The sequence below is a fragment of the Rhizobium sp. NFR12 genome (genome assembly GCF_900108545.1).
GTDB lineage: Bacteria > Pseudomonadota > Alphaproteobacteria > Rhizobiales > Rhizobiaceae > Neorhizobium > Neorhizobium soli.
On the sequence record NZ_FNWM01000001.1, the window covers coordinates 1,239,727 to 1,470,412 of the forward strand.

201 protein-coding genes and 2 other RNA genes are annotated in these 230,686 nt (G+C 61.0%); 127 read left to right on the forward strand and 76 right to left on the reverse strand.

Going from position 1 to position 230,686, the window contains the following annotated elements:
* The first annotated feature begins 311 nt into the window (after positions 1–311).
* Together BLW69_RS06035 and BLW69_RS06040 are read left to right on the forward strand one after the other, a co-directional pair.
* The gene (locus BLW69_RS06035; RefSeq protein WP_062456074.1) at positions 312–1,811 is read left to right on the forward strand and encodes an amino acid permease; all 1,500 of its coding nucleotides are present in this window, start codon (positions 312–314) and stop codon (positions 1,809–1,811) included.
* Positions 1,812–2,026: 215 nt separating this feature from the next.
* A complete protein-coding gene (locus BLW69_RS06040) occupies positions 2,027–2,743 on the forward strand; it encodes a ParA family protein (RefSeq protein WP_062456077.1) in 717 nt (238 codons plus the stop codon).
* A gap of 78 nt (positions 2,744–2,821) precedes the next feature.
* On the opposite strand, the gene BLW69_RS06045 is transcribed toward BLW69_RS06040, so the two are convergent.
* Positions 2,822–4,243 carry a L,D-transpeptidase family protein gene (locus BLW69_RS06045; RefSeq protein WP_092660583.1) on the reverse strand — a complete coding sequence of 474 codons (1,422 nt, stop codon included), beginning with the start codon at positions 4,241–4,243 and terminating at the stop codon, positions 2,822–2,824.
* Positions 4,244–4,426: 183 nt separating this feature from the next.
* Between BLW69_RS06045 and BLW69_RS06050 the strand changes: the two genes are divergently transcribed.
* The 3 genes from BLW69_RS06050 (at position 4,427) to BLW69_RS06060 (ending at position 6,097) form a co-directional block, all read left to right on the forward strand.
* Positions 4,427–5,263, forward strand: coding sequence for a DUF4432 family protein (locus BLW69_RS06050; protein WP_092660585.1), 837 nt, complete (start codon positions 4,427–4,429; stop codon positions 5,261–5,263).
* Positions 5,264–5,337: 74 nt separating this feature from the next.
* Positions 5,338–5,676 (forward strand): protein tyrosine phosphatase family protein, encoded by a 339-nt coding sequence (locus BLW69_RS06055; RefSeq protein WP_092660587.1) that lies wholly within the window; start codon positions 5,338–5,340, stop codon positions 5,674–5,676.
* A gap of 79 nt (positions 5,677–5,755) precedes the next feature.
* Positions 5,756–6,097: a RidA family protein gene (locus tag BLW69_RS06060; protein WP_062581144.1), complete on the forward strand. Its 342-nt coding sequence runs from the start codon at positions 5,756–5,758 to the stop codon at positions 6,095–6,097.
* A 75-nt stretch (positions 6,098–6,172) separates the two neighbouring features.
* Here the strand turns inward: BLW69_RS06060 and BLW69_RS23090 are convergent, their stop codons facing one another.
* The 5 genes from BLW69_RS23090 to BLW69_RS06080 all read right to left on the reverse strand — a co-directional run bounded on the left by BLW69_RS23090 (position 6,173) and on the right by BLW69_RS06080 (position 11,187).
* The gene (locus BLW69_RS23090; RefSeq protein WP_256413794.1) at positions 6,173–6,295 is read right to left on the reverse strand and encodes a hypothetical protein; all 123 of its coding nucleotides are present in this window, start codon (positions 6,293–6,295) and stop codon (positions 6,173–6,175) included.
* A gap of 61 nt (positions 6,296–6,356) precedes the next feature.
* Entirely contained in the window at positions 6,357–8,006 is a 1,650-nt protein-coding gene (locus BLW69_RS06065; RefSeq protein WP_092660589.1) for a thiamine pyrophosphate-binding protein, read from the reverse strand.
* Positions 8,003–9,202 carry a succinate--glutarate CoA-transferase gene (locus BLW69_RS06070; protein ID WP_162759457.1) on the reverse strand — a complete coding sequence of 400 codons (1,200 nt, stop codon included), beginning with the start codon at positions 9,200–9,202 and terminating at the stop codon, positions 8,003–8,005. Before BLW69_RS06070 ends, BLW69_RS06065 begins: the two co-directional genes overlap by 4 nt.
* A 2-nt stretch (positions 9,203–9,204) precedes the next feature.
* A complete protein-coding gene (locus BLW69_RS06075) occupies positions 9,205–10,170 on the reverse strand; it encodes a DMT family transporter (RefSeq protein ID WP_092660591.1) in 966 nt (321 codons plus the stop codon).
* Positions 10,171–10,224: 54 nt separating this feature from the next.
* Positions 10,225–11,187 (reverse strand): alpha/beta fold hydrolase, encoded by a 963-nt coding sequence (locus tag BLW69_RS06080; protein WP_092660593.1) that lies wholly within the window; start codon positions 11,185–11,187, stop codon positions 10,225–10,227.
* A 149-nt stretch (positions 11,188–11,336) separates the two neighbouring features.
* Here BLW69_RS06080 and BLW69_RS06085 point away from each other — a divergent pair, with 149 nt between their 5' ends.
* From BLW69_RS06085 to metF, 4 genes are all read left to right on the forward strand, one after another.
* The gene (locus tag BLW69_RS06085) at positions 11,337–13,139 is read left to right on the forward strand and encodes a hypothetical protein (protein WP_092660595.1); all 1,803 of its coding nucleotides are present in this window, start codon (positions 11,337–11,339) and stop codon (positions 13,137–13,139) included.
* Positions 13,140–13,259: 120 nt separating this feature from the next.
* Positions 13,260–14,909 (forward strand): energy-dependent translational throttle protein EttA, encoded by a 1,650-nt coding sequence (gene ettA, locus BLW69_RS06090; protein WP_062456108.1) that lies wholly within the window; start codon positions 13,260–13,262, stop codon positions 14,907–14,909.
* A 149-nt stretch (positions 14,910–15,058) separates the two neighbouring features.
* Positions 15,059–16,057, forward strand: coding sequence for an ArsR/SmtB family transcription factor (locus tag BLW69_RS06095; RefSeq protein WP_062581130.1), 999 nt, complete (start codon positions 15,059–15,061; stop codon positions 16,055–16,057).
* Between the two features lie 10 nt (positions 16,058–16,067).
* Positions 16,068–16,964, forward strand: coding sequence for a methylenetetrahydrofolate reductase [NAD(P)H] (metF, locus tag BLW69_RS06100; RefSeq protein WP_062456114.1), 897 nt, complete (start codon positions 16,068–16,070; stop codon positions 16,962–16,964).
* A 411-nt stretch (positions 16,965–17,375) separates the two neighbouring features.
* Here metF and BLW69_RS06105 read toward each other — a convergent pair whose 3' ends face one another.
* From BLW69_RS06105 to BLW69_RS06125, 5 genes are all read right to left on the reverse strand, one after another.
* Entirely contained in the window at positions 17,376–18,290 is a 915-nt protein-coding gene (locus BLW69_RS06105; RefSeq protein WP_092660598.1) for a DMT family transporter, read from the reverse strand.
* An 89-nt stretch (positions 18,291–18,379) separates the two neighbouring features.
* Positions 18,380–19,609, reverse strand: a complete 1,230-nt coding sequence (locus tag BLW69_RS06110; RefSeq protein WP_092660600.1) for a lytic murein transglycosylase — start codon at positions 19,607–19,609, stop codon at positions 18,380–18,382.
* Positions 19,610–19,739: 130 nt separating this feature from the next.
* Positions 19,740–20,534, reverse strand: a complete 795-nt coding sequence (locus BLW69_RS06115) for a glycoside hydrolase family 25 protein (RefSeq protein ID WP_062456127.1) — start codon at positions 20,532–20,534, stop codon at positions 19,740–19,742.
* Between the two features lie 133 nt (positions 20,535–20,667).
* Positions 20,668–21,351, reverse strand: coding sequence for a class I SAM-dependent methyltransferase (locus BLW69_RS06120; RefSeq protein ID WP_244508751.1), 684 nt, complete (start codon positions 21,349–21,351; stop codon positions 20,668–20,670).
* On the reverse strand, positions 21,351–22,610 hold the full coding sequence (locus BLW69_RS06125) for a BtaA family protein (protein WP_092660602.1): 1,260 nt from the start codon (positions 22,608–22,610) through the stop codon (positions 21,351–21,353). The genes BLW69_RS06120 and BLW69_RS06125 overlap by 1 nt, the downstream gene beginning before the upstream one ends.
* A gap of 108 nt (positions 22,611–22,718) precedes the next feature.
* Here BLW69_RS06125 and BLW69_RS06130 point away from each other — a divergent pair, with 108 nt between their 5' ends.
* Positions 22,719–24,077: a serine hydrolase domain-containing protein gene (locus tag BLW69_RS06130; RefSeq protein WP_092660604.1), complete on the forward strand. Its 1,359-nt coding sequence runs from the start codon at positions 22,719–22,721 to the stop codon at positions 24,075–24,077.
* On the opposite strand, the gene BLW69_RS06135 is transcribed toward BLW69_RS06130, so the two are convergent.
* From BLW69_RS06135 to BLW69_RS06145, 3 genes are all read right to left on the reverse strand, one after another.
* On the reverse strand, positions 24,017–25,159 hold the full coding sequence (locus tag BLW69_RS06135) for a transglycosylase SLT domain-containing protein (protein ID WP_244508752.1): 1,143 nt from the start codon (positions 25,157–25,159) through the stop codon (positions 24,017–24,019). The two genes, BLW69_RS06130 and BLW69_RS06135, sit on opposite strands and share 61 nt — an antisense overlap.
* Before the next feature lie 112 nt (positions 25,160–25,271).
* The gene (locus BLW69_RS06140) at positions 25,272–25,907 is read right to left on the reverse strand and encodes a hypothetical protein (protein WP_062456138.1); all 636 of its coding nucleotides are present in this window, start codon (positions 25,905–25,907) and stop codon (positions 25,272–25,274) included.
* A gap of 49 nt (positions 25,908–25,956) precedes the next feature.
* A complete protein-coding gene (locus BLW69_RS06145) occupies positions 25,957–27,168 on the reverse strand; it encodes a pyrophosphate--fructose-6-phosphate 1-phosphotransferase (protein WP_062456140.1) in 1,212 nt (403 codons plus the stop codon).
* Positions 27,169–27,525: 357 nt separating this feature from the next.
* Here BLW69_RS06145 and BLW69_RS06150 point away from each other — a divergent pair, with 357 nt between their 5' ends.
* From BLW69_RS06150 to BLW69_RS23095, 19 genes are all read left to right on the forward strand, one after another.
* Positions 27,526–28,269, forward strand: coding sequence for a J domain-containing protein (locus BLW69_RS06150; protein ID WP_062456142.1), 744 nt, complete (start codon positions 27,526–27,528; stop codon positions 28,267–28,269).
* Positions 28,266–29,036, forward strand: a complete 771-nt coding sequence (locus BLW69_RS06155; protein ID WP_092660608.1) for an N-acetylmuramoyl-L-alanine amidase — start codon at positions 28,266–28,268, stop codon at positions 29,034–29,036. The genes BLW69_RS06150 and BLW69_RS06155 overlap by 4 nt, the downstream gene beginning before the upstream one ends.
* Before the next feature lie 243 nt (positions 29,037–29,279).
* Positions 29,280–29,906, forward strand: a complete 627-nt coding sequence (locus BLW69_RS06160; RefSeq protein ID WP_062581112.1) for a lytic transglycosylase domain-containing protein — start codon at positions 29,280–29,282, stop codon at positions 29,904–29,906.
* A 67-nt stretch (positions 29,907–29,973) separates the two neighbouring features.
* Positions 29,974–31,164 carry an NAD(P)/FAD-dependent oxidoreductase gene (locus tag BLW69_RS06165; RefSeq protein ID WP_092660609.1) on the forward strand — a complete coding sequence of 397 codons (1,191 nt, stop codon included), beginning with the start codon at positions 29,974–29,976 and terminating at the stop codon, positions 31,162–31,164.
* A 42-nt stretch (positions 31,165–31,206) separates the two neighbouring features.
* Positions 31,207–31,653, forward strand: an RNA gene (gene rnpB, locus BLW69_RS06170) — RNase P RNA component class A.
* Positions 31,654–32,096: 443 nt separating this feature from the next.
* A complete protein-coding gene (gene mraZ / locus BLW69_RS06175; RefSeq protein ID WP_062457964.1) occupies positions 32,097–32,531 on the forward strand; it encodes a division/cell wall cluster transcriptional repressor MraZ in 435 nt (144 codons plus the stop codon).
* A 14-nt stretch (positions 32,532–32,545) separates the two neighbouring features.
* Positions 32,546–33,571 (forward strand): 16S rRNA (cytosine(1402)-N(4))-methyltransferase RsmH, encoded by a 1,026-nt coding sequence (gene rsmH, locus BLW69_RS06180; RefSeq protein WP_062456153.1) that lies wholly within the window; start codon positions 32,546–32,548, stop codon positions 33,569–33,571.
* Between the two features lie 3 nt (positions 33,572–33,574).
* A complete protein-coding gene (locus tag BLW69_RS06185) occupies positions 33,575–34,042 on the forward strand; it encodes a cell division protein FtsL (RefSeq protein ID WP_062456155.1) in 468 nt (155 codons plus the stop codon).
* The gene (locus tag BLW69_RS06190; RefSeq protein ID WP_062456158.1) at positions 34,042–35,790 is read left to right on the forward strand and encodes a peptidoglycan D,D-transpeptidase FtsI family protein; all 1,749 of its coding nucleotides are present in this window, start codon (positions 34,042–34,044) and stop codon (positions 35,788–35,790) included. The genes BLW69_RS06185 and BLW69_RS06190 overlap by 1 nt, the downstream gene beginning before the upstream one ends.
* Positions 35,791–35,849: 59 nt before the next feature.
* Entirely contained in the window at positions 35,850–37,322 is a 1,473-nt protein-coding gene (locus tag BLW69_RS06195; protein ID WP_092660611.1) for a UDP-N-acetylmuramoyl-L-alanyl-D-glutamate--2,6-diaminopimelate ligase, read from the forward strand.
* Entirely contained in the window at positions 37,319–38,752 is a 1,434-nt protein-coding gene (locus tag BLW69_RS06200; protein WP_092660612.1) for a UDP-N-acetylmuramoylalanyl-D-glutamyl-2,6-diaminopimelate--D-alanyl-D-alanine ligase, read from the forward strand. Before BLW69_RS06195 ends, BLW69_RS06200 begins: the two co-directional genes overlap by 4 nt.
* Positions 38,753–38,782: 30 nt before the next feature.
* Positions 38,783–39,886: a phospho-N-acetylmuramoyl-pentapeptide-transferase gene (mraY, locus tag BLW69_RS06205; protein ID WP_062456167.1), complete on the forward strand. Its 1,104-nt coding sequence runs from the start codon at positions 38,783–38,785 to the stop codon at positions 39,884–39,886.
* 4 nt (positions 39,887–39,890) lie between these two features.
* The gene (murD, locus tag BLW69_RS06210; RefSeq protein ID WP_092660614.1) at positions 39,891–41,297 is read left to right on the forward strand and encodes a UDP-N-acetylmuramoyl-L-alanine--D-glutamate ligase; all 1,407 of its coding nucleotides are present in this window, start codon (positions 39,891–39,893) and stop codon (positions 41,295–41,297) included.
* A 2-nt stretch (positions 41,298–41,299) separates the two neighbouring features.
* Entirely contained in the window at positions 41,300–42,454 is a 1,155-nt protein-coding gene (gene ftsW / locus BLW69_RS06215; protein WP_062456173.1) for a putative lipid II flippase FtsW, read from the forward strand.
* A gap of 4 nt (positions 42,455–42,458) precedes the next feature.
* Positions 42,459–43,583 carry an undecaprenyldiphospho-muramoylpentapeptide beta-N-acetylglucosaminyltransferase gene (murG, locus tag BLW69_RS06220; protein WP_092660615.1) on the forward strand — a complete coding sequence of 375 codons (1,125 nt, stop codon included), beginning with the start codon at positions 42,459–42,461 and terminating at the stop codon, positions 43,581–43,583.
* The gene (gene murC, locus BLW69_RS06225; protein ID WP_062456179.1) at positions 43,580–44,989 is read left to right on the forward strand and encodes a UDP-N-acetylmuramate--L-alanine ligase; all 1,410 of its coding nucleotides are present in this window, start codon (positions 43,580–43,582) and stop codon (positions 44,987–44,989) included. The genes murG and murC overlap by 4 nt, the downstream gene beginning before the upstream one ends.
* A gap of 1 nt (position 44,990) precedes the next feature.
* Positions 44,991–45,965: a UDP-N-acetylmuramate dehydrogenase gene (gene murB, locus BLW69_RS06230; protein ID WP_092660617.1), complete on the forward strand. Its 975-nt coding sequence runs from the start codon at positions 44,991–44,993 to the stop codon at positions 45,963–45,965.
* Between the two features lie 5 nt (positions 45,966–45,970).
* Positions 45,971–46,237, forward strand: coding sequence for a hypothetical protein (locus tag BLW69_RS06235; RefSeq protein WP_092660619.1), 267 nt, complete (start codon positions 45,971–45,973; stop codon positions 46,235–46,237).
* Positions 46,234–46,356, forward strand: coding sequence for a hypothetical protein (locus tag BLW69_RS23095; protein WP_280141282.1), 123 nt, complete (start codon positions 46,234–46,236; stop codon positions 46,354–46,356). Before BLW69_RS06235 ends, BLW69_RS23095 begins: the two co-directional genes overlap by 4 nt.
* A gap of 79 nt (positions 46,357–46,435) precedes the next feature.
* On the opposite strand, the gene BLW69_RS06240 is transcribed toward BLW69_RS23095, so the two are convergent.
* Complete coding sequence (locus tag BLW69_RS06240) at positions 46,436–47,740, reverse strand: MFS transporter (protein ID WP_062581096.1); 1,305 nt, start codon at positions 47,738–47,740, stop codon at positions 46,436–46,438.
* A 393-nt stretch (positions 47,741–48,133) separates the two neighbouring features.
* Between BLW69_RS06240 and BLW69_RS06245 the strand changes: the two genes are divergently transcribed.
* The 8 genes from BLW69_RS06245 (at position 48,134) to ligA (ending at position 59,593) form a co-directional block, all read left to right on the forward strand.
* Positions 48,134–49,060 (forward strand): D-alanine--D-alanine ligase, encoded by a 927-nt coding sequence (locus tag BLW69_RS06245; protein ID WP_092660620.1) that lies wholly within the window; start codon positions 48,134–48,136, stop codon positions 49,058–49,060.
* The gene (locus BLW69_RS06250) at positions 49,048–49,968 is read left to right on the forward strand and encodes a cell division protein FtsQ/DivIB (RefSeq protein WP_062456190.1); all 921 of its coding nucleotides are present in this window, start codon (positions 49,048–49,050) and stop codon (positions 49,966–49,968) included. Before BLW69_RS06245 ends, BLW69_RS06250 begins: the two co-directional genes overlap by 13 nt.
* Entirely contained in the window at positions 49,965–51,296 is a 1,332-nt protein-coding gene (ftsA, locus tag BLW69_RS06255) for a cell division protein FtsA (RefSeq protein WP_062581091.1), read from the forward strand. Before BLW69_RS06250 ends, ftsA begins: the two co-directional genes overlap by 4 nt.
* Before the next feature lie 82 nt (positions 51,297–51,378).
* Positions 51,379–53,139: a cell division protein FtsZ gene (gene ftsZ / locus BLW69_RS06260; protein WP_062581089.1), complete on the forward strand. Its 1,761-nt coding sequence runs from the start codon at positions 51,379–51,381 to the stop codon at positions 53,137–53,139.
* 367 nt (positions 53,140–53,506) lie between these two features.
* Positions 53,507–54,463 (forward strand): UDP-3-O-acyl-N-acetylglucosamine deacetylase, encoded by a 957-nt coding sequence (gene lpxC / locus BLW69_RS06265; protein ID WP_092660624.1) that lies wholly within the window; start codon positions 53,507–53,509, stop codon positions 54,461–54,463.
* A gap of 192 nt (positions 54,464–54,655) precedes the next feature.
* Positions 54,656–55,522: an outer membrane protein assembly factor BamD gene (locus BLW69_RS06270; protein WP_062456202.1), complete on the forward strand. Its 867-nt coding sequence runs from the start codon at positions 54,656–54,658 to the stop codon at positions 55,520–55,522.
* Between the two features lie 40 nt (positions 55,523–55,562).
* A complete protein-coding gene (recN, locus tag BLW69_RS06275; protein ID WP_092660626.1) occupies positions 55,563–57,236 on the forward strand; it encodes a DNA repair protein RecN in 1,674 nt (557 codons plus the stop codon).
* A 179-nt stretch (positions 57,237–57,415) separates the two neighbouring features.
* Positions 57,416–59,593, forward strand: coding sequence for an NAD-dependent DNA ligase LigA (gene ligA, locus BLW69_RS06280; protein ID WP_092660628.1), 2,178 nt, complete (start codon positions 57,416–57,418; stop codon positions 59,591–59,593).
* A 3-nt stretch (positions 59,594–59,596) separates the two neighbouring features.
* Here the strand turns inward: ligA and BLW69_RS06285 are convergent, their stop codons facing one another.
* Positions 59,597–60,136: a GNAT family N-acetyltransferase gene (locus BLW69_RS06285; RefSeq protein WP_092660629.1), complete on the reverse strand. Its 540-nt coding sequence runs from the start codon at positions 60,134–60,136 to the stop codon at positions 59,597–59,599.
* Between the two features lie 275 nt (positions 60,137–60,411).
* Here BLW69_RS06285 and BLW69_RS06290 point away from each other — a divergent pair, with 275 nt between their 5' ends.
* Positions 60,412–61,002: a 3'-5' exonuclease gene (locus BLW69_RS06290; RefSeq protein ID WP_092661106.1), complete on the forward strand. Its 591-nt coding sequence runs from the start codon at positions 60,412–60,414 to the stop codon at positions 61,000–61,002.
* Positions 61,003–61,068: 66 nt separating this feature from the next.
* Positions 61,069–61,566, forward strand: a complete 498-nt coding sequence (locus tag BLW69_RS06295) for a CreA family protein (protein WP_062581078.1) — start codon at positions 61,069–61,071, stop codon at positions 61,564–61,566.
* A gap of 79 nt (positions 61,567–61,645) precedes the next feature.
* Here BLW69_RS06295 and BLW69_RS06300 read toward each other — a convergent pair whose 3' ends face one another.
* Positions 61,646–62,113 (reverse strand): chemotaxis protein CheW, encoded by a 468-nt coding sequence (locus BLW69_RS06300; RefSeq protein WP_062457968.1) that lies wholly within the window; start codon positions 62,111–62,113, stop codon positions 61,646–61,648.
* A 123-nt stretch (positions 62,114–62,236) separates the two neighbouring features.
* On the opposite strand from BLW69_RS06300, the gene BLW69_RS22700 reads away from it, so the two are divergent.
* The 3 genes from BLW69_RS22700 to BLW69_RS06310 all read left to right on the forward strand — a co-directional run bounded on the left by BLW69_RS22700 (position 62,237) and on the right by BLW69_RS06310 (position 64,039).
* A complete protein-coding gene (locus BLW69_RS22700) occupies positions 62,237–62,392 on the forward strand; it encodes a hypothetical protein (protein WP_165699872.1) in 156 nt (51 codons plus the stop codon).
* Between the two features lie 99 nt (positions 62,393–62,491).
* Entirely contained in the window at positions 62,492–63,091 is a 600-nt protein-coding gene (locus BLW69_RS06305; RefSeq protein WP_062456221.1) for an SCO family protein, read from the forward strand.
* A 66-nt stretch (positions 63,092–63,157) separates the two neighbouring features.
* Entirely contained in the window at positions 63,158–64,039 is an 882-nt protein-coding gene (locus tag BLW69_RS06310; protein ID WP_092660631.1) for a 50S ribosomal protein L11 methyltransferase, read from the forward strand.
* An 80-nt stretch (positions 64,040–64,119) separates the two neighbouring features.
* Here the strand turns inward: BLW69_RS06310 and BLW69_RS22705 are convergent, their stop codons facing one another.
* On the reverse strand, positions 64,120–64,293 hold the full coding sequence (locus tag BLW69_RS22705) for a hypothetical protein (protein WP_062456227.1): 174 nt from the start codon (positions 64,291–64,293) through the stop codon (positions 64,120–64,122).
* A gap of 238 nt (positions 64,294–64,531) precedes the next feature.
* On the opposite strand from BLW69_RS22705, the gene BLW69_RS06315 reads away from it, so the two are divergent.
* Positions 64,532–66,367, forward strand: a complete 1,836-nt coding sequence (locus tag BLW69_RS06315) for an aminopeptidase P family protein (RefSeq protein WP_092660633.1) — start codon at positions 64,532–64,534, stop codon at positions 66,365–66,367.
* 6 nt (positions 66,368–66,373) lie between these two features.
* Here BLW69_RS06315 and BLW69_RS06320 read toward each other — a convergent pair whose 3' ends face one another.
* The 3 genes from BLW69_RS06320 to pncA form a co-directional block, all read right to left on the reverse strand.
* Positions 66,374–66,697: an AzlD family protein gene (locus BLW69_RS06320; RefSeq protein ID WP_062581458.1), complete on the reverse strand. Its 324-nt coding sequence runs from the start codon at positions 66,695–66,697 to the stop codon at positions 66,374–66,376.
* A gap of 11 nt (positions 66,698–66,708) precedes the next feature.
* On the reverse strand, positions 66,709–67,455 hold the full coding sequence (locus tag BLW69_RS06325) for an AzlC family ABC transporter permease (RefSeq protein ID WP_062456234.1): 747 nt from the start codon (positions 67,453–67,455) through the stop codon (positions 66,709–66,711).
* 117 nt (positions 67,456–67,572) lie between these two features.
* Complete coding sequence (gene pncA / locus BLW69_RS06330; protein WP_092660635.1) at positions 67,573–68,199, reverse strand: bifunctional nicotinamidase/pyrazinamidase; 627 nt, start codon at positions 68,197–68,199, stop codon at positions 67,573–67,575.
* Between the two features lie 304 nt (positions 68,200–68,503).
* Between pncA and BLW69_RS06335 the strand changes: the two genes are divergently transcribed.
* Positions 68,504–69,727: a YeeE/YedE family protein gene (locus BLW69_RS06335; RefSeq protein WP_092660637.1), complete on the forward strand. Its 1,224-nt coding sequence runs from the start codon at positions 68,504–68,506 to the stop codon at positions 69,725–69,727.
* 495 nt (positions 69,728–70,222) lie between these two features.
* Positions 70,223–71,683, forward strand: a complete 1,461-nt coding sequence (locus BLW69_RS06340) for a DUF2778 domain-containing protein (RefSeq protein ID WP_092660639.1) — start codon at positions 70,223–70,225, stop codon at positions 71,681–71,683.
* Positions 71,684–71,728: 45 nt separating this feature from the next.
* On the opposite strand, the gene BLW69_RS06345 is transcribed toward BLW69_RS06340, so the two are convergent.
* Positions 71,729–72,874, reverse strand: coding sequence for an amidohydrolase (locus tag BLW69_RS06345; protein ID WP_092661108.1), 1,146 nt, complete (start codon positions 72,872–72,874; stop codon positions 71,729–71,731).
* Positions 72,875–72,942: 68 nt separating this feature from the next.
* Positions 72,943–75,519 (reverse strand): ATP-dependent helicase, encoded by a 2,577-nt coding sequence (locus BLW69_RS06350; RefSeq protein WP_092660641.1) that lies wholly within the window; start codon positions 75,517–75,519, stop codon positions 72,943–72,945.
* A gap of 218 nt (positions 75,520–75,737) precedes the next feature.
* On the opposite strand from BLW69_RS06350, the gene BLW69_RS06355 reads away from it, so the two are divergent.
* Together BLW69_RS06355 and BLW69_RS06360 are read left to right on the forward strand one after the other, a co-directional pair.
* Positions 75,738–76,916, forward strand: a complete 1,179-nt coding sequence (locus BLW69_RS06355; RefSeq protein WP_092660643.1) for an efflux RND transporter periplasmic adaptor subunit — start codon at positions 75,738–75,740, stop codon at positions 76,914–76,916.
* Positions 76,913–80,098 carry an efflux RND transporter permease subunit gene (locus tag BLW69_RS06360; RefSeq protein WP_092660645.1) on the forward strand — a complete coding sequence of 1,062 codons (3,186 nt, stop codon included), beginning with the start codon at positions 76,913–76,915 and terminating at the stop codon, positions 80,096–80,098. The genes BLW69_RS06355 and BLW69_RS06360 overlap by 4 nt, the downstream gene beginning before the upstream one ends.
* Positions 80,099–80,108: 10 nt before the next feature.
* Here the strand turns inward: BLW69_RS06360 and BLW69_RS06365 are convergent, their stop codons facing one another.
* On the reverse strand, positions 80,109–81,545 hold the full coding sequence (locus tag BLW69_RS06365) for an aminotransferase-like domain-containing protein (RefSeq protein ID WP_092660647.1): 1,437 nt from the start codon (positions 81,543–81,545) through the stop codon (positions 80,109–80,111).
* Between the two features lie 94 nt (positions 81,546–81,639).
* Between BLW69_RS06365 and BLW69_RS06370 the strand changes: the two genes are divergently transcribed.
* From BLW69_RS06370 to BLW69_RS06380, 3 genes are all read left to right on the forward strand, one after another.
* Positions 81,640–82,503 carry a DMT family transporter gene (locus BLW69_RS06370; RefSeq protein WP_062456257.1) on the forward strand — a complete coding sequence of 288 codons (864 nt, stop codon included), beginning with the start codon at positions 81,640–81,642 and terminating at the stop codon, positions 82,501–82,503.
* 87 nt (positions 82,504–82,590) lie between these two features.
* Positions 82,591–84,006: an FAD-binding oxidoreductase gene (locus BLW69_RS06375; RefSeq protein ID WP_092660649.1), complete on the forward strand. Its 1,416-nt coding sequence runs from the start codon at positions 82,591–82,593 to the stop codon at positions 84,004–84,006.
* A gap of 87 nt (positions 84,007–84,093) precedes the next feature.
* Positions 84,094–87,822 (forward strand): AsmA family protein, encoded by a 3,729-nt coding sequence (locus BLW69_RS06380; RefSeq protein ID WP_244508753.1) that lies wholly within the window; start codon positions 84,094–84,096, stop codon positions 87,820–87,822.
* 51 nt (positions 87,823–87,873) lie between these two features.
* Here the strand turns inward: BLW69_RS06380 and BLW69_RS06385 are convergent, their stop codons facing one another.
* The 4 genes from BLW69_RS06385 to ssrA all read right to left on the reverse strand — a co-directional run bounded on the left by BLW69_RS06385 (position 87,874) and on the right by ssrA (position 89,417).
* Positions 87,874–88,119 carry a ribbon-helix-helix domain-containing protein gene (locus BLW69_RS06385; RefSeq protein ID WP_062456265.1) on the reverse strand — a complete coding sequence of 82 codons (246 nt, stop codon included), beginning with the start codon at positions 88,117–88,119 and terminating at the stop codon, positions 87,874–87,876.
* A gap of 98 nt (positions 88,120–88,217) precedes the next feature.
* Positions 88,218–88,424 carry a DUF4169 family protein gene (locus tag BLW69_RS06390; RefSeq protein ID WP_062581052.1) on the reverse strand — a complete coding sequence of 69 codons (207 nt, stop codon included), beginning with the start codon at positions 88,422–88,424 and terminating at the stop codon, positions 88,218–88,220.
* A 9-nt stretch (positions 88,425–88,433) separates the two neighbouring features.
* Positions 88,434–88,937, reverse strand: a complete 504-nt coding sequence (locus tag BLW69_RS06395) for an SspB family protein (protein WP_062456270.1) — start codon at positions 88,935–88,937, stop codon at positions 88,434–88,436.
* 111 nt (positions 88,938–89,048) lie between these two features.
* Positions 89,049–89,417: a transfer-messenger RNA gene (gene ssrA / locus BLW69_RS06400) on the reverse strand.
* Between the two features lie 124 nt (positions 89,418–89,541).
* Between ssrA and BLW69_RS06405 the strand changes: the two genes are divergently transcribed.
* From BLW69_RS06405 to BLW69_RS06425, 5 genes are all read left to right on the forward strand, one after another.
* The gene (locus BLW69_RS06405) at positions 89,542–90,336 is read left to right on the forward strand and encodes a thymidylate synthase (protein ID WP_062581048.1); all 795 of its coding nucleotides are present in this window, start codon (positions 89,542–89,544) and stop codon (positions 90,334–90,336) included.
* Positions 90,336–90,863, forward strand: coding sequence for a dihydrofolate reductase (locus BLW69_RS06410; protein WP_092660653.1), 528 nt, complete (start codon positions 90,336–90,338; stop codon positions 90,861–90,863). The genes BLW69_RS06405 and BLW69_RS06410 overlap by 1 nt, the downstream gene beginning before the upstream one ends.
* A gap of 162 nt (positions 90,864–91,025) precedes the next feature.
* Positions 91,026–92,135, forward strand: coding sequence for an FtsH protease activity modulator HflK (gene hflK, locus BLW69_RS06415; protein WP_062456280.1), 1,110 nt, complete (start codon positions 91,026–91,028; stop codon positions 92,133–92,135).
* Positions 92,135–93,097: a protease modulator HflC gene (locus BLW69_RS06420; protein WP_062581041.1), complete on the forward strand. Its 963-nt coding sequence runs from the start codon at positions 92,135–92,137 to the stop codon at positions 93,095–93,097. The genes hflK and BLW69_RS06420 overlap by 1 nt, the downstream gene beginning before the upstream one ends.
* Before the next feature lie 272 nt (positions 93,098–93,369).
* The gene (locus tag BLW69_RS06425) at positions 93,370–95,109 is read left to right on the forward strand and encodes a Do family serine endopeptidase (protein WP_244508754.1); all 1,740 of its coding nucleotides are present in this window, start codon (positions 93,370–93,372) and stop codon (positions 95,107–95,109) included.
* Positions 95,110–95,118: 9 nt separating this feature from the next.
* Here the strand turns inward: BLW69_RS06425 and BLW69_RS06430 are convergent, their stop codons facing one another.
* Positions 95,119–95,721, reverse strand: coding sequence for a GNAT family N-acetyltransferase (locus tag BLW69_RS06430; protein ID WP_092661112.1), 603 nt, complete (start codon positions 95,719–95,721; stop codon positions 95,119–95,121).
* Positions 95,722–95,747: 26 nt separating this feature from the next.
* Positions 95,748–96,641 carry a phosphoserine phosphatase SerB gene (serB, locus tag BLW69_RS06435; RefSeq protein ID WP_092660655.1) on the reverse strand — a complete coding sequence of 298 codons (894 nt, stop codon included), beginning with the start codon at positions 96,639–96,641 and terminating at the stop codon, positions 95,748–95,750.
* On the opposite strand from serB, the gene miaA reads away from it, so the two are divergent.
* A complete protein-coding gene (miaA, locus tag BLW69_RS06440; RefSeq protein ID WP_092660657.1) occupies positions 96,642–97,535 on the forward strand; it encodes a tRNA (adenosine(37)-N6)-dimethylallyltransferase MiaA in 894 nt (297 codons plus the stop codon). It abuts the gene before it with no gap.
* Positions 97,536–97,551: 16 nt separating this feature from the next.
* On the opposite strand, the gene BLW69_RS06445 is transcribed toward miaA, so the two are convergent.
* A complete protein-coding gene (locus BLW69_RS06445) occupies positions 97,552–99,741 on the reverse strand; it encodes a helicase HerA domain-containing protein (RefSeq protein ID WP_092660659.1) in 2,190 nt (729 codons plus the stop codon).
* 382 nt (positions 99,742–100,123) lie between these two features.
* On the opposite strand from BLW69_RS06445, the gene BLW69_RS06450 reads away from it, so the two are divergent.
* From BLW69_RS06450 to BLW69_RS06460, 3 genes are all read left to right on the forward strand, one after another.
* On the forward strand, positions 100,124–101,902 hold the full coding sequence (locus BLW69_RS06450; RefSeq protein ID WP_162759470.1) for an acetolactate synthase 3 large subunit: 1,779 nt from the start codon (positions 100,124–100,126) through the stop codon (positions 101,900–101,902).
* Between the two features lie 70 nt (positions 101,903–101,972).
* Entirely contained in the window at positions 101,973–102,545 is a 573-nt protein-coding gene (ilvN, locus tag BLW69_RS06455) for an acetolactate synthase small subunit (RefSeq protein ID WP_062456299.1), read from the forward strand.
* Positions 102,546–102,575: 30 nt separating this feature from the next.
* Positions 102,576–103,586 carry a capsular polysaccharide export protein, LipB/KpsS family gene (locus BLW69_RS06460; RefSeq protein ID WP_092660663.1) on the forward strand — a complete coding sequence of 337 codons (1,011 nt, stop codon included), beginning with the start codon at positions 102,576–102,578 and terminating at the stop codon, positions 103,584–103,586.
* On the opposite strand, the gene BLW69_RS06465 is transcribed toward BLW69_RS06460, so the two are convergent.
* Complete coding sequence (locus tag BLW69_RS06465) at positions 103,583–104,425, reverse strand: aldo/keto reductase (protein ID WP_092660665.1); 843 nt, start codon at positions 104,423–104,425, stop codon at positions 103,583–103,585. The two genes, BLW69_RS06460 and BLW69_RS06465, sit on opposite strands and share 4 nt — an antisense overlap.
* 196 nt (positions 104,426–104,621) lie before the next feature.
* Here BLW69_RS06465 and nthA point away from each other — a divergent pair, with 196 nt between their 5' ends.
* From nthA to BLW69_RS06495, 6 genes are all read left to right on the forward strand, one after another.
* Entirely contained in the window at positions 104,622–105,281 is a 660-nt protein-coding gene (gene nthA / locus BLW69_RS06470) for a nitrile hydratase subunit alpha (protein WP_092660667.1), read from the forward strand.
* Positions 105,278–105,937: a nitrile hydratase subunit beta gene (gene nthB, locus BLW69_RS06475; RefSeq protein ID WP_092660669.1), complete on the forward strand. Its 660-nt coding sequence runs from the start codon at positions 105,278–105,280 to the stop codon at positions 105,935–105,937. The genes nthA and nthB overlap by 4 nt, the downstream gene beginning before the upstream one ends.
* Positions 105,924–106,313, forward strand: coding sequence for a nitrile hydratase accessory protein (locus BLW69_RS06480; protein WP_092660671.1), 390 nt, complete (start codon positions 105,924–105,926; stop codon positions 106,311–106,313). Before nthB ends, BLW69_RS06480 begins: the two co-directional genes overlap by 14 nt.
* 45 nt (positions 106,314–106,358) lie before the next feature.
* Complete coding sequence (locus tag BLW69_RS06485) at positions 106,359–106,547, forward strand: type II toxin-antitoxin system HicA family toxin (RefSeq protein WP_092660673.1); 189 nt, start codon at positions 106,359–106,361, stop codon at positions 106,545–106,547.
* Positions 106,548–106,550: 3 nt separating this feature from the next.
* Positions 106,551–106,982, forward strand: a complete 432-nt coding sequence (locus BLW69_RS06490; RefSeq protein WP_092660675.1) for a type II toxin-antitoxin system HicB family antitoxin — start codon at positions 106,551–106,553, stop codon at positions 106,980–106,982.
* Positions 106,983–107,066: 84 nt separating this feature from the next.
* A complete protein-coding gene (locus tag BLW69_RS06495) occupies positions 107,067–108,191 on the forward strand; it encodes an ATP-dependent DNA helicase (RefSeq protein ID WP_092660677.1) in 1,125 nt (374 codons plus the stop codon).
* A 6-nt stretch (positions 108,192–108,197) separates the two neighbouring features.
* Here the strand turns inward: BLW69_RS06495 and BLW69_RS06500 are convergent, their stop codons facing one another.
* Complete coding sequence (locus BLW69_RS06500) at positions 108,198–108,914, reverse strand: MerR family transcriptional regulator (RefSeq protein WP_092660679.1); 717 nt, start codon at positions 108,912–108,914, stop codon at positions 108,198–108,200.
* Positions 108,915–109,254: 340 nt separating this feature from the next.
* Between BLW69_RS06500 and BLW69_RS06505 the strand changes: the two genes are divergently transcribed.
* Positions 109,255–110,007: a pyridoxine 5'-phosphate synthase gene (locus tag BLW69_RS06505; RefSeq protein ID WP_092660681.1), complete on the forward strand. Its 753-nt coding sequence runs from the start codon at positions 109,255–109,257 to the stop codon at positions 110,005–110,007.
* Positions 110,008–110,281: 274 nt separating this feature from the next.
* Positions 110,282–111,550, forward strand: a complete 1,269-nt coding sequence (locus BLW69_RS06510) for an NAD(P)/FAD-dependent oxidoreductase (RefSeq protein ID WP_244474072.1) — start codon at positions 110,282–110,284, stop codon at positions 111,548–111,550.
* Positions 111,551–111,603: 53 nt separating this feature from the next.
* Here BLW69_RS06510 and BLW69_RS06515 read toward each other — a convergent pair whose 3' ends face one another.
* Both BLW69_RS06515 and BLW69_RS06520 read right to left on the reverse strand, forming a co-directional pair.
* Positions 111,604–112,548, reverse strand: a complete 945-nt coding sequence (locus BLW69_RS06515; RefSeq protein ID WP_092660683.1) for a bifunctional helix-turn-helix transcriptional regulator/GNAT family N-acetyltransferase — start codon at positions 112,546–112,548, stop codon at positions 111,604–111,606.
* Positions 112,549–112,633: 85 nt separating this feature from the next.
* Positions 112,634–113,518, reverse strand: coding sequence for an SDR family oxidoreductase (locus BLW69_RS06520; RefSeq protein WP_092660685.1), 885 nt, complete (start codon positions 113,516–113,518; stop codon positions 112,634–112,636).
* A gap of 117 nt (positions 113,519–113,635) precedes the next feature.
* On the opposite strand from BLW69_RS06520, the gene BLW69_RS06525 reads away from it, so the two are divergent.
* On the forward strand, positions 113,636–114,043 hold the full coding sequence (locus BLW69_RS06525; protein ID WP_092660687.1) for a winged helix-turn-helix transcriptional regulator: 408 nt from the start codon (positions 113,636–113,638) through the stop codon (positions 114,041–114,043).
* A gap of 51 nt (positions 114,044–114,094) precedes the next feature.
* On the opposite strand, the gene BLW69_RS06530 is transcribed toward BLW69_RS06525, so the two are convergent.
* Positions 114,095–115,144, reverse strand: a complete 1,050-nt coding sequence (locus tag BLW69_RS06530; RefSeq protein WP_092661114.1) for an NAD(P)-dependent alcohol dehydrogenase — start codon at positions 115,142–115,144, stop codon at positions 114,095–114,097.
* 189 nt (positions 115,145–115,333) lie between these two features.
* On the opposite strand from BLW69_RS06530, the gene BLW69_RS06535 reads away from it, so the two are divergent.
* The 13 genes from BLW69_RS06535 (at position 115,334) to lipA (ending at position 126,990) form a co-directional block, all read left to right on the forward strand.
* Positions 115,334–116,239: an AraC family transcriptional regulator gene (locus BLW69_RS06535; RefSeq protein ID WP_092660689.1), complete on the forward strand. Its 906-nt coding sequence runs from the start codon at positions 115,334–115,336 to the stop codon at positions 116,237–116,239.
* 175 nt (positions 116,240–116,414) lie between these two features.
* Positions 116,415–117,065, forward strand: coding sequence for a TetR/AcrR family transcriptional regulator (locus BLW69_RS06540; RefSeq protein WP_062581008.1), 651 nt, complete (start codon positions 116,415–116,417; stop codon positions 117,063–117,065).
* A gap of 39 nt (positions 117,066–117,104) precedes the next feature.
* Positions 117,105–118,124, forward strand: coding sequence for a ketol-acid reductoisomerase (gene ilvC / locus BLW69_RS06545; protein ID WP_062456348.1), 1,020 nt, complete (start codon positions 117,105–117,107; stop codon positions 118,122–118,124).
* A 192-nt stretch (positions 118,125–118,316) separates the two neighbouring features.
* Positions 118,317–118,634 carry an FtsB family cell division protein gene (locus BLW69_RS06550; RefSeq protein WP_092660691.1) on the forward strand — a complete coding sequence of 106 codons (318 nt, stop codon included), beginning with the start codon at positions 118,317–118,319 and terminating at the stop codon, positions 118,632–118,634.
* Between the two features lie 183 nt (positions 118,635–118,817).
* Positions 118,818–119,876, forward strand: a complete 1,059-nt coding sequence (pdhA, locus tag BLW69_RS06555; RefSeq protein WP_062456352.1) for a pyruvate dehydrogenase (acetyl-transferring) E1 component subunit alpha — start codon at positions 118,818–118,820, stop codon at positions 119,874–119,876.
* Between the two features lie 19 nt (positions 119,877–119,895).
* Complete coding sequence (locus tag BLW69_RS06560; protein WP_092660693.1) at positions 119,896–121,350, forward strand: pyruvate dehydrogenase complex E1 component subunit beta; 1,455 nt, start codon at positions 119,896–119,898, stop codon at positions 121,348–121,350.
* 10 nt (positions 121,351–121,360) lie between these two features.
* Positions 121,361–121,654 carry a hypothetical protein gene (locus BLW69_RS06565; protein ID WP_092660695.1) on the forward strand — a complete coding sequence of 98 codons (294 nt, stop codon included), beginning with the start codon at positions 121,361–121,363 and terminating at the stop codon, positions 121,652–121,654.
* A 1-nt stretch (position 121,655) separates the two neighbouring features.
* Complete coding sequence (locus BLW69_RS06570) at positions 121,656–123,053, forward strand: pyruvate dehydrogenase complex dihydrolipoamide acetyltransferase (RefSeq protein ID WP_092660697.1); 1,398 nt, start codon at positions 121,656–121,658, stop codon at positions 123,051–123,053.
* 124 nt (positions 123,054–123,177) lie between these two features.
* Positions 123,178–123,420, forward strand: coding sequence for a hypothetical protein (locus BLW69_RS06575; RefSeq protein ID WP_092660699.1), 243 nt, complete (start codon positions 123,178–123,180; stop codon positions 123,418–123,420).
* A 47-nt stretch (positions 123,421–123,467) separates the two neighbouring features.
* A complete protein-coding gene (locus BLW69_RS06580; RefSeq protein ID WP_092660701.1) occupies positions 123,468–124,106 on the forward strand; it encodes an SGNH/GDSL hydrolase family protein in 639 nt (212 codons plus the stop codon).
* Between the two features lie 77 nt (positions 124,107–124,183).
* Positions 124,184–125,647, forward strand: coding sequence for a dihydrolipoyl dehydrogenase (gene lpdA, locus BLW69_RS06585; protein ID WP_092660703.1), 1,464 nt, complete (start codon positions 124,184–124,186; stop codon positions 125,645–125,647).
* 70 nt (positions 125,648–125,717) lie between these two features.
* The gene (locus BLW69_RS06590; RefSeq protein ID WP_062456372.1) at positions 125,718–125,963 is read left to right on the forward strand and encodes a GlsB/YeaQ/YmgE family stress response membrane protein; all 246 of its coding nucleotides are present in this window, start codon (positions 125,718–125,720) and stop codon (positions 125,961–125,963) included.
* Positions 125,964–126,000: 37 nt separating this feature from the next.
* Entirely contained in the window at positions 126,001–126,990 is a 990-nt protein-coding gene (lipA, locus tag BLW69_RS06595) for a lipoyl synthase (RefSeq protein ID WP_092660705.1), read from the forward strand.
* A 27-nt stretch (positions 126,991–127,017) separates the two neighbouring features.
* On the opposite strand, the gene BLW69_RS06600 is transcribed toward lipA, so the two are convergent.
* Positions 127,018–127,215, reverse strand: coding sequence for a hypothetical protein (locus BLW69_RS06600; protein WP_062580987.1), 198 nt, complete (start codon positions 127,213–127,215; stop codon positions 127,018–127,020).
* A 305-nt stretch (positions 127,216–127,520) separates the two neighbouring features.
* Here BLW69_RS06600 and BLW69_RS06605 point away from each other — a divergent pair, with 305 nt between their 5' ends.
* Positions 127,521–127,973 (forward strand): type II toxin-antitoxin system RatA family toxin, encoded by a 453-nt coding sequence (locus BLW69_RS06605; RefSeq protein ID WP_062456381.1) that lies wholly within the window; start codon positions 127,521–127,523, stop codon positions 127,971–127,973.
* Positions 127,974–127,985: 12 nt separating this feature from the next.
* Here BLW69_RS06605 and BLW69_RS06610 read toward each other — a convergent pair whose 3' ends face one another.
* Both BLW69_RS06610 and BLW69_RS06615 read right to left on the reverse strand, forming a co-directional pair.
* Positions 127,986–128,483 (reverse strand): CinA family protein, encoded by a 498-nt coding sequence (locus BLW69_RS06610; protein WP_092660707.1) that lies wholly within the window; start codon positions 128,481–128,483, stop codon positions 127,986–127,988.
* Positions 128,480–129,703, reverse strand: a complete 1,224-nt coding sequence (locus BLW69_RS06615) for a bifunctional 2-C-methyl-D-erythritol 4-phosphate cytidylyltransferase/2-C-methyl-D-erythritol 2,4-cyclodiphosphate synthase (RefSeq protein WP_092660709.1) — start codon at positions 129,701–129,703, stop codon at positions 128,480–128,482. Before BLW69_RS06615 ends, BLW69_RS06610 begins: the two co-directional genes overlap by 4 nt.
* A 147-nt stretch (positions 129,704–129,850) precedes the next feature.
* Between BLW69_RS06615 and dusB the strand changes: the two genes are divergently transcribed.
* The 9 genes from dusB to BLW69_RS06660 all read left to right on the forward strand — a co-directional run bounded on the left by dusB (position 129,851) and on the right by BLW69_RS06660 (position 141,512).
* A complete protein-coding gene (gene dusB / locus BLW69_RS06620; protein ID WP_175487252.1) occupies positions 129,851–130,873 on the forward strand; it encodes a tRNA dihydrouridine synthase DusB in 1,023 nt (340 codons plus the stop codon).
* Positions 130,870–132,015: a two-component system sensor histidine kinase NtrB gene (locus BLW69_RS06625; RefSeq protein ID WP_092660713.1), complete on the forward strand. Its 1,146-nt coding sequence runs from the start codon at positions 130,870–130,872 to the stop codon at positions 132,013–132,015. The genes dusB and BLW69_RS06625 overlap by 4 nt, the downstream gene beginning before the upstream one ends.
* Complete coding sequence (gene ntrC / locus BLW69_RS06630; protein ID WP_062456396.1) at positions 132,015–133,466, forward strand: nitrogen regulation protein NR(I); 1,452 nt, start codon at positions 132,015–132,017, stop codon at positions 133,464–133,466. The genes BLW69_RS06625 and ntrC overlap by 1 nt, the downstream gene beginning before the upstream one ends.
* Before the next feature lie 218 nt (positions 133,467–133,684).
* Positions 133,685–135,961, forward strand: coding sequence for a sensor histidine kinase NtrY-like (locus tag BLW69_RS06635; RefSeq protein WP_092660715.1), 2,277 nt, complete (start codon positions 133,685–133,687; stop codon positions 135,959–135,961).
* The gene (locus BLW69_RS06640; RefSeq protein ID WP_062456399.1) at positions 135,951–137,315 is read left to right on the forward strand and encodes a nitrogen assimilation response regulator NtrX; all 1,365 of its coding nucleotides are present in this window, start codon (positions 135,951–135,953) and stop codon (positions 137,313–137,315) included. The genes BLW69_RS06635 and BLW69_RS06640 overlap by 11 nt, the downstream gene beginning before the upstream one ends.
* 9 nt (positions 137,316–137,324) lie before the next feature.
* Entirely contained in the window at positions 137,325–138,185 is an 861-nt protein-coding gene (locus BLW69_RS06645) for a D-amino-acid transaminase (protein WP_092660717.1), read from the forward strand.
* Between the two features lie 106 nt (positions 138,186–138,291).
* Positions 138,292–138,534 (forward strand): RNA chaperone Hfq, encoded by a 243-nt coding sequence (gene hfq / locus BLW69_RS06650; protein ID WP_007757453.1) that lies wholly within the window; start codon positions 138,292–138,294, stop codon positions 138,532–138,534.
* 2 nt (positions 138,535–138,536) lie between these two features.
* Complete coding sequence (gene hflX, locus BLW69_RS06655; RefSeq protein WP_092660719.1) at positions 138,537–139,967, forward strand: GTPase HflX; 1,431 nt, start codon at positions 138,537–138,539, stop codon at positions 139,965–139,967.
* 273 nt (positions 139,968–140,240) lie between these two features.
* Positions 140,241–141,512: an MFS transporter gene (locus BLW69_RS06660; RefSeq protein ID WP_092660721.1), complete on the forward strand. Its 1,272-nt coding sequence runs from the start codon at positions 140,241–140,243 to the stop codon at positions 141,510–141,512.
* 93 nt (positions 141,513–141,605) lie between these two features.
* Here BLW69_RS06660 and BLW69_RS06665 read toward each other — a convergent pair whose 3' ends face one another.
* The 5 genes from BLW69_RS06665 to cysG form a co-directional block, all read right to left on the reverse strand.
* Complete coding sequence (locus tag BLW69_RS06665) at positions 141,606–142,421, reverse strand: ferredoxin--NADP reductase (RefSeq protein WP_092660723.1); 816 nt, start codon at positions 142,419–142,421, stop codon at positions 141,606–141,608.
* A 128-nt stretch (positions 142,422–142,549) separates the two neighbouring features.
* Positions 142,550–143,059: a DUF934 domain-containing protein gene (locus BLW69_RS06670; RefSeq protein WP_092660725.1), complete on the reverse strand. Its 510-nt coding sequence runs from the start codon at positions 143,057–143,059 to the stop codon at positions 142,550–142,552.
* The gene (locus BLW69_RS06675; protein ID WP_092660727.1) at positions 143,059–144,732 is read right to left on the reverse strand and encodes a nitrite/sulfite reductase; all 1,674 of its coding nucleotides are present in this window, start codon (positions 144,730–144,732) and stop codon (positions 143,059–143,061) included. The genes BLW69_RS06670 and BLW69_RS06675 overlap by 1 nt, the downstream gene beginning before the upstream one ends.
* 21 nt (positions 144,733–144,753) lie before the next feature.
* Positions 144,754–145,068: a DUF2849 domain-containing protein gene (locus BLW69_RS06680; protein ID WP_092660729.1), complete on the reverse strand. Its 315-nt coding sequence runs from the start codon at positions 145,066–145,068 to the stop codon at positions 144,754–144,756.
* Positions 145,068–146,510: a siroheme synthase CysG gene (gene cysG / locus BLW69_RS06685; RefSeq protein WP_092660730.1), complete on the reverse strand. Its 1,443-nt coding sequence runs from the start codon at positions 146,508–146,510 to the stop codon at positions 145,068–145,070. The genes BLW69_RS06680 and cysG overlap by 1 nt, the downstream gene beginning before the upstream one ends.
* A 225-nt stretch (positions 146,511–146,735) precedes the next feature.
* Here cysG and BLW69_RS06690 point away from each other — a divergent pair, with 225 nt between their 5' ends.
* Positions 146,736–147,317, forward strand: a complete 582-nt coding sequence (locus BLW69_RS06690) for a nucleoside deaminase (RefSeq protein WP_092660732.1) — start codon at positions 146,736–146,738, stop codon at positions 147,315–147,317.
* Between the two features lie 17 nt (positions 147,318–147,334).
* Positions 147,335–148,165, forward strand: a complete 831-nt coding sequence (mazG, locus tag BLW69_RS06695) for a nucleoside triphosphate pyrophosphohydrolase (protein ID WP_092661116.1) — start codon at positions 147,335–147,337, stop codon at positions 148,163–148,165.
* A gap of 60 nt (positions 148,166–148,225) precedes the next feature.
* On the opposite strand, the gene BLW69_RS06700 is transcribed toward mazG, so the two are convergent.
* The gene (locus BLW69_RS06700; RefSeq protein WP_092660734.1) at positions 148,226–148,612 is read right to left on the reverse strand and encodes a hypothetical protein; all 387 of its coding nucleotides are present in this window, start codon (positions 148,610–148,612) and stop codon (positions 148,226–148,228) included.
* Between the two features lie 639 nt (positions 148,613–149,251).
* Entirely contained in the window at positions 149,252–149,449 is a 198-nt protein-coding gene (locus BLW69_RS06705) for a hypothetical protein (RefSeq protein WP_092660736.1), read from the reverse strand.
* Between the two features lie 252 nt (positions 149,450–149,701).
* Here BLW69_RS06705 and BLW69_RS06710 point away from each other — a divergent pair, with 252 nt between their 5' ends.
* Positions 149,702–151,033, forward strand: coding sequence for an AAA family ATPase (locus BLW69_RS06710; protein ID WP_139283809.1), 1,332 nt, complete (start codon positions 149,702–149,704; stop codon positions 151,031–151,033).
* A gap of 573 nt (positions 151,034–151,606) precedes the next feature.
* Here BLW69_RS06710 and uvrB read toward each other — a convergent pair.
* Positions 151,607–154,585: an excinuclease ABC subunit UvrB gene (gene uvrB, locus BLW69_RS06720; RefSeq protein ID WP_092660742.1), complete on the reverse strand. Its 2,979-nt coding sequence runs from the start codon at positions 154,583–154,585 to the stop codon at positions 151,607–151,609.
* 431 nt (positions 154,586–155,016) lie between these two features.
* Here uvrB and BLW69_RS06725 point away from each other — a divergent pair, with 431 nt between their 5' ends.
* A complete protein-coding gene (locus BLW69_RS06725) occupies positions 155,017–156,495 on the forward strand; it encodes a DUF1800 domain-containing protein (protein WP_092660744.1) in 1,479 nt (492 codons plus the stop codon).
* Between the two features lie 2 nt (positions 156,496–156,497).
* Complete coding sequence (locus BLW69_RS06730) at positions 156,498–157,670, forward strand: DUF1501 domain-containing protein (protein ID WP_092660746.1); 1,173 nt, start codon at positions 156,498–156,500, stop codon at positions 157,668–157,670.
* Between the two features lie 65 nt (positions 157,671–157,735).
* Here BLW69_RS06730 and BLW69_RS06735 read toward each other — a convergent pair whose 3' ends face one another.
* Positions 157,736–158,131 carry an acyl-CoA thioesterase gene (locus tag BLW69_RS06735; protein ID WP_062456448.1) on the reverse strand — a complete coding sequence of 132 codons (396 nt, stop codon included), beginning with the start codon at positions 158,129–158,131 and terminating at the stop codon, positions 157,736–157,738.
* A gap of 231 nt (positions 158,132–158,362) precedes the next feature.
* Between BLW69_RS06735 and BLW69_RS06740 the strand changes: the two genes are divergently transcribed.
* From BLW69_RS06740 to BLW69_RS06760, 5 genes are all read left to right on the forward strand, one after another.
* Positions 158,363–160,192: a methyl-accepting chemotaxis protein gene (locus BLW69_RS06740; protein WP_092660748.1), complete on the forward strand. Its 1,830-nt coding sequence runs from the start codon at positions 158,363–158,365 to the stop codon at positions 160,190–160,192.
* 256 nt (positions 160,193–160,448) lie between these two features.
* The gene (locus tag BLW69_RS06745; protein WP_092660750.1) at positions 160,449–161,798 is read left to right on the forward strand and encodes an extensin-like domain-containing protein; all 1,350 of its coding nucleotides are present in this window, start codon (positions 160,449–160,451) and stop codon (positions 161,796–161,798) included.
* A gap of 348 nt (positions 161,799–162,146) precedes the next feature.
* Positions 162,147–162,974, forward strand: coding sequence for a sulfite exporter TauE/SafE family protein (locus tag BLW69_RS06750; protein WP_062458004.1), 828 nt, complete (start codon positions 162,147–162,149; stop codon positions 162,972–162,974).
* A gap of 126 nt (positions 162,975–163,100) precedes the next feature.
* On the forward strand, positions 163,101–164,039 hold the full coding sequence (locus BLW69_RS06755) for an ABC transporter ATP-binding protein (RefSeq protein ID WP_092660752.1): 939 nt from the start codon (positions 163,101–163,103) through the stop codon (positions 164,037–164,039).
* A complete protein-coding gene (locus BLW69_RS06760) occupies positions 164,036–164,797 on the forward strand; it encodes an ABC transporter permease (protein WP_092660754.1) in 762 nt (253 codons plus the stop codon). The genes BLW69_RS06755 and BLW69_RS06760 overlap by 4 nt, the downstream gene beginning before the upstream one ends.
* Positions 164,798–164,905: 108 nt before the next feature.
* On the opposite strand, the gene BLW69_RS06765 is transcribed toward BLW69_RS06760, so the two are convergent.
* A complete protein-coding gene (locus tag BLW69_RS06765) occupies positions 164,906–166,102 on the reverse strand; it encodes an MFS transporter (protein ID WP_244508772.1) in 1,197 nt (398 codons plus the stop codon).
* A gap of 82 nt (positions 166,103–166,184) precedes the next feature.
* On the opposite strand from BLW69_RS06765, the gene BLW69_RS06770 reads away from it, so the two are divergent.
* Positions 166,185–167,195 (forward strand): AraC family transcriptional regulator, encoded by a 1,011-nt coding sequence (locus BLW69_RS06770; RefSeq protein ID WP_092660757.1) that lies wholly within the window; start codon positions 166,185–166,187, stop codon positions 167,193–167,195.
* Positions 167,196–167,213: 18 nt separating this feature from the next.
* On the opposite strand, the gene BLW69_RS06775 is transcribed toward BLW69_RS06770, so the two are convergent.
* The 3 genes from BLW69_RS06775 to cobS are packed head-to-tail and all read right to left on the reverse strand — an operon-like array spanning position 167,214 to position 168,961.
* A complete protein-coding gene (locus tag BLW69_RS06775; protein ID WP_092660759.1) occupies positions 167,214–167,918 on the reverse strand; it encodes a TIGR02281 family clan AA aspartic protease in 705 nt (234 codons plus the stop codon).
* Positions 167,915–168,160, reverse strand: coding sequence for a DUF1289 domain-containing protein (locus BLW69_RS06780; protein WP_244508755.1), 246 nt, complete (start codon positions 168,158–168,160; stop codon positions 167,915–167,917). The genes BLW69_RS06775 and BLW69_RS06780 overlap by 4 nt, the downstream gene beginning before the upstream one ends.
* 9 nt (positions 168,161–168,169) lie before the next feature.
* Entirely contained in the window at positions 168,170–168,961 is a 792-nt protein-coding gene (gene cobS / locus BLW69_RS06785) for an adenosylcobinamide-GDP ribazoletransferase (RefSeq protein WP_092660761.1), read from the reverse strand.
* Positions 168,962–169,170: 209 nt separating this feature from the next.
* On the opposite strand from cobS, the gene cobT reads away from it, so the two are divergent.
* Entirely contained in the window at positions 169,171–170,187 is a 1,017-nt protein-coding gene (gene cobT, locus BLW69_RS06790; protein ID WP_062456473.1) for a nicotinate-nucleotide--dimethylbenzimidazole phosphoribosyltransferase, read from the forward strand.
* Between the two features lie 7 nt (positions 170,188–170,194).
* Positions 170,195–170,593: a diacylglycerol kinase gene (locus BLW69_RS06795; RefSeq protein ID WP_092660763.1), complete on the forward strand. Its 399-nt coding sequence runs from the start codon at positions 170,195–170,197 to the stop codon at positions 170,591–170,593.
* Between the two features lie 12 nt (positions 170,594–170,605).
* Here BLW69_RS06795 and BLW69_RS23100 read toward each other — a convergent pair whose 3' ends face one another.
* Both BLW69_RS23100 and BLW69_RS06805 read right to left on the reverse strand, forming a co-directional pair.
* Entirely contained in the window at positions 170,606–172,126 is a 1,521-nt protein-coding gene (locus BLW69_RS23100) for an endo alpha-1,4 polygalactosaminidase (RefSeq protein ID WP_092660765.1), read from the reverse strand.
* A gap of 38 nt (positions 172,127–172,164) precedes the next feature.
* Positions 172,165–173,700, reverse strand: coding sequence for a sensor histidine kinase (locus BLW69_RS06805; protein ID WP_092660767.1), 1,536 nt, complete (start codon positions 173,698–173,700; stop codon positions 172,165–172,167).
* A 136-nt stretch (positions 173,701–173,836) separates the two neighbouring features.
* On the opposite strand from BLW69_RS06805, the gene BLW69_RS06810 reads away from it, so the two are divergent.
* The 4 genes from BLW69_RS06810 (at position 173,837) to BLW69_RS06825 (ending at position 176,782) form a co-directional block, all read left to right on the forward strand.
* Positions 173,837–174,421, forward strand: a complete 585-nt coding sequence (locus tag BLW69_RS06810) for a thermonuclease family protein (RefSeq protein ID WP_092660769.1) — start codon at positions 173,837–173,839, stop codon at positions 174,419–174,421.
* The gene (locus tag BLW69_RS06815; RefSeq protein WP_244508756.1) at positions 174,415–175,068 is read left to right on the forward strand and encodes a uracil-DNA glycosylase family protein; all 654 of its coding nucleotides are present in this window, start codon (positions 174,415–174,417) and stop codon (positions 175,066–175,068) included. The genes BLW69_RS06810 and BLW69_RS06815 overlap by 7 nt, the downstream gene beginning before the upstream one ends.
* A gap of 50 nt (positions 175,069–175,118) precedes the next feature.
* On the forward strand, positions 175,119–175,610 hold the full coding sequence (locus BLW69_RS06820) for an Lrp/AsnC family transcriptional regulator (RefSeq protein ID WP_062456489.1): 492 nt from the start codon (positions 175,119–175,121) through the stop codon (positions 175,608–175,610).
* A gap of 116 nt (positions 175,611–175,726) precedes the next feature.
* A complete protein-coding gene (locus BLW69_RS06825) occupies positions 175,727–176,782 on the forward strand; it encodes an alpha/beta fold hydrolase (RefSeq protein WP_092660771.1) in 1,056 nt (351 codons plus the stop codon).
* Between the two features lie 40 nt (positions 176,783–176,822).
* Here BLW69_RS06825 and BLW69_RS06830 read toward each other — a convergent pair whose 3' ends face one another.
* The 9 genes from BLW69_RS06830 to BLW69_RS06870 all read right to left on the reverse strand — a co-directional run bounded on the left by BLW69_RS06830 (position 176,823) and on the right by BLW69_RS06870 (position 185,376).
* Entirely contained in the window at positions 176,823–178,010 is a 1,188-nt protein-coding gene (locus BLW69_RS06830; RefSeq protein WP_092660773.1) for a GAF domain-containing sensor histidine kinase, read from the reverse strand.
* A gap of 210 nt (positions 178,011–178,220) precedes the next feature.
* Complete coding sequence (locus BLW69_RS06835; protein WP_092660775.1) at positions 178,221–179,093, reverse strand: NAD(P)-dependent oxidoreductase; 873 nt, start codon at positions 179,091–179,093, stop codon at positions 178,221–178,223.
* 176 nt (positions 179,094–179,269) lie between these two features.
* Positions 179,270–179,680, reverse strand: coding sequence for a CopD family protein (locus BLW69_RS06840; protein WP_062456502.1), 411 nt, complete (start codon positions 179,678–179,680; stop codon positions 179,270–179,272).
* 3 nt (positions 179,681–179,683) lie between these two features.
* A complete protein-coding gene (locus tag BLW69_RS06845) occupies positions 179,684–180,247 on the reverse strand; it encodes a DinB family protein (RefSeq protein WP_092660777.1) in 564 nt (187 codons plus the stop codon).
* A 124-nt stretch (positions 180,248–180,371) separates the two neighbouring features.
* Positions 180,372–181,820: a hypothetical protein gene (locus tag BLW69_RS06850; protein WP_139283811.1), complete on the reverse strand. Its 1,449-nt coding sequence runs from the start codon at positions 181,818–181,820 to the stop codon at positions 180,372–180,374.
* Positions 181,821–181,993: 173 nt separating this feature from the next.
* The gene (locus tag BLW69_RS06855) at positions 181,994–182,809 is read right to left on the reverse strand and encodes a class I SAM-dependent methyltransferase (protein WP_092660781.1); all 816 of its coding nucleotides are present in this window, start codon (positions 182,807–182,809) and stop codon (positions 181,994–181,996) included.
* 55 nt (positions 182,810–182,864) lie between these two features.
* The gene (locus BLW69_RS06860; RefSeq protein ID WP_092660783.1) at positions 182,865–183,695 is read right to left on the reverse strand and encodes an ABC transporter permease; all 831 of its coding nucleotides are present in this window, start codon (positions 183,693–183,695) and stop codon (positions 182,865–182,867) included.
* Positions 183,692–184,474: an ABC transporter permease gene (locus BLW69_RS06865; RefSeq protein WP_092660785.1), complete on the reverse strand. Its 783-nt coding sequence runs from the start codon at positions 184,472–184,474 to the stop codon at positions 183,692–183,694. The genes BLW69_RS06860 and BLW69_RS06865 overlap by 4 nt, the downstream gene beginning before the upstream one ends.
* Before the next feature lie 122 nt (positions 184,475–184,596).
* On the reverse strand, positions 184,597–185,376 hold the full coding sequence (locus BLW69_RS06870; protein WP_175487245.1) for an ABC transporter substrate-binding protein: 780 nt from the start codon (positions 185,374–185,376) through the stop codon (positions 184,597–184,599).
* Positions 185,377–185,697: 321 nt separating this feature from the next.
* On the opposite strand from BLW69_RS06870, the gene BLW69_RS06875 reads away from it, so the two are divergent.
* Complete coding sequence (locus BLW69_RS06875; protein ID WP_092660787.1) at positions 185,698–188,022, forward strand: OmpA family protein; 2,325 nt, start codon at positions 185,698–185,700, stop codon at positions 188,020–188,022.
* Positions 188,023–188,071: 49 nt separating this feature from the next.
* Here the strand turns inward: BLW69_RS06875 and mobB are convergent, their stop codons facing one another.
* From mobB to BLW69_RS06890, 3 genes are read right to left on the reverse strand one after another with little or no spacing between them, the layout of a single operon-like run.
* Positions 188,072–188,590, reverse strand: a complete 519-nt coding sequence (gene mobB, locus BLW69_RS06880) for a molybdopterin-guanine dinucleotide biosynthesis protein B (RefSeq protein WP_092660789.1) — start codon at positions 188,588–188,590, stop codon at positions 188,072–188,074.
* A complete protein-coding gene (mobA, locus tag BLW69_RS06885) occupies positions 188,587–189,213 on the reverse strand; it encodes a molybdenum cofactor guanylyltransferase MobA (RefSeq protein ID WP_092660791.1) in 627 nt (208 codons plus the stop codon). The genes mobB and mobA overlap by 4 nt, the downstream gene beginning before the upstream one ends.
* On the reverse strand, positions 189,210–190,142 hold the full coding sequence (locus BLW69_RS06890; RefSeq protein ID WP_092660793.1) for a DMT family transporter: 933 nt from the start codon (positions 190,140–190,142) through the stop codon (positions 189,210–189,212). Before BLW69_RS06890 ends, mobA begins: the two co-directional genes overlap by 4 nt.
* Before the next feature lie 228 nt (positions 190,143–190,370).
* On the opposite strand from BLW69_RS06890, the gene BLW69_RS06895 reads away from it, so the two are divergent.
* Entirely contained in the window at positions 190,371–192,932 is a 2,562-nt protein-coding gene (locus BLW69_RS06895) for a methyl-accepting chemotaxis protein (RefSeq protein ID WP_092660795.1), read from the forward strand.
* A gap of 78 nt (positions 192,933–193,010) precedes the next feature.
* On the opposite strand, the gene moaA is transcribed toward BLW69_RS06895, so the two are convergent.
* On the reverse strand, positions 193,011–193,997 hold the full coding sequence (moaA, locus tag BLW69_RS06900; protein WP_092661124.1) for a GTP 3',8-cyclase MoaA: 987 nt from the start codon (positions 193,995–193,997) through the stop codon (positions 193,011–193,013).
* 210 nt (positions 193,998–194,207) lie between these two features.
* Between moaA and BLW69_RS06905 the strand changes: the two genes are divergently transcribed.
* From BLW69_RS06905 to BLW69_RS06915, 3 genes are read left to right on the forward strand one after another with little or no spacing between them, the layout of a single operon-like run.
* The gene (locus BLW69_RS06905) at positions 194,208–194,594 is read left to right on the forward strand and encodes a gamma-butyrobetaine hydroxylase family protein (RefSeq protein ID WP_092660797.1); all 387 of its coding nucleotides are present in this window, start codon (positions 194,208–194,210) and stop codon (positions 194,592–194,594) included.
* 31 nt (positions 194,595–194,625) lie between these two features.
* Entirely contained in the window at positions 194,626–196,449 is a 1,824-nt protein-coding gene (locus tag BLW69_RS06910) for a monovalent cation:proton antiporter-2 (CPA2) family protein (protein WP_092660799.1), read from the forward strand.
* Positions 196,446–197,054 carry a pyridoxamine 5'-phosphate oxidase family protein gene (locus tag BLW69_RS06915; RefSeq protein ID WP_092660801.1) on the forward strand — a complete coding sequence of 203 codons (609 nt, stop codon included), beginning with the start codon at positions 196,446–196,448 and terminating at the stop codon, positions 197,052–197,054. The genes BLW69_RS06910 and BLW69_RS06915 overlap by 4 nt, the downstream gene beginning before the upstream one ends.
* Before the next feature lie 10 nt (positions 197,055–197,064).
* On the opposite strand, the gene BLW69_RS06920 is transcribed toward BLW69_RS06915, so the two are convergent.
* The gene (locus BLW69_RS06920) at positions 197,065–198,135 is read right to left on the reverse strand and encodes a GGDEF domain-containing protein (protein WP_062456544.1); all 1,071 of its coding nucleotides are present in this window, start codon (positions 198,133–198,135) and stop codon (positions 197,065–197,067) included.
* A 264-nt stretch (positions 198,136–198,399) separates the two neighbouring features.
* The gene (gene fumC, locus BLW69_RS06925; protein WP_062456547.1) at positions 198,400–199,791 is read right to left on the reverse strand and encodes a class II fumarate hydratase; all 1,392 of its coding nucleotides are present in this window, start codon (positions 199,789–199,791) and stop codon (positions 198,400–198,402) included.
* Between the two features lie 390 nt (positions 199,792–200,181).
* Between fumC and BLW69_RS06930 the strand changes: the two genes are divergently transcribed.
* Positions 200,182–202,185 (forward strand): L,D-transpeptidase family protein, encoded by a 2,004-nt coding sequence (locus BLW69_RS06930; RefSeq protein WP_244508757.1) that lies wholly within the window; start codon positions 200,182–200,184, stop codon positions 202,183–202,185.
* A 67-nt stretch (positions 202,186–202,252) separates the two neighbouring features.
* On the opposite strand, the gene BLW69_RS06935 is transcribed toward BLW69_RS06930, so the two are convergent.
* Complete coding sequence (locus BLW69_RS06935) at positions 202,253–202,921, reverse strand: HAD family hydrolase (protein WP_092660805.1); 669 nt, start codon at positions 202,919–202,921, stop codon at positions 202,253–202,255.
* 187 nt (positions 202,922–203,108) lie between these two features.
* Here BLW69_RS06935 and rpiA point away from each other — a divergent pair, with 187 nt between their 5' ends.
* The 4 genes from rpiA to BLW69_RS06955 all read left to right on the forward strand — a co-directional run bounded on the left by rpiA (position 203,109) and on the right by BLW69_RS06955 (position 207,496).
* On the forward strand, positions 203,109–203,804 hold the full coding sequence (rpiA, locus tag BLW69_RS06940) for a ribose-5-phosphate isomerase RpiA (RefSeq protein WP_062456553.1): 696 nt from the start codon (positions 203,109–203,111) through the stop codon (positions 203,802–203,804).
* A 19-nt stretch (positions 203,805–203,823) separates the two neighbouring features.
* Positions 203,824–204,411: a DUF2059 domain-containing protein gene (locus BLW69_RS06945; protein ID WP_062580883.1), complete on the forward strand. Its 588-nt coding sequence runs from the start codon at positions 203,824–203,826 to the stop codon at positions 204,409–204,411.
* A 135-nt stretch (positions 204,412–204,546) separates the two neighbouring features.
* A complete protein-coding gene (gor, locus tag BLW69_RS06950) occupies positions 204,547–205,935 on the forward strand; it encodes a glutathione-disulfide reductase (protein WP_092661126.1) in 1,389 nt (462 codons plus the stop codon).
* A 187-nt stretch (positions 205,936–206,122) separates the two neighbouring features.
* Positions 206,123–207,496 carry a class II 3-deoxy-7-phosphoheptulonate synthase gene (locus BLW69_RS06955; RefSeq protein WP_092660807.1) on the forward strand — a complete coding sequence of 458 codons (1,374 nt, stop codon included), beginning with the start codon at positions 206,123–206,125 and terminating at the stop codon, positions 207,494–207,496.
* A gap of 66 nt (positions 207,497–207,562) precedes the next feature.
* Here the strand turns inward: BLW69_RS06955 and BLW69_RS06960 are convergent, their stop codons facing one another.
* Both BLW69_RS06960 and BLW69_RS06965 read right to left on the reverse strand, forming a co-directional pair.
* On the reverse strand, positions 207,563–209,299 hold the full coding sequence (locus tag BLW69_RS06960; protein WP_092660809.1) for a pilus assembly protein TadG-related protein: 1,737 nt from the start codon (positions 209,297–209,299) through the stop codon (positions 207,563–207,565).
* A gap of 1 nt (position 209,300) precedes the next feature.
* Positions 209,301–209,720 carry a TadE/TadG family type IV pilus assembly protein gene (locus BLW69_RS06965; RefSeq protein WP_062456567.1) on the reverse strand — a complete coding sequence of 140 codons (420 nt, stop codon included), beginning with the start codon at positions 209,718–209,720 and terminating at the stop codon, positions 209,301–209,303.
* 187 nt (positions 209,721–209,907) lie between these two features.
* On the opposite strand from BLW69_RS06965, the gene BLW69_RS06970 reads away from it, so the two are divergent.
* Together BLW69_RS06970 and bluB are read left to right on the forward strand one after the other, a co-directional pair.
* The gene (locus BLW69_RS06970; protein ID WP_092660811.1) at positions 209,908–210,738 is read left to right on the forward strand and encodes a TolB family protein; all 831 of its coding nucleotides are present in this window, start codon (positions 209,908–209,910) and stop codon (positions 210,736–210,738) included.
* 81 nt (positions 210,739–210,819) lie between these two features.
* A complete protein-coding gene (bluB, locus tag BLW69_RS06975) occupies positions 210,820–211,521 on the forward strand; it encodes a 5,6-dimethylbenzimidazole synthase (protein ID WP_062580873.1) in 702 nt (233 codons plus the stop codon).
* On the opposite strand, the gene BLW69_RS06980 is transcribed toward bluB, so the two are convergent.
* A complete protein-coding gene (locus BLW69_RS06980; RefSeq protein ID WP_092660813.1) occupies positions 211,522–212,211 on the reverse strand; it encodes a hypothetical protein in 690 nt (229 codons plus the stop codon).
* 85 nt (positions 212,212–212,296) lie between these two features.
* A complete protein-coding gene (locus BLW69_RS06985; RefSeq protein WP_062456577.1) occupies positions 212,297–214,615 on the reverse strand; it encodes an NADP-dependent malic enzyme in 2,319 nt (772 codons plus the stop codon).
* Between the two features lie 218 nt (positions 214,616–214,833).
* Between BLW69_RS06985 and BLW69_RS06990 the strand changes: the two genes are divergently transcribed.
* A complete protein-coding gene (locus BLW69_RS06990; protein ID WP_062580869.1) occupies positions 214,834–215,649 on the forward strand; it encodes a UDP-2,3-diacylglucosamine diphosphatase in 816 nt (271 codons plus the stop codon).
* A gap of 24 nt (positions 215,650–215,673) precedes the next feature.
* Here the strand turns inward: BLW69_RS06990 and dgcA are convergent, their stop codons facing one another.
* Positions 215,674–216,654, reverse strand: coding sequence for an N-acetyl-D-Glu racemase DgcA (gene dgcA, locus BLW69_RS06995; protein ID WP_092660815.1), 981 nt, complete (start codon positions 216,652–216,654; stop codon positions 215,674–215,676).
* Positions 216,655–216,772: 118 nt separating this feature from the next.
* Between dgcA and BLW69_RS07000 the strand changes: the two genes are divergently transcribed.
* Genes BLW69_RS07000 through BLW69_RS07015 form a run of 4 tightly spaced genes read left to right on the forward strand, consistent with a single transcriptional unit; the run spans position 216,773 to position 220,785 of the window.
* A complete protein-coding gene (locus BLW69_RS07000) occupies positions 216,773–217,918 on the forward strand; it encodes an ABC transporter permease (RefSeq protein WP_244508758.1) in 1,146 nt (381 codons plus the stop codon).
* Between the two features lie 11 nt (positions 217,919–217,929).
* The gene (locus BLW69_RS07005; protein ID WP_244476144.1) at positions 217,930–218,775 is read left to right on the forward strand and encodes an ABC transporter ATP-binding protein; all 846 of its coding nucleotides are present in this window, start codon (positions 217,930–217,932) and stop codon (positions 218,773–218,775) included.
* An 8-nt stretch (positions 218,776–218,783) separates the two neighbouring features.
* Complete coding sequence (locus tag BLW69_RS07010) at positions 218,784–220,154, forward strand: MlaD family protein (RefSeq protein ID WP_062456594.1); 1,371 nt, start codon at positions 218,784–218,786, stop codon at positions 220,152–220,154.
* Between the two features lie 37 nt (positions 220,155–220,191).
* Positions 220,192–220,785, forward strand: coding sequence for an ABC-type transport auxiliary lipoprotein family protein (locus tag BLW69_RS07015; RefSeq protein WP_092661128.1), 594 nt, complete (start codon positions 220,192–220,194; stop codon positions 220,783–220,785).
* Between the two features lie 1,078 nt (positions 220,786–221,863).
* Here the strand turns inward: BLW69_RS07015 and BLW69_RS07020 are convergent.
* A complete protein-coding gene (locus tag BLW69_RS07020; protein ID WP_092660819.1) occupies positions 221,864–229,054 on the reverse strand; it encodes an apolipoprotein A-IV repeat region-like domain-containing protein in 7,191 nt (2,396 codons plus the stop codon).
* A 466-nt stretch (positions 229,055–229,520) separates the two neighbouring features.
* Here BLW69_RS07020 and BLW69_RS07025 point away from each other — a divergent pair, with 466 nt between their 5' ends.
* Together BLW69_RS07025 and BLW69_RS07030 are read left to right on the forward strand one after the other, a co-directional pair.
* The gene (locus tag BLW69_RS07025) at positions 229,521–229,889 is read left to right on the forward strand and encodes an Hpt domain-containing protein (protein WP_062456603.1); all 369 of its coding nucleotides are present in this window, start codon (positions 229,521–229,523) and stop codon (positions 229,887–229,889) included.
* Between the two features lie 119 nt (positions 229,890–230,008).
* Complete coding sequence (locus BLW69_RS07030) at positions 230,009–230,329, forward strand: 2Fe-2S iron-sulfur cluster-binding protein (protein WP_062456606.1); 321 nt, start codon at positions 230,009–230,011, stop codon at positions 230,327–230,329.
* The last annotated feature ends 357 nt before the right edge of the window (positions 230,330–230,686 follow it).

A 230,686-nucleotide genomic window follows, 5' to 3' on the forward strand; every position in this document is an offset into this window, starting at 1 on the left:
TGGTTAATGCGTGTTCATACTTCACGAAATCGCTTCAAGACCGATGTCGGCGGGATCAAAGGACAGTCATCGCGTCCGGCACTGACTTCACGACCTAGACTATGAACGAGTTTATTCGAAACGAAGCCGCCTACGGTCGAGGCAGGCTTTCGACGGGCCGGTGTGGGAACTCTCCAGCCGGTTTACTGAGAGACCAGGGGAACAGCCAGAGCTGCGGGATACCGACACCGACAAAAGCGGGCGGATCCGAATGGACGGGGACGGCGGGCCGGACGGCCTCGCTGCCTATTTCTTTGATCAGGAGAGAAGGCATGGAAAGTTCATCAGCGGGCGTCAGCTACAAGAAGGCGGATGCTGCCTATTTCGAAAAGCGCGGGCTTTCGCGCTATGCAGGGGTCTGGTCGCTTTGGGCGCTCGGCGTCGGCGCCGTTATCTCAGGGCATTTCTCGGGCTGGAATTTCGGTTTCGCGACCGGCGGATGGGGAGGGATGCTGGTTGCCGGCATCATCATCGCCGTCATGTATCTCGGCCTGACGTTCTCGATCGCCGAGATGAGCCCGGCGCTGCCGCACACGGGTGCTGCCTATTCCTTTGCGCGAACGGCGATGGGACCCTGGGGCGGCTTCATTACAGGGCTCTGCGAGAACGTCGAATACGTGCTCACGCCCGCCGTCATCGTTACCTTCATTACGGCCTATGTGAATTCGATCCTCGGCCTCGATCCCGTCTACTCGCCGATCCTGTGGATCCTGTTCTACATCATCTTCCTAGCGCTCAACGTGTTCGGCCTCGAACTGTCGTTCAAGGTGACGCTGGTCATCACGATCGTTTCGCTGGCGGTGCTGGTGTTCTTCTGGGTCAGCGCCATCCCCAACATGGACTTTTCCCGCTGGGCGCTGAACATCGGCGTCGGACCTGATGGTGCAGCGATCGAACTGCCTGAAGGCAATGGCGACTGGTTCCCGTTCGGGATCACAGGCGTGCTTGCAACGCTTCCCTTTGCGGTCTGGCTGTTCCTTGCCATCGAACAGTTGCCGCTGGCGGCAGAAGAATCGGTCGATCCGAAGCGTGACATGCCGAAGGGCATCATCCTCGGCATGATGACGCTGATGCTGTCGGCCTTCATGATTGTGCTCCTCAATCCCTCTCTGCCGGGTGTCGGCGCCTTTCATCTGAGTACGGCGCTGGAGCCGCTTCTCGACGGGTTCAAGTCCGTTTATGGCGACGGAGGCGTCGTTATCCTCGGTCTGGTGGCGCTGACGGGTCTGATCGCCAGCTTCCATACGATCCTCTATGCACAGGGTCGCCAGATCTACTCGCTCTCGAGGGCCGGCTATTTCCCGACGGCGCTCTCGGTCACGCATCCGACCTACAAGACGCCCTACGTTGCGATGCTGGCTGGAGCGCTGGTCGGTCTTGCCGTGATGCTGGTCATCTGGTTTTCGCTCGGTGCAGAAGCAGGTGGCAGCGCCATCGGCAGCGTGTTGCTCAACATGGCGGTGTTCGGCGCGATGTTCTCCTACATCATGCAGGCGATCTCGTTCATCATCCTGCGCAAGAAACTGCCCAATATCGAGCGGCCGTTCCGGTCTCCACTGGGCATCCCGGGTGCCGTCCTGACGATCGTCATCGCCGTGGTGACGCTTCTCTATCAGGTTCAGGATCCCAACTTCTTCAAGGGCGTCGTCTGGGTGGTGATCTGGTTTGCTGTCGCGATCGCCTATTTCGCGCTTGTTGGCCGCCATCGTCTGATCCTTTCGCCGGAAGAAGAGTTCGCGATGGAGCACAAGCAGGCGGCAGCGCTGGTCTGATCCCCAGACATCCGTGATCAACATGTGGCCCGCGATCGCTTCGCGGGCCACATTTGCATTCTCAGCCTTTTTAGGTCGGCATGCTGAAATGTGACAGGCAATATGCGTTAACCCTTAATTTACGTCTCGTTAACCAAGTTCATGAAGAATACGTTAACTGCGCATGAAGCGGCGTGGTGGTGAGCGATGCGGCTCTATTTCATCAAGGACCGAGAATGCCCGTAATTTCATTTGCCAATGCCAAGGGCGGTGCCGGCAAGACGACTGCAGCCCTGCTGCTTGCCACGGAACTCGCCCACCAGGGATTTCGCATCACGATCATCGATGCCGATCCGCAGAAGTGGATCAGCCAGTGGTGCGAGATCTCCGGCCCCGTGCCCAACCTCTCGGTGATCTCAGAAGTCACGACGGCGTCGCTTCCATGCCACCTGCGCGAGATGGCATCTTCGACCGACTACTTCATCATCGATCTTGCCGGCGCGCGAGACGCGCTGGTAACCACTGCAATCGGGCTTTCCAACCACGTCATCATTCCGGTCCAGGGCTCGGCGATGGATGCGAAGGGCGCAGCACAGATTCTCGATCTGCTCGCGCAGATGAAGGACAAGGCCAAGCTCGACATTCCGCATTCCGTCGTCCTTACCCGTGTCACCTCGATGGTAACGACGCGAGCCATGCTGGCGATCAAGGGGTTGCTGGCGGCCAAGGGCGTCAATGTGCTGGAGACGTCGATCGGCGAACGAGTCGCGTTCAAGGAATTGTTCGAGACCGGCGGAACCCTGCACACGCTCGACGCGACAAAGGTCAGCAATGTCGACAAGGCAAAAGACAATGCGCGCAGTTTCGCTCAGGAAGTGATGCGCATGATGCCGGTCCGCGTCGTGCGCTCGATGGGATCGAAACTGTTTCCGTTTCGCCGAAACGCCGCCTGAAGCCAATTCAACGTAGCCATAAAAAAAGCCTCTCCGGTTTGCCGGAGAGGCTTTTTGCGTTGTTAAGTCTGGCAAAACCTACTCGAGGAATTCGACGGTCGTGCCGGGCTTGACCATCTTGGCAAGTTCCGTCGCATCCCAATTGGTGAGGCGCACGCAGCCGTGGCTGTTGGTCTTGCCGATCTTGGAAGGCTCCGGCGTGCCGTGAATGCCGTAGGTGGGTTTCGACAAGGCGATCCAGACCGTGCCCACCGGGCCGTTCGGACCCGGAGGGATCTGCAAGATCTGAGTGTTGTTGCCCTGTGTGAAGTTGATCTTCGGATTGTAGGTGTAGCCCGGATCGAGCGCGATGCGCTGGACCGTATGGTTGCCCGACGGCGATGGCGTATCGCTCGAACCGATCGTGGCCGGATAAGCCGAAATCAGCACACCGTCTTCACCGTAGGCGAAGACCTGCTTGCGATACTTATCGGCAACGATCCGCGTCACCTGTCCGGTCTTCGGCGTGCCGGGGTTGATCACCTTGATCGTCATGCCGGGAATGGTGAAGTCGACATTCGGGTTGAGCGACTTCAGGTAGTTCTCGTCCATGTGGAACTGCTCGGCGAGCTTTTCCGTCACGGACATATAGGACATCGCCGGAAGTGCGGCCTTGTGGGCGTAGTCTTCCGGGATGGACGCAACGTACGGGCCCGCAGCGTCCGCAGCCGTGATCGTGTAGTCGATGATCGGCAAGCCGCCCGAATAGGTCAGGCGCTGCATGATGTCTTCGGAATTGTTCGGATCGAGCGTCTCGCCCGTCATTTCCTGCCAGGCGGCGACCGCCTTGTTGACGTTGTCGCCGAGATGCCCGTCAATCACGCCGGGGGAGATGCCTTCGCGGTCGAGGAATACCTGGAGAGCGGCGATCTCGGCCTGCGGCTTCTTGGTGACCGTGATGATCGGCTTGGCATCGTGCTGCGGTGGCGGAAGTTCAGAACCCGCATTCGGGTCGATCGAGGCTTCCTGAGGCTCGGAATAGTTCTCGTCGATACCGGGGAGGACATCGCTGTCCAGCGGCTCGCGCGTGATCGAACCCGGCCGTGAAATCGACCCGGTCACGGCGCCCGGCTCTTCGCCCTGACGATACTGGCGGTAATCCTGATAGCCGCCCTGGTTTTGCGGATACTGATCCTGCGGCTGATAGACCGTGTCGCGCTGGTTTCTGTAGCCACGAGGTGCCGGCGGATATTCCGCCTGCTGCGGACGGTAAGCATCCTGGCGCGTTTCGGTCGCGACAATGTTTCCGCGGCGATCGAGATAGACACGACGGCCCATGCCGTCGCGGCTGATCACGACGTCGCGCGGATCCGGCCTGTAGTCGAGAATGGCGCCGTCAGGTGCGACAAGGGTCGTCTGCTCCTGCGGATACAGATATCCGCTCTGGGCCTGCGCCGACACGGGCCCAAAGGCTGCTGAAATTGCCATAAGGCTGATACTTGCGAGAATGAGACGCTTCACGTTTCCACCGAAAGAAATTATTCCGTCTACGTTAAGCGGGAAACCGCGCACATGGTTCCCGGCTCTCGTATCTGGTGCCATAGACAAGGTAATTTCGACTTTATCGTGAGAAAAGTGAATTCGTTATGAACCGTTGGTTAAATTCGATCACGATCCGGCGAGAGTAGCCGTGAGGGAGGTTTTATGAAAGCGTTTTCAGCAGGAAACGGGCCGAAGCTCAACCTGGACGAGGCGTCTGTGCTGGATATCGGCGCGTGTTTCGTCGGCGGTATCGACATTGCGCCAGGTCGGGCCATTCCTGACGACGGCGATCCGCGAATCGATCATTCGCTGGAAGGGTTTCTGTTCACCTGTGGTCCCGACCACATCCGCCACCCCGAAGCCATTCCGGGTCGCGCAGACGGCGCGAGATTTCCGCTGCACGGCTCCTACTCGTCGCACCCGGCCGAGATCGTATTCTGGGATATGCAGGAGGATGCCGAATGCCGGGCGCGCATCGCGGTTCTAACCGCCGAGGGCGGATCGGTGCTTCTGGAGCGCCACTGGCGGATTGATGGCGCAACGGGTGAAGTCTGCCTGTCCGACAGGGTGACGAATACCGGCACGAAAGCCATCGCCCGGGTGCATATGTACCATATGAATATCGGAGCATGTCTGCTCGATGACAACGTTCGTCTTTCGAGCGCAATGTTCGAGCAAAAAGAGATGCCGTGGAATTTCGGGCCCGACCCGGGGAGCGTATTTTGTGTTCCGGCCGCAGGGCAGGGCGATCGGTGGGCGGAAGTGGCATTGGGACCGATCGCGGCGCTTGGTGGTCTGACGCTCAAGGTGCGCTTCAGGACCGACACTCTTCCGTACCTGCAGATGTGGCGCAACCAGAAGGCGCCAGCGCATGTGCTGGGGATAGAGCCGGTCTCGCATCGGCAGGCGAGCCGCAGCGAACTAGAGGCGTCAGGCGAGCTGAAATGGCTTCAACCCGGCGAAAGCGTCGACTACGGCCTGCGCTTCGTGTTTGCGTAAAAGGCCGCTTGGCGATTGACGCTCCCCGGGGTGCATCGTAAAGCTTGCCCCCTATCGAGAATGGAGGCTCTGCCATGGATATCCGCGAGATCAACGACGAATACTCGGTCTCAGGCCAGATCACGGTCGAAGACCTCGACCAGATCAAGGCGCTCGGCTTCAAGTCCATCGTCTGCAACCGCCCCGACGAGGAAGAGCCCGGCCAGCCGGATTTCGCCGCGATCGAGGCACGCGCCAACGAGCTCGGTCTCGACATCCGCCATATCCCGGTCGGCCGCATGGGCCTGACACCGGAAGGCGTGACCGAGATGGTCGACGTGCTCGAAGATTTTCCCAAGCCGCTGCTTGGCTATTGCCGCTCGGGCGCACGCTCCACGGCGATCTACGAACAGAGCCTGCGCCTGCGCGGCTGATCGGTTCGAAAGCTTTTCCACGCAAGGGCGCGGTATGCCACGCCCTGCATTTCCGAAGCTCAGCATTCAGGAGCATTTTATGAGCATTCAGCGTATCGAGCCCGGCGCCCGCATGAGCGGCGCCGTCGTCCATGGCAACACCGTCTATCTGGCCGGCCAGGTTGGCGAAGGCGACAGCGTCACCGACCAGTGCAAGGACGCGCTTGCCGAAGTCGATCGTCTGCTGGCTGCTGTCGGTTCCGACAAGTCGAAGATCCTGCAGACCCTGATCTATCTCTCCGACATTGCTGATTTCGCCGAAATGAACGCAGCCTGGGAAGCATGGGTCGACCCGGCCAATACACCGGCCCGCGCTACCAGCGAAGCCAAGCTTGCTGCGCCGAAGTACAAGGTCGAATTCATCGTTACCGCAGCGATCTGATCGGCCGGTTCATACTGACATGAAAAGGGGGCCGGTGAAAACCGGCCCCCTTTTTGTATCGACGATCCCTTGGGATCACGGCTCGCCCGGCGTCATGCCGATGAAGTAGTAAGCCGCGAGTGCGAGACCGATAAAAAAGATGACGGCGACGAAGGTCGTCATGCCGCCCAGTGCTTTGCGTTTTGTGTCATTTGCCATGCGCCATCAACGGCATGGCCGGCGAAATGTTCCACCCGTCGACTGCTCAGATGCCGCCGTTTCAGTTCCTGTTGCGGATCTGGGTCAGCGTTTTTGCCGGTGTGATCGCTTCCGGATCGAGCCTGACTTCAATGATGGCCGGCTTTCCGCTTTCGCGGGCACGCAGGTAAGCCGGACCGAAATCCTCCGTCTTCTCGACCAGTTCGCCATGCCCGCCGAAGGCTTGCGCATAGGCGACGAAATCCGGATTGACGAGATCGGTCGCCGAGACTCGGCCGGGATATTCCCGTTCCTGATGCATGCGGATCGTGCCGTAGATGCCGTTGTTGACGAGGACGGTGATGATCGGCAATCCGTAGCGGATGGCGGTGATAAATTCCTGGCCGTGCATCATGAAGCAGCCGTCGCCCGCAAAGCAGACGACTTCGCGATCCGGAAACAGCTGCTTGGCCGCGACTGCTGCCGGAAGGCCGTAGCCCATCGATCCTGATGTCGGTGCGGACTGCGTGTTGTATTTCCGGAACCGGTGGTAGCGGTGCACCCAGGTGGCGTAGTTGCCGGCGCCATTGGTGAAAACGGCGTCGGTCGGAACGTTTTCCTCGATCCAGGCCATGATCGGTCCCATGTGTACGTCGCCGGGTCCGCTTTTCGGGGGCGTCGACCACTTCAGATAGGAATCATGCATCGACGATTTGCGCTCGGTCCAGAGCGGCAGCGCCGGCGGTTGAAGATCCTTGATGGCTGCGACGAATTCCGCCGGTGCCGCGCAGATCGCCAGATCCGGGCGGTACATCCGCCCAAGCTCTTCCGGATCCGGGTAGACATGGACCAGGGTCTGCTTGGGGTAGGGAATGTCGAGCAGGGTGTAGGAGGAGGACGGCATTTCCGACATCCGGGCGCCGATGAGGATCAGCAGATCGCTATCCTTGATTTCATGCGCAAGCGCCGGGTTGATGCCTATGCCGACATCGCCGGCATAGGATGGGTGGAGGTGATCAAACAGCATCTGGCGACGGAAGGAGCAGCCGACCGGCAGTTTGAAGCGGCTGGCGAAATCCTGGAAGTCCGAGACCGTCTTCTCATCCCAGCGGGTGCCGCCGAGGATCACCATCGGCCGCCTTGCATTGCGCAGCATCTCGTCGAAGGTCGCGATCTGGCTCTTGCCGGGATGGCTTTCGACGGGCGTGTAGGGGCGGGCCTGAGCCGCCTCGACCGCTTCCGTCAGCATGTCCTCGGGCAGTGTCAGCACGACCGGGCCGGGGCGACCGGAGGTGGCGACGGCAAAGGCGCGGGTGACGAATTCCGGAATGCGGCGGGCATCGTCGATCTCACCGACCCATTTGGCGAACTCGGTAAAGGCGCGCCGATACTCGACTTCCTGGAAGGCTTCGCGTTCCTTCATGTCGCGGCCGATCTGGCCGATGAACAGGATCATCGGGATCGAATCCTGCTTGGCGATGTGTAGACCGGCCGACGCGTTGGTGGCGCCGGGGCCGCGGGTGACCATGCAGATGCCGGGTTCGCCGGTCAGACGACCCCAACTATCGGCCATCATCGCCGCGCCGCCTTCCTGGCGGCAGACGAGAACCTCGATACCGCTTTCATAGAGCGCGTCGAGCACGGCAAGATAGCTCTCGCCCGGAACGCAGGACACTCTGCTGACCCCGTTTGCCTTCAGTGCCTCGACGATCAGTTCTCCACCCGTCTTCATCGATTGCGTTCCTTCTCGATCATGTTCAGTTCGGCAAGAATTTCGGCCGTATGCTCGCCCACGTTCGGGCTTGGCCGGTAATAGGCAAGAGGCGTCTCCGATAGCACGATCGGGCTGCGGACGCCGGGGATGACAGTGCCGTCGGCTGCCTCGAGATCCACACGCAGACCGCGCGCCTTGACCTGGGGATCCTCGAACATTTCACCGATCGAATTGATCGGTCCGACCGGCACGGCATTGTCGCCGCAGGCGGAGAGGAGCTCGGCCTTGGTCCACTTGATCGTCTCGGCGATCAGGAGACTGCGGACCTCGATCCGGTGCGCGACGCGCGCCTTGTTGGTGGAAAACCGCTCGTCGTCTGCCACATGCTCGATGCCGAGAATTCGGCAGAAACGGCGGAACTGGCCGTCATTTCCAACGGCGAGAATGATGTAGCCGTCCTGCACGTTGATCACCTCGTAAGGAGAGATGTTCGGATGGGCGTTTCCGAGGCGGACCGGCGAGATGCCTGATATCAGGTAGTTCATGTTCTGGTTGGCAAGCACCGCCGACATGACATCGAGCAGCGCCATGTCGATATGCTGGCCTTCGCCTGTCTTCATGACGTGGATGAGCGCGCTCTGGATGGCGGTGACGGAATAGATGCCGGTGAAGATGTCGGCGATGGCGACGCCCGATTTCATCGGCTGGCCGTCCGGTTCGCCCGTGATCGACATGAAGCCCGACATGCCCTGGACGATATAGTCGTATCCGGCAAGGCTCGCATAGGGCCCGTCCTGGCCGAAACCGGTAATCGAGCAATAGACCAGCTTCGGATTGATCGCCTTCAGGCTCTCGTAGTCGAGCCCGTATTTGTTGAGGCCGCCGACCTTGAAGTTCTCGATCAGGACGTCCGACTGCGCGGCGAGGCGGCGGACGATGTCCTGGCCTTCTTCGGTCTTGAGATCGATCGCGATCGACCGCTTTCCCCGGTTGGTCGAATGGTAATAGGCGGCAGAGAGGTTTTCGCCGTCGACGCTTTCGACGAAGGGAGGCCCCCAGGCGCGGGTATCGTCGCCGCCGTTAGGGTTTTCGACCTTGACCACATCGGCACCCATATCGGCCAGCATCTGGCCGGCCCAGGGCCCTGCCAGCACGCGGGCCAGCTCGAGAACGCGGATGCCGGCAAGCGGCGGCTTTTTCTTCGGCTCATCCATGATCAGGGGCTTACCACTGTATGTTCGCTGTTGGTGACGGGCTTGAGCGAGGCGGCGCGGCGTTCGCGCCAGATGATGTAGAGGCCTGACCCGATGATGATGGAGATGCCGAGCCATTTGACCGGACCCGGGAAATCACCGAACACCAGCCAGCCCAGCAAAGTGGCCGAGACGATCTCGAAATACTGAAGCGGCGCAATGACCGAGGCGGGCGCGGCGCGATAGGCATAGACGGCAAGCAGGCCGGAGAGGGCAGCGACCGTGCCGACGCCGACCATCCATGTGGTCGTCGTCAAATCGGGGATCGACGGGGCCATGAATTCGATGCCGCTGACATGACCGATCAGGAGGAGGGCACCTGATATCGGAATTCCCCAGAGCGACATCTGAAACTGCATCGACCATGGGTTTTCGCGATGGGCGAGCGCCCGCGTCATCAGGGCGAAGACGGCGACGCCGAAAGCTGTGACCACGGGCAATACCGCGATATAGCCAATTTCCTGGAAGCTCGGGCGGATGACGATCATCGCGCCCAGGAAGCCGACGCCGCAAGCCGTGTAGCGCCGCCAGCCGATGATTTCCTTGAGGAAGATCGACGACATGACGGTGAGGATAATCGGCTCGACGAAGAAGATCGCGACGGCATCGGCAACTTCCATGACGGCGAGCGTTGCGACGAAGCAGATCATCGAGAGCGTGATCACGGCCGCGCGGATGGCGTGATAGAAACTGAGCTCCCAGGAGAAATTGCGCCATGACCCGGTCCACAGCACGATCGGCAGCATGCAAAGGCCCTGGACGATGAAGCGCACCATCGTGATGAGCGTCGGGGAGGCGTTGGCAGTTGCAAGCTTGGAAAACACGTCGATCAGCGGCGTGATCAGCATGGCAAGCAGCATCAGGCCCATGCCGGCGGAAATGCCGGACGCTTGCAGAGCAGGTCTCGTATGCGCATGCGGTGACGTCATGGCAAAGCTATACCTTCGGCATTCTCCGAGCGCACTTGAGGAAATGTCATGAACTCATTCCGTTTGCTTGCGGGTATCGCGCGACGGATCTGAGCGACGCGAGGTGAGCGTTTTCGCCCATTCGGCGCAGGCGTTGGTCGCGCGGTCGCGGACGCGATCGTTCAGGGTCTCGTGGCGGGTTTGCGGGTAGATGATCGTCTCGACATTGTGCATGCCGCGTTTCTGGAACCTGTCCGCGAGCCAGCGGATGGCGCGCCCTCCATCCGTCGCCGGATCGTCCGTGCCACCGACCAGATTGACCGGCAAGTCGGCGGGCAGGCGGTCCAGAAGCGCGGGTCCCCGGTAGGACATCTCGAAGATGTCGAGCCAGAGCGAGACGCTGGCATCGAAACCGCAGAGCGGGTCGGCAACATAGGCATCGACTTCGGTTTGGTCGTGGCTCAGCCAGTCGAAATCCGTGCGATGGCCGGGGATCGATTTTCCCCATGCCCCGAAAGTGAGTTTCGGCAGATGCGTGCTTGGAACATCAGACCCTTTCAGCGCGCGCTCGACAAGCAGAATTGCCTGGGCACCGCGCCCGGCAAGGCCTGGATCGAAGTTGGAGTTCCAGACGGCAATCCCGTCGAAGGCCTGCGGATAATCGATCGCGGCATTGAGGGCGATGAGGCCGCCCATCGAATGCCCGACGAGAATGATCGGCAGGTCCGGATGGGCATCAGCCGCGAGATCGCGAACCGCTTTCACATCCGCAGTTACATGCCTTGCACCGTTGCGCAAAGCAAAGCGGCCGAGCGGTATGCCGGGTGCCGTGGTCTCGCCATGGCCGCGGTGGTCGGGCGCATAGACATGAAAACCGTGCGTCGCCATCGCTTCGGCAAACCGCCGGTAACGGCGGGAATGGTCGGCGAGACCGTGCAAGACGAGGATGACGCCACGGCCGTCCGATGTCGCGGGTTGATAATGAAATGCTAGGCGCGCGCCCGTCGAACTATCGAGCCAGTTGGTTGTGTCAAACATCGCTATTCCTGCGGCACCGACGCTGTCAGTCGCTTGTCCTGCCCGGCCGCTTCTCCCGTTCGATCTTTCGCAGAGGCAATCCGGTAGCGCAATGTTAATTCAAGCTATGTAAGCCGGTGCTGAAGGGCAAAACGCAGGTGGCTTCGAGGATGGCTGGCGCGAGGAGAGGCGAGGCAGGCGCGTCATCGACGCGGCAGGAAGGATCGCTTCTGCGGATCTTTTTCGTTGTCTACCTGACGGCAATCCTTTTGCTGCTACTCGACCTTTCCGATGGACGGCTGTTCTTCGCGGATGTGGATGATGTTCTCCGGGGCGTTCAGATTCGCCATCTGTTATCCGCATCCGGGTCCTTCTGGGACCTGACATTGCCGATGATCGACAGCCCAGGGATCTACGTCTCGCCCTGGTCTCGTCTCGTCGATCTTCCCTATGCCGGCCTTTCGCTTCTGCTGACGCCGTTGCTTGGCCGCGACGAAGCCATCTCCGCGTCCCTGTTGATCTGGCCTCCGATGCTGCTTTCGGTCTATGGGCTGTTTGTTGCCATGATCTGGAAACGCATTGCTCCGATCACTGAGGGGATTCACTATTTCCGGCTGGCGGCTGGGACGTTCGCGATGCTGTATGCGGTCTTCGAATTTTCGCCCGGTCGGATCGACCATCACAATTTTCAGATCGTTGCACTGATGGCTGTCGCCTACGGTCTTGTCCGCTTCGATCGTAGCGGCGGTATCGTTGTCGGGGTAGGCACCGTCATGTCGGTCGCCATCGCACTCGAAGGTCTGCCGTTCCTGGTCATCATGTTCGGCGGACTTTTTGTGGCATTCGTCGCAGGGGCGACCAGGGCGGCCGAAACGCTCTCGGCGGCGGCGGCCACAATATGTATCGCCACTGTTCCAACAGCTTTGGCACTGCTTGGTGCCTCGGGTACGATGTCGACGCAGTGCGATGCGTTTTCTGCACTCTATATCGCTCTTCTTGTCGGTCTGTCCGGCATATCCTGGATTGCCTGCAGATGTTTCGCGGATGCATCCGGCTGGGTAAAACTGCCCGTTCTTGCCGCTGCCTCGATCGGCGTCATCGTTGCAACCGGAATCTCTTTTCCTGAATGCCTTGCGGGCCCCTATGTCGGGATGGATCCGCTCGCCAAGCAGCTATGGTTCGACCGGGTGCCGCAGGAGCAGGGACTGCTCCATTATGCAGGCGGCTCGCCGTTGCCGGGCATCGTGTTGATCGGTATTTTCCTCACCATACTGGCTCTTGCGGCGCCACGGGTCTTGAGTGAGGTTCGCGCCGGTAATCCTGCCCTTGCGATCCTGTTCGTCACCGCACTCGTCAGTGTGCTTCTGGCAACCGGTCTGCTTCGCTATATCCGCTTTCCATTCGTCTTCGCCGCACTTTTCGTGCCACTGGCGCTCCGCCATATCGATCAGACATCAAGGCAGTCCGGCCGAGTATCAAGGACCTTGTTCAGCGTCGGGACCGGCGTCTTTCTGCTCATGGTCGGTCTCTGGAGCCTTTCGCGGCCACAAACGATACACGGCGATGCCGTTCAGGCGATGACCATCGACGACTGCAAGGCCGGCGACATGTCCGCTCTCACAAATCTCGGCCAAGGGCATCTTCTAGCACCCCCGACACTTGCCATGTCGGTGCTGAGGAACCCGATGCCTTCAGGACTAACAGTCGGGCCGATCCCGTTTCACCGGGCCTCACGCGGGATGGCGAACGCCTATACAGCCTTCATCACAACCGACCCAGAGACGCGTCGCGAAGCGCTTGCACCGTTCGATTATGTGGCGGTCTGCCGTTTCCCTGCGCAGGCTGAGCCTGGATCGGCGCCGCTCTACGATGCATTGTCCGCGGGCAAGGACTGGCCCGGTCTCGCACGGCTCGAGACCGGTCGCGCAAATCCGTTTCAGCTTTTCCGGATCGACCACGCAAACCTGCGCTAGAAAGCCTCCGGTGCCACGATTCCGTTCGGAAAGCGCATGGTTTGCGCCTCGTATGCGTTGCTCCCAAGCCCGTCTTCGCCTACATAGCGGGCAAACAAATTCCCCGGAGCACATTTATCCATGGCACGTCAGTTCATCTATCACATGTCGGGGCTGAACAAGTCCTACGGCGCCAAGAAGATCCTCGAGAACGTCAATCTGTCCTTCTATCCGGATGCCAAGATCGGTATCCTCGGTCCGAACGGTGCGGGTAAGTCGACGGTTCTGCGCATCATCGCCGGACAGGACAAGGAGTTCACCGGTGAGGCCTGGCTCGCTGAAGGTGCGACCGTCGGCTATCTTGAGCAGGAACCGCATCTCGACCCGACAAAGACCGCTTTCGAGAACGTCATGGTCGGCGTCGCTGCCAAGACCGCGGTGCTTGAGCGCTACAACGAACTGATGATGAACTATTCTGACGAGACCGCCGACGAAGGCGCCAAGCTCCAGGACGTCATCGACGCACAGAACCTCTGGGATCTCGACAAGCAGGTCGAAATGGCAATGGAAGCCCTGCGCTGCCCGCCGAAGGATTCGGACGTCACGCTGCTTTCGGGTGGTGAACGTCGCCGTATCGCGCTCTGCCGCCTGCTTCTGTCGCAGCCGGACCTGCTGCTGCTCGACGAACCGACCAACCACCTTGACGCCGAGACCATCGCCTGGCTCGAAAAGCACCTGCGCGACTATCCCGGCGCCGTGATGATGATCACCCACGATCGCTACTTCCTCGACAACGTCACCGGCTGGATCCTCGAGCTCGATCGCGGCCGCGGCATTCCCTACGAGGGCAACTACTCGGCTTACCTGCTGGCGAAGGCCAAGCGCATGCAGCAGGAATCCCGCGAAGATGCCGGCCGCCAGAAGGCGATCAGCCGCGAGCAGGAATGGATCGCGTCCAGCCCGAAGGCGCGTCAGGCCAAGTCCAAGGCCCGTATCAAGGCCTACGAACAGCTGGTGGATGCTGCCGACGGCATCCGTCCAGGCGATGCGCAGATCATCATTCCGGTCTCCGAGCGTCTCGGCCAGGTGGTGATCGAGATGGAAGGCATCAACAAGGGCTTTGAAGGCCGCACGCTGATCAACGACCTGTCGATCAAGCTGCCGCCGGGCGGCATCGTCGGCATTATCGGCCCGAACGGCGCCGGCAAGACGACCCTGTTCAAGATGATCACGGGACAGGAAAAGCCGGATGCCGGCTCTGTCCGCATCGGTGAAACCGTCCATCTCGGTTACGTCGACCAGAGCCGCGATGCTCTCGACGGCAACAAGACCGTGTGGGAAGAAATCTCGGGCGGTGCCGAAGTCATCAAGCTCGGCAAGTTCGACATGAACTCCCGCGCCTATTGCGGCGCCTTCAACTTCAAGGGCGGCGATCAGCAGCAGAAGGTCGGCAACCTGTCGGGTGGTCAGCGTAACCGCGTTCACCTTGCCAAGATGCTGAAGGCCGGCGGCAACGTTCTGCTGCTCGACGAACCGACCAACGACCTTGATACGGAAACACTGGGCGCTCTCGAAAGCGCGCTCGAAGCGTTTGCCGGCTGCGCGATCATCATCAGCCATGATCGCATGTTCCTCGACCGGTTGGCGACGCATATCCTCGCATTCGAAGGCGATGGCCATGTGGAATGGTTCGAAGGCAACTTCGAGGATTACGAAGAGGACAAGATCCGTCGTCTCGGCCCTGATGCTCTCAATCCCGGCAGCCAGGCTCACAAGCGCCTGACGCGCTAACTGCGAAAGACGCAGTTTGAAGCTTACAAAACCCGGGGTCGTCCCCGGGTTTTTTTGTAGGAATGCCTGCTCAGCTTCTGTTGCGTCTTGCGTGGCAATTTGAAATCACATAAACATATCTTTATATGTTGATTGTGAAGGCGTGTTGTATGGGGTTGGTCCTCGATGAACTGGTGGATGTGCTGAAGACGGCAGGGGAGCCCACACGGTTTCGTTTGCTGGTGCTTTTGGCCGCAGGCGATCTGACCGTCACGGATCTGACCGAAATTCTAGGTCAGTCCCAGCCTCGGATCTCGCGTCATCTCAAGCTGTTGACCGAAGAAGCGCTGATCGAGCGATACCAGGAAGGCGCCTGGGCTTACTTTCGGCTGCGCCAGGAAGGGAACGGCGCTGCACTGGTCCAGACTTTGCTCGCCTCCGCTTCGCAGGATGATCCGGTGCTTGTGCGTGACCGCGAGCGTCTGACAACTGTGAAAAACCAGCGCTCGGCGAAGGCGCAGGAGTATTTCAGCCGCAACGCTTCGCAGTGGGACGAGCTTCGTCGTCTGCATGCCAGCGACGAGACGGTCGAAGAGGCGCTGCTGCGGCTGATCGGTCCTTCGCCGGTTGATTCGCTGCTCGATCTCGGCACGGGAACGGGCTGGATCCTGCAGTTGCTGGCAAGCCGCTATCGCCGCGCGATCGGTGTCGATGCCAGCCGCGACATGCTGTCTGTCGCCCGGTCCAATCTCGACGATGCAGGCATCGTCAAGGCATCGGTCCGGCACGGCGACATTCTCAATCCGCCTGTTGAAGGCCAGGATTTCGATCTCATCACCATTCACCAGGTACTGCATTTTCTCGACCGGCCTGATCTAGCGATCGCCGAAGCCGCCCGCATGCTGCGGCCCGGCGGGCGATTGCTGATCGTCGATTTTGCGCCGCATGCGCTGGAGCATCTGCGTGACGAGCACGCGCATCTGCGCCTCGGTTTTTCGCATCAGGCGATGAACGAGTGGCTGAACAGAGTGGGCCTGGACGTTCAAAAGGTGATCGACCTCAGCCCCGGCCGCGAAGGCGCCCTCACGGTGACCGTGTGGCTTGCCGGCGACCGTCGCCTGCTGATGGCGAAAGCCGACACACCCGCTCTCGCCGAAACCGTTATCTAGGAGCCTGATCATGGATACACCCGCAGCCAAGGCCCCGTTCAAGCTCTCCTACGAGTTCTTTCCGCCGAAGTCCGATGAGATGCAGACGCAGCTCTGGGAAACGGTCGATGCGCTTGCAGCCTTCAAGCCGGAATTCGTCACGATGACCTATGGCGCCGGAGGCTCCACGCGCGAGCCGACGCTCGCAGCGGTTCAGCGTATGATCAACGATGCCAAACTCCAGACCGCTGCGCATCTGACCTGCGTCGATGCCGCGCGCGAGGAGGTCAAGTCTGTTGTCGAGGAGTACCGGGCAGCGGGCGTTCGTCGCATCGTTGCGCTGCGTGGGGATTCGAGCGCAGGCGTCGGCGCGGCCTATACGCCGCATCCCGACGGTTTCTCCGACACAGCCGATCTGGTGCGCATGCTGGTCGAGTATGGCGACATGGATATTTCCGTCTCCGCCTATCCGGAAATGCATCCGGAAAGCCCGAGCATGGCTGCCGATATCGATACGCTCAAGCGCAAGGCGGATGCAGGTGCCAACCGCGCCCTGACGCAGTTCTTCTTCGACAACGAGGTGTTCGAGCGCTATCTCGAGGCCGTTCATGCAGCCGGCATCACCATCCCGATCGTGCCGGGTATCATGCCGATCCAGAACCTGACGCAGCTGAAGCGTTTTGCGGGCCGCTGCGGCGCCACCGTTCCGGCGTTTCTCGATGCCCGTTTCGAAGGGTTGGACGACAAGCCTGATGATCGTGCCAAGGTTGCGGCCGATGTTGCAGCCGAGCAGATCGCAGACCTGATGCGCCGCGGTCACGATCACTTCCATCTCTACACGATGAACCGCGTCCCGCTGGTCTCAGGTGTGCTGGAACGGCTTGGCCGGCACCCTGACAAGGATGCGAACGTCGGTAACGCTGCGTAGCTCCGACAATGAAAAAGCGCATGTTCCATGCGGGAACATGCGCTTTTGTAATGCTGCCGATTATCAAACGGTCAGTCCGAGGTATCACCGGTCACCGGTTGCATGCGTTGTTTTGGAATGCGTCTAGATGAACAACATCGAAGCGACGAACACAAACGCAATACCAACCACCAGGACATTGAGAGGGTAGGTTCTTCCCATGTCTGCCTCCTTGCGTTGACTGACAGAGTTTATGTCTGTTTCATGGCAAATGGAAAGAGGGAAACTGTGCTGCGGCGCATCAAGATGCGGCCGAAACCGACCGATCATTTTCCATCTTATTGATTTGACAACGGAAAGCCCCGTTAACGGAAGTTTTCAAAGTGTTAAATATCGCGATCAGACGGTTAACAGTACCGTTTCCAGCGAGGACTACGTCGCTGTTGTGCGGGTGCGAAGGATTCGCCCATCCAGCAGAAGGAGCCCTGCACAGATGACCGCCATGCCGGCAATATCATTCCATTCCAGTCGTTCGCCGAGGAAGAATACTCCCAGAAGAATGGCGCTCGGAGGGATGAGCAGCGTGACGAGGGAAGCGTTGGTTGCGCCGGCCAGTGCCAGGACCCTGAAGAAGATCAGGTAGGCGAGCGCGGTCGAGAGTAACGCCAACGCTACGATAGCCATGACGACGTGAGGAGACGGTGCAGCAAGCGTCCAGGGTTGGTCCGCAACCAGCGAGACCGGCAGTATCATCAGGCTCGACGCCGTGAGCTGTCCCGTGGCCGTCACCGGGGCCGGTATGCCGCGGAAGCGTTTTCCGTAGGTGCCGGCGATACCATAGGAGATCGCGGCGCCGATCGGCAGGAGCAGCGCCCAGAGCGGTGCTGCCGTATCTGTAATCGTGCTCGGGCCGATCAGGATGCAGGTGCCGACAAGGCCTGCAGCGCATCCTGCGAGCTTTGCCCCGGTCAGCTTTTCGTCCGACGTCCACTGGTTGGCGATGATGACGGTCCAGATCGGCGTCGTCGCGTTGAGGATCGAGGCAAGGCCTGCGCCGATCTCCGTCTGGCCGAAGAAGATCAGCGTGTGCGGCAGAGCGTTGTTGAGGAAGCCCATTGCGACAAAGGCGCGCCAGTGGGTGGCAAGGATGGAGTAGGTTCCGTTGCGGCCGTGCAGGTAGATGTGGAGAGCGAGCGCCGCAAGACCGAGGCGCAGAAACACCAGCGTGAACGGCGGTACTTCCTGGACGGCGATGCGGGCGAAGAAGAACGAGCCGCCCCAGAGAAGGCCGAGCACGAACAGCAATGCCCAGGCGACGGGGGTCAGTCTGGCTGCGGCGGATGACATGGAATGCCTTTATTGATGCTGCTCGAAGATAAAACGGGCGGCGGTCAGCCCGCCACCCGTTTCATGTCATGTGATGCAAGGCCCGCTGATCAGAGCGCGGACAGCAAAGTCTGGGTCGGCCAGCCGTCGGCCGGCATGCCGAGGCGTGCCTGTTCCTTCTGGACGGCAACGCGCGTGCCGGAGCCCAGAATGCCATCGATCTTGCCGACGTCATAGCCATGCGCCTGAAGCTTGGTCTGCAGTGCCTTCATGCCCGTATCGTCGAGACCCGGTTCCGGGTTGCCCTTCAGGTAAGGCGGGGCGCCGGAGAGGCGGGTGGCGAAATAGGCGGCCGACGTCGTGTAGATGAACGACTGGTTCCACTGCAGGTAGATGCCAAAGTTCGGATAGGTCAGGAACGCGGGTCCCTTGCGGCCCTGCGGCAGAACGAGTGCTGCCGGCAGATTGCCGAAGGACGTGACGCCGTCGCGCGGCGTGACGCCATAGGAAAACCATTCGCTGGCCGGGATCTCGTTGCCGAGGCCGCTCTTTTCGAAGGGCAGGCTTTCCGGTAGCGTCACTTCCTGGATCCAGGGCTGGCCGGGCGTGAAGCCCATGCTCTGAATGAATTTGGCCGCCGTCAGGATGGCGTCGGGACCGCTCGTCTTGACGTTGATGTGGCCGCTGTTGTCGCCATCGACGCCGTGCGCGATGATGTCTTCCGGCAGCATCTGCACCTGGCCGATTTCGCCGGCCCATGCGCCGGTGTTGGTGGCCGGGTCGAGATCGCCGTGCTGGACCATCTCGATCAGCGCGATCAGCTGCGGCCGGAACAGGCCAGGACGGCGGCAGTCATGCGACAGCGTCACGAGCGCGTTGCGGGTGTTGAAATCGCCCTGAACGGCACCGAAATCGGTTTCCATCGCCCAGAATGCGGTGATGACTCCAGGTGCGACGCCGAATTCGGTCTGGGCGCGGCCGAAGACATCCGAAAGCTGCTTCATCTTCTGACGACCGATATCGAGGCGGCCCTGGCTGACGGTCCGCTGCGAGAATTCGAGGAAAGTCTGGCGGAAGACGCCCTGCGCGCGGTCGCGTGACAGAACCTTCTGGTCGATCTCGGCGCCTGCAAATGCCTGATCCGCGGCGGCAGCGGTAGCGCCGGCCTTGATCGCGTCAGCCTTGACGCCGTCGAGGAAGGTCGCGAGATCGCCACCGCAAGGTGCTGCCGGAATTGGCGGTGCGGTCGGCTGAGCAGCTGTCTGGGCAAGGGCGGTGGAAGAGAGGCAGGCGGCGAGAGCACAAGCCAAAGCTGCGCGGCGGACAAGTGTCGAAGACATCAGCGGTTTCCTAAAATCGATTTCTTCCGCGCGACATGGTCACTGGTGGACATGGGCGCAGACCCTCAGGTCGCGCCGGTTTTAGCGTAACGTCAGATACATTGCCAGAGAGCTTGTGCGGGTTAGCACATCAGTCGGCCGACGCAATAAACGTCTTCCACGCTTTGCTGTTTCCGGCAAAGACATTGATATCGGTTGCGCCTTTGACGCCCGGGACAACGCCTGTTGCCGTGTATTGCCAGAACGCCCACTTGCGGTCCGTATAGATCTTGGTCGGATGGGCGGCGACCGAGCGAACCCAGAAATGGTAGTTGGGGAAGGCGCCGACGAGGTTGTCGCGGTGGAAATCGACCGACGTGTAGATGATCGGGCGCTTGCCGTAGTGGGCCTCGATCCTGTCCATGAAGCGCTTCATGCTGGCCCGCACGGTCTGCGGATCCGGCTTCAGCTTGCAGGTGGGCGAGGCGTGGTTCCATTCCATGTCCAGCACCGGCGGCAGCATGTTTGCTTCCTTCGGCACGTTGGCGATGAACCAGTCTGCCTGATCTTCCGGTGTCGAGCAGAAGTAGTAGAAGTGATAGGCCGCGTGCGGAATGCCCGCATTGGCGGCGTTGCGCCAATGGGTGGTGAAGGCGGAATCGATGCGGTCCTTGCCCTCGGTGCCCTTGATGAAGACGAAGGCGACGCCGGATTTCTTCACCGTCTGCCAGTCGATGTCGGTCCCGTTCCATTTCGACAGGTCGATGCCGTGAACCTCGTGGCGGCCCGGATGGTTGGCGCCGAAATCCTGCGGATCCGTGTCCTTGAACTTCATCTGCCGGACAGAGCCAGTATCGACCAGATCGTAGCTCGTGGACGTACAACCGGACATCAGAAGCGCGGCAGACAGGACGGCAGCAGAAAGAACGGTTGGAAGCCGGGGCATGAAGGTTCCGTGTTAGGGCAGAGACAAAGAGCCTTGTCCGCGATCGAGTGGGCAAAAGGGAGGCGTAGCGTCCCGTTTACCATAAGCTCGTAAAAATTCAGTTAGAAAGCAAGATCTGGAATACGCTTAGTGATTATCCCCGGCGGCGAAGGATCGCCCGCCAGGCATAGCCGCGGCCGATCACCTCGAACATCATGTCGGCCTTTGCCGTTGCGAGACGCTTTTCCAGCGCCTGTTCGAGGGTGGCGCGCGGGGTCACATGAAAGCGGGCGAGCCAGGACTTGAGCGCAGACCCCATGATGTTCGGCAGGTTTTCCTGCTGTCCGAAGTCGACGATATGCAGCGACCCTTGAGGCGAAAGCGCCGCAAGGGCGGCGTCGATCGCCTTCTCCCAGTCTGGGATCATCGACAGGGCATAGGAAATGAGGATCCGGTCGAAACCGTTGACGCCGAACTCCTCCGCCGTGAATGTCGTGGCATCTGCGACCTTCAGAATAGGCTTTATTTCCGTGCCGCGGAAATTCGCGTCTGCCGTCTGGAGCATCTGCGCGGAGATATCGAGGCCGTAAAGTTTCGCGTTCGGGAAAAGCTTGTGGGCGAGGAGAAGGTTGCGGCCGGTTCCGCAGCCGACTTCCAGCACGCTTCCTCCGACTGGCGGGGCAAGGCCTGCGATCGTGCCATCGCGTCCCAGGAGATAGTATTTGCGGGTGAGGTCGTAGATATGCCGCTGGTAGCGGTACATCCGGTCCATCCTGCCGGCATGGCCGATCTCTTCACGATTGGCCGGTCCGAGGTTGCCTGCGTCGGTCTCTGCCATCAGTCGGCCTTTGCGTAGACATGGAAGCCGCCGTAGATGGCGGAGCGGTCCTGCAGGTTGAGGGCCTGCGAGCGCTCGTCGAGATAGGTCCAGCGCGCGGCAAGCGAGGGCGAGAGGCGCCCTTCGATGACACTGCGCTCGGCGGCCGTCCGGAAGATCACCCTTGCGCCGACAGCGGCCGTCCGGTCGATCTCCGACCAGAGGTCGTTGATCTGCTGGTCGTTCATCCAGTCCTGCGCGTCCAGCAAGACGTAGCGATCGACGGAGCCCGCCGTCTTGCGCTTGAGGAGAGCGGTGAAACTCTCGTGGTGAACCGCGACCCGGTCTGTGGCGGCCCGGATCGCCTTGTAGTTGCCTGCCTTGAGATAGGTGGGCAGCGTGCCTTCGTGGGCGGCGGGATAGCGGCGGACAAACGCCTGCCAGGCGAAATAATTGTCCTTCAGAGGAAAATGACAGGCGAGCTTTTCGAGACGCTCCCGCAGCACGGTCGCGATTGAGCCGTTATCGCTGCCGCCGGTCGCCATGCCGGCCAGCTCGTCATATTGCTGCGGCGGAATGCCAAGTCCGAACAGCGAGCTCTTGTTCGAGGTGATCCAGCGGACCAGTTTTCTGTCGAACAGGGGCGCGATCTCTTCGTCGAAGAAGCGGCGCTGATCTCGGACCGATTTGGTCTGCGCCATCTTCGTCAGATCGACGCCATGCAGGCGCGCCAGAAGGTGTCCCGCGCCGATGAACCGGCCGAGAAGACCGGTGCGGTAGATGTTGCGGTCGAACACGGAGATGCGGCGACGGCCGGTGATAGACCGCTTCTGCCAGTAACTGCGGGTTGCGCGATCCAGATGCGACGCGATCAGTCTGTCGAAGGTAACGCTGTTCGATCGTGTACCTTGCGCCGAGAGAAACCTGACGACATCCATATGGCTCGGCAGATGACGGAATGCCGCGAGCTTCAGCCGATTCAGCGCGACATGGTGGGGGTTGAGATCCACGACATCGATGCTGCGCGGATCGCGGGAGAGGTAGGCCAGCATGTTGCAGCCACCGGAGCCGATGGTGACGATCGCGTGCTCGGCTGAAAGCTCCATTGCTTCCATGTCGACGTCTGGATCTTCCCAGATCTGCGGATAGACGAGACCGGAAAACAGGAGCCCGAACAGCCGTTCCGACAGCCCTTCGCGCGAAAATAGTTTGTGCTGGAGCAGCGCATCCTTGAGCTTCTGATTGCTGGTGAAACCGGTTTCCCTGACGACGTCGGCCATTGCGTCTCTCGCTGCGTGAATTATTTCGCGATCTGTAGAACGCAGGCCTAAACCCGGCATGCTACAGCTGGATGACGCGGGCTGTTGGTGAACAAGGACATTTGACATATGCGCCTGATGAAGCGGATCGTGACGGGAACTGCAGGAGCATTGGTACTTGGTATCGTCGGGGGACTTGCGTGGATCACCATTGCGCCGCCGCAACTGCTTCGGGTAGGAAGCGGCTATGCGGCCAAGATCGTCTGCTCCAACGTGTTTCTGGCCGGACGCGATCCGCAAGAGGTGCTGGCGAGCGACGTGCAGGCGCCGGGCAACCCGCTGCTCCTGATGATGCGGGTGACCGTTGACCGCGATGCCGGTCGGGTCGATGCCGGGCTGCTTGGCTTCATCGGAACCAATCAGGCAACCTACAGGCCTGGCCTCGGCTGCACCGTTTCGCCGGATGGTTCGGCGTTGCCGCAAGTCGCGCTGCCGCCGCGATCATCACCTTCCGTCGATGAAGCTCCGGCCTGGCCGGTAGGGCAGGGGGTCGAACGCGATCCGCGTGTGATGGCGGTGCTAGAGGATAAGGCACTGACGGGGCCTGGCATGCGGGCTGTGGTGGTCGTCAAGAACGGGCGCATCATCGGCGAGGGGTATGGAGACGGCTTCTCGAAGGATACGCCGTTGCTCGGCTGGTCAATGACGAAAACCGTCAATGCGGCGCTGATCGGCACATTGATGAACAGCGGCCGGATGTCGCTCGGAGATCGTGATCTTCTGCCCGCGTGGAGCAACGACAACCGACGCGAAATCACGCTTGCCAACCTTCTTGCCATGGAGAGCGGGCTTGGTTTCAACGAGAACTACGGTGCCGTCGCCGATGTCACACGGATGCTCTACCTCGAACCCGACATGGCCGCCTTCACGGAAACGATCCCGCTCGAGGCCGATCCCGGTTCGCGTTTCAGTTACTCGTCGGGCTCCAGCGTATTGCTGTCGAAGATCTGGATGGACAGGATCGGTGATCGCGCGACGGCTCTTGGCTATCCCTCTCGCGCATTGTTCGATCCGCTCGGCATGACAAGCGCCGTCATGGAGCCGGATGCGGCGGGGACGTTTGCCGGCAGTTCCTATCTCTATGCGACCGGGCGCGACTGGGCACGGTTCGGCCTGTTTCTGGCGCGCGACGGGGTGTGGAACGGGATGCAGCTGCTGCCGGACGGTTTCGTGCATCTGATGCAGGAGCCGAATGCCCATTCGGGCGGACGGTTTTCGAAGATGCAGACGTGGCTACCAAAGCCAGACGACGTGGCGCTGCCTGAAGATACGTTCTACCTGCAGGGCCATGACGGGCAGACCATCGCGGTCATGCCGTCGGCTGATCTCGTGGTGGTGCGGCTTGGGCTGACGCCCCGGTCGCTGGGTTACGAACCGGGCTTGCTGTTCGGCGCTGTTGCGAAGGCGACGGGTGTCGTGGGGCTCTGATCAGCCTTCAGCACATGCAGCATGTCGCGACGCTTGGCGTCGTAGTAATAACCGCGGGCATAGAGGCGGATGGCGTTGTCGTTCTTGTTGTCGGCAACGAGCCAGGCGCCGCGGAGATATCGGATCGCGTATTTAAGATTGGTCTCGGCGTCCAGCAGGCCTTCCGGCTTGCCCTGATAGCCCATCGACTTCGCGGTCGAGTACTTGATCTGCATCAGGCCCCAGTAGCCATTCTTGTGGTAGGCCTTGGGATTGTATTTGCTTTCGCGATGGACGACGCGGTGCACCAGCGATTCCGGGACGCCGTAGAGACCGGCATAGCGCTTGATGAGCTTCTTGAGGTCTGCGGGCGCGTTCGACGCGGTATCCGGCATCGGCTCGCCGGGAGCCGGCGGAAAGTCCTTGATATTGCCCATGGCCGAGACCGCAGCCACAGCGCGGGGTGCGGCTGCATAGGCAAGCGTGGAGCTTGCGGCAGCCGGCGTTGCAGCACCAGCAATAGCGCTCGATGTAAGCGTGGCTGGACGCGGTGTCGGCACGACCGATTGCAGCGCCACCATATCCGGCGTCAGTTCTTCCTCGTCGAGCGCGATGGCCTGCGCCGCTGCCGGCTGGATCTGGCCAGACGCAACGGCGGTCGCGACCGGCGGCGACACGAGACGGCTCGACTTCTGGGTCATGACCGAACCGGCTGCCGGCTTGAGCGGCTGCGCGGAAGCAAGGCTCACAGGCTGGACCGCGGTTGCGATCGGCGGCGGCGCGAAGGCAACGATCGGCGCCATGGTCGGAGACGCCATGGCGGCATTCTGAGCCGATACGGTTTCTACGGTCGGCGGAACCGGAACGGCAATGCGACCGCTCTTGGCGATCTGCGCCATTGTCTGCCCGGGCGCCATTTGTTGAGATTGATCGTCGGCGGAAGAATTGTACTGGATGACGAGCTGACCGTCAGCTGACGTGGTCTGAGACGGCTGACCGGAAGCGACTTTTGTATCGCGCTCAACGCTGGAGCATCCAGCCAGAACGGAAGACATCGCAAGCGCCACAGCAGCTCTACGGCTGACGAATCTGACCACCGTCATCAGGTTGCTCTCATTTGAAATGGTTACCGTACCCGCCAAAAAGTCACCGATTGTGGATTTCCATTAACGTATAAGGCGGCGCCCGGCAAGTCGAAGGACGCTTTCTGTTTCCTCAAGCAGCGATTCGCCGGAAACCAGCCGTCACGGCACGCCTGGCGATGAATACCGTGCCGGGCTTGTTCAAGGCTGGATTGCGCCTCGAAAATCGCTTTGTGCCCCGCAGCGCAAGGCTGGGGATGAGTGCCTGTGCCAACGCACTGCCAGCGATGGAGGCGAGAAAAATCGCCGTCAGCACTTCGGCCTGGAGCGAGAGCGACAGCGAAGGGCGCAGAAACTGTGCAGTCAGCGCGGCAAGAATGATCGCGTATCTGGGGGTGCGAACGCATCGAACGAAGACGTCTGCGAAGATCCGGTCAAACCGCCGCGTCGGCAGATTGTCATTGTCGGCGAGCGGCGCGCGGACCTGTGGGTCCTGGAAGCACCAGAGTACATAGACCATGGCGTAGGCGATGCCGACCCAGCCGATCGCGGTCATGGCCGATGGCGCGTAAAAACAGACAAGCAGTAGCGGCGCGAGGCCCGCGGTGAAGGCGAGACCCAGTCCCAAGGCCAATGCGGGGACCGTCACGACTGCGCTTAGACGGCCGCGCTGCTTGGAATAGAGCGCGACTGTCCTCGTCAGCGGGTTGGGAAGGATGACGAGGGCCACAGCGGTCGCGGCAAATGCGAACCATGTTTCGATCGTCATCACATTCCTCCGGAGCCCACGGCTCTCGTTTGTCGCTCAGCGCGACGCGTTATACGGTTTCGTAGGGCTGGCCGATATGGTCCATCACCTCGCCGAACCATTTTGCCGTCAGATCGAAATGTTTTCCACCCTTGATTCGGGGAAATTCGATGGTTCTCAGTTTTCCGCCCTGGTCTTCATCATGGCCGGTGACGCCGGACACCTTGTTGAGAGCGCTTTCGACCGCAAGATCGACCATGCCCTGGATGAGGCGAAGATCATCACCATTGGCCGGGGCCGAGCGGGCGAAATAGCCTGACTTCTGGACCATCGAGCGTTCGGCGCCGATCAGGCCCGCAAACTGGTTCTGGAACCAGCCGCCGACATTGATCGTGTCGAGCTTCACATGGCCGAACGCATCGCGCTTGACGGTGTCGCCGGCGGCTTCCCGTTCCGCGATGATCGTATTCATGCCGGCACCTTCCGAGACGAAGATCGTCACGGTGCCGCGTTCTTCCATCACGCGCTTCAGGCGTGCAGACTCTTGTTCGAGGTCGAACTCCAGTTCCGGCAAATAGAGGCCATCGATGCTTTTCAGCTCGGCGTTCATCATGAGGCCGTCGACATACTCGTTGCCGCGGCTCTGCTCGATATAGGCGCGCGCCGTTGCGGCCGTCAGCCAGCCGCAGTGGCGACCCATGACTTCGTGGATCACGAAGGTGCGGGGGGCGGCGGTCTGCTCGTTGCTGACATTGTCGAAGAAACGCGCGCCGACTTCGGCGGCCGTCCATGCGCCGAGCGACTGGCGGATTGGCACAACGTCGTTATCGACGGTCTTCGGAAGACCGACGACGGTGAGATCATAGCCATTTGCGCCGAGGTAGGCTGCGAGATCGGCTGCCGTCGTGTTGGTGTCGTCGCCGCCGATCGTGTGAAGGATCGTCACGCCGTCCTTGGCAAGCCGTTCGGCTGCGACCTGCAGTGGGTTGTCGCCTTCCTTGACGAGGCCACGCTTGACGCAATCGGCGGCGTTGGTGAGCTTGACGCGGCTGTTGCCGATCGGCGAGCCGCCGTAACGATGAAGGAGAGGAGCCTTTTCACGCATCTCGGATGTGATCGCGATACTGTCGCCCAAGAGCACGCCCTGGTAGCCGGAGCGGTAGGCAATGATGTCCAGATCAGGGGCAACATCCGAGTAGCGCTCGATCAATCCGCCGACGGCAGACGAGAGGCAGGGCGCAAGGCCACCGGCGGTCAGCAGTGCGACTTTCTGTTTGGACATCGATCCTCCTTGATGCGCTCAGGGCGCAAGAAACTGACAAAACGGGATGAATGGATGCGACACCAGCTAGAGCCTGTAAAGTGAATTTCTCAAGAAAATTCCGTCGCTTCGAGGTTTTTCCTGTCCGTTCCCCGATCTAATCGTTTCAAAGAAATCACCAGCCTCGCGGGCTGCCGTGGCACACGGCAGGACGGGTCGTTTTGGTCGGCGTTTCGACCCATTGGCCGTCAACGACTTTGTGCCGTTGCCGGACAGACCGGGCTTTCTGCATGATTGTTCGAAAAACATGAACAGAGTTTAATCTTCAGCGGACCGTCCTCAGCTTGCCAAAACGTCGGTTATCTGGTCATTTAAGGGATGATTTTCGATTTCAATTGCCTCCAATTGTCCTCCCTGTGGGAAAGGTTGCTCGGTGCCGTCGGCGATGCCGCGGGCGGTGTGCTCAACCGAGTCGTCGATGCGATCCGCACCATGTTCGAGGGCGATCCGGAAACACGGCGCCAGGTTTCCTTCTCGGTGGCGATCATCGCCCTGTCTGCAAAGATGGCGAAGGCCGATGGCGTGGTCACCGAAGCCGAAGTGAGTGCCTTCCAGCAGATTTTCGATTTCCCGGCCGAGGAAGCGCGCAACGTTGCACGTCTCTATAACCTCGCACGCCAGGACATTGCCGGCTACGAGGCGTATGCCACGAAGCTTTCGGGGCTGTGCAGCAGCGGCGACATGGAAAACTGCCCGATGCTTGAGAGCGTCGTCGATGGTCTGTTTCATATCGCCAAGGCGGATGGTCTCGTGCATGAGAGCGAGCTGGCGTTTCTGGCGCGCATCGCCGAAATCTTCCGGATCGACGAGGAACATTTCCGCCGCATCATGGCCCGCCACGTGCATCTCGACGGTCGTGACCCGTATCTGGTGCTCGGCGTTTCGCGTGACGATGATTTCTCGGCGATTCGCAAACAGTACCGTCTGCTGGTTTCGGAGCATCATCCCGACCGGCTGATCGCACGCGGCGTGCCGGCAACACTGCATGCGGCTGCGACCGAACGGATGGCCGCGCTCAACGCGGCCTATGAAGCGATCGAGAAAGAGCGCCGCGCGGCATGACAATTCCGGCTTCCTTTGCCGCCGATCATGCCCGCGCCACGGTCGAGCCTTCGCCAAATCATGGGGAAAGGGCAGGCGGGCGCCAGCCGGACATGATCCTCCTGCATTATACCGGCATGCCTGATGCCGATCAGGCGCTGGCATGGCTTCGCAACGAGGCGAGCCAGGTCTCCAGTCACTATTTCATCCATGAAGACGGCCGGATCGTGCAGCTTGTTCCCGAGGCGCGGCGCGCTTGGCATGCGGGCAAAAGCAGCTGGGCCGGCGAAACGGACATCAATTCCTGCTCCATCGGGATCGAAATCGCCAATCCCGGACATCCCGGCGGACTTCCCCATTTTCCGGATATCCAGATCGATGCGGTCGTCGAATTGTGTCGAGACTGCGGCAATCGCTGGGGAATATCTCGGGAACGGGTCGTCGGACACTCGGATGTCGCCCCCATCCGCAAGCTCGACCCGGGCGAAAATTTCCCCTGGCAGAAATTGTATTTGGCGGGGATCGGTCACTGGGTCGAGCCAGGTCAGATCAGCGGCGGCCGGTTTTTCCAGCACGGCGAAAGTGGTCAGCCGATCGAGGCCCTGCAGTCGATGCTGTCGCTCTACGGATACGAGATTGAAATCACGGGCACATTCTGTGATCGCACGAAGGGCGTCGTCGAGGCTTTCCAACGGCATTTCAGGCCCGCGCTGGTCGATGGGATTGCCGATTTTTCGACGATCGACACGCTGCATCGGCTGCTCAAGGCACTGCCGAAATACAGCTAGGCGCAAGCTTCGCGAAACTGTCGGAAGCGTTTGCGGACAGGGCTTTTTTGCATTGCCACATGATCTCCTTAATGCGGCTTTCTAAAGAGTTGCTAACGCAGCGTCCCCAGACGGGGGCTGCCAAGATAAACCTACAGGTCTTGTAAAACCTCGCGTCGTCGTCCGGCGTCGCGACGAGGGATGTTTGCGTATCACGATATCCCGCGAGCCTGTTGTTCCGGAGATACTTTAGAATTGACTAAGATGACTTGTGCGGTCGCGGCAGGCATTGCCATGCTTTTCGCGGGATGTGGATCTGTGCGTGCCGAAGACGGCGGAGACGTGGTTCGGGTTTATGTCAAACCGCTGACCATTCCCTGGGAGACACGCGAAACCGGGTTTGCGGCCCCGACGGCCACCGAGAGGCAGATGGTTCGCCGGATGCATTATACGACGCTGATCGCCAAATATGCCGATCAATACGATGTGCCGTTCGACCTTGCTGAGGCTGTCGTGCAGATCGAAAGCAATTTCCGCCCGACCGTGAAGGGCAGTGCCGGCGAGATCGGCCTGATGCAGGTGAAGCCGGCGACCGCAAGGCTGATGGGCTACAAGGGCCCTGATTATGGCCTCTACGATCCGGAAACCAACATTCGCTACGGCATGAAGTATCTGGCGGGCGCCCATGATCTGGGCGGCGGCAAGATTTGCGGCACGATCCTCAAATACAATGCTGGCCACGCCGCCAAGCGTATGAACCCGACGTCCAAGCGCTACTGTCAGCGGGTCGAAGCGGTTCTTGAAGACAACAAGGACGATGTGATCGAAAAGACCTTCGCGTTCGATTTTCCGCCGAAGGGGTATGCGGTGCTGGCGCCTCTGGTATTCTGATTCCGGAAACGGTTAGAACTGCTTGAAAAGAGCGGCATTTCGAGCTAGGGAATCGAAAGGACAGGGCATGGCGGCGCGGTTCAAATACATCATCATCGGAAGCGGCATGATGGGGGCGGCAGCGGCCCGGCATCTTTCCAAATGGACCGATGGTGTGGCGTTGATCGGGCCGGGCGAACCTGACGATTACCAGCGGCATGACGGCGTGTTCGCAAGCCATTACGACGAGGCGCGCATCACCCGGACGATCGATCAGGATCCCGTCTGGGCCCGCCTCGCCAATCGTTCGATCGAGCGCTACGGCGAGATCGCGGCCGAAAGCGGTATCGATTTCTACTCGGAAGTCGGTTGTCTGATGGTCGGGCCTGGGCGCGCCGGGCAGCCATCCTATGTCGGTCGCGTGCTCGATGCCGCCGGGCGGCTCGGGGTCGAGACCGAAACGCTGGGGCATGATGCGCTTTCGAACCGGTTTTCGTATTTCGCCTTTCAGGATGGCGCCGAAGGCGTCTGGGAGGAGAAGCGGGCGGGGCACATCAATCCGCGCCGGCTGGTGAAGGCGCAAGTCATGCTTGCGGACCGCCAGGGTGCCACGCTGATTGCCGAGACCGTTTCGGCCGTAAGCCAGGACGGAGCGATCGTGACCGTGACGACGGCGGAAGGGCGCAGTTACACGGCCGAAAAGGTGCTTGTGGCGGCAGGCGGCTTTTCCATCAACGAGGCACTTGTCGGCGCTCGTCTCGATCTCTCAGTCTATGCAAGGACCATCGCGTTCTACGAGGTCGGCGAGGGGGCGATGGAGGAGCTGAAGGCCATGCCATCGCTGATCTGGAAATGGAACGAGGAGGATGACGGGATCTACCTTCTGCCTCCGGTCCGTTATCGTGATGGCAAAACCTATGTGAAGATCGGCGGCGATCCGGACGATCTTCTGCTGCCGTCAGAGCCCGAGATACGGGACTGGTTCAAGAGCGGCGGACGCGAGACGACCCGGCGCCACCTGACCGACGTGATGGAACGGCTGATGCCGAGGCTCGATCTGTCGCGATCTTCCATGGCAGCCTGCGTCACGTCTTTCACGCCGAACAACTATCCGGCCATCGCCATGACGGCGTCCGACCGGATCGGTGTTCTGACCGGCGGTTGTGGCGCTGCCGCCAAGAGTTCCGACGAGATAGGCCGGCTCGGCGCCGAACTGATTTTCCACGGGTCGATCATCGACGATGGCTATCCGGTCGATTTCCATGCGGAATACCGGTAGGCCTATGGCCTTATCCGCGCATCTCGGCTAAGAGCCGCGCGACCAGTTGGCCGGGCAGCCGCACTTTACCAATGCCGAAAGGCGGTAGGGTGAGGAAAGTCCGGGCTCCACGGAAACACGGTGCCGGATAACGTCCGGCGGGGGCGACCCTAGGGACAGTGCCACAGAAAGGAAACCGCCCCGCTTTCTGATCGACCGGATGACGCATTGCGGCAAGGGTCGATGAGATAGCGGGGTAAGGGTGAAAGGGTGGGGTAAGAGCCCACCGCGCGACCGGTAACGGAAGCGGCATGGTAAACCCCACCGGGAGCAAGACCGAATAGGGATGACGCGGGACGTGCGCAAGTACGTCTACAGCCTGTTTCCGGGCCAGTCATCCGGGTGGGTTGCGCGAGGCGACGTGTAAACGGCGTCCCAGATGAATGGCTGCCACGTTCCGGTGTTCGCACCGGGGCCATACAGAACCCGGCTTACAGGCCAACTGGTCACTACTCTCTTCTGATTCGTCAATTGTGCCCGTCCCCGACGGGGCAATCTGACATGCAAATTGCCCAATTTCGGTGCCGCTTTTTATATGAGCAGGCCGGAAAGCGCCTTGCGTTTCCGGCTCTTAGCAACTGTCAAAATATCACTTGCGAAGGGTCGCAAAGGCAGTTTCTCCAAAGCGCTCAATAACCCTTTGTTAAACTTAACAGCTTATAAATAAATCCGAACATGGAGGAGCTTGCAGGGCCTCTCCCATTGACGCCCATATGGTCCCATGGTATCCCAAATTCGCACTGCACAAGGGCTTTTTGCCCATCAAATCAAGAGTTTCGATCTCACAATCGGGCAAGCATCTGCTTATCCGCACGGATCTTTCTTGTTTGAATCCAAGCAGTCTGGCGGGAAGTTTCCCGTGTCTTTTGCGAACGGGGCGGGTGTTTGTTGCGATGAGCCGCTTCCTGTCGAATGCGACGAACAGGATCGATACGAAGGGGCGGGTCTCTGTGCCTGCCGGCTTTCGCGCGGTTCTTTCCGAGCGCGGAATTCAGGAGCTCTACTGCCTCCAGGATTTCATCTATCCGGCGATCAGCGTCGGCGGTCCGGATCTGCTCGATCGCTACGAGCGGCAGATTGCGTCCGTCGATCCGTTTTCACCGGACGCCAACAGGATGTCGCTGCTGATTCACGGCGGCGGTGTCTTCATGAGGCTCGATGCGGAAGGCCGGCTGATGGTCTCGGATTTCATCCGGGATTTCACGGGTATCAGCTCGGAAGTCACTTTCGTCGGGCGTTCGGATCATTTTCAGCTTTGGCAGCCGCAAGCATTTCACGAGGCGCAGGCGGCAGCACGGGAGGGACGTTTGAGTTCACGTCCCGCATAGTACAGGAGAGCGGGATGTCGGCGAATCCAGGCGAAGGTCAAACTGAGCCCGAAGGCGGACCGGTTCGCCATATTCCAGTTCTTCTGCACCAAGTGGTGGAGGCGCTTCAGCCTCTTCCTGGCAAGGTCATCCTTGATGGCACCTTCGGGGCGGGCGGTTATTCGTCCGCCCTGCTGGCAGCCGGTGCTGACGTCATTGGCCTTGATCGCGATCCTTCCGCAATCGCCAATGGACAGGCGCTCGTCGCCGCGCATGCCGGTCGCCTCTCTCTCATTCATTCACAGTTCTCGCAGCTTGCCGATCATGCGCCGGAAGGCGGGCTCGATGGCGTCGTGCTCGATATCGGCGTGTCCTCGATGCAGATCGATGAGGCCGAGCGCGGCTTCTCGTTCCAGCGCAACGGTCCCCTCGACATGCGCATGTCGAGCAATGGCGTATCGGCGGCTGATGTCGTCAATCGCGCGAAGGTCGGCGATCTCATCCGCATCTTCGGCTTTCTCGGCGAGGAAAAACATTCCGGTCGTATCGCACGTGCCATCGAAAAGCGCCGCGTGACCGAGCCCTTCCGCACGACGCGCGATCTCGTCAATCTCATCGAGAGCGTCAATCCGCGTAAAGCCAAGGACAAGATCCATCCGTCGACGCGTGTTTTTCAGGCGCTGCGCATTTTCGTCAACGACGAACTCGGCGAGCTGGCACAGGCGCTGTTTGCCGCCGAGCAGGCGTTGAAGCCCGGTGGCCGGCTCGTGGTCGTCACCTTCCATTCGCTGGAAGACCGGATCGTCAAGCAGTTCTTCGCCGATCGCTCGTCCAAGACCTCCGGCTCCAGACATCTGCCGATGGTTGCGGTGAAGGAAGCGATCTTCGATCCGCTCGGCAAGGCGATGGTGGCGGCAAGCGAGGAGGAGGCGGAGATCAATCCGCGCGCCCGTTCCGCCAAGCTGCGCGCCGGTATCCGCACCGAAGCAAAATCGCGCGGTTCCGACATGTCGATCTTCGACCTGCCGAGCCTCGCAAGCCTTTCGACATTGGGGGTCTGACGGATGTTGAGAAGCTTCGATCTCGTGCTGATCGGCGTCATGACGGCAACGGCTGTCGTGACCTATTCGATCAAGCATCGCGCCGATGAGAAACTTGAAGAGGTCCGGCGTCTCGAAACCGAGATCAGGCTCGAGAAAGATACGATCGATCTCTTGAGGGCCGACTGGGCGCTTCTAACCCAGCCGAACCGTCTTCACCGGCTGATCGGCGTCTATGGCACCGAGCTCGGCCTTGGCGCGACCGATACGACGCAACTCGCCATGCCCAAGGAATTGCCGATGATGAAGTCGCGTCTGCCGCAGCCCGAGACCACCATCGAGGACATCATTTCCGGCAAGGACAGTGAAGTCGCAGCGGCGCTGAAGGGCGTCGAGGCTGCAAAGTCCAGGCCTCCGTCCAAAATACCGGTACCCAAAAACCGTGGTGCTTCCACTCTTGATGTTCATTCAACCGGATCGGTGAGACGCTGATGTCCTTCCTGTCACGAATCATGGTTTTGAAGAGCAGGGCGCATTTTTCGGCCGGTGGCCGTGGCCGCCCAACGATGCGCGGCGCGTCCTTTGAAGGTACGCGCAAGCGCAAGTCCGCCCAGGCGAAAAACCGCGTCGGCCTCCTGATCGCCGGCTTTGTCGCGTTCTACGGCGTTATCGGCGGACGTCTCGTGCAATACGGCTTTGCGATGCCTGAGGTAACGTCGAGCATTCTGCCGGCAGACCGGTTCATGGCGTCGCGCCCGGATATTGTCGACCGCAACGGCGAGGTGCTGGCCACCGACATCCGCACCGTCTCGCTGTTTGCCGAGCCGCACAAGATCGTCGACGCCGACGAGGTGATCGAAAAGCTCGCGACCGTGCTGAACGATCTCGACGTGAAGGGCACGTATACGAAGCTTCGCTCCAATTCGCATTTCCAGTGGCTGCGTCGCCAGCTGACCCCGAAGCAGCAGAGCCAGATCCTGGCACTCGGCATCCCGGGCATCGGTTTCCGGCCTGAGAAGCGCCGTTTCTATCCCGGTGGCAGAACTGCTGCGCATCTCGTCGGTTACGTCAATATCGACAACCGCGGCGTCGCCGGAATGGAACGCTACATCGATTCCCAGGGTCTCGCGGACCTTGCGGCCGTCGGCATGACCTCCGATCAGCCGCTTGAGCCGGTCAAGTTGTCGATCGATCTGCGCGTCCAGGCAATCGTTCAGCAGGTCGTTGCCGAATCGATCGGCAAATACTCGGCGATCGGTGCAGGCGCCGTCGTCATCGACGTTCACACCGGTGAAATCCTCGGCATGGCATCGGCACCGGATTTCGATCCGAACGACCCGAATGGCGTGGACGCTGAAAAGGGCTGGATGAACCGCATGTCGAACAGCACGTTCGAAATGGGCTCCACCTTCAAATCCTTCACGCTCGCCATGGGTCTCGATGACGGCAAGATGAACCTGCAGAGCTCGTTCGATGCGCGCTTCCCGATCCGCATCGGCGGTTTCACCATCAAGGACTTCCATGGCAAGGGGCGCGTGTTGAGCGTTCCGGAAATCTTCCAGTATTCTTCGAACATCGGCACGGCGAAGATCGCCGACATGGTCGGCATTGCGGGACACAAGGACTTCCTGACGCGGCTTGGACTTCTCAGCCGGATGAAGACCGAACTGCCGGAAATCGCGATGCCAAGTCAGCCACGCGAATGGAAGAAGATCAACTCCATCACCATCTCGTTCGGTCACGGCGTGTCGACGACGCCACTGCAGACGGCTGTTGCCGGTGCGGCACTGGTCAACGGCGGCAAGCTCGTTCCGCCGACATTCCTGCCCCGCACCCAGGCGCAGGCCGACGAGATCGCCACCCAGGTCATGAAGCCCACGACCAGCAAGGACATGCGCTTCCTGTTCGAATGGAACGGCATCAACGGATCGGGCCGCAATGCGCGCGTGGCCGGCTTCAATGTGGGCGGCAAGACCGGAACGGCGGACAAGGTCGTCAACGGCCGCTACGCCCACGACAAGAACTTCAACGCGTTTCTGTCTGCCTTCCCGATGGACAATCCGCGCTATGTCGTCCTGTCCTTCAGCGACGAGCCGAAGACCGACAAGGGCAATGGCGCCGCACTCGCTGCGATGTCCGCAGCACCCATGGTCAAGGAGATTATCGCGCGGTCTGCTCCCATTCTCGGTGTAAAGCCAAAATTCGGCAATGACGGTTCTGCCCTGCTTGTGTCTTATTGAGGATCAAGAACGGGCCCTCGATTCGTGAGGGAGCCTGCTGTTAGATGGAAAGATTACCGATGAAACTGCGCGATCTTGCCGGAGACGATTTTCCGGAAGCGGCCGATATCCTGGCTGGACCAGCCGGTGATGTGGATATTCTCGGTCTTTCCTCGGACAGTCGGCAAATCGCCGAAGGCATGCTGTTTGCAGCTCTTGCCGGAAGCAAGGCTGACGGGTCGCGCTTTGTCGACGATGCCGCCGCCAAGGGCGCGGTTGTCGCCATCGCGTCCCATCCAGCAGACAGCAGCATCCCGGTTGTGGTCGTGGACAATCCACGCCGCTTTCTGGCAATCGCTGCCGCTCGGCTGTATGGCGCTCAGCCTAAGACGATGGTTGCGGTAACAGGCACTGCGGGCAAGACTTCGGTTGCGTCCTTCACCCGGCAGATCTGGGCCTATGCCGGCTATGCGGCTGCACAGATCGGCACGACGGGCGTCGTCTCGCCTGATCGCAACGATTACGGCTCGCTGACCACGCCTGATCCCGTCGAGCTTCAGAAGCTACTGGCGGAACTCGCGTCCGAAGGCGTCACCCACGCGGCGATGGAAGCGTCCAGCCACGGTCTCGACCAGAGCCGTCTCGACGGCGTCAAGCTGTCGGCTGTCGGTTTCACCAATCTTGGCCGCGACCATATGGACTACCATCCGACCGTCGAGAGCTACATGGCCGCCAAGATGCGGCTGTTCGATACGCTGGCACCTGCGGGCGCTCCGGCCGTGATCTTTGCCGACGACCGCTGGACTGAAACTGCGATCGAGGTGGCACTTGCTTCAGGCCTCAGCATCCGGACCGTCGGGCGCAAGGGCGGTTATCTCTGCCTGAAGCGTGTCGAGCACTTCCGTCACAAGCAGACCGCGGAGATCCATGCGGACGGCAAGATCTATGAGGTCGATATCCCGCTCGCGGGCGACTTCCAGGTGGCCAATGCGCTGGTTGCCGCAGGACTTGCGATGTCGACCGGCGTTCCGGCCGCTGTTGCCATGGCAGCGCTTGAAAAGCTCGTCGGCGCATCCGGCCGGCTCGAGCTTGTCGGCCAGACGAAGGATGGCGCGCTTGCCTATGTGGATTACGCCCACAAGCCCGATGCGCTCGAGAACGTTCTGAGCTCCGTGCGTCCGTTCACCACCGGCCGCGTGGTCGTTGTGTTCGGCTGCGGCGGAGATCGCGACAAGGGCAAGCGTCCGATCATGGGGGAGATTGCCACCCGCCTCGCGGACGTGGTGATCGTCACCGACGACAATCCTCGCTCCGAGGAGCCAGCCACGATCCGCTCCGAGATCATGGCGGCAGCGCCGGGCGCGGAAGAGATCGCCGACAGGGCAAAGGCAATCCGTCACGCGGTCGGACTGCTCAAAACTGGCGATACGCTGATCGTTGCCGGCAAGGGGCATGAGGAAGGACAGACGGTTGGGGCAACGACATTGCCGTTCTCCGATCATGTCGAAGTGCGCAAGGCATTGCAGGACCTGGCGGAGGGCGTAGCATCGTGAGCTTTCTTTGGACCTCGCAGGAAATGGCCACCGTCATGGACGGCCGGCCGATCGGGCAGATGCCGGAAGGCGTCACCGGTCTTTCGATCGACAGCCGCGGAATCACCGAGGGTGAAGCGTTTTTCGCCATCAAGGGTGACCGGGTCGACGGGCATGACTATGCCAGCATGGCGATTGCCAACGGTGCATCGCTGATCGTCGTTTCAGAAGCGAAGCTGCCGGCAATGGGCCGTCTGACGATCCCGATGATCGTCGTCGAGGACGTGCTGGCCGCACTCGTCAAGCTCGGGATCGCGGCGCGTGACCGCAGCCGCGCCCGTATCGTTGCCGTGACCGGTTCGGTCGGCAAGACGACGACCAAGGAAATGCTGCGGCATGCGCTTGCCCCGTCCGGCAAGGTGCATGCGGCCGTCGCCTCGTTCAACAATCACTGGGGCGTCCCGCTGACGCTTGCGCGCATGCCGTCCGATACGGATTTCGGCGTGTTCGAGATCGGCATGAACCATGCCGACGAGATCCGGCCGCTGGTCAAGATGGTGCGCCCGCATGTGGCGATCATCACGACGATTGCGGCCGCCCATCTCGGGCATTTCAACAGTCTCGAAGAGATCGCGGCTGCCAAAGCCGAGATCCTTGAGGGTATCGAGCCTGGCGGGGCTGCCATCCTCAACCACGACAATGCACAGTTTGCGATGCTGGAACAGAAAGCCCACGAGTTGGGCGTCAGCCACGTCATGACGTTTGGCCAGCATGCAAAGGCCGACTATCGCCTTGCCGATTTCGAGGGCAATGCCGAGAGCTCCGTTATCTGGGCCGTTCTCAATGGCGAGACGAAGGAGTTCGTAATCGGCGCACCTGGCCGCCACATCGCCGAAAATGCCATGGCAGTTTTAGGAGCGGCGCTCCTCCTCGGTGCTGACATGGGCTCGGTGGGGCAGGCGCTGGCCGAACTCAAGGCCGTCAAGGGCAGGGGACAGCGCCATCGTCTCGGTATTGGCGAAGGCCATTTGACGCTGATCGACGAGAGCTACAACGCTAATCCTGCCTCCGTTCGGGCCGCGATCTCCCTGCTCGCAGCGACAGCACCGGAACTCACCGGTCGCCGCATTGCCGTCCTCGGCGACATGCTGGAAATGGGCGAGTTCTCGGCCCAGGTGCACGAAGAGCTGGGCGGGCCATTGCTCGCCTCCGGGATCGAGCACGTCTGGCTCGCCGGCAAGGAAATGGCCGCTCTGCGGGATGCGCTGCCTGATAGTGTCGACGTACAGTATTTCGAAACGACGGACGCACTGACTGAATACGTCGTGCGCTCCGTCATTCCCGGCGACGTGCTGATGGTGAAGTCGTCACTTGGGCTTGGTTTCGGCAAGATCGTTGCCGCGCTGCTTGACAACTACCCGGCTTTTTCCGACACGGACCGCCAACCTTAAGACGACGCGGCTTTTTTGAAAGGGCCCTTTATGCTGATCTGGCTCGTGGAACTGGCAGACAAGATTCAGTTCTTCAACCTGTTCCGATACATCACGTTCAGGACGGGAGCGGCGCTCTTCACCTCGGCGTTCATCGTCTTCATGTTCGGGCCACGGATGATCAATTCACTCCGAATCCGTCAGGGCAAGGGTCAGCCGATCCGCGCCGACGGACCGCAGACCCATTTCAAGAAGGCCGGTACGCCGACCATGGGCGGGCTGATGATTCTCGCCGGCATCGTCGGCGGATCGCTGCTCTGGGCCGATCTTTCCAACATCTACGTGGTCGCCACGCTGCTCGTGACGCTCGGCTTCGGCGCAATCGGTTTTTACGACGACTATCTCAAGGTCACCAAGCAGACCGACAAGGGATTTTCCGGCAAGGCGCGCCTCGGCATCGAGTTCCTGATCGCCGGCATCGCCGTATTCTTCATGATGCGGCTTGCGATGGTGACGGAGCCGGCGGGAAACCCGCATCTGGCAACCTCGGTCGCCTTTCCCTTCGCCAAGGATTTCCTGATCAATATCGGCTATTTCTTCATCCTGTTCGGTGGCTTCGTCATCGTCGGAGCCGGCAATGCGGTCAACCTGACTGACGGTCTCGACGGGTTGGCGATCGTGCCGGTCATGATTGCCGCCGCGTCGTTCGGGGTGATTGCCTATCTGGTCGGTAACGCCGTCTTTGCAGGCTATCTGCAGATCAATTTTGTCCCCGGAACCGGTGAGCTCGCCGTCATCATGGGCGCGGTGATCGGGGCTGGCCTCGGCTTTCTCTGGTTCAACGCCCCGCCGGCTGCGATCTTCATGGGCGATACCGGTTCGCTGGCACTCGGCGGCCTGATCGGTTCGGTTGCCGTCGCCACCAAGCACGAGATCGTCATGGCGATCATCGGCGGCCTGTTCGTGATGGAAACGATGTCCGTGATCATTCAGGTCGGCTTCTTCAAGATGACCGGCCGGCGTGTGTTCCTGATGGCGCCGATCCATCACCATTTCGAAAAGCTTGGCTGGACCGAAAGCCAGGTCGTGATCCGGTTCTGGATCATCGCCGTCGGCCTCGCGATGCTCGGCCTCTCGACCCTCAAGCTGCGGTGATCCGATGATCCCGGTCACGACGTTCAGCGGAAAACGTGTCGCACTATTCGGTCTCGGTGGTTCGGGGCTGGCGACCGCGCAGGCGCTGGTTGCCGGCGGTGCCACGGTTCTGGCCTGGGACGACAATCCTGACAGCGTCGCCAAGGCAAACGTTGCCGGCATCGAGACGGCGGACCTGAGAACCATCGACTGGAGCGCGCAGGCGGCCTTCGTCCTGTCTCCGGGTGTTCCGCTGACCCATCCAAAGCCGCATTGGAGCGCAGATCTGGCGCGTGCTGCCGGCGTCGAGATCATCGGCGATGTGGAGCTTTTCGTGCGCGAGCGCCGGGCGCATGCGCCGGATTGCCCGTTCATCGCCATCACCGGCACCAACGGCAAGTCGACCACGACGGCGCTGATTGCGCATATCCTGCGCTCAAGCGGGCGCGACACGCAACTGGGCGGCAATATCGGGACGGCGATCCTGACGCTCGATCCGCCGAAGGCCGAACGGTATTACGTCGTCGAATGCTCGTCCTACCAGATCGATCTGGCCCCGACGCTCAATCCCACGGCCGGCATATTGCTTAACCTCACGCCCGATCATCTCGACCGTCACGGCACGATGCAGCATTATGCCGACATCAAGGAGCGATTGGTTGCTGGGGCGAAGACCGCCGTCATCGGCGTCGACGACAGCTATTCGACGCTGATCGCCGACCGGGTCGAGCGCACGGGCGTCAAGGTTCGTCGCATTTCCAAGCGTAATGCGGTCGCCGATGGTATCTATGCCGAGACAACCCGGCTCATCGAGATGAATGGTGGCGTTTCGTCTGCGCTCGTCGACCTCGATGGCATCCCGACGTTGAAGGGCAGCCACAATGCTCAGAACGCGGCAGCGGCGATTGCAGCCTGCCTGGCGGTCGGCGTCTCTGCGGATGACATCCGCGCCGGTCTGCGGTCATTCCCGGGCCTCAAGCACCGCATGCAGCCGGTCGGGAGACGGGACCATGTTGTTTTCGTCAATGATTCGAAGGCAACGAACGCCGAAGCCGCGGCCCCTGCGCTTTCCAGCTATGAGCGGATCTACTGGATTGCGGGCGGTCTTCCCAAGGAAGGCGGCATCGCAAGCCTCGCACCACTCTTCCAGAATATAACAAAAGTCTATTTGATCGGAGAAGCAGCACCGGCATTCGCAGCAACTCTTGGAGACACGGTCCCTTACGAAATTTCGGGCACGCTCGAACGGGCCGTTACCCATGCAGCCGCAGATGCGGCAGCCGACACTGTTTCGTCGGCAGTGATGTTGTCGCCGGCATGCGCCAGCTTTGATCAGTTTAAGAATTTCGAAGTGCGCGGCGATGCGTTTGTCGCACTCGTCGCAGCTCTCGACAGTGTGGACATGCTGGTCGATACCGGAAAAGGAAACTGAATATGGTAAGCCGCGCAGACCGTGGACCGCTCGCAGACTGGTTCTGGACGATCGACCGTTTTTTCCTGGCGGCCTTTATCATGCTGATGGGCATCGGGTTCATGTTGTCGTTTGCGGCATCGCCAGCCGTTGCCCAGCGCATCGGTCTCTCAGACTTCCACTTCGTCGAACGCCATGCGGTTTTCCTCATTCCGTCACTCGCCATCATGATTGGCCTGTCGTTCCTGACCCCGCGTCAGGTACGAAGGACCGCAATCGTGCTTCTTGCTCTTTCGCTGGCCGCGATGGTTCTGGCGTTGTTCTTCGGCGTCGAGGTCAAGGGGGCGCGGCGCTGGATCGGTGTTGGCGCGCTGTCCATCCAGCCGTCCGAATTCATGAAGCCCGCCTTCGTGGTGGTCTGCGCCTGGCTGTTTTCAGAGCACGCACGGCAGCCTGAAATTCCGGGCAATCTCTTCGCCATCATCCTGTTCGGCATCGTCGCGGCCCTTCTTGTCGCGCAGCCCGACCTTGGGCAGACGATCCTGACCAGCATCGTGTGGGGCGGCATGTTCTTCATGGCCGGCATGCCGTGGCTCTGGATCGTTCTGCTTGGCGGTGTCGGTGTCGGCGGTCTTCTTGCGGCCTATTACATGCTGCCGCACGTGACGGCCCGTTTCGACAAGTTCCTGACCGGCGAAGGCGACCGCTTCCAGGTGGAGACAGCGCATGAGGCGATCGTGCGCGGCAACTGGTTTGGCCAGGGGCCGGGCGAGGGCATCGTCAAGCGGATCCTGCCCGACAGTCACACCGACTTCGTGTTCTCCGTCGCGGCCGAGGAATTCGGCATCATCTTCTGCATGGCGCTTGTTGCAATCTTCGCCTTCATCGTGCTGCGCGGCCTCAAGCATGCCTTCAACGAGCGCAACGACTTCAACCGCTTTGCCGTCGCCGGCCTTGTGCTGCAGATCGGCATACAGTCGATGATCAATATCGGCGTCAATCTCGAGTTGATGCCGGCCAAGGGAATGACGCTTCCGTTGATCTCCTATGGCGGATCGTCGATGATCGCCATATGTGTGACAGCTGGTTTTATTCTGGCACTCACACGTCACCGGCCGGAACGGCGCGCGCAGGAACGCAGCTTGTTCCGCGTCGCGTCCGGAGTTCCCGCGGAGTAGGTATATGAGCAAGGGCATTATTCTGTTAGCCGCCGGGGGAACCGGCGGTCATCTTTTTCCTGCGGAAGCATTGGGTCACGAGCTGAAAGCACGGGGCTTTTCCGTGCATCTGGTGACCGACAGCCGCGCCGAGCGTTTTGCTGGCAAGTTTCCGGCTGATGAGATTCATGTCGTACCGTCGGCGACGTTCGGATCGAAAAATCCGATCGCGATGGCGCGGACTGCCTGGAAGCTCTGGACCGGTCTTCGCGCCGCGCGCAAGCTGATATCGCGTTTGCGGCCGATCGCGGTCGTCGGCTTCGGTGGCTATCCAACAGTCCCGCCATTGATGGCCTCGACCGGCATGGGCGTGCCGACGATCATCCATGAGCAAAATGCGGTGATGGGCCGCGCCAACAAGGCGCTGGCTTCGAGGGTGCAGGCGATCGCTGGCGGGTTTCTTCCCGAAACGACCGGCACATACGCGGCAAAGACCGTAACGACCGGCAATCCCGTGCGTCCCGCGGTTCTGGAAGCCGCAAACGTGCCCTACGTCGCGTCGCGGGGAACTGATCCGTTCCGGCTCGTCGTGTTCGGTGGTAGCCAGGGCGCTCAGTTCTTCTCGTCTGCCGTGCCCACAGCCTTGAGCCTTCTCGATCAATTCGAGCGGGACAGGCTGGTTGTGACACAGCAGGCACGCCCCGAGGATCAGGGCCGCGTCGGCTCGTGCTTCGGCAAGCTGAATTCAAAGGTAGAAATCTCGCCGTTCTTCCCCGATATGGCCGAGCGTCTTGCGGCGGCGCATCTCGTGGTGTGCCGCTCGGGTGCATCGACGGTATCGGAGATCTCGGTGATCGGGCGACCGTCCATTCTGGTGCCCTATCCCTATGCTCTGGATCACGACCAGGCGGCCAATGCGGCGGCGCTCGTTGCGACCGGCGGAGCCGAGGTCGTGGCGCAGTCCGAGCTTTCGCCGGAACGCCTCTCGGCGATGATATCGTCTGCCATGAATGAGCCGGAGCGGCTGGAAAAGACGGCGGCAGCCGCCAAGCGGGCAGGTCGGCCCAATGCGGCGATCGCACTTGCAGACCTCGTCACCGCGGTTGCTGAACGTAAAAATATTGCAGAATTCAAGGGAGTACGGGCATGAAGATGCCGAAGGCTATTGGCCTCGTTCATTTCATCGGCATCGGCGGGATCGGCATGAGCGGTATCGCCGAAGTGCTGCACAATCTCGGCCACAACGTTCAGGGCTCCGACCAGGCCGATAGCGCCAACGTGCAGCGCCTGCGCGACAAGGGTATCCCGGTTTTCGTCGGCCATACCGCCGAAAACCTCGGCGATGCGGAAGTCGTGGTCGTTTCGACAGCGATCAAGAAGAATAACCCGGAACTGGTTGCTGCGCGCGAAAAATCGCTGCCGATCGTCCGGCGCGCGGAAATGCTGGCGGAACTGATGCGCTTCCGCAATGCGATCGCGATCGGCGGCACGCACGGCAAGACCACCACGACCTCGATGGTCGCGGCATTGCTCGAAGCCGGCAATCTCGATCCGACGGTCATCAACGGCGGCATCATCAATGCCTACGGCACCAACGCCCGCATGGGCGAAGGCGAGTGGATGGTGGTGGAAGCCGACGAATCGGACGGTACCTTCCTAAAACTGCCCGCTGACGTCGCGGTTGTGACCAATATCGATCCGGAGCATCTCGACCACTACGGCAATTTCGACGCGGTGCGGGCGGCCTTCCGGCAATTCGTCGAGAACGTGCCGTTCTACGGCTTCGGCATTCTCTGCCTCGATCACCCGGAAGTGCAGGCGCTGGTCGGCAAGATCGAGGACCGCAAGGTCGTCACCTATGGCGAGAACCCGCAGGCCGATGCGCGGTTTTCGAACATCCGCATGGAGGGCACCAAGTCGATCTTCGACGTGGAAATCCGTCGCCGTCGCACCGGCCGGATCTTCACCTTCAAGGATCTCGTGTTGCCGATGCCAGGCCGCCACAACATCTCCAACGCAACGGCTGCGATTGCCGTCGCAAACCGGCTCGGGATATCGGAAGAGAATATCCGCAAGGGTCTTGCGAATTTCTCCGGCGTCAAGCGCCGCTTCACCCTGACCGGCACTGTCGACGGCGTTTCCATCTTCGACGATTACGGTCACCATCCGGTCGAGATCAAGGCCGTGCTGAAGGCAGCGCGCGAGGCATGCCAGGGGCGTGTCATCGCCGTCCACCAGCCGCACCGTTTCTCCCGGTTGTCGAGCCTGTTTGACGATTTTGCGAATTGTTTTAACGATGCCGACAGTATCATCCTTGCGCCGGTGTATGCCGCGGGGGAAGATCCGATCGAAGGGGTCAATTCAGAATCGCTGGTGTCGCGGATCAAATCGAGCGGCCACCGCGACGCGCGTTACATGACCTCTCCGAGCGAACTGGCTTCGATCGTCTCCGGCATTGCGAAGCCGGGGGATTTCGTGGTGCTTCTGGGGGCAGGCAACATCACGCAATGGGCTGCGTCGTTGCCGAAGGAACTTGAGAGATTTTCGGGACAGTAGAATGAAACAAGTGAATGGGGAAAAGCTGCTGACGTCACTCGGGGACGGCGTCAAGAACCTGCGTGGTCGTCTGACGCCGAATGCACCGATGGATCGGGTCACGTGGTTTCAGGCGGGCGGACTTGCCGAGCTGATGTTCCAGCCGCATGACGCCGAGGATCTCGCGACTTTCCTCAAGATGCTGCCGCAAGAGGTTCCGTTGACCGTTGTCGGCGTCGGCTCCAATCTGCTGGTGCGCGATGGCGGTATTCCGGGCGTCGTGGTCCGTCTGTCTGCCAAGGGTTTCGGCCAGGTCGATCTCGTGGGTGACAACCGGATCAAGGCCGGTGCGATTTGCCCGGACAAGCACCTTGCTGCGATGGCGATGGACAATGGCATCGGCGGGTTTGCCTTCTACTACGGCATTCCCGGTTCGATCGGCGGAGCGCTGCGCATGAATGCCGGCGCCAATGGTGGGGAGACTGCCGAGCGTCTGGTCGAAGTTCATGCAGTCGATCGCCAAGGCAACGAGCATGTTCTTTCCAACGAAGACATGGGCTATAGCTACCGTCATTCGTCGGCCTCCAAGGACCTGATCTTCACCCATGCGGTGTTCGAGGGCTATCCGGAGGACCGTGCCAAGATCCGCGCCGACATGGACGCCGTGCGCCAGCATCGCGAGACCGTGCAGCCGGTCAAGGAAAAGACCGGCGGCTCGACGTTCAAGAACCCGGAAGGCCATTCCGCCTGGAACCTGATCGACGAGGCCGGCGGCCGCGGCCTGATGAACGGCGGCGCCCAGATGTCGTCGCTGCATTGCAACTTCATGATCAATATCGGCCATGCCACCGGCTATGATCTCGAATATCTCGGCGAGATGGTGCGCCAGCGCGTGTTCGACAAATCCGGCATCAAGCTGGAATGGGAGATCAAGCGACTCGGCATCTTCATGCCGGGTAGGGAAGTGCGACCCTTCCAGGGTGCGACGACGGAGTAGCTGACATGAGCGACCCGTTCGATTTTGGAAAGGAGGAGCGGAAGCTCCTTCTTGTCCACAACGAACGGACCAAGCTCCGGGCCAACGCGCTCGACAGGCTCTCCAGCGCGTCCGTTGCGGCCGGCTTCATTGCTCCGATCGCATCGATGTCCAATAACGGCGTCACGTTTGGTATTTCGGTATCAATCGTTGCCTCGACCACGGCTTGGATTTTCACCGCATTGGTACTACATTTCGCTGCACAGCTTATGTTGGGAAAACTGAGGCCATGAATTTCGCTGCAGCTTTCTATCTTTACATCCTGCCTTTGAGCATTTCAGGCATTGCTTTGGTATGGATGGCTTATGAAAAGTGGAAAGAGCGGCGCAGGCCGCCGCATGCCGGCGAATAGGGCATGACAGGTCAACAACGAAAAGCCCGCGAAGTCAGAGACTTCGCGGGCTTTTTTGTCAGTTTGATTCCGCCGTGGCTCAGACTTCGTCTTTGCCCGACAGGAGGATGCAGACCAGCGTGATCACGGCAGCGATGCCGAGATAGTAGCCGACATAGGCCATGCCGTAATTGGCCTGCAGGTAGGTTGCGATATAGGGCGCAAGCGACGCGCCGAAGATGCCGGCGAGGTTGAAGGTGATCGACGAGCCCGTATAGCGGACAGCGGTCGGGAAAGGCGCGGCCAGCGCCGTTCCGATCAGGCCATAGGTCATGCCCATCAGCACCATCGCCAGTACGACGAACAGGAAGATCATGCCTTCGCCATTGGTCATCAGTGCCGGCAGGACAAACGAGAACAGCCCGATCAGCACCGTCGTCACGATCAGCATCTCGCGGCGTCCGTAGCGGTCACCCAGCTTGCCAACGATCGGAATGAAAATGCCGAACACGATCGAGCCGAGCAACTGCACCTCGAGCGCATCGAGGAACGGCATCTTCAGGATCTTGACGTTGTAGGACAGAAGATAGGCCGAGCCGATGTAGAACAGCACGAAGGTTGCAAGCGCCACGAAAGTGCCAAGCGCCAGGCTGCGCTTGTGCGTGCGGAACAGTTCCACGACCGGGATCTCGACCCGCTCCTGCTTGTCGATCGTCTTCTGGAAGGCTGGCGTCTCGGTGATCGAGAGGCGTACCCAAAGGCCAACGGCAATCAGCAGGATCGATGCAATGAACGGAATGCGCCAGCCCCAGGATAGAAGCGCATCCTGCGACATGAAGTGCAGCAGGATCCAGAACACGCCCGAAGACAGGAACAGGCCGACAGGAGCGCCAAGCTGCGGGAACATGCCGTACCAGGTGCGCTTACCCGGAGGTGCGTTTTCGGTCGCGAGCAGAACAGCACCGCCCCATTCGCCGCCGAGGCCAAAGCCCTGGCCGAAACGGCAAAGCGCCAGAAGCAGCGGTGCTGCCACGCCGATCGTCTCATAGGTCGGCAGCAGGCCGATGATCACGGTGGAAATGCCCATGGTCAAAAGTGCGGCAACCAGCGTTGTCTTGCGTCCGATCCGGTCACCGAAATGGCCGAACACGACGGCACCGAGCGGGCGGGCAAAAAATGCGATCGAGAAGGTTGCGAACGAGGCAAGCAGTGCCGTCGTCGGATCGCTGTTGGGGAAGAACAGCGCCGGGAAGACGAGGACCGCAGCCGTCGCGTAAACGTAGAAATCGAAGAACTCGATCGTCGTGCCGACCAGGCTGGCCGTCAGGACGCGTGCAGGAGAATTCATTGCAACATGCGCTAACGGCTCAGCTGACGGCGAAGCGGGAGGCGTCGCGTTTGTCATACTGATTCCAATTCAGGAGATTTAAATATGCGGCTCTCTAGGAGTGCCGGCTGCGACATACAGCAGTTTTCTGACGAGTAAAACAAAAAACGCGCAATAAACGGCACGTTTTCACCCCTGATCCATTGCGATCTTACCGCGTTCGAGCAGCTGTTCAAGCTCCATGTCCCGTGCGGTACCCTGCGACCTCAAGTCCTGCATTAACCATTTCAAAATCTAATTTGTGCTTCAATTTCAGCCTGTTGGGTTCTGCCATTAAGGAAAGTAAACGATTTGTTAACCATTTTGGTGCACCAATAGCCTGGCGATCAGATCTGAGAAAGAATCGTTGGTCGTACAAGTTTGGCGCAAGCGATGTCGCTTAAGCCTAAAGCCCTTTTCCGGGAGTGGTTGATGAACGACATGCATGTGGCTGTATTGATGGGAGGGTTTTCCTCCGAGCGGCCGGTCAGCCTGTCTTCCGGCAACGCTTGTGCTGAGGCTTTGGAAGGTGAGGGCTACAAGGTGACGCGGGTTGATGTCGATCGTGACGTCGCGGCGGTTCTCGGCCGCCTGCGCCCGGATGTCGCCTTCAATGCGCTGCATGGTCCCTTCGGTGAAGATGGCACTATCCAGGGTGTGCTCGAATATCTCGAGATCCCCTATACGCATTCCGGCGTTCTGGCCTCCGCTCTCGCGATGGACAAGCAGCAGGCAAAGCACGTGGCCAAGGCTGCCGGTATTCCTGTTGCTGAAGCCAAGGTCATGGATCGCCATGAGTTTACCAACGAGCATCCGATCGCCACGCCTTACGTCGTCAAGCCGGTGCGCGAAGGCTCGTCCTTCGGCGTCGTCATCGTCAAGGAAGGTCAGTCTCACCCGCCGCAGATCATTACCTCGCCGGAATGGAAGTACGGCAGCCAGGTGATGGTCGAGCGTTATGTCTATGGCCGCGAGCTGACCTGCGGCGTCATGGGCGACGTGGCGCTGGGTGTGACGGAAGTCATCCCGAACGGCGACGCGTTCTATGACTACGATGCGAAATATGCGGTCGGTGGTTCGAGCCACGTCATTCCCGCACAAATTTCACCAAATATTTACCAAAAAATTCAATCCTTGGCGCTTGAGGCGCACCGGGCGATGGGGTGCCGTGGCGTCAGTCGCTCGGACTTTCGCTTCGACGACCGGTTTTCCGAAGACGGCGAAGTCATCTGGCTCGAAATCAACACCCAGCCCGGGATGACGCCGACCTCGCTTGTGCCTGAGATGGCTGTTCATGCTGGTCATACTTTTGGTGGTCTCGTCCGTTGGATGGTGGAGGACGCGTCGTGTTTGCGTTGAATAGCAAAAAAGCTGACGATCACGGCCGGGCAAACTATCTCGGCGCTGAAGAGCGTCGTGTACTGCCGCGTCCACTGCGCCGCGTCGTCCGCTTCGGCTTGAGCCTTGCGACGGGCCGCATCCATATCCCTGATCATACCGGCACGTTCGCGACTTTCGGTTTCTTCGCGGTTGTCGGCCTCTACGGAATGTCGCTTGGCGGTCATGCCCAGACGGTTGCTCAGGCGACGACAGCGGCCGTCGGTTTCGCCATCGAAGACGTTCGCGTCTCGGGCAATGACCAGACGTCGGAGATCGATATCCTTCAGCTTCTCGGTCTCGATGGCACGACCTCGCTGGTCGCTCTCGATGTCGATCAGGCGCGCCGCAAGCTGTCCGAGCTTCCCTGGGTTCGCTATGCCGAAGTCCGCAAAGTCTATCCGCGCACGATCGAAGTCATGCTCAAGGAGCGCGAAGCTTTCGGGATCTGGCAGAACGGTTCGGATCTCGCTCTGATCGAAAAGAACGGTTCCATCATCGCGCCGCTGCGGGACAGCAAGTTCGCTTCCCTGCCGCTGTTCGTGGGTCGTGAAGCAGACAAGGCCGCATCCGCTTTTGTCGATCAGATGGCTGCGTGGCCGGAGCTTCGCTCGCGGGTAAAGGCGTACGTCCGCGTCGCCGGTCGTCGCTGGGATTTGCACATCGACAACGGCGTTGTCCTGAAGCTGCCGGAAACCCAGGTCGAGACCGCGCTCAGCGTGCTGGCTCGTCTGGAAAAGGAAGAACGGATCCTGGAGCGTGACATCGCTGCCGTCGATCTTCGCCTGCACGACCGCACAACCGTTGAACTTACTTCTGCCGCCACCGAACGCCGCAACGAGGCAGTCGAGGCACGCACGAAGGCGTTGAAGAAGGCAGGAGAGACGTGAGTGTATTCGGTTCTTCCAATTACGGGCTTCCGCACATGAAGCCACTGTCTTCCAAGCGCAGCCACATCGTTTCGGTGCTCGACATCGGCTCGACCAAGGTCGTGTGCATGATTGCGCGGCTGACGCCAAAGCAGGAAAGCCAGATCCTGCCGGGTCGGACCCATCATGTCGAGATCATCGGCATCGGCCACCAGCGTTCGCGCGGCGTCAAGTCCGGCGTCATCGGCGATCTCGATGCGGCGGAAAGCGTCGTCCGTCTTGCGGTTGACGCTGCAGAGCGCATGGCCGGCCTCACGGTCGACAGCCTCATCGTCAATGTTTCTGCCGGTCGTCTGACCAGCGACGTCTATACGGCATCGATCGACCTCGGTGGACAGGAAGTCGAATCGGCCGATCTGAAGCGTGTTCTCGTCGCCGCCAGCCAGAAGTCGGCTCGCCAGGACCGCGCAATCCTTCACTCGCTGCCGACCGGCTTCACGCTGGATGGCGAAGTCGGGATCCGCGATCCGCTGGCGATGTACGGCGATATGCTGGGCGTCGATATGCATGTCGTCACCGCCGAGCGCGTGATGCTGCGTAACCTCGAGCTCTGCATCAACCGGGCGCATCTGTCCGTCGAGGGTATGGTGGCAACGCCTTATGCCAGCGGCCTTGCAGCCCTTGTCGACGACGAAGTCGAACTGGGCTGTGCAGCGATCGACATGGGCGGCGGCACGACAACAATTTCGGTGTTTGCCGAAGGCAAGCTCGTTCATACGGATGCGATCGGTCTCGGTGGCCATCACGTCACCACGGACCTTGCCCGCGGTCTTTCGACCCGGATCGAGGATGCCGAGCGGATGAAGGTCGTGCATGGCTCGGCCGTCTCCAACGGCGCAGACGACCGCGACATGATTTCGGTTCCACCGATCGGCGAGGACGACCGCGACCAGCCGACCCAGGTTCCACGCTCGCTCGTCACCCGAATCGTCAAGGCCCGCATCGAAGAAACGCTGGAACTGATTCGTGACCGGATCCAGAAATCCGGTTTCAGCCCGATCGTCGGCAAGCGCGTGGTCCTGACGGGCGGTGCCAGCCAGTTGACCGGCCTGTCGGAGACAGCCCGTCACATTCTGGCCCGTAATGTTCGTATTGGTCGTCCGATGGGCATTTCCGGCTTGCCGGCTGCCGCCAAGGGCCCGGCCTTTTCGACGGCCGTCGGACTGATGATCTACCCGCAGGTCGCGGACCTCGAAACACATGCATCCCAGAGCGGCCTGATCGGCTCGCTCGGAAATGGAAACGGCCGTCTCGCCCGCGTCGGGCAATGGCTCAAGGAAAGTTTTTGACCCGGGCTCTGCTCCCGGATCAGAGAAGTTGCAATGAATTGGCCAGCTCGGCAATGCGGCCACGAGAAGAAGGACAGGTACAATGACGATCAAGCTTCAAAAGCCTGATATTACCGAGCTGAAGCCTCGGATCACCGTTTTCGGCGTCGGCGGCGGCGGCGGCAATGCCGTCAACAACATGATCACCGCAGGGCTGGAAGGCGTCGATTTCGTCGTTGCCAATACCGATGCCCAGGCGCTGACCATGACCAAGGCCGAGCGGATCATCCAGATGGGTGTGCAGGTCACCGAAGGTCTCGGCGCAGGTTCGCAGCCGGAAGTCGGTCGCGCTGCCGCTGAGGAATGCCTCGACGAGATCATCGATCATCTTAACGGAACGCATATGTGCTTCGTCACCGCCGGCATGGGCGGCGGCACCGGCACCGGTGCTGCTCCAGTCGTTGCACAGGCTGCCCGCAACAAGGGTATCCTCACGGTTGGCGTTGTTACCAAGCCGTTCCACTTTGAAGGCGGTCGCCGCATGCGGCTTGCCGAACAGGGCATCCAGGAACTGCAGAAGTCGGTCGACACGCTGATCGTCATTCCGAACCAGAACCTATTCCGCATCGCCAACGACAAGACGACGTTTGCCGACGCCTTCGCCATGGCCGACCAGGTTCTCTATTCGGGCGTTGCCTGCATCACCGACCTGATGGTCAAGGAAGGCCTCATCAACCTCGACTTCGCGGACGTTCGTTCCGTGATGCGCGAAATGGGCCGTGCGATGATGGGCACCGGCGAAGCTTCGGGTTCGGGCCGTGCGATGCAGGCAGCGGAAGCTGCTATCGCCAACCCGCTGCTCGACGAGACTTCGATGAAGGGTGCACAGGGCCTGCTGATCTCCATCACCGGTGGTCGCGACCTCACACTGTTCGAAGTCGACGAAGCGGCAACCCGCATCCGCGAAGAAGTCGATCCGGACGCCAACATCATCCTCGGCGCAACCTTCGACGAAGCGCTGGAAGGCATCATCCGCGTCTCCGTCGTTGCCACCGGCATCGACCGCGCCCATGGCGAAATCGACCTGCGTGCCGCTGAAATGCGCGCAGCCCAGAAGCCGATTATCCGTCCTTCGGCGGCCGTTGCTCCGGCTCCGGCCGCACAGCAGCCTGTCATGATGCAGGCACCGGTTCAGGCCGCAGCGCCTGCGCCAATGGCTCCGAAGGCAGTCGATCCGATCGCCGAGACCATCCGCCAGGCCGAAGCCGACATGGAACGCGAACTGGCTATCCCACAGCCGGTCTTGCAGCAGCCTGCAGCGCCCGCGCCGCAGCCTGTCATGCAGCAGCAGCCGCCGGCCGAAGAGGCTTTCCGTCCGCAGAGCCGTCTGTTCGCACAGTCTGCACCGGTTGAAGCCGCTCCGCAGGTTTCGCGCCCGGCTCCGCAGATGACGCAGCAGCCAGCACCGCGCATGACACAGCCGGTTCAGCAGGAACCTGTCTACCGCGAACCTGTCATGGAACCGGTCCGCATGCCGAAGGTCGAGGATTTCCCGCCGGTCGTTAAGGCCGAGATGGATCACCGCACGCAGCCTGCCAGCCATGTGCAGGAAGAGCGCGGCCCGATGGGGCTTCTGAAGCGAATCACCAACTCGCTTGGCCGTCGCGACGAAGAAGAGCACGTCGAACCAGCCGCCGCACCGGCTCCGGTTCAACAGCAGCGCCGTCCGCTGTCGCCTGAGGCAAGCCTCTACGCACCGCGTCGTGGCAACCTCGACGATCACGGTCGTTCGGTTCCGCAGAGCTCGCAGCATGACGACGATCAGCTCGAAATTCCGGCATTCCTTCGCCGTCAGTCGAACTGATTTGTGGGAGCGTCGCAGCGTCAGCGCGCGGCGTTCAACAAATGTCTGCAGAGCCCGGGTCGTTGCACCCGGGCTTTGTGTATCCGGACGTCTGAGGCGTTAAGGATTTTGTCCTGAACCTCTGGGAAAGCTGCCTTAATTCAAGTTGTTAACCGGTAGACGTCCGCGTTTGTGCCTTGAGTCCTAACACCGCGTCATTCTGCGGGTTGGTGGCGTAACAATCCGATACGAACAGTGATTTGGAATGTTAAAGACGCCTGCGTATGTAAGACGATAAGTGATGCTGACATGAACGTTTGAGAGGCGTTGTCGCCGGTATCTAACCAAGCTCGATCCCAGACCAGGGGTCTTGAGAGAAGGCATTAGAATGACCATCGGATTGCTCGGTTTCCAGACCACCATCGCGGCCCCGGTTTCTTTGACCGGTATTGGCGTGCATTCGGGGTCTCCGGTCAGCATCACATTCCAGCCTGCTGAAGCCAATTCCGGTATCATCTTCGCGCGTCAGTTTGATGACGGGTCTTCTGCCGAATACCGCGCCGTCTCCTCTCAGGTTGGTCCGACCGATCTCTGCACGATCCTCGGTTCGTCGCCGGCCACCTGGGTTGCCACGATCGAACACGTGATGGCAGCACTCTACGCGCTCGGGATCGACAACGTGACTGTCGATGTCGATGGCGCCGAAATGCCGATCATGGACGGCAGCTCCTATCCTTTCATCGATGCGATCGAACAGGTCGGCATCGTCAATCTCAATGTGAAGCGTCGCTACATCCGTGTCATCAAGCCGGTCCGAATCGAATCGGGCGCGTCCTGGTCCGAGTTCCGGCCGCATGATGGTACCCGCTTTGAAGTCGAGATCGATTTCGCATCTCCGCTGATCGGCCGTCAGAGCTGGAACGGTGAACTGACCGCAGCGCGGTTCAAGCAGGATCTTTCACGGGCTCGTACATTCGGCTTCATGCGTGACGTCGAGCGCCTTTGGGCTGCTGGCTACGCTCTCGGTTCGTCGCTTGAGAATTCCGTCGTCATTTCCGATGACGAAACGGTCGTGAACGTCGAGGGTCTTCGTTACCAGGACGAATTCGTGCGCCACAAGACGCTGGACGCGGTTGGCGATCTTGCGCTTGCCGGCGCTCAGTTCATCGGCTGCTACCGCTCCTATCGCGGCGGCCACAAGATGAACGCCAATGCGCTGAAAGCTCTGCTCAACGATCCGACGGCTTATGAGATCGTCGAAGCGCCATCGTCGCGGGTTGCGCGCGTGAGGGCCGGAGATTTCGTTCCGGTCAGCGTCAGTGAACTGGCGCCGTCTTTTGCTTGAATAACAACTCCAGTCGACTTGGCCGCTTCCGTTGGAAGCGGCTTTTCTTTTGAATAGCCATGTGTGCTGCGGTCGGTGCCACAAAAATGCGTTAATGGGTGAGCATTGCGTTGCTCTGCCAATACTTTTATGGCTAGAACGACCTGCTTTCGGGCAGCAGGGCAAAACGGGCGGGACATCGGGAATTGTCGAATGGCGTATGCGAAGGCTGTAGAAATGCGTAGAGCGGCAAGGATCGCACTTGTATCGTTGGTGTTTGCGGGTGCCGGTCTCGGCCTTACCGCATGCCAGTCGGACAAAGACATCGACATCACCAAGCTCGGTTTCGAAAGCGAGTCGCCCGAGGCCCTCTACAATCAGGGCCTTGCCAACATGAAGGCGGGCAATATCGTCGAAGCGAGCCGCAAGTTCGACGCCATCGAGAAGCAGAACCCGTTCACCGAATGGGGCCGCAAGGCGCTCGTCATGAGCACGTTCAGCAAGTATCGCATGGGCCGCAACGACGAAGCCATCACCGTCGGTAACCGCTATCTCAACCAGTACCCGCGCTCCGCAGATTCGGCCTACGTGCAGTATCTGGTCGGCCTTGCCTATTCCAAGCAGGTCGCCGACGTCACGCAGGACCAGAAGGCCGCCAACAACACGATCGATGCGATGACCAAGGTCGTCCGTGATTATCCCGATTCGGAATATGTCGAGGATGCGCAGGCCAAGATCCGCTTTGCGCGTGACCAGCTTGCCGGCAAGGAAATGCAGGTCGGGCGATACTATCTCGAGCGCAAGGAATATCTTGCCGCCATCTCGCGCTTCCGCAGGGTCGTCGAGACCTTTTCCAATACCAACCAGGTTGAAGAAGCCCTCGCGCGTCTGACGGAAACCTATTACGCGATGGGCATCGTCGAAGAGGCGCAGACCGCCGCAGCCGTGCTTGGCCGCAACTATCCGGACAGCCAGTGGTACGCAGACTCCTACAAGCTGCTTCAGTCCGGCGGTGTTCAGCCGCGCGAGAACAAGGGCTCGTGGATTGCGCGTGCCGGCGCAAAGCTCGTCGGCGCCTGAGACCTTTCAACCAAGTGCCTGACAGGATAGGCGAGGCCGCATGCTGATCCAGCTTTCGATCCGCGACATCGTTCTGATCGAGAAGCTGGACCTTGCCTTCGAAGCGGGCCTTTCCGTGCTGACCGGCGAGACCGGTGCAGGCAAATCCATCCTTCTCGACAGTCTTTCTCTGGCGCTTGGCGGCCGCGGCGATGGTGGTCTCGTGCGCCATGGCGAGGACAAGGGGCAGGTGACGGCGGTCTTTGACGTGCCGATGAACCATTCCGCCCGCAAGCTTCTGCGCGACAACGGCATAGACGACGACGGCGATCTGATCTTCCGCCGTATCCAGTCGGCCGACGGGCGCACCCGCGCCTCGATCAACGACCAGCCGGTCAGCGTGCAGATGATGCGCCAGGCGGGGCAGGTTCTGGTCGAGATCCACGGCCAGCACGACGATCGCGCGCTGATCGATACCGGCGCCCACCGCACTCTTGTCGATGCGTTTGCAGGCCTCAACGATGAGGTTCTCGCGGTTTCCCACCTCTACAAATCCTGGCGGGATGCCGACCGGAGCTTGAAGACGCATCGCGCCAAGGTGGAGGCCGCTGCGCGCGAAGCCGATTACATCAGGGCCTCGGTCGAGGAACTGGAAGCCCTCTCTCCCCGCGACGGCGAGGAGGAGGAACTGGCCGAGCAGCGCTCGAAGATGCAGAAGTCCGAGCGCATTGCCGGTGATATTTCGGAAGCGTCGGAATTTCTCAACGGCAACGGTTCGCCTGTACCGCTGATCGCCTCCATGGTGCGGCGCCTCGAGCGCAAGAGCCACGAGGCGCCTGGGCTGCTGGAAGAGACTGTCGAACTGCTGGATCAGGCGCTCAACCATCTGTCGAACGCACAGATGGAAGTCGAAACGGCGCTTCGCCGGACCGAGTTCGATCCGCGTGAATTGGAACGGGTCGAGGAACGGCTGTTTGCCCTGCGTGCCGCCGGCCGCAAATATTCGGTCGCCGTCGTCGATCTTCCAGCGCTTGCCGAGAAGATGGTGGCTGACCTTGCCGATCTCGATGCCGGCGAGGAACGGTTGGGCGAGCTGGAAAAGCTCGCGGCCGCCGCGAAAGAGGAATTCGATCGCGCCGCTCTCGTTCTCTCGGGCAAACGCAAAGCGGGTGCGGAGACGCTGGCCGAAGCGGTGATGCAGGAATTGCCCGCGCTGAAGCTGGAACGGGCGCGCTTCATGGTCGAGGTGACCGCCAATCCGGAGGCTGCAGCCGCCGAAGGTATCGATACGGTCGAGTTCCACGTCCAGACCAATCCGGGCACACGCCCAGGGCCGATCATGAAGGTCGCGTCCGGCGGCGAGCTCTCGCGCTTCCTGCTGGCGCTTAAGGTCGCGCTTGCCGATCGCGGCTCGGCACCAACGCTCGTCTTCGACGAAATCGACACCGGTGTCGGTGGTGCGGTGGCGGATGCGATCGGCCAGCGGCTGAAGCGTCTGTCGGGCACCGTGCAGGTGCTGTCGGTGACCCACGCGCCGCAGGTGGCGGCCCGTGCTGCGACGCATCTTCTGATCTCTAAGGGTCCGGCCGGCGACGGTTCCGACAAGATTGCCACACGGGTGGCGACTATGGCGCCTGAAAACCGCACCGAGGAAATTGCCCGCATGCTGGCCGGCGCTTCGGTAACGGACGAGGCGAGGGCGGCCGCCAGAAGCCTGCTTGCGGGCAAGAGCTAAACGTTTATCCGGCAGTCGCGGGAGCGTGCGGTCAGGCTCACCCGGACAGGGCGTTACGCAATCCCGTATCCCGAAACGATGCTGTATTTCGTGGCGTCCAGTCACAGGCGAGATGAGCGCTGCTTCTTCCAATCTTCTCAAATTGCACTAGAAATGCCGTTGAAGATGGAGATTCCCGCATGGCCGCCGACCAGACCCCGACCGAGACCCCTGTTGATGACTTGACCGAACAGGCAGCGGCCGACGAGCTGGAGCGACTGTCGCGTGAACTTTCCCATCACGACGAGCTCTACCATGCCAAGGACGCGCCGGAGATTTCCGATGCCGATTACGACGCGCTGAAAAAGCGTAACGCGGCGATCGAAGAGCGTTTCCCGCAACTGATCCGGGCCGATTCGCCGTCCATCAAGGTCGGTGCGGCACCTCTGCCGACCTTTGCGCAGATCACCCATTCGCGACCCATGCTCTCGCTCGACAACGCCTTCGCCGATGACGACGTGCGCGACTTCGTGAACTCCGTCTACCGCTTCCTCGGTCAGTTGCCGGACGGCTCGATCGCCTTTACGGCGGAACCGAAGATCGACGGGTTGTCGATGTCGATCCGCTACGAAAACGGGATTCTCGTCAATGCCGCGACCCGCGGCGATGGCACGACGGGCGAAAACGTCACTGCCAATATCAAGACGATCAAGGAAATCCCGAACCGGCTGCCCAAGGGCGTTCCCGCGGTCGTCGAGGTTCGCGGCGAAGTCTATATGGGCAAGAGCGATTTCCTGGCGCTCAATGCGGAGATGGAAGCGAAGGGCAAGCAGCTCTACGTCAACCCGCGCAACACGGCAGCAGGGTCGCTGCGCCAGCTCGATGCCAAGGTGACGGCAAGCCGCAAGCTGAAGTTCTTCGCCTATGCCTGGGGCGAGATTTCCGAGCCGAACGAGTTGCCGGGCACGCAATACGAGATGGTGCAGACCTTCAAGGACTGGGGTTTCCCGGTCAATCCGCTGATGAAGCGGCTGAATTCGCTCGAGGATATTCTCGGCCATTACCGCGAGATCGGCCTCGAGCGTCCCGAACTCGACTATGATATCGACGGTGTCGTCTACAAGGTCGACCGGCTCGACCTGCAGGCGCGCCTCGGTTTCCGCTCGCGCTCTCCGCGCTGGGCGACGGCCCACAAATTCCCGGCCGAGCAGGCGTTCACGACGGTCGAGAATATCGACATCCAGGTCGGCCGCACCGGCGCGCTGACGCCGGTTGCGCGCCTGACCCCGATCACCGTCGGCGGCGTGGTCGTTACCAACGCGACGCTGCATAACGAGGACTATATCAAGGGTATCGGCAATTCCGGCGAACGCATCCGCGAGGACGATCACGACATCCGCATCGGCGACACCGTCATCGTGCAGCGTGCCGGCGACGTCATTCCGCAGGTTCTCGACGTGGTCATGGAAAAGCGGCCGGCGGATGCCAAGGCCTATGAGTTTCCGAAGAAATGCCCGGTCTGCGGCAGTCATGCGGTGCGCGAGAAGAACGAGAAGACCGGCAAGCTCGATTCGGTCACCCGCTGCACCGGCGGCTTCGTCTGCCGTGCGCAGGCAACCGAACACCTGAAGCATTTCGTCTCGCGCAGTGCCTATGACATCGAAGGGCTGGGCGCAAAGCAGGTCGACTTCTTCTTCGAGGCGGAAGATCCGGCTTTGCAGATCCGCACAGCGCCCGACATTTTCACGCTGAAGAAACGTCAGGAAACATCACAACTGCTGAAGCTTGAAAACATCGACGGGTTCGGCAGGATCAGCGTCCGGAAGCTGTTCGACGCGATCGACGAGCGGCGCTCGATAGCACTCAACCGCTTCATCTACGCGCTCGGCATCCGCCATGTGGGCGAGACGACGGCAAAGCTGCTGGCGCGTCACTACGGCACCTACGAGGCCTTTGCCGAGGCCATGAAGGACGCGGCCAGTCTCTCCGGGGATGCCTGGGCTGACCTCAACAATATCGAAGGCATCGGCGAGATCGTCGCCCGCGCCATCGTCGAGTTCTTCAAGGAGCCCCGCAATCTCGACGTCGTGACGCGCCTCCTCACCGAGGTGACGCCGCAGGCGGCAGAACAGATCGCGGCCTCGAACAGCCCGGTTGCCGGCAAGACCGTCGTCTTCACCGGCTCTCTGGAGCGCTTTACCCGCGACGAGGCCAAGGCCCGTGCGGAAGGGCTCGGCGCCAAGGTGGCCGGTTCGGTTTCCAAGAAGACCGACTACGTCGTTGCCGGCCCCGGCGCCGGTTCCAAGCTCGACAAGGCTAGGGAACTCGGCGTCGAGGTGATGACGGAAGACGAGTGGCTGACGTTTATCGGTGGCTGAGCATCAGGTCCTCAGCCGCGCCATCGCATAGGCGTCGACATAGTGCCCGTCGCGAAAGGCGTCGTCCCTGAGATGCCCTTCGATAACGAAGCCGTAGCGCTCGTAGAGCCTGATGGCGTCGTGGTTGTCGGTGAAGACGTCGAGTTCCAGGCGGTGCAGGTTCAGCCAGTTGTCGGCAAGGTCAATCGCGGCCTTCATCAAGGCCGAGCCGACGCCGCGGCCGACGAAATCGTCGTGCACGCCCATGCCGATCGTCCCGACATGCCGGCGCCGGCCTTGCAGCGGACCGAGGAAGATGTCGCCGATGATGACGCCGTCCATGTCCGCCACGAGCTTCTTTGCGCCGGGCGCCGGGTTTTCCAGGTATTGACGGGTTTCCGCTACTGTCTGATATGGCAGTCTCAGCGTGCCGTAGCGATATCCGGGAAGATTGGCGAGAGCCGTGATGGCCGCCGCATCGTCAGGTGTCGACGACCTGATGACGTAACCGTTCAGCCGTTCCGCTCGGGGTGGTTTTTCCTGGATTTCGTCGCTTGAAGACATCTTTGCTCTCCTTCAGGTATGACCGAGGCAGAGCGGACCAGCCGATCCCTGCCATTTTCGGCAGGGTGGTGGACGGATGATCGACTAACGCGCCAAACCCGCCACACGCCCTGCAAGGCTTGTGGTCACGGTAAGATGGGTAAGGGCGATAGCGTTCATCATGGATCACATTGGGCCTGACAATGATGTGGAGGTCAAGATGCAGGCGGGGATCCGCTTTGCCGAATCGCTCCATCCGGCATAAAAGTCCGATGACCGAAGATTAGGACGTGACCTTGAAGACCATTGCGATCGATTTCGAAACCGCCAACGAACAGCGCGGCAGCGCCTGCTCGGTGGGTCTTGCGTGGATCGAGGATGGTCGCGTGGTGCGGGTCGAGGAACGGCTGATCCGGCCGCGGGACATGCGGTTTTCGTCCTTCAACATCGCCATCCATGGGATCCGGCCCGACCATGTCGAGGATGCCGGCGAGTTTCCCGAAGTGATGGATGAATTCATCGACGATTTTCGCGGCGCGACGATGATCGCCCATAATGCCGCCTTCGATTTCAGCGTCTGGCGCGCCTGTCTCGACCAGTACCGGCAGTCCTATCCGGAACTGTCTTATCTCTGCAGCGTCAAGATGGCGCAAAAAGTCTGGCCGCACCTGATCTCGCACAAGCTCAATATCCTCGCGCAGCACCTGGGGCTGAGCTTCCTGCATCACAATGCGGCAGAGGATGCGGCGGTCTGTGCCGAAGCCTCGATCGCGATTGCACGGTCGCTTGAGGTCATGCATATCCACGATATTCCGACCGCGATCGGCATGCGGGCAGGGCGGTTGTTTTCCGGTGGCTATGATGCCTGCTCATTGCGCAAGCAGTGATCACTTGTAACCCCGCTGCCGAAGCTTATCTCTGATCACGTATCGTTGACTGGAGATTTTGCCACTATGACTCGTTCGAGCCGCCGCCTTGCCGTTCTCGCGACCGCCGCTATCCTCGGCGGTCTTGCCGTTCCCGCTCTTGCCCAGGTGGTCGGCAAGGTCGGCGTCGACTGGATCGGCAACGACATCATCGTCGAGGCGGTGCAGGACCCGAAGGTGAAGGGTGTCACCTGCCACGTCACGTATTTTGATCGCAGCGTCATCGACAGGCTGAAGAACGGCAAGTGGTTCGAGGACCCTTCCAACAATTCCATCTCCTGCCGCCAGACCGGGCCGATCGAGATCGGTGATATCGAGCTGGACGACGGTGGCGAGGAAGTGTTTCGCCAGGGTCGGTCGCTGATTTGGAAAGACCTTCTGGTCAAGCGGATCTACGACAAGCCGAACGATACGCTGATCTACCTTGCCCATTCGCGACAGGTTGTCGAAGGATCGGCGAAGATGGCGATCTCCAGCGTGCCGCTGTTCAACCAGCCGGTGACCTGGGAAAAGGGCAAACCCTGATCCGCTCTACGTCCTGACGTAAGAAAACCGGGCTCCTTTCGGAACCCGGTTTTAACTAGGACAGCTCTAAGGCTTACGATCAGGCGGCTTCGCGCGACAGTTCGTCTGCAATGACGGTGTCGAGGTTCAGGAAGCAGACCATGGTCTTTTCCAGGGCAACGATGCCGCGGCAGAAATCGCGCTGGGCTTCCGGAATGATTTCCGGTGCCGGCTGCAGATCTTCGCTTCTGATCGTCATCATGTCGGAGACCTGTTCGACCAGAAGGCCGACCAGCTTGCCGGCGATGTCGGTGACGATGATCGCCGAACGCTCGGACGGTTCGGTCATCTTCATGCCGAGGCGGCAGGCCATGTCGATGACCGGGATCACCGCGCCGCGCAGGTTGATGAGGCCAAGCACGTAAGGCGGAGTATGCGGCATCGGAGTGACCGGCGCCCAACCGCGAATTTCGCGGATCGCCATGATGTCGATGCAGAATTCCTGGTCTCCCAGATGGAAGGAGACGATTTCGAGATAGGCTCCCGACTGCTTGATGGCGTTACTCATGTCGATCATCCTGATGTCGTTTTTTTGAAGGTCTCACGTCCCCGTTAAACTTCCCCTAATCTTTGCCGCCACAACGCGCTTTTTGTTCTATTTCCAGGCCGGTCGACGATGCTATAGTGGGTCATGCAACCGATCGCTCCATCGCTTCGACTTCCGGTTTTTCTGATCGCCGCGCTTGCCGCGATGCTGATCGGCGTCCTCGCTTTTGTTGGTTGGGCGCAGCACGGTTCTTCCATCTTCCTCGCGATGGCCGAGGGAACGCTCTCCTGGTGCATGTGACGGCCACGTCTGTGAAAACGTGGTGGTGATTTGCAACAATCGTCGTCTGCGGCTATCAGCGGTCACGATCTCAACTGATGATGCAGCAGGCAAACTACGATGAAGACTTTCCGAATTGTACTTTGGCTCGCCGTCGTCATTTTGGCCGGTGTTCTGGCCTGGCTGACCCTGGAGGTCACGCGCTCGAAGCAGCAGGTGGCCGAAGGGCCGTTCGGTGTCCCGTTCGAACTTGTGGCGCAGGACGGCAGCCCGATTACCGAAGCAGCGTTCCGCGACAAACCGACGGCCGTGTTCTTCGGCTTTACCCATTGCCCGGAAGTCTGCCCGACAACGCTGTTCGAGCTGAACACCTGGCTGCATCAGGTCGATCCCGATGGCACAAAGCTCAACGCTTACTTTGTGAGCGTCGACCCGGAGCGCGATACGCCGGAGCTGATGGGGCAATATGTCTCGAATGTCTCCGACCGTATCCGCGGTATCTCAGGCCCGCCTGCCAAGGTGATGGAGATGGTCAAAGGGTTTCGCGTGCTTGCCCGCAAGGTGCCGGTGGATGAGAAAAACCCTGGCGGCGATTACACGATGGACCATACGGCATCGATTTTCCTCCTGAAGGACGGCGGCCGTTTTGCCGGGACGATCGCTTACGGCGAGGATCCAGCTGCTGCTGCAAAGAAGCTCGAGAACCTGACCAAGGGATAAGTCGCTTGAGGCGGATGCCTTATCTGTGGCAAAGCTTGCCGCGAAGATTATGAAAGGCGACTTCCTTTGAGTGAAATCCGGCTTTACGTGACATCCACCGAAATCGGTTCGGCCGAGATCCTCGACCTCCTGTCGCTGGAGTTCGGCGAAGAGGACGTGGCGATTGCCACGACCGAGGTGGACGAGAAGAAGGATATCTGGGAAGCCTCCGTCTACATGATGGCGGACGACGAGGAGGTCTTCAGAGAACGCATCGCAAAGGCGATCAGCGAGGATTTTCCCGATCTTTCGATTGCGATGGAGGTTATCCCGGATGTCGACTGGATTGCCAAATCGCTCGAAGGGCTCAAGCCTGTCAGGGCAGGGCGGTTTCTGGTTCATGGCTCGCATGACCGCGACAAGGTCAAGATCAACGACATTGCCATCGAGATCGATGCTGGACAGGCATTCGGGACCGGCCATCATGGGACAACGGCGGGGTGCCTCGAGGTGATCGACACGGTCGTTCGAGCAACCGAGCCGAGAAATGCGCTCGATCTGGGAACGGGCAGCGGCGTTCTGGCGATTGCGGTGCGCAAGTTGCGCAACATCCCGGTTCTGGCAACGGATATCGATCCGGTCGCCGTTCGGGTTGCCAAGGAAAATGTTCGCCGCAACGGCATTGCCAAGGGACTGCGGCTGGAGACGGCACCGGGTTTCCACTCCTCGGCCTTTCGCCAGGACGGTCCGTTCGACCTCATCATCGCTAATATTCTGGCGCGGCCGTTGATCAAGATGGCGCCGCAGCTGGTGACGCATCTGACACCGGGCGGATCGGTGATCCTGTCCGGTATTCTAGCCGAGCAGCGCTGGAAGGTGATTTCCGCTTATGCAGGCGCAAGCTGCCGGCATGTGCGCACGATCTGGCGAAACGGCTGGGTGACCATGCATTTCGTGCGAGGCATGTGACGGGCCATGGGCTGGCCTGTCAGGTTCTGTAGGCTTGCCGGCACACCGAGTTGCGTGCCGGGTATCGCGTCGTCCTCAGATCAGAAGATGTAACGGGTCGCACCCTGGCGCTGAAGTTCTTCGCGCGTCGTGCCGAGGCTCTTCAGCGTCGCATCATCAAGGCCAAGCATTGCGCCGTTGACGTAACGGGAGACCTGACGCTGACGGGCTTCGACCACGCGGTTCATTGCATTGCGGAGAAATGAGTTGGCCATCGTGTTCGTCCTTTTCAAAGTGATGACCCCAGAAGTCATCGAACATTGACGACACCTTAGATGATAAAAAATGAGGCAGGCAGTGGGTCTGCATCATGTGTGGCATGCGTCGGCTGCATGGATAGGTTCCTGACACTGACTGCCCTGTCACGTATCTGCATAGGATACTGGCGGCGGCGCGGGGAAATGTTCTAACATGGCGGCCATCAGTCGGAATCAAACCAGCCGGAATTCACTCATGTTTCAATCGTTCGAGACCAAGTCCGCCCCGCAGTTCGGCCGCGAAAGGGTGACTGCCCTGCGCGACGGCTTTGCCGAACTCGGCATCGACGGGTTTCTCGTGCCCCGCGCCGACGAGTATCAGGGCGAGTATGTGCCTGAGTCGGCCGAGCGCCTGTCATGGTTGACCGGCTTTACCGGATCTGCCGGCATGGCGCTCATCACGCAGCGTGAAGCGATCGTCTTCGTTGACGGGCGTTACGTGACGCAACTGGCCGAACAGGTTGACGGAACTGTGTTTTCCGGCGGCGATCTGGTCGGCGAGCCGCCGCATGCCTGGATTGCGAAACATGCGCCGAAAGGGTTCCGCCTCGGCATCGACCCTTGGCTGCATGCCGGTGCGGAAGTGCGCAGGCTGGAAAAGGCGCTTGCGGAGATCGGCGGCACGCTGGTTTCGCTGGCCCACAATCCGCTCGATGCGATCTGGAGCGATCGCCCTGCGGAACCGGTTGGCGCGTTGACCATCCAGAGAGAAGAGTTTGCCGGAAAGCCGGCCGGCGACAAGCTGAGCGAGATCGCGCGGCAGACCGAAGCGAAGGGACTGTCTGCGGTACTGATCACGGATCCGTCCTCCGTCGCCTGGATCTTCAATGTTCGCGGGGCTGACGTGCCGCACACGCCACACCCGCTGGCGCGCGCGATCGTCTTTGCAAACGGCAAGGCAGAACTCTTCATCGATGCGGCAAAGCTCGGGAGCGAAGAGGCGGTTTACCTGGACGCTCTCGCCCTCCGGCGGGATCCCTCCGAGTTCCTCGGGCGTCTTGCTGAGGTTTCAAAAGACGGCGCCCGCATCCTGATCGATCCGGATCTGACACCGCTCGCGCTGACGGCTGCAATCGTCGCAGCTGGCGGCGAGGTAATCGAGGGGATCGATCCGGCAAAGCTGCCGCGCGCCTGCAAGAATTCGGCGGAACTCGATGGATCGGCGAAGGCGCATCTGCAGGATGGCGCGGCTGTCGTCGAGTTTCTGTGCTGGTTGGATGGCCAGACGCCGGGCTCAATCACCGAGATCGATGCGGTAAAGACGCTGGAAGCGACCCGGGCCCGCGTCGGCCAGAGCATGCAGAACCCGCTGAAGGACGTTTCCTTCGATACGATTTCCGGTGCCGGAGAGCATGCTGCGATCATGCATTACCGGGTGACGTCCGAAAGCAACCGGCAGATCCTGCCCGGCGAACTGTTCCTGATCGATTCGGGCGCGCAGTATGTCAACGGAACGACGGATATCACCCGCACGGTTGCGGTCGGCTCGGTTTCCGAGGATCGCAAGCGCTTCTTCACGCTGGTTCTGAAGGGCATGATCGCCATTAGCATGGCGAAGTTTCCGAAGGGAACGCGCGGCTGCGATCTCGATCCGCTGGCGCGTATCGCGCTGTGGAAGGCGGGGGCGGATTTCGCGCATGGCACGGGACACGGCGTCGGGTCCTATCTCTCCGTGCATGAGGGACCGCAGCGTATTTCGCGGATGTCGACGCAGGAGCTTCTGCCCGGCATGATCCTTTCGAACGAGCCCGGCTATTATCGCCCCGGCGCCTTCGGGATCCGCATCGAGAACCTGATCTTCGTGAACGATGCCGCGCCTGTCGAGGGTGGGGACATGCCGGTTCTGTCGTTCGAGACGCTGACCTGGTGCCCGATCGATCGCCGGCTTGTGGTCCAATCGCTGATGACCTCGGAAGAACTGCAGTGGCTGAACGACTATCACACACAGGTGCGCGAAAAACTGATGCCGCTGATCGACAAGGATTCGGTCAAGACCTGGCTCACTGCAGCGACGGCGCCGATCTCCGGCTGAGCCGGATTACATCCCGATACCGAAACCGTGCCGGGCGGCCATGACTGCCGCCCAGCCGACGACGAGGACCATGAGGCCCGGAAAACGCAGTCCGAACACCAGCGCCGCGATCATCGCAATGCGCACATCCCAGCCGCTGTTGACGAAGGGTGGAGCGACGAGTGTCACCAGAACGGCGGCCGGCACGGCGTTGAGGGCCGATTCCACCCGTGGCGGTATGCGTTTCAAGCTGTTGACAAGGATGTAGCCGCCGAGCCGCGTGGCGTATGTCGCAATTGCCGCCATCAGGATCAGGGTGGCGGTCTGGCTATCGACGGAGAAGGCGCTCATGCCGGTTTCCATCACGCAGCCTCCGTTTCCAGGGCCGGGTCTTTCACGTCGTGATCCGAGGCTCCGGGAGGAGGCAGGATGGCCGCGACGACGATCCCGAGCGCTGCCCCCACACTGATATGCCAGGGTGACCCGACGACCCAGTAGGCGATAACCGATCCGACTGCTCCGGCGACGAGGACGGGTAGAAAATTGTGCCGCTTGCGAAAGCCCATCACCAGACCGAGAAAGTAGACGGGCAGGAGGACATCGATGCCGATCGCCTTCGGGTCGCCGATCAGGCTGCCGAACAGCGCGCCGACAATGGTATTGCCGACCCATCCAATCCAGACCACGCCGCCCATGGCGATGTACCAGGCGAAGGTTACGGGGGTCTGTTCTTCACGTTTCTCCGTCTCGGCAAATTGCGGATCGGTCAGCAGGAAAAACGAAAGACAGCGCTTGAGGAGCGGGAAGCGCCCGAGGATCGGCGATACTGCCGCGGAATAGAGAACGTGGCGGAAATTGACGGCGAGCACCGAGAGCACGATCATCCAGGCCGCGACATGGTGGCCGAACAGTTCGATCCCGACCAACTGACTCGCACCGCCGAAGACAAACGCGCTCATCAGCGCCGCTTCCGCCATGCTGAAACCGTTGTCGATGGCGATCGCTCCGAACAGGATGCCGAACGGGGCTGAGGAGAGGACGATAACGAAGCCCTTCTTCAATCCGTTCCTGATCTGGCCGCTTGTGGTGATCGGTTCGCTGAAACTCATGAGTCTTCCGATGCGTGCGCGTGCAATGCTTCGTTTATGCACGTGAGCGCCCGGTGACAATCGAATTGCGTTGATGCGTGTATCGATTTTGCTGAACGATCGGCGGCGCGGAGTGCATCAGTCCGCGAGAATCTCGCTGCTCTTGATAATGCCGACGCCGTTGGCGCGCATCTCCTCGATGGCAGCCCTGACGCCCTCGGGTGTTATGCCGCGGCTCGCATCCTCGATGAAGCGCACTTTGACGTCCGGCAGCATTTCGACAGCGTCCAAGGCTGAAAACTTCACGCAGTAGTCCGTGGCGAGACCGCAAACGTCAAGCTCCGTAATCTGCTGTGCCCGGAGGTAACCGGCAAGGCCGGTAAGGGCGGCCTGGTCGTTGTCGCGAAAGGCGGAATAGCTGTCGACCGCAGGGTTTTCGCCCTTCTGCTGGATATAATCGACTGCGCCGATATCGAGATCCGGATGGAATTCCGCATCCGGTGTTTCCTGCACGCAGTGATCCGGCCACATGACCTGCGGCTGGCCCGAGAGCTCGCCCATGTCGAATGGTTTCTTGCCCGGATGCTGGGAGGCGAAGCTGCCGTGATGGGCGGGATGCCAGTCCTGCGAGGCGACGATCACATCGTAACCGCCGTCGGAAATGAGGCTGTTTGCGATCGGCACGATGTCGTCACCGTGGGCAACAGCGAGGTTTCCGCCCGGGCAGAAGCCATTCTGGATGTCGATCAGGAGCAGCGCTTTCATAGATCGTCCTCACGAGTGGTTCTTCCTTGTCACACGAAGATGCCAAGCATGGCGGCATCGATCAAGCCTCTTCTGCGCAACACGATCGTCGCTCCAAATCACTTGTGACGAAACGGTCGGCCTTGGTGGCAGGTTCTGCGGTCCTCTGATCTCCGCGTTTTCTAGGATTTCGAAAGATATCTCGATCGCTTTAGCTGACCGATCTGAAATCTCAATCCGGTTTCGAGCCCAATGTTGAAACGTGATTCCTCGTCGGATGCGGACCACGACCCTATCTAGAGGTCATCTTCACGGAGTTTCTCCCATGTCACTGTCGTCTTCGCTAGAAACGCGGGCTGAAGGCCTGCCGCCGATCGGTTTTCCCGGTCTCGGCGCTCTCATCGTGCTTGTTGTCGGCACCGTTGCGCTCGGCCTCGCTTATGGTCCAGCCCAAGGTGCGCTCTTCCTCATCGGAGGCGGGCTTGGCATCGCGCTCTATCACGCGGCCTTCGGGTTCACGTCTGCCTGGCGTGTCTTCATTGCGGAGGGCCGGGGCCGGGGTCTTCGCGTTCAGATGATTCTTCTGGCGCTTGCCGTCATCCTGTTTTTCCCGGCTCTATCCAGTGGCGTGCTGTTCGGCACCGAGGTGCGTGGCAATATTTCGCCGGCCGGTATCGGCGTGATCGTCGGGGCCTTCATGTTCGGCATCGGGATGCAGCTTGGCGGCGGTTGTGCATCCGGCACGCTGTTTACCGCCGGTGGCGGCAATGCGCGCATGCTGGTGACCCTGTTCTTCTTCATCGTCGGTTCGGTTCTCGCCACCATCCACTTCGACTGGTGGGTCAGTCTTCCTTCGCTGCCGCCGACGTCTCTGTTCCAGACCTTCGGTGCATTTGGCGGCATTGCGGTATCGCTTGCCATCTTTGCGGCGATCGCCGCGATCACTGTGGTCGTCGAGAAGCGGCGCAACGGCGCACTTGAACAGGCACCACCTTCGCCACGGCATGGTCTTGCCCGCTATCTGCGTGGTCCGTGGCCGCTGGTGGCTGGCGCGATTGCACTCGTCATCCTCAATTTCGCGACGCTCGCAATCGCCGGCCGTCCCTGGGGGATCACGTCCGCCTTCGCGCTCTGGGGTGCGAAGGGCGCGCAGGCGATCGGCTTTGATCCGACAGCCTGGGCCTACTGGCAGCAGCCGGGGAATGCCAAGGCTCTGGCCGGAAGCGTGTTTGCCGATGTCACATCCGTCATGGATTTCGGCCTCATCGCGGGCGCCATGCTGGCGGCGGCGCTGGCCGGAAAGTTTGCTCCCAGCCTCGACATTCCGCTGCGTTCGATCCTTGCGGCCGTCGTCGGCGGTCTGCTGCTCGGCTACGGTGCGCGAATCGCCTATGGCTGCAATATCGGAGCCTATTTCTCCGGCATCGCGTCCGGCAGCCTGCATGGTTATCTCTGGGCAGTCGCGGCGTTTGCCGGAAATGTGCTGGGTGTGAAATTGCGGCCCTTCTTCTTCATGGAAGGTCGGTCCATTCGCCGGGCCGACGGTTGAGCCGTTCACCGCATCCCTTCAAAACTCCACGATCCATGGGCGCCTCCACAGAGGCGCCCATTTTCGCATGTGGGTTCAGGCAGAGTGTCGCCACACTTCGGCTCTGGCTTGCCGCATCTTACCCCCTCAAAATTGCGGGTGCGATTTCGTACCTCAAATGTCGCACCAGTTAAAAACCGGTGTAAGTCTTGAGTTTGTTAACTTTTGTCGCTAAACAGCAACAGTCGACGAGCTAGACACCGGACTTGCGGGCAGGGTCGAACACCCCTTTGCCGCATTTCTGCTTAACTTCCGGCGGTATGCGCTTTTAAGTGCACCACCGAAACCAAATCGGGGCGGCGTAAAGACATTGGTTACCATAATCGTTCATTCTCATATGCAGTCGATTGGCGGCGATGAGCAGATCCTGTCTGCTTTCTCAGTCCGCTTTGATCTTGCGGGCAAGACTGCGAAAGCGGTTCTTGCCGGTGTGAGTAACGGTTCGGGTAACGAGTAATGGCGCGTCAGTTGGAATCCAAAGCTTCGAAGCAGAACGGTCGCAAAGCGGCATCGAAAGCATCCTCGGCGCAGGCGCGCCGCAAGAAGTCCCGCTCACTCATGACGAATATGGCGCTTGGCGTCGGCTTTACCGTGGCGGCGCTGGTTGGCGCCTCGATGGTCACGGTCGCGACCTCGGTCAAGTCTGCCCCCAGCATCAGGTTCGAAACGGCCCTGCTTGCGCCACCAACGGCGCGCGAGCATCTCGTGGCTGCATCGGCGCGCACTGCGGACCGCAATCTCGATATTTCGAAATTCTCTCGCCTTCCAGGCAGCGCGCCGGCCGAGCCGAAGCGCGGTCGTCTGGAAGGAGCGCAGCTTGCTGCTCTCTCTTCCCAGCGTCCTGATGACGCAAGCGTTCGTCAGTCGATGCATCTCGCGATGGCAAAGGCTGCCCGTCACGCCGAAACCGAACAGCAGTTTGCGGCCCTTGGCAAGCTGCGGCCCGGCTCCGACCAGATCAAGTCCGCCCTCGGTTCTGCCATGGAAAGTCTTGTGGTCGTAGCGCCACGCGGTAGCGAAGCTCTGGGCGCAATGCCCGACATTCTCCAGGAAGTTCAGCCGGCGACAGAGGTGGCGGAACTCGACACGATGAAGCCGGTGGAACTCGCGTCGCTCGAAAGCGATCTGCCGGAAAGCATGTCGGAGGATACGGTGGCGATTGCCGAACAGGCGACGCCGCTGCCTTCACCTGCGCCGACATCTCTCGCCCAGGCGCTGCCGAAAGCCGGACCACTGCCGGTCCTGCGTCCCGGTGCGGCCACCACCAGCGCTTCCATGGCCGTCGCTTCCGTCAAGCCTGAAAAGCCGAATGCACTTGCCGCAATCGCAGCCGTCGCACCGCAAAAGCCTGGCCGTGGCGACAACGATAACGACAAGCCAACCGTGCTTGCCTTTGCCAAGCCGAATAACCCGATGCGCGAAGAGCCTCTCGCGCCGTCGCAGGGTTCGCCGAAGTGGCCTGGTATCGGGACCAAGGTTGCGATCTACGACATCACCAACGGCGTGGTCATCATGCCGAATGGCAGCAAGCTCGAAGCCCATTCCGGCATCGGCAGCATGCGCGACAACCCGAAGTTCACGCATGTGAAGATGCGCGGCCCGACACCTCCGGGCACCTACAAGCTGTCGATGCGCGAATCGCTGTTCCACGGTGTTGCGGCAATCCGATTGACACCGACCGACGGCAAGGCGCCTCAGGGCCGCACGGGTCTTCTCGCTCACAGCTTCCTGCTTCGCGTTCGCGGCGACAGCCACGGTTGCGTGGCCTTCGCCGACTACGACAAGTTCCTCAAGGCCTTCCAGCGCGGCGAGATCACCCACATGATCATCGTGCCGAAGTGGGATGGCAAGCGACCCGGCGCCGGCCCAAGCGGCGGCGGCATCATGGCAAAGCTGTTCGGCAACAAAGACGCCTGATCAAACTCAAAACAAACGGAGCCTTTTAGGCTCCGTTTTTCGTTGTCAGCCCAGCGTCTGCCGCGTTGCGGCCAGGAAGATACGCGCGCCGATCGCAATCAGATCGTCGGGATAATCGTAAGTCGGGTTGTGCAGGGCAGGGTGGCTTTCGCCGGCGCCGAGAAACAGCATGGCCGATTTCGAGACCGTAGCGAAGCGACCGAAATCCTCCGAAGCGCGATAGGCTTCCCCAGCGACATGCGGCACGCCCTCGGCATCCATGGCGGCCCTTAGGATGTCGGCTGCAGCGGGATCGTTGATGCAGTGGCCGAACACATCCTGATAGGACACGGTCAGGGCCAACCCATCCGCCGCAGCCGCGTCTCTCGCCATTGTCTCCGCCTGTTCGACAAGAGCGGACATCTGATCATCCGTCGAGGTACGCAGCGTCACCCAGATCTCCCCATGCGCCGGTGAGATGCCCGCCGCGGGTTCACCGATCGTCACGTGGGTCACGGTCGCTCGCACGAGGTCGTCGTTTTCGACAGAGCCTGCCGAAATACCGCTCAGGGCTGGCAGCAGCCTGGCCACGGCCGAAACCGGCGAGATCCCGGTCTCTGGCCATGCCGCGTGGGCAGTCTTGCCGGTCAGGATGATTTTCATGCCGCGCGACGCGCAATTGGTCGGTCCGTCCTTCAGATGAACGTGGCCGAGCGGGATGCCCGGCATGTTGTGCAGGGACAGGCTGATATCGGGCGTCAGGTCCCGAAACTTGTCGTCGGCAAGGACCGCTGCCGCCCCGGCGCCGGTTTCCTCCGCCGGCTGGAACAGGAGAACGACACGACCCTTCGCTGGCCGCCGACGTCCGAGCGCGCGGCCGACCGCCGCAAGCGTTGCCATATGCCCGTCATGGCCGCACATATGGCTTTTTCCCGATACCTTCGACTTGTGCTCGGGGTCGCCGAGTTCCTCGATCGGAAGAGCATCGAGTTCCGCGCGCAGCATCACCGTCATTCCGGGCACGCCACTGTCGTAGACGACCGCGACGCCGGTGCCGCCAATACCTTCGACCACCGCGTCCGGACCGGTCTCCGACAGGAACCGCATCACCTCGCGCGCCGTCTCCGCTTCCTCACCGGAGACATCAGGCATGGTATGAAGCCGGCGGCGCCATGCGGTGAGTTCGACGACGTCGCTGTTGCTGAGGAAGATGTCATTCATCGAATTCTAAAGCCCTCATCATGGTCACGACCCTCGTTTGCGAGTGAGTAGACGTCTCGTCAGCCCGCCTTCTCCACGAACCCGTCCAGCACCCGCTTTTGCCCTGCCTTGTCGAACTCGATCGTCAGCTTGTTGCCTTCGATCGCGGTGATATTGCCGTTGCCGAACTTGATGTGGAAGACCCGGTCACCGGTGGTGAATTTCGACGGCGTGTCGGTTGTCGATTTGGCGACCAGCTCGCCGTCGATCGTGCGGCCGCGGGGGCCGCTTTCGCCGTAGCCGATGCGTTCCACGGCGTGGCCGGAGCGGCTGCCCCAGTTGTCGCGGGTGGCATCTGTCTTGTTGGCCTGGGCGCGTTTCCAGCCGGGCGTCGAATAGGAGTTGCCGGCGAAGGCATCCGCCTTGTCGAAGCGCGACTGGCCGTAGCCGCCGCGGCCGCCATAGCCACCGAAGCTTGAGGATTCCGATGCCGCGACATCGACATGGCTCGGCGGCAGTTCATCAAGAAAGCGCGAGGGCATTGTGGATTGCCACAGGCCGTGAATACGCCGGTTCGAGACGAACCAGATATGGCAGCGGCGTTTCGCGCGGGTGATGCCGACATAGGCGAGGCGGCGTTCCTCCTCCAGCCCGGAGCGGCCGCCTTCGTCCAGCGCGCGCTGGTGCGGGAACAGGCCTTCCTCCCAGCCGGGCAGGAACACGGTCTCGAATTCCAGACCCTTGGCCGAGTGGAGCGTCATGATCGAGACGGCATCGAGGTTCTCGTTGGTCTCGGCATCCATGACGAGCGAGACGTGCTCTAGGAAGCCGCGCATGCTCTCGAACTGCTCCATCGAGCGGATCAGTTCCTTGAGGTTTTCCAGCCGCCCCGGCGCTTCGGCGGTCTTGTCGTTCTTCCACATGTCGGTATAGCCCGACTCTTCGAGGATCTGCTCGGCCAGTTCCGTATGCGGCACGGTTTCGAGACGTGCCTGCCAGTTGCGGAAATTCTGCACGACATCGAACAGGGCCTTGCGGGCCTTCGGCTTCAGCTCGTCGGTCTCGATCATTTCGCTTGCGGCCTGAAGCATGGGCACATCGCGGGCGCGGGCGCTGTCATGCAGGTAGCGTATGGTCGTGTCGCCGAGGCCGCGCTTTGGTGTGTTGACGATGCGCTCAAAGGCAAGGTCGTCGGCCGGCTGGCAGACCATGCGGAAATAGGCCATCGCATCGCGGATCTCGAGCCGCTCGTAAAAGCGCGGGCCGCCGATGACGCGGTAGTTGAGGCCGAGCGTCACGAACCGGTCTTCGAACTCGCGCATCTGAAACGAGGCGCGCACCAGGATCGCCATGTCGTTCAGCGCGTGTTTCTTGGCATCGCTGCGACCATCGCCGCGCTGCAGCCGTTCGATCTCCTCACCGACGGCACGGGCTTCTTCTTCGCTATCCCAGGCAGCGTGGACGATCACCTTTTCGTCCTCGGGATCGACCCGGTCGGTGAACAGCGTCTTGCCGAGGCGTCCTTCGTTATGGGCGATCAGATGGCCGGCAGCGCCGAGGATGTGCTCTGTCGAGCGGTAGTTGCGCTCAAGCTTGATGACCTTGGCGCCCGGGAAATCCTTGTCGAAGCGAAGGATGTTTTCCACTTCGGCACCGCGCCAACCATAGATCGACTGGTCGTCGTCGCCGACGCAGCAGACGTTTTGCGGCACGTCCTTCGGACGCTGAGCGAGCAGACGCAGCCACATATACTGGGCCGTATTGGTGTCCTGATACTCGTCGACGAGGATATAGCGGAACCGCTGGTGATACTCCTTGAGCAGATCCGGTGCCTTGCGGAACAGGGCGATCGGGTGCAGCAAAAGGTCGCCGAAATCGCAGGCGTTGAGCGTGCGCAGGCGGGCCTGATAGGCGGCATAGAGTTCGCGGCCCTTGCCGTTGGCAAAAGCTCGGGCGTCGCCTTCCGGAATGTCGGGCGGCAACAGGCCCTTGTTCTTCCAGCCATCGATCATGCCGGCGAACTGCTTGGCCGGCCAGCGCTTGTCATCGAGACCCTCGGCCTGGATGAGCTGCTTGATCAGGCGCACGACGTCGTCGGTGTCTAAGATGGTGAAATCGGATCGCAGGCCGACCAGCTCCGAATGGCGCCGCAGCAGTTTGACGCCGATCGAGTGAAACGTGCCGAGCCACGGCATGCCTTCGACGGCGCCGCCGACGAGAACGCCGATGCGCTCCTTCATCTCGCGCGCCGCCTTGTTGGTGAAGGTCACGGCCAGGATCTGGCTCGGATAGGCGCGGCCGGTTTCCAACAGATGGGCGATGCGGGTGGTGAGCACCCGCGTCTTGCCGGTTCCAGCGCCGGCAAGCACCAATACGGGACCATCCAAAGTCTCGACCGCTTCGCGCTGCTCCGGGTTGAGGCCGGTCATATAGTCAGGCGACGGCCGGTTGCCGCCGCGCGCCGCCATGGCCCGCGCCGCGATCCCCAGACCACCGGAGGCGCCGCCGGCACCACCAGCAGGAACGGCAGCCGAACCATGGTTACCAGCCGATGCCGGCACCGGGCGCTGGTCCGATTGGTCTTCGCCTCGCGCCTTGCGGGGGGCGGGCTCCGGCTCCTCATCGAAGAAAGGGATGTCGTCGTAACTGTTACTCATCCGGCCAATGTAGTGATTCGGGCTCGAAAGACCAGCCGATGTTCTCTTTTCATTCCTATGTTTCCCCTAGGAATCGTCCGGATCCGTGTCGTTGAAGCTCTGACACATCCGTGAAATCGCGTGATGTTACAAAACAGTAAGGTAGGTTCCTCGACCTTGCCAGTTGGGCGCGAAACGGGGATACTTGCACCACTTATCGATAGACTTGCGAGGAATGAATGCGGATCTGGAACCAGCTTCTGATGTCGGTTGCGGTACTGCTCGGAGGGCTCTGTCTCTGGGTCTACCTGTCGGCAGATGCCGGGCGGTCACTGATTTCGATGGGCGTTCCCGCAGGAGTGGTGATTTCCATCAATCCTGATGTCGCCGAGCCGGCGGCCGCAACGGTTGCGGGCGCACCGGCTTCGTCATCGCGCGGCGGGCAGCGGGGCGGCGGTGAGAGCCAGGTGGTGTTGGTTGCAACCAGACCCGTCGGAACCGGTGTGGTCAACGACAGACTGTCGGCGATCGGTGACGGCGAGGCGATCCAGTCGGTTATCGTGATGCCGCAGGCGACGGGCACCGTAAACGAGATCCTCGTCAAATCCGGCGACATGGTCAAAAAGGGCCAGATTCTTGCGCAGCTCGATGACGACGAGCAGATCATCCTGCGCGATCAGGCGCAGGTGGTGTTGCGCAGTGCGCGTGAGAAATCCGATACTTACCGGAACCTCAAGAGCTTCTCCCGCCTCGACGTGCTCGACGCGCAGATTGCGTCCGAAACGGCGCAGCTGACGGTCACCAACGCCGAACTGGCGCTGAAGCGTCGCTCGGTCGTTGCGCCGATCGACGGGATCGTCGGCATCGTCGCGGTCAATATCGGTGACAACGTCACGACCGCAAGCAATATCGTGACGATCGACAACCGTACCGAGCTACTGGTGGATTTCTGGGCGCCGGAGCGTTTCGCGGTTCAGGTCAAGCCTGGCATGCCGGTCGAGGCCGCCTCCGTCTCGCGTCCAGGCCGCACCTTCGAGGGTTCGGTCGAGGCCGTCGACAACAGGGTCGATCCGGCAAGCCGTACGATCCGCATTCGTGCCAGAATTCCCAATGTTGATGACGAACTCCGCGCCGGCATGTCTTTCGGCGTGACGATGCGGTTTCCGGGCGAAACCTTTCCAAGCGTCGATCCGCTTGCAGTCCAGTGGGATGCGAAAGGCTCGTTCGTCTGGCATATCGTCGATCACAAATCGGTCAAGGAGCGGGTGAGGGTCATCCAGCGCAATCCCGATGCGATCCTCGTCTCGGCCAATCTGAAGGATGGCGATGTCGTGGCAACCGAAGGGTTGCAACGGGTCCGGGAAAATGGTGCCGTCCGCATTGCCGGTGAAAAGCCGCCGGAGGTCGCCAGCCGATGAGCAGCAGCCACAGCGGTAACGCCAATAACAACGGGTCGTCCGGCCAGTCTTCCGGAAAGCAGAACAGCTTTACCGCGCTCTTTGTGCGGCGGCCGGTCCTTGCCGCGGTTCTCAACACGCTCCTCGTCGTCGCAGGCCTTGCCGCTCTTGCCGGCGTCGAGGTGCGCGAGTTGCCGGATGTGGACCAGCCGGTCATCACCATCCGCACCACCTATGACGGCGCTTCTGCCCAGACGATGGACCAGGAGGTGACCGATATCATCGAGGGCGCGGTTGCCCGGGTCGCCGGCCTCAAGGCCGTTTCGTCGGAATCGCAGTTCGGCCAGAGCCGTGTCACGCTGGAATTCAACGACACCGCCGATCTTGCGGTGGCCGCCAACGACGTGCGCGATGCGCTTGGTCGTGTCACCGGCCAGTTGCCTGACGACGTGGACGAGCCGCGTATCATCAAGGCCGATTCCGACAGCCAGCCGATCATGCGGCTTGCCGTTACGTCCAACTCGTTGTCGATGGAAGACCTGACGCTTCTCGTCGATAACGAGGTCTCCGACCGGCTTGCGTCGGTTGACGGCGTCGCTGACGTGGAACTCTACGGCGACCAGGAAAAGGTCTTCCGCGTCGACGTGAACCAGACGGCGCTTGCCAGTCGTGGGCTGACGATTGCAGACCTCTCCGAGGCGCTATCGACGGCTGCGCTCGACGTGCCCGCCGGGTCGCTGGAATCCTCGACGCAGGACATTGTCGTGCGGGCGACGGCGAGCCTGACCAAGCCCGAAGACTTCGAAAACGTCATGCTGGGCAACAATGTCCGGCTGCGCGATGTGGCAACCGTGATGCTGGGGCCGGACGACGGCACGACGGCGTTGCGATCGAACGGCGTTCCCGGCGTCGGTCTCGGCGTGCTGCGCCAGGCGCAATCGAACACGCTCAGCATTTCGGAAGGCGTGCGGGCCGCCGTCGCCGATCTCCAGAAGACGTTGCCCGAGGGCACGCGCATTGCCATCACCAGTGACGATGCGGTCTTCATCGAAGGCGCGCTGCACGAGGTCGAGATCGCGCTGGCGCTGTCGGGCACGATCGTCATTGCAGTCATCTATCTCTTCCTGCGCGACTGGAAGGCGACGCTCATCCCGGCGCTCACCATGCCGGTGGCGCTGATCGGGACGCTGGTCGCGATCTATGCCGTCGGGTTCTCGATCAACATTCTGACGCTTCTTGCAATCGTGCTTGCGACCGGCCTTGTGGTGGATGACGCGATCGTCGTTCTCGAAAACATCGTGCGACGACGATCGGAAGGCATGGGTCCGCGCGCGGCCGCCGTGATCGGCACGCAGGAGGTTTTCTTCGCGGTGCTTGCGACGACCGCGACGCTTGCCGCCGTATTTATTCCGCTGTCGTTTCTGCCCGGCCAGATGGGTGGCCTGTTCCGCGAGTTCGGTTTCGTTCTGGCGTTTGCCGTCGCGCTGTCTTCGGTCACGGCGCTGACGCTTTGCCCGATGCTTGCGTCGCGCATGCTGACCAAGCCGATACAGGAAAAGAACGACGGCCTGCTTGGCCGGTTCGGCACGCTGTTTGCCAATTTCTACCGGGTGACGCTGCATGCCTGCCTTGGCGCGCCGGCGATCGTCATCGTCTTTGCGCTGCTGTTCGGCGGTGCCGGCTACATGGCCTTCAAGACGGTCAAGAGCGAACTTACCCCGCCGGAAGACCGGGCCATGGTCATGCTGCGGGCGACGGCGCCCGAAGGCATCAGCCTGCAATATATGCGCGACAAGCTGCAGCAGATCGAAGAGAAACTGCAGCCGCTCGTGGCGTCCGGCGAGATCCAGAACATCTATTCGATCTCGGGGCAGGGTGGCGCCACCAATAACGGTTTCATGGTTCTGACCCTCGCGCCTTGGTCCGAGCGGGAGCGCAGCCAGGCCGATATCGTCCGGGATATCAACGCGGCCACCGCGACCGTGCCCTCGCTTCGCGCCTTCGCGACGCAGCAGAACAGTCTGCGTATCCGCGGTGCCGGCAACGGGTTGCAGATGGCGATGGTCGGCACCGATCATGAAGAGCTGACGGCCGCCGCGCTGAAACTGGTGGACCAGCTTCGTGCGAGCGGATTGTTCGATACGCCGCGTCTCAACAACGAGCCGACACAGGCCCAGATCTTCGTGTCGGTGAACCGTGAGCGGGCATCGGATCTCGGAATCGACATCACCAATCTCGGCACGTCGCTGCAGTCTCTTCTCGAAGGCCGATCTGTGGTGGACGTGTTTGTCGACGGCGAGGCGACGCCGGTCAAGCTGACATCGACGACGCGTCCGATCGATGACCCGACGGATCTCGAGAACATTTTTCTGAAGGCCAAGGATGGCCGCATGGTGCCGCTCTCCACCGTCGCGACGCTCGAGGAACGGGCCGTGGCGCCGAGGCTCAACCGCGAACAGCGGCTTGCGGCAGTCTCCTTCTCGGCCAGCCTCAAGGACGGTGTCTCGCTCGGTCAAGCGGTCCAGGCGGCGACCGAGCTTGCGCAGCCGCTCCTGCCAGCTGGATCACGTCTGATACCGTTGGCAGAGGCTGCGACACTCAAGGAAAACTCGAGCGGCATGGCGCTGACATTCGGCTTTGCGATCGCCATCATCTTCCTGGTGCTTGCGGCGCAGTTCGAAAGCGTTCTGTCTTCGATCATCATCATGTCCACGGTGCCGCTGGGACTTGCCTGCGCCGCCTTCGCCTTGGTTCTCACCGGCTCAAGTCTCAACGTCTACAGCCAGATCGGGCTTGTGCTGCTTGTCGGGGTCATGGCGAAAAACGGCATTCTGATTGTCGAGTTCGCCAACCATCTGCGCAACGAGGGCGCGTCCTGCCGCGAGGCGATCGAACGGGCGTGCGCTATCCGTCTTCGACCGGTGATGATGACGATGATCGCGACCGTGATCGGCGGCGTGCCTCTGGTTCTTGCCAAGGGCGCCGGTGCCGAAGCCCGTATCGCGCTCGGCTGGGTGATCGTCGGTGGCCTCGGCATGGCAACCATGGTGACGCTCTACATCACCCCTGTCGCATACTTGTTGATCGCCCGCTTCTCCAAGCCACAGGTGCACGAGGAACAGCGGCTGCAGGACGAGCTGGAAAGCGCCCGCAAGGGACGCGCCAACGATACGAAAGAGCAGCAGCTGATGGCAGCCGAGTAAGGGCTTGCCTTCAGGTCGCGTTTTCGGGGTTTCGCATGTCGGCGAAAATCTGCTTCAGGACGTCGTAGATACGGCCGTCGAGCGATTGCGAAACGTTGAAGCGCATTGAGCTCGTCGCTGAGTGCGACGGGCTGAAGACATTGCCCGGGGCAAGCACAATGTTGTGCTTCAGTGCCGCTCGCGCCACGTCGGCGGAATCGAGACCGTCGGGCAATCGGCACCACAGAAACATGCCGGCCTGCGGCTCAATCCAAGGCACGATGCCGATCGCCTTCAGCCGTCCCGATACCTCGACCCTTGCACCGGCGAGCCGCCCCCTTATCGTGTCCAGATGCTTGCGGTAGCTGGCATCGCTCAGCGCCTGGTAGACCAGTTCGGACGCAAGCGACGGTCCGCCGAACGAGGTTGCGATCTTGAGGTCCGTCAGACCCTCGATCCAGTCGCGCTTCGTGGCGATGAACCCGCAGCGGACGGAAGCGGACAGCGTTTTCGAAAAGCTGCCGATATGAATGACCCGGTCCAGACCGTCGAAGGCAGCGAGCCTCGGTGCCGGCGTATGCTCGAAATCGGCAAAGATATCGTCCTCGACGATCGTCAGGCCGAACTGTTCGGCAAGCTTCAGGACGCGATGCGCGGTGACGGGACTAAGCGTTGCCCCGGTCGGATTGTGGACTGCCGAATTGGTGATGTAGAGGCGAGGGCGGTGTTCGGCGAGGACGTTTGCGAAAGCGTCGAGATCAGGCCCGTTCGGCGTATAGGGCACGCCGACGATCCGGGCGCGATGGGCGCGCAGGATCGCCTGGAAATTGAAATAGCACGGGTCGTCCACGAGGACTGTGTCTCCCGGCTCGATCAGGAACCGGCAGAGAAGGTCGATCGCCTGGGTGCCGGAATCGGTCAGCACGATCTGGTCGGGTGACGCCTCGATGCCGCGCTCTCCCATTCTGCGCGCAATCAGGCTTCGAAGCGGCATCATGCCGAGCGGAGAACCGTAGTCCGTAAGTGCTGCCGTATTGCCGCGGGAAAGCGTGCGAAGCGATCGCCGCAAGGTCTCGTCCGGTAACCAGGATGGCGGTAGCCAGCCACAACCCGGCGTGAGGCCATCGCGCCGGACATCGAGCGATTGCCGCGACACCCACAGAGGATCAACGGCGCGGTCGAGCTTCGGACCGATCTGCGCGAGCGACAGGGGTGCCGTATGGTTGGCAACGTAGAAACCGGAGCCGGGGCGGGAGGTGATCACGCCCTCAGCCGCCAGCCGGTCATACGCATCGACGACGGTGGAGGTGGAGACTTTAAGAGTTGCCGCGAGGCTTCGCACGGAGGGAAGCTTTGCTCCGGGCACGAGGCTGCGCCCGGAAATTCGTTGCCGGATGGTCGAAACGACCATGGCGACCTTCTGCCCACCTTGCGTCCCCAAGTCCATCCGTACTGCCTCATGCACCATTACAGTTTCGTCAAATCGTACCTGAGTGTAGCTGTCTCTGCCAGGGGCTTGCGCGCATAAGCATCGAAGGCTTTTGGTAGGGGTATGCAAGCTTATGGATCGTTCTCTTTCAGGTTGGATCAACGGCATGATCGGCGTGATCATCTTCAGCGGCTCGCTGCCGGCGACAAGGGTTGCCGTCACGCAGTTCGATCCGGTTTTTCTGACCGTTGCCCGTGCCGCGATTGCCGGCATCCTCGCGCTCTGCATTCTCCTTGTTTTCCGGGAGAAATGGCCGTCGCGCCGCGACCTCGTGTCTCTTGTGGTCATCGCGCTCGGCGTCGTGGTGGGTTTTCCGCTTCTCACTGCGCTGGCACTCCAGCACGTGACATCGGCCCATTCCATCGTCTTCATCGCTCTGTTGCCGCTCGCCACCGCATGCTTTGCGGTTCTGCGCGGTGGCGAGAGACCCAGGCGGGCATTCTGGATCTTCGCGATTGCCGGAAGCGCCTGCGTTGCCGGTTTTGCGCTGTCGCAGGGTGTGATGGCGTCACCCTATGGCGACGGCATGATGCTCGCCGCGGTTCTCGTCTGCGGCCTCGGTTATGCGGAGGGTGGCCGCCTGTCGCGGACGCTCGGGGGGTGGCAGGTGATCTGCTGGGCGCTTGTTCTGTCGCTGCCGGTGATGGTCGTCATCACGCTTACGCAGCTGCCGCCGGATTTCTCAGCAATCCGCATGCCGGCATGGCTTGGCCTCGGTTATGTCTCGCTGTTCAGCATGCTGATCGGTTTCATCTTCTGGTACCGCGGGCTGGCGCAGGGCGGCATTGCGGCGGTCGGCCAGTTGCAACTCACGCAGCCATTCTTCGGCCTCGTGCTTGCCGCCCTGCTGCTCGGTGAAAGCATCAGCCCGATGATGATCGTCGTGACGCTTGCCGTCATCCTCTGCGTCGCCGGGGCTCGCCGCTTCGCGCGATAGGCCCACCGTACCGATGCGGGGTTGTTCGTTCTGGACAAACCTTGCCGTGTCTCCTAACCAAGCCGTAGCATCTTGAGGAGACGCAGCATGGCAATTCGCGACGTGAAGGCAGGCCAACGGAACGAGGAGGGCATTGCCGCGGTCCTCGGGATCTTGAAACAGGCCTTCGGCGAGCGGTTCCAGACCGGCCAGTCGTTCCGCGAACAGCATGCACACACGACCACCTATCTTCCGGGCCAGCTTCCCGATGGCGTCGTGTTCGTCGAGACGAGCGACGATGTGAAGACCGTGGTGAAGGCTTGCTCCGAACACCGGGTTCCGATGATCCCGTTTGGCGTTGGTTCCTCGCTCGAAGGTCAGGTCAATGCGCCGTCCGGCGGCATTTCGATCGATTTCAGCCGCATGAACAAGGTCCTTCGCATCAGCCCTGAAGATCTCGACGTCACCGTGGAGCCAGGCATCACCCGCGAGGAGCTGAACCGCGAACTGCGCGATACCGGCCTGTTCTTTCCGATCGATCCCGGTGCCAACGCAACGATCGGCGGCATGGCGTCAACTAGGGCGTCCGGTACCAACGCGGTGCGTTACGGCACGATGAAGGACAATGTCCTGGCACTGACCGTCGTGACCGCCGATGGCGAAGAGATCCGCACCGCGCGTCGCGCCCGCAAATCCTCGGCCGGCTACGATCTGACCCGGCTTTTCGTGGGCTCAGAGGGTACGCTCGGCGTGATCACGTCGGTGACGCTGAAGCTTCAGGGCATTCCGGAAAAGATCGGCGGCGGCGTCTGCGCCTTCCCGAGCGTCGAGGCAGCCTGCGATGCCGTCATCATGACCATTCAGATGGGCATTCCGGTTGCGCGTATCGAGCTTCTCGACGACGTGCAGATCCGCGCCTGCAATGCCTATTCGGGCCTATCCTACCCGGAAAAGCCGACATTGTTTCTCGAATTCCATGGTACCGAGGAGACGGTTCGCATCCAGTCGGAACAGTTCGCCGAGATCGCGTCCGACTGTGGTGGTGACGAGTTCCATTGGACTGCCAATGCCGAGGAACGCACGAAGCTGTGGAACGCCCGCCACAATGCCTACTGGGCAGGCCGCGCGCTCGATCCTTCGCTCAACGGCCTGTCCACCGATGTCTGCGTGCCGATCTCGCGGCTGGCGGAATGCGTGGCCGAGACCCAAGGCGATATTCGCGACGCGGGGCTTCTGGCACCCATCGTCGGCCATGCGGGCGATGGCAATTTCCATGTTCTCGTGCTTTTCGACGACAAGGATCCGGCTTCCGTTGCCAATGTCGAGGCGTTTACGGGACGCCTGAGCCGCCGTGCTCTCGCGATGGACGGAACCTGCACCGGCGAACACGGCGTCGGGCAGGGCAAGATGTCCTATCTCGACGAGGAACTGGGCGGTGCCGTCGAGCTGATGCGGTCGATCAAGAAAGGCTTTGATCCGCAAAACCTCTTCAATCCGGGAAAGATCTTCCGCATCGCGGAATAACACTTCCCAATGATTGACTTGCCAGTCCGGCGCGTGGAACTACTCTTGCCGTAGAAACAGGGAGATAGGCCGGTGCTCGGACGCATCATGTTGGCTTTGGGCGGATTGGTCGTGGCGGCGCTGTTTGCGGCGCTGCTGGTGCCGTTCTTTGTCGACTGGTCGAGCTTCCGCGTCGCTTTCGAGGATCAGGCCAGCCGTCTGCTCGGCAAGAAGGTCGCCGTCCACGGCTCGGTCGATGCGCGGATCCTCCCATTTCCGTCGGTTACACTGCATGACGTCCGCGTCGGCCAGGACGTCGATGGCCAGCCGCTCGTGCAGGTGGCGCAATTCTCGATGGATATGGAACTCGCGCCGTTTCTTTCCGGCGAGGCACGCATTTTCGATATGCGCATCGACAAGCCGAAGGTTCGCTTCCGCATCCTGAAGGACGGCACGTTCGAATGGCTGCGCGGCAGTCGCCCGACGATCGCGGCCCGCAGCGTCATTCTCGAAGACGTCCATATCATGGGTGGCGAAATCGAGATCATCGACGATCGCAGCGGCCAGGTCCGCCACATGACCGGACTGTCCACCGACCTGTCGGCGGGGACACTTGCCGGGCCGTGGCGCGGCGAGGGCAATGCGGTGCTGGATGGCCAGGAGGCCCGCTTCAGCCTGACAAGCGGTGAAGCCGCCGCCGAGGGACGGCAGATTCCGTTGCGGCTTCGCGTCTGGCCGGATGCCCATCCGGTCGTGGTCGATTTCGATGGCGAACTTGCCGCAGTCGACAACAAGCCCAGCTACAACGGCAAGTTCAACCTTGCCTTCCTGCAGGAAGAAGACGAGTCCGAGCCGGTCAAGGCGCCGCCGCCCGGTCCGCGCGTGTCCGGCGATTTCGAGCTGACCGGCGAGCGGGCCCGCATTCCGCAATACCGGGTCGAGGTCGGTCCGAAGGAAAACCCTTACATCGTCACCGGCGAGGCAACGCTCGATACCGGGCCGAAGCCGGAATTCCTGCTGACGGCCGATGGCCAACAGATCGACGTCAACCGGCTGAGCGACGGTCCCCAGGCTAAGACCGGTCGCAATCCGGCGGCGTCCGGGCAGCGCCGCCTGAATGCCTTCGTGCAGATGGTGGCATCGATCCCGATCCCGCAGGTACCGGGGCGGGTCAACCTCAAGCTGCCGGCGATCGTCTTTAACGACACGACGATCCGCGACATCCATCTCGACGTCAGACCGGCCGGGCGCGGCTGGGCCGTCGACAACGTGACTGCCACCCTGCCGGGCCGCACCCAGCTCGAGGCCAAGGGCAATCTCAACCTTGCAAACCGAACCGCCTTTGTCGGCGACATGCTGGTTGCCTCGACACAGCCCTCCGGCCTTGCCGACTGGCTGTCCGGCAGCGTTGATCCTGCGATAAGGCAGCTGAAAAACGCCGGCTTCTCGGCCAAGGTGAACCTCACGCCGGAACTCCAGCGGTTCGAAGCCTTGGAACTTGGGATAGGGCCTGCAACGCTAAAAGGAATGCTGGAGCGCCAGTCTCCGAACGGTCAGGCGCCAAGCCTTTCCATGGCGCTTGCCGGCAACGAGATCGATATCGACGCCATGCGCGCGCTCGCTTCGCTGGTCACCGGCGACGATGCCGGCCAGGATGTGCTCGACCACCGGGTCGCGGCAAGCCTCAAGGCCGATCGGCTGACGGCTCTAGGCGTCGTCGCAACCAAGGTCGATACCGCGTTTAGCGTGGCCGAGGGCGTGTTGTCGCTGGAGCGGCTGACTGTCGGAGATATCGAGGGCGCCACCTTGTCCGCCAAGGGCAGGGTAGAGGGCTCGCTGGTTTCCTACGCCGGGACCGGGTCGGTCAGCTTCCGTTCACCGGACCCCACGTCTTTCATCACCATGCTGCGGGATCGGCTGCCGCATCATCCGTTGCTCGACCGGTTGGCCCGCAACGGCAGCTGGTATGCGGATTCGGATCTGATCGCCGATATTTCGCTTGGCGGTAGCGGTCTTGGCGGTGCGAATATCAAGCTGCGCGGCAAGGCGAATGGCAGCACTGTCGATGCAGATCTGAAGCTGCCCGGCATCTTCGATCTCACGGCCGGCAACGCGATGACGCTGTCTGCATCGCTTGCCAACCCGAAGGCGACGGTCCTGCTGGGTCAAGCCGGTCTCGATCCCTTGCCTTTCGATGGTGACGGCGCGGGACGGTTGGCGCTGACATTGCAGCAAAAGGAACAGCACGCGGCCACCACCGAACTGAGCTTCACGACGCCCAAGACGTCGCTGCTGATGGCCGGCGACGTGAATATCCAGAATGCCGGATTTGGCGAAGGGCGGGCGCGGGTGTCGCTCAAGAGCGCCGATATCGAGCCCTATCTGCTGGTCACCGGTGTCAGCCTGCCGCAGTTCGGCAGCGGACTGCCTGTCAATCTCGCGGCTGATGTCGAGCTTTCGGCAGATGCCGTGAAAGTCTCTGGCCTCAGTGGCGATCTTGCCGGAAACACTGTCGGTGGATCGCTATCCGCCGATCGCCGCGCTCCCGGCCTGCCTGTTACCGGCGACATGTCTGTCGACACGATCGATCTTGCCTGGATGGGCGAGGCGGTATTCGGGCCGATGGAGAATGGCGTGACAGGCGCCCCATCAAAGACGCCGTTCGCCACGCCGCTGATTGGATCGACGGATGTCGGCATCAATCTGTCGGCAAAAACGCTCCGGGCGGATGCGCTTGGAACAATTACCGGTTTTTCGGGCAGGGTGAACGGCAAAGCCGGTGGTCTGACGATCGACAACGCCTCCGGTACCTGGCAGGGCGGAAATCTGTCCGGACGGCTGATGATGTCGAACGGCGATGCGACCGGCATCGTCCAGGCAAAGCTGCAGGTCGAAAACGCCGATCTCGCACCGCTCGTCTGGCAAAAGGGCGGCACACCGGTCGCGACGGGCAAGCTGGACAGCACTGTCAGCATCGAGGCGACTGGCAAGAGCATGGACGAACTCATGCATGGCGTCAGCGGCTCCGGCGAGATGCGCCTCAAGGATTTCGAGATTGCCGGGATCAATCCGGATGCGCTCGCGCCGATACTTGCCGGTGCCGACAAGCTGCAGGGCGAGGTCAACGAGGCAGCGGTTCAACCGATCGTGACAACTGAGGTCCTGAAAGGGACAACCCGGCTCGGGTCCGTCACCATTCCGATGACGATTACCGGCGGCGCCGCACGGGTTCAGAATTTTACCGCAACGGCCGGCGCCGCACAGGTCTCGGCTGAGGGCGTGCTCGACTTTGTCGATAGCCGCATCGATGCCGGGCTGTCGGTCCGTTACGATGCGGGTGAAGAGACTGTGGCGGGGGGAGAACCGACTGTCACGCTCGGTTATTCCGGATCGCTCGAGCAGCCGGAACAGCGCATTGATATGGCCGCAATGGCAAACTTCCTGTCACTGCGTGCCTTCGAACAGGAACGCCGCCGCGTCGAGACGCTGCAGGCAAGCGTGCTCGAGAAACAGCGGCTGCGCCGCGAAGTCGCGCTCTACACATTTCGTGGCGTGGAACGGGAGGCGGCACGCGTCAAGGCAGAGGCCGAGGAGCGGGCACGCCAGGAGGCGGCGGAGGCAGAACGCAGAAGCCAGGAAGCCGAACGGCAGGAGGCAGCAAGGCGCGCTGAAGCAGCCCGGCTCCAGCAGGAGCGGCAACGGGAAATCCAAAGGCAGAACCAGCAGCCATCGGCGCCGGCGCCGTTCACGATGCCACCCGCCGGCGACCTTTTCCAGGAGCAGCCTTCGGGTACGGGTCGCTCCTCAAACCCAAGTTTGCCGGGCGTGCAGCCGTGAGTGCGGCGGCACGCTGATCAGAGCAAATGGGGGGCGGGAGGACGCTGACCGTCAGCGCCTGGCTGGCAGCCCGGCAAGACAGTCTGCCAGCGAGGTCTTGAACCAGCGCAGCACATGCAGGCGGAGTGCAGAGGAAAGATTGTTGTCTTCCGAACGACCGTCGTCGACCTCGGCGATCAAGGCGGCCAGACTGATGCCGCGTTTGGCAGCAATGGATTTCAGTTCATGCCAGAATTCATCTTCCAGCGAAAAACTCGTTCGATGACCGTGCAGGGTCGCAGAATGTTTTCGGATCAAGTGTAGGCCCCGTCACCCTCATGGTGATTGATGGAGCGCAATTGAGGATGTCGCATGCGCACGGTCAAGCCGTTGCCATGAGTCAGCCTAACGAAGCCTTAACGCCGTTCGTCCGTTTCCGGAGAAGGCTTTTCGAGCTTGCCCTGATCGAGGGTTTTCCCCGCTTTTTCGTTGAGGGCCGTCGTCAGCTGCTTTTCACTCTTGGTGCGGCCAAAGCTGATGCGGTTCTGTTCGGCAGCCGCGTCCTTTTGCGAACGCGCCTTGCCTTTGCGAAACTGCCGAAGGTTGACGATCTCGGCGCTCATCGGGTCTGCCTACTGCTTCTTGCGAAACGAATCGAGGGAGACGACGGAGCCTTCCTTCTTGTCCTCGCCGGTGGCGGCATCCGCATCCACAACCTTTGGCGTGGTATCAACCGGGATCGCGGTGATCTCGGCGGAGACTTCGCCTTCCTCGACCATCGGCACTTCGAACTCGAGCTCGAAATTCACGGACGGGTCGTAGAAGCCGCGGATCGTGTTGAACGGGATGACCAGGCGTTCCGGCGTATCGTTAAACGACAGGCCGATTTCAAACAGCGTATCGGTGATCTTGAGGTCCCAGAACTGGTGCTGGACGACGATCGTCATCTGTTCCGGATACTTCGACTTCAGCGCCGGAGAGATTCGTACCCCGGGTGCGCCGGTCAGGAATGTGATGAAGAAGTGGTGGTCACCCGGCAGTCTGCCGGTTGCCGCGACCTCGGACAAAACCTTGCGGATAACGCCGCGGAGGGCGTCCTGTGCCAGAATATCGTAGCGGATGTGATCCTGCCCCATGCGATCCTGTCTTTCTATTGCTCTTCAAACGCCGCTTATGTCACGAGACGCGCCCGCGGGGAAGTCCGCTTCGGCGTCGAGTCATGTCATGATATTCCACCGGGGAGCGAAGGTGAAGGCTTCTGTTGCCAGGTGCCTCCGGACCCCGCCTTACGGGGCTAACCGTAAGGACTTAGTTCGGGTTTCCCGCACCGCCATTAGGCAGCGAGAGCGTAACCCTTAGCGTTGTTGTCATTTGCAACTACACTTGTGACCCGATAACGGCGGTATCATGCCGAGCAAAAGTTCGATCTTTACACCCTTGTCGATCCTATTTCGCCCCCATCACAAGCCGGTCCAGATTGACCGACCGGTTTGTGGTGGAGGCGCCGGGTACCGCCCCCGGGTCCAATAGGCTTATTTCATCGACCGTTTATCGCCATATCCGAACCGAAGTCCGGCACGAGTGATATAGGGGTTTGCGAACCGGATGAAAAGAGGTCTCGTCATATTCCTATCATCAACGTGAAAAGCTTGGAAAAGCCGCGCCGGTGACGGGGAGGTGATTGGTGAGTAGGCTTCGTGCTATTATGTAGGACGATCTCGACCAATCGGCGGAAGACCTATGAAGCAGTATCTCGACCTTCTCCGGCACGTGATGGAGACTGGCGCCGACCGCGGCGACCGCACCGGGACCGGTACCCGCTCGGTCTTCGGCTATCAGATGCGATTCGATCTGAACGAGGGTTTCCCGGTCCTCACCACCAAGAAGCTGCATCTGCGCTCGATCATCCATGAGCTCTTGTGGTTTTTGAAGGGCGATACGAACATTGCCTATCTCAAGGAGAATGGTGTCTCCATCTGGGATGAATGGGCGGACGAAAAAGGCGATCTCGGTCCGGTTTACGGATATCAGTGGCGCTCATGGCCGACGCCTGATGGCGGTCATGTGGATCAGATCGCCAACCTGATCGAGAACCTGAAGGTCAACCCGAACTCGCGCCGGCACATCGTCACAGCCTGGAATCCTGCACAGGTTGACGACATGGCGCTGCCGCCCTGCCATTGCCTGTTCCAGTTTTACGTGTCGGAGGGGCGGCTGTCGTGTCAGCTCTACCAGCGGTCGGCGGACATATTTTTGGGAGTTCCGTTCAACATCGCCTCTTACGCGCTCCTGACCATGATGGTGGCGCAGGTGACCGGGCTGAAGCTTGGCGATTTCGTGCATACGCTTGGCGACGCGCATATCTATTCGGATCATTTCGAACAGGCGCAGCTGCAGATGACGCGCGAGCCGAAGCCGCTGCCGACACTGCGCATCAATCTTGATGTGAAGGACATCTTCTCCTTCCGCTTTGAGGATTTTGCGCTGGAGAATTACGTCGCTGATCCCAGCATCAAAGCACCGATTGCAGTCTGATGGCGGTTCCGGTCGCAATCTTCGTCGCGGTGTCGCGCAACAATGTCATCGGCAGAGATGGCGACATGCCGTGGCGATTGTCGACCGACCTCAAACGTTTCAAGGCGATGACGCTCGGCAAGCCGATGGTGGTAGGGCGAAAGACGCTCGACAGCTTCGGCGGCAAGCCGCTGCCCGGCCGCCCGCATGTCGTGGTCACGCGCAATCGCGATCTCTCGGTCGAGGGTGTGGAGACGGCGGCGTCCCTCGAGCAGGCGATCGCGCGGGCGAGGGAGATCGCTGCAGCGACCGGTGCCGGAGAGGTCGGCATTCTCGGAGGCGGCGAAATCTACGCGAAAGCAATCGATCTGGCAGACCGACTTTACGTGACCCATGTGGAAGCGGATATTGCAGACGGTGATACGATGTTTCCAGCAATCGATCCAACCGTGTACGAAAAGATCGAGGAGATCTTCGTCCCGGCCGGCGAGCGCGACAGCTTTGCCACCCGTTTTGCTGTCTACAGCCGCCGATCGATGCCAAAGTGACATAATTCGTTACCGAACACCGGGAAGTTATTGAAGCTGCGTTGAAAGCGGCTCTTCCGATACTTATAACGGCATGACCGGGGGCACGGACCGCGAGCTGCTGCATTTCAGGCGGCTCGGACAGGCGACCGGTTAGGGAGTAGCACTAACAAAGAGGTTTTGATGCCCTGGAGCAATCAGAATGGCGGCGGCGGCCCATGGGGCGGCGGCGGCGGCGGTAACAATCAAGGACCTTGGGGACAAGGCCCGAACCGTCCGCGCGGCGGCGGTGGTGGCGGAGGGGGAAATGGCGGACCGCCTGACCTCGAAGACATCCTGCGGCGCAGCCAAGACCGGCTGAAGGGTTTTATGCCTGGTGGTTTCAACGGCGGAGCAGTCGCGGTCGTCTTTCTGGCCGTTCTCGCATTCCTGGCATTCGAATCGATCTATACGGTTCAGCCGGACGAGCGGGGCGTCGAACTTCGGTTTGGAAAGCCCAAGGAAGAACTGTCCATGCCGGGCCTTCACTTCCATCTCTGGCCGTTCGAAACGGTGGAGATCGTCAAGGTCACCGAGCAGCAGCAGAATATCGGTGCGCGCAGCAGTGCCACCAATTCGAATGCCGGATGGATGCTGACCGGCGACCAGAATATCGTCAACGTCCAGTTTTCGGTCCTCTTCACCGTCACCGATCCACGCGCCTATCTCTTCAACGTCGAGGCCCCGGCCCAGACGCTGCAGCAGGTTGCAGACAGCGCCATGCGCGAAGTCGTCGGACGCCGTCCGGCTCAGGATATTTTCCGCGACGCTCGTGAAGGCATGTCGACCCAGGTGCGCGACATCATTCAGGGCACGATGGACCGTTACGGCGCAGGCATTGCCATCAACGCCGTGCCGATCGAAGATGCAGCGCCGCCGCGTGAAGTGGCAGACGCGTTCGAAGAGGTTCAGCGCGCCGAGCAGGACGAAGACCGTATCGTCGAGGAAGCCAATCGCTACGCCAACCAGAAGCTCGGTGGTGCCCGCGGTCAGGCCGCGCAGGTCCGCGAAGAGGCGTCCGCCTATCGTGACCAGACGGTCAACGAGGCTCAGGGTGAAGCGCAGCGCTTCGTGTCGATCTACGACCAGTATGTGAACGCGCCGGACGTGACGCGCGAACGCATCTTTATCGAGACCATGGAGAACGTTCTGAAGAACTCCAACAAGGTCATCATCGAGCAGGGTCAGAACGTCGTCCCTTATCTGCCGCTCAATGAAATCAACCGGCCGGCAGCCGCACAGGGGGGCAACTGATGATCTCGAACAAATTGCCCGCTTTCCTGATCGGTCTCGCCGTTCTCCTTTTCCTCGTCTACTCGTCCGTCTTCGTCGTCAACGAACGGCAGCAGGCGCTCGTGCTTCGCTTCGGTGAAATCCAGAGCGTGAAGAACGAGCCGGGGATCTATTTCAAGCTTCCCTTCGCCTTTGCCGATGCGGATCGCGTTCAGTATATCGAAGACCGCGCACTTCGCCTGGATCTCGACAATATCCGCGTTCAGGTCCGCGGCGGTGCCTTCTATGAAGTCGACGCGTTCGTGATCTACCGGATCGAAAATCCGCAGCGTTTCCGGGAAGCGGTTTCGGGCGATCGCGTGTCTGCCGAATCGCGTATCAGCACGCGTCTCGACGCCGGTCTGCGTCGCGTCTACGGTCTGCGCAGCTTTACCGAGGCGCTGTCCGAAGAGCGTGCGTCGATGATGACCGAGGTCAAGCGTGATCTCGACGTTGCCGCCGAAACGCTTGGCGTCAAGATCCAGGATGTCCGCATCCGTCGCACCGATCTGACGCAGGAAGTCTCGCAGCAGACGTTTGCCCGCATGCGGGCAGAGCGTCTGGCGGAAGCGGAACTCATCCGCGCCCGTGGTAGCGAAGAAGGCCAGCGCCGTCGCGCCATCGCCGACCGCCAGGTTGTCGAGTTCGTCTCGGAAGCGCAGCGCGATTCGGAGATCATCCGAGGTCAGGGCGATGCCGAGCGTAACCGCATCTTCGGTGAAGCGTTCCAGCGTGATCCGTCGTTCTTCCAGTTCTACCGGTCGATGCGCGCCTATGTCGCCTCGATGGCCGGGAAGGATACGACCCTGGTGCTTTCGCCTGATTCACAGTTCTTCCGGTTCTTCAACTCGTCGGACGGCGTGGTAACGCCGCCTGCAGCGGGACGGCCTGCACCGGCCCAGCCGACGCCAGCCCAGCCGGCACCGGCGCAACCGACGAACTAAGCACTCAAGAAAAGGGCGGCCTGTCATGGCCGCCCTTTTCGCAACTGCCCTTTTCACCCGTCATCCACATCCATGTGCGCTGATGGTCGCGGTTTCACGAAAAGGTAATTTTCCCGGCCGTTATTCCGCCCTATGCTTTCTTCAGAACGGGGCGCGAGTTATCAATGCGTAACGTTGTGGGTTGCACGGATGCTTTTCTGCCGCGGCAGACACCGTGACAGAAAACGAGGATGCCAATGGGCCATTCGAAACTATCGTCCTTGAAGGGTTCCGTGAGCCTCGGTCTAGTGGTTGCCGTCATGGTCAGTCCGCTTCAGGCACTGGCGCAAGGCCCGGCCCAGCCGCAGCAGGTCCAGGCCCCGGCCCCTCGTCCACAGGCGCCAGCGCCTCAGGGACAGGCGCCCGCTCCGCAGGGGGAAGCCCCGGCACTTCCGGGACAAGCGCCGGCTCCACAGGCTAATAGCCAGCCGGCCACTCAGCCCGGCGGCATGCTGCCCGCGCCACCAGCGCCAGTCGGCAACAAGTTCAATCCGCCACCTCCGGTCAGCCCGTCCGCGGTGCCCGCAGGTCCAGCGCCTATCTCCGATCTGGCGGAAGGCCTGCTCGACGCCGTCGTCAACATCTCGACGTCGCAGAGCGTCAAGGACCAAGGTGCCGGCCCGCAGCCGCAGATCCAGGAGGGCTCACCCTTCCAGGAATTCTTCGACGACTTTTTCGACGACAAGGACAATCAGGGCGGAAACCAGAAGGTGTCTTCGCTCGGCTCCGGCTTCGTGATTGATTCCTCCGGCTATGTGGTGACGAACAACCACGTTATCGAAGGCGCCGACGATATCGAGGTGATTTTCCCGGATGGCCGTAAGCTGAAGGCTCGCCTGGTCGGCACCGACACTAAAACCGACCTCTCCGTGCTGAAGGTCGAGTCCAAGACGCCGCTCAAGGCCGTTCCCTTCGGTGATTCCAAAAAGATCCGGATCGGCGACTGGGTCATGGCGATCGGCAATCCGTTTGGTCTTGGCGGGTCGGTGACGCTCGGCATCGTGTCCGCACGCGGCAGAAACATCAATGCAGGGCCCTACGACAACTTCATTCAGACGGATGCGGCGATCAACAAGGGCAATTCCGGCGGACCGCTGTTCAATATGCGCGGCGAGGTGATCGGGATCAACACGGCGATCATTTCGCCCTCCGGCGGCTCGATCGGGATCGGCTTTGCCGTCCCGACAGAACTTGCGGAAAACATCGTCCATCAGCTGATCGAGTTCGGCGAAACGCGCCGCGGCTGGCTCGGTGTCCGCATTCAGCCCGTGACTGACGATATCGCGGCGAGCCTGGGGCTCGACAAGGCCCGTGGAGCACTGGTTTCCGGCGTCGTTGAAAACGGTCCGATCAAGAACGGTGAAATCAAGTCGGGCGATGTCGTGCTCGCCTTCGACGGACAGTCGGTCAGTTCGATGCGCGATCTGCCGCGGATTGTTGCCGAAAGCCCAGTGGGCAAGGATGTCGAGGTGCGGTTGCTGCGCGACGGCAAGGAACAGACCGTCCGCATCACGCTCGGGCAACTCGATGATACGGCCGATGCCGCAGATGGCGATGAGCCGGCAGCACCCGATGGACAGTCGCCAGACGCACAAAGCCCTGACGATCAGTCCCCGGATGACCAGGGCAAGAATGACAGCGACTCCCCGGACGCCGGCGAGAAAAGCAGCGAGCCCGTCACGGTTTACGGCATGACGCTGAGCGTGCTGGATGAGGCGCACCGCAAGACGTTCGGGATCGCGGAAAGCGTCGAGGGCGTGGTGGTGTCCGAGGTGAAGGCTGGTTCGGTTGCCGCTGCCAAGGGCTTCAAGGCCGGCGACGTGGTGGTCGAAATCGCCCAGGACTTCGTCGAGAACCCGGGTGAGGTCGCCAAGCGCTTCGACGTGCTGAAGAAGGAAGGCCGCCGCAACGCGCATGTCATGGTGGCCGACAAGACCGGAAACCTGCGGTTCGTGGCACTTCCACTGGAATAGCCTGAGAGTTCAGGCTTTGTCGACAAGGCGGGCGTTCCGCCTTGTCCATTCCTCCGGTGTCATTGCATAGACGACATGGCGCTTGAGGTGGGGATGCGTCTCCGGCACGCGCGGATGGTCGAAATCCATGCCGGCCGCCCGATGCATTCCAAGGCGCTTCATGACAGCCGTCGAGCGGCTATTGTCCGCTACGGCGAACGAGACGACAGCCTTGATGTCCTTCTCCACGAAGGCGAAATCAAGCAGCGCTTCTGCCGCTTCCGTCACATAGCCATTGCCCCAGTAACGGGCAGCCAGACGCCAGCCGATCTCCACCGTTTCGGCCGGAAAAATCCCCGGCATATTGGCATAGGTCAGCCCGCAAAACCCGAGTGGCTCGCCGGTTTCCCTGAGTTCGAGCGCGTAAAAGCCAAGCCCGTTTTCGGAAAACATGTCGTTCAGTTTCCCGAGGAACGCATCCGATTCGTCGTGGCTGCGACGGAACGGAAAGAACGCCATCACGTCAGGATCCGCGTTGATTTCGCGGAACAGGTCCCGGTCCGTGGGGAGCCAGCGGCGCAGGACGAGGCGTGAAGTTTCAAGGAGCGTGGTTGCGATAGGCTGCGGCTGCATGGTGTTGCTCATCCCTCTGTGGAGCCTCAGCCGGGAATGACGAAATCCGTCTTCCGGTAGCCCTGGATATAGAGGAGCGCGGTCAGGTCGCCGTGGTCGATTCGGATCTTGGCCTGGGCCGCAACAGTGGGCTTGGCGTGGAGGGCCACGCCGGAGCCTGCGATGCCGAGCATGCCAAGGTCGTTTGCGCCATCGCCGACAGCAATCGTATCATCAGGGGTGATGCCGAGTTCGCGGGCGATCTCTTCCAGTGCATCCACCTTGGCCTGTTTGCCGAGGATGGGTTCGGCGACTTCGCCGGTCAGGATGCCGTTTTCTTCGAGAAGGATGTTGGCGCGGTTGATGTCGAAGTCGAGCATTGCGGCGATGCGGCTCGTAAAAACGGTAAAGCCACCGGACACCAGTGCCGTGTACCCACCCTTCGCCTTCATCGTCGCGATCAGTTCCGGTCCACCCGATGTCAGCGTGATCCGCTTCTCGATGACCTCGTCGACGACGCCGATCGGCAGGCCTTTTAAGAGCGCCACCCGTTCTCTCAAGGCCGGCTCGAATGCGATCTCGCCGTTCATGGCACGTGCCGTTATCGTCGCCACCTTGTCCTTCAAACCGACGACGTCCGCGAGTTCATCGATGCATTCCTGGCCGATCATGGTGGAATCCATGTCTGCGATCAGGAATGTCTTGCGCCGAGTTTCCGCCTCCTGCACCACGACATCGATCCGCTCCTCGCCGATCAAGCCGCGAAGTGTTTCTTCCGCAGCCGACGGATCGGTGCCGTCGCGAAGGGCGATATCGCAGGCGATGCCGTCTGCCAGCCAGTAGAGACCGGAGGCGTTGACCGCCTCGGCGGTCCGTTCGGCGATGGCCGGAGTGAGAACGGGGTTTGACGGATGGGCAATGAGCGTGGCAACGAAAGCCATATGACCGACCTTATGCAAAATACTGATGCGATCCTGATAACCGGGCCAACTGCCAGCGGCAAGTCGGCGCTTGCCATTCGCATGGCACGCGAATGCGGCGGCGTCGTCGTCAACGCCGATAGCATGCAGGTTTACGACACGCTCAGGATCATCACCGCGCGTCCGTCAGAGGAGGAGACCGCGGACATCGCCCATTACCTCTATGGGCATGTGCCGGCGACGCACGCCTATTCGACGGGCGAATGGCAGCGGGACGTATCCGCACTCCTGCCGGTCTTGAAAGAACAGCGGCGGATCCCGGTCTTCGTCGGCGGCACGGGGCTTTATTTCAAAGCGCTCACGGGCGGTCTGTCGGACATGCCGGAGATTTCGCAGGATATTCGGTGCCGTGTGCGCTTGCGGCTCAAGGAACAGGGACCGCAGGCGCTTCACTCGGAGTTATCGGCACGTGACGCGGCGGTGGCCGCCAATCTGAAGCCGATGGACGGACAGCGGATCCTGCGGGCACTGGAGGTGCTGGAAGAAACAGGCCGATCCATCACCGAGTTTCAGGGCAAGGCAGGCCCGGTCATCATCGATCCGTTGCGAGCGCGCAAAATCGTCGTTCTGCCGGATCGAAAAATCCTGCACGATCGTATCAATGCCCGCTTCGTCAAGATGCTGGATGGGGGCGCCGTCGAGGAGGTCGAATCGCTTCTCGCCTGCGATCCGGCCCCGGACCTGCCGATCATGAAGGCGATCGGCGTGCGGGAGATCGGCGAAATGCTCGCGGGACGGATGACCCGCGACGCGGTCATCGAGCGTGGCTCCGCGCTGACGCGGCAATACGCCAAGCGTCAGATGACCTGGTTCCGCAACCAGATGGACGAAAGCTGGGAGCGCCTCGCGACGTGAGGGCGCTCGCTCGCGATCAGTCCTTGTCGTAGAGACTGCTCAGCGGCTTCTTGAGAAGGCCATCGCGCAACGAACCTTCCCTTGGCGGAGCTTCGCGCCGCAGGAATGCGTTCGGACGCGGTTCCAGTGACGGCGAGCCTGGTCGCGGAGTCTCGGACGAAACCTGCCGACGAAGATCGGCGAAACGGTCGTGAATGGGGGGCGGGCGATCCGTGAGCCGGTCGGTCTGACGCTCCACGGGACGCTCGGCAAAGCGCTCAACCGGCCTGTCGCGTTCAGGGAAGCGCGGTGCAAGCCGCTCCGCTGCACGGGGGGTCGGCAGCATGTCGGATCTGTAGGGTGCCAACGAGGGCGGCTCCGGCGAGCGCGGGGCAGGCGCATCGAGCGGCGGTATACCGCTGCCGATTTCACGCCGCCAGTCATTCAGTTCCGCGTCATCGGCGGCCGGCACAGCCTGCCTGTCTTCGGGGGGGATCGGCAGACCTGCCTCCGGGGCGGGTGGATTGGCGGAATAGCTCTGCTGGAACGATGAGATTTCCGGCGCTGTGACCGAGCGCATGCGGGACACGATCGAACGCAAATCAACCGTGTCGGGCGTTTCTTCGCTGCCCTTGTTTGCAAGACTGTTGGTCTTTGGAAGATAGCGTTTCTCGACGCGTGAGAAGCGCATGCGCATGGGAACCGAGATGGCCTCGCCGAACGCGATTGCCTCGCCATTGCCGATCGACGACAGGAAGCTCGTCGTTGAGATCGACGAATTTGGGATCGCCGACTTGATGATGACCTGATCCCGCTCATTCGACAGGCGCATGGCAAACAGCGTCGAACACTGGGACAGGATCGTCTGGTCAAGCTCGCCGGGGCGCTGCGTGATGATGCCAAGCGAAACGCCGTATTTCCGGCCTTCCTTGGCGATGCGGGAGATGGCCTGCACGGTCGGCGCAAAACCGAGCTCCCGGTCGGCCGGTACGTAGCGGTGCGCTTCCTCGCAGACAACGAGCATGTGAATTGCGCCATTGCTCCAGAGCGCAAGCTCGAACGCCATGCGGCAGAGGATAGAGGCGACAGAGTTCACGACTTCCGATGGGATGCCGGCAAGCTGGAACGTCGAGATCGGCCGGTCGTCGCCGGGAATGCGGAAGATATGCGCGATCGTCTCCATGATCGTGTCTTGGATCGTGTTGTTGGAGAACATGAAATGGTAGCGCGGATCGTTGATCGCCGACGTGATGCGCATTTTCAGAGCGCGCAGGAACGGCTTGTCGGAGCGACCCTCCAGCCTGCCGAGCCGTTCGTCGATCAGGGCCAGCAGATCGGCCATGCGGTAAGGGACGGGCGTATCGGCGGTCAGTGAACTTTTTTCCGAAGCCGAGCGGCGCATCAGGCCCGAATCGCTTCCCTTGAAAGCGCGTTTTGCTTCCGGGATGAGGTCGCGCATGATGTCGAGCTCTTCGGGGATAGCCGGGCGGCCACGGAAAATGACTTCCGAGAATTCCTCAAGGCGCATCAGCCAGAAAGGCAGGTCGAGCGTGTCGGTATCGATAACGACCGCATGATCGGGAAAGGCTGCCGCAAATTCGTTGTGCGGATCGAGGATCAGAACGCGGAGCCGATGGTCAGCTTCGATCGCCTTGTGCAGGAGAAGCGAAACGGCTGTCGACTTGCCGACGCCGGTGGAGCCGACGATGGCGAAATGCTTCGACAGCATTGAAGGCACATGGATTGCCGCATCGATGCTTTCATCCTGGCTGAGCTTGCCGATCGTGCACGTATCGTTCTTGCCGGCATCGTAGATGCGCAGAAGGTCGGCCGAGCGGATACGATGGGCAATGGCGCCGAGATAGGGGTAGGCGGAAATGCCGCTCGAAAACTCTTCGCGACCATCATGCCCGACACGGACCTCGCCGAGCAGCTCGACTTCGATGTGGAATTTCGTGTCTTCACCTTCCGCCCACTGGCGTTCGCCAGATTGCATCGAGTAGGCAAGCGCGACGACGCGGTTGCTGCCGACGGAAATGGAGATCAGCCGGCCGACGGACCAGAGTTCGGTGAGATCGGTGTCGCCATGCTCGGCGACAGCTGCGATCGTCGCATGCGAGCCGTTGCAGGCGACGACACGGCCCAGCATCCGGTTACCGATTTTCTGGGCATCGCGACGCTCTTGCTCCCCGGCAGAGATCGAACGGTGAAGGTCGTTGTTCAACAACAGTAACGGCCCTGCAAATGGGGTGGCAATCGAAAGGTGATATGGAGATCAGGTTCCTCCAATCTCGCGACTGTAGCCTTGCCGGCTTAACAACTTGTGTAGGACCTCGTGACTTTCGGCGTGAACTGCGAGCGATCTCAATGAGATGACGTTTTTGCTGACGCTCTGCGTTGACGAATGGGGCATATCCGGCTAACACTCACGGCCATGAAGATTTCGAACGCACTTATCGTGGTGGGAACGCGCATGGGCAGGACGGTGTAACCGTCCGGCGATAGCCACCCATGCGCGGAAAGACAGGCTCCTTAAGGGGCCTTTTTTTATGTCTTCAAACCGGCTCGGAGGAGCCGCCGGTAAATCCAGAAGTGAACGGATGACGATGATGACGGATACGAATAACAGGATGACGGGCGCAGAGATCGTCCTGAAGGCGCTGAAGGATAACGGCGTCGAGCATATTTTCGGCTATCCCGGCGGCGCGATCCTGCCGATCTATGACGAAATCTTCCAGCAGGATGACATCAAGCACATCCTCGTTCGCCACGAACAGGGCGCCGGCCATGCTGCCGAAGGCTATGCCCGTTCGACCGGCAAGGTCGGTGTCATGCTCGTCACGTCAGGTCCAGGCGCCACCAACGCGGTTACGCCGCTGCAGGACGCGCTGATGGATTCGATCCCGCTCGTATGTCTGACCGGCCAGGTTCCGACCAACCTGATCGGCTCGGATGCCTTCCAGGAAGCCGATACGGTCGGCATCACGCGCCCCTGCACCAAGCACAACTGGCTCGTCAAAGACGTTGACCAGCTGGCCGGTGTCATCCACGAGGCGTTCCGTATCGCCCAGTCCGGCCGTCCGGGACCTGTTGTCGTCGATATCCCGAAGGACATCCAGTTTGCGACCGGCACCTATACGCCACCAGGCGCGACGCCTGCCAACAAGAGCTACGCGCCCAAGCTTGCCGGCGATATGCAGGCAATCGAGGCAGCCGTCCAGCTGATGGCTTCGGCCCGTCGGCCGATCCTCTACACAGGCGGCGGCGTCATCAATTCCGGTCCGGAAGCATCGCGTTTGCTGCGCGAGCTGATTGAGCTGACGGATTTCCCGATCACCTCGACGCTGATGGGGCTCGGCGCCTATCCGGCATCGGGCAAGAACTGGCTCGGCATGCTCGGCATGCACGGTTCCTATGAAGCCAACATGGCGATGCATGACTGCGACGTCATGGTCTGCGTCGGTGCGCGTTTCGACGACCGCATCACCGGACGCCTGAATGCGTTTGCGCCGAACTCGCGCAAGATCCATATCGATATCGACCCGTCTTCGATCAACAAGAATGTCCGCGTCGAGATCCCGATCATCGGTGATGTCGGTCATGTTCTGGAAGAGATGGTTCGCCTGTGGCGCGCCCTGCCGCAAAAGCAGGACAAGGCGCAGATCTCCGACTGGTGGAGCGAAATCCAGAGCTGGCGGGGTCGCAAGTCGTTTTCCTACAAGAACTCGACCGACGTCATCATGCCGCAATACGCGGTCGAGCGTCTCTACGAGGCGACGAAGGGTCACAAGACCTTCATCACGACCGAGGTCGGCCAGCACCAGATGTGGGCGGCACAGTTCTTCGGTTTCGAAGAGCCGAACCGTTGGATGACATCGGGTGGTCTCGGCACGATGGGTTACGGCCTGCCGGCAGCTCTCGGCGTTCAGGTCGCGCATCCCGATGCGCTCGTCATCGACATTGCCGGCGACGCGTCGATCCAGATGTGCATCCAGGAAATGTCCTGCGCGATCCAGCACGATCTGCCGGTCAAGATCTTTATCCTGAACAACCAGTATATGGGCATGGTGCGCCAGTGGCAGCAGCTGCTTCACGGCAACCGCCTGTCGAACTCCTATACCGAAGCGATGCCTGACTTCGTCAAGCTGGCGGAAGCCTATGGTGCGGTCGGCATGTACTGCGACGATCCCAAGGAACTGGACGAGAAGATCGCCGAGATGATCGAAGTCAAACGGCCAGTCATCTTCGATTGCCGTGTCGCAAACCTTGCCAACTGCTTCCCGATGATCCCGTCAGGGAAAGCCCATAACGAAATGCTGTTGCCGGACGAGGCGACCGACGAAGTTGTTGCAACCGCGATCGACGCCAAGGGCCGTCAGCTGGTTTGATCGGCGCATCTGGGGCGTCAGCGGAACGCTGGCGTCCTGAACCTATCTCTGAGGAAACGGACCTGAGACCATGAATGCACATCAGCAGCCGACCGGTTCTGCCTACTTCTTCCAGCCGGAGACGGCCAAGGTCGAGAGCCACACGCTTTCGGTTCTCGTCAGCAACGAGCCGGGCGTTCTTGCCCGCGTCATCGGGCTTTTCTCCGGCCGCGGCTACAATATCGAAAGCCTGACGGTTTCGGAAACCGAGCACGAAGCGCACCTATCGCGCATCACGATCGTCACCAACGGAACGCCGACCGTGCTTGAGCAGATCAAAGCGCAGCTCGAGCGCATCGTGCCTGTCCACCGGGTTCTCGACCTGACGGTCCGAGCGCGCGATCTCGGCCAGGACCGGCCCATCGAACGTGAAGTGGCATTGCTCAAGGTGGTTGGCCACGGCGATCAACGAGCCGAGGCCTTGCGTCTCGCCGACGCGTTCCAGGCGAAGGTCGTGGACGCGACGATCGAGCACTTCATCTTCGAGATCACCGGCAAGTCGTCGAAGATCGATCAGTTCGTTGCGGTCATCAGGCCGCTCGGCCTGATCGAGATCTGCCGCACGGGCATCGCCGCGATGAACCGCGGCTCGCAGGGCATGTAAGTGTCGGGCCGTGGCACCGGGGATATTCCATTGCAAAAGGACTGGCTGCCGAAACCTGGAGCGCGCATCGGTGCGACCTTCTATGTCCGGCAGTCGCAGCCCTTCCTGCGGCATTACTTCGGCGTCGAGGCGCTTGAACCGACGCTTCGGCCGGGGATCGGCGGAATCGTTCTGTGGGGCGGTCGCATTCCCGCAAAGGCGGCCCGACTGATTGCCGCACTGCGCGGCCTGCCGAGCTGGTATCTGGAAGACGGGTTTTTACGCTCGGTGGGTCTCGGCAAGCAGAACGCGCTGCCGATTTCGATCCAGATCGACGACCTTGGCATGCCGGTAAGGGCCGCCGTTCCCTCGCGCCTGGAAAAGGTGATCGCGGGAGCTGCCGACGATTGGGATGCTGCATCCCTGGGCAGTGATATCCGCACTGCGCTGGTTTCTGAAAAGCTGTCGAAATACAACAACCTGCCGCATCGGGAGCTGAAACTCGAGAGATCGCTGCGAAAGCGCATCCTTCTGGTTGACCAGGTGTTCGGCGATGTTTCGGTGCCGATGGCGGGCGGCTCGCCGGACAGCTTTTCGCGGATGCTTAAGGATGCGATCGCGAGCGGTGCTCAATGCGTGGTGCGCACCCATCCGGATGTGATGGCCGGTTTCCGCAAGGGCTATCTGACCGAAAAGGCAACGAAAGCGTCCGGCGTGATTCTCCTGTCGGATGCAGTCTCGGTTCCCTCCATTCTCGATGTGGTGGATGAAGTCTGGACCGTCTCCAGCCAGTTCGGGCTGGACGCGCTCCTGCGCGGAAAGCCGGTGCGGTGTTATGCCGGTCCGTTCTATGCGGGCTGGGACCTGACCGAAGATCACCTCGGTGGGGGCGCGCAGGCCACTCTGTCTCGTCGGACCGCCCGTCCCACCATCGATCAGCTGGCAGCGGCAGCCTTCGGCCTATACCCGGTCTATCGCGACACGAAGAGCTTTGCCGAAATCGACGTCTTCAAGGCGATCGAGACGCTCGCGGACGAGCGCCGACGGCTGAATCTCGACTAGAGCATCTCCAGCGGCTGCTTGCGTTCCGGCGGCGGGAAGGCGGCGTCGAGAGCCTCCCAGTCCTCGTCGCTGATGTCGAGGTCGACAGCAACGGCATTCTCCTCGACGCGCGACGCGGTCGAGGATTTCGGAATCGCGATCACCATGTCGCGCTCCAGCAGGAAAGCGAGCGCCACCTGCGCTGGCGTTGCCTGGTAGGCTTTGGCGATGCGGATCAGTTCCGCATTGCGGAGGATCCGTCCCTGTTCGATCGGGGAATAGGCCATGACCGGAATCTCGTGCTCCTGGCACCAGGGCAAGAGATCGTATTCGATGCCGCGGCGCGACAGATTGTAGAGTACTTGATTGGTCGCGCAGTTGCGTCCATCCGGCACCGCCATCAGTTCTTCCATGTCGGCGGTGTCGAAATTGGAGACGCCCCAGGCGCCGATCTTGCCGTCGCGGCGCAGAGCCTCGAACCCGGCGACGGTTTCTTCGAGCGGATGCTCGCCGCGCCAGTGCAGAAGGTAAAGGTCGAGCCGATCCGTTTTCAACCGTTCGAGACTGGCCTCGCACGCCTCGATCACACCGCGGCGGCTGGCATTCCAGGGGTAGACCTTGCTGACCAGAAACACCTCGTCGCGTCGGCCTTCGATGGCTTTTCCTGTCAGCTCTTCCGAAGCGCCTTCGCCATACATTTCCGCCGTGTCGATCAGCGTCATGCCAAGGTCGAGGCCGCGGCGCAGACTTTCGATCTCGGCCTTCGCGTCGTTCGGGGACTCGCCCATCTTCCAGGTTCCAAGGCCAAGCGCTGGAACCGAGATGCCGGAGGGCAGGGTGACGGTTGGAATATCGGGCATCTTCGACCTCGCTGATGAGTGATCTGATGTCAGATAAGGCGCTCTGCCGTGATGCCAAGCCTCCGGTTCGTCCGGTGGCGGCAAAGGCTTGCCGGGCATGAGGAAGGCGCATACGCTGAACCGACGACGACAACGTTTGCATCTCCTCGATGCGGACGTTGGCAAAGGTATCCCGCAGCGATCATGAGGTCCCGCCATGCACGAAGATCACGAGACCGATCACCACGACCACCATGGCCACGCTCACGGTCACGGTCACTTTCACGACCACGACAACCGCTACACCGACATGCAGGCGCGGGTAAGGGCGCTTGAAACGGTGCTGGTCGAAAAGGGCCTGATTGACCCGAAAGCGGTCGATGCGATCGTCGAGACCTACGAGACGAAGATCGGGCCGAAGAACGGCGCCCGCGTGGTAGCGAAAGCGTGGAGCGATCCGGTGTTTGCGGACTGGCTCCAAGCCGATGCCACGGCGGCGATCGCCAGCCTCGGCTATACCGGCCGCCAGGGTGAGCATATGCGCGCCGTGTTCAACACGGCCGATACCCATAACCTCATCGTCTGCACGCTCTGCTCCTGTTATCCGTGGGCGGTTCTTGGCCTGCCGCCGACCTGGTACAAGGCGCCGGCCTATCGCTCCCGTGCGGTGATCGATCCGCGCGGCGTGCTGGCCGAATTCGGTCTCGATCTTCCCGAGGAGACGAAGATCCGTGTTTGGGATTCGACAGCCGAGCTGCGCTACCTCGTCATTCCGGAACGACCTGACGGGACGGACGGGCTGGACGAGCAAGCGCTTGCCGCACTGGTCAGCCGTGACGCGATGATCGGTACCGCGATCGCAGGGGTGCCGTCATGAACGGCCCGCACGACCTTGGCGGACAGATGGGTTTCGGGTTGGTGGCACCTGACAGCAACGAGCCCTATTTCCATGCGGACTGGGAACGCCGCGTGCTGGGCCTGACGCTCTCCTGCGGTGCATTTGGCGCATGGAACATCGATGAAAGCCGGCATGCGCGCGAGAATATCCCACCGGCGAGCTATCTCTCGGCCAGCTATTACGAGATCTGGACCCGGGCACTGGAAGTGCTTCTGGAACGGCACGGTTTTGCGACCAGCGCGGAAATTGCCTCGGGTACAAAACAGGTTGAGCCGGCGGTGCCCAAACGCATCTTGAAAGCCGATATGGTAGCGGGCGTGCTTTCCAAAGGAGGTCCGTGCGACCGGCCTTTGGAGACAAGGCCTGCCTTTGCCGCGGGCGATCGTGTCCGCACGAAAAACTTCAACCCGGAGACCCACACGCGATTGCCGCGTTACGCACGCGCCAAGACCGGCGTGGTCGAGGCGGTGCAGGGCGCTTTCGTGTTCCCGGATGACAATGCCCATGGCAAGGGCGAAAACCCGCAATGGGTCTATACCGTCGTTTTCGATGCGGCTGAGACCTGGGGCGAGGGTGCCGATCCGACGCTGACCGTCTCCATCGACGCCTGGGAGAGCTATCTTGAGCGCTTCTGAAACTCGATGCGATAGCAAAACCGACCTTGCGCATTCGCCGGGCTTGCCGGTGTCACCGCAGGGTGATCCGGTCTTCCCCGAGCCCTGGACGGCTGAAGCCTTCGCGATGACCGTGCATCTGCACGAGCGCGGCGTGTTTACCTGGCCGGAATGGGCAGCGGCATTGTCGCGCCAGGTCCATCAGCCCGGCAGGGCAGAGGATGGAAGCGACTATTTCGACTGCTGGGTGGCCGCGCTATGCGACCTCCTCGGAGAGAAACGTGTCGCCGACGAAGCGACGATCCTTACCCTACAGCAAAGCTGGCAGCGCGCGGCGGAAGCCACGCCGCATGGCATGCCGATCGAGCTGAAAAACGATCCGCACCGACAGAGTTGACAACAGGCACCTTGAAAATACACATCAAGTGTGTATAGATAATCCATGAAGAGTGGCGACATCGTCTCTGCGTTGAAGGCTGATGGCTGGTACGAGGTCGCCAGGAAGGCCAGTCATGTCCAGTTCAAGCATCCAAGGAAGCTTGGTCGTGTAACTGTTCCTCACCCGAAGCGAGATATTCCAGTCGGAACGCTTAAGAGCATCGAGAAGCAAGCCGGACTAAATTTGAGGTAAGCCATGCGCAATTATATCGCACTGATCCATAAGGATGCCGACAGCGATTTCGGCGTTTCCTTCCCGGATTTCCCCGGTGTTGTCACCGCTGGTCGGGATCTGGACGAGGCGCGGCGCATGGCTGAGGAAGCGCTGGCGTTGCATGTCGAAGGATTGCTGGAAGATGGCGATGCCATTCCGGAACCGGCTTCGCTTGATGCGGTGATGGAAAACCAGGACAACAGGGACGGTGTCGCCATCCTTGTTTCGCTCAAGACCGAGGGCAAAAAGGCCGTTCGCATCAACATCACGCTTCCCGAAGACATGCTAGCGTCGATCGACGCTTTCGCCGAGGCCAATGGATTTACCCGATCCGGCTTTCTGGCCCGTGCGGCCAAGCATGAGATGGAGTCAGCTCATTCGGGCAATGGCCGGAAGCGAGCGCTGGCCGTCTGAACCAGCTTCCTTCATCCCCGGCTTCCATTCATCTTTCGTTCTTTTCAGTTGCGCTGGCAGGCAGAATCCTGCCAAGTCGCGGCCATGCAATTTGCGCCGCAACAAGACGAGGCCTTGAAGGCCGTTTCGAAATGGCTGAAGGAAGGCCGTAGCCAGGTTTTCCGTTTGTTCGGGTATGCGGGCACCGGCAAAACGACGCTCGCCAAGCATTTCGCCGAGCATGTGGATGGCGACGTGCTGTTTGCCGCGTTTACCGGCAAGGCGGCGCAGGTGCTGCGGTCGCGCGGCGCGCGCAATGCCAAGACCATTCACTCGCTGATCTATCGCCCCCGTGGCGAGGAAGAGGTTGAAAACGAGGAAACCGGCAAGACCTCCGTGTCGCCGATGTTCTCGATCAACCGCCAGAGCCCACTCACCAAGGCCGCACTGATCGTCATCGACGAATGCTCGATGGTGGACGAGCAGCTCGGCCGTGACCTCTTGAGCTTCGGTACGCCTGTTCTGGTTCTGGGTGATCCCGGCCAGCTGCCGCCGGTCACAGGCGGCGGGTTCTTTACCGAACAGGAACCGGATTATCTGCTGACCGATATCCATCGCCAGGCACAGGACAACCCGATCATCCAGCTCGCCATGACCGTGCGTGAAGGCAAGGAGATTATGCGTGGCGACTACGGCAAAGCGAAGGTCATTTCCCGCAGCGAGGTGACGCAGGAACTGGTGATGGAGGCCGATCAGGTTCTGGTCGGAACAAACCGGACCCGCAAGCGGTATAACCAGCGTCTTCGCGAGTTGAAGGGCTTTACCGCCGATTATCCTCAGTCCGGCGACAAGCTGGTCTGCCTTCGCAACGATCAGGTCAAGGGCCTTTTGAACGGGTCTCTGTGGCAGGTGATGAGTTCGTCGCGAGAAACCGTCAAGCCCGGTATCAACCTGATGATCCGCCCGGAAGACGACGACATGGATCGCGGTGCAGCCAAGATCAAGCTGCTGAAGACCGCGTTCGAGAGCGACGAGGAAATTCCGTGGTCGACACGCAAACGCTATGACGAGTTCGATTACGGCTATGCGCTGACCGTCCACAAGGCGCAGGGTTCACAGTGGCAGAACGTCGTTCTGTTCGACGAGAGTTTTGCCTTTCGCGATACGCGGGAGCGCTGGCTCTACACGGCTATCACCCGCGCTGCCGAAACGCTGACGATCGTCCGCTAGAGCGGTTCAGTTGAGGACGACACCGGCCACCAGTGCCTTGGCGATTGCCTGAAAACGGTTGCTCGCCTCGAACTTGTCGATCAGCGCGATCTCGATTCGGCGCATTTCGTCGAGATCAATCTCAAGCTCGCGGGCTATCCTTGATGCGGAATATCCATCGCTCATCAACGACAGGCATCGGCGTTCGATATCGGCAAGCGGCGGACAGGCTGCACGCCGGCTGGTCTCGGTACGGTCGTCGGTGTCCTGTGACACCAGGGTCTCGATCTGCTGCATCTGCCGCCGGATCTGGGAGATCTCTGCGGTCATCTCCCGTTTGCGTTGTTGAAGTGCGGTACTGAAGATGTCGTCGGCCTTGGCCTGGCTGGCAGCTCCTGCCAGCTCCGACAGGAGGTCCTGGATCATCACGATGCCGATGCCGACCTCGCGGCAGGCCGTGATAACTGCCATGCGACGGATCTGATCTGATGCGTAAACCCGCATCGGGGCCGTTCCGCGTCCCGTTGCACGGCCTGCGACCAGCAGCCCTTTTTCCTCGTAGAAATGCAGTGTCCGGTGCGTTACGCCGAACAGGTCCGCCACGTCGGCAATCGGCACAGGCTGATCCGGCAGCTCGAACGGCAACTGGATTTGCGGGAAAAATCTGATCGCCAGGAATTCCGGCGACAACAGGCAGGAGGGCTGGGAAGTCTGGCTCGGTGCATCAAACAGGTCGCTTCGCATCGGATCCTTCGGTCGCTACCTGGTCCTGCTCGATTGCATCCACAGGCCGCTTTATGCGTCATGATGAGCGGATGATCTTCGGTGAAAGGAATGCGGACCCGATTGATCGTGACAGCAGAATTCGCCTCGCCGGCCTCATGTGCCGCATCTTGCCGACTTGGCGAATTCTGCATGAAGACAACGTACGTAAAGTTTTAACGATTACTACTCCGGATTTTTGTAGATTATAATATGCTTACGTATCGGAAAGATCTATTTTCTACGTAATGTTCCCAAACGGTGGTCAACACGCTGCGCATGTCCTAAAAGCAGGCTGACATTTCTCGCTTCGGACGCTGCCATGACCACTACGCTCTCCGTCAATCTCAATGCTGTCGCCATGCTCCGCAATCGCCGCGATCTTCCGTGGCCGAGCGTTGAAGCTTTGGGGCGGATTGCGTTGCAGGCCGGGGCATCCGGACTGACGGTTCATCCGCGTCCCGACCAGCGCCATATCCGTTTTTCCGATCTGCCGGTTTTGCGCGCCCTGATCGACGACGAATTCCCAGATGCGGAATTCAACATCGAAGGCTATCCGAGCAAGGATTTCCTGGCGCTGTGCGAACGTATCCAGCCGGAGCAGGTGACATTGGTGCCTGACGATCCGGCCCAGGCGACGTCCGACCACGGTTTCGATTTCCGTGCGACAGGCGAAATGTTGAAGCCGATCGTGGCGCGCTTGAAAAAGGGCGGTATGCGCGTTTCGCTGTTTGCCGATGGTGACGGAGATGTCGAGGCAGTAAAGCTTGCCAAGGCGACCGGCGCCGACCGGATCGAACTTTATACCGGTCCCTATGGCGGCTGTTTCGACAATCCGGAACGCGGCATCGAGTTTCTCGAGCTGTTGGGAAGGACTGCGGATGCTGCATTGGCGCACGGCCTTGGCGTCAATGCCGGGCACGACCTGACGGTCGACAATCTCCCCGCGCTGGTGAAGCGCATTCCGGCGCTTGCCGAAGTCTCGATCGGCCACGGGCTGACGGCCGATGCGCTGGAATACGGAATGGCCGAGACGGTGCGTCGTTTCTGCCGCGCCTGCGGTCAGACGATCTAACTGAACCCGCAGCCGCGGTTCTCTCTTCGACCATGAGGCTGTTAGCGTCTGGTGCCGTCACGGCAGGCTTGTCACCGCGTAAAGGCGACGGGTCGGATGCTGACCCCACGCGGCGCTATCGAGCGCCTGAATGCCTTGCATCAGGCGGCTCCCTGCCTTGCACAAAAGGCAGATGGACAAAGTGCCGCAGTTCCGTTGACTGAGAACTTGATTAAGACCTGCATCATATTGCGCTGCAGCATTTCATTGTCATTCGTCATTCGGGGAAGCATCCATCGTGAGCAAGCATAGAGTTGTCGTCGTCGGGGGAGGTTTCGGGGGATTGCAGACGGTGCATGGGCTGAAAGGTGCCGATGCCGACATTACGCTCATCGATCGTCGCAACCATCATCTGTTCCAGCCGCTCCTCTATCAGGTCGCGACGACGGTGCTCGCCACGTCGGAAATCGCATGGCCGATCCGCAGGCTGTTCCGCGATCGGCGCGATGTCACGACGGTGCTCGATGAGGTTCTCGGGATCGACAAGGGTGCGAAGACGGTGAAGCTCGCGTCCGGCCGTATGGTGCCGTATGATACGCTTGTTCTCGCAACTGGCGCACGCCACGCCTATTTCGGCCGCGACGAATGGGAAAGTGTCGCGCCCGGCCTGAAGACGTTGGAGGATGCGACGACATTGCGCCGCCGCATCCTGCTCGCATTCGAGCGGGCAGAGATGGCGGAAAAGACGTCGGAGCTGGATTCCGAGCTGACATTCGCGATCATCGGCGCCGGTCCAACAGGCGTGGAAATGGCCGGCATGATCGCGGAACTCGCGAACAAGGTGCTGCCAAAGGAATTCCGCAAGATCGACACGACCCGCACACGGGTGATGCTGATCGAGGCAGGTCCACGCGTGCTGCCAGCTTTCACCGAGGATCTGTCGGCTTACACGAAGACGGCGCTCGAAAAGCTCGGCGTCGAGGTTCATACCGGCAAGCCCGTCACCGCGATCACCGAGGAAGGCGTCACCGTTGGCGACGCGTTCATTCCCTGCAAGACGGTGATCTGGGCAGCCGGTGTTCAGGCATCGCCCGCAGCGCGTTGGATCGGCGCGTCGGCGGACCGGGCAGGGCGCGCCGTCGTCGGTCCGGATCTGTCAGTCCCCGAGCAGCCCGAGATCTTTGTCATCGGCGATACCGCGCTGGTCTCGCAGGACGACGGCAAGCCGGTGCCCGGCATCGCGCCGGCCGCCAAGCAGCAGGGCGAATACGTCTCGAAGGTCATCAAGACGCGGCTCGCCGGCAAGCCTGTGCCCGCGGCGTTCCACTATCGCCACCAGGGCAGTCTCGCAACCATCGGCAAGCGTGCGGCGGTGATCGATTTCGGCAAGTTCAAGCTGACCGGAGGACTTGCCTGGTGGATCTGGGGGCTTGCCCATATCTACTTCCTGATCGGCACCAGATCACGCGCCGCCGTTGCCTGGAGCTGGCTGTGGATTTATCTGTCCGGCCAGCATAGCGCGCGGCTGATCACCCAGAAGGAAACGCTGAAGGACGAGTCCTGATCGTCTGGCCGCGTATGGATCCTCGGGCGTGAACCAGGGATCCAAGCACGATCTCAGACATCGGCGCGTTGAGCGTTCGTCAGATCGAGTTCCCAGGTCTGGCCAATGCATTCCGGGCCGAACATCGCATGTCGCTCCTCGGCGACAAGCGTGAAGCCGGTGGCCTCGTAGATGTGGAGGGCAGCCTTCAGCACGTCATTGGTCCACAGCGACAGCTTGGCATAGCCTGCCGCCTTCGCGAAGGCGATTGCTTGCTCGACAAGGGTCCTGCCAAGGCCGAGGCCACGGCCTGCGGGATCGACATAAAGGACGCGCAGCTTGGCGATGTTTTCGCCAGCGTCAGCGACCAGAACCGAGCCTATGCGCTGTCCGTCTCTTTCGGCAATCCAGCACCGCTCCCTGTCCGGATTGAAGTTCTGGATGAACCGTCCCGCCACCTCGGCGACGAGACCTTCGAACCGGTCGTTCCACCCGTATTCCCGCGTATAAGCGACCGACTGCGCCTCAATCAGCCAGCCCATGTCGCCGGTTCGGTGTTCACGGATCACGACCGGTGCCGTGGAGCGCTCCGTGGCTGCCAGAATACCGTGGATGGTAGCCATCGCGGTGACCACTCTGTCTCGATCAGCGTCGCTGATGCCGGAAAGCTCGCGGGCGATCTGCGCTCTCGATCGCGTGCCGAGCATTTCGTATTCCGCTTTCCCCGGCGCGGTAATCGTCAGGATTTGACTGCGCCGGTCCAACGGGTCGGGTTCGCTCCCGAGAAAGCCTGCTTCGCGGAATTTCTTCAGGATGCGGCTGAGATAGGCAGGATCGAGCCCGAGTTCACGGTTGAGCTCGGTGGCCGAAATTCTTTGGCTCGCGCCGATCTCGTAGAGGATACGCGCTTCCGTCAGCGTGTGGTCGGTATCGAGGTACCCCTTCGACAGCACGCCGAGCTTGTTGGTGTAGAAGCGGTTGAAGGCGCGGATTGCCTCGAAGGTCTCTGCTCTAGACATGATGATCCTCCCATCCAGGAGGATAGATGTTCCGGTATTTAGTTGACTGAGTCAACTAAATACCGGAACTAGGTCGCCTGTTGTCTTACGCGGTGAGGTCGGCCTTGCGGCTGTCTAAATAGGACGCAAGCGATTGGGGCTTTGCACCTGTCAGCGTCTCGTAATCGTCGGTCACCAGATCAAAGTTGCCTGCCTTGATATTGGCGTCGGCGGATACGAGCATCTTGATCAGGAAGTCGGGAAGCCCCGCATTGGCCATTCCGCCTGCAAGTTGCTCCTCGGTGACCTTGACGACCGCAAGCGGCTTTCCCGTGACCTTCGAAACCAGTGATGCGATCTCGTCCGCGCTGAGGCTTTCCGAGCCCGTCAATGTCACCGTCCTGTTGCCGGCCGGGGGATTGGCGAGCGCTGCTGCGGCGGCGCGGGCGCAGTCATCGCGCGCGATGTTGGAAAGCTTGCCGTCGCCCATGGCCGTGTACCAGGTGCCGGTCGCGAGGTTATGCGGCATCGACATCAGGTAATTGTCGCCGTACCAGGCGTTGCGCAGGATCGTGTAGGACAGCCCCGTCGCCTTGATGGCCTCCTCGGTCCCGAGATGATCCGGCGCGAAGCTCACCAGCGATCTGTCCGGGTTCGGCATAGATGTGTAGAGGATGTGCTTGACGCCGGCCTTTTCAGCAGCGGCAACGGCAGCCTTGTGCTGCTTGAGGCGACCACCCGGCGTGGCGAGATCATCGGTCGAGATGATCAGTAAGCGATCAATCCCTTTGAACGCCTCTACCAGCCCGGCTTCGTTAGTGAAATCCGCCTTGCGGGTTTCGATACCCTTGGCCGCAAGCTCCGACAGTTTGGATGGATCACGGCTGGCGGCAACGATATCGCCTGCGGAAACCTTCGATGTCTCTAGGAGGTGATGAAGAACGGCGCGGCCGAGCTGACCGGCGGCACCGGTGACGAGAAGTTTGGTCATCCTGCGTTTCCTATCTTTGTAAGTCTCAAAAAGAGACTAACACTAGAATAGGAATTGACGACCTCCTGTAAAGGAGGCAGTTTTGAGGGAGATCGTTACCAAAAGGGAACCACCGCAATGGCCGTTAACGCACGCAAGCCGACGCTGGCTGAGCGACCCTGTGACACGTCGACGTGGGATGACGGGAACTGTCCGGTCCGGGACGTGATGAACCAGATCGCAGGCAAGTGGTCGACGCTCATTCTTCAGGCGCTTTCGGAAAAGCCGTACCGGTTCGGCGAGCTGCGGCGGCTTGTGCCCGATATTTCCCAGCGGATGCTGACGCAGACGCTGCGGGATCTGCAGCGCGACGGTTACATCGATCGGCAGGTGTTTCCGACCAAGCCGCCAAGCGTCGAATACCGGATGACGCCGCTAGGCTACTCGCTGTTTGAACCACTCTCGGCAGTGCTTGCGTGGGCGGCAAGCAACCACGCCAACGTCAGGGCGGCACGGTCGAAGTTCGACGCGGGCGATGTTCGCTAACACAAAGGGCGGCCCGAAGACCGCCCCTGTCAGTGCACTATACCAAACGGATCAGTCGTCGAGCGATGCCATGTCTATGACGAAGCGGTAGCGCACGTCGCTCTTCAGCACGCGCTCATAGGCTTCGTTGACTTCCTGGATCTTGATCATCTCGATTTCCGAAACGATGTCGTGCTTGCCGCAGAAATCCAGCATGTCCTGGGTTTCCTTGATCGAGCCGATCATCGAACCCGACAGGCTCTTGCGGCCCGGGATCAGCGAGAAGGCATGAACCGGGATCGCATGCTCCGGTGCACCGACAATGACCATCGAGCCGTTGACCTTGAGCAGGCCGAGATAGGCGTTCCAGTCGATCGCCACGCCGGCCGTGCAGATGATCAGATCGAATGTGCCGGCAAGCTTGGTGAAGGTTTCCGCGTCGCTCGTCGCGTAATATTCCTTGGCGCCGAGCTTCAGGCCGTCTTCCTTCTTGGAGAGGCCCTGCGAGAGGACGGTGATATCAGCGCCCATCGCGGAACCGATCTTGACGCCCATATGGCCGAGACCGCCCATGCCGACGATCGCGACCTTCTTGCCAGGGCCAGCCTGCCAATGGTGGAGCGGCGAATAGAGCGTGATACCGGCGCAGAGCAGCGGAGCGGCAGCATCGAGCGGAAGATTGTCCGGGATCGACAGGACATAGCCTTCCTTGACGACGATGTGATCGGAATAGCCGCCCTGGGTGGCCGCATTGCCGTTCAACGTATCGACATCGTTATAGGTCTGGACGAGGCCCGGCATATACTGCTCGTTGTCGACATCACGCGCTGCGCAGCCGACGCAGCTATCGACGAAGCAGCCGACGCCGACGCGGTCGCCGACCTTGAATTTGGTGACGGCCGAACCGACGGCGGTAACGATGCCGGCGATCTCGTGACCGGGAACGATCGGGTAGACGGCGTTCTTCCATTCGTTGCGGACGGTATGGATGTCGGAATGGCAGATGCCGGCGAATTTGATATCGATCACCACGTCATCTTCATTCGGCTCGCGGCGCTCGAACGTAAACGGCGTAAGTGGCTTGGTGGCGTCGGTCGCGGCATAGCCTCGTGCAATAGCCATGGAAAACTCCATTCATTTTCAGTTGAAATCAACTGCCGGACTATGCCGATCCGTCGTCACAAGCGTTAGATCGATCCTGCAAGCTTCTTGCACGATCCTACAAATTCCGTTTTCGGATACTACCTCTGTCTTGTGCCTGATATGGATTTGCCATGTCAGTGCCGGAACGCGCGACGGTGGTGAGACTTCATGACAATTTCCTTCATGCCTTATCAGGAACTGACGGCACTCGCTGCCCGGCATGCGGTCGAAGGCAATGAGGGCACGACTGCGATCGAAGGGTTGCGGCTGCACCGATGTTCGGCTCCAACAGCGCCGCTTCATACGGCCTATTCTCCCAGTTACACGCTGGTCCTACAGGGCTCCAAGAGCCTGACGCTTGGCCGTGAGACGTATCGCTATGGCGTTGGTCAGTATCTTCTGACATCACTCGATCTGCCCGTCGCGTCCTGGGTGGTGGAGGCCAGCGGCGATATTCCCTACTACTGCCTCTGTCTCGATCTGAAGATGGAGCGGCTGCACGAATTGTTCGACCGTATCAACTTCCAGCCAGACTCTCTGGCAAGCGAGGGATACCGCGGGCTGACGGTCAACCATGCGTCGCCTGATCTGATCGATGCGACAACCAGACTGGTGCGGTTGCTCGATACGCCATCCGATATCGCTGCGATGGTGCCGCTTATCGAACAGGAGATCTTCTACCGCCTGCTGACCTCGCCCGATGGGCCAAGGCTTGTCCATATGGCCATGTCGGAAACGCAGAGTTCCAGAATCGCACGCGCCGTCAGTTGGTTGCGATTAAATTTCCATCGTCCGCTCAAGATCGAGGATCTGTCGGATCACGTGGGAATGAGCCCGTCCTCGTTCCACCATCACTTCAAGGCCGTGACGGCTCTCACGCCAGTGCAATTCCAGAAGCATCTCCGCCTTCACGAGGCGCGCCGGTTGATGCTGGTCGACGGGCTGGATGCAGGCAATGCCGGCCACCGCGTCGGTTACCAGAGCCCGTCCCAGTTCAGCCGCGAATATGGCCGTCTCTACGGCATGTCGCCGAGCCGTGACATCAGCGCAGTGCGTGAGCCGTCTGCCGGCTGATCGCGGTTGAGGCGGGTGAGCGCGACTTCTCTCTTGCTTTGCAAAGCCAATTCCTTCCGCATCTTATTCACAGGACCCGCCAGAAGCACTTGACGGACATGTGAAATCATTTATACCGCCAGAACCGTACCGTACGGTACTTCAGAGGTGAGCCGTGAGAACCGAAACCGCAGACATGCCCGACTTTTCGCCGCGCCAGAACGAGGTTCTGGAGCAGGCGCTGCGTCTGCTCGTCGAAGGCGGTGAGAAAGCACTCACCACATCCGGGCTTGCACGCGCTGCAAGCTGCTCGAAGGAAAGCCTCTACAAGTGGTTCGGTGACCGCGAAGGCCTGCTGGCGGCGATGATCGCCCATCAGGCCGCCAAGGTCCGCACGTTCGAGCGGTCCGGCGAGCGACTGAGTGCCGAGCTTTTGCGGGATCATCTCGAACTTTTTGCACGCGATCTGCTGGAGGTTCTCTCCGGCGATGTGTCGCTGGCGCTCAACCGGCTGGCGATCGGCCAGTCGGGACCGGGTGCCGGACCGAACGGATCCAAGCTCGGCAAGCTGCTGGTCGAGCATGGCCGCCGCCAGATCGATCGTCGCGCAATGGCGCTGATCGATGCGGGCAAACGGGTAGGGCTCCTGCGGTTCGACAACGCGGATGCCGCCTATCATACGCTTTACGGCCTGATCGTCTCCGACCTGCATGTCCGCATGCTGCTCGGCGAACCCGGGCTGAAGGATACTGCACGTCAGGCGGAAAGAGCCATCGATGCCTTTCTGTCGCTGTATCGCACCGAGAAACAGCCGCTGGAGGTGTCACGCACCTCTGCGGCCCGCTAATCATCAACAACAGTTACGTTCATAGGGAAGGAACATACGATGCGCGTTTATTACGATCGGGATGCTGATCTCAATCTCATCAAGTCCAAGAAGGTTGCCATCATCGGTTACGGTTCGCAGGGTCGCGCCCACGCGCTGAACCTGAAGGACAGTGGTGCCAGCAATGTCGTCATCGCCCTGCGTGCCGATTCGCCGACCGTCAAGAAGGCCGAAGCCGATGGCTTTAAGGTCATGACCGTTGCCGAAGCTGCCGCTTGGGCAGATCTGATGATGATGGCGGCTCCCGACGAGCTGCAGGCAGACATCTACAAGGCCGACATCGCCGGCAACATTCGCGACGGCGCTGCCATCGCTTTCGCACACGGCCTCAACGTCCATTTCGGCCTAATTGAGCCGAAGGCTTCCGTCGATGTCGTCATGATCGCACCTAAGGGCCCAGGCCATACGGTTCGCGGCGAATATCAGAAGGGCGGCGGCGTTCCTTGCCTCGTTGCCATCGACCAGAACGCGTCCGGCAATGCGCTTGAGATCGCTCTCTCCTACGCTTGTGGCGTTGGCGGCGGCCGGTCCGGCATTATCGAGACCACGTTCAAGGAAGAGTGCGAAACCGATCTGTTCGGCGAACAGGCTGTTCTCTGCGGCGGTCTCGTCGAGCTCATCCGCGCCGGTTTCGAAACGCTGGTCGAAGGCGGTTATGCGCCTGAAATGGCCTATTTCGAGTGCCTGCACGAAGTGAAGCTGATCGTCGACCTGATCTATGAAGGCGGTATCGCCAACATGAACTACTCGATCTCCAACACGGCCGAGTGGGGCGAATACGTCACCGGTCCGCGCATCATCACCGCCGAGACAAAGGCCGAGATGAAGCGGGTTCTGACCGATATCCAGACTGGCAAGTTCACGTCCGACTGGATGCAGGAATACCGTGCCGGTGGCGCCCGCTTCAAGGGCATTCGCCGCATGAACGACAAGCACCAGATCGAGGAAGTCGGCACCAAGCTTCGCGCCATGATGCCATGGATCGGCAAGAACAAGCTGGTCGACAAGGCCGTGAACTAAGCGATTTTTGCAGATTGAAACGGAGGCCGGAGCCGAAAGCTCCGGCCTTTCGCATTTCTGGGTGACGTCGAGCGGGTGAAGTCGCCGGTCGAGGCTCCCCGGTCAACCATTGCTTAAGCAAGTTCTGCGATTCTCTCGCAGTTCGGATCGATCCTGATCCAGTTTAGCGTAATGGGTAGGCGTCTCGTGAGCATGTGGACCAAGCATCACAAGAAAAGAAAATTCGGTCGTTTCGTCCTGCCTGCCATCACGATCGCATTCGTTTCCTATTTCGGATATCATTCCGTGCATGGCGAACTCGGGCTGATCGCGACGGAGAAATTCGAGAAGCGGCGGATCGAGCGGGTTGCCGAACTGACAAGGCTGACCGACGGTCGCAGGGCGTTGGAGCGTCAGGTCCAGTTGATGAGCGACGGGTCTCTCGAGAAGGACATGCTCGACGAGATCGCCCGTTACCAGCTCAACGTCTCCAAGCGCGACGAGATCGTGATCTTCAACAACTACTTCTAAATTAACCACAAGCTGGTTAATTTCACAATTCAGCAACGATATCAGTGATTTAATTTGGATGTGAGCCATGCAATTATGGCATTGCTGGTCCGTGCTTTCTTCCCTATGTTACGCTCCGAAACCAGGGTGCGTCATTTTGACATGATGTCCCCTTTATAAAGAGCAGCACACAGGGAGGGATCGATGGCGCAAGCTAAAACCGCGTCTACGTCCGGCCGCAAAACGGCGGCAAAGTCTGCAACCCAGAACGTTTCAAAGGATTTTACCGGCAAGAATATGTCGGACTTCGGCAAGGATGACGAGCTGCACGCGTATCGCGAAATGCTGCTCATCCGCCGCTTCGAGGAAAAGGCCGGCCAGCTTTACGGCATGGGCTTCATCGGTGGTTTCTGTCACCTCTATATCGGCCAGGAAGCTGTCGTCGTCGGCATGCAGATGGCGCAGAAAGAGGGCGATCAGGTCATCACCGCCTATCGGGACCACGGCCATATGCTGGCAACCGGCATGAGTGCCCGTGGTGTGATGGCGGAACTGACGGGGCGTCGCGGCGGCTATTCCAAGGGGAAGGGCGGCTCGATGCACATGTTCTCCAAGGAAAAGCAGTTCTACGGCGGCCACGGCATCGTCGGCGCACAGGTGTCTCTCGGCACCGGTCTTGCCTTCGCCAATGCCTATCGCGGCAATGACAGCGTATCGGTCGCCTATTTCGGCGATGGCGCTGCCAACCAGGGCCAGGTGTACGAGAGCTTCAACATGGCTGCTCTCTGGAAGCTCCCGATCGTCTACATCGTCGAGAACAACCGTTATGCGATGGGCACATCGACCGCCCGCGCGACGGCGCAGTCGAACTATTCGCTGCGTGGCTCCGGCTTCGGCATTCCCGGCATCCAGGTGGATGGTATGGATGTTCGCGCCGTTAAGGCCGCCGGCGACGAGGCGCTCGCTCACTGCCGTTCCGGCAAGGGTCCGATCATTCTCGAAATGCTGACCTACCGCTACCGTGGTCACTCGATGTCCGACCCGGCCAAGTATCGCTCCAAGGAAGAAGTGCAGAAGATGCGCTCCGAGCAGGATCCGATCGAACAGGTGCGTCTGCGCATCCTCGACGGTGGCTGGGCGACCGAGGACGAACTGAAGGCGATCGACAAGGATATCCGTGACGTGGTCTCGGATTCTGCAGATTTTGCCCAGAACGATCCGGAGCCGGATGTATCCGAGCTCTACACCGACATTCTGCTCTGATCGCGGGGAGGGAACCTCAATGCCAATCGATATCCTGATGCCCGCGCTTTCTCCCACGATGGAAGAAGGCACGCTCAGCAAGTGGCTGAAAAAAGAGGGTGACAAGGTCACCTCCGGCGACGTGATCGCCGAAATCGAGACCGACAAGGCGACCATGGAAGTGGAAGCTGTCGATGAAGGCGTGATCGGCAAGCTGCTGATCGAGGCCGGCACCGAAAACGTCAAGGTCAATACCAAGATCGCAATCCTGCTTGCCGAAGGCGAAACCGCCGACGACATGAAGGCTGACAAGCCTGCACAGGAAAGTGCGCCCCAGGCAGACGCTCCGAAGGCAGACGCTCCGAAGGCCGATGCCGACACTCCGGCGGCGACCTCCGATGCTGCCGGCGGCAAGGCCCGCGAAGCCAAGGACGAGACACCTGCTGACGCCAAGGTTCCGGCCCAGCCGAAGATCGACGTCGCTGCCGATCCGGACATTCCGGCCGGCACCGAAATGGTGATGACCACGGTTCGCGAAGCGCTTCGCGATGCCATGGCCGAAGAAATGCGTCGCGATGGCGATGTGTTCGTGATGGGTGAGGAAGTCGCCGAATACCAAGGCGCCTACAAGATCACGCAAGGGCTGCTGCAGGAATTCGGCGCGCGTCGCGTCGTCGATACGCCGATCACCGAACACGGCTTTGCCGGCGTCGGCGTCGGTGCTGCCATGGCCGGCCTGAAGCCGATCGTCGAGTTCATGACGTTCAACTTCGCCATGCAGGCGATCGACCACATCATCAACTCGGCTGCCAAGACGCTTTACATGTCCGGCGGCCAGATGGGTGCGCCGATCGTGTTCCGTGGACCGAACGGTGCTGCTGCCCGCGTTGGCGCACAGCACAGCCAGGATTACGCTGCCTGGTACAGCCAGATCCCGGGCCTCAAGGTCGTCATGCCGTATACGGCTGCCGACGCGAAGGGTCTTTTGAAGGCTGCGATTCGCGATCCGAACCCGGTCATCTTCCTGGAAAACGAGATCCTCTACGGACAGCAGTTCGAAGTGCCGAAGCTGGACGATTTCGTTCTGCCGATCGGCAAGGCGCGTATCCACAAGACGGGCAAGGACGTCACTGTCGTGTCCTTCGGTATCGGCATGGCCTATGCCACGAAGGCGGTTGCCGAACTCGAGAAGGACGGCATCGATGTCGAACTGATCGATCTTCGCACCATCCGTCCGATGGACCTGCCGACCGTCATCGAATCGGTGAAGAAGACGGGTCGTCTGGTCACCGTCGAGGAAGGCTATCCGCAGTCGTCGGTTGGCACCGAAATTGCCACCCGCGTCATGCAGCAGGCCTTCGACTATCTCGATGCGCCGATCCTGACGATCGCCGGCAAGGACGTGCCCATGCCTTACGCCGCCAACCTTGAAAAGCTGGCGCTGCCGAATGTCGGTGAAGTCGTTCAGGCGGTGAAGACCGTCTGCTACAAGTAAGGGACCGGTGATGCCGAAATCTTCTGTGAAGCAGATTCTGCCGGTTTCCGGTTCTTGGTTCCGAGTGATCGGCACCAAGAACAACCCGGTCTTTGAAAGAATTGTGTTCTGGGCCTTGGTCAAGACCGAAGACACCGAGGTGATCGTCGGTGTCCCGCGCGAAGAGATTGGCGTGATTGGTGCCGTAGACGGCTGGCTTGAAGACGTTGCCGGTTACATCGAAGTGACGCCTGAAGACGTCGCCCGGCTGACGGAACATCCTGACGAACTTGCCCAGTTTGAACTTGTGTGGGCGGAGGATTAACATGCCTATCAACATCACCATGCCTGCCCTGTCACCGACCATGGAGGAGGGCAACCTCGCCAAGTGGCTGGTCAAGGAAGGCGATACGGTCAAGTCCGGCGACGTGATCGCCGAAATCGAGACCGACAAGGCGACGATGGAAGTCGAAGCCGTCGACGAAGGCGTTGTCGCCAAGCTGGTGGTTCCGGCCGGCACCGAAGGCGTCAAGGTCAACGCCCTGATCGCCATCCTGGCGGTCGACGGCGAAGATGTTTCGGCTGCCGCTTCCGGCGGCGAGGCTCCGAAGGCTGAAGCCCCGAAGGCAGATGCTCCGAAGGCTGAAGCCGCTCCTGCGGAGAAGGCGTCCGAAGCGCCGAAGTCCGAAGCCAGTTCCGACAAGCCGCTGACGGATGCCGCTCCGGCACCGTCGACGCCTGCTCCGAAGGCAGAAGACGGCAAGCGTGTGTTTTCGTCGCCGCTCGCCCGTCGTATGGCCAAGGAAGCCGGTCTCGATCTCACCGGCGTTACCGGCACCGGCCCACATGGCCGTGTCGTCAAGGCCGATATCGAGAAGGCAGCCGCTTCCGGCGGTGCAAAGCCTGCTTCTTCTGCTGCAACGCCGGCAACTGCCGGTGCCGCTCAGGTTCCAGCCGCGCCAATGGCAAAGGGTCCGTCGGACGACAACATCATGAAGCTGTTTGCGGAAGGCTCGTACGAGCTTCTGCCGCATGACGGCATGCGCAAGACGATCGCCTCGCGCCTGACCGAGTCGACCCAGACGGTTCCGTCGTATTTCGTTTCGATGGATTGCGAACTCGATGCGATGCTCAAGCTGCGCGCCGAGATCAATGCGTCCGCGCCGGTGAAGAAGACGGAAAAGGGTGAGGTTCCGGCCTTCAAGCTTTCCGTCAACGACTTCATCATCAAGGCGATGGCGCTGGCGCTGCGGGATGTTCCCATGGCAAACGCCTCCTGGACGTCTTCTGCCCGCGTCCTGCACAAGCATGCGGATGTCGGCGTCGCCGTGTCGATCCCGGATGGTCTGATCACTCCGATCGTCCGCAAGGCCGAGACGAAGACGCTTTCGGTCATCTCCAACGAGGTCAAGGATCTCGCCAAGCGGGCCCGCGACAAGAAGCTGAAGCCGGAAGAATACCAGGGCGGCACCACGTCGGTGTCAAACCTCGGCATGTTCGGTGTCTCCAACTTCACGTCGATCATCAACCTGCCGCAGGCCTCGATCGTCTCTATCGGCGCGGGTGTCGAAAAGCCGATCGTTCGTGGCGGCAAACTCGAAGTCGGCACGGTGATGACGGCAACGTTCGCCTTCGACCACCGCGTCATCGACGGCGCGCTCGGCGCGGAGCTTGCCTCGGCCTTCAAGCGCTACATCGAAAGCCCGATGGGCATGCTGGTTTAAAACAATCTCGGCCGCGGCCTATGTCGCGGCCGTTCCCATCCGCGAATGCGCTTGATGCGTGACATTTGTAAGCTGCTCTACCATATTTGATGGAGCGGAATACGGTCCGCTCAGGAGCACGTCGATGGCGAATGACCCGGTGGATATGATCATGCCCATGCTGCGTGAAATACGCGGCGAAATGCATGAAATACGCGGTGAACTCGGTGCCGTAAAACAGCAATTGCACAAGCTTGAGATCGGCCAGAAGAGTATTCGCAATGCGGTGACCGCCGATACCATGCTTTCGAAGTTCACGACCGGTGATTTCGAGGAGCGGATATCCGAACTCGAAAGCAAGGTCGAGACGCTGATGAAGGGGACCTGACCTCGGCTGAGGCAAGTCGGCAGGGAATGACTGGGCGTATGGACACTATGAAAACCGTTCTCTGCTTCGGCGACAGTCTCACATGGGGATACGACCCCGTCGGTCCCGGCCGGCATGCGTTCGAGGATCGCTGGACGAGCGTGCTCGGCGCCGCACTCGGAGACGAGGTCACGGTCATTGCCGACGGCCTGAACGGGCGCACGACCGGCTATGACGACCATCTCGCCGATTGCGATCGCAACGGGGTCAAGAATTTCCCGACGGTCCTGCACACCCATATGCCGCTTGATCTGGTTGTCATCATGCTTGGCACCAACGACATGAAGCCAGTCATCGCCGGCACGGCGCATGCCGCGCGGGCCGGGATCCAGCGGCTGGTCGCTTTGATCCGGCACCACGAATGGTCGTTCGACTATGATGCACCGGACGTGCTGATCGTTTCGCCACCGCCGCTTTGCGAGACCGGGGACCCGATCTTTTCGGCGATGTTCCAGGGCGGGATCGAGCAGTCGTCGATGCTGGCCTCGCTCTACCGAGATCTCGCCGACGAGCTCGGGTGCGGCTTTTTCGATGCAGGATCGGTCGCAAAGACCAGCCCGCTCGACGGTGTGCACCTGACGGCGGAAGACACCCGCGCCATCGGCCGCGGCCTTGAGCCGATCGTCCGGATGATGCTCGGCATCTGACCCAAGAATTCACATCGGCAGGCCGCTCATCGATGGTCGCCGCAGACACAGACTTAAAAAGACAAAGGCAGGAAACAATGGCTCAGTCCTACGATCTCATCGTTATCGGCGCCGGTCCGGGCGGTTATATCGCCGCGATCCGTGCATCCCAGCTGGGCATGAAGGTTGCAGTCGTCGAGCGCGAGCATCTGGCCGGCATCTGCTCCAACTGGGGCTGCATCCCGACCAAGGCGCTGCTTCGGACCGCCGACGTGCTGCATACAGCCCAGCATGCCAAGGATTACGGACTGACGCTGGAAGGCACGATCACGCCCGACGTCAAGGCGGTCGTTGCACGATCGCGCGGCATTGCCAACCGCATGAACAGCGGCGTCGGCTTCCTGTTCAAGAAGAACAAGATCGATATCATCTGGGGTGAAGCCAAGGTCACCAAGCCGGCATCCGGTTCGCAAATGGCCGAAATCGTCGTCGGCAAGATCACCAAGGAGATCGTCCAGCCGCAGGGTCCGGTGCCCAAGAACACGCTGGGCGAGGGCACCTACACCGCCAAGCACGTCATCGTCGCCACCGGCGCCCGTCCGCGTGCGCTGCCGGGTATCGAGCCCGATGGCAAGCTGATCTGGACCTACTTCGAAGCGATGAAGCCGGAAGAGTTGCCGAAGTCGCTGCTCGTCATGGGGTCTGGCGCGATCGGCATCGAGTTTGCGTCGTTCTATCGCACCATGGGCGTCGACGTGACCGTGGTCGAAATCATGAGCCAGGTCATGCCGGTCGAGGATGCAGAAATTTCGGCCTTCGCCAAGAAGCAGTTCGACAAGCAGGGCATCAAGATCCATCTCGAAGCCAAGGTTTCGAAGGTCGAGAAGGGTGCAAACTCGATCACTGCCACGATCGAGAAGAAGGACGGTTCGTCGGAAAAGATCACCGCAGACCGGATGATCTCGGCTGTCGGCGTGCAGGCCAATATCGAGAATATCGGCCTTGAGGCTGTCGGCGTGAAGACCGACCGCGGCTTTATCGTCATCGACGGTTACGGCAAGACCAATGTCGAGGGTATCTACGCGATCGGCGATGTCGCCGGCGGTCCGCTGCTTGCGCACAAGGCCGAGCATGAAGCCGTCGTCTGCATCGAGAAGATCGCCGGCCTGCCGAACGTGCACGCCATGGACAAGAGCAAGATCCCGGGCTGCACCTATTGCAACCCGCAGGTCGCGTCGGTTGGTCTGACGGAAGCGAAAGCCAAGGAGCAGGGCCGCGAGATCCGCGTCGGCCGCTTCTCGTTTGCGGCCAACGGCAAGGCCGTGGCGCTCGGCGAGGACCAGGGCATGGTCAAGACGATCTTCGACAAGAAGACTGGCGAGCTGATCGGTGCGCATATGGTCGGAGCGGAAGTGACCGAACTGATCCAGGGATTCGTCGTCGCCATGAACCTCGAGACGACAGAGGAAGACCTGATGCACACCATCTTCCCGCATCCGACGATTTCGGAATCGATGAAGGAAAGCGTCCTTGACGCCTATGGCCGCGTCCTGAACGCTTAGGTCTTAGCGCCGATTGCATATGGGCGGCTTGCCGCCCATATCTGCTGAAGAGGTTTGAACGGAGTAAGTCATGGGCGTGGGCTGGTTTGCAGCGATCATCATCGGAGGCCTGGCAGGCTGGCTTGCCGGCAAGCTGATGGATATGCGCTTCGGCATCTTCATGAATATCGTGATCGGCATCGTCGGCGCGGTGATTGCCAACGCGATCTTCAATGCGGCCAACATCCATGTCGCCAGCGGTTGGCTGGGTTACCTCGTGCAGGGTTTCGTCGGCTCGTGCATTTTGCTATTTGTCGCAAAACTCGTCAGGCGTTGACGGTACCCGCATTCAAAGCGGTTGAGGACAGTTAATTATGGTCACCATTCTCGACAGGATAAACCTTATCACCCCGGCCACGGGCGATGAGAAGCGTGTCCGCCATCCGGAAAAGGCGCATCGGCCCGATACCGAAGTGCTGCGCAAGCCGGAATGGATCCGTGTCAAGGCTCCGGTTTCCAAGGGCTATCAGGAAACCCGTTCGATTGTGAAGGAGCACAAGCTCGTCACCGTCTGCGAGGAAGCCGGTTGCCCTAACATCGGCGAGTGCTGGGACAAGAAGCACGCCACGTTCATGATCATGGGCGAGATCTGCACGCGCGCCTGCGCCTTCTGCAACGTCTCGACAGGAAAGCCGAACGCGCTCGACCTGTCAGAGCCTGAAAACGTCGCAAAGGCCGTCAAGGCGATGGGCCTGCAACACGTCGTCATCACCTCGGTCGATCGTGACGATCTGGCCGACGGCGGTGCCGAGCATTTCGAGAAGGTGATCTGGGCGATCCGTGCGGCGTCACCGTTGACGACGATCGAAATCCTGACGCCGGACTTCCTCAAGAAGCCGGGCGCTCTCGAGCGAGTCGTTGCGGCAAAGCCCGACGTCTTCAACCACAATATGGAGACGGTTCCGGGCAATTATCTGACGGTTCGCCCCGGTGCGCGGTATTTCCACTCGGTTCGTCTGCTGCAGCGGGTGAAGGAACTGGATCCGACGATGTTCACCAAGTCGGGCATCATGGTCGGCCTCGGCGAAGAGCGCAACGAAGTGCTGCAGCTGATGGACGACCTGCGGACCGCCGACGTCGACTTCCTGACGATCGGCCAGTATCTGCAGCCGACCCGCAAGCATCATGCGGTGATGAGTTTCGTGACGCCGGAAGAGTTCAAGTCCTACGAGACCGTGGCCTATACGAAGGGCTTCCTGATGGTGGCGTCCAGCCCGCTGACGCGCTCCTCGCATCACGCAGGCGATGATTTCGCGCGTCTGCGCGCCAATCGCGCGCGCAAGCAGCTCGCTGCTGCGGTGTAATCCGCACCTCTGCGGTCTGGCGGCCGATCACTCGGCCGCTTGAATCTTCTCGATCTTATCCTGGTTCTTGTCCTGCCCGCGGCGGCGCTCGCGCAGCGTCGTGCGATGTCCGCGTGTCTCGGCTTTCGCCATTTCCACAAAATAGGCGAGCATGGGGAGCTGGTTCATATCGGCCAGTTGCTTGGCGGATTCGAGCAGCTTGATCATTTGCGTGAAGTCATCCATGGAATGCGTCTTTCCGACAGGTAAAGGCCAGTCATCTCCCGTGAAGCGTTATACGCAGGATTGATCCCGCGGATCATTACAACTTCATTGCTGAGACATTAAAATTATTTAATCTTTCGGCGTCCCGTTATCGAGCCGAGCGGCGACGTCCCAGATATGCCTTGAAGCAACAACCCGCCAGAGGGCAGGGCCATTTTTTTGGACGACAGCGAGAGCGCAGGATTTGGGCGCGCCTGATGTTGAAATCGCACCGACACATGCGTCAGCTTCTTGATCTTCTGCCTGTGCGCGATTAACTCCACGACATGCCCAAGTTCGAAATACGCCGCCCCGTCAAGCATAGTCCCGAGAAGATGTACGCGCTCGTCGCCGACATCGAGAAATATCCGGAATTCCTGCCGCTTTGTGAAGCGCTGTCGATCCGTTCCCGCAAGGAACGCGACGGCAAGGAGTTGCTGCTTGCCGACATGACCGTCGGCTACAAGGCGATCCGTGAGACTTTTACGACCCAGGTCCTGCTGCATCCGGCGGAGCAGGCGATCGATGTCAAATATATCGAAGGTCCGTTCAAGTATCTCGATAACCGCTGGCGGTTCGAGCCGGCGACGGACGGTTCCGACGGTTGCACCGTTGCCTTCTTCATCGACTATGAATTCAAGAGCATGATTCTTGGCGCTCTGATGGGTTCGATGTTTGACCGCGCTTTCCGCATGTTCGCTGAAGCGTTTGAAGCACGTGCGGACAAGATCTACGCCTGATCCCGGTCAGGCTCAGTCCGCCGCATCCAGCAGCATCTCCAGCGCAGTCCTGATGGTCGCAAGCCGGATCTCCTTCCGGCCGGTGTCGCCATAGCGCATCGCGCGGTGCAGGATCGTTCCGTCCCGGCTGCAGGCTGCGAGATGGACCAGCCCGACCGGCTTGTCGACCGAGCCGCCGCCGGGGCCTGCTATGCCTGTTACGGCAACCGCGAGACCGGCGCGAGAGCGGAACAGGGCGCCAGTTGCCATCAACAGGGCAGTTTCCCTTGAGACGGCGCCGTGTGTTGCAAGCACCGACGAGGGCACTCCCAGCATGTCCATCTTCGCGTCATTGGTATAAGTGACAAAGCCGCGATCAACGACCGCCGACGACCCGGCGATCTCGGTCAGCGCTCCGGCGATCAGGCCGCCTGTGCAGGATTCTGCCGTCGAGACCATCAGCTTGCGCTTTGAAAGCGTCTCGATGATGCGGCGGGCCTGTGCCTCGATATCGTCCGGAAACAGGCTCATGCCTTCACCGAGCCGAACACGACGGTGGCTGTGGCAATCGCCGCGATCCCCTCGCCACGGCCGACAAATCCGATCTTCTCGTTGGTCGTCGCCTTGACCGAGCAGCGGTCGAGCGAGATGCCGAGGATTTCGGCGAGCTTTTCGCGCATTTCCTGACGATGCGGACCGACCTTGGGGGCTTCCGCGATCAGCGACACATCGGCATTCATGATGGTTCCGCCGTGTTCGCGCACGATCTTCGCGGCGTGCTCAAGAAAGATCCGTGAGGCCGCGCCCTTCCACTGCATATCGGAGGGCGGGAAGTGGTCGCCGATGTCGCCGGCGCCGCAAGTGGCAAGCAGCGCGTCGGTGAGCGCATGCAGCGCCACGTCGGCATCCGAATGGCCGCTCAGCTTCTGATCGTGCGGAATGAAAATCCCGCACAGCGTCACGCCGTCGCCCGGCACGAGCTGGTGGACGTCGTAGCCATTGCCGGTGCGAACATCCGGCAAGTAGTGTTCGGCAGGGTTGCCCTGAGTGAGTTTTTCGTCCGCCATGTCGATATCCCGCTTCAGTGTCAGTTTGATATTGTCGACGGAGCCTTCCACAAGCGTCACGGGAAGACCCGCCCATTCGGCGATGGAGGCATCGTCGGTGAAATCGTCGCGGCGAAGGGCTGCTGCCTTTTCATGCGCGGTGCGGATTTCCGAGAGACGGAAGCTCTGCGGTGTCTGGGCCGCATAAAGCCCCGACCGCGATACCGTCTCATGCACCAGCCCATCCGAACCGCCGCGCTTCAGCGTGTCGGTCACGGCCATCGCCGGCAGAATTCCGTCCTTGCCCGCGGCAAAGCCGTCTGCAATGCGATCCAGCAGCACGTGGTCGACGAAGGGGCGCGCCGCATCGTGGATCATCACATGGGTCGCCTCGGTTGCCGCAAGTGCCCGCAGACCTTCGTACACGGACCGCTGCCGCGTATCGCCGCCGAAGGTGACGATGACGTTCTCAGCGCCGCCAAGTCCCAACGTCGAGGCCGCATAGAGCGTCTCGTCTTCCGGGTGAATGACGACGACGATCGGGCCGCTCTTTGGCCAGGTCAGAAATTTCTGCAGCGTATGATGTATGACCGGCAAGCCACCGATACGGCGATATTGTTTCGGCCCGTCTCCCGGCGCACCCGCACGCTCTCCGCGGCCAGCGGCCACGATGACGATGCCTATCTTGAAGATCTCGCCGTCCATGAGCCCTCGGAAATTGGTGGGAGGTTGACAGCCGCAGAACTATAGGACCAAAAGCCTTAATTCCAGCACGTCGCTTAAAAATAACGCAGCTCGTGAATTGCCCTTGGCAAACGCATGACTCCTGAATAAAAATAGTGCAGAAGAATTATCTGCCCGAAAGATCATCATTTGTCGCTCCCTGATCTATCCTCATCTTTTCATATCGGGCCAGTCGCCATCCGTAATCGGGTCGTCCTGGCGCCGATGTCCGGCGTCACCGATCTCCCGTTCCGCACGCTTGCCTGGCGTCACGGTGCGGGTCTGGTCGTGACCGAGATGGTGGCGAGCCGCGAGCTGGTGATGAACCGCGAGGAATCCTGGTCGCGCCTGCAGGGAGCGGGGATCACGCCGCATATGGTGCAGCTCGCCGGTCGCGAAGCGCACTGGATGGCGGAGGCGGCAAAGATCGCCGAAGCCAATGGTGCCGATATCATCGATATCAACATGGGCTGTCCGGCCAAAAAGGTGACGGGTGGCTATTCCGGGTCGGCGCTGATGCGCGATCCAGATCACGCGCTGTCGATGATCGAGGCGACCGTCAAGGCGGTCAACGTGCCGGTCACCGTCAAGATGCGGCTCGGCTGGGACGAGAATACCATCAACGCACCGGAAATTTCGCGCCGTGCCGAACAGGCCGGTGCCCGGATGATCACCATCCATGGCCGCACCCGCATGCAGTTCTACGAGGGCAAGGCGGACTGGGATGCCATTCGCGCCGTGCGCGATGAGATCAAGATCCCGCTGATCGCCAATGGCGATGTCGAAACGCCGGAAGATGCGGCCGAGATCATCCGGCGCTCGGGCGCCGATGCGGTCATGGTCGGGCGCGGCGCGCAGGGTCGTCCCTGGCATATCGGTTGGCTTGCCGGCGCTTCTGCACCGGGGCGCGAGGAGATGGCTGTCATCGTCGTTGAACATTACGAAGCGATGCTCGAACTCTATGGCCGCGAGGCCGGGCTTCGACACGCGAGGAAACATCTCGGCTGGTATCTCGACCGGTTCGCGCCGAACCTGCCAGCAGATCAGAAGGGCGCAATCATGATCTCGAAGGACGCGACCGACGTTTCGAAAAGAATGTCGTCGGCACTGCTCGACGGTGCGTTCGATGAGTCGGCAAGGAAGGCAGCATGACCAAGTCTCCCGCACCCGATGCCGCGCAGGGGCAAGCGCTGGCCATGGCGGTTCTCAATTCCGTTCAGAACCCCGTCATTCTTGTCGATGCCGATGGCAGGGTCGCATTCGCCAACTGGGAAGCCGAATCGTTCTTCGGCTCCAGCGCCTCGCATTTGGCCAAGAACACGATCTCGAGTTTCATTCCGTTCGGAAGCCCGCTTCTTGCGCTGATCGATCAGGTGCGCGAGCGCAAGGCGCCGGTCAACGAGTACCGTGTCGACCTGTCGTCGCCGCGCCTCGGCCAGGAAAAGCTGGTCGACCTCTATGTCGCGCCTGTCGTCAGCGAACCGGGGTCTGTCGTCGTGGTGTTCCAGGAACGCTCGATGGCCGACAAGATCGACCGCCAGCTGACCCACAGGGCAGCGGCACGATCGGTCACCGGTCTTGCGTCGATGCTGGCGCACGAGATCAAGAACCCGCTCTCCGGCATCCGCGGAGCAGCCCAGCTGCTTGAGTCGGTCGTGCCGGACGAAGACCGCTCTCTGACCCGGCTGATCTGCGACGAGACCGACCGCATCGTGTCGCTGGTGGACCGTATGGAGGTGTTTTCCGACGAGCGTCCGATCGACCGTATGCCGCTCAACATCCATTCCGTGCTCGATCATGTGAAGGCTATCGCCAAGGCGGGGTTCGGACGCGACATCAAAATCGCGGAAATGTACGATCCGTCGCTGCCGCCGGTCTATGCAAACCGCGACCAGCTGGTGCAGGTGTTTTTGAACCTCATTAAGAATGCCGCCGAAGCGGTGGGTGATCAGCCGGATGCGGAGATCATGCTGACCACCGCCTACCGGCCGGGCATCCGCCTGTCGGTTGCCGGCACGCGGGAGAAGATCTCGCTGCCGCTGGAATTTTGCGTCATCGACAACGGTCCGGGCGTGCCGGCCGATATCCTGCCGCATCTGTTTGACCCTTTCATCACCACCAAGACGAACGGTTCCGGCCTTGGTCTGGCGCTGGTTGCTAAAATCATCGGTGCCCATGGCGGCATCATCGAATGCGACAGCCAGCCGCGCCGGACGATATTCCGCGTTCTTATGCCCATGCACAAGGAAGAAGGCGGCGATGGCCGCGCCTTGAACTTCACAGGAAGCGATTAATGACTGCCACGATCCTTGTCGCAGACGACGACGCAGCCATCCGCACGGTTCTCAACCAGGCGCTGACCCGCGCCGGTTATGACGTCCGCATCACATCGAATGCCGCAACGCTGTGGCGCTGGATTTCCGCCGGCGAGGGCGATCTTGTGGTCACCGACGTGATCATGCCGGATGAAAATGCGTTCGATCTTCTGCCGCGCATCAAGAAGGCAAGGCCGGATCTCCCGGTACTGGTCATGAGCGCCCAGAACACGTTCATGACCGCCATCAAGGCCTCGGAGAAGGGCGCCTACGACTATCTGCCGAAGCCGTTCGACCTGACCGAGCTGATCGCCATCATCGGGCGGGCGCTGGCCGAACCGAAGCGCAAGCCGGCTCGCCTCGACGACGATACGCAGGACGGCATGCCGCTGGTCGGCCGTTCGACGGCGATGCAGGAAATCTACCGGGTTCTGGCGCGTCTGATGCAGACCGACCTGACGCTGATGATTACCGGCGAGTCGGGCACCGGCAAGGAACTTGTCGCCCGCGCACTGCATGACTACGGCAAGCGCCGCAACGGCCCCTTCGTTGCGATCAACATGGCGGCAATTCCGCGCGATCTGATCGAGTCGGAACTGTTCGGCCACGAAAAGGGAGCCTTCACCGGCGCCCAGAACCGCTCGACCGGCCGCTTCGAACAGGCCGAAGGCGGCACGCTGTTTCTCGACGAAATCGGCGACATGCCGATGGATGCCCAGACGCGGCTTCTTCGCGTTCTGCAGCAGGGCGAATACACGACCGTTGGCGGTCGCACGCCGATCCGCACCGACGTGCGCATCGTTGCCGCGACAAACAAGGATCTGAAGCAACTCATCAACCAGGGTCTGTTCCGCGAGGACCTTTACTATCGCCTCAACGTCGTTCCGTTGCGCCTTCCGCCGCTGAGAGATCGCGCCGAAGATATTCCCGATCTCGTCCGCCATTTCATGCAGATGGCGGAGAAGGAAGGGCTCGACGGCAAGCGTTTCGAAACGGAAGCGCTGGATGCGATGAAGGCCTATGCCTGGCCGGGCAACGTACGTGAGCTGGAAAACCTCGTGCGCCGCCTGATGGCGCTTTATCCACAGGATGTGATCACCCGCGAGATCATCGAAACGGAGCTTCGCTCCGATGTGCCGGATAGCCCGATCGACAAGATGACGGCCCGTTCAGGGTCTCTCACCATTGCCCAGGCGGTCGAAGAGAACATGCGGTCATACTTTGCCGGTTTCGGCGAAAACCTGCCGCCGCCAGGTCTTTACGACCGGGTTTTGACAGAAATGGAGTATCCGCTGATTCTTGCCGCGCTGACTGCCACCCGTGGCAACCAGATCAAGGCAGCAGATCTTCTCGGCCTCAACCGCAATACTCTGCGCAAGAAGATCCGCGAACTGGGCGTTTCGGTCTATCGCAGCTCGCGCGGCGCATAGTCCTGTCATTTCCGTTCGCCACAATCGCTTGACACTTCTGCTTCATCGTTGCATTTTCGCCACAAAGCGTTGCTTAAACATCACGCAGATTTACGCTTCAGGCTGAGCCTCCAGGCTCGGCCCGAGCAGCGCGAGTTTTCGTTGCAAATGAATGACTGGCGTCTGCGTCCGGATGAGATATCCGCACCGGCCACGCCACGAAGGCCGGGGTTTTAACGATGACGGATGGCGCTGCAACGCAGTCGGCCGAAACGGAGCCGGCAGCTGTAGTCCACGATCGGCGTGCATCCTTCGCGCTGCCGGGCCTGCTTCTTGCCGGTGGTGCACTGATCTGCGCCACACTGACGCTGTTCGTGCTGCTGGGCGTGACGCCGGTCGCGCCGACGACCAATGTCGTGATCGCGTCCGCCGCGATCAACTCGCTGTTCATTCTCGGCCTTGTCTACCTGATCGGCAGAGAGGTCGGACGACTGGTAAAGGCCAGACGTCGTGGGCGTGCGGCGGCCCGTCTGCATGTGCGCATCGTCGTGCTGTTCTCGTTCGTGGCGATCACGCCCGCCGTGCTGGTTGCGATTTTCGCCAGCCTGACGCTGAGCGTCGGTCTCGATCGCTGGTTTTCGCTTCGCACGCAGTCGATCGTGCAGTCGTCGCAGGACGTTGCACGAGCCTATATGATGGAGAACGCAAGTTACCTTCAGGGCCAGACCGTCTCGATGTCGAACGACCTCGAGCGGAACCGGGCGATGTATTATCTCGACCGCACCGGTTTCATCGATCTTCTGACCCGTCAGGCGCGGGGCCGTGGTCTGCTCGGCGCCTTCCTGGTTCAGGAAGATGGCCAGGCGGTCGCGCAAGCCGACATCAAGACGGAAAAGCCGCTTCCGGCCATTCCGCAGGATGCGCTGAAAAGTGCCGCGTCCGGCCAACCGACGCTGATCCCGCCCGGCATCACCAACCTGGTTGGCGCCGTCATCAAGATCGATACGATCCCGGGCGCCTTTCTCTACACGATCCGGGCCGTCGATCCGCGCGTGATGAACGCGATGCGGCTGATGGAGGAGAACACCGCCGAATACAAGGCGATGGAAGCGGGCCGCATGTCGCTGCAGGTCGCCTTCGCCGTGCTCTATCTCGGCTTTGCGCTGATCGTGCTTCTGGCCGCCATCTGGGCCGCCATCGCGGTCGCCGACCGTATCGTGCGGCCGATCCGGCTGCTGATCAGTGCGGCAGACAGCGTCGCGACCGGCAATCTCAACGTGGTCGTCCCGGTTCGCACCGTCGACGGCGACGTGGGCAGCCTGTCGCGCACCTTCAACAAGATGATTTCCGAGATCCGCAGCCAGCGCGATGAAATTCTCGAGGCCAAGGACGAGGTCGACGACCGCCGCCGGTTTATCGAGGCCGTGCTGTCGGGCGTGACCGCTGCCGTCATCGGCGTCGAGGCCGACCGCCGCATCACCATCGTCAATCCGACGGCGGAAGACTTTCTCGGTGCGCCTGCCGAGGAGCTGATGGGCAAGACGCTGGATGACGTCGCGCCTGAAATCGACCATGTACTGACCGAGGCGACCGCCCGCTCGCGTGGGGATTTCCGCAAGCAGGTCAACCTGATGCGCAACGGCACCGAGCGGACGCTGTCCGTGCAGGTCACCCGTGAAGAGCAGCGTTCGCCGCAGGATGCCTATGTCATCACGCTCGACGACATTACCGATCTCGTCATTGCGCAGCGTTCCACCGCCTGGGCGGATGTGGCGCGGCGTATCGCGCACGAGATCAAGAACCCGCTCACCCCGATCCAGCTTTCCGCCGAGCGCCTGAAGCGCCGCTACGGCAAGCAGATCGACCCCAGCGACCGGGCCGTGTTCGACCAGTGCACCGATACGATCGTGCGCCAGGTGGGCGATATCGGCCGCATGGTCGATGAATTCTCATCGTTTGCCCGCATGCCGAAGCCGGCCAAGGAAGATGCGGACCTGCGCGATATCCTGCGCGATGCCATCTTCCTGCGCGAAATGGGTGAGACACATGTGGACTTCATTCGCGAGCTCGGAGACCAACCGCTGAAAGGTCTTTTCGATGCGCGCATGCTGGGCCAGGCTTTCGGAAACCTCGTCAAGAATGCTGTCGAGGCGATCGAGGCGGTGCCGAGCGATCAGCAGCGCGACGGCCGCAAGATCATGGTCCGCGCAGCGCTTGAAAAAGGCCGGGACACGTTCGTCGTCGATATCATCGACAACGGCAACGGACTGCCGACCGAGAACCGGCACCGTATTCTCGAGCCATACATGACGATGCGCGAAAAGGGCACGGGCCTTGGCCTCGCGATCGTCAAGAAGATCATCGAGGAGCATGGCGGACAGCTGGAGCTGCACGATGCCCCTCACGATTTCGATTATGGCAAGGGCGCCATGATCCGGGTGCTGCTGCCGCATGTCGAGCGGGTGGCAAAGCCCAACACAGATAATAACGATAAGGAACTGGCATATGGCATCTGATATTCTTGTCGTCGATGACGAGGCCGACATTCGCGACATCGTTTCCGGGATCCTGTCCGACGAGGGCCATGAAACGCGAACGGCCCACGATGCGGACAGCGCGCTTGCGACGATATCCGACCGTGTGCCACGGCTCGTCTTTCTCGATATCTGGATGCAGGGATCACGGCTCGATGGGCTCGCGCTCCTCGAGGAGATCAAGTCCCGTCATCCGGACCTCCCTGTCGTCATGATTTCCGGTCACGGCAATGTCGAGACGGCGGTATCAGCCATCAAGCGCGGTGCCTTCGACTTCATCGAGAAGCCGTTCAAGGCCGATCGGCTGATCCTGATCGCCGAGCGGGCGCTCGAAAACTCCAAGCTGAAGCGCGAAGTGACCGAGCTGAAGCGCCGTACCGGGGATGCTGCCGAACTGGTTGGCACGTCGGTTGCCGTGTCGCAGCTTCGCCAGACGATCGAGAAGGTCTCGCCCACCAACAGCCGCATCATGATCCTTGGCCCTTCCGGTTCCGGCAAGGAGCTTGTGGCACGGATGATCCACAAGAAGTCCTCGCGCGTGACGGGGCCTTTCGTGGCGCTCAACGCCGCGACGATCACGCCTGACCGCATGGAGATCGCGCTGTTCGGGACCGAGGGCGGGCCGGGCCAGCCGCGCAAGATCGGCGCGCTGGAAGAGGCGCATCGCGGCATTCTCTATCTCGACGAGATCGGCGAAATGCCGCGCGAGACGCAGAACAAGATCCTGCGCGTGCTTGTTGATCAGCAGTTCGAGCGCGTCGGCGGTTCCAAGCGGGTGAAGGTCGATGTGCGCATCATCTCGTCGACCGCCCTCAATCTCGAGAGCCTGATTGCCGAAGGGGCGTTTCGCGAAGATCTCTATCACCGCCTCGCTGTCGTGCCAGTCAAGGTGCCGGCGCTGGCCGAACGGCGGGAGGATATTCCGTTCCTTGTCGACATGTTCATGCGCCAGATCTCCGAGCAGGCGGGCATCCGCGCCCGCAAGATCGGTGACGATGCCATGGCGGTCCTGCAGGCGCATGACTGGCCGGGCAACATCCGCCAGCTGCGCAACAATATCGAACGGCTGATGATCCTTGCCCGCACCGACGGTCCGGATACGGCGATCTCTGCGGATATGCTGCCGCCCGATCTCGGCGACATGCTGCCGAAAGTCTCATCGAAGGGCGATGTCCACATCATGACGCTGCCCCTGCGTGAGGCACGCGAAATGTTCGAACGCGACTATCTCGTCGCGCAGATCAACCGCTTCGGCGGCAACATTTCGCGAACTGCGGAATTCGTCGGCATGGAGCGCTCGGCGTTGCACCGGAAACTGAAGTCGCTGGGAGTGTAAGGGATCACCATGCGTATAGCTTACGTCAACGGTAAGTATGTCAGGCACTCCGAGGCTGCGGTTCACATCGAGGACCGCGGTTTCCAGTTCGCCGATGGTGTCTACGAAGTCTGCGAGGTCCGGGACGGGCTGATCGTTGACCTGACGCGGCATCTGAACCGGCTTGACCGGTCGCTGTCCGAGTTGCGCATGGTCCAGCCGATGAGCCGCGCGGCGCTCACCCTCGTCATCCGGGAGGTGCTGCGCCGCAACCGTGTTCGCAACGGCATCTTCTACATGCAGGTGACGCGCGGTGCGGCGAAGCGGGACCATTTCTTCCCGCCGGAGGGCACGGCTCCGACCATCACGATCACCGCCAAAAGCACCGATCCGTCTCTGCTTGCCAAGAAATACACGACCGGCATCAAGGTGATCACGCTCCTTGAAAACCGCTGGGATCGAGTCGACATCAAGACTGTCGGCCTCTTGCCCAACGTTCTTGCCAAGCAGCAGGCCCGTGATGTGGGTGCCCATGACGCGATCTTCGTGACGCGCGACGGCATGGTGCTGGAAGGTGCGTCGGCCAATGCCTGGATCGTCACGCCGGATGGCAAGCTCGTCACGCGGCCGGCGGAGCACGGGATCCTGAAGGGCATCACCCGCACCACGGCGATCGATGTTGCGGCAAAGCTCGGCCTGGTTTTTGTCGAGCGGGAGTTCTCCGTGGACGAAATGCATGGCGCCCGCGAAGCCTTCATGACATCCGCAACCGGCATTTGCGTTCCGGTCGTCGAGGTCGATGGTAAGCCCGTCGCGAACGGCCATCCGGGCACCGTCTCCGGCGATATAAGGGACGCTTTTTTCGCGATTGCGGAGAAGACGGCGATTTGATAACCACACTGTCAGGGGAAGGGAAACACGAGGGCGTTTCCCGCTCAACTCTAGAAATTTTGATCAGCTTCCGGCAATGACCGGCAAGAAAGAAAGAAGCGACGCTATGGCGGAACGTTCTCAGAACCTGCAGGATTTGTTTCTCAACACAGTCCGCAAACAGAAGATTTCCCTGACGATATTCCTGATCAACGGGGTGAAGCTCACGGGCGTCGTAACCTCGTTCGACAATTTCTGTGTGCTTCTACGCCGTGACGGACACTCGCAGCTCGTGTATAAGCACGCTATCTCCACCATCATGCCGGGCCAGCCGATGCAGATGTTCGAGACAGAAGAAAACGCTGCTTAAGGATCGATAGAATCTCCAATCGCGATACCTCGAACGAATCAATAGTCCCGGAAGCCGAAAAGCACCGGGACGACATGCGCGCTGTCGTCATCGTGCCTGTGCTGAAACAGAGCCGGGCACGCAGCGGGCAGGGTGAGGCGACAGCCACGCCTGCGCCCTCAAGACCTGCCGCGCCGCAGCGATCCAACGAAGCCCGTCTTGAAGAAGCGACCGGCCTTGCCCGTGCGATCGATCTCGAGATCGCCGAAGGCATGATCGTAACCGTCGGTCAGCCGCGGCCCGCCACGCTGATGGGCACCGGCAAGATCGAAGAGATCAAGGCACTTCTCGACGAGAAGGATGCCGGGCTCGTCATCGTCGATCATCCGCTGACACCTGTCCAGCAACGCAATCTCGAAAAGGAATGGGGCGCCAAGGTCATTGACCGCACCGGCCTCATTCTGGAAATTTTTGGCCGCCGTGCCTCCACCAAGGAAGGCACGCTGCAGGTCGATCTCGCTCACCTGAATTACCAGAAGGGCCGTCTCGTTCGGTCCTGGACCCACCTTGAACGCCAGCGCGGTGGTGCGGGCTTCATGGGTGGTCCCGGTGAAACCCAGATCGAGGCCGACAGACGGCAGTTGCAGGACAAGATCATCAAGCTCGAGCGGGAGCTTGAACAGGTCGTCCGGACCCGCCAGCTGCACCGCGCCAAACGCCGCAAGGTGCCGCACCCTATCGTGGCGCTTGTCGGTTATACCAATGCCGGCAAGTCGACGCTGTTCAACCGCATTACCGGCGCCGGCGTTCTGGCCGAGGACATGCTGTTTGCGACGCTCGACCCGACGCTGCGGCGGATGAAGCTGCCGCATGGCCGCACGGTCATCATGTCCGATACGGTGGGTTTCATCTCCGATCTTCCAACCCACCTTGTGGCCGCCTTCCGTGCGACGCTGGAAGAGGTGCTGGAAGCCGATCTCGTGCTGCATGTGCGCGACATGTCGGACCCGGACAACGCCGCCCAGTCGGCCGATGTGCTGCGCATCCTCGCCGATCTCGGGATCGATGAGAAGGAGAGCGAAAAGCGCATCATCGAGGTCTGGAACAAGATCGACCGGCTCGACCCGGAAAGCCACGACGCGCTGTTTGAGCGTGCGCAGGGGCGCGCCAACATCATGGCCGTCTCGGCGATCACAGGCGAAGGCGTCGACGCGCTGCTTGATGAAGTCTCGAACCGGCTTTCCGGCGTTCTGACCGAAGCCGAGATTGTGATTCCTGCCGACAAGCTGGCTCTCGTCTCCTGGGTCTACGGCAATGCCGTGGTGAGCGAGCGTGAGGACAATGAGGACGGCTCGGTGACGCTGGTCGTCAAACTCACGGATCGGCAGGCTTCTGAACTGGAGCGCAGGCTCGGGAACGGCGCAAAGCCGGACAAGGAAGAGTGGGAGCGGTAAGACGCTCCTTCTTTATTCCCTGTAGCTGCTGCGGAGGTTCGCGGGAGCGTATTTCCCTCCATACGGATGGTAATTCGCTTTGTGAACCTATGTCGGAAAACGCCAGTCCAGTAACGCTCCATTGTGATACGTATTCATCTTCGTGGCGCGAAGCTAACACACTGACAATATTTGAGTATTAAATAGGGTTTACGCGTAATTCACGGGGGGCGGAAGCAACCAAAGCTTGGCGGATGCATTTAGGCTGCGCTCTCCAGCTAAGGTTCGCTCCTGATGACATCATCCGTTGTTCCGCATTCTGCGGGTGGCAATCCACCGCGCATCTTCTCCGACCGATCTCTGGCGGCGCTCTGCCTCCTCAATTTCTTTCTAGCCGATGCGCGTGATGGGCTCGGGCCGTTTCTTGATGCTTTCCTTGCGACGCAAGGCTGGTCATCGATGTCACTCGGCCTGATCGCCACAGTCGGTGGTTTGATCGGACTGGCGGCCACGCCGCTTTGCGGGGCGCTGGTCGATGGAACGTCGTGGAAACGGGCGCTCGTCGCCATTCCGGTCGTGGTGGTCACCGCTGCAGCGCTGGTGACGCTTCTTTCCCCCAATCCGGCAATTGTCTGGATCGGTCAGATCGGGACCGCCGTCGTCGGCGCCGTGATCGGTCCGGCACTGGCCGGCCTGACGCTGGGTCTCGTCGGCGAGAAGCTGTTTTCGCAACAGATCGCTCGCAACGAGTTCTGGAACCACACAGGCAATTTCGCCTCGCTGTTTGCCGTCTATGTCATCATCTCGCTGTTCGGCCAGGGTGGCATGATCTGGCTGATGATCGCGACGGCGTTCGGTGCTCTTGCGGCAGTCGCAATGATCGATCCTGATCGCATCGATCACAAGGTCGCCCGCGGACTTGCGGCGAACGACGGCAGCGGAGCAGACGCTAGCGCGGCGGAGGCGCCATCCGGTTTTAGTGTGCTTCTGAAAAGCCGGGGACTTATTCTGCTTGCACTGATCCTGATGATCTTCCATTTCGGCAACGCGCCGATGAGCCGGTTGATCGCCCAGCAGTTCGCCATCGAACTCGGAACACCATTCCGGACCACGGCGATCATCACAGGCATTGCCCAGCTTTCGATGGTGGCTGTCGCGGTCGTGACGCCGTTCCTGATCCGAAGGCTTGGCCTTGCCGCGACGCTTGCGATCGGGCTTGCAGCGCTGCCGATCCGCGGGTTGATCGCCGGCAGCTTTGACGGTTTTTGGGTGGTATGGCCCGTCCAGATCCTCGACGGCGTCGGTGCCGGGCTGCTTGGCATCGTCACACCGGTTGCAGTGGAACGCATCCTCAAGGGTACAGGCCGTTTCAATGTCGGCTTTGCGAGCTTGATGACGGTCCAGGGCCTCGGCGCATCGCTCAGCAACGTCGTTGCCGGCTATGTGGTTAGCCAGGGAGGCTATGCGGTCTCGCATCTCGTTGGGGGCGGCGTCGCGCTGATCGCCGTGGCCGTCTTCGCGATCTACCACAAGGAAATCGCGCCATCGCAGAAGTCGATCGGCTGAAACAGAGATGCCGCGATTCCCAGCTTAGTTCGGGGATCGCGGCATACATAATCAAATCATTAGGCCTGTCTTTTAAACCGATATCTCAGAAGATCATCCAACAAATGCACGTTCGATGACGAACTCGCTCGGTTTGTTGTTGGCACCTTCGGTCAGGCCGGCATTTTCCAGCCGTTCCTTGGTGTCTTTCAGCATCGCAGCCGAGCCGCAGATCATGCCGCGGTCGACAGCGGGGTCGAGCGGCGGCACGCCGAGATCGGTGAACAGCTTGCCATTGTCGATCAGGTCCGTGATGCGGCCCTGATACGGGAACGCCGCGTCGCGGGTGACGGTCGGATAATGCTTCAGCTTGGTGCCGACGACTTCGGAAAGGAACTCGTGATTGCGGATCTCCTCCATCAGGTCGAACCCATATTTCAGCTCCGCCACTTCGCGGCAGGTATGGGTCAGGATGACCTCATCGAACTTCTCGTAGGTTTCCGGATCGCGGATCAGGCTTGCGAACGGAGCAATGCCCGTGCCGGTCGAGAACATGTAGAGACGCTTGCCAGGCGTCAGCGCGTCGAGCACCAGCGTGCCTGTCGGCTTCTTTCGCATCAGAACCGTATCGCCCGGCTTGATCGCCTGCAGATGCGATGTCAGCGGGCCATCCGGAACCTTGATCGAGAAGATTTCAATCTCTTCGTCCCAGGAGGGGCTGGCAATCGAATAGGCGCGGTAGATCGGCTTATCGCCGACCATCAGGCCGATCATGGCAAATTCGCCTGACCGGAAGCGGAAGCCTGCCGGACGTGTCATGCGGAAGCGGAACAGATGATCCGTGAAATGCTCCACCGAAAGCACGGTTTCGGCGTAGACTCCATCCGGGATCTTCACGGCAAACTCTTCGGTCTTGGCAGGTGCGTTCATAGTCTCGTCCGTTACTCGGTCAGATTGGTTTCGCAGCAGCGAAATACACTATCGAGCCGCGCTTATGAAGCAATCGGCCGCGCTTTCTGGCCGATCGCTTAGAAAATATGTCTTCTGAGGTCAGCTTTTCAAGCCGGCACCGAGCGGCGGCGCCAGCTATAGCCTTCGCCTGGCTCCGCAGGACGCGCCGTCGGCTGGTAGTGAACGTCAATGCCGGGCAGGCGGCCTTCCTCCAGACGCTGCAGCGCCGTTGCGTTGGTGACCGCGAAGCTGTCGATGCCACACCGCAGCATCAGCGGGACCTGGTCGATAAGGACATCGCCCACGGCGCGCAACTCGTTCTTGTAGGCCAGACGATCGCGCAGCAGCGAGGCGTGGCTGAAAGCGCGGCCATCGCTGAAGGCCGGAAACTCCACCGCCACAAGCTCGATGCGGTAGAGATAGGGCTCAAGCTTCCGGACGTCGTCGGCGGGCTTGATCAGAACTCCGAGACCGACATCGTTGCTGCCTTCCGCCTTCTCGATGAATTCGGCCAGCGGAAGCAGAGGCTTTTGCTCGCCCTCGGCCTTTACCTCTTCCGTCTCGATGACCCAGGGGTCGTTGGCGACGAAGCCGGTCTCTCTCCAGATCTTTGCCATCACGCAGCCTCCGCCTTCGCGTCACCGTAGAGCGCATCCTTGAAGGGCTGCGGTCCGACCCGGCGATAGGCGGCGAGGAAGGTTTCTTCCTGACCCTGGCGGAGGCCGAGATAGGTGTTGACGATGGTTTCGATCGCGTCCGTCACCTTCGACGGCTCGAAGCCACGGCCGATGATTTCGCCGATCGACGTGTTCTCGTCGGCAGAACCGCCAAGCGTGATCTGATAGAGCTCGGTGCCCTTCTTCTCGACGCCCAGAAGGCCGATATGGCCGACATGGTGGTGGCCGCAGGCGTTGATGCAGCCGGAGATCTTGATCTTCAGCTCGCCGATTTCCGCCTGCCGCTCCGGGGAGCCGAAGCGTGTAGAGATCTCCTGCGCGACCGGGATCGAACGGGCGTTCGCCAGAGCACAGTAATCCAAGCCGGGACAGACGATCATGTCCGTGATCAGGTTGGAGTTTGCCGTTGCCAGATTGTGGGCGGCGAGGGCGCGATAAAGCGGCTCGAGATCGGCCAGCGCCACGTGCGGCAGGATGACGTTCTGCTCGTGGCTGATGCGGATTTCGTCATGGCCGAATTCTTCGGCCAGATCGGCCATCGCATCCATCTGCACGTCGGACGCGTCGCCCGGAATGCCGCCGATGGGCTTCAGCGAGATGGTGACCATGCCGTAGTCCGGATGCTTGTGCGGCTGGACGTTCTGATCCACCCAGCGGGCAAAGTTTTCGTCCTGCCGCTTCCAGCTCGCGAGTTCCTTCCAGCCCTCGGCGCGGTTCGGCAGAGACGGCGGCGCGAAATAGGCGGTGATCGCCTCGATATCCCGTTCCGGCAGTTTCAGCTCGGTGCCCTGCAGATGCGAGAACTCTTCCTCTACCTGACGGGTCAGTTCCTCGACGCCGGTTTCGTGCACGAGGATCTTGATGCGGGCCTTGTACTTGTTGTCGCGGCGACCGTTGAGATTGTAAACGCGCATGATGGCGGTCGTGTAGGAGAGGAGATCCTCTTCCGGCAGGAAGTCGCGGATCTTCTTGGCGATCAGCGGCGTGCGGCCCTGTCCGCCGCCCACATAGACGGCAAAGCCGATCTCGCCCTTGTCGTTCTTTTTGAGGTGCAGGCCGATGTCATGCACCTGGATCGCGGCGCGGTCTCGCTCGGCGCCGGTCACGGCGATCTTGAACTTGCGGGGCAGGAACGAGAATTCCGGATGGACCGACGACCACTGGCGCAGGATTTCCGCGTAAGGGCGCGGATCGGCCACTTCATCGGCTGCAGCGCCTGCGAAATGATCGGCCGTGACGTTGCGGATACAGTTGCCGGACGTTTGCAGCGCATGCATTTCGACAGTCGCGAGTTCGGCCAGGATATCCGGCGTGTCGGACAGTTTCGGCCAGTTGTACTGGATGTTCTGCCTGGTGGTGAAATGGCCGTAGCCGCGGTCGTACTTGCGGGCGATATGCGCCAGCATCCGCATCTGCTTTGCATTCAGCGTGCCGTAGGGGATGGCGACGCGCAGCATATAGGCATGCAGCTGGAGATAGACGCCGTTCATGAGGCGCAGCGGCTTGAACGCATCCTCGGCAAGCGCGCCGGACAGGCGACGCTCCACCTGATCGCGGAACTGCTCCACGCGGCCTGATACAAATGCGTGGTCGAATTCGTCGTAACGATACATGATGTTCCTGAACTCTCGGTATCAGACTGCGATGAATGCCGGATCGGCGTGGCTGTAGCCGGCGGCGTAATCCATTGTGGGGCCCTGTGCACGGATGCGCTCGCGAAGACGCGTGGGCCACAGCCTGCCTTCGGTTTCCTCGACATCGATGACATTGACGTCGACAACCTTGTTTTCGGCAAAGTCACGCTTGCCGATCGCTTCCAGAGAGGAGACGGCTTCCGCATGGCGCGCCACGAGCGCGTCCTGTAGGTTTTCCGTCCAGCGGCCGGCGGCATCGAGCCATACGGCGATGCCATCGGATAGGCGGTTGGCAGTCAGAACCTTGTCGGCCATTATTCCACTCCAATGCTTGCCCGCTCTTCCGTCCTTGCAAAGGCGGAAAGCGGTTCGGACTTCTCAAAATTCGCACCAGCGACGGCTTCGCCGATGATCACCATGACCGGGCCGTCGAGATCGTCCCTTACCTCCAGCGCCGGCAGTTCCTTCAGCACCCCGTGGAACAGCTTTCGGTCGGTGCGGCTGGCATTCTCGATCACGGCGACGGTGGTGAGCGGCGAGACGCCGGCCTGCATCAACCGTTCTGCAACCGATGCTGCAACCGTGCGGCCCATATAGACGGCAATGGTGGCGCCGGAGATTGCAAGGCTTGCCCAATCCGGGAGCGCTTTGCCGGCAAGGTCATGGCCGGTGGTGAAGATCAGCGACGAGGCGACACCGCGGAGCGTCAGCGGCAGTTCGAAATCGGCCGCCGCGGCAAAGGCCGAGGTGATGCCGGGGACGATCTCATAGGCGATGCCGGCTTCACGCAAGGCTGCCATTTCTTCGCCGGCGCGGCCATAGACCAGCGGATCGCCGCTTTTCAGGCGCACGACGCGCTTGCCCTGGCGACCGAGATCGACCAGCAGGCGATTGATTTCGTCCTGGCTCTTGGAATGGCAGTTCTTGCGCTTGCCGACCGAAAGGCGTTCCGCATCGCGGCGGCCCATATCGACAATCACTTGCGGAACAAGCGCATCGTAGACGATCGCGTCCGCTTCCATCAGCACGCGCTGGGCCCGCAGTGTCAGGAGATCCTCGGCGCCAGGACCTGCTCCGACCAGCCAGATCTTGCCTTCGGCTTTGCCGGTGACGGAGAGAAGAGCGTCTGCGGCGCGGCGGGCGGCGGTATGATCATTGGCGTCGACGGCATCGGCAACATCACCGGAGAAGAACCGGCGCCAGAAGATGCGGCGCGAGACGCCGCGCGGGACGGCGCGTTCGACGGCATCGCGGTAGTCGGTCGCAAGCGAGGCAAGTCTTCCGAGTGACGGCGACAGCATCTGATCGATGCGGGCGCGGATCATCTGGGCGAGAACAGGACCTGCACCTTCGGTGCCGATGGCAATCGCGAGCGGGGCGCGGTTGACCAGCGCCGGCGTGAAGAAGTCGCAGTGATCGGGCTGGTCCACGGCGTTGGACGGAATGCCTTGCGCGCGGGCAGCAATGACAATGGTCTGGTCGAGCGCCTGGTCGCCCGTTGCGGCAAACACGAGCGTAGCGCCTACGACCTGACCGGCGGCAAAGGTTTCGCGGATCGGCTCGATCTTGTGCTCGGCGAGCCATGCGGCATAATCGGCTTGCGGATCATCCGCATAGGCGAGGATCGTCGCGTCTGTGTTGGCGATCAACCGCGCCTTGGCATAGGCCTCGTCGCCGATGCCGAACACGGCAACGTTTTTTCCGCGCACGCGAAAAAACGCCGGGAAGACCGACAGGCGTTGAAGGCTCTGAGACATGCGATTATCCTGCATCATGTGAACCCGAATATCCACAATACGGTGGCATAATTGAAGAAATGGATGTGCAAAAGGCCGGGGCGCCCGGTATTTCTGTTTCCCGTTCGCTCGCTTCTTGAGCAAAAGCCACCGCCAACCTTCCGTTCACTGTGTGCAGCCCTGCACGGCCATAACCCTACAACCGTACAAGTTCGCTCTGCGGCAGACCTGGGAGATGAGTGCACCATGACCATTGCTTCCCGACTTCTCGATGTCATCGAGCACGATATCCTGCCTCTGACCCAAACGGGCGTTGCCGCCGGCAACAAGGTGTTCGGAGCGGCGATCCTGCGCAAGTCGGATCTTTCGCTGGTGATTGCCGAGACCAATAACGAGCTGGAAAATCCGCTCTGGCATGGCGAGGTGCACACGCTGAAGCGCTTCTACGAGATTGATTCCGGACTTTCCGCCAAGGATCTGATTTTCCTCTCGACTCACGAACCGTGCACGATGTGCATGTCGGCGATTACCTGGGCGGGGTTCGACAATTTCTACTCGTTCTTCAGCCACGAGGACAGCCGCGATGCGTTTGCCATTCCGCATGACCTGAAGATCTTGAAGGAGGTGTTCGGGCTGGAGCCGGGCGGCTACCGTCGCGCCAACGCGTTCTGGAACTCCTACTTCATCAGCGATCTGGTCGAGGCCGAAGAGGACGATGGCATCCGGCAGGACCTGAAGGCCCGGGCGGAGCGGATCCGGCAGCGCTACCAGCTGCTGTCCCAGAGCTATCAGGCCGGCAAGGCCGACAACACGATACCGCTCAATTGAAGGCCAAGGATTTCGGCATGCATGCTTCGAAGGATATTTCCCGCCTGATCGAGATCATGGCGGCGCTGCGCACGCCGGTGACCGGTTGCCCGTGGGATCTCGAACAGAGTTTCGAGACGATCATTTCCTATACGATCGAGGAGGCCTACGAAGTGGCCGATGCGGTCGAGCGGCATGACATGGACGATCTGCGCGAGGAACTGGGCGACCTTCTTTTGCAGGTCGTATTCCATGCGCGGATGGCGGAGGAGGCCGGTGCGTTTGCCTTCGGCGACGTGGTCGAGGCCGTCACCACCAAAATGATCCGCCGGCATCCGCATGTGTTTGCGCGCTCCGACGCGGATACGCCGGGCGCCGTGAAGCTGCAGTGGGATGCGATCAAGGCCGAGGAGAAGCGCGAGCGGGCCGAGCGGCGGGCGCTGCGCGGGACGACCGACACTGCCAAATCCGGCTTTCTCGGCGGCGTGCACCGGGCCCAGCCGGCGCTGAGCGAAGCCGTGAAGCTGCAGCAGCAGGCGGCCCGCGTCGGGTTCGACTGGTCGGAACCGGGCCCGATCCTCGACAAGATCGAGGAGGAAGTGGCCGAACTGCGCGAGGCCCTGGCGGCCGGACAGCCCGAAAAAGTGTCCGACGAGCTCGGCGACCTCATCTTCGCCCTCGTCAACATCGGCCGCCATGTGGACGCCGATCCGGAGACGGCGCTGCGCGGGACGAATGCCAAATTCCGGAGACGTTTCAGCCATATCGAGACGGAACTTCATAAATCAGGCGAGACGCTGGAGGCCGCGACGCTGGAGCGGATGGAGGAGCTTTGGCAGGCGGCGAAGGCGATTGAGCGGGCGCTGTAAGCCGCTCGCCTCGCGCCGCCTGTCTCGGCCCGGCGGGGCTGTTTCTACCCGCGGTCCGCGTTACGGCAGGGTTGGCGGGGGCAGTTTTTCGCGGGCCCGGTAGGCCGCCATCCATCGCTTGGCATCTTCGTCCGGTAGGGCGTTTCGGGCGACCTCGACACAGGCATCCTGCAATTCACGCTCGCTGGCGGAGGGCGATGCGAACATCATGCCGTGCCGGCCGAGTTCGGCGCGGGCGGCAAGCGCGATGAGGTAGATCAGGGTAAAGCTTTCGGGGTACTCGGGGCCGAAATTGATCAGACAGGCAGGGGCGCCGGTGTCTATATTGACATGCAAGCATCGGTTGGCGCGACGGCATTCGCGCCGGAGGCAGGCCTGCGGAAAGGCCAGTATCTCTGCCGTGCAGCATGCCAGATGGGTCTCGATTTCCGTGATTTCGAGAGACATGGTGCTTCTCCTGTCCGGTTTCGGATGGTCCGCCTGCGCAGGGCAGACGTGTGCCTTGGCGATCGAGGGATGGAAAATTCGGACGGGGCGCCGGAAGCTGCCTCGATATAGAAAGTAGTGGGTGACACCTTTCGGCACCCCGTTCGGCGGTTTTTGCCCGCGACTCCGGTCTCTCTGCAATGACCCGGCCGGGCGGTTGTTCGCCGCCAGCTTCCCGGTGTTTCCGACGGATCAGGAATCCGGCGAAACCACCCGGCGGGCCACCTTGTGTGCCGCACAGGCACATCCGGCGCGCTCTTTCGGGCATCGGAAACCGGCGGTCGGTCCGTGACCCGCCTGTTTCCCCCGTGTCGCCGGAGGGAGACCATTTTCCGCGGACCCGGAGCATGGGGTTTTGCGTCCTTTCCCCATGACCCGCGCCGGTTCCGCCTCGCCGGGACGCCTCCCGGTGTATCCGCGACGGAACGCAGCATTATAGGCGCGGAAAAAATCCGTGAGGATGTAACATGCGTTAAGTCATTGAAATTTAGCGGGTCGGTGTGTCAAAAATCGCCGCAGCGCAAACAAGAGCGCTGTTATCGAGGCGCTTCTAAGGACCGGAAATGCGGGCGTTGCGCCCTCGGCGCGAAAAGCTGCCGCTCAGCGCGGCGCGGTGCCGGCCAGTCTTGACTGCACGAGATCGACGCTGCCGCGAACATGGATCGTCACCGGTTTGCCACCGGCACCCGTGACCGCCAGCGCAATCACCGAGACGTCTTCCTCATAGGTGGTGACGTAAAGGACCTGAGCCTGATTGACGTAAACGGGCTGATTGTGGGTGTTCTTGAAGCCAATCATCGTGGCTGTGCTCCATCTTCGTTGTGAAGAAGGTATCGCATGGAAGGGGTTGATGGAGGGTGAATGTGGGTGGTGCGTTGTGTTGAGGGCAGGATCGTGGGGCGTTCTTAGGTCAATAATAGCTTTTGGCCGCGAAGGCTGCTTGGCTGGCGTGCAACGAAATTTTGAGTCATATTTTGACGCGATCAAGCTGGCCATTTCAGTCTTGTTGATTCGAGACAACGCAAGCGACAGCGACCTTTAGGAGTCGAAGTGAAAATAGCTGAAGTATTTCGGTCAACTGGGCAGCCGACAATAACTTATGTTCCTCGCGAATCGGGTCATTATGAAAAGAAGCTAAATAACTACCTTGATGAAAGGGGGCAGCTTTGTTTGATAACCGGCCCATCTAAAACTGGAAAATCAACGCTTTACAAAAGAGTATTGGCTGAGAGAGGCCAAGAGCCTTTGGTGGTTCAATGCACGGCCGAAAGGAAGTGCTCCGAAATTTGGAAGGAGGCGTTAGCGGCTATAAACTTCGAAAATGTTAAATCCATAGCAACAACAAGGACGAGTAAGATCGCTGGTGTAGCAGAGGTCGCGACCAAATTTGGCTGGAAGTGGCTAGGTGAGGTGAGTGGACGGATCTCTGGAACCGTTGGTCAAGACTTTACCGAAGCAGTTGCCCGAGAGAGAATTCTCATGGAACCCTCTCCGGATTTGTTAATACCTGTACTAAATAAAACAAATTTTGTACTTGTCATCGAAGATTTTCATTATTTAAGTGATGGCGAAAAGGTACTTCTGTTTCAACAATGGAAGCGTTTTGTCGACAATGATATTACAATCCTCATTCTTGGCACTACGCATAGGGCAATAGATATTGCAGCAAGCAACAAGGACCTAATTGGTCGCATTGCTCAGATTGATATTGCGCAATGGGCAATCACAGATCTGAAGAAAATCTGTGACCAGGGTTTTGGGCACCTAGGTATCAAGGTCGACGACGACGCAAGAGATCGGATATGCGTCGAATCAGTGGGACTTCCGATAATCGTTCAGCAGGTGTGTCTTCAGGCTCTCCTTTCTAAAGGGGTTGAGGTTGTCGAAGATATTAAAGCTAAGCGTGTTTCAAAGTTAAGAATTTCTGATGTAACGTTAGCATTCACCGAGGTTGCAAATGGTAAGTATTCGCAATTTTCGGTTTATTATCGGACTCTCATACGTGGGCCAAAAGAGAAGAATAGAAAATATAAAACCTATGAACTGATATTGGCCTGTTTCAACATGGATCCTATCACATTCTCCATGACGAGATCTGAGGTCAACAAAAGGCTATCAAAAATGAGACTGACAGCCGAAGAACGTCCGCCGGCTGCATCACTTAATTCCACATTTGGTGCCTTGAAAAAGTTCCAGGACAAAAGAAATTTCCAGCTCCTAGAGTGGATGCCTAACGAAGATAGTCTTTATATAGTTGAGCCATCATTTTTATTTTACGTTAGGTGGCGAATTAACCGAGAGAAAGACATCGGTGTTCAACTGGATCTATTTGAAGTTCTGCTGGAAAGTATTCGGGAACTCCAACTGAATGGAAAGCTCTGATTTTCGACGTTACGGCGGATCGGCATTTGTATGTAGTTGTAACGTCAATGGTCTTGGCAAGCCACGCAACACCTATTCAATTTAAGATCCATTGGCATTCCGTCACTCTCCTGCCGTCACTTCTCCCCTTTTCAACCGGGGAAAATGGATAGGCTGCGTTTGGCGGAATTATAGTCCCGGCCGGCCCCTCTTTTGGCGGGTCACCCCCACCCGCCGCGTGGCGGCGACCTCCCCCCTCAAGGGGGAGGTGTTTTCCGGGATGCCCGGGTGCGAGTGACCGCTGCCTATTTGGCGCCGTCATGCCGGTGCCTACTGCCCCGGCCGTCCCGTCTTGCCCTTGGTCCGCCGCTTCTGCTGCTTGGCGTCGCCAGTATCCTCGTAACTCCCGGCGCAGACCTTCATTACCCGCCCCTTGAGGGGGAGGGTCGAACCGGAGGTCCGGGGTGGGGTGATGGTTTGGGGTTTTGGCGGGCCCCGCCGCGTTGCGGCGACCTCCCCCCTCAAGGGGGAGGTGGTTTCCTTGGTTCCTGAGGGCGAGTGACGGCTACCTATTCAGAGCCGTGATGTCGATGGCTACCGACCCGGCCGTCCCGTCTTGCCCTTGGTCCGACGCTTCTGCTGCTTGGCATCGGTCGCATCCTCGTAGCTGCCTGCGCCGACTTTGCCGCGCACGATGGGGCGCGGGTCGTCCTTGCCTTCGCCCCGTTCCGGCTGGCCTTCAAGCAGCGGCGAGAAGCGCTTCTTGGTGCTGATCGTTTCCGGTGGGCGTTCCGGCAGGGCGCCGGGGGCGGGTTTTTCGGTGCGGCCGACGGTCATCTCGTCGAGGGAGTTTCGGCGGAACAGCGGGGTGGCCGTGTCTGTGCCCGGGCCCATGTCGTCGAGCGAGGGTTTGGCGAAGTAGGAGGGTGATGCCTCGTCCCCGGCCTTGGCGGCTTTGCCTTTGCCACCGCCCAGCGAGGTGCGGGTGGCTTCGGCGCTGCGGCGCACGCCTTCCTGGGCTTTGGATTCCTCGCGGGCGATCGGGTCGTCCATGGTGGCGAGTTCTGAGGCCTTGAGGCGTTTGATCTCGTCGCGCAGGCGGGCGGCCTTTTCGAAATCGAGGTCGGCTGCGGCGTCGCGCATGGATTTCTCCATGGCGTTGAGATGGCTCTGCAGGTTGTTGCCGACGAGGTGGCCGCCGTCTGCGAAACCCTTGCCGGATGCGCCTGAGATATCGGCGCGGACGTGGTCGCGTTCATAGACGCTGTCGAGAATGTCGGAAATGCGAGCCTTGACCGATTCAGGCGTGATGCCGTGTTCGGTGTTGTAGGCGACCTGCTTTTCGCGGCGGCGGGCGGTTTCGTCCATGGCGCGCTGCATCGAGCCGGTGATCTTGTCGGCGTAGAGGATGACCTTGCCATCGACGTTACGGGCGGCGCGGCCGATGGTCTGGACGAGCGAGGTTTCCGAGCGCAGGAAACCTTCCTTGTCGGCATCGAGAATGGCGACGAAGCCGCATTCGGGAATGTCGAGACCTTCGCGCAAGAGGTTGATGCCGATCAGCACGTCGAAGGCGCCGAGGCGCAGGTCGCGGATGATCTCGATGCGTTCCAGCGTGTCGATGTCCGAGTGCATGTAGCGGACGCGCACGCCCTGTTCATGCAGGTATTCGGTGAGGTCTTCGGCCATGCGCTTTGTCAGCACGGTGACCAGGGTGCGGTAGCCTTTTTCGGCGGTCTCGCGGATCTCGCCGAGCACGTCGTCGACCTGGCTGCGGGCGGAGCGGACTTCGACCGGCGGATCGATCAGGCCGGTCGGGCGGATGACCTGTTCGGCAAACACGCCGCCGGCCTGTTCCATTTCCCAGTTGCCCGGCGTTGCCGACACGGCGACGGTGAGGGGGCGCATCGCATCCCATTCCTCGAAACGCAGCGGCCGGTTGTCCATGCACGACGGCAGGCGGAAACCGTATTCGGCGAGCGTCGCTTTCCGGCGGAAGTCGCCCCGGTACATGCCGCCGATCTGGCTGACGGAGACGTGGCTCTCATCGATGAACAGCAGCGCGTTGTCGGGGATATATTCGAACAGCGTCGGTGGCGGCTCGCCGGGGGTGCGGCCGGTGAGATAGCGCGAGTAGTTCTCGATGCCGGCGCAGGAGCCGGTCGCCTCGAGCATCTCGATATCGTAGCGGGTGCGCTGTTCCAGACGCTGCGCTTCCAGCAGGCGGCCGCCCTTTTCGAGCTCGTTGAGGCGGAGCTTCAGCTCTTCCTTGATCGACTTGATGGCACCGTTGAGGGTGGGGCGCGGCGTCACATAGTGGGAGTTGGCGTAGATCTTGACCGATTTCAGGTCGCCGGTCTTGTGGCCGGTGAGCGGGTCGAACTCGGTGATGCTATCGATCTCGTCGCCGAACATCGAGATGCGCCAGGCGGCATCTTCAAGGTGGGCCGGGAAGATCTCGATCGTATCGCCGCGCACGCGAAACGATCCGCGGATGAAATTGATGTCCTGGCGCTTGTATTGCTGGGCCACGAGATCGGCCAGAAGCTGGCGCTGGTCGAGCTTGTCGCCCACGGCCATCTGGAAGGTCATGGCGGTGTAGGTCTCGACGGACCCGATACCATAGATGCAGGAGACCGAGGCGACGATGATGCAATCATCGCGTTCCAGCAGCGAGCGGGTGGCGGAGTGGCGCATGCGGTCGATCTGTTCGTTGATCGAGGATTCCTTCTCGATGAACGTATCGGAGCGCGGCACATAGGCTTCCGGCTGGTAATAGTCGTAGTAGGAGACGAAATATTCCACCGCGTTGTCGGGGAAGAAGTTCTTGAATTCGGAATAGAGCTGCGCCGCCAGCGTCTTGTTGGGCGCAAGGATGACGGCCGGGCGCTGGGTGGCCTCGATCACCTTGGCCATCGTGAACGTCTTGCCGGAGCCGGTAACGCCGAGCAGAACCTGCGACCGTTCGTTGTTGTTGATGCCCTCGACGAGGTCCTTGATGGCAGTCGGCTGGTCGCCGGCGGGCTGATAGTCCGAGGCCATGCGGATGGTGACGCCGCCTTCGGATTTCTCGGGACGGTGGGGACGGTGCGGCGTCCACATCTTGCCGTCCTTGAACAGCGGGTTGCCGCTTTCGATCAGCGCCGACAGGGCCTCCACCGTGGCGGTGACGGCGCCGGTGGCGAGGTGTTCGGCTTCTTCCAGCGACACGTCCATGCCGGCGACCGGGTTGAGGCCGGCGGCGGCACGGGTTTTTGGATCCGACGAGCCGCCCATCGACGTGCCGCGGGACGATTTCGACGAGGTCGTGTGCTTGGCGGTTTTCGGCGTGTCTTTCGCGGCGGCCTTGATGGCCTCCTCGCGGGCGGCGATCTCGATCTTCTTGCGATGCTTGCCGGCCTTGGAGGCGATCTCGCGCTGGGTCTCGACGCCGGACATTTCCGCATCGGATTCCAGCTGCCTCACCCAGTCCGAGACATTCCCCTCCAGCGGCGCGCCTTCAAACGACGATTGCGGGGATTCCTCGAAACCGCTGGGCTTGGAGGAGGGGGATTTTTTCGTAGATCTGGCCATGCGGCGAATATGGAGGCGGCACGGCGGAAAGTGAAGAGGGGGAAGAGTGGGAAAATGAGTACAAAAGGGCAACGGGGTGGTTTGTGCTTTTGGCGCGGTCTCCAGCAAATCCCGAAGGCTACCATTGTCCACAGTTATACGATGCATAGCGTGGGCTGCGTCTCTCACATCCCCACGCCGTGAAGTAACCGGATGACAGAATGTTGTATCGACCGTGGCTGGACAGGCGAGCCGTCGTTGGCGATATCGCAGCTGATGGCATTCTTGCCGAGGCATGTCGAAATCGTTTAGAGGGGCCACTTCCGAGGTTCTTCGGTCCCAGACCGCGGTTGGCTGGCGGCAAATCGTCCGGGTCGCGAAATGGCCGTAATTGTCTTTCGTTTCGGACACATTCGTCTCCGACTCTGGGGGACTGAAACAGGAGTGGCCGGATGGCGATTTCGAGACCGACATTGGCAGCGATTCGCTACGGGTACGGATTGCGTCCCGGAGAAGAGCCGCCGCGCGATGCCGAGGCTCTGCTGGCCCAGCTCGATCAGGCCGCAAAGCGGAAGCCGCGTTTTCCGCGCGAGGGAGCGGGTGGCCGCCGCGAGACTGCGTCTCGCGTGATGTCGCTGCGGGCGGCCGAGGCGAAGGCGGCCAAGGACGGCAAGCCGAACGAAAGCATTCGCAAGGAAACCCAGAAGGAAGCGCTGCAGATCTATCGGCAGGATGCGATGGCGCGGCTGGCGCAGGCGATCCTGTCGCCCTTCGGGTTTCACGAACGGTTGGCATCGTTCTGGACGGACCATTTTTCCACCAGCGCGCTCAAGTCGCTGCCGATGCGGATGGTCGTGCCTTTGTACGAGGCAGAGGCGATCCGTCCCAATCTGGCCGGGTCGTTCGCGAACCTGCTGAAAGCCGCCATGCTGCATCCCGCGATGCTGATCTATCTCGACCAGAGTGATGGTGCCGGCATGGACGCCCCCGCGGGGCGGCCGGGCGGGCGTGCCGTGAACGAAAGCCTTGGCCGCGAACTGCTGGAACTGCACACGCTGGGCGCGGGGAGCGGATATACCCAGGAGGATGTCCGGGCCGCCGCGCTGATCCTGACGGGACTGTCGGTCGATCGCCGCGCTCTCGAAGTCGTCTATCGTCCACGCATTTCCGAAGGCGCCTCGATCAGCCTGCTCGGAGAGGTTTACGAGGACGACGAGGCGGGGAGCCAGAACCATTTGCGGATGCTCGAGGATCTGGCGCTGAACCCGATGACGGCGGAACATGTCTGCCGAAAACTGGTGATCCACTTCGTTGCCGACGAACCCCCGGCGGATGTGGTTGCCGCGATGACGGCAGCCTGGGCTGAAACCGAGGGCGATCTGAAGGCCGTCTATCGTGCCATGCTAAATCATCCCCGTGCCTGGAGCGATCCTGGAGAGAAGATCAAGCGTCCGTTCGAATTCGTCGTGTCCGGATTCCGAGCCGTCGACATTTCCGATAAAGACCTCTCCCGGTTGCTGGACGAGATGGACGACGATGAGCAGGAAGACGACGGACCGATGCGAAAGGCGCTGAAGATGGCCAGCAGCACGGCTGCCCGCGAGGATGCCAAGCAACGTGCCGCACGCGCCAACGACCTGACGCTTGCCGCGCTCCAGCGGATGGACCAGCCGATCTGGCAGCCACCGAGCCCGGCCGGCTATGCCGACCTGGCGAGTGTCTGGCTGTCGCCGGGCCAGCTGAGCGAGCGGATCGCCTGGGCGCGGCTGATGGCCGGCCGTTTCGGCCAGAGGCGCGATCCCGGCACATTTCTCGATGCGGCGCTCGGGGACGCGGCGGGCCAGAATACCAGGGACGTGATTGCTCAGGCACCCAACACCAACCACGCCATCGCGATGGTTCTGGCGTCGCCCGAGTTCAACAGGAGATAGCGATGACGATCAAGCCAGGCTTTTCGCTCTCCCGCCGCGGCTTTCTGGCCGGCGCCTGCTGTGCCGCTGCCGCACCCGTGCTGACACCGTTCAGCGTTGCGGCTGCTCCTGGCGAAAGCCGGTTCGTGACGATCATATTGCGCGGAGGGATGGACGGCCTGGATCTGGTGCAGCCCTATGGCGATGCGGCTTTCGCCGCATTGCGACCGACGCTCGGTCTGACGCCCGGGACCGGACTTGTTGATCTCGACGGATTTTTCGGTCTCAACCCGGCGGCGTCGGCATTGATGCCGCTCTGGCAGGAGAATGCGCTGTCCTTCGTGCACGCGGTCGCGACGCCCTACCGCGACGGGCGCCGTCATTTCGACGGCCAGACAATGCTGGAAAACGGTGGTACCGACGCATCGCAGAAGAGTGGCTGGCTCAACCGGACGCTGGCGGTCATTCCGCGCACCGACGGCCGCAAGGCGCTCGACATCCATACGTCGATGGAACTGATCCTGAGCGGGCCGAACAAGGCCGACATCCGTCCGGGAACGGGCGACGTGGAGATGGCGCAGGACGAGATCGGCTTTCTCGATCGGCTCTACGCAGCCGACGCGCCGTTTGCCGCGGCGATGGAGGAGGTCAAGCGGACGGGGTTTTCGGCTGGCGGGTACCGCCAGAAGCGGAACCGCAGCGTCGTCGACATGGCGCGGCTTGCCGGTGGCATGCTGCGGGAAGACTACCGGATTGCCAGCTTTTCGATCAACGGCTGGGATACGCATGTGGAGCAGGCTAGCCAGTTCGGATCGGTGGCTGGCGAGCTTGCCGCTGCCATCGTCGCGCTCAAGGACGCATTGGGTGCTGACGCCTGGGCCCGCACGGTGGTGCTGGCCGTCACGGAATTCGGACGTTCCGTGCGCGAGAACGGCACCGGCGGAACCGATCACGGCACCGGCGGCGTTGCCGTTCTCGCCGGCGGTGCGGTGTCGGGTGGGAAGGTGATGGGGACCTGGCCCGGTCTTGCCGAGGACAGGCTTCTGGATGGCCAGGATCTGATGCCGACCGGTGATGTGCGCGAGATCGCCGCGGCCATGCTGCACAAGCAGTTCGGCATTGCGCCGGACAAGCTGACGTCGCGCGTCTTTCCCGGGCTGTCCTTCGACAGGTCCTCCATCTATCTTCAGGGGTAACTGGCTATCTACAGCGATAGACCGGCTAGCTAAAGGCATAGACTAGGGCCAGTCCGAGCCGACCGTTATTCTGCCGGGACGGGTCTTGGCTTGCCGTCGTCTCCCAGCGCCACCATGACGAAGGTCCCGGCCGTTACCTTTTCCAGCATCCGGTACCGGGCACGCTGCGCCCAGGCTTCGACATTCAGCGTGATCGAACTCGTGCCGACGCGGGTGATCTCGGTGTAGACGTTCAACGTGTCACCGATCTTGACTGGGAGCTGGAATGCCATTTCCTTCACGGCTGCGGTCACCGTGCGGCCATGGGCCCGCTCGGTGGCGCGGATGCCGCTGGCAAGGTCCATCTGGGCCATCACCCAGCCGCCGAAGATATCCCCCGCTGGATTGGCGTCGGCCGGCATCGCAAGTGTGCGCAGTGTCAGTTCGCCGGTCGGAGAGGCAGGTTGCGGCTGTTCGGTCATTCGTCACGTCCTTGCTGAGTCTCGTATCTGTTGAGACCAGACTAGAGCGAAAGACGGGTCCGGCCCACCCTTGTTTTGGATTGGAGCAATGCTCCAGCAACATGGCTTGGATACATGCCGCTTTGATGCGTGCGCACCCAATCCGAGTAAGTGTTTCCGCCGCTTACATGCTTTACGACCTGCTAACCCTCTTCACCTAAGCTCCGCGCAGTTTTACTGGAGGGGGAAACTATGCAGCGTATCGCTATTTCTTGGCGTCTCTACAGCCTTGTCGTCCTGTCGCTCGTCATTCTCGGTGGTGCGATGGTGTTCAGCCTGTTTCAAAGCTATCGTTCGTCGGAGCAGGAGCGCAAGGCGGGTCTTGCCCAGATGAACGACAACGCTGTTGCCATCCTGAAGAAGTACCAGGGTCTCGAAGCTGCTGGCACGATGAGCCGTGACGAGGCGCAGGCAGCCGCCAAGGCCATCGTCAGCGCCATGCGCTATGGCGGCGGATCGGGGTATTTCTGGATCAACGACATGCACCCGACCATGGTGATGCATCCGATCAAGCCGGAACTGAACGGATCGGACCTGACCCAGAACAAGGACCCCAACGGGAAATTCCTGTTTGTGGAATTCACCAATGTGGTGAAGGCAGGCGGTCAAGGCTTTGTCGACTATTACTGGCCAAAGCCCGGTGCCGCCGAACCGGTCGAGAAATACTCGCATGTCATCGGCTTTTCGCCCTGGGGCTGGATCGTCGGTACCGGTGTTTATACGGACGACCTTCAGGCGATGTTCCGCCAGGACGCGATGAAGTTTGCCGCCATGTTTGCGGGTGGTGCGGTGCTGCTGCTTGCCGGCGCCTGGTTTGTGGTCAGAAGCGTGACCCGACCGATCCGTCAGGTAAAGGGCGTGCTGACCGCGATTGCGGCCGGCGAGACCGACATGGCGGTTCCGTGCACGGCTTATCCGAACGAGGTGGGCGAGATGGCACGTGCCGTCGAAGTGCTGCGCAACAGCGTCGAAGAAAGTGCGGCACTTCGGGCACGCGAGGCCGTTCACCAGCGTGCCATGGCGACGGAGCGTTCCGAAAGCGAGCGCAGCAGCGGTGCTGCGGCCGAGAGACAGGCGCGGGCGATCGGCGAGCTGGGATGGGCGCTGGAGGCACTTGCCGCCGGCAACCTCTCCGTTTCGCTCGGTGATATTGGCGCTGATTATGCGAAGCTGCGGCGCGATTTTAATGCGGCGGTCGAAGCGCTTCACAATGCCATCGCTGCAATTTCGGAAACCGGCCATGTGGTGCGCGACAGCGCTTCCGACATTTCCGGCGCTACCGGCAACCTTGCCAAGCGGACCGAGCAGCAGGCTGCGGCACTGGAAGAGACGGCCGCCGCACTCGACGAGATCACCGCGACAGTCGGAACTGCGGCAGAGCGGGCTCGCGAGGCACGCGTCATGGTCGCCGAGACCAAGGCAAGTGCCGGCCGTTCCGGCGAGATCGTCCGCAGCGCGGTGGATGCTATGGGCCGTATCGAGGCGTCGTCCAGCCGCATCAGCCAGATCATCGGGGTCATCGACGAGATCGCCTTCCAGACCAATCTTCTGGCGCTCAATGCCGGCGTCGAGGCGGCACGGGCAGGTGAGGCGGGTCGCGGCTTTGCAGTCGTTGCGCAGGAAGTGCGCGAACTGGCGCAGCGCTCGGCCAATGCTGCCAAAGAGATCAAGACGCTGATCAGCACCTCGGTGCACGAAGTCGAGACCGGCGTCGCGCTGGTGCGGTCAACCGGTGATGCGCTGGTGGAGATTGCCGTGCTGGTCGAAAAGGTCAACGCCCATGTCGAGACGATCGCAACGACCGCGCACGAACAGTCGGGTGGGCTTCGGGAGATCAACGCGTCCGTCAACCACATGGACCAGATGACCCAGCAGAATGCCGCCATGGTCGAGGAGACGACGGCTGCCAGCCAGACCCTGGCCGAACAGAGCCATCATCTGCAGCATCTGCTTTCGACCTTCCGACTGAATGGCGAGGCCGTAAAGGACGATCGTCAACCGGACCGGGTTCGCGCGGCCTGAGTGACTGACGTCGATGCGCCCGTCCGCAGCTTGCGGGCGGGCGTTTTTACGCGCGGCGGACATTTGATGGTCTTCACAAAGGTGCAGTTGTAGTGTGTGGCAGCTCGCGCTGCCTGCATGAAATGACCATGAAACGGCCTCGATTGGGCAAGGCTTCGTTTACCGAATCTTCCTACAATTTGCGCTTGTGTGATTTCGGCACCAGAGGGTGGCAACTGGTATGGCGTATGCGCTTCTCGAGAAGCAGGCCCAACGAATGGCCCCGAAGACTTTTATGCGCAAAGCTTTGGCGCTGCTGATGGTCTCCACCATGCTTGCCGCCTGTTCTTCCAGCGACCTCGTTCCGCCTGCGTCGATCGATAGCGGGACGCGCGTCGGCGCGATCCAGCCTGTCGCGCCGCTGCCGCCCGACACGATCGCCCAGTCGCCCTACCAGACAAACGCCGGTTATCAGGCTGGTCCTTCGCCAGCCGCTTCGGTTGGCATGATGAATGCTCCGGTCGCCTCGAACAGCCCTCCCGGTGACGGGGGACATTATCTGCGCGCGCCGCAACCGATGCAGTCAGCCTCGCTGGCGCCACCCGTATCCTCCTCGCCGCTCGGGCAGGGCGGAATGCCCACCGCCTCGCCTGAAGAGGGCGTCAACATGGATAGCGAGCTCGGCTTCGATCCGGACGAGAGCGGTGTGACGGGCCTTGCGGAAGAGCAGGACAGCGATATCGCCGAAGGCGTCGGCGACCAGCCGGTGGTCGACGGTATCGGCACCGACAATCCGCGTGCACTGAGTGCGAGACGCCAGCCGATTTCCAACGTCGAGGACGATCGTGTCATCGTGCCGCCGAAGCGTTCCGGCGCGGGCGCGCGCGATGAAATGATGAATGACGGATTGGCCGGCGGTAGCCAGGTCTGGGGCGACCGTTCGCCCGTGACGCCGCCGAGCCGTGCGCCGGTTCGCAGCCAGCAGGTGGCGATGCTGCGTCCGAACAATCCGACGATCCAGTCGGGTCCGATGAGCGAGCCCGACAAGCCGTTTCTGCGCAACGTCATGCCGCAATCGGAAGTGAGCTGCCGGGCGGAACTGCGCCGGATGGGCGTCGAGTTCCGGGATCAGCCGCGGATCTCCAACGGTCCGAGCTGCGGCGTCGACTACCCCGTGAAGCTTTCAGGTCTTTCCGGCGGCATCGATGTCAAGCCGGCGGTGACGCTGAACTGTCAGGTGACGCTCGCCTTCGCCAAATGGGTGAAGAGCGAACTCGCGCCATCGGCGCGTCTGCGCTACCTCTCCGGCATCCAGAAGATCCAGCCGATGGGTGGCTATTCCTGCCGCCGCATGAACAATTCGCGGCAGCGCTACAACCCGATGTCGGAACATGCCAAGGGCAACGCAATCGATATCGGCGCGATCGTGCTGAAGAACGGTCACGATATCAACGTGCGCAAGAAGGGGCTGTTCTCCTTCCGCGAGGGCGCGCTGCTCAAATCCGTGCGGACCGACAGCTGCAAGTATTTCAACACGGTGCTCGGACCCGGCAGCAATGCCGAGCACTGGAACCACTTCCACTTCGACCTGCGCCCGCGCAAGGGCGGTCGGCGCTACTGTAGCTGACGTCCACGCTACGGTTGCTGACGCCGAAGCCCGCAAAAAAAAGCCGGCTCGGGGTTTTCACCCGGAGGCCGGCGAAATGGAGAGGGCTCGCGGGGGGAAGCCTGTCTCCCGGTAGGAGACCCGCCTTTGGCTGAGGCGGGGTGATGCGGCAAGCGAAAGAAAATGCTGAAAAGGATCTGGTGATAACGGCCGACCGGCTTGGTGTTGCGGCACTCCAGAAACCTGGAACCGGGCGTCCATTGCTTGCCTCTGCGCAATCATGCTGTCAGAACGTCACGGGAAAATGACAGCGGCATGCAGAATCCAGTTTTTGAGCGCTGCCTTCGGAGACGAACGATGCAGCCTCTCATGCCGCCGCTGGCAGACCTTTTGCCTTTCATCGCAGCACTTCTGGCCGCCGGCGTGCTGGCGGGACTTCTTGCCGGTCTGTTCGGGATCGGTGGCGGTGCGATCCTGGTGCCGATCTTCTTTCACGTGTTCGGCCTGTTGGGAATTTCCGATGCGGTGCGCATGCATCTGGCGCTCGGCACCTCGCTTGCGATCATCGTGCCGACGTCGATCCGCTCCTTCATGGCGCATCGAAAGAAAAACGCCGGTGCTGTCGACATCGATCTCCTGAAGGGTTGGATCATTGCTGTGCCGCTCGGCACGATGATTGCCGCCGTCGTCGCGGCATGGTCGTCCAGCACCGAGCTCAGGATCATCTTTGCGGTCATCTCGCTGCTTCTGGCGCTGCGGATGATTTTCAACCGGGCAAGCTGGCAGCTGGGCGACGATCTGCCCAAGAACCCGGTCAAATTCCTTGTCGGTACGGGGATCGGTATTCTCTCAGGCCTGATGGGCATTGGCGGCGGCGTCATGAACAACACCTTCATGACCCTCTATGGCCGCTCCATCCATCAGGCCGTCGCGACATCATCCGGCGTCGGCGTGCTGATTTCGCTGCCGGGCCTGATCGGCTACGTCTGGGGCGGATGGGGTGAGCCCGGTCTGCCGCCGTTTTCCACCGGCTACATCAACTGGATGGCGGTGGCTCTGCTGATCCCGGTGACGCTTTTGATGGCACCCTATGGCGCAAGGCTGGCGCACGCGCTTTCGAAGCGGCAGCTGGAATTCGGTTTTGCGCTGTTTCTGGTGGGAATATCGATCCAGTTCTTCCTGAGCGTGTTTGCCTGACACCATTGGTCGCGAAATCCGAACGCAATATTCGACTGCCTGGGGATGGTTGCGCGATGCGTTGAGCCTATATCTGATGCCAATTCAGAAATTCAGTTCCCCATCCAAGTCTCCCAGCGAGTAACAATGACTTCTATCGTTTCCATCCGCCAGCTGACCAAGACCTACGGTAATGGTTTTCAGGCGCTGAAGGGCGTCGATCTCGATATCGAGGAGGGCGAAATCCTAGCGCTTCTCGGCCCCAACGGCGCCGGCAAGACGACGCTGATCTCGATCATCTGCGGGATCGTCAACCCGAGTTCCGGCACTGTCAAAGTCGGCGGCTACGACGTCGTGAAGGACTTTCGCAAGACCCGTTCGCTGATCGGTCTGGTGCCGCAGGAACTCACCACGGACCAGTTCGAAACCGTGTGGAACACCGTCTGCTTTTCGCGTGGCGTCTACGGATGCAAGCCGGACCCTGCGCTGATCGAGGGGATCCTCAAGGACCTCTCGCTCTGGACGAAGAAGGACAGCATGCTGCGCGAGCTTTCCGGCGGCATGAAGCGTCGCGTGCTGATTGCCAAGGCGCTGTCGCATGAGCCGAAAGTGCTGTTCCTCGACGAGCCGACCGCCGGCGTCGACGTCAATCTTCGCCGCGACATGTGGCTGGTGGTGGAAAAGTTGCGCGAAAGCGGCGTCACGATCATTCTCACCACCCACTATATCGAGGAGGCCGAAGAGATCGCCGACCGGGTCGGCGTCATCGATGGCGGCAGCCTTCTTCTGCTGGAGGAAAAGGCAAAGCTGATGACGAAGCTCGGCCGCAAGCAGTTGCGGCTGGAGCTTGCAGCGCCGCTTTCCGCGCTGCCGGAAAGCCTTGCCTCCTACAATCTGACGCTGTCCGACGATCGCACGACGCTGATCCACGACTACCAGGGCGAGGAAGCGCAGGACAGTATCGCCTCGCTTCTGGCGACGCTTGCGCGGGAAAACATTCATTTCCGCGATCTCTCCACGCGGCAAAGTTCGCTGGAGGATATTTTTGTGGCGCTGGTGGCTGAAAAAGCGGGAGAACAGGCATGAATTTCGAAGCCGTCAAATCGATCTATTTCTTCGAGATGGCCCGCATGCGCCGCACGCTGCTGCAAAGCGTGCTGTCGCCAGTCATCACCACGTCGCTCTATTTCATCGTGTTCGGCACGGCTATCGGTTCGCGCATCCAGACCATCGAGGGCGTGTCCTACGGGTCGTTCATCACGCCGGGCCTGATCATGCTGACATTGCTGACGCAATGCGTTTCGAACGGCTCGATCGGCATCTACTTCCCGAAGTTCACGGGCACGATCTACGAGATCCTGTCTGCGCCGGTGGCGATGACGGAGGTGCTGCTCGGCTATGTGGGGGCAGCGGCGAGCAAAGGGCTGATCATCGGCCTGATCATTCTGGCGACCGCGTCCTTCTTCGTGGAGATCCGCATCGCCCATCCATTCATGATGATCCTCTTCCTGGTTCTGACGGCTGTGACCTTCAGCCTGTTCGGCTTCATCATCGGCATTTGGGCGAAGAATTTTGAGCAGTTGAACGTCGTGCCGATGCTGGTCGTACCGCCTCTGACGTTTCTCGGCGGCAGCTTCTACTCGATCGACATGCTGCCGCCCTTCTGGCAGGCGGTCAGCCACCTCAATCCGGTGCTCTATCTGGTCAGCGGTTTCCGCTGGAGCTTTTACGAAATCGCCGACGTCAATCCGATGATTTCGGTCGGCATGATCGCGCTGTTTCTGGTGATCTGCCTGTCGGTGTTGGGCTGGATGTTCAAGACCGGGTATCGGTTGCGGAACTAACCGGCTCAGCCGGTCCGCACCTGGCAGCCTCCACTCAAGAGACCCTCACAGAAACGCCCGCAACATTGCTGTTGCGGGCGTTTCTTTTGCGCGTTGGTTCGGGCCTGTCTAGCCCAGTGACAGTCGCCGACGTTCGCCGCGGGCGGCCATGACCGAGGTGCCGGCGAGGGCGGCGAGACCGAGGAAGGAGATCACCGCGATCGGTCCCTGTGTTTCGATCAGGATGCCGCCGAGGACCGCACCGCTGGAGATCGCGATCTGGAAGGCGGGGATCACGAGCGCACCGGCGCTTTCGGCCTCGTCAGGGGCGTGACGCACGACGAAACTCTGGATGCTGACCGGGAATGCACCGAAGGCGAGGCCCCAGAGGGCGATTGCGACAGCTGAGACGACAAGCGATGCGCCGCCGATCGCCAGTATCAGGGCCGATACGGCGACAAGGCTGCCGAAGATCGTCACCGACAGACGTGCACTGCGTTCCGAGACAATGCCGCCGAGGATGTTGCCGACGAAGCCTGCGATGCCGTAGCCGAGCAGAATCAGCGAGATCGTTTCGACGTCGAGCTTCGGCACGCGCTCCAGGAACGGGCGGATATAGGTGAAGCCGGCGAAATGGCCTGCGACGAAGAGGAGGATGGTGAAGAGTGCGGTGCGGATGGCCGGACGGCGCATCAGGGCCGCGAGCGTTCCGAGACCTGCATGGCCGGTCGGCGGCAAGGCGGGCAGGGTGAAGGCCTGAACGGCCAGTGCGACCACGCCAACGGCTGCGGAGAGGTAAAAGGCAGAACGCCAGCCGAGCGTCGAACCCAGCCAGGCGCCGAGCGGGGCAGCGCAGACGGTGGCGAGCGAGACGCCGGCCATGATGATGGCCATGGCGCGCGGCATGCGGGCCGGCGGCACGAGGCGCATGGCAAGTGCTGCCGACATGGCCCAGAACCCGCCAAGGCCGATGCCGAGCAGGACACGGGCGGCCAGCAGCATGACGATGTGGTTGGCGACCGCCGCCAGCAGGCTCGAGATGATCAGAAGCGTGGTCAGGGCGAGAACCGTCCAGCGCCGGTCGATATTGCGGGTGCCGATGATGACGCCGGGGCCGGCGATGGCTGCAATGACCGCGGTCGTCGTGATCGACTGGCCGGCAACGCCGGTGCCGACGCCAAGATCTGCCGACAGCGGCGTCAGCAGGCTGACGGGCAGGAATTCCGCGGTAACAAGGCCGAAGACGCCAAGCGTCAACGATATGACAGCTCCCCAGCGTGCGGGTGTGTCGTCGGCCTGCGGCGACGTGGCTCGTTGGACGCTCATATCCATTGGTGTAGACTCCTGACTGAATGATGCGCCCTGGATAGGCTTCACTCGCCGGATGTTCCATGCTAGATAATCCGATATGCTTGATCATTCGTCTAAACTGACATCTGACCTTACGTCCGATCCGCTGACCGAAATGTTGCGGGGGCTTCGCCTTGATGGGGTCGACTACGGTCGCTGCCGTCTGGCCGAGCCGTGGGGAACGGCGTTTCCGGCGCAGGATGCCGCGCGGTTTCATTTCATCAAATGCGGCCGGGCGATCATCAAGACCGAAACCGGCAACTGGCAGGAGTTGAAAACCGGCGATGCGGTGCTGATCCCGCGGGGAGAGGCGCATGTTCTGGCGAGCGCTGCCGATGCGCCGACCTTGCCGTTCGAACACTACGGCCGCAAGGAAGTCTGCACCGGTATTTATGATCTGAAATGCCGCAATACGGCCGAGAGTGGCGGCACGCTGGTGTTCAGCGGCTCCCTGCGCTTCAACGTCGACCGGCTGCATCCGCTTTTGCAGATGATGCCGGAGACGATGCTGACCAGTGATCTCGCCAAGGATGACCCGGCCATTCCGCATCTCCTCGAGGCGATGACGCGCGAAGTGGATATGGACCGAGTCGGTGCCGGTGGCATTCTGGCACGATTGGCTGACGTGCTGATGGCGACGATGATCCGCACCTGGGTGGAACACGGTTGCGGCGAGACGCGCGGTTGGATTGCAGCCGTCCGGAGCCCCGATGTCGGCCGGGTGCTCGCGGCCATCCATCTTCAGCCGGAACGCGACTGGAACAATGTGGAACTGGCGCGGCTGATGGGCATCTCCCGCTCCGGCTTCGCAGAACGGTTCGCGCGCGTCGTCGGCGAAACGCCGGCGCGGTATGTGGCAAGGGTACGGATGCACCAGGCCCGGCTGTGGCTGAAGGACGGGATGCGCGTGGCGATGGTGGCCGAGCGGCTGGGCTATGACGCCGAGGCCTCGTTCAGCCGCGCCTTCAAACGCGTGATCGGCGATCCGCCGAGCCATTATCGCAGCAAGGGCGATCCGGTCCGCGCGATGCCGCCTCTTGCGGCGGTGTCCTTGGTCGCTGCCGAGTAGATTTGGCAGCGGAAGCCGCTAATCCTTCAGCCTCAGCTCATCGGACTGCATCTGCATCGAGCTGAGTGTGGAGAGGAAGGTCATGCCGAGAAGGCTTTCGTCGAGCCTGCCTTCTTCCGCCACCATGGCGCGGACATCGCGTCTAACGATCGGGCCGATGGAGACTTCGTTCAGGCGGACCGGCGCTGCCTGGGCGCGGCCGTTGGCGGTCATGACCGTTACCGAATAGCTGAGCGCAGCTGGATCAAGGCCGATCCGGCGGGCATCTTCGTAGGTCAATACGATGCTGCTTGCGCCGGTGTCGACCAGCATCGGCAGGACCTTGCCGTCGACGCCGACATTGGCCTGGAAGTGGTCTCCGAGCGTCTTGTGGATGACAACTTCGCTGCTGCCGTCGCTGGATGTGGTGACGACCGCGGTGCCCGGCATCAGCCCTGCCGTCATGCGGGCACCAAAGCTGCTGAAATCGTTTCGGTAGAGATAGGCCGCGACCAGCGCCATGATGATGACGAGCCAGATGGCAAGCTGGCGGGCAACGGTTCCGAGGTTGCCGCGGCGGCCCTGCAGGACGCCGGCGGATAAGAGTGCGGCGATCGGGATCAGATAGACGAGGCTGCCGAAATCCTCGTTGGCCATGCCGAATGTGCGGCCGCTGTCATGGTTGTAGACGAGTAGCGCCAGGCCGGCACCGAGGATGAGGAGGACAACGGTTAAGCCGTTCATGCGGTGCTTGTTTCCTTCCTGATCTTGGCGTCTGAGGTTCTCCTGCGACTGACTTCCCGGAGCTTGCCGGGGTCGACCGTATCGAGACGTGTCGGCAGCAGGTCCATCAGATCGATGCGCTCTTCATCGGTGAAACCGGTCCATCCGGCGATCTCGTCACCGGTGCGTCCGCAGCCGACGCAAAAGCCTGTTTTCAGGTCGATCGAACATATGAGTGTGCAAGGCGAAATCATCGCGTTCATATCGTGGGTTCAAAGGCCGAGAGCAAGGGCAGATAACAGAGCGATCTCGCAGAGTTGTTGTGTGGCGCCGATCGTATCGCCGGTATGCCCTCCGAGTTTCTTCGCCACGTAGCGGGTGAAGCCCCATGCGGCGGCGGCAGAGAGGCCAAGCGCGATCAGCGCATGCAGCAGCCCGAAACCGGGGATGAGCATGACGAGGCCGGAGGCAGCGCCGATCAAGAGCGCGAGATTGCGGGCGTTGTCATCGGGCATTCCGGCACCGGCTGCGACACCGTTGTTTCGCGCGGGGGGCAGGGCGCGCCAATGGGCAACCAGCAGTGCGCGGCTGACGGCGGCGCTGGCGAGAAGGGCAAGAGCCGCCGCTTCCGGCGAAAGCCGCGCAATGCCGGCCAGTGCTGCGGCACGCAGGCCGAAGGATAGACTAAGCGCGACGACGCCGTAGGAGCCGATGCGGCTGTCCTTCATGATGAGGAGCGCATGATCTGCATCGCGTCCGCCGCCAAGACCGTCGGCGGCATCGGCAAGGCCGTCTTCGTGCAGCGCGCCGGTCAGGAGGGTGATCAGTGCGAGAGCGATCAGAACCGGCAGGAGCGTATCTCCAGCGGTTGACTGGATGCTGCAGAGGCTCAGGAGAAGGAGAGCGGGAAGAAACGCGATCAGCAATCCGGCGACCGGAAAGGCGCGCACGGCGCGTGAGACGGTGCCATCATAGCCGGCAAAGAAGCGATCCGGCACGGGCAGGCGGCTGAGGAACCCTACCGAGCGGGCGAGATCTGCAACGAAGTGGTTTGCGTATAGCAGTTTTTCTCTCCTGGCTTTGCGAGGCCTGTTTTGAGAATGGCCTTTTCGGCAGCAGCCTTTTTGGCCTTGTCCCGTTCGACCTGACCTTGTCGCGTCGCTGATAGCCGATTATGAGATGGCGCATAAAGTATGATTTGCTGAATGATCAATCCCTACCCGATCCAGCGTCAGAAGACGATACCGCCCGAAAAGACCGAAGAGAGTTTTCCATGAGCATGACCGGCCTGCCGTTCGACGATTTCCGCACCCTGATGCAGAACCTTCCCGGCCCCGATGCAAGGGCATTGGTGGCGGCCCGCGAACGCGACGCGCAACTGACAAAGCCGGCGGGCTCGCTGGGACGTCTTGAGGAGATCGCCTATTGGCTGGCGGCCTGGTCTGGGCGGGCGCCGAGCGTGACGCGGCCGCTGGTGGCGATCTTTGCCGGCAATCACGGCGTCACCAGACACGGGATTACGCCGTTTCCCTCGTCCGTGACGCAGCAGATGGTCGAGAATTTTGCGGCTGGCGGTGCGGCGATCAACCAGATCTGCGTCACGCATGATCTAGGCCTCAAGATCTTCGATCTGGCGCTGGATTATCCGACCGGCGACATCGCCACCGAAGCGGCACTGTCCGAGCGCGACTGTGCGGCGACGATGGCATTCGGCATGGAGGCGATTGCCGGCGGCACGGATCTTCTGTGCATCGGCGAAATGGGGATTGGCAACACCACGGTTGCGGCCGCGATCAATCTGGCGCTCTACGGCGGCGAAGCGGAAGACTGGGTTGGTCCCGGGACCGGTTCGCATGGCGAGCTTCTGGCCCGCAAGGTGGCCGTGGTGAAGCAGGCGGTGGAGTTCCATAAGGAGCATCTGTCGGATCCGCTGGAAGTGCTGCGTCGCCTCGGCGGACGTGAGCTCGCGGCGATTGCTGGCGCTATCCTCGCGGCGCGGATGGAGAAGATCCCCGTTCTGCTCGATGGTTATGTGGTGACGGCTGCGGCCGCTATCTTGAAGGCGGCCAATCCGTCGGCGATCGACCACTGCCTGATCGGCCATGTCTCTGGTGAGCCGGGGCATCTGAAGGCCATCGAGAAGCTCGGCAAGACGCCGCTTCTGGCGCTCGGCATGCGGCTGGGCGAGGGTACCGGTGCGGCACTCGCGGCCGGTATCGTCAAGGCGGCGGCCGCGTGTCACACCGGCATGGCGACCTTCGAGCAGGCTGGCGTCAGCAACAAGGACTAGTCCCTGGATGGAAAAGACGCCGCTGGACAGCAATATCGAAAAGGCGGCGACCTTTCGCAGGATCATCGCTTCCTTCCGGTATTCGATGCAGGGGTTTTCACGGCTGTGGCTTGAGGCGGCGTTCCGGCAGGAAGTCTATGCGTTCCTGATCGGGATCGTCATCTTCGCGGTCGCCGGCGCCGGCTTTGCCGACTATTTCATCTACGTCATCCTGATGCTGGTGCTGTTTTGCGTGGAAGCGCTGAACACGGCAATCGAGGAACTGGTCGACCGGGTGTCGCCGGAGATTTCCGTCGTCGGGCGGCACGCGAAGGATCTCGGCTCCTTCGCCGTGTTCTGTCTGCTCTGCGCCAACGGCCTGTTTGCGCTCTATGTGGTGGTGAGGCAGATCTGGATGTCGGCCTGACGGCGCTATAACTCAGCCGATGATGTCGAAATCGGAGGCGGTGAGGCTGAGGTTCTTGTCGAGTTGGGCAAATTGCACGGCGGCGGTCTTGCCGGTGCCGTCAGCGTCGTAGAACAGCTTGCCCGTCAGCTTGTCGTAGATGATCCGGTCGCTCGCATCGTGCGCTTTGGTGCCGGTGTGGAATGCACTGGAGAGGAGATCGTCGACCTTGCCCGCTTTGGTGAAGATATCGTCGTCCAGCCAGATGGTGTCGTCCTTCGCACTGAAAGCGCTGATCGTGTCGATATTGGACGCGCCGAGCTTCGTATCGAACACGAAGATATCGGCGCCGCTGCTTCCGGCGAGCGCGTCCTGGCCGGCGCCGCCGTAGAGTTTGTCGTTTCCGGCCCCGCCGGAAAGCTTGTCGTTGCCGGATCCGCCGATCAGGGTGTCGTTGCCTTTGCCGCCATCGAGGCGATCATTGCCGTTGCGTCCATCGATCCGGTCGCTACCGGCAAGACCGTCGATCGTATCGGCAAGCTGCGAACCGCGCAGGCTATCGTTCTTGTCGGTCGGGCGGATGAAGACCGGGTCGCCGTCATGGGGGGCGGCCAGGCGGTCGAGATCGCGATCTGGTGCGGCGTATGGGATGAACCCGTCTTTCAGAGCAAGCTTGTTGAATTCGTCGATCCGCGCCGTGCCATTGATATAATCGACGGCGAAGACCGGCTTGCCGTTCGCGAGGAAATCCTTTTTCAGGACATCGATCGTCTCGCGGTCCGGGTTGAGCTTGTTGTTCTCATCCGCCTCGCCGCCATAATAGACGTCCTCGACTGCGATGCCGCCGATTGCGCCGAGATAGGCCTTCTTTCGGGCGCTGTCGGAGCCGAGGTCCTCCATGATGAAGGCGCCGTTTTGCGGAATGACGAAAAAGTCGGGGTTGGTTTTGCGGGCATGCTCGGTCAGCGCGACGATGAAATCCACCATGCGCTGAGCCGCCTGCTTGGTGTTTGCCGGATCGCCCGGCTGCCTGTCCTTGGCCGAGGCCTCGGCGCCCCAGAAATAGTAGGCATCGACGATGTCGAGATAGGCGGCGTCGAAGCCTGCCTTGACGAACGCATCGAAGTCACCGGTCTTCTTGTCGTTGAAGATCAGATCTTGCCAGTCCTTGTCCCAGTAGCGAACTTTGCGCGATTCCGGCCAGTCGGCGTTGACGGGACCCAGCCAGTCGGGGGCATTCGACGTCAGCTTGTCGCGGGCTTCGCCGCCCGATGTCCATGTCGTCTTCCAGTAGTCGCGAAACTCCGCGGCCTCGCCGATCGAGATATAGGACGCGACCACCGAGCGGCCGCCCATGCCGTCCTTCATCCGGGTGATCTCGTCGGCGGTAAACCGCTCCGCATTGCTGCCGTCGCGTGTTGAATCGATGACGAGGAAATCGTGGGTCGCGGAGATAAGCAGACCGGCATCGAGCGGATTGCCGTTCGTGCCCTGTAGCTCATAGCCCCAGTTGTTGACTGTGACTTTGCCGGACGAGGTTGTGAAACTGACCATTTGGTGCCCCGGCTCGTGACTGATGTCGCAACGTGATGTTAAGCGAAGCTCTTGCGGCGGCGCTCGATGGCGGGGGCGTCGGCGATGGCGGGGACGCTCTGGAGGATGCGGGTCGAGGGCAGGATGGCGATGGCTTCGGTGCCTTCACGCAGCTTCGAGCGCAGGATGAACTGGCCGTCGTGCTTGGCAAGGATCGCCTGGACGATCGGCAGGCCGAGGCCCGTTCCCTGTTCGGCGTTCTTGATGGCAATCGATCCTTGACCGAAGGCGGAGAGTACGATCGGGATTTCCTCTTCCGGAATGCCCGGTCCGTTATCCTTGATCGCCACATACTGGCCGCCGCCGGCGGTCCAGCCCACCTTGACAGTGATTTCGCCACCCTGGGGCGTGAACTTGACCGCGTTGGAGAGAAGATTGAGCATGACTTGGCGCATCGACTTCTCGTCGGCCCAGACCTGCGGCATGTGCTTTTCGAACTGGTCGCGGATGGTGATGCTTTTCGCCCGGGCCCGCAGTTGGACCATGCCGATGCAATCTTCCGCCACTTCGAGAAGCGACAGCGAGTCCTCCGTCAGATCGTAGCGGCCCGCTTCGATGCGCGACAGGTCGAGGATCTCGTTAATGAGGTTCAGGAGGTGCTGGCCAGAGCGGTGGATGTCGCCGGAATATTCCCGGTAGGTCGGATTGGCAAGCGGGCCCAGGACCTCGGAACTCATCACTTCCGAGAAGCCGAGGATAGCGTTGAGCGGGGTGCGAAGCTCGTGCGACATCGAGGCAAGAAAGCGGGATTTTGCCAGATTGGCTTCTTCTGCACGGCGGCGAGCCTCGTCAGACATGGACTTTGCCACTTCGAGCTCGGCGATCAGATCGTCCTTTTCCGACTGATAGGACATCAGCGTCAGGTTGGAGCGGTAGAGGCGCTCGGCGACGTAATGGAAAAACACGACGGCCGTCGCACACATGGCGGTAAGGCCGATATCGAGGACCTGACCCGACAGGATGGCGATGCTGAGAAGCGCCGCAATCATCGGCACGAAGCCGTAGAGAACGCTCTGGCGCAGCATGAACGTGCTCATGGCGGTGTAGGACACCGCAAACAGAAGCACCGCGCCCTTGTAGAAATAGAAGCTGTCGCCAGCGCAGGTGGAGCAGCCCTGAAGCGCGAAGACACCCCAGCCGCAGCCGAGCAGGATATGTCCCGTCAGAAGGCGTCTACGCCATTTCCTGGTGTCGGCAGCCGTTATCTCCACCTTGCTCGCACGGCGTGCCAGAAGCACGTTGATCGCGTGCAGGCACAGCATCAGCAGCGCCCAGGCGAAGATGTGGATATCCGGATTGAGATAGAAGCCGATGGCGGTGACGACAGCAACAACGAGCGGCGTCATCAATGCCGCCTGCAAACCGGAGCCGATATGGATGGAGAGCATATCGCGATCAAACGCAAAATTGCCATTGGACGACGACTGCAGTCGATCACGGGTCGCACGGACAGCCTTCGAGACAGCCTTGTTGCGGTGGCTGCGCGTGCGATCGACGATATTCTTGTCGGTTGATGTGCTGACGCCGCTACTCATAGGCTGTGTACTGGGCCTGTAAACTGATATCCCCGGGGTACTTGAGAGGCTAATCCGCAAACCTTAAGAAGATGCTGCCGGGAAAGGATTTGTTTGCCATTTCCGTGAAGCTTCCGTTTTGTTGTAAGGCTCAAATGTGACCCGTATCGTTAAAATAGGCCGCGACGCCGTGTTCCTGGCGGCGTTCATCTTCCTGGGCTCGCTGATCATCGCCAAGCTCGATATCGGCCAGGGAAGCGCGATCAACGGTCCGTTTTTTGCGATCGATGGCGACACGCTGGCCGCCGGTGCTGAGCGGCTTCGGCTTGTCGATATCGATGCGCCGGAGGCTGGCCAGACCTGTGGCGATGGCAAGGGCACAGAGTGGGCCTGCGGCGATGCGGCTCGCGAAGCCTTGTCGAAGCTTGCAGCGAGTTCCATGACCGAGTGCCGCGGCGACGCGCGCGATCGCTACCGGCGTGTTCTGGTCTCCTGCCGCCGCGGCGACCTCGACATTAACGGCGAGATGGTGCGCCAGGGAATGGCTGTGGCATCCGGTGGTTACGGACGCGAGGAGGCGGCCGCGAAGGGTGCAGGCGAGGGGATCTGGGCCGGACCGTTCGAGAGGCCGAAAGCTTACCGGGCGGCGAAGGGGGCGATGGATGACGACGAGGGCACAACGGCGATTGTCGATCGCGTAGGCGAGCTGTTCGACCGGCTGAAGGCTGCGGTTTCGTGGTGAATGGCGATCCGGCTGGCATCGCGTCTCTCGCGGCCTCGATCGCGCAGTGTCGCATCTGTCGCGATCATCCGCTGAAAGGCGAAGCGGACCGGCTGCCGCACGAGCCGCGGCCGGTTGCCGTGCTGTCTGCCACCGCCCGGTTGCTGATCGCCGGGCAGGCGCCGGGCTTGAGGGTTCACGAGAGCGGTCTGCCGTTCAACGATGCCTCGGGCAACCGCCTGCGGGACTGGATGGACGTGACGCGCGAGGAGTTCTACGATGCGCGGCGCCTTGCGATCGTGCCGATGGGTTTCTGTTTTCCGGGCTATGACGCGAAGGGCAGCGACCTGCCGCCGCGCAAGGAATGTGCGCCGGCCTGGCGCGCCCAAGTGATGGCGGCGATGCCGCAGATCGATACGATCCTCGTGATCGGGCAGTATGCGAGTGCATGGCATCTCGGGTCGCAGCGCAAGCCGAGCATGACGGAAACGGTCATGAACTGGCGGCAGTATTTCCTCGCCAATGAGGGCCCGCGCGTTCTTCCGCTTCCGCATCCGAGCTGGCGCAATAGCGGTTGGCTGCGCAAGAATCCGTGGTTCGAGGCAGAGGTTATTCCAGCGCTTCGGCATCATGTGGATAGCTTGGTGCGGGGAACAAATTTCGCTTAACTGTGCGATAATGGGGTATATAACGGAAAATCATTTCGAAAGGACGTTTGATGGACCGCCTGGACCGCAAGATTCTGCGCATACTGCAAGAAGACTCCACGCTCGCCGTTGCAGATCTCGCAAAGAAGGTCGGACTGTCGACGACTCCGTGCTGGCGGCGCATCCAGAAGATGGAAGAGGACGGCGTGATCCGCCGTCGCGTGGCGCTTCTCGATCCGGTCAAGGTCAATACCAAGGTCACGGTGTTTGTCTCCATCCGCACCGCAAGCCACTCGATCGAATGGCTAAAGCGGTTTTCCGAAGTGGTGGTGGATTTCCCCGAAGTGGTTGAATTCTACCGCATGAGCGGCGACGTCGATTACCTCCTGCGCGTGGTCGTGCCCGACATTGCTGCCTATGACGCGTTCTACAAGCGCCTCATCGCCAAGATCGAGATCCGTGACGTGTCGTCCGTCTTCGCGATGGAGCAGATCAAGTACACGACTGAACTGCCGCTCGACTATATGTTGCTCGACAATCAGAAGTCCGGCGACAGCGACTGATGGTCAAGGCGCTTCACAGGGCTGTTATTTTCGATTGCCCTTAATGAGGCCGGACCTACCTTGAGCGTGTGACCCGGTGCATGCCATGTGCCGGGCGCGAGCCTCAAGGAGACCTGATGCCCACGCCATTCCTACGTTCTATCGTTGTCGTTGCTGCTGCCTTAGCCCTGCCGGGCCTCGGCGCCGCGCAAGGCGTGTCCTCGGAGCACCCGACCTATGGTCCGAGGCTTGAAGGCTTCGAGTATCCGTTCAAGACTGAAGTCTTCAGCGTGGCGGGGCAGAGGCCGGATGCCGCGGCCGCAGGCGACAGCCAGCCGCTGGAAATGGTCTTCATGGATATCGCCCCTGAGACGCCGAACGGGCGCACCGTGGTGCTTCTGCACGGCAAGAATTTCTGTGCGGCAACCTGGGAGGCGACGATCGGTCGGCTGACGGGCGCCGGTTACAGGGTGATCGCACCCGACCAGATCGGTTTCTGCAAGTCGAGCAAGCCGGCCGCGTATCAATTCAGCTTCCAGCAACTGGCGCAAAACACCAAGGCGCTGCTCGACGCGCGCGGTATCGACAAGGCGACGGTGGTTGGTCATTCGATGGGCGGCATGCTGGCGACGCGGTTTGCGCTGATGTATCCGGACTTTACCGAGCAGCTGGTTCTGGTGAACCCGATCGGTCTCGAAGACTGGAAGGCGAAGGGCGTGCCCTACCAGTCGATCGCGGCGGCCTATGCGGGCGAAAAGAAGACCAGCTTCGAGAGCATCAAGGCCTATCAACAGAAGTTCTATTATTCCGGCCAGTGGAAGCCGGACTATGACAAGTGGGTGGAGATGAGCGCCGGCATGTCTGCGGGCGAGGGAGGAGATCAGGTGGCCTGGAACCAGGCGCTGACCTCCGACATGGTCTTTACCCAGCCTGTTGTCCACGAGTTCGAGCAGGTGAAAACGCCGACCCTGCTCATCATCGGCACGACGGACAAGACGGCTCCGGGCGCTAACCGCGCCAGCAAGGCGATCGCCGCATCGCTCGGCGATTATACCAAGCTCGGCAAGCAGGCGGCGGAATCGATCCCCGGGGCGAAGCTGGTGGAGTTCGACGATCTCGGCCATTCCCCGCAGATCCAGGATCCGGACCGGTTCCACAAGGCGCTGCTCGACGGGCTGAATGATCGCTCCTGATACTGGGAACCGCGTTCGCTTCAGTGAACGCGGTTCCTGATCAGCTTTCCGGCACGATTGCCGGCATGCGGAAGGTGAACACCGTCTGGGTATCATCAGAGGTGACATCGATATGGCCGCCATGCGCCTTGGCGATCTGCGACGCGATGTAGAGGCCAAGGCCTAGACCCTGATCATGGGTGCCCGCATCGCTGCGGCTGAAGGGCTGGAACAGTTTTTCGATCGCCTTGCCGGTGATCGCGGTTCCGGCATTGGCGATTTCCAGTTTCAGTTCGTCCCCTTCGACCGTTCCCAGAATGCGGATCGGATGTTCTGTAGAGCCGTGGGTGATCGCGTTGCCCAGAAGGTTGGAGAACATCTGCGCAAGGCGGTCATGGTCGACATCGAACAGGCCCGGCAGGTCTATCTCGACGTCAATCTGCCGCTCTGGATGGGCAGAGCAGATTTCCGAGACGACCTGCATCAGTGTGGGGCCAAGCGGACGATCTGCTTCCCTGCGTAGACCCAGACCGCCACCAAGCCTTCCGCGGGCGAAATCCATGACGTTATCGATCAGGCCGGACATGCGCAGGATACTGCCGCGCATCATGTTGAGCACCCTGGTAGACCGCTCGCTTTGCGCTTCGCGCTGCAGGATGTTGATGCCGCCGTCGAGCGACGCAAGGGGATTTCGAAGATCGTGGCCGAGGACTGCGATGAACTGTTCCCGCAACCGAGCCGTCGCTTCCGCATCGAGCAGACTTGCATTGGCCCGATCGAGCTTCTCGTCGGCTTCCAGATGGTAGGCAATCAGTTCGGCAAACAGCTTGAATGTTCCAATCACCAGCGGATTGTTGAGCGCTGCCGGCTTGGGATCTATGGCGCACAGGGTTCCGAAATAACGGCCATCCGGCAGGATGATAGGCATGGAAATGTAGCTCTTCAATCCGTAGAGCTTCGGGGTTTGATGCTGGAAGTAAACAGGGTCTTCGGCGACGTTGTCGATGACGATAACGTCGCGCGATTGCCGGACTTCGTGGCAGAGCGTCGTTTCGACCGGCAGTTCGCCTCCGGCCGGGAGGCCGAAATGGATGTTGTCGAGAACCTGGCAGGCAACCCACCGATCCTCCGTGACGCGAACCACTGCCGCATATCCCATCCCGGTCGCGCGACAGACAACATCAAGGATCGTTGGTACGGCACCGATACGCTGGACTGCGTCTATGTCGTCCTGAAAGTCATGCGCCATAAATATTCACCAATCCGGCTGACCTTGGTCCTCCAAAATACCCTCTACCCATGGGGCGTCTCAAGGACATCCACCACGCGTCAGGCTCACCGTCGTGGCATAATGCCGATGTAACCGCGAGTCCGGGTTTGCACCAGTCTGCTCTAGCTAAGGATAGAGCAACGGCCAATGTCAACGGGCCGTCGCCACGACTACTGTCGTATCGATAAATTACTTCCGCTCCAGCCTTGCCAGCAACGAAGACGTGTCCCAACGCTTGCCGCCCATCGCCTGCACTTCAGCATAGAACTGGTCGACCAGTGCGGTCATTGGCAGGTTTGCGCCGTTGCGACGGGCTTCGGTGAGGACGATATCGAGATCTTTGCGCATCCAGTCGACGGCAAAGCCGAAGTCGTATTTGCCCTGGTCCATCGTCTTGTGGCGGTTTTCCATCTGCCAGGATCCGGCAGCTCCCTTGGAGATGACGCCGACGACGGTCTCGATGTCGAGGCCTGCCTGCTTGCCGAAATGCACGGCTTCCGCCAGGCCCTGGACGACGCCGGCAATGCAGATCTGGTTCATCATCTTGGTCAGCTGGCCGCTGCCGACCGGACCCATCAGGCCGACCATGCGGGCATAGGCCTCGATCACAGGCTTTGCCGTGTCGAAGGTTTTCTGATCGCCGCCGCACATGACAGTCAACACGCCGCCTTCGGCACCCGCCTGGCCGCCGGAAACCGGTGCATCGATAAAGCCGATGGCTTTCTCGATGGCGGCTGTCTCCAGTTCACGGGCGACTTCGGCGCTCGCCGTCGTGTTGTCGATCAGGATCGCGCCGGATTTCATGCCAGAGAGAACGCCGTCCTCACCTGTGGTCACCTGGCGCAGATCGTCGTCGTTGCCGACGCAGATGAAGACAAAATCGGCATCTTTTGCCGCTTCGGCTGGCGTTGCACCGGTGGCTCCGCCGAACTTCTTTGCCCACTCGGCAGCTTTGGACGCGGTGCGGTTATAGACGGTGACGTCGTGGCCGCCCTTTTCCTTCAGGTGGCCTGCCATGGGGAAACCCATAACGCCAAGACCGATGAATGCCACTTTCGCCATGCCGGAACTCCCTGAATTGCTGTGATGCGAGGATTAGAACAAAGCAAGGCCGACGGGAAGGGCAAAGCGCTCGCCAGCCTAACTAGCTGACCTGTCACGACGCTCCACCCGCCGGCTGCGGCGCGTTGGAAATTGGTTCGGTGATACCGTCGTGCAGAGCAGGGTCTTTCTTCTGATCAGAACGGCTTGATCACGGCGAGCGCCACGATCAGCACGAGACAGATCATGATGATTGGCATGCCGAGACGCACGAAGGCGTTCGGATCGCGTTTCGGATCGGCCGCCATCTTGCGCATGGCCGCCCCCTGCATGCCGTGCAGCGCGGAGAGCAGGATGACCAGCACGAACTTGGCGTGCAGCCAGCCACCCGAAAAGCCGACATAGCCGATCGCCAGCCAGAGGCCGAAAATCCATGCGCCGGCAAGGGCTGCGGTCGTGACGGTGCGGTCGTATTTGCGCAGCGACTGGATGACGCCGACCCGGATTGTCGGGGGCACCATGGAGATGACGAAGGCGTTCACCAGCATGCCGCCGATCAGCAGGAAGTCGGAGATGAGGTGCAGGGTCTTGAGAACGAAATACAGCATGGGTCAGTCACTCCAGATCATGGATTCGGTAAAGCCGAGTTCGGCGAAGTCTTTTGCGCGCAATGCCTGTTCCTGCGGGTCCGACGGAAAGAACTCGTCGAGCTGCGGTGGGGGAACAGGGGTGGAAGACAGCATCGCATGCACCTGGCCGCGATGATGGATCTGGTGCTGGAAGAGGTGCAGCAGAATTCGATCGGCTCGCTCCACCTGGACATGGCTTTTGCGCGGGATGCGGACTTCACCGGCAAGATCGGCCTCGCTCATGCCACGACAGTGATCGATCAGGCGACGATCGACGGCGCGCTGTTCCCGGTCGAGATCGGCGAAAGCGGGGAAGGGTATCTGCGGCTCGAAGGCCGAAGCGCCGGGACAGTGCCCTTCGAGCGCACCGACGTAAAGCCAGTCCACCGTGAGGATGTGGTTGAGCGTGTGGATGATCGACGGGAAGAAGCTTTGCCGCGGCGCGTCAACGTCCTCAGCCGACAGCAGGGCACAGGCTTTGAGCAGCCGGTGATTGGCCCAGGCATTGTTATAGGCCTGGGTGAGAATATAGCGCTGCGGCCCCATCGCCACCTCCATTTCGAAGTTGGTTTAGCCGTTCGGCACGGAGATGAGAAGATGGAAGTTGATGTGGCTGCTCCGATGATGAACGGGGGGAGCTCAATGCCTAGACAGTATCCGATGCTGGATCTTACGTTTCCTGCTTTTTGTTCTGGGGATTGCGCTTGGAATCCCGGAAGTAGGAGGATCCTGGCTCGAGGCTGTCAGCAATGTCGTTCCACAACCGACGCAGGCGGCGGACGTGCAGATCGTCCGAAATCCATGTCATCAGATGTTCGGCGGCTTTCGTGATCAGTTTCGGCTCGCTGCTGACCCGCTCCCGGGCCCACTTGGCGTATTCGTCCACCGAGACCGGGCGGGCATTCGTACCGTCCATGATCATGAAATTCATTTTCGCGATGTCAGCCAGCCTGCGCAGGTTGCTGGTCGGCGACATGAGGATGCTCATGTAGATGTCGTCGAATTCTTCCGGAGAATCGACGCTGTCGATGGCGCGTTCGAGGTCGAAGATCGTCCGAATGTTTAACTCCCGCAAAGCCAGGAACCGCTCGAGGCCGACGATATGACAGAGCTGCGCCTGGGCGACCCAGTCGATGCACTGATAGATCCCGAACGGCGTTTCGACGTGAAGGAGGATGGGGTTGTAGGTGGCAAGGTTCTGGATGTCGTAGATGCCGCAGTCTTCAAGCCGGAACCGGATCTCGTAGTCGATGCCGTTGATCACATCGAGCGACACGATCGGGGTGATGGACACGAACCGGTCGTCGCTCACCTTGACCCAGGTGAAGATCTGCTGGAGCTTGACGAAGAGGAACTTGGTCGAGCTCTGCGGGAGCAGCCCGAGCATCGGCGCGAGTGCTATCCATGTGAGCGGCAAGGATTGGCCCGTGGTTTCGGCACCTGAGGTTGCCCCGCCAGTCAGAACACGTCCGATGCCGCCGAGCGGGTCCGGAAAGGCTGCAAACAGGATGGCCGCAAAGAGAACCGATGCCAGGCTTTCGATGGTGATCCTCAGAAATGTGGTCGACGAAAGATCGAACACAGCGAGGCGGGCAAGAAGGGTCCGGGCCGAAGAAATGTAGGCGCCGATAAAGGCGAGCGAACCGATCACGATAAGCTTCGAGGAGGTGTCACCGCCGACGAGACCGGGCACAGGGCACTGAACGGAGATCTGCAGCCCGCAGCAGATCGCGGAAATGAAGATGTGGAAGCCGATATAACTGAGAAGGACAAACCCCAGCGACGACAGGAACAGACGATACGCGAATGTCACGCGGCCCTTTGCCGCGAGACTGATAAACTGCCGCAGCTTGTCCGCTTCCGGGAGTGCATCGAATTTGTCCTTCTCCGGAAAAACCAGATCGGCCGTGTATTTCGAGCGGACGAATTCGAAGGATGGATTGGTCCCGAGCCGCGAAGCTGCGGTGTTTGAGGCACTGCCTTTTTCACTGCTGAAGTTGACGTAGAAATCCTGGATCTGTCGCAGCCGGCGCAAGCGCACTTCGTTTCGAGCTGCGAAGATGAGGAGCGGGCCAAGCAGGGCGATGACGAGAGCTATCCAGTCAATGCTCGAAAACAAGCCGCTCAAAAACGAAAATTTTGAGAAGGGGCTATCCAGCAGCCCAGTCCAAGACGTGGCATCCATAGCAATCCCCCCAATCAATCCGAATGCTATTATCGGTTGATTTGGTAAGATTTGCGCAACTTATACGTAATGTCAATATGACTCGACGAACCGTCCAGTTTAGGGGCTCAGCCCTTCAACTTCGCAATCACCAGATGGCCCGGGCTCGGGTTGCCGTCCTGCATCCGCACATTGATTTCGGTCATTTCCACGACCGTAAAGCCGGTCTCTTCAAGCCGCGAGCGGATGTAGGATTCCGAGTGGACGAAGCGCTGGTGGGGGCCGACCCGGTAGGGGGTGGTGTCGGATGCGGGGAGCGTTTCGGACGAGAAGGCGAACAGGCCGCCCGGCACCATGTTTTCGGCAGCACCGAAGAACAGCGGTTCTAGCGCGCCGAGATAGGGAAGAACGTCGGTTGCGGTGACGAGGTCGAAGGGCTCGTCGTCGTTATCGTCAAGGAAATCCTCGACTTCCGCAACGTAAAGCGTTTCGTAGAGGTCCTTCTCATGGGCGATCTCGACCATGTTTTCGGAGAGATCGATACCGGTGATGTCGTCCACCATGTCGCGCAGCGTACCGCCGGTCAGACCGGTGCCGCAGCCGAGATCGAGCATGCGCTTGAACGGGCCAAGGTTCAGCTCCTGCAAACGCTGGCGCAGGATGACGGGGACCGCGTAGCCGAGCTGTTCGACAAGAATGTCTTCGAAGCTTTCGGCATGCTGGTCGAACAGGGTTTCGACATAGGCGTCCGGCGCTCTCGGCGGCGTTTCGCCACGACCCATGGAGGCGATCCGCACGGCTGCGCCACCGTGATCCTCGGGGTCGATTGCCAGAACGTCCTCGTAGGCTTTCACGGCCGCGTCGATATCGCCGGCCTTTTCCAGCGCCAATGCGCGGTTGTAGGCCTCGGCCAGAGCTTCCTCGTCGATCTTCGTCATCGCCATCATCCTTTTCGTTGCGAAGCGCTTTAAGGGGCTGAGCGCCGTTTGGCAATCTGGACTAGCGTTTCAGGTGACGGGTCAGGCGGGCTTCCATGAATGCCCAGAGGTGCCGCAGTGCTTCCACCATCGTCAGGTAGAAGATCGCCGCCCAGAGATAGGTCTGGTAGTCGAAGGTGCGCGAAAAGGCGTAGCGCGTCTCGCCCATCAGATCGAAAACGGTAACGATGGCGACCACGGCGGAGCCCTTGATCATCAGGATCACCTCGTTGCCGTAAGGGCGAAGTGCCACGATCAGGGCTTGCGGCAGGATGACCTTGCGCAGCGTGATGCGCTTGGAAATGCCCAGCGCCGCGGCGCCTTCGTGCTGGCCGCGCGGGACGCTTTCGATGGCACCGCGCAGGATTTCCGCCTGGTAGGCGGCCGTGTTGATCGTCAGCGAAAACAGTCCGCAATACCAGGCCTCGCGGAAGAACCACCAGAGACCGACGGATTCGAGTTCCGCCCTGAAACTGCCGAGACCGTAATAGATCAGGAAGAGCTGCGCGAGCAGCGGCGTCGAGCGGAAGAGATAGACGTAGGCGTAGGCGATCGTGTTGAGCACGCGGTTCTTCGACATGCGGGCGAACGCGATCGGCAGCGAAAGCAGCGCGCCGAGAACGATGGAGATGCCGACGATCGAGATGGTCGTCCACAGGCCGTTCAGGTAGCGCGGTCCGTATCGCTCGAACTTGGCCGTATCCCAGCCGTTGATCACCATCATGACAAGCGCGACCGCCAGCAGGCCCCAGAGCACCAGCACGATCATGCCGGTGACCTTGGCGGCGGTGAGCGGCCTCTCGGCGACGGCGGGCGCCGGGCGTGCCGGTATCAGCTCTTTCACAAAGCTCATCGCGATACTCCCGAGCGTTTGGCCCAGCGTTCGATGAAGCCGAGCCCGAATGAGGAGATCATCGCGAGCGCCAGATAAAGAAGGCAGGCGATGGTGTAGAAGAAGAACGCCTCGCGGCTGACGCGCGCGGCAATGCCTGTCTGGCGGATGATATCGGCAAGGCCGATCACCGAGACATAGGACGTATCCTTCAGAAGGATCAGCCAGAGATTGGTGAGGCCCGGTAGCGCGATGCGGATGAGCTGCGGCAGGACGATCAGGAACATCGTGCGCCAGCGACGAAGGCCAAGCGCATCACCGGCCTCATACTGGCCGCGCGGGATGGCGCGAAAGGCAGAGAGAAGCACTTCCGACGAGTAGGAGGAGAACACGACCGCAAGCGCCACCATGCCGGCGACGAAGGCGTTGATCTCGACGCGGCCGTCATAGCCGAAGGTCGACAGCACTGTCTGGAGAAGGATCTGGGCGCCGTAGTAGACGATGAACAGCGTGAGCAGCTCGGGAAGGCCACGGAAGATCGTCGTGTAGATGCCGGCGGCCAGCCGCAGCAGCCGTTCCTCCGACTGTGCTGCGAGCGCGATCAGAAAGCCGATGACGAGGCCGACCGGCAGGGTCGCCAAGGCCAGCGTGATCGTGACCTTGACGCCAAAGGCGATCTCGTCGCCCCATCCGGCGTCGCCGCAGGCAATCAGGGAACCTTGGCCGAGCCAGGTAAAGATGCCGGCCGGGCCGCAAAACGGGTCGAGCGTATCGAAGAGGGCGGAGAGCCATCCGCTCATAGGGTCATTCCGGTTCGTTCCCCATGCGGCTTTTAAGGCGCCGCTTCAGTCATAGGTGTCATTAAAAAGGAAAACGGCGGAAGGGCAAGCCTTCCGCCGTTCATATTCCGGCGTATAGACGATTACTTGTCGCCGTACACGTCGAAGTCGAAATACTTCTTGTTGATTTCGGCGTATTTGCCGTTGGCGCGGATCGCGGCGATCGCGGCGGTGAACTTGTCGGCCAGTGCCGTTTCGTCCTTGCGCACGGCAATGCCGGCGCCTTCGCCGTTGATCTCAGCATCGACCGGGAGCGGTGCGAGGATCTTGCAGCAGTTGCCGGCTTCGGACTTCACCCATTCCGACAGGACAACGATGTCGTCCACAACGCCGTCGATGCGGCCGTTGGTGAGGTCGAGCTTGTACTCGTCAGACGTCGGGTAGAGCTTCAGTTCGGAATCAGGAAAATGCTTTTCGGTGTAGTTCGAGTGGGTGGTCGAACCCTGTGCACCGAGCGTCTTGCCCTTGAGCGAGGCCGCGGACGCATCCTTCAGCGGCGAATCCTTCGGCACGGCGATGGCCGGCGGGGTGTTGTAGTATTTCTTCGAGAAGGCGACCTGCTGCATGCGCTCCGGCGTGATCGACATGGAGGCGATGATGGCGTCGAACTTCTTCGACTGCAGCGCCGGGATGATGCCATCCCAGTCGTTGGTGACGAAGGTGCAGGTGACCTTCATTTCGTCACACAGCGCCTTGGCGATGTCGATGTCGAAACCGGTCAGATTGCCGTTGGATTCGAGAACGTTGAAGGGCGGATAAGCGCCCTCGGTGCCGATCGTGAGCTTTTCCTGGGCAAGCGCGGATCCGGCGAAAAGCGATACAGCCGCGATGGATGCAGCTGCGAAAAGGCGGGACATGGTCATAATGATCCTCTCTGTTGGCAAGACCGGCGGCGTTGAATTCATACGCCATCCGGGTTGCGGGGCTTAAGGCCAGCTCGCCCCGTCTGACGTTTTATAGATACCGGCCAACGGGAAATTGCAACGGCATTTTCCTGCCCCATGACACCTCGAGGGAGGTGAACGCGGCATTCAGTTGTCATTCATGTGGTTGGGAACAGTCTTTGCGGAACCATATCGGTTGAATACCCGTTCAGCCGGCGCGTCAGCCCGAGGTCATTCTTTCGAACGATGCATAATACGGGATGCGCCAAGGGAAGAGACGCTTGAGAAGAGGAAGATTGCATGTCTAAAAAATTCAGACTGTTTGCCAGCGTGGCTGCGCCGGTGCTGTCGCTGCCGCTGATGCTGCAGCCGGTTGGTGCCATGCCGCTGAAGGCCGCCATTGAAGTCAACCAGGCTCCGGCCTCGGTACCAGGTTTCATCCAGGTTCAGCAGGAAGTCATCGCGCCTGAAGATGGTGGTGGCGAAAAGCCGCAGCGTCCGCGCCGCGAAAAGAGCGAAGCAGGCCAGGGCGAAGACAAGCCAGAGCGGCCGCAGCGTCGCCAGGCCGCGGAAGACGGTGGCGGTGCCAGCGAGCGCCCGCAGCGTCGCCAGCAGGCTGAAGACAACGGCGGCGCAAGCGAGCGTCCAGCACGCCGCGCGCAGGCTGAACAGGGCGAGCCCGAGCAGAAGAAGCCAGCGCGCCGCGATGCCGAGCGTCAGCAGGATGCACCTGCAGCAGGCGAACGCCCGCGCCGTGAAGCGCAGGGAAGCGATGCCAAGGAGCGTCCGACTGCAGCGGACCGTTCCAATGCCGAAGGCGAGCGCCCGAAGCCATCCCGTGACCGCGCCGATCCGTCCAAGGCCGATGCTGCCGACAGGGCAAAGCCGGACGATGCAAAGCCGGCCAAGCCTGAAAAGGCACAGGCCGATCGTGCAAAGCCAGACCAGGCCGATCCGGATCAGGCTCGTCCGCAGCGCGAAAAGGCAGGTGATGAACAGTCGCCTGAGCGTCCGCGCGCGCAGGGCGATCGCAACAAGGTAGATCCGAAGGCCGACCCCAAGGTTGATCCGAAGGCTGCGGAACGCAATGCTCGCGACACCGACGCTGAGAACGGGGCTACGCCACCGCGCGACGCCAAGGATCGCAACCAGCGCGACCAGACCCGTCCGGATACCGCAGCGCAGCCAGACGCGGCTCGCCCAGACCGTAATCAGGCTGACCGTAACCCAGCCGACCGCGACCAGAACAACCGTCGCCCGGGTGATGCCGATCAGGCCAATCCGAACGAGCCCGGCCGTGATCGTCCCGATCGCAACCAGGCCGATCGCAACCAGCCGGAGACAGATCAGCCCGCAAACGGCCGTCCGCGGCCGCCGCAGGTTGCCGATACGCCTGACAAGGTGGAGCGCGCCAAGGAACTGGCGAAGGATCCGAAGTCTGCGCAGCGCGGAGAACAGCCGACCCTGCCGGTCGAAAACGGTGCAGCGGTGCTCGACAGCGCCAAGGAAGATGCACGTCCGCGTCGTCCGGACCGCGATGGTGAGCGTCCGCGCCGCGACCGCGACCGCGATGCCCAGCAGGCCGATCGTGCACCGCCACGTTCCGACGCTGATTCCCAGTCCAACACTCGGGAGACAGCCGACCAGAGGCGCAATTTCCGCGAACTGTCCGAAGAGCGCGGCGAACGGCTCGACCGTCGTCCGCAGTTCGATCGCCCGCGTGGCTGGGATTATCGCGGTCAGGACGGCCAGGACGTCGGTCGTAACGATCGCGGCAGGGATCGTGGCCGCGTGATCATCTCGATCGACAACCAGTCGGTCGTGCGCCACGATGACAGCCGCCGCTTCTACGAAGAAGACGGTCGCCAGCCGGAATACGAGCGTCTGCGCGATGGTCGTGTACGTGAAGTGATCGAGCGCGACGACGGCACCCGGATCGTCACCGTGCGCAACCGTTACGGCGAGATCGTCCAGCGGTCGCGTATCGTGCGCGGGGGCGAGGAATACGTTCTCTACTATGCTCCGGAACTGTCGGAACAGAACCGCGGTGCAGATTATACCTGGCGCGATCCGGGTGACGATCTGCCGCCGATGCGTCTCGACGTTCCGCTCGACGACTACATTATCGACACGTCGTCGGAGCCTGACCGGAACTACTACGAGTTCCTCGAACAGCCGCCGGTCGAACAGGTCGAGCGCGTCTATTCGCTGGACGAAGTTCGCTACTCGGCCCGTATCCGCGACAAGGTTCGTCGTATCGACCTGGATACGGTGACCTTCGCCACAGGCAGTGCCGAAATTCCGATGAACCAGGCAAGCTCGCTGCGCAAGGTTGCGGATGCGATCAACCAGGTGCTGAAGAAGGACCCGGCTGAAACCTTCCTGATCGAAGGCCATACCGACGCCGTCGGCGCGGATGATGCCAACCTCGTCCTGTCCGACGAGCGTGCGGAAAGCGTTGCCCGCGTTCTGACCGACGCTTACGGCATCCCGCCCGAAAACCTGGCGACCCAGGGCTACGGCGAACGCTACCTGAAGGTTCGCACCGACGGACCGAACCAGGAAAACCGCCGCGTCACCATCCGCCGCATCACGGCGCTGGTAAAGCCGGTTGCGTCGAAATAGTACGGTTCACCAGAGTTGATCAGAGAGCGCCCGGTTTATCCGGGCGTTTTCATTTCTGTGGGAGAGAAACGACGTCCGCGATGAAATCCGCGATGGCGACCGTGTCGTCGAGATCGAAGACGGGCAGGGACGTACCCTCCACCGCATGATCGGCAGCGATGGCAACAATGTGCGGATCGGTCGGAGCCAGTGGCTCGCGGCTTTTCGATTCGAGCCTTCGGGCCTCGATCTTGGGCACAGGCTCGCGCTTGTAGCCCTCTATCAGCACCAGATCGCAGGGCGCGATACGATCGAGAACGCCCTGCAGACTGGGTTCCGGATCGCCGCGCAGCTCGTGCATGATTGCAAACCGGGTGCCGGAGACGATCGTCACTTCATGCGCGCCAGCCTGACGGTGCCGGAACGAGTCGGCGCCGACCTTGTCGATGTCGAAATCGTGGTGGGCGTGCTTGATCGTCGAGATCTTGTAGCCGCGGCGGGTGAACTCCGTCACCAGTCGCACGGCAAGGCCGGTCTTGCCGGAGTTCTTCCAGCCTGCAATTCCAAAGACACGGGGCGGCACTGTCATCTCAGAGCCTCGGTGAAGCGCTTGGCCAAGGCCAGATCCTCCGGAGTGTTGATATTGAGAAAAGGATCGAGCATTTCGCCGCCGATGTCGAGAATTGGGAAATCCACATAGACCGTCGAATGGCGATCCAGAAATGCCCTGAGGCGACGGTTGTCGGGATCAACAAGCCATTTTTCGAGGTCGTCGGCGATCGACTTCGGCCAGAGCGCGAAAACGGGATGCGTACGACCATCCGACGTAGCGACGGCAATGGTTTCAGGGCCAGCGTCGGCTTCGAGACGTGCCACCAGATCGAGCGGCAGGAACGGACTGTCGCAGGGGACCGTGACCAGATGGGACGCATCGGTGTCCTGCGCCTGAAGGTCGAAAAGACCGGCCAGGACGCCTTCGAGCGGGCCGGCCTGGCCCGGTCTCAAGTCGGGAACGAGACGTAGCCCGCGAATATTCTCTGGGGCTTCGGGCGCATTCAGAACGATCGATATCACCTGAGGCGCGAGCCGATCGACGACATGGCCGAGGATCGTCTTTCCGGCGAGCGGCAGATCAGCCTTGTTTTGCCCCATCCGGCTGGATCGGCCGCCGGCGAGAATGAGAGCCGGGAGATCGTTTGAGGCAGTTATCATCGGCCCGTTTCTCTCGTCTGCGTGGAGCCGGGCGGGGCGACGTCGGCGGCGGTCGCGACCTGCTGCTTCCTCTTCTTTTCGCGCGCGAACGTGTAGAGACCGGAGCCGATCACGATTGCCGCTCCCGCAAGCATGCTGCCGCTCGGCTCCTCGCCGAAGAACAGGATCCCGATCGCCAGAGCCCAGATCAGGCTCGTGTAGCGGAACGGCGTCACGAACGAGACCTCTCCCGTGCGCATCGCCATGATCACGGTCTGATAACCCGCAAAAACGAGGAGCGATGTCAGGACGAGAACGGAGAAGGTGCCGGCGCTCACCGGTTGCCAGCCACCCATCGGCACGATCAGGATAATGCCGAGAAGCGTGTTGGCGAAACTCGTGAAAAAGGTGATGCTGATGGTCGGGATTTCGGCGCTGATCCGCCGGGTCGTCAGGTCGCGGCAGGCGGTGAAGCATAAAGCGATGAGCGGATAGACAGCGTCCGCCGAAAACCCTTCCGCGCCGGGGCGTAGAATGAGAAGGACGCCAACGAGCCCGACCCCGATCGCGCTCCAGCGCCGCCAGCCAACCGGTTCACGAAAAATGAGTGCTGCGCCGAGCGTGACGACCAGTGGCAGCGACTGCATGATGGAGGCAGCGGTGGCAAATTCGAGCCGGGCGAGCGCGGTGAAATACGCAAGGGTGGCGCCGAGTTCGCAAAATCCTCGCAAAAGGACGAGGGGATGGCTCAGCGTTTTCAGCGAAATCGACGCGCGAAGGTGGCGCGCGATGAAATAGACGAGGGTTGTGGTCATGACCCCGCGCACGGCAATGATCTGTGCAATGCTGAGCTCTGACGTAACGGATTTGACCAAAGCGTCGTTGAAGGTAAATGCCGCCATGGCGAACGCCATAACCAGGGCGCCGCGTGCGTTTTCGGACAGACTCATGATGTCTCCTCGGGACCGCGCCGTCTTAACGCAGCTTCAAACGGTCCGCCAGCAGCCACATGTCCCCGTTCTTGCGAAATCGCAACTCGGACATCCTTGAGTTAACGCTTGTTCAACCGAATTTGCAGATTGTGTGCAGCAATGTTACCCGCATGACGTGGGGGCGCTTGCTGGATAACCCGCGAATGAACAGCGGAGCCGGGGGCTACTCAACAACCCGGGGGTTCCATGTCATTCGTCGATCGTCTGCTTCAAAGACGCAAAATTGTCACCAAGGTTCTTCTCTTCGTCGTGCCACTGGTGCTTCTCATTGCAGGCGTGGGAATGGCTGGCTTCTATACGGCCGAAACGCTGAACGGTCATATGACCGTGACGCGTGCCACGATCGAAAATATCGGCGATTTCGAAGATCTCCAGTCATCGCTTCAGGCATTCACCGAGGCTCCGTCGGATCAGACCGTCGCGACCCTGCGGTCCAGTATCGCGCGTCAGGCTGACGGCGTCGGCCGGTTGCAAGGGCTGTTGCAGACCGAGGGTGACCGTAACCGGATAGCCGTTGTCCGCGAGCTTGCGGCTAAGCTCTCGGCCGACACGGATGGGCTGTGGGCGATCGAACAGATGCGCAAGCGCAATGTCGAGGAGATCAATCAGATCCTCAAAGGCGTGCGCGATGCTTCCAACGGCGTCGACAAGCAGGTCGAGATCATCCAGAAACAGTTTGACGGCAAAGAGAAATTCGCCAAGCGGCAGCTGTTTGAAGCCTACGCGTATCGATCCGTCGCGCGTCGGCTGGAAAATCTGCGCAATGCCGTGCGGGCCTCCGAAACCGACGAAGCCACCGTCAAGGGCGCGGAGCTTTACGGCCACACTCTGAAAAAGGAATTCGCGATCGTCGCTCCGATGCTGTCGTCCAACGGCAAGGCGGCCATGGCGCCGATCGAGCAGTCGACCGATCAGCTTCTGGCCGTCATCGCCAGCGACAAGCCGGTTGCCGACAAGGCCCAGGCTCTGCGCATTGCGACAAGTGCCTTCATGAGACCGCAGGGGGAACTTGCCGCCGAAGTGACGAAGAAATCCGGTGACGCAGCCGAGCGTTTCGTCGATCTCGAAGGCGAGGTGGAAGTGCTGAAGAGCGTTCTCGACCAGATCGACCAGTCGCTCCAGATTTCGAACGCGATGCAGCTGCATGCCGAGCGTTTCATGACGGTGCCGACCGATGAAGCACGTTCGCATATCATTGCCGACATCGTGGCGCTGAGGGCAACAAGCGCAAAAGTCTCCGAACTCAATTCACGCAATGCCGCCACCCGCGACTTTGGACCGACCCTTGCGACACTGCTGAGCGCGCTCGACAAGAGCACGGCGACGACGATTGTCAACGCGGGTGAATGGACTGCGGCACGCACGAAGGCGACAGAAACGTTGACGGCAGGCATGGCCGGCCTCAAGAACTTCGTGGCGCAGGCGCAGGAGGTCGGCAAGGCGGACAGCGAGCGTTCGGCCACCGTTTCCGTGATCGCCATGGTGGCGGGCACGCTGCTTGCCATCGCCGGCGGCCTCATGCTGGTCGAGACGCTGCGCGGACCTTTGCGCCGCGTCACCGAGATCATGAAGCGTCTGGCCGATGGCGATCTCGATGTGACGATCGAAGGCCGCGAGCGGGGCGACGAGATCGGCGACATGGTGCGCTCGGTCAGCGTGTTCCGCGATTCGGCGCTGGAGAATATCCGGCTGGAAAAAGAGGCGACGTCGGCACGGGAGCTTTCGAGCGCCGAATCGGACCGCCGCACAAGCGAACGTGCCCGGATTGCCGCCGAACAGCGTCAGGCGCTGACCGCTCTCTCGAGCGTTCTCGGCCAGCTTGCCGAAGGCGACCTGGAGCAGACCATGGGTGAAAACCTGCCCGAGGATTTCATCGAGATGGCCCGCACATACAACCGCGCTGTCGAAGAGTTGCGCGGCACGCTTGCCGACGTCCGTTCCACGGCCGACGAGATCGAAGGCGGCACCGGCAATCTTGCGGCATCCGCCGACGACCTTGCCCGGCGCACCGAGCAGCAGGCGGCAGCACTCGAGCAGAGCTCGCGTGCGCTCCGCCATCTCGGCGACATCGTCCGCGCAACAGCGCAGAGCGCTCGCGAAACCTCGACGTCCGTCAACGAGACTGAAGCTTTTGCGCTGCGTTCGGGCGAGGTCGTGGCACGCGCTGTCGGCGCCATGGGCGAGATCAGCCGGTCGTCGGAGAAGATTGCAACGATCATTGGCGTCATCGACGAGATCGCCTTCCAGACCAACCTGCTTGCGCTCAATGCCGGTGTCGAAGCCGCACGCGCAGGTGAGGCGGGTCGCGGTTTTGCCGTGGTCGCGCAGGAAGTCCGCGAACTGGCGCAACGCTGCGCAGGCGCTGCCCGGGAAATCAAGGGGCTGATCTCGGCAAGTTCCGCCCAGGTGACCAATGGCGTGCACCTGGTTGAAGAGACAGGTGGCGCGCTCTCGCAGATCATCGCCCATGTGACCGACGTGCGCAAACTGGTGACGCAGATCTCCGATGCTGCCGAGGAACAGTCGACGGGGATCAGCCAAGTCACCCGCGCCGTTCAGGAAGTGGAACACATCACCCAGCGGAACGCCGCGATGGTGGAAGAAAACAATGCCGAGATCCACGGCCTGCGCCAACGGGTCGGCGTTCTTTCCGAAAAGATCGAGCGGTTCAAGACCCGCGAACCGCATGAACAGTACGGCATGGGGAGTTATGACCGGCGCGATCAGCAGCGGCGCGACGTCGCCTGAGACGATCGCTGCAGTCCCAAAATGAAAAGAGCCGGCTCAAGCCGGCTCTTTTCACATCTGAGCTTTGCTTCGTTTGCATCACCCGCCGGTGACGCTCATGTGCCGCGACACCGCCGGGCGGTTGTTGCGGTCGATGATGAAGTCGTGGCCTTTCGGCTTGCGCGAGATCGCTTCGTCGATCGCCGCCGAGAGAACGGCCGGATCGTCCGATGCGCGCAGGGCAGCACGAAGATCGGCAGCGTCGTTCTGGCCGAGGCACATGTAGAGCGTGCCGGTGCAGGTCAGGCGGACGCGGTTGCAGCCTTCGCAGAAGTTATGCGTCATCGGCGTGATGAAGCCGACGCGGCCACCGGTTTCCGCGACCTCAACATAGCGGGCAGGGCCACCGGTTTTGTAAGGGATGTCGGTGAACGTGAACTGCTGCTCGAGATCGGCGCGCAGCTTCGACAGCGGCAGATAGCGGTCCGTGCGGTCTTCCTCGATCTCGCCCATGGGCATGGTCTCAATGACCGTCAGGTCCATCCCACGCCCATGTGCGAAGCGCAGCATGTCGGCGATCTCGAATTCGTTGAAATCCTTGAGCGCGACCGCGTTCAGCTTGATCTTCAAGCCCGCCCTCTGCGCCGCATCGATGCCTTCCATGACCTTGGAGAAGTCACCCCAGCGCGTGATGGCCTTGAACTTGTCGGGATCGAGCGTATCGAGCGAGACGTTGATGCGGCGCACGCCACAATCGTAGAGTTCCTGTGCATGGCGGGCGAGCTGCGAGCCGTTCGTCGTCAGCGTCAGCTCGTCGAGATTGCCCTCTTCGATGTGGCGACCGATCGAGCGGACCAGATACATGATGTTCTTGCGCACCAAAGGTTCGCCGCCGGTTAGCCGAAGCTTTCGGACGCCCTTTGCGACGAAGGCCGAACAGAGTCTGTCGAGCTCTTCCAGCGTCAGCAGGTCCTTTTTCGGCAGGAACGTCATGTTTTCCGCCATGCAATAGGTACAGCGAAAGTCGCAGCGATCCGTGACCGAGACACGCAGATAGGTGACCGCGCGACCAAACTTGTCGATCATCGGTGCGTTGGTCGCGGCAGGGCCGGCAGTCAGTGGCGGTATGACAAATGAATTCACGGGTAAATACTCCTGACGCCAGAACTTGGGTCCGATCCGGGGCAACGTCAAGGTTTGTACTCCTTAACGTGATGATGGACCGTTCACGGCGAACGGGCTTGCGAGGCATGAGCGAAGTCCATAATCGTGAGACATTCAAATTGGAAGAGAAACATGACTGACGTTCCCAACGACAGCTGGCCGATGGAATTGCGGGTTTCGCCGGACAGGAGAACATTGACCGTGCGCTTTGAAGACGGTGCGTCTTACGCCCTGTCCGCCGAGATGATGCGCGTGCTCTCGCCTTCCGCAGAAGTTCAGGGCCACAGCCCGGACCAGAAGGTGACGGTACCGGGAAAGCGCCTTGTGGGCATACGCAACGTGGTCGCGACCGGCAATTATGCGGTCCGCATCGCGTTCGACGACGGCCATGACAGCGGTATCTTTACCTGGCGCTATCTGCGCGAGCTCGGGACCGAGGGCGACGCGCTTTTCCAGGGTTACGAAAATGATCTGGCGGCCAAGGGACTGAGCCGCGATAGTGTCACGCAGCCGCGCTAAAGCGATTGCGAAAACAAAGGGGATTGTCGGGGTGGCAGCGGAATCAAATGCGGGCGATCTGGTTCAGGTCGTCGCGCTTCTCGGGGCAGCGGTTATTGCGGCACCCCTCTTCAAGAAGATCGGTCTCGGATCCGTGCTCGGCTATCTCGCCGCCGGTTTGGCGATCGGGCCTTTTGGACTGAAGCTTGTCTCGGATCCGCAGGCGATCCTGCACATTGCCGAACTCGGCGTCGTCATGTTCCTGTTCGTCATCGGACTGGAAATGCAGCCATCGCGGCTTTGGAGCATGCGAAAGGATATTTTCGGGCTTGGCGCACTGCAGGTGTGCGCCTGTATTGTTTTGCTGATGGCTGTCGGGATCGGCTTCGGTTATCCGGCGCCTGTCGCCTTCGTCGCCGGCACCGGCTTCGTCCTGACCTCGACGGCAATCGTCATGCAGATGCTTCATGAGCGCAACCATCTGCACACGCCGAAGGGCCAGCATATCGTTGCGATCCTGCTGTTTGAGGATCTCGCCATCGTGCCGCTGCTGGCTATCGTCGCCCTCCTGGCGGCGCAGGGCGAGGCCGTATCCTGGACCGAGCGGCTGCAATCGGTCGGCATCGGGTTTGCAGCGCTTGCCGCACTCGTTCTTGCCGGGCGATACCTGCTCAACCCGTTCTTCCGGCTGCTTGCCAATTCCGGTGCGCGGGAGGTGATGACCGCCGCGGCTCTGCTCGTCGTGCTCGGATCGGCGCTGCTGATGCAGTTTGCCGGTCTGTCGATGGCGATGGGGGCGTTTCTCGCCGGCGTTCTTCTCTCCGAATCATCCTTCCGGCACCAGCTTGAGGCCGATATAGAGCCGTTTCGCGGCATCCTGCTCGGTCTGTTCTTCCTCGGCGTCGGCATGGCGGTCGATCTGTCGGTGATTGCCGCCAACTGGCAGCATGTGCTTCTGGCCGTGATCGCCTACATGATCGTCAAGGGGCTGGTGATCTACGGGGTCGCAAGGCTGCTCGGCACGTCCCACGCCGAAGGTCTCGGCCGTGCGATCCTGATGGCGCAGGGCGGCGAATTCGCGTTCGTGCTTTACGCGGCGGCGGCCTCCGTCGGCATTCTCGATTCGGAAACGAATGCCGTGCTGACGGCGACGATCGTCATCTCCATGGCGGTGACACCGCTGGTCGTTGCGATCTACGTGCGCACCGCGCCGAAGCCGGAAGTGGATACGAGCGGTCTGGCCGAGCCAGAGAATATCGAAAATACGGTGCTGTTGATCGGCTTCGGGCGTTTCGGACAGATCGTCAGCCAGCCGGTTCTGGCGCGAGGCTATACGCTGTCGATCATCGACAGCAATGCGGAGTTTATCCGCGACATCGGCGATTTCGGCTTCAAGGTCTATTACGGCGACGGTGTTCGACCCGAGATCCTGCATGCAGCCGGTGCGGCGACGGCAAGGGCGATCCTGATCTGTGTGGACGACAAGGAAGCGGCGCTGAAGATCGCCGAGATCGTCAAGGAAGAGTTCCCGCTCGTTCCGGTTCTTGCCCGCGCCTATGACCGCGGTCATGCGATCGATCTGCTGAAGGCCGGCGTCGATTACCAGATCCGCGAAACCTACGATTCGGCGCTGAGCTTCGGAGGCGAGGTTCTGCGCGCTCTGGGTGAGGCCGACGAGACGGCGCTTCAGATGGTCGAGGAATTCCGCGAGATCGATCGCGAACGGTTTGCGCTGGAACAGGTCGGCGGCATCTATGCCGGCCGTTCGCTAATCAAAGGCAATGCGCAACCGGCAGACATCATCGCCGCCAAAACGGCGCGCGAACGGGAACGACGGGCGGCCGCACAGGACGCGGCGCAAGGGGCAGCAAGATGACGGTTATCACGACGGTCGACGAACTGAAGGCGATCTATGGCGACAGCAGCGAGGCATCGCTTGCCAAGGTGACCCGCTTCCTGACGGCCGAATATCGGCAGATGATCGAGGCGTCACCGTTCGTGGCGCTGGCAACCGTCGGGCCGGAAGGGATCGACTGCTCGCCGCGCGGCGATCTCGGCGGGGTGGTGCGGATCGAGGACGAGCGGACGCTGGCGCTTCCGGACTGGCGTGGCAATAACCGCATCGATTCGCTGATCAACATCGTTCGAGATCCGCGGGTCGCCCTGATGTTTCTCGTGCCGGGCTCGACGATGACGATGCGGATCAATGGTCGCGCGGTGGTGTCGGTGGAGCCCGGACTGCTTCAAAGCTTCGAGATGGACGGCAAGCACCCGCGCAGCGTGACGGTGATTGCTATCGACGAGGTCTATTTCCAATGCGCGCGGGCGCTAATGCGGTCGGAACTGTGGAACCCAGCTCGGTTTGTTGATCCGAAGACCCTTCCGACGCCCGGCACCTTGCTGAAGGCGGCAAAGGCCGACTTCGACAAGGAGACCTATGACCGCGACTGGGCGGACCGTGCCGCCAAGACGATGTGGTGAGAGCAGGCGATCACTTCTTGTAGATCAGCCAGCTCTTGCTGACGTAATCCTTGGTCATGCTGTCTTCATAGAACACGGTCCGGTTTCGTCCGGAGTTCTTGGCATGATAGAGCGCCGTGTCTGCGCGGGCGTAGAGATCGCCCGGATCGGCTGCCTGCGAGGCCATCGAGTATCCGAGCGAGATGGTGACTGGCCCATAGTTGATGCCCGAGCGGGAATTGCGGAAGGCGCGCGTTTCGAGAGCACGACGCACCCTCTCGCAGATGATCATGACCTCGTCGGGTGTGTTGCCCTGAACGATGATCGCAAACTCCTCGCCGCCTGTGCGTGCGACGAAGACTTCCTTGCGGACGTTCGAACGGATGACCGAAGCGACGGTCGACAGGATCTTGTCGCCGACCGGATGGCCGTAGCTGTCGTTGATCTTCTTGAAGTTGTCGATGTCGGCGAGGACCAGCGCGGTCACGGGCAGGCTTGGCGCATGGTCGAAGATCGTTGCCAGGCGCTCGTCGAAGGCCCGTCGGTTGGAAAGCCGCGTCAGGGAATCGGTATTGGCGATCCGCTTGTACTCGTCGAGTTCGCGGCGGACCTGATCCATCTCCTGCGAGCGCTGCTCCATGTCGCCGGCGGTCTTTTCGCCCTGCGCGATCTTGTCACCGGTGGCATCGTTGAGGAGGCTGACGGCGTTGCGGATCAGCTCGCTCGAAAAGCTGCTTTTGGCATTGATACGGACGGCGGTCTCGCCAAGAAGACGGCTGTAGCTTTCGAGCGACGCCTGTTCCTGACGCAACAGCTTCAAGACAGAGTCCAGCTCCGTCAAGATGCGGTCATGCGCCTTCTCGATGACATCGACCTGACCCGTTCCCAGGTGCCGGGCAGAAAGGTCGTCGAGTTCCTCTTGCGTCGCGCGTGAGCCCAGCGCCGCAAGATCCTGTGCCAGCTCGGGGTTGGAGCCGATGTAAGCTTCATAGAATAGCTGATAATTACGCGGTATCGAAGCGACCCCCATCGCCCGAATTGCGTATATGACTTGACTGATCAAATCACTGGATTGCGCCTTCGGCGCCACACCCGTCGTCATCGACGACCCCCACTAGACCTCATCCACTGTGTGGATAAATTTATATGTGACGAATATTGGAAAACAATTAAGAGCAGTTTGTATTTGCGCAATTTTGTACGCGTTATTTTAATTATGATTCTATGTTATATTGCGTGAAAGTGCAAATCTTGGCTGAGCTTGCCATACGAGCAAAACATATGGTTCGATCTAGCTCATTCCGGATGTAATCTTGACGACGGGGCCTATCGGTTGACCGACCCCGTCATCGCTATTGCGACCGATTTACTTGGGGCCGATCATGTTTTCCGGACGGACATACTGATCGAACTCCTCGTTCGTCAGATAGCCACCGCCAACGGCTTCCTCACGCAGGGTGGTGCCATTCTTGTGCGCGGTCTTGGCGATCTTCGCGCAGGTGTCGTAGCCGAGCCTGGAATTCAGCGCGGTGACCAGCATCAGGGAGTTTTCGACGCCCTTGCGGATATTGTCTTCACGCGCTTCGATGCCGACGACACAGTTGTCGGTAAAGGAAACGGCAGCATCACCGAGCAGCTGAACCGACTGAAGGAAGTTGTAGGCCATCATCGGATTGTAGACGTTCAGCTCGAAATGCCCCTGGCTGCCGGCGAAGGTGAGGGCAGCATGGTTGCCGAAGATGTGGGCGCAGACCTGTGTGAGCGCTTCCGACTGCGTGGGGTTGACCTTGCCCGGCATGATCGACGAGCCCGGCTCGTTTTCCGGCAGCGACAGTTCGCCAAGGCCGGCACGCGGACCGGAGCCCAGGAAGCGGATGTCGTTGGCGATCTTGAACAGCGCCGCAGCGGCCGCATTGATCGCGCCGTGCGAAAACACCATCGAGTCGTGTGAAGCGAGCGCCTCGAACTTGTTCGGCGCCGTCACGAAGGGCAGGCCGGTGATCTTCGAGATTTCGTCGGCGACCTTTTCGGCAAAGCCGACCGGGGCGTTGAGGCCTGTGCCGACTGCAGTGCCGCCCTGAGCAAGCTTGGAGAGCGCCGGGAGCGTCAGCTCGATATTGGCAATCGCGGACGCGACCTGCGCCGCATAGCCGGAAAATTCCTGGCCGAGCGTCAACGGCGTCGCGTCCTGCGTGTGGGTACGGCCGATCTTGATGATGTGGGCAAACGCCTTCACCTTGGCTTCCAGAGCCTCATGCAGATGCCTGAGCGCCGGCAGGAGATGGCGGACGATGGTTTCGACGCAGGCAATGTGCATGGCCGTCGGATACGTATCGTTCGACGACTGGCTCATGTTGACGTGGTCGTTCGGGTGCACAGGCTTCTTGGAGCCCATGACGCCACCGAGGACTTCGATCGCCCGGTTGGAGATCACTTCGTTGGCGTTCATGTTCGACTGGGTGCCGGAACCAGTCTGCCAGACCACCAGCGGAAAATGATCGTTGAGTTTGCCGTCGATCACTTCCTGAGCGGCATCGACGATCGCCTTGCCGACGGTCCGGTCGAGACCCGCAAGTTCCATATTCGCAACGGCTGCGGCCTGCTTGACGATGCCGAGCGCACGGACCACGGCCAGCGGCTGCTTTTCCCAGCCGATCTTGAAGTTTCCAAGCGAACGTTGCGCCTGAGCGCCCCAGTAGCGGTCTGCGGCCACGTCGATCGGGCCAAAAGTATCGGTTTCGGTGCGCGTTGTGGTCATCGTGTCGCCTCTGTCTCCCATGCCCGCGAACGCGGGCGAACTATCGCGTGCCGGGCACGAAACCGGCGCCGGCATTACTATACCATTACCGGGTGACTTCAAGCGCAGCCGGGGTCGATTTGTGACCGTGTCCGCGTGCCATTTCGGTCACGCCGCGTGGAATTGTGCCCGATGGAACAATGGTCGGCCAAATAAACTAGGTTACCCATTGGTGAAAATTTAACGAATAATTTCTTAATCTTCGCCGGCGTTCGCGTATGCTTTGCCGCCCAGATCCGGCTTTGTGTGCGCTCGGGCGTTTCTTTCCACAGGCCACGCGATCGGATAGATGGCGGGCTGCACGAATTGATCCCGCAGATTTGCAAGCGGGTGGAAATGACGGGGACAAAATTGCCGCAAGATACCAAAAAGACTTCGCTCGCTCTGGCTTTGGTTTCCGGAATTTCGGCCTTTGCCGTCCTGGCCGGCCCCGCCAACGCCTTGACCCTGATGGATTTCCTGAAAGGCGGCCCTGGCAAGAGCCGCGCCGCCGACAACGGCGTTCCGGGTGTGACGACTGTTGCTCCCACCGAAAAGGCGCTGGCCGATCCCGAGCCGCTGCCGAAGGTGTCCGGACCCCGCTACTATACGTATAAAGCCGATGCCAGCCGGGCCGTGCAGACCGCAGGCTTTGCTGCGGCCTCAGCGACCGATGCGACCCGGCTGATCGCGCAGGCAAAGGTATCGGCCCCGTCTGCGATCGCGTCCGCACTCGAAGCGTATTACAGCAAGAACGCAGCTCCGCTCTGGGTCTCCGGCGGCGATGTCAACGACCATGCGCGGGCGCTGATCAGCGTGCTGGAAAAGGCCGCCGACTTCGGTCTGGATCCCGCCGACTACGCGTTGAAGGTTCCGAACCTGACGACCGCCAGCGTCGCGCCGGCCGAAGCGCCGGTTGCGTCGGCTGAAGCCGAGGCCAGTGTCGACCCCGCAACCCCCTCCGCCGCGGCGCCGGAAGCGGCAACCGCCACACCCGTCGCTGCCACGCCGGACACAGCTACCACCACGGCTGAAACGCCTGCCGTAGCATCACCTGCCGCCGGTCCGGCCGAGGGTCACGACCGCGATCTGATGCAGTTCGAGCTTGCTCTGTCTGCCAAGGCATTGCTGTTTGCGCAGGATATGACGCGCGGGCGTATCGATCCGAACAAGATCTCCGGATTCCACGACTTCAAGCTGAAGACCGTCGATCTGAATGGCGTCATGGCTTTCCTGGCGACAGGTCAGGAACCCGGCGCCTATCTTGCAGGCCTTGCTCCGCAGGATCGGCATTTCACGGCTTTGAAAGCCGAGCTTGTCAGGCTGCGTGCTGAAGCTGCGAGTGAAGCGACCGCCGTGAAGCTCCCGGACAATCTGCTCCTGAAGCCGGGCAACAGCAGCCCTGATCTGTCAGCTGTTGTGGCGGCGATCCAGCATTCGGGGTCCGATGCGCTGAAGACCAAGCACGAAGCGACGCTTGCGAGCTACCAGCAGACGCCGGAATACACGCCCGAGCTGGTCGATCTGGTCAAGGCGTTCCAGAGCGAAGCAGGCTTGAAGGCCGATGGCGTCATCGGTGCGGCGACCGTTCGCAAGATGGTCGGCCATACGTCGCAGGACAAGATCGAAAAGCTTGTGGTCGCCATGGAACAGGCGCGCTGGCTGCCGAGCGATCTCGGTCAGCGCTACGTGTTCATCAACCAGCCTGCATTCCGCGTTTACTACAACGAGAACGGCGCCGAGCAGTTCTCGATGCGCACAGTTGTGGGATCGAAGGCGCATCAGACGTTCTTCTTCCAGGACGAGATCGAGACTGTCGAGTTCAACCCATACTGGGGCGTGCCGCAGTCGATCATCGTCAACGAGATGCTGCCGAAGCTTCGCGCGGACCCGTCCTATCTCGATCGTCTCGGCTATGAAGTCGCGGTCAATGGCAAGGCGGTGCCGTCGCGCAGCGTCAACTGGTACACTTCGACCCAGAACGTCTCGGTCCGTCAGCCTCCGTCGAGCGACAATGCTCTCGGCGACCTGAAGATCCTGTTTCCGAACGCCCATGCGATCTACATGCATGACACGCCTTCGAAGAGCTTCTTCCAGCGTGACATGCGTGCGCTCAGCCATGGCTGCGTGAGACTTGCAGAGCCGCGCAAGATGGCTGCGGCCGTCCTCGGCATTTCCGAGCAGGAGGTCGATGCTCGGATCGCCGGTGGTGAAAACGTTGCGGCCAAGGTGACCGCAAAGATCCCGGTCTACGTTTCCTACTTTACCGCATGGCCGAACAAGGACGGAAAGGTCGAGTATTTCGACGACGTCTACGATCGCGACGCGGCCGTGAGAAAGGCATTCGAGGCAACCACGAAGGCACGTTCGGCTTAAAGCTGAAAATCTTGACGTCCAATTGGAAACGGCGGCCTTCGAGCCGCCGTTTTCGTTCGTATCGACTTCAGATCATCTGCCGGATGACCTGGACGGTCAGATCGTCGAAGTGATCAATGACGATGTCAGCGTTGAGGTCCACGACCGGGACGTCGGAATAGCCGAAGCTGACGGCGATCGAACCAATCCTTGCATTTTGCGCGGCGAGGATGTCGTTGATGCTGTCGCCGATCATGATGCTGCATGCCGGGTCGGCGCCTGCCTTCTCGATCGTGCCGAGAATATGCCCGGCATCGGGTTTGCGGACCGCAAACGTGTCTCCGCCGGTGATGACGTCGAAACGCGAGGCAAGGCCAAGGCCGTGCATCAGCGGCAGCGCCAGTTCTTCCAGCTTGTTGGTGCAGACGGCAAGCCGGACGCCTGCACATGCGAGGCGATCAAGACAGTCGATGACACCCGGATAGACCTTGCTCTTGCCCGGCATATTCGCCTTGTAATGCGCCATGAAGCGATCGAAAAGCCGCGCGGCCAGTTCGTCGTCGAGCGGCGTGTTGCGCAGGTGGAAGGCGCGGGCGATCATCATCCGCACGCCCTGGCCGACGAGATGGGTGATGTCCTCATAGGCGACAGGCTGCAGATCGGCCGCGGCAATCGTGTGATTGAGGCTATCGATGAGATCGGGCGCGGTATCAACGAGGGTACCATCCAGATCGAAGATGACGAGGGGAGTTTTCACGGGTGCCTCTTGGTTTCGATGAATGCCGGCTGGAATATCAACACAGAAAAAAGCAAGGCAGCGACTAACACGGATCCGGCGACGCCGCAAAACCTCAGCAAGCCTGTGTGCAAGACGTTAGGCTCTTTCGTTTGTCAAAAGAGCCGTGTAAACAGCGACCGCAGGAACATTCTGGAGCTTTTGGCGGATGGACGCCCGAGAAATGAAGGTCAAGGCGGCTGAGGCTGCGCTGGGATATGTCGAAGACGGAATGCGTCTTGGCATCGGCACAGGCTCGACTGCCGAAGAGTTCGTTCGTCTCCTGGCCGAAAAGGTGCATGGCGGCTTGAAGGTTCTCGGCGTGCCGACCTCGGAGCGGACCGCCCGCCTTTGCGTCGAACTCGGCGTTCCCCTCAAATCGCTCGACGAACTGCCGGAGCTCGATCTGACGATTGACGGTACCGACGAGGTGGACGGGAACCTGACCCTGATCAAGGGCGGCGGCGGGGCTTTGCTGCGTGAAAAGATCGTTGCGGCGGCGTCTGCTCAGGTGATCGTGATTGCCGACGAAAGCAAGGTCGTGGAAACCCTCGGCGCGTTTCCGCTGCCGATCGAGATCAATCCGTTCGGGATGGCCTCGACTCGCATTGCCATCGAAAAGGCGGCCTCCAGGCTTGGTCTTTCCGGCGAACTGAAGCTGCGCCGCGGTGGCGAAGATGTGTTTCGCACCGACGGCGGGCACTATATTCTTGACGCATCTTTTGGCCGCATTCCTGATGCAGAGGCCTTGTCAGCTCAACTTCATCTCATTCCCGGCGTCGTCGAGCACGGGCTGTTCATTCACATCGCGTCCTTTGCGATCATCGCCGGCGAGGCTGGTGCGCGGACGTTGAAGGCGAAATAACCTTAGGAGCAATCAACCCATGATCAAATTCGCGGTTCTTGGCCGTGCTGCCGCCCTCGCAATTGTGATGTCCGGCGCCGTTTCCGTTTCTGCTCAGGCCCAGGAAATTCCTGAGGCCCATATGGCGGCTGCGCGCGATGCTATCGCTTCGCTCAACGTCACCGATCGGTTCGACAACATTCTGCCCAACATGGCCGAAGCGTTGAAGGGTCAGTTTATCCAGTCTTCGCCGAACTTCCAGGAACAGATCAACGCCATCGTCGACGAAGAGGCGCTGGCGCTTGCTCCGCGTCGTGCGGATCTCGAAAAGGAAGCCGCGACGATCTACGCCAAAAGCTTTTCCGTGGATGAGCTGAAGACGATCTCGACCTTCTTCACGACCGAAGCCGGCAAGAAGCTTTTGAACAACCAGCCGCTGGTTGCCCGCGAACTCGGACGTGCGGCTGAAATCTGGGCCAACGGCATTTCGCGCGACCTCAACACCCAGGCGACCGCCAAGCTGCGCGGCGTTATCGATGCCAACCCGATCAAGGCACCTGTCGTCGATACGCCGGCACCTGCGGCGGCTGGCGCCAAGCCGGCTCCGACGCCTGCTGCCAAGCCCTGATCGACTGATTCAAAAGACTTCTGAAAAGCCCGGAGAAATCCGGGCTTTTGTTTATGGCGGCTGCAGCATTATATGTGGCTGGCACCTATCTATGCCCCAAGCATCCCACCCATGTTCTTTCTTCAGGAGCCTGCCATGACCGCCTATGACTATGACCTGTTCGTGATCGGTGCAGGCTCCGGTGGCGTCAGGGCAGGGCGCGTTGCCGCGTCGCTCGGCAAGACGGTTGCCGTGGCCGAGGAATATCGGTTCGGCGGCACCTGCGTCATCCGCGGCTGCGTGCCGAAGAAGCTGCTTGTCTACGCGTCGCAGTTCTCGGAGCATTTCGAAGATGCTGTCGGCTTCGGCTGGACGGTCGGCGAAACCAGCTTCGACTGGAAAAAGCTGATCGCGGCCAAGGATGCCGAGATCGCGAGGCTCGAGGCGATCTACAAGCGCAACCTCTCCAATAGCGGCGCCGAGGCGATCGAAGACCGGGCCGAGCTTGTCGATGCCCATACGGTGCGCCTGGTGAAATCCGGAAGAACCGTGACGGCGGACAAGATCGTGATTGCCACGGGCGGCACACCCAACCCGCATGTGGCCCTTCCCGGCTACGAGCTCTGCATCTCGTCCAACGAGGCTTTCGATCTGCCGGAACTGCCGAAATCGATCCTGATCGCCGGCGGCGGTTATATTGCGGTGGAATTCGCCAACATCTTTCATGGCCTCGGCGTCGAGGTGACGCTGATCTATCGCGGCCAGGAGATCCTGTCGCGGTTCGACCAGGACATGCGCCACGGGCTCCGCAAGGCGATGGAAGACAAGGGGATGCGGGTCATCCTGACGGACGTGATCGCCGAAGTGACGAAATCTCCGGCCGGTCATCTCATCGCGTCGACCATGGGCGGCGAAACGCTTGCCGTTGATACGGTGATGCTGGCGCTCGGTCGTGATCCGAACACCGATGGATTGGGGCTTGAGGCTGCCGGTGTCGAGGTGGATGATCTCGGTGCCATCGTCGTCGACGAGTATTCGCGCACCAATATCGAAAACATCTATGCGCTCGGCGATGTCACCAACCGGGTACAGCTGACGCCGGTCGCGATCCATGAGGCAATGTGCTTTATCGAGACCGCGTTCAGGAATAACCCGACCAAGCCGGATCACGAGCTGATTGCGACGGCGGTGTTCTCGCAGCCGGAAATCGGCACGGTCGGTCTTTCGGAAGAGGAAGCGGCCAAGCGCTATGCCGAGCTCGAAGTCTACCGCGCGGAATTCCGGCCGATGAAGGCAACGCTCTCCGGCCGGCAGGAAAAGACGATCATGAAGCTGATCGTCGATGCCGAGAGCCGCAAGGTGATCGGATCCCACATCCTCGGCCACGAAGCCGGAGAAATGGCGCAGCTGATCGGCATCTGCCTCAAGGCCGGCGTGACGAAGGACGATTTCGACCGCACGATGGCGGTGCATCCGACGGCTTCGGAGGAACTGGTGACCATGTACACGCCGAGCTACCGCATCAGGAATGGCGAGCGGGTCTGAGGTCTGCTTGGACCGGGACGAATATAATTTAGCAATGTGAGATGGTTCGACGTCGTTTGTTGCACTGGTGGAAGCCCGGCCGGGCGCTTATCTACCCGCTATGCAAACGAGGCCGTTCGGTCTATAAGCCCCGCAAAATTTGAAGCTTTGCCCGGCGGGGGAGCCGGGGTGGAAACAGGTGAGTATCATGGCGCAGAACTGGACCCCGAGCACGTGGCGGAACAAGCCGATCCAGCAGGTTCCGGACTATCCGAACATGGCTGCATTGGAAGCAACCGAGGCGCAGCTTTCCACATTCCCGCCGCTCGTGTTTGCGGGTGAGGCTCGCCGCCTGAAATCCCAGCTTGCCAAGGTGGCGGAAGGCGATGCCTTCCTTCTGCAGGGCGGCGACTGCGCCGAAAGCTTTGCCGAGCATGGCGCCGACAATATCCGCGACTTCTTCCGCTCGTTCCTGCAGATGGCCGTCGTGCTGACCTACGGTGCGCAGCTTCCGGTCGTGAAGGTCGGCCGCATCGCCGGTCAGTTCGCCAAGCCGCGCTCTTCCAATATCGAGAAGCAGGGTGACATCGAACTGCCGTCCTACCGCGGCGATATCATCAACGGCATCGATTTCACCGAGGCCTCGCGCATTCCGAACCCGGAGCGCCAGCTGGATGCCTATCGCCAGTCTGCGGCAACGCTGAACCTCCTGCGGGCCTTCGCGATGGGTGGCTATGCCAACCTCGAAAACGTCCACAAGTGGATGCTCGGCTTCGTCAAGGACAGTCCGCAGGGCGAGCGCTATCGCATGCTGGCCGGCCGGATCAGCGAAACGATGGAGTTCATGCGGGCGATCGGCATCACGGCCGACAACCAGCCGAGCCTGCGCGAAACGGATTTCTTCACCAGCCATGAAGCATTGCTTCTCGGCTATGAGGAAGCTTTCACGCGCGTCGATTCGACGTCTGGTGACTGGTACGCGACGTCGGGCCACATGCTGTGGATCGGCGACCGCACACGCCAGCTCGATCATGCGCATGTGGAGTATTTCCGCGGCATCAAGAACCCGATCGGTCTGAAATGTGGTCCGTCGCTGCAGCCGGACAATCTGATCCAGCTGATCGACGCTCTGAACCCCGCCAACGAGCCGGGCCGGTTGACGCTGATTGCGCGCTTCGGCCACGACAAGGTTGCCGATGGCCTGCCGAAGCTGATCCGTGCCGTCGAGCGCGAAGGTCGCAAGGTCGTCTGGTCCTGCGATCCGATGCATGGCAACACGATCACGCTCAACAACTACAAGACCCGTCCTTTCGAGCGGATCCTGTCGGAAGTGGAAAGCTTCTTCCAGATCCACCGGTCGGAAGGGACCCACCCGGGCGGCATCCATATTGAGATGACCGGCAAGGATGTGACCGAATGCACCGGCGGCGCCCGTGCGGTGTCGGCCGGCGACCTGCAGGACCGCTACCACACGCACTGCGATCCGCGCCTCAATGCCGACCAGGCGCTGGAACTGGCGTTCCTCCTGGCCGAGCGTATGAAAAGCGGTCGCGACGAGAAGCGAATGGTCGTCAACGGCTGAACCCCGGTTCGACGCAACGCAAAAGGCCGGCGTGAAAACGCCGGCCTTTTGCGTTGCAAGGGCCGCCTACTGGACGAGAACGGGGTTGCGGCAGGACGCGCCACCGACCTGGACATCCGCTTCACCAACGCGCACGCCGAGAGTCAGCAGGACGTTGTAGAGGACGGTGTCGACCGGGCTCATGGCCGCACCGAGCGTGGCACCGACGGCAGCGATAATTGGCTGCGGCAGTCCAAGCCCAAGGCCGAGAAGGTCTACCCGCACAACGAGCTTGGAAAGCAGGCTCGTCGTCAGCGACTCAAGCACGTTCTTGACCGACGTCGACTTTACCCTGTTCGCGCTGATATCCGCCGGCGAGAACGTCAATCGCTCTGTCTTGAGATTGGTCGAGGTGGTTTCCGCCATGGCGGAGACCTTGAGAAGAAGGGTCGAGATGATGTCGGCTCGCGTGACACGCGGATCTCTGCCGAAGTTCGTGAATGCAGTCGTATCGACGTCGCCCAATGCGATCGACGCGATGCCCGGGACGGCGTCGACATCGACGCTTGCGCTGTTGGCCGCGCCCGTACAGGTGATGCCGGCAAGCCGTCCTTCGGCATAGGCAACTTCCAGGTAGAGGGGGACGCGGACCTTGAGCCCGAGGATCGCCTGAAGGCCATCAACCACGACCTCGACCGCCACGCGTGTCTGAGCGGTGCGGACGATCGTGCCCGGCGCGCCGACTGCGAGGTAGGACGACCCGACCGGCGGCTCCCCGATCGCAACGGTCACCTTGGACGAGGCGACACCGGGAATGGATGTCCCAAGGTCGACAGAGAGCTGCTTGCCGCCGCTGGCAGCGGTTGCGGCCGCCGACAGCAGATCGAAGACGCTGGTGTTGACAGATAGTCCACTCGATTGGCCGATCAGCTTTTGAGATACGGGTCCCAGCTTCAGAGTATCCTCGAGCTTGACCATGACCTTCGTCTTGTTGAGCGTCTTTTCGAGATTGGAGAGGACCGTCGAGACCGAGGGGGTAAGTCCGGTCGTCTTGCCGAGGGCTCCGACAAACTTGCCATAGTTGATGTCGGTTGTGAGAACATCCGCGTAAGTCCCTGACTGGAGACCAAGATCAAGAGCAAGCTGGTCGATCGTCTTCAAGGCATTGACCTGGGCATCGGCGAGGGCCCGATAATCCATCGCCTTCAGGGAAATCGTCGTTCCGAGCATCTGGCCAAGCAGGGCATTGAGGACACCCTCGTTGACGCTTGCCAAACGACTGCCGATCGAGAAGGACGCAAGCTTATCCGTTGCTGCTGTGCCGGATGCGGCAAGCGCCGGCGGGGTGGTGAGACTTGCCCCGAACATCAGGTTGCTCTTGCTGCGGAGCGTCAAGCGGACCGCATCGGGCGGTGTTGCGCCGGCGACAAAACGGTTCGCGGCAGGCTGCGCGGGATCGGGTACATAGCGGCCCCTGGTGATCTCGGCATAGCTGCCATAGGCTTCGAGCGCCGTCTTGGGGTTGAATGGGACAACCCCCTTGGTCGTCAGCAGGCCGCCGGCGCTGACGACGCCAATGCTTTGACCGTTCATCGCGAAAAAGTCGAAAGCGGATTTTTCCGCAGTCGAAATGTTGGCCGCCGCTGCAATCGCGGCAAGGTCGGCGCTTGCCTGCAACTGCCGCTGCTGCAGCGTCAGGCTTCCATAGTCGACGCCGAGAGCCAGCGCTCCGATGGCAAGCGGCATGGCAAGTGCAGCAGTAATGGCAATGTTGCCGGCTCGGTCACCGGCGATAGTCTGACGACGCTTCAGGCGGAAAAGCATCTCAAATGCCTCCGATCCGCATGGTCGAATAGCGCCTTATGTGCTTGTCCGGCATGGCGTAGCTGTAGAGACTGAAAATCGGCAGGGTACTTGCGTCGTATTCGATCGATACGGTGAACTGGTTGGGGTTGCTCGGGTCGCTTTGCACCTTCGTCGTGAAGTTCTTCTTGTCGAGAAGCGCATAGTCCATCGTCGACTTGGTGAGATACTCCTGCACCAGCTTCTGGCGTTCGCTGGCATCGAGGCCGGCGACAGCCGTGCGTGCCGCATCCGCGGCAATCTGCTGCACGGCGTGGGCCGCAGCGAGGTAGACGCCATAGCCGATCAGGCTGAAGAGCATCAGAAGCAGGACCGGCGCGATGATTGCGAATTCGACGGCGGAACTGCCCGAACGGCATCGCAGCAAGGATCGGATTCTCATCACCAACTCCCATTGTATGAGTATATTCGAATATAATGTTATGCGGTTATAAAGAATCCATGAATCGCGTCCGTCAGTTTTTAATGATGTGTTTTTAGAGTTCCGAAGGCTAATCTCGCGTGACTTGCCACCTTGTGTTCAGGCGTCGTAACCTCACGCTGGCAGCAAATCGCCGGGAGAGAATGCAATGCGCAGTTCGGTCGAAATCTATAATATCCGGACGCGACAGAGCCGGATTGTCTGGCAGACGAGCGCGCTTTTCGAAGCGCCGAACTGGGCGCCGGACGGACGTTTCCTCATGCTCAACAGCGACGGGCTGATCTATCGGCTGCCCGTGGCCGGCGACACGCCTCCGATCATCGTTGACACCGAGTTCGCGGTTGCCTGCAACAACGACCATGGCATCTCGCCTGACGGCACGCTGGTTGCGATTTCCGATAAGGTCGAATTCGGCAAGTCCGCGATCTATGTGCTTGCCGCGACCGGGGGCAAGCCAAGGTTGGTGACACCGAAGCTTCCCTCCTACTGGCACGGCTGGTCTCCGGACGGACAGCGCTTCGCCTATTGCGGCATCCGCGACGACGTTTTCGATATCTATACGATTGCGGTCGAAGGCGGCGAGGAGATGCGGCTCACCCATGGCGAAGGCCGCAACGACGGGCCTGACTACTCCCCGGACGGGAACTGGATCTATTTCAATTCGAGCCGCACGGGCACCATGCAGATCTGGCGCGTGCCGGCTTTGGGCGGCTCGGCGGAGCGCATCACCGACAGCCCCTATGGCGACTGGTTTCCGCATCCGTCACCGAAGGGAGACAAGATCGTTTTCGTATCCTATGACGGCGACGTGTTCGATCATCCGCGCGATCTCGATGTCCGGGTTCGGCTGATGGATATGGATGGCAGCAATGTCGAAACGCTGTTCGAACTGTTCGGCGGGCAGGGCACGATGAATTCGCCAAACTGGTCACCGGACGGTGACGAATTCGCCTATGTCAGGTATTTTCCTGTTTCGTGATGGGCTTGCGATATCTGGTATGGTCGGGCATAGCCTCGGCAGTTTTGCTTCAGCCGTCGCAAGCATTGTTGGGGATAGACGATGCCGCCAATTCCAGACCCGTCCGACGATACGCAAGCGGGCCTTGCTCCGGCCGGCGCCTTTTCCGCGGCGGAGCGGGCAGCGATCTACCGGGTGATCGAAACGCGACGCGACGTTCGCGATCAGTTCCTTGCCGATCCCTTGAGCGACGAGCTTGTCTCCCGTCTTCTGGCGGCCGCGCATGCCGCACCGTCAGTCGGGTTCATGCAGCCGTGGAATTTTATCCTCGTCCGTGATGAGGTGATGCGGCAGGCGGCGTGGGAGGCCTTTTCAAAGGCCAATGACGAGGCGGCGGAGATGTTCTCCGGCGGCGAGCGCGATCTTTATCGCAGCCTCAAGCTTGAAGGCATTCGCAAGGCGCCACTATCGATCTGCGTTACCTGTGATCCGGACAGGGCGGGACCGGTGGTCCTCGGTCGCACCCACAATCCGCGCATGGATGTCTACTCCACCGTCTGCGCCGTGCAGAACCTTTGGCTTGCCGCGCGCGCCGAAGGCGTCGGTGTCGGCTGGGTCAGCATTTTCCGCGATGAGGACGTGCGCAGGCTGCTGGGTATCCCAGAGCGCGTGGCGATCGTCGCCTGGCTCTGTCTCGGCCATGTGGACAAGCTCTACAGCGAGCCGGAACTGGCCGTGCGCGGCTGGCGCCAGCGCCTTGCACTGGAAGACCTGGTGTTTTCCGAGCGCTGGCAGGGTGACTGACTACTGCTGTTGCTGCGGACCATTTTCGCGGGGGTGGCGCAGATCAATACTGGCTTCAGGGAGAAAAATCGGACCCACCGTGCGGACCTTTGCGGAGGTTTCGTAATTCCGCTCCGGTACCGGCGGCGTGGGATCGATCGCAACCTTCTGGACGGTGGCAGGCTTGCGGGTCCGCAGGTCGGTGATGCTGCCGGAATAGGCCTCCTCATCCTTCGGTAGCGCGATCCCCTTTACCCGGATCCGTTCCTTTTCCTCCTCCTTCGCGACATCCTGGAAATCGGACGGAATGCAGGCATTCTGACGGATGGCAACGATGGTTGCGCCGCGCTCTTCCCCGGTGACGGACAGGTTGCGGGCTTTGTTGCGCTCGTCAACAAGCACTTCGCGGTTTTCCTCCAGGGCTTGCAGCTGCTCGAGGAGGGGTTCGCACTGGTCGGCCTTGGCCGCGCCAAAGGAAACAATGCTGCCGCCACCGCATCCGGCGCGCCGCATGTCGACGCGAAGTTTGCGGATGTCGGAGTTTGCCTGGCTGAGGTCCTGCGCATATCGGCGCATCTCAGCGGTATTGCCGATCACAACGGGTGTGCTGTGAAGCTTGCGGTACAGATCCGCGCAAAGCTGCGCATCCCGCGCCAGGACGGAGGCGGGGACGAAGACGAGCGGAATGAAGATCAGGCCGCGAAATCGCATCGCTTTTCCGGCAATTCGTTAAAACCCATCAAACATAGGCCGGGGCGGATGAAGATATCCTAAACCGCCCCGGCTTCTGTGAGACCTAGCCGAACAGCGACTCTGGCTGCGAAGCTTCGACGACGGCCAGAGCCGCCATATTGACGACGCCGCGGGATGTGACGGACTGGCCGAGAACATGGGCGGGTTTTGCCGTGCCAAGCAGGATCGGGCCGACATGCAGCGCGTCCATCATGGTGCGCACCAGGCCAAGCGAGATGCTGGCCGCATCGAGGTTCGGGAAGACCAGCAGATTGGCTTCACCGGACAATGTGGTGCTCGGCATGGCGCGCTTGCGCAGTTCCTCGGAAAGCGCCGAGCCACCCTGCATTTCACCGTCGACTTCCAGATCCGGCGCCCGTTCGCGAATGATGGCGAGTGCGTCGCGCATCTTCGCGGCGCTCTCGGAATTGCGCGAGCCGAAATTGGAGTGGCAGATGAGGGCCGCCTTCGGTTTGATGCCGAAGCGACGTACTTCCTGGGCCGAGAGAATGGTGATCTCGGCAATCTCTTCGGCGGTCGGATTGTAGTTGACGAACGTGTCGGTGAAGAAGATCGCACCGCGCTGCGAAATCAGGAGGCTGAGGCCGGCGAGCGTCTTCGTGCCTTCGCGTTTTCCGATGATCTGGTTGACGTCGCGCAGATGCCGGTCGTAGCGGCCTTCGATGCCGCAGATCAGTGCATCGGCCTCGCCGCGCTGGACCGATAGCGCGCCGATGACCGTGTTGCTGGTGCGCACGATGGTTCGTGCCGCTTCCGGGTTGACGCCTTGGCGACCGACAAGCGCGAAATAGTCGTCGACATAGCCGCGGTAACGCGGATCGTCTTCCGGGTTGACGACGGCGAAATCGACATTTGGGCGGATGCGGATGCCGAAACGCTGGAGACGCGCTTCGATGACCGAGGGACGGCCGATCAGGATGGGCCTTGCGATCTGCTCTTCGAGCAGGATCTGTGCGGCCCTCAGAACGCGTTCGTCCTCGCCTTCGGCGAAGATGACGCGATTTCTCTCGGCAGTCTTGGCCGCCGTGAAGATCGGCTTCATCACGAAGCCGGAGCGCCAGACGAATCGGCTAAGCTGGTCGAGATAGGCTTCAAAATCCTGGATCGGACGAGCGGCGACGCCGCTTTCGGCCGCAGCCCTTGCGACGGCCGGCGCGATGCGCAGGATCAGCCGCGGATCAAATGGCGATGGGATCAGGTAGTCGGGGCCAAAGATCGGCGTTTCACCGGAATAGGCTTTCGCGGCGACGTCGGAGACTTCCTCGCGGGCAAGGGCTGCGATCGCCTTGACCGCCGCCATCTTCATTTCTTCGTTGATCGTGCGGGCGCCGCAATCGAGTGCACCACGGAAAATGTAGGGGAAGCAGAGGACGTTGTTGACCTGGTTGGCGAAGTCCGAGCGGCCGGTGCAGATCATCGCGTCGGGACGTTCGGCGCGTGCAAGTTCCGGCATGATTTCCGGCGTCGGGTTGGCGAGCGCCATGATCAGCGGCTTTTCGGCCATCTGCACCAGAAGTTCGGGCTTCAACACGCCCGCGGCCGACAGGCCGAGGAAGACGTCTGCGCCGGCGATATTGTCGGCCAGAACGCGGTTGTCGCTCTTCTGGGCGTAGATCGCCTTCCACTCGTCCATCAGCTCGACGCGGCCCTCATAGACCAGCCCTTCGATATCGTGGACCCAGATGTTTTCCTTCTTCGCGCCAAGCGACACGAGAAGATGCAGGCAGGCAAGCGCCGCTGCACCGGCGCCCGACGTGACGATCTTGACGTTATCGATCGTCTTGCCGGCCAGTTCCAGGCCGTTGAGGATCGCGGCGGCGACGATGATCGCCGTTCCGTGCTGATCGTCATGGAAGACCGGGATATTCATCTTTTCGCGAAGACGACGCTCGACTTCGAAACATTCCGGAGACTTGATGTCTTCGAGGTTGATGCCGCCGAAGGTCGGCTCGAGTGCCGAGATCGTCGAGACCATGGCTTCGATGCCCGGCGCGTCGATTTCGATGTCGAACACATCGATGCCGGCGAATTTCTTGAAGAGGACGGCCTTGCCTTCCATCACGGGCTTGGAAGCGAGCGGGCCGATATTGCCGAGGCCGAGCACGGCAGTGCCGTTGGAGACCACGGCGACCAGATTGGCACGCGCGGTGAATTCCGCGGCCATTTCCGGATTGTCGCGGATCGCAAGGCAAGGGGCGGCCACACCCGGGGAATAGGCAAGTGCCAGGTCGCGCTGGTTGCCGAGCGGCTTGGTGGCCTGGATTTCCAGTTTGCCGGGGCGGGGATAGCGGTGGAAGAAGAGAGCCTGTTCGTCGAGATCTCCGGTTACCGGCGATGGTTTCGGATTGTCGTGCCCATCCATGCTCTTATGGCTCCTCGTATCGATTTCCGTCCTGACATGCGAGTCCCCTCCTTACATCAATCGATCCATCGAGAAACTACAATATTTGCGATGCTGTCGGATTTTGCCGCCGGTTTCGGGTGGTCGCCGACTGCGGCGATCGCGCCCCTGTCATCATCCTGAAACACGAGTCTGATTTTCGAAGGGTAGGACAAGGTAGGTAACGAAGGGACGTTTCCGTGGCCGATGCAATCGAGACAAGGCATTTCAGAACCCTGTTCATTTCGGACGTGCATCTCGGCTCCAAAGCCGCCCGCACGGACTTTCTGCTCGATTTCCTGCGCTACCACGAGGCGGAAACGATCGTGCTGGTCGGCGATATCGTCGACGGCTGGCGGTTGAAGCGCAGCTGGAACTGGCCGCAGGGCTGTAACGACGTGGTTCAGAAGCTTCTGCGCAAGGCGCGCAAGGGCACGCGGATCGTCTACATTCCGGGAAACCACGACGAATTCCTGCGCGATTTTCCCGGCATGCATTTCGGCGGTATCGAGGTCGCAGACCGAATGATCTACGAGATGGCAGACGGGCGGAAATACCTGGTGCTGCACGGTGACGAGTTCGACGTCGTGGTGCGCAATGCGCGTCTGCTCGCCTATCTCGGTGACTGGGCCTATGATGCGGCAATCGCCATCAATGTCGGTCTTGCCGCGGTGCGCCGCCGCATCGGCCTGCCTTACTGGTCATTCTCCGCCTGGGCCAAGCTTCAGGTGAAGCACGCGGTGAATTTCATCGGCGAGTTTCAGAAGGTCGTCGTCGACGAGGCCCGCCGCAACAATGTCGATGGCATCATCTGCGGCCATATCCATCATGCGGTCATGGAAGACATCGACGGGATCCACTACGTCAACACGGGCGACTGGGTCGAAAGCTGCACGGCGATTGCCGAGCATCGCGACGGGACGCTGGAACTGATCTCCTGGCAGAAGATCGCGAAGACTGCGGAAATCACGACGCTGCCAGCACCGGAGACGATCAGGGGCATGCAGGCTGCGTAACGGCCTGTCGGTGCGAGGGACTCATTATCCCCAGAGGTTCGTCCGGGGCGGATAGACCAGCGATCCGTCGTATCGCAGCCCGTCCGGGCGGTCTTGCGCCAAGAGTAGCGGACCGTCGAGATCGGCGTAGTCGGCATCCTGCGCCAGAAGAACTGCGGGGGCCATGGCAAGGGAGGTTCCGACCATGCAGCCGATCATGACGGCAAAGCCCAGTCGCTGCGCTTCCTCCTTCATGATCAGCGCCTCGGTCAGCCCGCCGGTCTTGTCGAGCTTGATGTTGACGGCGTCGTAGCGGTTTCTCAAACTTGCAAGATCGCCGGTTGCGTGCACGCTTTCGTCAGCGCAGATCATCACCTTGCGGCGAATGGTGGCAAGGATTGCATCCTTGCCGGCTGGCAGCGGTTGCTCGATCAACGAGATACCGAGGGCGTCGGCCACATCCAGATGTCGGGCCAGATTGTCCTCTGTCCAACCCTCGTTGGCATCGACGATCAGACGCGAATCGGGCGCTGCCTGCCTGACCGCCCGCATTCGGCTTTCGTCATCGTCTGTGCCGAGCTTGACCTTGAGGAGAGGGCGGGCCGCATTCCTCCGAGCATCCGCGGCCATTGCCTCCGGCTCGCCAAGCGACAGCGTGAAGGCGGTGATCAGCGGCTTTTCGGCAGCTTCAATCATCGATGCGACCGATCGGCCAAGGCTTTTGGCTTCCAGATCCCACAAGGCGCAGTCCACCGCGTTGCGGGCGGCTCCCGGTCGCAGGCGCGTCTGCAGTGTGTGGCGATCCATGCCATCGTGCATCATCGAAGCGAGGGAGTTGATCTCGTCGAGGACGCCTTCGGTTGTTTCACCGTAGCGTTTGTAGGGAACGCATTCGCCCCGGCCGGTCACGCCGTCGCGGGTGATCGCACAGGTCACCACCTCGGCTTCTGTCTTGGAACCGCGGGAAATCGTAAACACCCCCGCGATCGGGAATTTCTCGATTGTTGCTTCGAAGTGACGCGTCATGGTTTTCCACCTGGGCGTTGTGGCAAATCCGTTCAGGGTCGCTATATTGCCGCTCTCAGTGCTGCGATCAACAGCAGATCGCAGCCGCGTGCTGCTTAACCTAAGCCGAAAGAAACCTGTGCCGTCACAACCTGCCGAAATCAAAGCCGAAGACCTGCCCGGCGGCGATGGCGAGCGCTACATTCTGGCCGGAGAATGGCGCAATCATTCGATTTCGCCGGTCCTCAAGGCGTTTGGCGATCTTGAAAAGAGCAGCGGGTCTGGATCCCTCGAGATCGACGTCTCGGGGATCGACGGGATCGATACATCCGGCGCCTGGCTGATTCGCCGTCTTCTGTCGGCAAAAGCCGAGCAGGGTCGCGACGCGAAGTTGGTCGGGGCGGAAGGGACGATCGAGGAACTGGTTGGCGCCCTGCCGGAAAAGACCCCGGCACCGCCGCCCAACGATCAGGACAAGCGGTCGCTGTTTGATCGCGTGTTCAGCCCGGTCGGCAAGACGATGACGGAATTTGCCGGTGACTTCGTCGCCGCCATGCACATTCTCGGCTCGGCGGTCCGTGGCGCACAGCTGAAATTCGGCCGCGGATCCGGCGTTTCTCCGGCATCCGTCGTGACGCATATCGACCGGATGGGCGTTCGGGCGGTGCCGATCATCCTGCTGATGTCGTTTCTGATCGGCGCGATCATTGCCCAGCAGGGCGCTTTCCAGCTCCGGTATTTCGGGGCAGAAATCTTCGTCGTCGACTTGGTCGGCATTCTGCAGCTTCGCGAAATCGGCGTTCTGATCACGGCGATCATGATCGCCGGCCGTTCGGGAAGCGCGATCACCGCCGAAATCGGCTCCATGAAGATGCGCGAGGAAATCGACGCGCTGACCGTGATCGGCCTTAATCCCGTCGGTGTGCTCGTGTTCCCGCGTCTCGTGGCGCTGACGATAGCACTGCCGCTTCTGACCATCGTGGCAAACCTGTCGGCCCTCTACGGCGCTGCGGTGATCACGCTGGTCTACTCCGGCATCACTTTTGATACGTTCCTGTCGCGCCTCAAGGAGGCGGTGGACTTCTCGTCGGTGGCATCAGGCATGATCAAGGCGCCGTTCATGGCGCTGGCAATCGGCATCGTGGCGGCTGTCGAGGGAATGAAAGTTGGCGGCAGCGCAGAATCGCTCGGCCAACACGTCACCTCGTCGGTGGTGAAATCGATCTTCGCGGTGATCCTGATCGACGCGATGTTTGCGATTTTCTATTCCGCGATCGATTTTTGATGGGGACCGGCGTGGAAGACGTTCAAACCTTTGACAATACCAAACCCGCGGAGACGAAGAGCGACGAGCGCAAGGTCGTGCTGTCGGTCAAGGATCTGACGGTCGGCTTCGGATCGAAGCTCGTGCTGGACAATCTGAACCTCGATATCTACCGGGGCGAGATCCTCGGCTTCGTCGGAGCGTCGGGCACCGGTAAGTCGGTGCTGATGCGCACGGTTCTCAGATTGCTGCCGCAGCGCTCAGGTACGATCGAGATCCTCGGAGTTGATTATGCCACGGCCGACGAACAGCAGCGCGTGGCGCTCGATACGAGGCTTGGCGTGCTGTTCCAGCACGGTGCCCTGTTTTCGGCGCTGACGGTGAAAGAAAACATCCAGCTGCCAATGCGCGAGTATCTCGATCTGCCGCAGTCGCTGATGGACGAACTTGCCTATGTGAAGCTCGAGATGGTCGGTCTGCCGCCCGATGCGGCCGACAAGTATCCGTCCGAACTGTCCGGCGGCATGATCAAGCGCGCAGCACTTGCACGCGCTCTGGCGCTCGACCCCGATCTTGTTTTCCTCGACGAGCCGACATCTGGCCTCGACCCGATCGGCGCTGCCGATTTCGATGCCTTGATTGCAAGGCTGCGCGATACGCTTGGCCTCACCGTCTACATGGTGACCCATGACCTCGACAGCCTGTTTTCCGTTTGTGATCGCATTGCCGTGCTTGGGCAGAAACGGGTCTTGGTGGAAGGCACGCTTGAGGATATGTTCGCCTTCGACGATCCGTGGGTTCAGTCCTATTTCAAGGGCAAGCGCGCGCGTTCCGTCGTGACCGATGAGACCAGGCCCGACGGCGAATCTGAGAAGTGATGTAACCTATGGAAACTAAAGCAAATTACGCCCTCGTTGGCTTTTTTACCTTGCTGGTAATGGCTGCCGCTTTCGGGTTCGTCTACTGGATGGCTTCGTCCGGCCGGGGAGGCCCCACGGCTGAGCTGGCGATTCGCATTCCGGGCTCCGCAAACGGTCTTTCCGTTGGTTCGGCGGTGCGCTTCAACGGCATACCGGTCGGCTCCGTGCGCAGCCTCAGCATCGACCCGGATGATCCGCGCTACTCGATCGCGTTCACCGAAGTGCGCGCCGACGCACCTGTCTACCAGTCGACCAAGGCCGTTCTGGAAGTTCAGGGCCTGACGGGCGCTGCCTATGTGGAAATGTCGGGTGGTGCCAAGGGTGAAGAAAACATCCTGCAGAAGGCGATCGAGAGTGGCCGTCCAGCGGTGCTGATCGCCGACCAGTCGAGCGTAACCAACCTTCTTGCGACCGCCGACAAGATCCTCGACCGGGCCGACCAGGCGATCGGCGACATCCAGGGATTTGTCGGAGACGCACGTGGTCCGCTGACGCAGACCATTCGCAACGTCGAGACGTTTACGGCTGCGCTCAGCAACAATTCGGACAGCATCGACAAATTCCTGAACAGCCTCTCGACGCTGTCGGCGACGGTCGATCGCGTCTCCGGCACGTTGAACTCGACGCTCGAAGCAGCTGACCAGCTGGTACGGGCGATCGATGCCGAACGGGTCAACCAGGTTGTAACGAACGCCGAACGGGTGACTCGCAACATTGCCAATGCCTCGGACAACTTCGGCCCTCTGGTGCAGAACGTGACCCAGGCGGCTGCGAGCTTCCAGCAGGCAGGCGTCGATGCGCAGAGCGCCCTGAAACGCGCCGATACGCTCATGGCGGCCGTCGACGTCAATCAGGTCGGCGCTACGATCCGCAACATCTCGTCGGCATCCGAAGACGCACGCCAGACGCTCAGCTCGGCGCGCGACGTGATCGACGACGTGTCGCGCCGCCGCGACGACATCAACGGTGCGATCTCCAACTTCACGGACATGTCGACCAAGCTGAACAACGCTTCGAACCGCGTCGACGGAATTCTGGCGAAGGTGGACGGGCTGGTCTCCAGCGACGACTCGCAGGGTCTGTTTGCCGAGGCGCGCAAGACGCTCGAATCCTTCCGGACTGTCGCCGACAATATCAATTCGCGCGTTGGACCGATTGCCGACAATCTGTCGCGCTTTTCGTCCGGTGGCTTGAGAGACATCCAGACGCTGATCAACGACACGCGCGGAACCGTGCAGTCGCTCAATCAGGCAATCAGCAATTTTGACCAGAACCCCCAGCGCCTGATCTTCGGCGGCGAAACGGTGAAAGAGTACGATGGCAGGACACGGCGCTAACATGCGGGGAGTTCAGGGTTTCATGCAAGGATCTGCGATGCTTCGCGTCATGCGCCATCCGATCATCATCGCAGCCCCTTTGATGGCAGCACTTCTGGCCGGTTGTGGCAGCAAGGCGAACAACGACACGTTCGACCTGTCGATCACGCCGATGGCGAGTGGAGCAACCGCAAAGAGCCGGCAGATCCTGGTGCCTGAACCGACTGCGGTCAAGATGCTCAACAGCGACCAGGTCGTTGTGCGTATTTCGCCCTCAGAGGTTCAGTATCTGGCCAATTCCCGCTGGGGCGACAGGCTTCCGGCACTGGTCCAGTCGAAGCTGGTCGAAGCGTTCGAAAACTCAGGACGGGTTGGCGGCGTCGGCAAGCCGGGGCAGGGTCTGGCGATCGACTATCAGGTCGTAACCGATATCCGCAGCTTCGAAGTGGTCACTGAGGGCAACAGGCTCGCCACGGTGGAGATCTCGGCAAAGCTCTTGAACGACCGCAACGGCAGCGTTCGTGCACAGACCGTCTTCAAGTCCACGGTGCCGGTCGCCGGAACCGAGAACCGCCGCTTCATCGAAGCGCTGGACAAGGCATTTGCACAGGTCGGCGCGAATATTGTCGACTGGGCTCTCAAGGCCATGTGATCCTTTTCGCGCGGGGACGACCCGCGCGATATCGGCCTGGGGGAGACTTCTCTGCCGAACAATTCGCAGCAGAGAAGCACTCTCCTGCAGTACGTCATGTGAGCTGAGCGAGCGCTACCCAAGGGCGCTGGCGGTGAAGCTTGGCGGTAGTCCCAAGCATCGCGATAGGATACCCACCCGGCTCCCGGACCCGCTCTGCCTGGTGAGCGATATGATACTGCTTCCAGCCCTGAGATCCTCGCAAGTCCTGCCATGTGTCTTTGACAGCGGGCTTCGCAATCCGAAGGAATAGCCTGGCCGTTGTGGGGTTGACCTGCGCTATAAACAGCGCTCCGATCTCGGTTGCCTCCCATGAGAGGCGAGCGAATAACTGAGCCTTCGATCCCCGTTTATCTTTTCAGGCAATCCGGTTTTGCTCCCTCCGGTGACACCGTGGTCAGCGTTGCACCGTTGGAAAGTGTCGTGGCGGTTTATGGCGCAGGCGGCGTGGTGGGCGAAGGTGGTCTGGCTTCTGCCTTTGGCGGCGCCGTGGTGTTTCGCAACGATGTCGCCGGCGCGTGCCACATCGGCGTCTAGGGCGCCCGGAACGCGTCACGCTTTAGCAGCGACCTTCGTGCACGGATGGAGATCATTCTCCTCAGGCACGCGCCCGATGCGCGGCTCAGTTTCTGGGGCGCGGCAAAAGAGCGGCCGTTGAGGAACTGAGTAGAAAGAGGGCCAGACGTCAGGTTCGCTCCGATGCAGTGCAGCCCATCGAAAGCCGGCTTGATGGGCGACTGAGCGTTCTGTGAAGAGTACTGGCGAAAAACTCCGCAGGTCGCTTTGGAAACTGAGCCTGTCACCAAACTCCTCTAATCCTCGCCCTTGTGGCGGGGATCCAGTCCGTACGTGTCCATGAAGTGAAGGAGTCTGTGACCCGACAGACCTCGTGCCGCTGGAATTTCGGCACAAGGGCTGGGATGAGAGACGTCGGGGTACCCCTCTCGCCAACAGCTTGTTCAGGGTTTATCCGCCAACGAAAAAGCCGCCCTGAAAGGCGGCTTTTCTTGTTTTTGGCATTCCCTGCGGAGTGGCTCGCTCAGCTGAAGCGACCAGCCGCGTGGGCGAGCATGGTGTAGACCTTGCCCGTATCCGAGGTCAGGTAGCTCTGGGTGACCGTCTTGTCGCGGTCGGTGCGGGCGACGTCGGCGAGGAGCTTTTCGAAATCGGCGATGTAGCGATCGACGGCGGTGCGGAATTCCGGCTCGCGCTCGTATTTGCGCTTGATGTCGTCGAACGTCTGCTGGCCCTTCAGCGTGTAGAGGCGGCGTGTGAACACGTCGCGCTCGCCGCGCTGGTAACGGCGCCAGAGGTCGACCGAGGCGTCGTGATCGATCGCGCGGGCGATGTCGACCGACAGAGAGTTGAGTGATTCCACCATGTGACGCGGGTTGCGGTTGTCGCCGTTGGTGCGAACCGGCTGGGCCGGTTCGGCTGCTGCCGGGCGTGCAGGCTGCTGCGGCTGGCGGGCAACTGTGCCTGATGTATCGTCACGCGATGCACCGCGAAGGAGATCGCTGATCCAGCCGCCTTCACCTGGACGCTGCGTTGCGTCAGGCGCGCGGGAGACCGGGGCCTGAGGCTGTGCGAGAACCTGCGTTACAGGTGGCGTCTGTGACGGCGCCTGGGCAACCGGCTTGGTGACGCCCTGTGCGATGCTCGGCGTCGGACGATCGAGTGGCAGACTGTCACGAAGGACAGACGAGCCAAACGGTGCGCTTGTCGCGGCGGCTGGTGCCGTCGGGGCTGCAGGGCGCGGGGCCGCCGGCTGCGGAGCCGGCTGGGCGACCGGAGCAGGGCGTGACACTGCAACCGGCTCGGACACGTCGAGGCTCTGGGCGGACCGGCCGACTAGCTGCGAGATGTCCTGCAGGGCCTTGATCTGTTCAGCCACGGCACGGCGCATGGCGGCTGCGCTTTCCTTGGCTTCTTCGGGCAGATCGAACGCGCCGCGCTTCAGTTCGGTACGAGTCGCATCGAGTTCCTGGCGAATGTCCTGGGCCGAGCGGCGGATCTCGTCGGTTGCGCCGGTAAAGCGGCCGATCGCCTCTTCAACGGAAACCCGCAGCGTATCGCGCAACTGCTGGGCTGCGCCATCGGTGCGGTTTGCGGCGTCGGCCAGCAGGCGCTCGATGTCGCCCATCGAACCGGTGATGCTGCCGCGCAGGCGTTCGGAGAGATCGCGGGCGCGTGTTTCGGCATCCGACAGTGTCGTCTCGATGGCGCGGCTTGCCTCGTTGCCAGCCTCGCTCAGCGTCTCGCGCATAGCCTGGGCCGTGAGGTTGGCACGCTGCTGGGTTTCGCCCAGGCCGCGACCGATATCGGCGAAGGAAGCGTGCAGGCTTTCGCGCAGTGATGCGCCGATCTGCGAGGTGCGATCTTCGGCGCGGGTAAAGGCGCCATCGACGAGGGAGGTCAGACCATTGAGCGTGCCTTCGATTTCCTCCGAACGCTTGACGAGACCGGCAGAGAGCGTGCGAAGCGCGGTCTGGCGTTCGTCGAGCGTGCTTGCAAGGTTCGACTGGGCAGCGCCGAGCAGCTCGGACGCCTGAGCGAGAACCTTGGAGTGATCGTCGAAGCGACCGACGATGCCGCCGACCTGGCTGAGCGTCTGGCCGGAAATGCTGACCAGGCGATCGATGTTGTTTTCGAGCAGGCGGCTCGAACCATGCACGAGGTCGGCCGCGCTGTTGGCCGATTCGGCAAAGCGGTTGGCGGTCGCATCGAGTTTCTGATCGGCGTCGGACAGCTGTTCGCTGACACGGTCCGCTGCCTGGCCGAGATTGCGGGCGGCCTGTTCGACCAGCGATGCGATGCCGGAATTGCTTTCGGCAAGACGCTCGATCAGGCTGTTGACGTTTGCCGACAGGCTCTGCTCGACGGCGCGCATGGCACCGGTGGCATTCTCTGTCCGCTGGCTGATGGCAGCGAGCGTCTCGTTGGTACGGGCGGAAATCGCCTCCACCAGTGCGTCGTTCTCGTTGCGGATGCGGTCGGTCGTATCGCGGGCGGCCGTGGAAAGGCGCTCGGCGCTTTCCTGTGCAGCCTGGCTGATGCGCTCGGCGGCGGACCGGCCGGTCTCGGCATATTCCTCGACCAGTGGCCGTGCTTTTTCGTCGATCAGCTTGGAGAGTTCGGCCGAACGGCTTGAGAGCATCGAGTTCAGGTCGCGGGTGCGGCTGTCGAGCGACGAGCGGATCGATTCGCCACGGGCAGCGAGCGCCTTGTCGACGGCCGAAAGAGCGCTGTCGAGTTCGCCTGCGGTTTCGGCAAGCGTGTCGCGCAGAGACGTGCCGCGGGCATCGAGCGCCTTTTCGGCATCGCCAAGCGCTTCCGAAATCGCATTGACCTGCTTCTTCACCAGGCTGTCTGCTTCTGCGACCTTGTGGACGATCGCGTTGCCGGCTTCCGAGAAGGCCTGCGCCACGGTTGCCGCCTGACCGGCAAGCCGGTTCTGGGTTTCCGAAATGCGGTCGACGATATCGTTGGAGCGCTGTTCGATCGAGCGGGCAAACTCATCGTTGCGGGTGCTGAGTTCTTCCGTGAAGTCTGCGCCGGCGCGGGCAAGAAGCTCTGCCGAACGGCTGGCTTCGCTATCCATGCCCTGCGCTGCGGCGCTGACGGCGTCCCGCAGGCTGGAGGCGAGGCCGACAGCCTTGCCTTCGATGGTGCGCGACACGGCGTCTAGGCCGACGGTGAGCGCCCGGTCCATGGTACCGAGGCGTTCCTCAATGCGGGCGGTGCGTGTATCCAGCGTTTCGGCGATCCGATCCGAGGTTTCGGATCCGATGCGCTCAAATTCCTGCGTGCGGGATGCGAGCGCCTGATTGATGCGGTCTGCAGTTTCTCCCGACAAGCGCTCCAGTTCGGCCGTGCGATCACTCATCACGGTAGAAACGCGATCGGTCGCAAGGCTGGTAACGCGCTCCAGTTCCGCGGTGCGGGCGCCGAGTGCATCGGCGATACTGTTGCCGGCCGTGTCGACCAGGCTGGTCGCATTGCCCAGTTCCGAGCGGATGCGTTCTTCCAGACCACCGAAGGTCGTCTCGATCCGGGTGCCGGCGCCATCGAGGGCGGTAGAAACGCCGCCGACAGTTTCTTCGACGCGGCTCGAGAATCCCTCTGCGGAGGCTGTGATTTCGCGGGCGGCTTCGTTGAGCTGGCCTGCAATCGCGCCGACGTTTTCGCGCAGACGCGTTTCCAGGTTTTCACCGGCGCCGTCGATCGTGGCGCGCAGCGATTCCTGCTGGGCTTCGAGGGACATTTCCAGCATGCCGGCGCTGGTTGCGATGGTGGCGCCGATCGATGTTGCCTGATCCAGCATCAGGTCGGCCAGATGGTTTTGCGCATTGGTGAGCGTGCTGGCAATCAGGCCGCCGCGATCCTCGAGTGTCGAGCGAATGCGCTCGTAGCCGCCATCGAGTGTAGACGAGAGCTGGCGGTTTGCGGTGTCGAGCGTCTCGGCCATCTGACCGTGTGCCGTCGTGACCTTTTCGGATATGTCGCGGCTTGCGGTATCGACGACGCCTGAGATCTGTACGGCAGCGGTGCCGACCGTGTCGCTGATGGTGCGGGTTGCTCCATCCAAGGTCGAGGCGATGTTGCGCGTTGCGTCGCCGACGGACTGGGAGATGTTCTGGGCGCCCGAACCGACCGTCGAGGAAATCTCGTAGTTGGCGGCGCCGAGCGTCTGCGCGATGTCCTGTCCGGCTGTGGCAAGCGTATCGGCGAGCTGCTGGTGACCGAGGCCGATCGTTGCAGCAATCCGCTGCTGGGTGGCGTCGAAGGTTTCGTCCATCCGCTGCAGGCCATCGGCCATGCCGGTTTCGAAGCGGCTGGTGCCATCGGTGAGGGCGGATTCAATACGTGTGGCTGCGCCACCGACCGAGTTTTCGAGACGAGCGCTGCCACCGTCGAGGATGCGGGACAGTTCCGCAGCCTGGGTTTCGAGCGTGATGTCGAGGCCGAGCTGGCCGTCCTGGTAGGCACTGCGGATTGCATCCGTGCGATCTGCAAACGCGCTTTCGATGCGTTCCGCTGCACCGCCGACGGATGTCTCAAGCTGCGCGCTGCCGGACTGGATGATGCGCGACAGTTCCGAGGCGTGGGTCTCGAGCGCTATGTCGAGGCCGAGCTGGCCTTCCTGATAGGCGCTGCGGATGGCATCGGTACGATCGGCAAAGGCGCTTTCGATGCGCTGGGCTGCACCGCCGACGGACGTCTCAAGCTTCTCGCTACCGCCCTGGATGATGCGGGTGAGTTCCGAAGCGTGCGTTTCGAGTGTGATGTCGAGGCCGAGCTGACCTTCCTGATAGGCGGTGCGGATCGCATCGGTGCGATCGGCAAAGGCGCTTTCGATACGCTGGGCTGCGCCGCCGACGGATGTCTCAAGCTTCTCGCTGCCGCCTTCGATGATGCGGGTAAGTTCCGAAGCGTGCGTTTCGAGTGTGATGTCGAGGCCGAGCTGACCTTCCTGATAGGCAGTGCGGATTGCGTCGGTACGATCTGCGAACGCCGTTTCGATACGCTGGGCTGCGCCGCCGACGGATGTCTCAAGCTTCTCGCTGCCGCCTTCGATGATGCGGGTGAGTTCCGAGGCATGCGTTTCGAGTGTAATGTCGAGACCGAGCTGACCTTCCTGATAGGCGTTGCGGATCGCGTCGGTGCGATCGGCAAAGGCAGCTTCAATGCGGCCGGCAACCCCTTCTACGGAATTCTCGAGGCGTTCGCTGCCGCCGTCGAGAATGCGCGCCAGTTCCGAGGTCTGGGTCGCAAGCGTGATGTCGAGACCAATCTGGCCGTCCTGATAGACGCTGCGGATTGCTTCGGTGCGTTCGGCCAACGTGGCTTCGATCCGTTCGGCTGCACCCCCGACAGACTTATCGAGCCGTTCGCTGCCGCTGTCGATGATGCGGGAAAGCTCGGAGACGTGGCTTTCGAGCGAGAGATCGAGACCGAGCTGGCCGTCCGTATAGGCCGTGCGGATTGCTTCGGCGCGAGCGGCGAACGTGTGTTCGATACGGCTGTCTGCATCCGATACGGCGCCGATCAGAGCTGCCGTCTTTTCTTCGAGTGCGCCTGTGAGGCGATCTTCGTGCAGGGCAAGCGAAGTCGCGATGTCCATCGACCGGTCATCGAAGATCTCAGCGAGGCGGTCGCGGTTGGCGGCAAGCGTCGTGTCGAGGCTCGTCACCTTGCGCTCCAGTTCGCTGCCGAGCCGGATCTCGCTGTCGGACAGCGCCTTCGACAGGACTTCAGTCTTGTCGTCGAACATCGAGGACAGGCGCTCGGGTGTTCCCGACATCAGCTCGCTGATTGCCGAGGTGCGGCTGTCGAGGACTTCTGCAAGACGATCGTGGCTGCCGGTGACCGCATCGATGAGGGCGTCCGCGCGCGAACCGACGGCGTCCTCGAAACGGGCCTGGCTATCGGAGAGTGCGGCGGCGAGTGCCGTGCCGCGTTCGACCATGACGGCGTCGACCTTGTTGTGGGCGTCGCCGAAGCTGTGGCTGATTTCGTTGCTGCGGGCAGCAAGCGCATCGGAAAATTCGCGGGCGCGGTTTTCGAGCATGGAGTCCAGCACTTCCTGGCCGGTTCCAAGCGTGGTGGCGAGCGCAAGGGACTGGTCGGTCAGTGCATTGCCGATCCGGTCGATGCTGGACGACAGGATGCCTTCGATCGCATCCGAACCGCCGGCGACGGTTTCGTTGATGCGGGCGAGGCTGTCCATCAGTTTGCTGTCGAGCGTGCCGGCGCGCTGGTCGAATGCCGTGGTAAACTGCGACAGGCCGTCGTCGAAGGTTGCCGAAAGCTGGCCAACGGTTGCCTGGAGACGGTCTTCAAACAGGCCGGAGCGGAGGTCGAGATCCATGATCGCGTCGTCGGAAGCAGTCTGCAGGCTCTGACGGAAGGTGGCGCTCTTCTGGTCAAGCGAGCGGTTGAGTGCGGCGATCGCCGTGTCCAGCGTGCCGCCGAGCGTCTTCTCGCTGTCGTTCAGACCCTCGGTGATTTCGCGGGTGCGGGCAAGCAGCGTCTCGTTGAGCTGACGGGTACGGTCGGCGAGGGCGGCGTTCAGCTTTTCGGTGTTGGCATCGATGGTCGACGCACGGGTTTCGAACTGGCCGAGCAATTCCTGACCGCGTTCGGACATGGTCGATGTGAGCGTGTCGAGGCGGATATCGAACTCGGTGGCCAGAGCGATACCGGACGATGTCAGGCTCGAGACGAGGTTTTCGGCACGGGCCGCCATCAGGGAGCTGAGCGCTTCACCGGCAGCGTCGGATTTTGCGATGAGAGACGCGGCGCGGGTGTCGATCATCGATGCAAAGGCCTCGCCTGACGTGGCAAGGCGAACGGAGATCTCCTCTGTCGACAGCGACAGGTCTTCCTTCAGCTGCTCGTGCACGCCGACGATCGACGAGCGGATACGTTCCGCATGGTTGACGATCGCGTCGCGCTCGGCGCCGAGTTCATGCACCAGGCCGCGGACGCGCAGCTCGTTGTCTGTATAGCTGCGTTCCAGCGCGTTGACTTCGGAATGAACCAGCGTTTCCAGCTCGGAGGCACGCGCAATGGTGCGCTCGATGCCTTCGTTCATCGCAGACACTTCGCGGCGGACAGCCTGGCCGACCGACATGATGCGCTCGGAGGCGATTGTTTCCGGTTCGGAGAGACGCAGGGCCACTTCCGCCATCGAGCGGGCCGCATTGCGCAGATCAGCAGCTCTCGCCATCATGATCGCGAAGGCGAAGAACAGCATGATCGGCAGCAGGATGCCGACGACGAGGGCGACGATTCCCGGTGCAGCGAGGACGCCGGCGACCGAGGTGAATTCCCACAGCTGGCTGCCGTAGATCAGCTGGCCGAGACCGATACCCGCAACAACCCAGAAGAACGAGATAATGGCGGCATTGCGGACGGCGCTCTTGATCGAGCCGCCTTCGAGCGAACGAAGAATCGCATTCGGGGTGCGGCGACCGGCATCATTGGCCGGCTCGAAAGCGGGCTGTCGGGCTGTCGTTTCGGGACCGGCCTGACGAGGCGGAGCGGATTGCGGATTTTGTGAGGACGATGGGGAGCGCTGCCTTGGCGTATCCGACACTCTGGTCTCCGAAGCGGTCTGAGTTGGTCGGGCGCGAGGCTGCTCGCCGTTGAAGTCGATCTTCAGCGCTTCTTCCAGTGCCTGGAAAGCCGTCTCATCGACCGACTCGCTGCTCGTTTTCTTCGCCATGCGGTTACGCCTCGTTACACTCACCCGGCGCTTTCGTTCCAGCTCTGCCGCCTGCAGGCTGGAAGTCGGGTCGCCGACCGGAACCCGGCCCGTGCGTCATGCTGGCCGCAATTCCACTTTACTCACAATTCGAACGGCCGTTGTTGCAAACGGATGATAATGAAAGCTTACCACCGTTCCGCCGTCAGACGCAGGATGGTTTACACACCCATCTCAACCGTCCTGTAGTGACACATTCGTGTCTTTCACACAATTGCTCGGCCGGGATCGGCCCGGAAAGCAGATTTGTTGTTAACAGAATTTAAACCACGAAAAATGTCGAAACCCCTGACATTCCGTGAGGTTGATGGAAATTAACCATGTCCCGAAATTTGCGCCGTGATTGTGCCGGAATTTAACGGGATAGGCAGCCGCTGTCCCGCATCACTGGGACGCATGATTGAGCCCCAAAGAGGAACAGAGTTTCATGTCAGCGGCGAATACTGCTTTTTCAACGCCCACTAGCCCGCGCGGGGCATGTCCTTCGCAGTCGCGCCCGATCGATCTCGTGCATCTTGCCCGCCAGACGATGGGCGACAAGACACTGGAAAACGAAGTGCTGATGATGTTTGCCCGCAACGCCCGCCGGGCGCTGCAGGACATGACGGGCGCAGACGCTGCCGGGGTTGCGATGACGGCGCATCGCCTGAGGGGTGCTGCATCTGCGGTCGGCGCGTTCGGCGTTTCCAAAGCTGCAGAAAAACTCGAAGCAGACGGTGCCGACGCCGCGCATTTGGCCGCGCTTGCCGCGTGTGTCGTGGAAGCGGAGAACTTCATCCTGAAACTCTGCCGCTGATCCGTGACAGTTGAAGGGCGCCGCAAGACAACGGCGCGTCGTCCGTTCGTGTTGACTGGACCGGTGATTTATCGGAAGACAACCGGCCAAGACTGCCACTCAATGCGGATTTCCTGATTATGACGAAACTGACCCTCGTTGCCTTCGACGGTACGCGCTTCGATATCGAAGCTGACAACGGCTCCACAGTAATGGAGAACGCCGTGCGCAATTCCGTGCCAGGCATAGAGGCCGAATGCGGCGGCGCCTGTGCCTGTGCCACCTGTCATGTCTATGTCGACGATGGCTGGACCGAAAAGGTCGGTCCTCCGGCAGCGATGGAAGAAGACATGCTCGACTTCGCCTTTGAGGTGAAGCCGACCTCGCGGCTGTCCTGTCAGATCAAGATCAAGGCCGATCTCGACGGTCTGATCGTGCACGTTCCAGAACGTCAGGCCTGAACCAAACCAGACGACCCTCTTCCAAAAAAATGCCTCGCTGCGCAGTTAGCGCAAGCGAGGCAAGGCAGGCGCATAGCCGCAAGGCGAGGGAGGAAAACGCCTGCGGCCGCAATTGCGCCGGGGAGACCTGTGAAGCTTGTACAAGGCAACAACGCGGGACCTCTCTCGGTCCAAGTGCCTGATCGCGGCCGCGAACATTTGCGGCGCCTGAACGGGTGGATCCGGGCACCGTGGCCGGGATCGCGGGCGGCTGGATGACACTTGATATGGGTCGTTGGCAGCGCCGTTCTGTTGCTACGGTTTTAGCCCAGACACACACATTAGTATATTGTTATAAGTCACCGATGAATGACAGGG

Bases quoted from the DNA above. Each gene is read 5' to 3' on its own strand.
- BLW69_RS06035 (WP_062456074.1), top strand. From the start codon at position 312: ATGGAAAGTTCATCAGCGGGCGTCAGCTACAAGAAGGCGGATGCTGCC.
- BLW69_RS06040 (WP_062456077.1), top strand. From the start codon at position 2,027: ATGCCCGTAATTTCATTTGCCAATGCCAAGGGCGGTGCCGGCAAGACG.
- BLW69_RS06050 (WP_092660585.1), top strand. From the start codon at position 4,427: ATGAAAGCGTTTTCAGCAGGAAACGGGCCGAAGCTCAACCTGGACGAG.
- BLW69_RS06055 (WP_092660587.1), top strand. From the start codon at position 5,338: ATGGATATCCGCGAGATCAACGACGAATACTCGGTCTCAGGCCAGATC.
- BLW69_RS06060 (WP_062581144.1), top strand. From the start codon at position 5,756: ATGAGCATTCAGCGTATCGAGCCCGGCGCCCGCATGAGCGGCGCCGTC.
- BLW69_RS23090 (WP_256413794.1), bottom strand. From the start codon at position 6,295: ATGGCAAATGACACAAAACGCAAAGCACTGGGCGGCATGACGACCTTC.
- BLW69_RS06065 (WP_092660589.1), bottom strand. From the start codon at position 8,006: ATGAAGACGGGTGGAGAACTGATCGTCGAGGCACTGAAGGCAAACGGG.
- BLW69_RS06070 (WP_162759457.1), bottom strand. From the start codon at position 9,202: ATGGATGAGCCGAAGAAAAAGCCGCCGCTTGCCGGCATCCGCGTTCTC.
- BLW69_RS06075 (WP_092660591.1), bottom strand. From the start codon at position 10,170: ATGACGTCACCGCATGCGCATACGAGACCTGCTCTGCAAGCGTCCGGC.
- BLW69_RS06080 (WP_092660593.1), bottom strand. From the start codon at position 11,187: ATGTTTGACACAACCAACTGGCTCGATAGTTCGACGGGCGCGCGCCTA.
- BLW69_RS06085 (WP_092660595.1), top strand. From the start codon at position 11,337: ATGGCTGGCGCGAGGAGAGGCGAGGCAGGCGCGTCATCGACGCGGCAG.
- ettA (WP_062456108.1), top strand. From the start codon at position 13,260: ATGGCACGTCAGTTCATCTATCACATGTCGGGGCTGAACAAGTCCTAC.
- BLW69_RS06095 (WP_062581130.1), top strand. From the start codon at position 15,059: ATGGGGTTGGTCCTCGATGAACTGGTGGATGTGCTGAAGACGGCAGGG.
- metF (WP_062456114.1), top strand. From the start codon at position 16,068: ATGGATACACCCGCAGCCAAGGCCCCGTTCAAGCTCTCCTACGAGTTC.
- BLW69_RS06105 (WP_092660598.1), bottom strand. From the start codon at position 18,290: ATGTCATCCGCCGCAGCCAGACTGACCCCCGTCGCCTGGGCATTGCTG.
- BLW69_RS06110 (WP_092660600.1), bottom strand. From the start codon at position 19,609: ATGTCTTCGACACTTGTCCGCCGCGCAGCTTTGGCTTGTGCTCTCGCC.
- BLW69_RS06115 (WP_062456127.1), bottom strand. From the start codon at position 20,534: ATGCCCCGGCTTCCAACCGTTCTTTCTGCTGCCGTCCTGTCTGCCGCG.
- BLW69_RS06120 (WP_244508751.1), bottom strand. From the start codon at position 21,351: ATGGCAGAGACCGACGCAGGCAACCTCGGACCGGCCAATCGTGAAGAG.
- BLW69_RS06125 (WP_092660602.1), bottom strand. From the start codon at position 22,610: ATGGCCGACGTCGTCAGGGAAACCGGTTTCACCAGCAATCAGAAGCTC.
- BLW69_RS06130 (WP_092660604.1), top strand. From the start codon at position 22,719: ATGCGCCTGATGAAGCGGATCGTGACGGGAACTGCAGGAGCATTGGTA.
- BLW69_RS06135 (WP_244508752.1), bottom strand. From the start codon at position 25,159: ATGACGGTGGTCAGATTCGTCAGCCGTAGAGCTGCTGTGGCGCTTGCG.
- BLW69_RS06140 (WP_062456138.1), bottom strand. From the start codon at position 25,907: ATGACGATCGAAACATGGTTCGCATTTGCCGCGACCGCTGTGGCCCTC.
- BLW69_RS06145 (WP_062456140.1), bottom strand. From the start codon at position 27,168: ATGTCCAAACAGAAAGTCGCACTGCTGACCGCCGGTGGCCTTGCGCCC.
- BLW69_RS06150 (WP_062456142.1), top strand. From the start codon at position 27,526: ATGATTTTCGATTTCAATTGCCTCCAATTGTCCTCCCTGTGGGAAAGG.
- BLW69_RS06155 (WP_092660608.1), top strand. From the start codon at position 28,266: ATGACAATTCCGGCTTCCTTTGCCGCCGATCATGCCCGCGCCACGGTC.
- BLW69_RS06160 (WP_062581112.1), top strand. From the start codon at position 29,280: ATGACTTGTGCGGTCGCGGCAGGCATTGCCATGCTTTTCGCGGGATGT.
- BLW69_RS06165 (WP_092660609.1), top strand. From the start codon at position 29,974: ATGGCGGCGCGGTTCAAATACATCATCATCGGAAGCGGCATGATGGGG.
- mraZ (WP_062457964.1), top strand. From the start codon at position 32,097: ATGAGCCGCTTCCTGTCGAATGCGACGAACAGGATCGATACGAAGGGG.
- rsmH (WP_062456153.1), top strand. From the start codon at position 32,546: ATGTCGGCGAATCCAGGCGAAGGTCAAACTGAGCCCGAAGGCGGACCG.
- BLW69_RS06185 (WP_062456155.1), top strand. From the start codon at position 33,575: ATGTTGAGAAGCTTCGATCTCGTGCTGATCGGCGTCATGACGGCAACG.
- BLW69_RS06190 (WP_062456158.1), top strand. From the start codon at position 34,042: ATGTCCTTCCTGTCACGAATCATGGTTTTGAAGAGCAGGGCGCATTTT.
- BLW69_RS06195 (WP_092660611.1), top strand. From the start codon at position 35,850: ATGAAACTGCGCGATCTTGCCGGAGACGATTTTCCGGAAGCGGCCGAT.
- mraY (WP_062456167.1), top strand. From the start codon at position 38,783: ATGCTGATCTGGCTCGTGGAACTGGCAGACAAGATTCAGTTCTTCAAC.
- murD (WP_092660614.1), top strand. From the start codon at position 39,891: ATGATCCCGGTCACGACGTTCAGCGGAAAACGTGTCGCACTATTCGGT.
- ftsW (WP_062456173.1), top strand. From the start codon at position 41,300: ATGGTAAGCCGCGCAGACCGTGGACCGCTCGCAGACTGGTTCTGGACG.
- murG (WP_092660615.1), top strand. From the start codon at position 42,459: ATGAGCAAGGGCATTATTCTGTTAGCCGCCGGGGGAACCGGCGGTCAT.
- murC (WP_062456179.1), top strand. From the start codon at position 43,580: ATGAAGATGCCGAAGGCTATTGGCCTCGTTCATTTCATCGGCATCGGC.
- murB (WP_092660617.1), top strand. From the start codon at position 44,991: ATGAAACAAGTGAATGGGGAAAAGCTGCTGACGTCACTCGGGGACGGC.
- BLW69_RS06235 (WP_092660619.1), top strand. From the start codon at position 45,971: ATGAGCGACCCGTTCGATTTTGGAAAGGAGGAGCGGAAGCTCCTTCTT.
- BLW69_RS23095 (WP_280141282.1), top strand. From the start codon at position 46,234: ATGAATTTCGCTGCAGCTTTCTATCTTTACATCCTGCCTTTGAGCATT.
- BLW69_RS06240 (WP_062581096.1), bottom strand. From the start codon at position 47,740: ATGACAAACGCGACGCCTCCCGCTTCGCCGTCAGCTGAGCCGTTAGCG.
- BLW69_RS06245 (WP_092660620.1), top strand. From the start codon at position 48,134: ATGAACGACATGCATGTGGCTGTATTGATGGGAGGGTTTTCCTCCGAG.
- ftsZ (WP_062581089.1), top strand. From the start codon at position 51,379: ATGACGATCAAGCTTCAAAAGCCTGATATTACCGAGCTGAAGCCTCGG.
- lpxC (WP_092660624.1), top strand. From the start codon at position 53,507: ATGACCATCGGATTGCTCGGTTTCCAGACCACCATCGCGGCCCCGGTT.
- BLW69_RS06270 (WP_062456202.1), top strand. From the start codon at position 54,656: ATGGCGTATGCGAAGGCTGTAGAAATGCGTAGAGCGGCAAGGATCGCA.
- recN (WP_092660626.1), top strand. From the start codon at position 55,563: ATGCTGATCCAGCTTTCGATCCGCGACATCGTTCTGATCGAGAAGCTG.
- ligA (WP_092660628.1), top strand. From the start codon at position 57,416: ATGGCCGCCGACCAGACCCCGACCGAGACCCCTGTTGATGACTTGACC.
- BLW69_RS06285 (WP_092660629.1), bottom strand. From the start codon at position 60,136: ATGTCTTCAAGCGACGAAATCCAGGAAAAACCACCCCGAGCGGAACGG.
- BLW69_RS06295 (WP_062581078.1), top strand. From the start codon at position 61,069: ATGACTCGTTCGAGCCGCCGCCTTGCCGTTCTCGCGACCGCCGCTATC.
- BLW69_RS06300 (WP_062457968.1), bottom strand. From the start codon at position 62,113: ATGAGTAACGCCATCAAGCAGTCGGGAGCCTATCTCGAAATCGTCTCC.
- BLW69_RS22700 (WP_165699872.1), top strand. From the start codon at position 62,237: ATGCAACCGATCGCTCCATCGCTTCGACTTCCGGTTTTTCTGATCGCC.
- BLW69_RS06305 (WP_062456221.1), top strand. From the start codon at position 62,492: ATGAAGACTTTCCGAATTGTACTTTGGCTCGCCGTCGTCATTTTGGCC.
- BLW69_RS22705 (WP_062456227.1), bottom strand. From the start codon at position 64,293: ATGGCCAACTCATTTCTCCGCAATGCAATGAACCGCGTGGTCGAAGCC.
- BLW69_RS06315 (WP_092660633.1), top strand. From the start codon at position 64,532: ATGTTTCAATCGTTCGAGACCAAGTCCGCCCCGCAGTTCGGCCGCGAA.
- BLW69_RS06320 (WP_062581458.1), bottom strand. From the start codon at position 66,697: ATGAGCGCCTTCTCCGTCGATAGCCAGACCGCCACCCTGATCCTGATG.
- BLW69_RS06325 (WP_062456234.1), bottom strand. From the start codon at position 67,455: ATGAGTTTCAGCGAACCGATCACCACAAGCGGCCAGATCAGGAACGGA.
- pncA (WP_092660635.1), bottom strand. From the start codon at position 68,199: ATGAAAGCGCTGCTCCTGATCGACATCCAGAATGGCTTCTGCCCGGGC.
- BLW69_RS06335 (WP_092660637.1), top strand. From the start codon at position 68,504: ATGTCACTGTCGTCTTCGCTAGAAACGCGGGCTGAAGGCCTGCCGCCG.
- BLW69_RS06340 (WP_092660639.1), top strand. From the start codon at position 70,223: ATGGCGCGTCAGTTGGAATCCAAAGCTTCGAAGCAGAACGGTCGCAAA.
- BLW69_RS06350 (WP_092660641.1), bottom strand. From the start codon at position 75,519: ATGAGTAACAGTTACGACGACATCCCTTTCTTCGATGAGGAGCCGGAG.
- BLW69_RS06355 (WP_092660643.1), top strand. From the start codon at position 75,738: ATGCGGATCTGGAACCAGCTTCTGATGTCGGTTGCGGTACTGCTCGGA.
- BLW69_RS06360 (WP_092660645.1), top strand. From the start codon at position 76,913: ATGAGCAGCAGCCACAGCGGTAACGCCAATAACAACGGGTCGTCCGGC.
- BLW69_RS06365 (WP_092660647.1), bottom strand. From the start codon at position 81,545: ATGGTGCATGAGGCAGTACGGATGGACTTGGGGACGCAAGGTGGGCAG.
- BLW69_RS06370 (WP_062456257.1), top strand. From the start codon at position 81,640: ATGGATCGTTCTCTTTCAGGTTGGATCAACGGCATGATCGGCGTGATC.
- BLW69_RS06375 (WP_092660649.1), top strand. From the start codon at position 82,591: ATGGCAATTCGCGACGTGAAGGCAGGCCAACGGAACGAGGAGGGCATT.
- BLW69_RS06380 (WP_244508753.1), top strand. From the start codon at position 84,094: ATGTTGGCTTTGGGCGGATTGGTCGTGGCGGCGCTGTTTGCGGCGCTG.
- BLW69_RS06390 (WP_062581052.1), bottom strand. From the start codon at position 88,424: ATGAGCGCCGAGATCGTCAACCTTCGGCAGTTTCGCAAAGGCAAGGCG.
- BLW69_RS06395 (WP_062456270.1), bottom strand. From the start codon at position 88,937: ATGGGGCAGGATCACATCCGCTACGATATTCTGGCACAGGACGCCCTC.
- BLW69_RS06405 (WP_062581048.1), top strand. From the start codon at position 89,542: ATGAAGCAGTATCTCGACCTTCTCCGGCACGTGATGGAGACTGGCGCC.
- BLW69_RS06410 (WP_092660653.1), top strand. From the start codon at position 90,336: ATGGCGGTTCCGGTCGCAATCTTCGTCGCGGTGTCGCGCAACAATGTC.
- hflK (WP_062456280.1), top strand. From the start codon at position 91,026: ATGCCCTGGAGCAATCAGAATGGCGGCGGCGGCCCATGGGGCGGCGGC.
- BLW69_RS06420 (WP_062581041.1), top strand. From the start codon at position 92,135: ATGATCTCGAACAAATTGCCCGCTTTCCTGATCGGTCTCGCCGTTCTC.
- BLW69_RS06430 (WP_092661112.1), bottom strand. From the start codon at position 95,721: ATGCAGCCGCAGCCTATCGCAACCACGCTCCTTGAAACTTCACGCCTC.
- serB (WP_092660655.1), bottom strand. From the start codon at position 96,641: ATGGCTTTCGTTGCCACGCTCATTGCCCATCCGTCAAACCCCGTTCTC.
- miaA (WP_092660657.1), top strand. From the start codon at position 96,642: ATGACCGACCTTATGCAAAATACTGATGCGATCCTGATAACCGGGCCA.
- BLW69_RS06450 (WP_162759470.1), top strand. From the start codon at position 100,124: ATGACGGATACGAATAACAGGATGACGGGCGCAGAGATCGTCCTGAAG.
- ilvN (WP_062456299.1), top strand. From the start codon at position 101,973: ATGAATGCACATCAGCAGCCGACCGGTTCTGCCTACTTCTTCCAGCCG.
- BLW69_RS06465 (WP_092660665.1), bottom strand. From the start codon at position 104,425: ATGCCCGATATTCCAACCGTCACCCTGCCCTCCGGCATCTCGGTTCCA.
- nthA (WP_092660667.1), top strand. From the start codon at position 104,622: ATGCACGAAGATCACGAGACCGATCACCACGACCACCATGGCCACGCT.
- nthB (WP_092660669.1), top strand. From the start codon at position 105,278: ATGAACGGCCCGCACGACCTTGGCGGACAGATGGGTTTCGGGTTGGTG.
- BLW69_RS06485 (WP_092660673.1), top strand. From the start codon at position 106,359: ATGAAGAGTGGCGACATCGTCTCTGCGTTGAAGGCTGATGGCTGGTAC.
- BLW69_RS06490 (WP_092660675.1), top strand. From the start codon at position 106,551: ATGCGCAATTATATCGCACTGATCCATAAGGATGCCGACAGCGATTTC.
- BLW69_RS06495 (WP_092660677.1), top strand. From the start codon at position 107,067: ATGCAATTTGCGCCGCAACAAGACGAGGCCTTGAAGGCCGTTTCGAAA.
- BLW69_RS06500 (WP_092660679.1), bottom strand. From the start codon at position 108,914: ATGCGAAGCGACCTGTTTGATGCACCGAGCCAGACTTCCCAGCCCTCC.
- BLW69_RS06505 (WP_092660681.1), top strand. From the start codon at position 109,255: ATGACCACTACGCTCTCCGTCAATCTCAATGCTGTCGCCATGCTCCGC.
- BLW69_RS06515 (WP_092660683.1), bottom strand. From the start codon at position 112,548: ATGTCTAGAGCAGAGACCTTCGAGGCAATCCGCGCCTTCAACCGCTTC.
- BLW69_RS06520 (WP_092660685.1), bottom strand. From the start codon at position 113,518: ATGACCAAACTTCTCGTCACCGGTGCCGCCGGTCAGCTCGGCCGCGCC.
- BLW69_RS06525 (WP_092660687.1), top strand. From the start codon at position 113,636: ATGGCCGTTAACGCACGCAAGCCGACGCTGGCTGAGCGACCCTGTGAC.
- BLW69_RS06530 (WP_092661114.1), bottom strand. From the start codon at position 115,144: ATGGCTATTGCACGAGGCTATGCCGCGACCGACGCCACCAAGCCACTT.
- BLW69_RS06535 (WP_092660689.1), top strand. From the start codon at position 115,334: ATGACAATTTCCTTCATGCCTTATCAGGAACTGACGGCACTCGCTGCC.
- BLW69_RS06540 (WP_062581008.1), top strand. From the start codon at position 116,415: ATGCCCGACTTTTCGCCGCGCCAGAACGAGGTTCTGGAGCAGGCGCTG.
- ilvC (WP_062456348.1), top strand. From the start codon at position 117,105: ATGCGCGTTTATTACGATCGGGATGCTGATCTCAATCTCATCAAGTCC.
- BLW69_RS06550 (WP_092660691.1), top strand. From the start codon at position 118,317: ATGTGGACCAAGCATCACAAGAAAAGAAAATTCGGTCGTTTCGTCCTG.
- pdhA (WP_062456352.1), top strand. From the start codon at position 118,818: ATGGCGCAAGCTAAAACCGCGTCTACGTCCGGCCGCAAAACGGCGGCA.
- BLW69_RS06560 (WP_092660693.1), top strand. From the start codon at position 119,896: ATGCCAATCGATATCCTGATGCCCGCGCTTTCTCCCACGATGGAAGAA.
- BLW69_RS06565 (WP_092660695.1), top strand. From the start codon at position 121,361: ATGCCGAAATCTTCTGTGAAGCAGATTCTGCCGGTTTCCGGTTCTTGG.
- BLW69_RS06570 (WP_092660697.1), top strand. From the start codon at position 121,656: ATGCCTATCAACATCACCATGCCTGCCCTGTCACCGACCATGGAGGAG.
- BLW69_RS06575 (WP_092660699.1), top strand. From the start codon at position 123,178: ATGGCGAATGACCCGGTGGATATGATCATGCCCATGCTGCGTGAAATA.
- BLW69_RS06580 (WP_092660701.1), top strand. From the start codon at position 123,468: ATGAAAACCGTTCTCTGCTTCGGCGACAGTCTCACATGGGGATACGAC.
- lpdA (WP_092660703.1), top strand. From the start codon at position 124,184: ATGGCTCAGTCCTACGATCTCATCGTTATCGGCGCCGGTCCGGGCGGT.
- BLW69_RS06590 (WP_062456372.1), top strand. From the start codon at position 125,718: ATGGGCGTGGGCTGGTTTGCAGCGATCATCATCGGAGGCCTGGCAGGC.
- lipA (WP_092660705.1), top strand. From the start codon at position 126,001: ATGGTCACCATTCTCGACAGGATAAACCTTATCACCCCGGCCACGGGC.
- BLW69_RS06600 (WP_062580987.1), bottom strand. From the start codon at position 127,215: ATGGATGACTTCACGCAAATGATCAAGCTGCTCGAATCCGCCAAGCAA.
- BLW69_RS06605 (WP_062456381.1), top strand. From the start codon at position 127,521: ATGCCCAAGTTCGAAATACGCCGCCCCGTCAAGCATAGTCCCGAGAAG.
- BLW69_RS06610 (WP_092660707.1), bottom strand. From the start codon at position 128,483: ATGAGCCTGTTTCCGGACGATATCGAGGCACAGGCCCGCCGCATCATC.
- BLW69_RS06615 (WP_092660709.1), bottom strand. From the start codon at position 129,703: ATGGACGGCGAGATCTTCAAGATAGGCATCGTCATCGTGGCCGCTGGC.
- BLW69_RS06625 (WP_092660713.1), top strand. From the start codon at position 130,870: ATGACCAAGTCTCCCGCACCCGATGCCGCGCAGGGGCAAGCGCTGGCC.
- ntrC (WP_062456396.1), top strand. From the start codon at position 132,015: ATGACTGCCACGATCCTTGTCGCAGACGACGACGCAGCCATCCGCACG.
- BLW69_RS06635 (WP_092660715.1), top strand. From the start codon at position 133,685: ATGACGGATGGCGCTGCAACGCAGTCGGCCGAAACGGAGCCGGCAGCT.
- BLW69_RS06640 (WP_062456399.1), top strand. From the start codon at position 135,951: ATGGCATCTGATATTCTTGTCGTCGATGACGAGGCCGACATTCGCGAC.
- BLW69_RS06645 (WP_092660717.1), top strand. From the start codon at position 137,325: ATGCGTATAGCTTACGTCAACGGTAAGTATGTCAGGCACTCCGAGGCT.
- hfq (WP_007757453.1), top strand. From the start codon at position 138,292: ATGGCGGAACGTTCTCAGAACCTGCAGGATTTGTTTCTCAACACAGTC.
- BLW69_RS06660 (WP_092660721.1), top strand. From the start codon at position 140,241: ATGACATCATCCGTTGTTCCGCATTCTGCGGGTGGCAATCCACCGCGC.
- BLW69_RS06665 (WP_092660723.1), bottom strand. From the start codon at position 142,421: ATGAACGCACCTGCCAAGACCGAAGAGTTTGCCGTGAAGATCCCGGAT.
- BLW69_RS06670 (WP_092660725.1), bottom strand. From the start codon at position 143,059: ATGGCAAAGATCTGGAGAGAGACCGGCTTCGTCGCCAACGACCCCTGG.
- BLW69_RS06675 (WP_092660727.1), bottom strand. From the start codon at position 144,732: ATGTATCGTTACGACGAATTCGACCACGCATTTGTATCAGGCCGCGTG.
- BLW69_RS06680 (WP_092660729.1), bottom strand. From the start codon at position 145,068: ATGGCCGACAAGGTTCTGACTGCCAACCGCCTATCCGATGGCATCGCC.
- cysG (WP_092660730.1), bottom strand. From the start codon at position 146,510: ATGTCTCAGAGCCTTCAACGCCTGTCGGTCTTCCCGGCGTTTTTTCGC.
- BLW69_RS06690 (WP_092660732.1), top strand. From the start codon at position 146,736: ATGACCATTGCTTCCCGACTTCTCGATGTCATCGAGCACGATATCCTG.
- mazG (WP_092661116.1), top strand. From the start codon at position 147,335: ATGCATGCTTCGAAGGATATTTCCCGCCTGATCGAGATCATGGCGGCG.
- BLW69_RS06700 (WP_092660734.1), bottom strand. From the start codon at position 148,612: ATGTCTCTCGAAATCACGGAAATCGAGACCCATCTGGCATGCTGCACG.
- BLW69_RS06705 (WP_092660736.1), bottom strand. From the start codon at position 149,449: ATGATTGGCTTCAAGAACACCCACAATCAGCCCGTTTACGTCAATCAG.
- uvrB (WP_092660742.1), bottom strand. From the start codon at position 154,585: ATGGCCAGATCTACGAAAAAATCCCCCTCCTCCAAGCCCAGCGGTTTC.
- BLW69_RS06725 (WP_092660744.1), top strand. From the start codon at position 155,017: ATGGCGATTTCGAGACCGACATTGGCAGCGATTCGCTACGGGTACGGA.
- BLW69_RS06730 (WP_092660746.1), top strand. From the start codon at position 156,498: ATGACGATCAAGCCAGGCTTTTCGCTCTCCCGCCGCGGCTTTCTGGCC.
- BLW69_RS06735 (WP_062456448.1), bottom strand. From the start codon at position 158,131: ATGACCGAACAGCCGCAACCTGCCTCTCCGACCGGCGAACTGACACTG.
- BLW69_RS06740 (WP_092660748.1), top strand. From the start codon at position 158,363: ATGCAGCGTATCGCTATTTCTTGGCGTCTCTACAGCCTTGTCGTCCTG.
- BLW69_RS06745 (WP_092660750.1), top strand. From the start codon at position 160,449: ATGGCCCCGAAGACTTTTATGCGCAAAGCTTTGGCGCTGCTGATGGTC.
- BLW69_RS06750 (WP_062458004.1), top strand. From the start codon at position 162,147: ATGCCGCCGCTGGCAGACCTTTTGCCTTTCATCGCAGCACTTCTGGCC.
- BLW69_RS06755 (WP_092660752.1), top strand. From the start codon at position 163,101: ATGACTTCTATCGTTTCCATCCGCCAGCTGACCAAGACCTACGGTAAT.
- BLW69_RS06760 (WP_092660754.1), top strand. From the start codon at position 164,036: ATGAATTTCGAAGCCGTCAAATCGATCTATTTCTTCGAGATGGCCCGC.
- BLW69_RS06765 (WP_244508772.1), bottom strand. From the start codon at position 166,102: ATGAGCGTCCAACGAGCCACGTCGCCGCAGGCCGACGACACACCCGCA.
- BLW69_RS06770 (WP_092660757.1), top strand. From the start codon at position 166,185: ATGCTTGATCATTCGTCTAAACTGACATCTGACCTTACGTCCGATCCG.
- BLW69_RS06775 (WP_092660759.1), bottom strand. From the start codon at position 167,918: ATGAACGGCTTAACCGTTGTCCTCCTCATCCTCGGTGCCGGCCTGGCG.
- BLW69_RS06780 (WP_244508755.1), bottom strand. From the start codon at position 168,160: ATGAACGCGATGATTTCGCCTTGCACACTCATATGTTCGATCGACCTG.
- cobT (WP_062456473.1), top strand. From the start codon at position 169,171: ATGAGCATGACCGGCCTGCCGTTCGACGATTTCCGCACCCTGATGCAG.
- BLW69_RS06795 (WP_092660763.1), top strand. From the start codon at position 170,195: ATGGAAAAGACGCCGCTGGACAGCAATATCGAAAAGGCGGCGACCTTT.
- BLW69_RS23100 (WP_092660765.1), bottom strand. From the start codon at position 172,126: ATGGTCAGTTTCACAACCTCGTCCGGCAAAGTCACAGTCAACAACTGG.
- BLW69_RS06805 (WP_092660767.1), bottom strand. From the start codon at position 173,700: ATGAGTAGCGGCGTCAGCACATCAACCGACAAGAATATCGTCGATCGC.
- BLW69_RS06820 (WP_062456489.1), top strand. From the start codon at position 175,119: ATGGACCGCCTGGACCGCAAGATTCTGCGCATACTGCAAGAAGACTCC.
- BLW69_RS06825 (WP_092660771.1), top strand. From the start codon at position 175,727: ATGCCCACGCCATTCCTACGTTCTATCGTTGTCGTTGCTGCTGCCTTA.
- BLW69_RS06830 (WP_092660773.1), bottom strand. From the start codon at position 178,010: ATGGCGCATGACTTTCAGGACGACATAGACGCAGTCCAGCGTATCGGT.
- BLW69_RS06835 (WP_092660775.1), bottom strand. From the start codon at position 179,093: ATGGCGAAAGTGGCATTCATCGGTCTTGGCGTTATGGGTTTCCCCATG.
- BLW69_RS06840 (WP_062456502.1), bottom strand. From the start codon at position 179,680: ATGCTGTATTTCGTTCTCAAGACCCTGCACCTCATCTCCGACTTCCTG.
- BLW69_RS06845 (WP_092660777.1), bottom strand. From the start codon at position 180,247: ATGGGGCCGCAGCGCTATATTCTCACCCAGGCCTATAACAATGCCTGG.
- BLW69_RS06855 (WP_092660781.1), bottom strand. From the start codon at position 182,809: ATGGCGATGACGAAGATCGACGAGGAAGCTCTGGCCGAGGCCTACAAC.
- BLW69_RS06860 (WP_092660783.1), bottom strand. From the start codon at position 183,695: ATGAGCTTTGTGAAAGAGCTGATACCGGCACGCCCGGCGCCCGCCGTC.
- BLW69_RS06865 (WP_092660785.1), bottom strand. From the start codon at position 184,474: ATGAGCGGATGGCTCTCCGCCCTCTTCGATACGCTCGACCCGTTTTGC.
- BLW69_RS06870 (WP_175487245.1), bottom strand. From the start codon at position 185,376: ATGACCATGTCCCGCCTTTTCGCAGCTGCATCCATCGCGGCTGTATCG.
- BLW69_RS06875 (WP_092660787.1), top strand. From the start codon at position 185,698: ATGTCTAAAAAATTCAGACTGTTTGCCAGCGTGGCTGCGCCGGTGCTG.
- mobB (WP_092660789.1), bottom strand. From the start codon at position 188,590: ATGACAGTGCCGCCCCGTGTCTTTGGAATTGCAGGCTGGAAGAACTCC.
- mobA (WP_092660791.1), bottom strand. From the start codon at position 189,213: ATGATAACTGCCTCAAACGATCTCCCGGCTCTCATTCTCGCCGGCGGC.
- BLW69_RS06890 (WP_092660793.1), bottom strand. From the start codon at position 190,142: ATGAGTCTGTCCGAAAACGCACGCGGCGCCCTGGTTATGGCGTTCGCC.
- BLW69_RS06895 (WP_092660795.1), top strand. From the start codon at position 190,371: ATGTCATTCGTCGATCGTCTGCTTCAAAGACGCAAAATTGTCACCAAG.
- moaA (WP_092661124.1), bottom strand. From the start codon at position 193,997: ATGATCGACAAGTTTGGTCGCGCGGTCACCTATCTGCGTGTCTCGGTC.
- BLW69_RS06905 (WP_092660797.1), top strand. From the start codon at position 194,208: ATGACTGACGTTCCCAACGACAGCTGGCCGATGGAATTGCGGGTTTCG.
- BLW69_RS06915 (WP_092660801.1), top strand. From the start codon at position 196,446: ATGACGGTTATCACGACGGTCGACGAACTGAAGGCGATCTATGGCGAC.
- BLW69_RS06920 (WP_062456544.1), bottom strand. From the start codon at position 198,135: ATGACGACGGGTGTGGCGCCGAAGGCGCAATCCAGTGATTTGATCAGT.
- fumC (WP_062456547.1), bottom strand. From the start codon at position 199,791: ATGACCACAACGCGCACCGAAACCGATACTTTTGGCCCGATCGACGTG.
- rpiA (WP_062456553.1), top strand. From the start codon at position 203,109: ATGGACGCCCGAGAAATGAAGGTCAAGGCGGCTGAGGCTGCGCTGGGA.
- BLW69_RS06945 (WP_062580883.1), top strand. From the start codon at position 203,824: ATGATCAAATTCGCGGTTCTTGGCCGTGCTGCCGCCCTCGCAATTGTG.
- gor (WP_092661126.1), top strand. From the start codon at position 204,547: ATGACCGCCTATGACTATGACCTGTTCGTGATCGGTGCAGGCTCCGGT.
- BLW69_RS06955 (WP_092660807.1), top strand. From the start codon at position 206,123: ATGGCGCAGAACTGGACCCCGAGCACGTGGCGGAACAAGCCGATCCAG.
- BLW69_RS06960 (WP_092660809.1), bottom strand. From the start codon at position 209,299: ATGCTTTTCCGCCTGAAGCGTCGTCAGACTATCGCCGGTGACCGAGCC.
- BLW69_RS06965 (WP_062456567.1), bottom strand. From the start codon at position 209,720: ATGAGAATCCGATCCTTGCTGCGATGCCGTTCGGGCAGTTCCGCCGTC.
- BLW69_RS06970 (WP_092660811.1), top strand. From the start codon at position 209,908: ATGCGCAGTTCGGTCGAAATCTATAATATCCGGACGCGACAGAGCCGG.
- bluB (WP_062580873.1), top strand. From the start codon at position 210,820: ATGCCGCCAATTCCAGACCCGTCCGACGATACGCAAGCGGGCCTTGCT.
- BLW69_RS06980 (WP_092660813.1), bottom strand. From the start codon at position 212,211: ATGCGATTTCGCGGCCTGATCTTCATTCCGCTCGTCTTCGTCCCCGCC.
- BLW69_RS06985 (WP_062456577.1), bottom strand. From the start codon at position 214,615: ATGGATGGGCACGACAATCCGAAACCATCGCCGGTAACCGGAGATCTC.
- dgcA (WP_092660815.1), bottom strand. From the start codon at position 216,654: ATGACGCGTCACTTCGAAGCAACAATCGAGAAATTCCCGATCGCGGGG.
- BLW69_RS07010 (WP_062456594.1), top strand. From the start codon at position 218,784: ATGGAAACTAAAGCAAATTACGCCCTCGTTGGCTTTTTTACCTTGCTG.
- BLW69_RS07015 (WP_092661128.1), top strand. From the start codon at position 220,192: ATGCTTCGCGTCATGCGCCATCCGATCATCATCGCAGCCCCTTTGATG.
- BLW69_RS07020 (WP_092660819.1), bottom strand. From the start codon at position 229,054: ATGGCGAAGAAAACGAGCAGCGAGTCGGTCGATGAGACGGCTTTCCAG.
- BLW69_RS07025 (WP_062456603.1), top strand. From the start codon at position 229,521: ATGTCAGCGGCGAATACTGCTTTTTCAACGCCCACTAGCCCGCGCGGG.
- BLW69_RS07030 (WP_062456606.1), top strand. From the start codon at position 230,009: ATGACGAAACTGACCCTCGTTGCCTTCGACGGTACGCGCTTCGATATC.